The organism is Vibrio sp. 2-2(8) (genome assembly GCF_963888495.1).
In the GTDB taxonomy this organism is placed as follows: domain Bacteria; phylum Pseudomonadota; class Gammaproteobacteria; order Enterobacterales; family Vibrionaceae; genus Vibrio; species Vibrio anguillarum.
This window is the reverse complement of sequence record NZ_CAWPJM010000053.1, coordinates 55,623-249,087: the sequence shown is the minus strand read 5'-3', so window position 1 is coordinate 249,087 and position 193,465 is coordinate 55,623. Positions and strand designations below refer to the sequence as shown.

137 protein-coding genes, 1 tRNA gene and 4 pseudogenes (1 of these 142 running past the window's edge) are annotated in these 193,465 nt (G+C 45.1%); 81 read left to right on the top strand and 61 right to left on the bottom strand.

Annotated features, from left to right (window positions below; all coding sequences use genetic code 11):
* Positions 1-127 precede the first annotated feature (127 nt).
* The 6 genes and pseudogenes from AACV12_RS16480 to AACV12_RS16455 form a co-directional block, all read left to right on the top strand.
* A pseudogene (locus tag AACV12_RS16480) lies at positions 128-1,408 on the top strand (prolyl oligopeptidase family serine peptidase); the annotation flags it as partial.
* Entirely contained in the window at positions 1,409-3,550 is a 2,142-nt protein-coding gene (locus AACV12_RS16475; RefSeq protein WP_170900974.1) for a TonB-dependent hemoglobin/transferrin/lactoferrin family receptor, read from the top strand. It abuts the pseudogene before it with no gap.
* Between the two features lie 9 nt (positions 3,551-3,559).
* On the top strand, positions 3,560-5,836 hold the full coding sequence (locus tag AACV12_RS16470; protein WP_170900970.1) for a proprotein convertase P-domain-containing protein: 2,277 nt from the start codon (positions 3,560-3,562) through the stop codon (positions 5,834-5,836).
* Between the two features lie 2 nt (positions 5,837-5,838).
* Positions 5,839-6,222 carry a hypothetical protein gene (locus AACV12_RS16465; RefSeq protein WP_249371378.1) on the top strand — a complete coding sequence of 128 codons (384 nt, stop codon included), beginning with the start codon at positions 5,839-5,841 and terminating at the stop codon, positions 6,220-6,222.
* Positions 6,219-7,298, top strand: a complete 1,080-nt coding sequence (locus AACV12_RS16460; protein ID WP_339377088.1) for an Lcl domain-containing protein — start codon at positions 6,219-6,221, stop codon at positions 7,296-7,298. The genes AACV12_RS16465 and AACV12_RS16460 overlap by 4 nt, the downstream gene beginning before the upstream one ends.
* A complete protein-coding gene (locus tag AACV12_RS16455) occupies positions 7,295-7,852 on the top strand; it encodes an Lcl C-terminal domain-containing protein (protein ID WP_170900968.1) in 558 nt (185 codons plus the stop codon). The genes AACV12_RS16460 and AACV12_RS16455 overlap by 4 nt, the downstream gene beginning before the upstream one ends.
* A gap of 190 nt (positions 7,853-8,042) precedes the next feature.
* On the opposite strand, the gene AACV12_RS16450 is transcribed toward AACV12_RS16455, so the two are convergent.
* From AACV12_RS16450 to AACV12_RS16440, 3 genes are all read right to left on the bottom strand, one after another.
* Positions 8,043-10,379 (bottom strand): VolA/Pla-1 family phospholipase, encoded by a 2,337-nt coding sequence (locus AACV12_RS16450; RefSeq protein WP_170900965.1) that lies wholly within the window; start codon positions 10,377-10,379, stop codon positions 8,043-8,045.
* Between the two features lie 15 nt (positions 10,380-10,394).
* Positions 10,395-11,630 (bottom strand): outer membrane protein transport protein, encoded by a 1,236-nt coding sequence (locus AACV12_RS16445; RefSeq protein WP_170900962.1) that lies wholly within the window; start codon positions 11,628-11,630, stop codon positions 10,395-10,397.
* A 345-nt stretch (positions 11,631-11,975) separates the two neighbouring features.
* Entirely contained in the window at positions 11,976-14,024 is a 2,049-nt protein-coding gene (locus AACV12_RS16440; protein ID WP_170900960.1) for an alpha-amylase, read from the bottom strand.
* A gap of 321 nt (positions 14,025-14,345) precedes the next feature.
* On the opposite strand from AACV12_RS16440, the gene AACV12_RS16435 reads away from it, so the two are divergent.
* The 8 genes from AACV12_RS16435 (at position 14,346) to AACV12_RS16400 (ending at position 22,132) form a co-directional block, all read left to right on the top strand.
* The gene (locus AACV12_RS16435; RefSeq protein WP_170889022.1) at positions 14,346-15,254 is read left to right on the top strand and encodes an aldo/keto reductase; all 909 of its coding nucleotides are present in this window, start codon (positions 14,346-14,348) and stop codon (positions 15,252-15,254) included.
* 220 nt (positions 15,255-15,474) lie between these two features.
* A complete protein-coding gene (locus AACV12_RS16430; RefSeq protein ID WP_017048163.1) occupies positions 15,475-16,293 on the top strand; it encodes a hypothetical protein in 819 nt (272 codons plus the stop codon).
* Between the two features lie 14 nt (positions 16,294-16,307).
* The gene (locus tag AACV12_RS16425; RefSeq protein ID WP_020477135.1) at positions 16,308-16,991 is read left to right on the top strand and encodes an ABC transporter ATP-binding protein; all 684 of its coding nucleotides are present in this window, start codon (positions 16,308-16,310) and stop codon (positions 16,989-16,991) included.
* Complete coding sequence (locus AACV12_RS16420) at positions 16,979-18,238, top strand: ABC transporter permease (protein WP_170900958.1); 1,260 nt, start codon at positions 16,979-16,981, stop codon at positions 18,236-18,238. The genes AACV12_RS16425 and AACV12_RS16420 overlap by 13 nt, the downstream gene beginning before the upstream one ends.
* Positions 18,231-18,992: an outer membrane lipoprotein-sorting protein gene (locus AACV12_RS16415; protein ID WP_019282639.1), complete on the top strand. Its 762-nt coding sequence runs from the start codon at positions 18,231-18,233 to the stop codon at positions 18,990-18,992. The genes AACV12_RS16420 and AACV12_RS16415 overlap by 8 nt, the downstream gene beginning before the upstream one ends.
* 1 nt (position 18,993) lies before the next feature.
* A complete protein-coding gene (locus AACV12_RS16410; RefSeq protein WP_170900957.1) occupies positions 18,994-20,295 on the top strand; it encodes a hypothetical protein in 1,302 nt (433 codons plus the stop codon).
* Positions 20,295-21,347 carry a sensor histidine kinase gene (locus tag AACV12_RS16405; RefSeq protein WP_170900955.1) on the top strand — a complete coding sequence of 351 codons (1,053 nt, stop codon included), beginning with the start codon at positions 20,295-20,297 and terminating at the stop codon, positions 21,345-21,347. The genes AACV12_RS16410 and AACV12_RS16405 overlap by 1 nt, the downstream gene beginning before the upstream one ends.
* A complete protein-coding gene (locus AACV12_RS16400; protein ID WP_017048167.1) occupies positions 21,344-22,132 on the top strand; it encodes a LytR/AlgR family response regulator transcription factor in 789 nt (262 codons plus the stop codon). The genes AACV12_RS16405 and AACV12_RS16400 overlap by 4 nt, the downstream gene beginning before the upstream one ends.
* A gap of 34 nt (positions 22,133-22,166) precedes the next feature.
* Here the strand turns inward: AACV12_RS16400 and AACV12_RS16395 are convergent, their stop codons facing one another.
* Positions 22,167-23,750: an EAL domain-containing protein gene (locus AACV12_RS16395; RefSeq protein ID WP_170900952.1), complete on the bottom strand. Its 1,584-nt coding sequence runs from the start codon at positions 23,748-23,750 to the stop codon at positions 22,167-22,169.
* A 378-nt stretch (positions 23,751-24,128) separates the two neighbouring features.
* Between AACV12_RS16395 and AACV12_RS16390 the strand changes: the two genes are divergently transcribed.
* Positions 24,129-33,563 (top strand): retention module-containing protein, encoded by a 9,435-nt coding sequence (locus tag AACV12_RS16390; RefSeq protein ID WP_170900948.1) that lies wholly within the window; start codon positions 24,129-24,131, stop codon positions 33,561-33,563.
* 126 nt (positions 33,564-33,689) lie between these two features.
* On the opposite strand, the gene AACV12_RS16385 is transcribed toward AACV12_RS16390, so the two are convergent.
* From AACV12_RS16385 to AACV12_RS16375, 3 genes are all read right to left on the bottom strand, one after another.
* Positions 33,690-35,018, bottom strand: coding sequence for an anaerobic C4-dicarboxylate transporter (locus tag AACV12_RS16385; protein ID WP_013868401.1), 1,329 nt, complete (start codon positions 35,016-35,018; stop codon positions 33,690-33,692).
* 280 nt (positions 35,019-35,298) lie between these two features.
* Positions 35,299-35,748: a GNAT family N-acetyltransferase gene (locus tag AACV12_RS16380; protein WP_013868402.1), complete on the bottom strand. Its 450-nt coding sequence runs from the start codon at positions 35,746-35,748 to the stop codon at positions 35,299-35,301.
* 42 nt (positions 35,749-35,790) lie between these two features.
* Entirely contained in the window at positions 35,791-36,885 is a 1,095-nt protein-coding gene (locus AACV12_RS16375; RefSeq protein ID WP_013868403.1) for a response regulator, read from the bottom strand.
* A 123-nt stretch (positions 36,886-37,008) separates the two neighbouring features.
* On the opposite strand from AACV12_RS16375, the gene AACV12_RS16370 reads away from it, so the two are divergent.
* On the top strand, positions 37,009-40,971 hold the full coding sequence (locus tag AACV12_RS16370) for a response regulator (protein ID WP_170900946.1): 3,963 nt from the start codon (positions 37,009-37,011) through the stop codon (positions 40,969-40,971).
* A gap of 144 nt (positions 40,972-41,115) precedes the next feature.
* Complete coding sequence (locus tag AACV12_RS16365; protein ID WP_170900944.1) at positions 41,116-42,852, top strand: methyl-accepting chemotaxis protein; 1,737 nt, start codon at positions 41,116-41,118, stop codon at positions 42,850-42,852.
* 129 nt (positions 42,853-42,981) lie between these two features.
* Here AACV12_RS16365 and yjeH read toward each other — a convergent pair whose 3' ends face one another.
* Positions 42,982-44,259 (bottom strand): L-methionine/branched-chain amino acid transporter, encoded by a 1,278-nt coding sequence (gene yjeH, locus AACV12_RS16360; RefSeq protein ID WP_019282631.1) that lies wholly within the window; start codon positions 44,257-44,259, stop codon positions 42,982-42,984.
* A 191-nt stretch (positions 44,260-44,450) separates the two neighbouring features.
* On the opposite strand from yjeH, the gene AACV12_RS16355 reads away from it, so the two are divergent.
* Complete coding sequence (locus tag AACV12_RS16355; RefSeq protein WP_013868407.1) at positions 44,451-45,065, top strand: LysE family translocator; 615 nt, start codon at positions 44,451-44,453, stop codon at positions 45,063-45,065.
* An 82-nt stretch (positions 45,066-45,147) separates the two neighbouring features.
* Here AACV12_RS16355 and AACV12_RS16350 read toward each other — a convergent pair whose 3' ends face one another.
* Positions 45,148-45,357, bottom strand: a complete 210-nt coding sequence (locus AACV12_RS16350) for a hypothetical protein (protein WP_017045072.1) — start codon at positions 45,355-45,357, stop codon at positions 45,148-45,150.
* A gap of 170 nt (positions 45,358-45,527) precedes the next feature.
* On the opposite strand from AACV12_RS16350, the pseudogene AACV12_RS16345 reads away from it, so the two are divergent.
* Positions 45,528-45,662: pseudogene (locus AACV12_RS16345) on the top strand (hydroxylamine reductase); the annotation flags it as partial.
* A gap of 225 nt (positions 45,663-45,887) precedes the next feature.
* On the opposite strand, the gene AACV12_RS16340 reads toward AACV12_RS16345, so the two are convergent.
* Positions 45,888-47,330: a glyceraldehyde-3-phosphate dehydrogenase gene (locus AACV12_RS16340; RefSeq protein ID WP_170900942.1), complete on the bottom strand. Its 1,443-nt coding sequence runs from the start codon at positions 47,328-47,330 to the stop codon at positions 45,888-45,890.
* A 515-nt stretch (positions 47,331-47,845) separates the two neighbouring features.
* Here AACV12_RS16340 and AACV12_RS16335 point away from each other — a divergent pair.
* From AACV12_RS16335 to copI, 6 genes are all read left to right on the top strand, one after another.
* Positions 47,846-50,512, top strand: a complete 2,667-nt coding sequence (locus AACV12_RS16335) for an ATP-binding protein (protein ID WP_170900940.1) — start codon at positions 47,846-47,848, stop codon at positions 50,510-50,512.
* A gap of 112 nt (positions 50,513-50,624) precedes the next feature.
* Positions 50,625-51,041, top strand: a complete 417-nt coding sequence (locus AACV12_RS16330) for a hypothetical protein (protein WP_040122740.1) — start codon at positions 50,625-50,627, stop codon at positions 51,039-51,041.
* An 82-nt stretch (positions 51,042-51,123) separates the two neighbouring features.
* The gene (locus AACV12_RS16325; protein ID WP_170900938.1) at positions 51,124-52,554 is read left to right on the top strand and encodes a TolC family protein; all 1,431 of its coding nucleotides are present in this window, start codon (positions 51,124-51,126) and stop codon (positions 52,552-52,554) included.
* A gap of 9 nt (positions 52,555-52,563) precedes the next feature.
* Complete coding sequence (locus tag AACV12_RS16320) at positions 52,564-54,066, top strand: efflux RND transporter periplasmic adaptor subunit (RefSeq protein ID WP_170900936.1); 1,503 nt, start codon at positions 52,564-52,566, stop codon at positions 54,064-54,066.
* The gene (locus AACV12_RS16315; RefSeq protein WP_170900934.1) at positions 54,063-57,191 is read left to right on the top strand and encodes an efflux RND transporter permease subunit; all 3,129 of its coding nucleotides are present in this window, start codon (positions 54,063-54,065) and stop codon (positions 57,189-57,191) included. Before AACV12_RS16320 ends, AACV12_RS16315 begins: the two co-directional genes overlap by 4 nt.
* A gap of 76 nt (positions 57,192-57,267) precedes the next feature.
* Positions 57,268-57,780, top strand: coding sequence for a copper-resistant cuproprotein CopI (gene copI, locus AACV12_RS16310; protein WP_339377085.1), 513 nt, complete (start codon positions 57,268-57,270; stop codon positions 57,778-57,780).
* Positions 57,781-57,857: 77 nt separating this feature from the next.
* Here copI and AACV12_RS16305 read toward each other — a convergent pair whose 3' ends face one another.
* Positions 57,858-58,301, bottom strand: a complete 444-nt coding sequence (locus tag AACV12_RS16305; RefSeq protein ID WP_010319355.1) for a dCMP deaminase family protein — start codon at positions 58,299-58,301, stop codon at positions 57,858-57,860.
* 849 nt (positions 58,302-59,150) lie between these two features.
* Between AACV12_RS16305 and AACV12_RS16300 the strand changes: the two genes are divergently transcribed.
* From AACV12_RS16300 to yddG, 4 genes are all read left to right on the top strand, one after another.
* Complete coding sequence (locus AACV12_RS16300) at positions 59,151-60,137, top strand: Gfo/Idh/MocA family protein (RefSeq protein WP_170900929.1); 987 nt, start codon at positions 59,151-59,153, stop codon at positions 60,135-60,137.
* 30 nt (positions 60,138-60,167) lie between these two features.
* Positions 60,168-60,566, top strand: a complete 399-nt coding sequence (locus AACV12_RS16295; RefSeq protein ID WP_170900927.1) for an OsmC family protein — start codon at positions 60,168-60,170, stop codon at positions 60,564-60,566.
* A gap of 171 nt (positions 60,567-60,737) precedes the next feature.
* Positions 60,738-61,337, top strand: coding sequence for a sugar O-acetyltransferase (locus AACV12_RS16290; RefSeq protein WP_026028176.1), 600 nt, complete (start codon positions 60,738-60,740; stop codon positions 61,335-61,337).
* Positions 61,334-62,248 (top strand): aromatic amino acid DMT transporter YddG, encoded by a 915-nt coding sequence (gene yddG / locus AACV12_RS16285; protein WP_170900925.1) that lies wholly within the window; start codon positions 61,334-61,336, stop codon positions 62,246-62,248. The genes AACV12_RS16290 and yddG overlap by 4 nt, the downstream gene beginning before the upstream one ends.
* Before the next feature lie 75 nt (positions 62,249-62,323).
* Here the strand turns inward: yddG and AACV12_RS16280 are convergent, their stop codons facing one another.
* Together AACV12_RS16280 and AACV12_RS16275 are read right to left on the bottom strand one after the other, a co-directional pair.
* Positions 62,324-63,220, bottom strand: a complete 897-nt coding sequence (locus AACV12_RS16280) for a cation diffusion facilitator family transporter (protein ID WP_017043151.1) — start codon at positions 63,218-63,220, stop codon at positions 62,324-62,326.
* A gap of 219 nt (positions 63,221-63,439) precedes the next feature.
* Positions 63,440-64,318: a LysR family transcriptional regulator gene (locus tag AACV12_RS16275; protein WP_010319645.1), complete on the bottom strand. Its 879-nt coding sequence runs from the start codon at positions 64,316-64,318 to the stop codon at positions 63,440-63,442.
* A gap of 213 nt (positions 64,319-64,531) precedes the next feature.
* Here AACV12_RS16275 and AACV12_RS16270 point away from each other — a divergent pair, with 213 nt between their 5' ends.
* The gene (locus AACV12_RS16270; RefSeq protein WP_049785471.1) at positions 64,532-65,113 is read left to right on the top strand and encodes a class I SAM-dependent DNA methyltransferase; all 582 of its coding nucleotides are present in this window, start codon (positions 64,532-64,534) and stop codon (positions 65,111-65,113) included.
* Between the two features lie 296 nt (positions 65,114-65,409).
* Here AACV12_RS16270 and AACV12_RS16265 read toward each other — a convergent pair whose 3' ends face one another.
* Both AACV12_RS16265 and AACV12_RS16260 read right to left on the bottom strand, forming a co-directional pair.
* Entirely contained in the window at positions 65,410-66,345 is a 936-nt protein-coding gene (locus tag AACV12_RS16265; protein ID WP_170900921.1) for a LysR family transcriptional regulator, read from the bottom strand.
* Positions 66,346-66,478: 133 nt separating this feature from the next.
* Positions 66,479-68,452 (bottom strand): acetoacetate--CoA ligase, encoded by a 1,974-nt coding sequence (locus AACV12_RS16260; protein WP_170900985.1) that lies wholly within the window; start codon positions 68,450-68,452, stop codon positions 66,479-66,481.
* A gap of 271 nt (positions 68,453-68,723) precedes the next feature.
* Here AACV12_RS16260 and phhA point away from each other — a divergent pair, with 271 nt between their 5' ends.
* From phhA to AACV12_RS16245, 3 genes are all read left to right on the top strand, one after another.
* Positions 68,724-69,515 (top strand): phenylalanine 4-monooxygenase, encoded by a 792-nt coding sequence (gene phhA, locus AACV12_RS16255; RefSeq protein WP_017045087.1) that lies wholly within the window; start codon positions 68,724-68,726, stop codon positions 69,513-69,515.
* Positions 69,508-69,840 carry a 4a-hydroxytetrahydrobiopterin dehydratase gene (locus AACV12_RS16250; RefSeq protein ID WP_013868428.1) on the top strand — a complete coding sequence of 111 codons (333 nt, stop codon included), beginning with the start codon at positions 69,508-69,510 and terminating at the stop codon, positions 69,838-69,840. The genes phhA and AACV12_RS16250 overlap by 8 nt, the downstream gene beginning before the upstream one ends.
* 316 nt (positions 69,841-70,156) lie before the next feature.
* Complete coding sequence (locus AACV12_RS16245) at positions 70,157-72,481, top strand: methyl-accepting chemotaxis protein (RefSeq protein ID WP_170900918.1); 2,325 nt, start codon at positions 70,157-70,159, stop codon at positions 72,479-72,481.
* 76 nt (positions 72,482-72,557) lie between these two features.
* On the opposite strand, the gene AACV12_RS16240 is transcribed toward AACV12_RS16245, so the two are convergent.
* Entirely contained in the window at positions 72,558-73,952 is a 1,395-nt protein-coding gene (locus AACV12_RS16240; protein WP_170900916.1) for an MATE family efflux transporter, read from the bottom strand.
* Between the two features lie 94 nt (positions 73,953-74,046).
* Here AACV12_RS16240 and AACV12_RS16235 point away from each other — a divergent pair, with 94 nt between their 5' ends.
* Complete coding sequence (locus tag AACV12_RS16235; protein WP_029189683.1) at positions 74,047-74,889, top strand: AraC family transcriptional regulator; 843 nt, start codon at positions 74,047-74,049, stop codon at positions 74,887-74,889.
* 237 nt (positions 74,890-75,126) lie between these two features.
* Entirely contained in the window at positions 75,127-76,674 is a 1,548-nt protein-coding gene (locus AACV12_RS16230) for a DUF3369 domain-containing protein (RefSeq protein ID WP_170900913.1), read from the top strand.
* Between the two features lie 49 nt (positions 76,675-76,723).
* Here AACV12_RS16230 and AACV12_RS16225 read toward each other — a convergent pair whose 3' ends face one another.
* Positions 76,724-78,685, bottom strand: a complete 1,962-nt coding sequence (locus AACV12_RS16225) for a PAS domain-containing sensor histidine kinase (RefSeq protein WP_212754908.1) — start codon at positions 78,683-78,685, stop codon at positions 76,724-76,726.
* A 112-nt stretch (positions 78,686-78,797) separates the two neighbouring features.
* On the opposite strand from AACV12_RS16225, the gene AACV12_RS16220 reads away from it, so the two are divergent.
* Positions 78,798-79,766 (top strand): ABC transporter substrate-binding protein, encoded by a 969-nt coding sequence (locus AACV12_RS16220; RefSeq protein WP_170900907.1) that lies wholly within the window; start codon positions 78,798-78,800, stop codon positions 79,764-79,766.
* 99 nt (positions 79,767-79,865) lie between these two features.
* On the opposite strand, the gene emrD is transcribed toward AACV12_RS16220, so the two are convergent.
* Positions 79,866-81,071: a multidrug efflux MFS transporter EmrD gene (emrD, locus tag AACV12_RS16215; protein ID WP_013868437.1), complete on the bottom strand. Its 1,206-nt coding sequence runs from the start codon at positions 81,069-81,071 to the stop codon at positions 79,866-79,868.
* Between the two features lie 345 nt (positions 81,072-81,416).
* Here emrD and AACV12_RS16210 point away from each other — a divergent pair, with 345 nt between their 5' ends.
* Entirely contained in the window at positions 81,417-81,674 is a 258-nt protein-coding gene (locus AACV12_RS16210) for a hypothetical protein (protein WP_017045096.1), read from the top strand.
* A gap of 107 nt (positions 81,675-81,781) precedes the next feature.
* On the top strand, positions 81,782-83,134 hold the full coding sequence (gene yegD / locus AACV12_RS16205) for a molecular chaperone (protein ID WP_017045097.1): 1,353 nt from the start codon (positions 81,782-81,784) through the stop codon (positions 83,132-83,134).
* Here the strand turns inward: yegD and AACV12_RS16200 are convergent.
* Entirely contained in the window at positions 83,125-84,078 is a 954-nt protein-coding gene (locus tag AACV12_RS16200; RefSeq protein ID WP_170900905.1) for a DMT family transporter, read from the bottom strand. The genes yegD and AACV12_RS16200 overlap by 10 nt on opposite strands.
* Positions 84,079-84,227: 149 nt before the next feature.
* Between AACV12_RS16200 and AACV12_RS16195 the strand changes: the two genes are divergently transcribed.
* Complete coding sequence (locus tag AACV12_RS16195) at positions 84,228-84,683, top strand: Lrp/AsnC family transcriptional regulator (RefSeq protein WP_026027548.1); 456 nt, start codon at positions 84,228-84,230, stop codon at positions 84,681-84,683.
* Positions 84,684-84,721: 38 nt separating this feature from the next.
* Here the strand turns inward: AACV12_RS16195 and AACV12_RS16190 are convergent, their stop codons facing one another.
* Positions 84,722-85,972, bottom strand: a complete 1,251-nt coding sequence (locus AACV12_RS16190; RefSeq protein WP_170900904.1) for an SGNH/GDSL hydrolase family protein — start codon at positions 85,970-85,972, stop codon at positions 84,722-84,724.
* A gap of 504 nt (positions 85,973-86,476) precedes the next feature.
* Here AACV12_RS16190 and AACV12_RS16185 point away from each other — a divergent pair.
* From AACV12_RS16185 to AACV12_RS16175, 3 genes are all read left to right on the top strand, one after another.
* Positions 86,477-88,699, top strand: a complete 2,223-nt coding sequence (locus AACV12_RS16185; RefSeq protein ID WP_094126764.1) for a leukocidin family pore-forming toxin — start codon at positions 86,477-86,479, stop codon at positions 88,697-88,699.
* 265 nt (positions 88,700-88,964) lie between these two features.
* Positions 88,965-89,906 carry an esterase/lipase family protein gene (locus AACV12_RS16180; protein WP_170900903.1) on the top strand — a complete coding sequence of 314 codons (942 nt, stop codon included), beginning with the start codon at positions 88,965-88,967 and terminating at the stop codon, positions 89,904-89,906.
* Between the two features lie 69 nt (positions 89,907-89,975).
* Positions 89,976-90,836 carry a lipase secretion chaperone gene (locus AACV12_RS16175; protein WP_170900902.1) on the top strand — a complete coding sequence of 287 codons (861 nt, stop codon included), beginning with the start codon at positions 89,976-89,978 and terminating at the stop codon, positions 90,834-90,836.
* A 73-nt stretch (positions 90,837-90,909) separates the two neighbouring features.
* Here AACV12_RS16175 and AACV12_RS16170 read toward each other — a convergent pair whose 3' ends face one another.
* Together AACV12_RS16170 and AACV12_RS16165 are read right to left on the bottom strand one after the other, a co-directional pair.
* Complete coding sequence (locus AACV12_RS16170) at positions 90,910-93,666, bottom strand: immune inhibitor A domain-containing protein (protein WP_170900901.1); 2,757 nt, start codon at positions 93,664-93,666, stop codon at positions 90,910-90,912.
* Between the two features lie 195 nt (positions 93,667-93,861).
* Positions 93,862-94,107 carry a hypothetical protein gene (locus AACV12_RS16165; protein WP_017043657.1) on the bottom strand — a complete coding sequence of 82 codons (246 nt, stop codon included), beginning with the start codon at positions 94,105-94,107 and terminating at the stop codon, positions 93,862-93,864.
* Positions 94,108-94,613: 506 nt separating this feature from the next.
* On the opposite strand from AACV12_RS16165, the gene AACV12_RS16160 reads away from it, so the two are divergent.
* From AACV12_RS16160 to AACV12_RS16115, 10 genes are all read left to right on the top strand, one after another.
* A complete protein-coding gene (locus tag AACV12_RS16160; protein WP_170900900.1) occupies positions 94,614-95,375 on the top strand; it encodes a class II glutamine amidotransferase in 762 nt (253 codons plus the stop codon).
* A 187-nt stretch (positions 95,376-95,562) separates the two neighbouring features.
* On the top strand, positions 95,563-98,007 hold the full coding sequence (locus AACV12_RS16155) for a M9 family metallopeptidase (protein WP_170900899.1): 2,445 nt from the start codon (positions 95,563-95,565) through the stop codon (positions 98,005-98,007).
* A 239-nt stretch (positions 98,008-98,246) separates the two neighbouring features.
* Complete coding sequence (locus AACV12_RS16150; protein WP_170900897.1) at positions 98,247-99,428, top strand: DUF3103 domain-containing protein; 1,182 nt, start codon at positions 98,247-98,249, stop codon at positions 99,426-99,428.
* A gap of 195 nt (positions 99,429-99,623) precedes the next feature.
* The gene (locus tag AACV12_RS16145) at positions 99,624-100,535 is read left to right on the top strand and encodes a siderophore ABC transporter substrate-binding protein (protein WP_029189681.1); all 912 of its coding nucleotides are present in this window, start codon (positions 99,624-99,626) and stop codon (positions 100,533-100,535) included.
* A 27-nt stretch (positions 100,536-100,562) separates the two neighbouring features.
* On the top strand, positions 100,563-101,498 hold the full coding sequence (vctD, locus tag AACV12_RS16140) for an iron chelate uptake ABC transporter permease subunit VctD (RefSeq protein WP_170900895.1): 936 nt from the start codon (positions 100,563-100,565) through the stop codon (positions 101,496-101,498).
* 22 nt (positions 101,499-101,520) lie between these two features.
* Positions 101,521-102,471 carry an iron chelate uptake ABC transporter permease subunit VctG gene (gene vctG / locus AACV12_RS16135; protein WP_088729810.1) on the top strand — a complete coding sequence of 317 codons (951 nt, stop codon included), beginning with the start codon at positions 101,521-101,523 and terminating at the stop codon, positions 102,469-102,471.
* Between the two features lie 6 nt (positions 102,472-102,477).
* Positions 102,478-103,239, top strand: a complete 762-nt coding sequence (vctC, locus tag AACV12_RS16130) for an iron chelate ABC transporter ATP-binding protein VctC (RefSeq protein WP_013868453.1) — start codon at positions 102,478-102,480, stop codon at positions 103,237-103,239.
* A 329-nt stretch (positions 103,240-103,568) separates the two neighbouring features.
* Entirely contained in the window at positions 103,569-104,762 is a 1,194-nt protein-coding gene (locus tag AACV12_RS16125; RefSeq protein WP_029388316.1) for an acetate/propionate family kinase, read from the top strand.
* A 398-nt stretch (positions 104,763-105,160) separates the two neighbouring features.
* Positions 105,161-105,982, top strand: a complete 822-nt coding sequence (locus tag AACV12_RS16120; protein WP_017047841.1) for a GNAT family N-acetyltransferase — start codon at positions 105,161-105,163, stop codon at positions 105,980-105,982.
* A gap of 92 nt (positions 105,983-106,074) precedes the next feature.
* Complete coding sequence (locus AACV12_RS16115; RefSeq protein WP_170900892.1) at positions 106,075-106,926, top strand: helix-turn-helix domain-containing protein; 852 nt, start codon at positions 106,075-106,077, stop codon at positions 106,924-106,926.
* Between the two features lie 498 nt (positions 106,927-107,424).
* On the opposite strand, the gene rsgA is transcribed toward AACV12_RS16115, so the two are convergent.
* From rsgA to AACV12_RS16100, 3 genes are read right to left on the bottom strand one after another with little or no spacing between them, the layout of a single operon-like run.
* Complete coding sequence (gene rsgA / locus AACV12_RS16110; protein WP_170900890.1) at positions 107,425-108,462, bottom strand: ribosome small subunit-dependent GTPase A; 1,038 nt, start codon at positions 108,460-108,462, stop codon at positions 107,425-107,427.
* A 9-nt stretch (positions 108,463-108,471) separates the two neighbouring features.
* Positions 108,472-108,723, bottom strand: coding sequence for an acetyltransferase (locus tag AACV12_RS16105; RefSeq protein ID WP_170900888.1), 252 nt, complete (start codon positions 108,721-108,723; stop codon positions 108,472-108,474).
* 10 nt (positions 108,724-108,733) lie between these two features.
* Positions 108,734-109,912, bottom strand: a complete 1,179-nt coding sequence (locus AACV12_RS16100; protein WP_170900887.1) for a MerR family transcriptional regulator — start codon at positions 109,910-109,912, stop codon at positions 108,734-108,736.
* A 549-nt stretch (positions 109,913-110,461) separates the two neighbouring features.
* Between AACV12_RS16100 and AACV12_RS16095 the strand changes: the two genes are divergently transcribed.
* Complete coding sequence (locus AACV12_RS16095) at positions 110,462-112,162, top strand: methyl-accepting chemotaxis protein (RefSeq protein ID WP_170900885.1); 1,701 nt, start codon at positions 110,462-110,464, stop codon at positions 112,160-112,162.
* Positions 112,163-112,229: 67 nt separating this feature from the next.
* On the opposite strand, the gene AACV12_RS16090 is transcribed toward AACV12_RS16095, so the two are convergent.
* The 5 genes from AACV12_RS16090 to AACV12_RS16070 form a co-directional block, all read right to left on the bottom strand.
* Positions 112,230-113,060 carry a TerC family protein gene (locus tag AACV12_RS16090; RefSeq protein ID WP_170900883.1) on the bottom strand — a complete coding sequence of 277 codons (831 nt, stop codon included), beginning with the start codon at positions 113,058-113,060 and terminating at the stop codon, positions 112,230-112,232.
* Positions 113,061-113,326: 266 nt separating this feature from the next.
* Positions 113,327-114,049, bottom strand: coding sequence for a ParB-like protein (locus tag AACV12_RS16085; RefSeq protein ID WP_170900881.1), 723 nt, complete (start codon positions 114,047-114,049; stop codon positions 113,327-113,329).
* 422 nt (positions 114,050-114,471) lie between these two features.
* Complete coding sequence (locus AACV12_RS16080) at positions 114,472-115,464, bottom strand: DUF2955 domain-containing protein (protein ID WP_170900879.1); 993 nt, start codon at positions 115,462-115,464, stop codon at positions 114,472-114,474.
* Positions 115,454-116,560 (bottom strand): HlyD family secretion protein, encoded by a 1,107-nt coding sequence (locus AACV12_RS16075; protein WP_170900876.1) that lies wholly within the window; start codon positions 116,558-116,560, stop codon positions 115,454-115,456. The genes AACV12_RS16080 and AACV12_RS16075 overlap by 11 nt, the downstream gene beginning before the upstream one ends.
* Positions 116,561-116,579: 19 nt before the next feature.
* Complete coding sequence (locus AACV12_RS16070; RefSeq protein WP_017041459.1) at positions 116,580-117,074, bottom strand: hypothetical protein; 495 nt, start codon at positions 117,072-117,074, stop codon at positions 116,580-116,582.
* Between the two features lie 146 nt (positions 117,075-117,220).
* Between AACV12_RS16070 and AACV12_RS16065 the strand changes: the two are divergent.
* Positions 117,221-117,902 (top strand): annotated as a pseudogene (locus AACV12_RS16065) (potassium channel family protein).
* Between the two features lie 350 nt (positions 117,903-118,252).
* On the opposite strand, the gene gcvP reads toward AACV12_RS16065, so the two are convergent.
* From gcvP to AACV12_RS16050, 3 genes are all read right to left on the bottom strand, one after another.
* Positions 118,253-121,132: an aminomethyl-transferring glycine dehydrogenase gene (gcvP, locus tag AACV12_RS16060; protein ID WP_170900874.1), complete on the bottom strand. Its 2,880-nt coding sequence runs from the start codon at positions 121,130-121,132 to the stop codon at positions 118,253-118,255.
* An 81-nt stretch (positions 121,133-121,213) separates the two neighbouring features.
* Complete coding sequence (gene gcvH, locus AACV12_RS16055; RefSeq protein ID WP_013868476.1) at positions 121,214-121,594, bottom strand: glycine cleavage system protein GcvH; 381 nt, start codon at positions 121,592-121,594, stop codon at positions 121,214-121,216.
* A gap of 57 nt (positions 121,595-121,651) precedes the next feature.
* Complete coding sequence (locus AACV12_RS16050; RefSeq protein ID WP_170900872.1) at positions 121,652-122,959, bottom strand: serine hydroxymethyltransferase; 1,308 nt, start codon at positions 122,957-122,959, stop codon at positions 121,652-121,654.
* A 392-nt stretch (positions 122,960-123,351) separates the two neighbouring features.
* On the opposite strand from AACV12_RS16050, the gene AACV12_RS16045 reads away from it, so the two are divergent.
* The 4 genes from AACV12_RS16045 to AACV12_RS16030 all read left to right on the top strand — a co-directional run bounded on the left by AACV12_RS16045 (position 123,352) and on the right by AACV12_RS16030 (position 127,683).
* Positions 123,352-123,975: a helix-turn-helix domain-containing protein gene (locus AACV12_RS16045; RefSeq protein WP_010320321.1), complete on the top strand. Its 624-nt coding sequence runs from the start codon at positions 123,352-123,354 to the stop codon at positions 123,973-123,975.
* Between the two features lie 290 nt (positions 123,976-124,265).
* Positions 124,266-125,399: a glycine cleavage system aminomethyltransferase GcvT gene (gcvT, locus tag AACV12_RS16040; RefSeq protein ID WP_170900870.1), complete on the top strand. Its 1,134-nt coding sequence runs from the start codon at positions 124,266-124,268 to the stop codon at positions 125,397-125,399.
* A 77-nt stretch (positions 125,400-125,476) separates the two neighbouring features.
* Positions 125,477-126,457 carry a trypsin-like serine protease gene (locus tag AACV12_RS16035; RefSeq protein ID WP_170900868.1) on the top strand — a complete coding sequence of 327 codons (981 nt, stop codon included), beginning with the start codon at positions 125,477-125,479 and terminating at the stop codon, positions 126,455-126,457.
* 128 nt (positions 126,458-126,585) lie between these two features.
* On the top strand, positions 126,586-127,683 hold the full coding sequence (locus AACV12_RS16030) for a S1 family peptidase (protein WP_249371371.1): 1,098 nt from the start codon (positions 126,586-126,588) through the stop codon (positions 127,681-127,683).
* A gap of 75 nt (positions 127,684-127,758) precedes the next feature.
* Here AACV12_RS16030 and AACV12_RS16025 read toward each other — a convergent pair.
* Positions 127,759-130,176 (bottom strand): annotated as a pseudogene (locus tag AACV12_RS16025) (M16 family metallopeptidase); the annotation flags it as partial.
* Positions 130,177-130,624: 448 nt separating this feature from the next.
* Between AACV12_RS16025 and AACV12_RS16020 the strand changes: the two are divergent.
* Positions 130,625-132,487, top strand: coding sequence for a potassium transporter Kup (locus AACV12_RS16020; protein ID WP_094164440.1), 1,863 nt, complete (start codon positions 130,625-130,627; stop codon positions 132,485-132,487).
* A gap of 131 nt (positions 132,488-132,618) precedes the next feature.
* Here the strand turns inward: AACV12_RS16020 and nifJ are convergent, their stop codons facing one another.
* A complete protein-coding gene (nifJ, locus tag AACV12_RS16015) occupies positions 132,619-135,903 on the bottom strand; it encodes a pyruvate:ferredoxin (flavodoxin) oxidoreductase (RefSeq protein ID WP_170900864.1) in 3,285 nt (1,094 codons plus the stop codon).
* A 115-nt stretch (positions 135,904-136,018) separates the two neighbouring features.
* Between nifJ and AACV12_RS16010 the strand changes: the two genes are divergently transcribed.
* Positions 136,019-137,449, top strand: a complete 1,431-nt coding sequence (locus AACV12_RS16010; protein ID WP_094126850.1) for a sensor histidine kinase — start codon at positions 136,019-136,021, stop codon at positions 137,447-137,449.
* Positions 137,439-138,152, top strand: coding sequence for a response regulator (locus AACV12_RS16005; protein WP_094148021.1), 714 nt, complete (start codon positions 137,439-137,441; stop codon positions 138,150-138,152). The genes AACV12_RS16010 and AACV12_RS16005 overlap by 11 nt, the downstream gene beginning before the upstream one ends.
* Positions 138,153-138,479: 327 nt before the next feature.
* Here the strand turns inward: AACV12_RS16005 and AACV12_RS16000 are convergent, their stop codons facing one another.
* From AACV12_RS16000 to fruB, 5 genes are all read right to left on the bottom strand, one after another.
* Positions 138,480-139,166: a DedA family protein gene (locus AACV12_RS16000; protein ID WP_026027215.1), complete on the bottom strand. Its 687-nt coding sequence runs from the start codon at positions 139,164-139,166 to the stop codon at positions 138,480-138,482.
* A gap of 53 nt (positions 139,167-139,219) precedes the next feature.
* On the bottom strand, positions 139,220-139,597 hold the full coding sequence (locus AACV12_RS15995) for a hypothetical protein (RefSeq protein WP_231140440.1): 378 nt from the start codon (positions 139,595-139,597) through the stop codon (positions 139,220-139,222).
* Between the two features lie 141 nt (positions 139,598-139,738).
* The gene (fruA, locus tag AACV12_RS15990; RefSeq protein WP_017050018.1) at positions 139,739-141,481 is read right to left on the bottom strand and encodes a PTS fructose transporter subunit IIBC; all 1,743 of its coding nucleotides are present in this window, start codon (positions 141,479-141,481) and stop codon (positions 139,739-139,741) included.
* A gap of 18 nt (positions 141,482-141,499) precedes the next feature.
* On the bottom strand, positions 141,500-142,453 hold the full coding sequence (pfkB, locus tag AACV12_RS15985) for a 1-phosphofructokinase (RefSeq protein ID WP_017050019.1): 954 nt from the start codon (positions 142,451-142,453) through the stop codon (positions 141,500-141,502).
* A 10-nt stretch (positions 142,454-142,463) separates the two neighbouring features.
* Positions 142,464-143,606 (bottom strand): fused PTS fructose transporter subunit IIA/HPr protein, encoded by a 1,143-nt coding sequence (gene fruB, locus AACV12_RS15980; RefSeq protein WP_170900862.1) that lies wholly within the window; start codon positions 143,604-143,606, stop codon positions 142,464-142,466.
* A 220-nt stretch (positions 143,607-143,826) separates the two neighbouring features.
* Between fruB and cra the strand changes: the two genes are divergently transcribed.
* From cra to AACV12_RS15960, 4 genes are all read left to right on the top strand, one after another.
* A complete protein-coding gene (gene cra / locus AACV12_RS15975) occupies positions 143,827-144,957 on the top strand; it encodes a catabolite repressor/activator (RefSeq protein ID WP_170900860.1) in 1,131 nt (376 codons plus the stop codon).
* A 142-nt stretch (positions 144,958-145,099) separates the two neighbouring features.
* On the top strand, positions 145,100-146,242 hold the full coding sequence (locus tag AACV12_RS15970) for an exonuclease SbcCD subunit D (RefSeq protein WP_170900858.1): 1,143 nt from the start codon (positions 145,100-145,102) through the stop codon (positions 146,240-146,242).
* Positions 146,242-149,283 (top strand): AAA family ATPase, encoded by a 3,042-nt coding sequence (locus tag AACV12_RS15965; protein ID WP_170900856.1) that lies wholly within the window; start codon positions 146,242-146,244, stop codon positions 149,281-149,283. The genes AACV12_RS15970 and AACV12_RS15965 overlap by 1 nt, the downstream gene beginning before the upstream one ends.
* Before the next feature lie 154 nt (positions 149,284-149,437).
* Positions 149,438-151,489 (top strand): ATP-binding response regulator, encoded by a 2,052-nt coding sequence (locus AACV12_RS15960; protein ID WP_017045355.1) that lies wholly within the window; start codon positions 149,438-149,440, stop codon positions 151,487-151,489.
* 86 nt (positions 151,490-151,575) lie between these two features.
* Here the strand turns inward: AACV12_RS15960 and cqsA are convergent, their stop codons facing one another.
* The 3 genes from cqsA to clcA form a co-directional block, all read right to left on the bottom strand.
* Positions 151,576-152,757 carry an alpha-hydroxyketone-type quorum-sensing autoinducer synthase gene (cqsA, locus tag AACV12_RS15955; RefSeq protein ID WP_170900854.1) on the bottom strand — a complete coding sequence of 394 codons (1,182 nt, stop codon included), beginning with the start codon at positions 152,755-152,757 and terminating at the stop codon, positions 151,576-151,578.
* A 199-nt stretch (positions 152,758-152,956) separates the two neighbouring features.
* Positions 152,957-153,931, bottom strand: a complete 975-nt coding sequence (locus tag AACV12_RS15950) for a TDT family transporter (protein WP_017045356.1) — start codon at positions 153,929-153,931, stop codon at positions 152,957-152,959.
* A gap of 148 nt (positions 153,932-154,079) precedes the next feature.
* Positions 154,080-155,477 (bottom strand): H(+)/Cl(-) exchange transporter ClcA, encoded by a 1,398-nt coding sequence (gene clcA, locus AACV12_RS15945; protein ID WP_013868492.1) that lies wholly within the window; start codon positions 155,475-155,477, stop codon positions 154,080-154,082.
* A 493-nt stretch (positions 155,478-155,970) separates the two neighbouring features.
* On the opposite strand from clcA, the gene AACV12_RS15940 reads away from it, so the two are divergent.
* Positions 155,971-156,957 (top strand): CobW family GTP-binding protein, encoded by a 987-nt coding sequence (locus AACV12_RS15940; RefSeq protein ID WP_170900852.1) that lies wholly within the window; start codon positions 155,971-155,973, stop codon positions 156,955-156,957.
* Between the two features lie 115 nt (positions 156,958-157,072).
* Here AACV12_RS15940 and AACV12_RS15935 read toward each other — a convergent pair whose 3' ends face one another.
* The 6 genes from AACV12_RS15935 to ylqF form a co-directional block, all read right to left on the bottom strand.
* Positions 157,073-157,792 carry an ABC transporter ATP-binding protein gene (locus AACV12_RS15935; protein ID WP_017045357.1) on the bottom strand — a complete coding sequence of 240 codons (720 nt, stop codon included), beginning with the start codon at positions 157,790-157,792 and terminating at the stop codon, positions 157,073-157,075.
* Positions 157,785-159,068, bottom strand: coding sequence for an ABC transporter permease (locus AACV12_RS15930; protein WP_170899493.1), 1,284 nt, complete (start codon positions 159,066-159,068; stop codon positions 157,785-157,787). Before AACV12_RS15930 ends, AACV12_RS15935 begins: the two co-directional genes overlap by 8 nt.
* A 2-nt stretch (positions 159,069-159,070) precedes the next feature.
* Positions 159,071-160,288 (bottom strand): ABC transporter permease, encoded by a 1,218-nt coding sequence (locus AACV12_RS15925; RefSeq protein WP_170900850.1) that lies wholly within the window; start codon positions 160,286-160,288, stop codon positions 159,071-159,073.
* Positions 160,285-161,571 carry a TolC family protein gene (locus AACV12_RS15920; protein WP_170900848.1) on the bottom strand — a complete coding sequence of 429 codons (1,287 nt, stop codon included), beginning with the start codon at positions 161,569-161,571 and terminating at the stop codon, positions 160,285-160,287. Before AACV12_RS15920 ends, AACV12_RS15925 begins: the two co-directional genes overlap by 4 nt.
* Positions 161,561-162,706 carry an efflux RND transporter periplasmic adaptor subunit gene (locus tag AACV12_RS15915; RefSeq protein WP_170900846.1) on the bottom strand — a complete coding sequence of 382 codons (1,146 nt, stop codon included), beginning with the start codon at positions 162,704-162,706 and terminating at the stop codon, positions 161,561-161,563. The genes AACV12_RS15920 and AACV12_RS15915 overlap by 11 nt, the downstream gene beginning before the upstream one ends.
* 224 nt (positions 162,707-162,930) lie before the next feature.
* On the bottom strand, positions 162,931-163,875 hold the full coding sequence (ylqF, locus tag AACV12_RS15910; protein WP_013868498.1) for a ribosome biogenesis GTPase YlqF: 945 nt from the start codon (positions 163,873-163,875) through the stop codon (positions 162,931-162,933).
* A gap of 508 nt (positions 163,876-164,383) precedes the next feature.
* On the opposite strand from ylqF, the gene AACV12_RS15905 reads away from it, so the two are divergent.
* From AACV12_RS15905 to AACV12_RS15890, 4 genes are read left to right on the top strand one after another with little or no spacing between them, the layout of a single operon-like run.
* Positions 164,384-165,226: a DUF4123 domain-containing protein gene (locus tag AACV12_RS15905; protein ID WP_170900843.1), complete on the top strand. Its 843-nt coding sequence runs from the start codon at positions 164,384-164,386 to the stop codon at positions 165,224-165,226.
* Between the two features lie 2 nt (positions 165,227-165,228).
* Entirely contained in the window at positions 165,229-167,220 is a 1,992-nt protein-coding gene (locus AACV12_RS15900; RefSeq protein ID WP_170900841.1) for a lipase family protein, read from the top strand.
* Positions 167,217-167,927, top strand: a complete 711-nt coding sequence (locus AACV12_RS15895; RefSeq protein WP_170900839.1) for a hypothetical protein — start codon at positions 167,217-167,219, stop codon at positions 167,925-167,927. Before AACV12_RS15900 ends, AACV12_RS15895 begins: the two co-directional genes overlap by 4 nt.
* A complete protein-coding gene (locus AACV12_RS15890) occupies positions 167,927-168,655 on the top strand; it encodes a hypothetical protein (RefSeq protein WP_170900836.1) in 729 nt (242 codons plus the stop codon). Before AACV12_RS15895 ends, AACV12_RS15890 begins: the two co-directional genes overlap by 1 nt.
* Before the next feature lie 183 nt (positions 168,656-168,838).
* On the opposite strand, the gene AACV12_RS15885 is transcribed toward AACV12_RS15890, so the two are convergent.
* Positions 168,839-170,002 (bottom strand): hypothetical protein, encoded by a 1,164-nt coding sequence (locus AACV12_RS15885; protein WP_212754906.1) that lies wholly within the window; start codon positions 170,000-170,002, stop codon positions 168,839-168,841.
* Positions 170,003-170,833: 831 nt separating this feature from the next.
* Here AACV12_RS15885 and AACV12_RS15880 point away from each other — a divergent pair.
* The 4 genes from AACV12_RS15880 (at position 170,834) to secF (ending at position 174,948) form a co-directional block, all read left to right on the top strand.
* On the top strand, positions 170,834-171,511 hold the full coding sequence (locus AACV12_RS15880) for an SH3 domain-containing protein (RefSeq protein WP_249371369.1): 678 nt from the start codon (positions 170,834-170,836) through the stop codon (positions 171,509-171,511).
* 92 nt (positions 171,512-171,603) lie between these two features.
* Entirely contained in the window at positions 171,604-172,107 is a 504-nt protein-coding gene (locus AACV12_RS15875; RefSeq protein ID WP_170900833.1) for a hypothetical protein, read from the top strand.
* Between the two features lie 97 nt (positions 172,108-172,204).
* Positions 172,205-174,043: a protein translocase subunit SecD gene (gene secD, locus AACV12_RS15870; RefSeq protein ID WP_170900831.1), complete on the top strand. Its 1,839-nt coding sequence runs from the start codon at positions 172,205-172,207 to the stop codon at positions 174,041-174,043.
* A gap of 2 nt (positions 174,044-174,045) precedes the next feature.
* Entirely contained in the window at positions 174,046-174,948 is a 903-nt protein-coding gene (gene secF / locus AACV12_RS15865) for a protein translocase subunit SecF (protein ID WP_017045371.1), read from the top strand.
* A 100-nt stretch (positions 174,949-175,048) separates the two neighbouring features.
* Here secF and AACV12_RS15860 read toward each other — a convergent pair whose 3' ends face one another.
* The 6 genes from AACV12_RS15860 to napF all read right to left on the bottom strand — a co-directional run bounded on the left by AACV12_RS15860 (position 175,049) and on the right by napF (position 179,624).
* Positions 175,049-175,183 carry a TIGR02808 family protein gene (locus AACV12_RS15860; RefSeq protein ID WP_013868527.1) on the bottom strand — a complete coding sequence of 45 codons (135 nt, stop codon included), beginning with the start codon at positions 175,181-175,183 and terminating at the stop codon, positions 175,049-175,051.
* 12 nt (positions 175,184-175,195) lie between these two features.
* Positions 175,196-175,774 (bottom strand): NapC/NirT family cytochrome c, encoded by a 579-nt coding sequence (locus AACV12_RS15855; RefSeq protein ID WP_013868528.1) that lies wholly within the window; start codon positions 175,772-175,774, stop codon positions 175,196-175,198.
* A 32-nt stretch (positions 175,775-175,806) separates the two neighbouring features.
* Positions 175,807-176,262, bottom strand: coding sequence for a nitrate reductase cytochrome c-type subunit (locus AACV12_RS15850; RefSeq protein ID WP_013868529.1), 456 nt, complete (start codon positions 176,260-176,262; stop codon positions 175,807-175,809).
* Between the two features lie 73 nt (positions 176,263-176,335).
* Positions 176,336-178,825: a periplasmic nitrate reductase subunit alpha gene (napA, locus tag AACV12_RS15845; RefSeq protein ID WP_094125867.1), complete on the bottom strand. Its 2,490-nt coding sequence runs from the start codon at positions 178,823-178,825 to the stop codon at positions 176,336-176,338.
* Positions 178,822-179,127: a chaperone NapD gene (locus AACV12_RS15840; RefSeq protein WP_170900828.1), complete on the bottom strand. Its 306-nt coding sequence runs from the start codon at positions 179,125-179,127 to the stop codon at positions 178,822-178,824. Before AACV12_RS15840 ends, napA begins: the two co-directional genes overlap by 4 nt.
* Positions 179,128-179,129: 2 nt before the next feature.
* On the bottom strand, positions 179,130-179,624 hold the full coding sequence (gene napF / locus AACV12_RS15835) for a ferredoxin-type protein NapF (RefSeq protein WP_017045373.1): 495 nt from the start codon (positions 179,622-179,624) through the stop codon (positions 179,130-179,132).
* A gap of 215 nt (positions 179,625-179,839) precedes the next feature.
* Here napF and narQ point away from each other — a divergent pair, with 215 nt between their 5' ends.
* Together narQ and AACV12_RS15825 are read left to right on the top strand one after the other, a co-directional pair.
* On the top strand, positions 179,840-181,564 hold the full coding sequence (gene narQ, locus AACV12_RS15830) for a nitrate/nitrite two-component system sensor histidine kinase NarQ (protein WP_170900826.1): 1,725 nt from the start codon (positions 179,840-179,842) through the stop codon (positions 181,562-181,564).
* Complete coding sequence (locus AACV12_RS15825) at positions 181,551-182,183, top strand: response regulator (RefSeq protein WP_013868534.1); 633 nt, start codon at positions 181,551-181,553, stop codon at positions 182,181-182,183. Before narQ ends, AACV12_RS15825 begins: the two co-directional genes overlap by 14 nt.
* 69 nt (positions 182,184-182,252) lie before the next feature.
* Here the strand turns inward: AACV12_RS15825 and dcuC are convergent, their stop codons facing one another.
* Positions 182,253-183,620: an anaerobic C4-dicarboxylate transporter DcuC gene (dcuC, locus tag AACV12_RS15820; protein WP_170900824.1), complete on the bottom strand. Its 1,368-nt coding sequence runs from the start codon at positions 183,618-183,620 to the stop codon at positions 182,253-182,255.
* A gap of 297 nt (positions 183,621-183,917) precedes the next feature.
* Positions 183,918-185,045 carry an acyl-CoA desaturase gene (locus tag AACV12_RS15815; RefSeq protein ID WP_170900822.1) on the bottom strand — a complete coding sequence of 376 codons (1,128 nt, stop codon included), beginning with the start codon at positions 185,043-185,045 and terminating at the stop codon, positions 183,918-183,920.
* A gap of 174 nt (positions 185,046-185,219) precedes the next feature.
* Between AACV12_RS15815 and AACV12_RS15810 the strand changes: the two genes are divergently transcribed.
* On the top strand, positions 185,220-185,762 hold the full coding sequence (locus AACV12_RS15810; protein WP_013868537.1) for a GNAT family N-acetyltransferase: 543 nt from the start codon (positions 185,220-185,222) through the stop codon (positions 185,760-185,762).
* Positions 185,763-185,950: 188 nt separating this feature from the next.
* On the opposite strand, the gene AACV12_RS15805 is transcribed toward AACV12_RS15810, so the two are convergent.
* Positions 185,951-186,041: transfer RNA gene (locus AACV12_RS15805), tRNA-Ser, on the bottom strand.
* Between the two features lie 314 nt (positions 186,042-186,355).
* On the opposite strand from AACV12_RS15805, the gene AACV12_RS15800 reads away from it, so the two are divergent.
* Complete coding sequence (locus AACV12_RS15800) at positions 186,356-187,033, top strand: MaoC family dehydratase (RefSeq protein ID WP_013868538.1); 678 nt, start codon at positions 186,356-186,358, stop codon at positions 187,031-187,033.
* A gap of 53 nt (positions 187,034-187,086) precedes the next feature.
* Here AACV12_RS15800 and AACV12_RS15795 read toward each other — a convergent pair whose 3' ends face one another.
* Complete coding sequence (locus AACV12_RS15795) at positions 187,087-187,908, bottom strand: phosphate ABC transporter substrate-binding protein (protein ID WP_026027798.1); 822 nt, start codon at positions 187,906-187,908, stop codon at positions 187,087-187,089.
* 174 nt (positions 187,909-188,082) lie between these two features.
* Between AACV12_RS15795 and AACV12_RS15790 the strand changes: the two genes are divergently transcribed.
* Positions 188,083-188,433, top strand: coding sequence for a DUF3024 domain-containing protein (locus AACV12_RS15790; RefSeq protein WP_026027345.1), 351 nt, complete (start codon positions 188,083-188,085; stop codon positions 188,431-188,433).
* A 61-nt stretch (positions 188,434-188,494) separates the two neighbouring features.
* Here the strand turns inward: AACV12_RS15790 and rnb are convergent, their stop codons facing one another.
* Positions 188,495-190,504, bottom strand: a complete 2,010-nt coding sequence (gene rnb / locus AACV12_RS15785; RefSeq protein ID WP_170899502.1) for an exoribonuclease II — start codon at positions 190,502-190,504, stop codon at positions 188,495-188,497.
* Positions 190,505-190,866: 362 nt separating this feature from the next.
* Between rnb and AACV12_RS15780 the strand changes: the two genes are divergently transcribed.
* Both AACV12_RS15780 and AACV12_RS15775 read left to right on the top strand, forming a co-directional pair.
* Entirely contained in the window at positions 190,867-192,885 is a 2,019-nt protein-coding gene (locus AACV12_RS15780; protein ID WP_013868542.1) for a DEAD/DEAH box helicase, read from the top strand.
* A gap of 391 nt (positions 192,886-193,276) precedes the next feature.
* On the top strand, positions 193,277-193,465 hold the 5' portion of the coding sequence (locus tag AACV12_RS15775; RefSeq protein ID WP_170900820.1) for a tyrosine-type recombinase/integrase. The gene runs 1,008 nt beyond the window's last position; the window shows 189 of its 1,197 coding nt (coding positions 1-189); its start codon is at positions 193,277-193,279; the stop codon falls past the right edge of the window.

Below are 193,465 nucleotides of genomic sequence, written 5' to 3'. Positions count from 1 at the left end.
TACCTTTCGTTCTCAGTGAGGTGCGTGTATTTCATGTTTTTTACTTCTTGGCGGGAGCAAAGTTCATGATTATCGCATCTCACTGTTTTTATGTTCAGAGGCGTCGCACTTCGTACTTGAATCCAAGGAGACTAACAGCTCTCACTTAAGCCTTCCGCTTCGTGCCGCACAGCCGGGTATTGAATACTACGCAGACGTTGCTAATGGTTGGCTCTACATCAATAGTAACCTCAACGGCAAGTTTGCACTCTACCGTCGATTACTGAGCATGAATGAAAACCCTTGGCAGCTTTTTTATGCGCCAGATGATCATTCCACGCTGGATAATTTCTATTTATATCAAGCTGGCGTTGTGGTTAAAACCAACCAAGCACAGCATTCTCAACTGGCCATTATGGATCAGCATGGAAAGTTGAGAGCATCACAGCCTTTGGCAACAGAAAGTGAGGTCGCTTGGGTCTCTCGTAACGGTGATTGGCAAAGCAATAAACTGCGGGTGCGTTCAATGTCGATGGTTTCTGCAGGAGTTTGGCGTGAGTTTGATGTGGCAAGCTTACAATGGAAGCTACTGGGTCAAGACCACTATCCTGCTTATTTACCGGAACAGTATGAGTCACAACAGATTGTGGTGGATGTTGATGGCGTGGCTATTCCTGTCACTTTGGCGTACCGAAAAGACACCTTGAGCGCACAGTCCAGCGTCTTTCTTTATGGCTACGGCGCGTATGGCGTCGCGATGCGTCCGTACTTTATGCCACAAGTGATCAGTTTATTGGATCAAGGCGTAATTTATGCGATTGCTCATGTGCGCGGTGGTGGTTATCACGGTGAATCATGGCACCGCGCTGGGTCTGGCATTCTGAAAAAAATAGGCATCTCAGATTTCCTGAACGTCGCCTCTTCATTGCAGCATTTTAATAACGGCCAACGCGCTATTTATGCGATTGGCGGCAGCGCTGGTGGAACTTTAGTTGCGGCCGCGGTTAATCAAAACCCAGCACTTTTTGCTGGAGTGGTGCTGCAAGTGCCTTTTGTGGATGTGCTTAGAAGCATGTCCACAGAAGACTCCTCTTCACTCTCGGTGCTGCAGCGAGAAGAGTGGGGAGATCCTAGCCAGCCATTGCAACGCTCAGCAATTGAAGCTTATGACCCACTACTCAATATTCAAGCCAAACCTTATCCGCCAACCCTCGTCCGTGTCGGGTGGTTTGATAACCGTGTCCCTTATTGGGAAGGCGCGAAATACATAGAAAAAATGTCGCTGATGAGCACGGGTAGCGGGCCTTACTTGTTATGGACGGACTTCAATAGCGGGCACAGTAGCGATTCACGTAAGGCACTACAGCAACAGGCCGTGGAATACGCCTTTCTTCTTACCATAGATAAAAACAAAAAAGCGGAGCAGTAAATGAAGCTTTCTCCAATCACCGCAGCGGTGCTTAGCGTGCTTGCGGTAGGGTCAGTGCATGCCGAATTCAGCCTAACCAAGCTTGAAGAAGTGGTGGTGAGTGCCAATAAAGTAGAACAGCCGCTGTCAAAAGTCGCCGGCTCAATATCAGCGATTGACGGTGAAACCATTGAAAAACAAGGCGCGACAGAACTGTATGATGTATTGAGTCATGAACCCGGAATCAGTGTTACGGGTGGCGCTGGTCGGCCACAAAACATCACGATTCGAGGGATGACGGGCAACCGCATTGCGATCATTCAAGATGGCGTCGCCGCATCGGACGGCTATGGTGCCAATGACATTAACGATAAGGTAGGCCGCAATACTTTCGCCTTAGACAACATAAAAAGCATTGAGGTTGTGAAAGGGGCAGGGTCTACCATTCATGGTTCGGGCGCGATCGGCGGCGTTGTGGTTGTCACCACAAAATCGCCGGCGGATTATTTGCAAGGACGTGATTTCTATATTGATGCCTCTGGCTCTTACACAGGCATCAGCAATCAATATAAGAGCAGTAGCACGCTAGCGGTGCGCAATGGAAATGGTGAAAGCTTGGTGACCATTTCATATTGGCAAGGCGAAGAGACTCGCAACTTTAACCAAGATCTCTATAACCGAGATATTGAAGGATTCAGTGCATCGTTAGCTCACGATCACATGGTCAATGATTCGCTGTTACTCAGTGCAAAATTTAACGCCTATAAAGATGAAAACATCCGCAAAGAAGGCATTGCTTCCATTCAACGCGATGACAAATGGGAAAGCAAAGAATTTTTTGAACAGGAACAGCACCAAACCTTATCGGCATCATTGGGGGTGCAATTAGATACCCTTTCTTTCTGGGCAGACCATGTGGACGCCAAGCTTTACTGGCGTGATAGTCAAAGTGATACTCAAACCAATCGCTTATTGACCAAAGAACATGCCTTTTTCGACACCCTTGAATTTCGTCGTGAGAGACGCGATGAAAGTTTTTCTGATCAGTTGATAGGGCTATCGGTTGATTTAGAAAAAGCAGCACGAGTCCACAACATCGAACACCAATTTATTTACGGTGCAGTGCTTAATACCAATCGTTATGAACGCCCTCGTCACGTGGATACCAAGGATTCCAATGGGGAAACCTACGAAAATATTATTCCGTTTGCACCGGCGAAGGCCTATGGTTTGGGCGTCTATTTGCAAGATAGATTCAGCCTTAACCAGTGGACATTTAGCGCTGGTTTACGTTTTGATTTGAATAACCTTACTCCTCAGTCAGAGCAACCTATTGCTGGTTTTGCTGTTAGTGAAATTCAAACCAGTGAATGGTCACCGAGCGCATCCGTAGCTTACCAGTGGACGCCATCATTCAACAGTTACCTCAGTTACAACCACGGCTACCGCGCTCCGACCTATGACAAAGCCTACGGTGCGGCAGACCACAGCTTTGTTCCACTGACGCCGTTTTTTATCGCGCCGAACATGAATTTACAGGCTGAAACCAGTGATAGTTTTGAGTTGGGTTCAAAATACGATAATGGCCAATCTCAAGCTTATGTCGCGGTTTTTTACTCTCTCTTTGACAATTTCATGGACACCAAAGACGTGGGATTTGATAGCGATAGAGGCGCTTGGATCAAGCAGTACCAAAATATTAATGGCGTTGAAACGTATGGCGTGGAGTTCATCTTCGCCCATCAACTGAATCAACAATGGTCAACCACGTTCAAAGCGGGTTATGTGGATGGCAAAGATGATCAAGATGAATACGTTCGTACCATCACGCCGTGGGAAGGAAATGGACAACTAAATTACCAGCAGCAAGATTGGGATGCCTACGCACGTTGGAACTGGGCGAGTTCGATGGACCGAGCACCAGCATGCTCTGATGATATAGGCCGTAAAGCGCAATGCGCGCAAACGTCGGCATGGTCTACGGTCGATCTTGGCGTGAGTTATCAAGTGATGCGTGACCTTGATGTGAGTCTCAACATCATGAACCTATTCGACCGTGAATACGTTCGTTATCAAGACGTCGCGGGTGTAAGTCAAAGTCAAACTCTCTATTCCACTGAGCCCGGGCGTTACTTTACCGCTACGGCTAAATACGTGTTTTAGGAGCTAGAGATGAAAAAAATTATCGTTCTGAGCACCTTGCTATGCTTGAGCCATTCCGCCTTTGCGGGGGAGTGGGACTATCCACTGGCGAAAACGACCATTGCAACGAAAGAGTCGGCTGAGCTGTATTTGAGCTCGCTTTATCCTGATGTTGGGACACTGAAGTTTCGTTATCAAACCGAGAGTTTACTGGGAAATCATTACAACTTTGATGTATGGCAGAACGGCCAATACCAACCGCAAAAAGCGTTAGTGCTCTCGACCGATCAGTCCGGCGTAGTGACGCGCGTGTTCAAAAGTTTGCACAATACAGTCGAGCGAGATGGCGTTGCATTAGTAGCGGCAGAGCTCGAATCGCCCCGCCGATTGGTGGTGAATGAACCGCCTTTGCTCTCATCGGGAGATGTGCAGAGCATCAATGTGCGACTTTTTGACCCCGATTTAAGAACCATGGATCAATTGCCTGCGCCAGATTCGGCGTGGAATGACCTTGCTGATTACCCAAACCAGCCGCACTACCAAAGTGCGAATGTCGAGATGTTGCAAAGTGCAGGTAAATATTACTTAGCCAATGAACGAGTACGACAAGTTGATGCCACCGCCATACAGCAACAAGATGATGCCAAGCAGTGGGTTGATAGCGGTGTTGGCTTACTTAGCGCTGAAGACGTGGCGCAATGGAACTCAGATGCTGAAATTCTCTCCATGGAGATGCTTGATGATCGCTTTGTACAGCTGATGGCTTTTTACCATCTTGATCAATCGATTGATTATACCAAACAGCTCGGTTTTTCCCTGTTTAGTGAGCCCGTGAGGTTTGATGCGAGAGGTTTATCTAGCAACAACTCTTCTTATTATGTTGGCCCGAAAGCGGTGTTGTTTGGTGTTGGGGGCTCGCCCGATGCATTAGATGCCGACGTGGTTACCCATGAACTTGGGCATGGAATTCATTATCAAATCGTTCCCGATTGGGCTTATGGACATTCGGGCGCGATTGGTGAAGGCTTTGGTGACTATTGGGCGGGTTCGCACAGTTTTCGCCGCCAGTATACACAAGGAAAAGCGTTCGAAATTGACACCGTGTTTAATTGGGATGGCTATTTTGGTTCTCGTATTTCGACACGCAGTTTGTGGAATCAGCGGGCAAAATATTTTGCATCCGCAGAGTATCGAGCGCATGAAAGTGTAGCAGGTGAGTTGGGTGATGAATTGTGGTCTACCCCTTTATTTCAAGCGCTGAAACAGGCCGTGAATGAGTACGGTCAAGAAGCGTTTGCTGAATTTGACCGTATTGTTCTTGAATCAATGTACGGCTTAGGTCGTGGTCTAAAAATGCATGATTTGAGTGAAAGCATGCTGTATACCGCCAAACAGCTGTACCCGCATCGCGCTTATGATGCGATGCTATTACAGCAATTTAAGCAACATAACTTAGTCCAAGAACCCTTCAAATTCCTGTTGGAACGTCGATTTGTGGTGCCAACGGATCCGCTGAACGTGCACATTCAGGCCACGGATCGCCAAGCAAGTTTACAAACGGTAGCCACTTTGCAAGGTGAAACCGTTACTTTCGCTAGCGAAAAATTCCAGCAGCAGCAATGGAGCATCGCGCTGCCAACCACCTACACCTGCGGCGTCAAACAGACTCTACTATTTGAATCGAGTTATCAATATCAACCGTACCTTGCGATGCAATCTGACAAGCAAACTTTATCGTTTATCGTGGGTAAGCCACAGCTTGCAACGCCGCCAGTAGCGATAAATTCAGTATTGAAAGACGCCAGTATTGACAGTACAGACACGGTTACGTCCGGATTTAAGAGCTATGGATTGACGCTCGATGCTGGCAATGTATTGATTGATGAAGATTTTGTGGTTCGCCTGCAGTTATCCCACCCAGAACTACAAGAGCTGCGCGTTACCTTAATTTCACCCGCAGGGACACGCGTCGAATTACTCAACCAAGCACCATCGGCCATCAATGGTTTTGATGACTATTGGGTGCTGGCACATGATGCCATATTGGGCTCTTTACAAGGCGAAGCCCTAAGCGGCTACTGGCGTTTGGAAGTAGTTGACTACAACCCGGGAAATTCCGGCACCTTGATTGAATGGGGGGTAGGTCGCCTAGCGGGCTATCAATGCCCTCAACCTGTGACCAACGCACTTTCACCTGAAACAGGTGGCGGTTCGACTTCACTGCTCTTATTACTTCCTCTCGCGGCATTCGCTATAAGACGACGTAATTTGTTGGCTATTTTTTCACTTAAACTGAAGAACACATAACTATGCACTTAAGACTTTCAACACTTTCGCTGGCACTTTTACTGGCTGGTTGTGGTGGCGGTGGAAGTGGAGATGTAGCTAATACATCTTTACCCAGCCATAAAATTAGCGGGCAAATTCAAGCGCAAAACGTCGCACTTGATGCCACTGTCTGCATTGATTCTAACCAAAACTTTGCCTGTGATGTGGGCGAAATCAGCACGCAAGCCGATAGCCAAGGGCGCTACACCCTCACGAGTGACAGCACTCAAATCTACCGTTTTCCTATTGTGGCTGACGTTTCTACTGGCATTAGTGTCATGACGAGAAGTCGCCAAACCAGCCAATCATCGATCCTGATTGCGCCGGCGCTGGGCAAAAGCAGTGGCAACATCCTCACGGTGTGAGTTCTATTTTTGCCGGCATTATGCTGGATGGAAATACGGAGAAAGAAGCGAATCGCTTGCTTGCCGAGCAGCTTTTGCAATTAGGTGTTGAAGTGAATGGTGATATTTCACAAAACTTTAGCCACACAGCATTGGCAATATTGGATGCTAATGCTGTCGTGTTGCTCCAAAAAGCGAAAGCAAGTGAACGAATTGATTTGCTGGCAACGCTTGGGCAAACCATGGCAAAAAACACACCACTGATTGCCTCTGAGATCGTTTCTGGCGAAAAGATGACCGAATATGCTAATACATTGATGGCGCAAGTATCGGAAGAGCGACCTCTGCAAGACACGGGCATTATTCAGTTCTATTCCGATCAAGGCGCACAAGCGCAGGCTGATGCTGATTATCCCGGTCAAGATGCTGAATATGGCCTAGATATTACCGCCAAAAATGACGTGACGGGTAAGAGCTTTGCGTTCATCAAATTAGATGCGGCTGGCAATGAACTTGAGGCAGAAGCGAGCGATTGGTCATGCGTTAAAGATGTTTACAGTGGACTTATTTGGGAAGTGAAGTCAGAAGATGCGGCGTCTTTGAACTATAAAGAACGGTTGTTTGCATTAGAAATTGCCGACAAGTTTATCCCTTTTGCAAAAGATGTGACGGCTGCTTCCTGTCAGGCGGCAGGTGATGCTATTTGCACTACGCAAGATTACATCAATCGTATCAATCAAGATAAATTGTGTGGGTTACAAACGTGGCGTTTACCGACCAACAGCGAGCAATACATGATGCTCGATTTAGGCGAAGTGGGTGACGATGCGGTTGGTTTCAACCAGCACTATTTCCCGCATCAGCCGCAGAACACCGAATTTTTTGATGGGCATACGTGGACTTCTGGCATTGCTTATCTCAATACCTCTCAATTTCAAAGCGATGGTTCGATGCAATATTTTTACACGGCGCTGTCTGGCGCAACCAAAGGGGAACGTAGCCCGATTGAACTCTACTCCAGCAGCACGGCGGCGGACAATGACCCGTCTTATGTCCTTCCGATTCGAGTTGTTGCAACCAAGGAGAACAACCAATGAAATCTCATTTAATCGCGGCTTCTTGCTTGATCTTTTCTGCTGTCGGCGTCGCCCAAGAGTGTTCTCCTGATATGACGAAAAGCGCACCCAACACGCGCTATGTCTACAGCGAGCAGGGGACGATCAAAGATAAGCTCACTGGCTTAACGTGGATGCGTTGCCAAGTTGGTAAAACATGGAGCGCCGCTACGGAGCAGTGTGATGGCGAAGCGACCGGGTTTCGTTGGCAAAGTGCTTTGCAAGAAGTGGCGGCTATCAACCATCCTCAAAGCCGACATGCATTGCACCAATTTGCCAGCCAAGCCGAATGGCGATTGCCGAATATTAAAGAGTTAGTGTCATTGACTGAAATGGCGTGTTTTGGCCCAGCAATGAATAGCAGAGCATTTGCCCAAGGCTTTAAGTATGAGACAGGCAATATCTTGTCGTATTTATGGAGCCAATCACCCCATTTAGCGAGTGGCCAGGTGTGGTCTTTTGATTCCGTCAATGGCGAAATTTACCACTACGCACCGAATTTTGAATTTGGTGTTTTGCTGGTGGCTGAAGAATAAGTGTTATGAAATGACGCTACTTACGCTGTCAGGGAAACGATCAGTCATGTCATGTCGGCATGACGATCTCGGTTTCACTTCAGTAGCACCTAAGATTTGATCCATAGTTGTTGAGCTAGGGCAGATAGAGAATTCAAACAGCTTCCAAATAAGGAAGCTGTTTGAATAAGTAAACAGCCTGTTTACTCGGTTAGTTCAAGAAAATAGCCAGTTGTGATAGCGCTCCAGCGCGAAGCACACCATCGGCCGTATCTTGTGGTGCGAGAAAGGTTGTGTGTGTACCACTGTCCATTTTCACGAAGACCTTAGAGGTGTCAGTGATTACATCAGAGGGTACTGCGTTGGCTAATCCCAATAGTGTTGCTAGGGGTTCGGTGCCCGCACGTGTATTTGTGACATTGTTAGGCACACTCTCGTCTCCCGCCACTTGCAGTAAATAAGTAGGGATTGTCGCGGTTCCACCACTGATTAGGTAACTTGCGTTTGTGTATGGATCCATAGTATCGAGCAAGGTTTGAGTCGCGTAGGTAAATTGATCCAACTGACTTTGCAGTGCCGCTTTGTCTGAGGCAGAGGCTGTGTTTTCAAACGTGGTGTAGCAAACTTTCTCTGTTAACCCTGGACAGTATTGGTCGGCGAATGCTTTGTATTTGGGGCTCGCACTTAAGGCGAGATTATGTTTAATGAGTGGGCCATAGTTTGCTGAACCCATTAACAAGTTACCGATTTGACCACCTGAGTTTGCAATGGCCATTCCAGAGAATTTATACAGCGTATCACCACTAGCATCACCGATAGTGCGGTTCGCGTTCGCGACAGCGCTTAAGCCGACGATTCCTCCCAATGAGTGGCCAAGGAATTTTGGTGGTGTCGTCTTGGTATCGTCTGCGTTTGCTAATTGAGAACCAACAAACAACCCTGCATTTTGTGAGTAAGTAATGGCCGCACGCAGCCCCATGATATCTAAGATACTCTGACGCGTGTTGTCACGAGCGACGGCCAAGTTGTTCAAATTGAGGTACGCTAGAATATCGGCATTAGCTGAGCGCTGTGCATCTAAACTGCGAGCACCATGCAGTGGCTGATCAATGGCAATCACGGCGATACCGGCATTGGCTAAATGTGCTGCTGTGAAGTACGCATCTTCTTTAACAGAAGTTATACCGTGTTGGTAAATCACGATCGGCCAGTTTGTTCCCGCGTTAGGAGTAAACAGTAAGAAATCAACGTCTTCTAACGATTTCACCTTAGGTACAGGGCTATAGCGTGTAATGATGCGCTGAGGATCGAGTGGGCTGCCATCAGACTTTGTGAGGGTCAATCCCACTAGCTTAAGCTGTTCACTTGGGCTGGTTGCTAGTTGAGTCACGTCGATATTGTTAGCAATGAGCTGATTGGCGATGGTGGCTTTTTCATTGTCATCTGCCAAAGCATTTTTAATCAAGGCCAAGCTTGGCATTGCTGATTCAAACGGCTGTGAGTTCCAGTTGCTTCCTTTCTCTAAATAATAAGGGAGCTTAACCGTTCCAGTCGTGACATTAACGTGATAACTGCTGGTTGTGTATTCATTTTCAATAAACGCTTTAGCGGTTGTTTTTTCTGCGCCAATGTAAGTTTGAAAATTTGCATCGTTATTAAGTGCGGTTACAAAATCGGTTGTAGCACCAAAGCTCATGGTGTAAGCGGCGCTCAAATTAAGGTTGTTTGGGTTCGCACCTTGCTTCCAAATGTTGCCAATATCTGTCGTTGCAAGGCCTGCGGCGGTGGCGCCTTTCACACTGTAAAGTGTCTGACCAACAGATTGAGTACTAAACCAAGTTGAATAAATAATCTTGGTTTGATCCACCCCTGCCAAAGCGAAAATGCTTTCCACGCCTTGGGTCACTTTTTGTAATGCTCCTAGCTTATCATCGGTATAGATTTTCACTTTGGACTTCAACGCGGCGTAGCTGCTGGATGTGCCTGCAATATTGCCATTTACATCGGTAATCTCATCTGTCACGGCTAAAATATATTCACTGGCAGGGTTGAGCGCTTTGTTTGGCACGATCGCAATTTTATCGCTGCTGGCACTGGCGATGGCAGCAAAGTCGGTGTTCAATGTCAGCACCTTTTTAACCGTTGGGCTGCCAATCATACTGTCGGTCAGTTCAATTAAATAAATACCGTTAGAGATAAGACCGTCAGCCAATCCTGCGCCTTCAAAGTCTAAAAACAGTGGCATTGATGTTGACCAACCATCCATGGTACCCATAGCGGCGACTGGATTGGTTAAGGCGTCATCACCCTTGGTTGGAATTTCTAACGTGCCGTCTTTGGCATTCATGAGTGCAAAAGAGGGCAGTGGTACGTTTGCGTTTGCGCCACTGAGCGTGAACTTTATGCTGGTGTCGCGTGTTAACGCGTCTTGAATGTAGGATTCGTAAGTGGGTGTTGTGCTTGCTCCCGAACTGCTCGTTTCATCACCACAACCGACTAACCATAACGCAGAGCAGAGCAGCGATATTTTGAATGTTGTTTTAAGCATGACTTATCCCTGAGTTTAGTTGAATGTGTAGTTAAGTTGAATAGCGCTAAGGTAAGCAGTCCCTTGCGATTCAAACGTCAATGTTTCATTGAGTTTGTTGGTTTCGGTAAACGTGCCGCTTTTACTTTTCACCAGTGCAAAACCCGCATCAATGGATATCGAGTCGCTGATCACGTAGCTCACGCCTGCTGAATACCAATAACGGTCGCTATCTGGAATACTCAATGTGGCTTCGCCCGCTTGTTCATCAAAAGCAAAACCGGCGCGTAGTGTCCAAGTCGAGTTTAATTGATAAGTTGAACCCAATGACCAACGGCCACTGTCTTCATACTTTTCAGATTTATAAAAACACTCTCCGTTGGTACATTGTGATGACGTTGCTTTTAACTCTTTGAATGAACTCCAGTCGGTACGTTGGTACCCGTAATGCAACGCCACGCTATCAGTGAGTTGGTGAAATGCGGAAACTTCCCACATCGCAGGTAGCGTGATTTTTAAACGTCCTTCAACAACAGCGTTTGTTGCAACACCTGAGCTATAGCTTGAAAACTCACCATCATCAAAATCCAGATCAACAGCAGAGCGGTAAGCAAAACCGACACGGTGGTTTTGGTTGAACTCATATAAGCTACCTATGTTCCAGCCCAAAGCTATGGTTTCGCCAGTCATTCCGACTAGGTTGTCAGAGGCAGAGCCGCCAGTAAATACGGCTAAAGCACCTTTATGTCGTGTCAGTTTTGCTTCGGCATAGACGAGGTTAATACCCGCAGCGAGACTAAGCTGTTCGTTAACACGGTAGGCAATATTCGGGTTTAAATTGACAGAAAGAAGAGAAGTATCGCCTGCAAGATCGCCTGCATAAATATCATTAGGGTAGTCTGTAGCTACGCCGTAAGTAGTGAATATTCCCATCCCCCAAGCCCATTTTTCATTGATTGGACTGACGTAGTAAGCCGCGGGAACGACTTGCAGTGGCGCAACATCGTTCATTTTCTGTTGGTTTTTCACATCATATACATCAACCTCTGGGTCAACGATGGACAGTGCACCAGAAAACTGCGTCGTATCAAACCGTGTCATGGCTGCGGGGTTGTGAGCAATCACACTCGCGTTATCGGCCACCGCTCCTTCACCAGAGAAAGCACGTCCTAGCCCTGAGGCTGAATGCTCTGCCACTTGGAAGCCTGCAGAGTGAACATTAAACGCTGTCAATATTGATAGCGCGAGTAGCGTGCGGGGTTTGATGATCATTCTCGACCTCCTAAGGCCTTGTTATGGTAGTGGCATTGCAATGCGAGATGTTAATTTTGTGTTGCTGATATGTCAAAGGAAATGATGTCTTTATTTCAATTAGCGGCGAATGATAGTGTGTAAGTATTTGTAAATCAAATGAAAAGTTGACAGTTTTGGTATGACCAGTAGGGTTGTGCTTATTTGGCGGGGTAATTGGTTTAGCTTGTGCTAAAGTTAATTTTTATGCTTCAACACGTTCATAATATTGATGTTTTGGTGGGTGAGTTTAAATTATTTGACCAAAAAAATGGTGAAGAAACAGAGGCAGTCACTATGGTGTTTGCAACTACCTCTGTGGTGGGTTTAACGGCCAACAAAAGCAATAACGACACGGTCATTATTTAACGTTCTAGAGAACAGATAGGCATTTTGCTGTTCAATCTCATGATGAATGCCTGCGCCAATGGCAGGGTGTGATTGACGAAATTGGCCTAGCGTTTGCCAATGCTTCAGCAGCGCTTGTCGCTCTTCATCCAGTGACCACACCATGTCAGAACGCGTGCCTTGGTGAAAATCATCGGCGTAAGGGCCAACTTGACGTGCGACTTCATCACCGTAGTAAATTTGCACCGCACCCGGTGCGAGAAGCAATGCATTGGCGGCATTACGCTGCATTTCAAAGGAGTTAAAACGGCTAAAAAACAGCTCGGTATCGTGAGAAGAGAGGTAGCTCACGGGGGTAAAGTCTGGGTATTTCGCTAGCGTTTGCGCGTAGTCGCGGTACACCATCGCCATTTGGCTTAAGCAGGCTGCGCCTTTATCGACTCTTTTTTGCATATCAAAGTTGATCAGTGCATCAAAGCCATCATCAAAATAGGGGCTGCGGTAAGCTGAATGGCCCCATACTTCGCCCATCATCCAAAAGGGTTGCCCTTGCTGCCCGTTTTGCTCGCGCCAAGCTTCTAAACTGCGTGATGCCTCGCTTTTTAAGCGTCGCCATACCTCGCCTTCCACATGTTTTACTGTGTCGACGCGGTAACCATCAATACCAAAGCGTTTAACCCAATCGGTTTGCCACTCAATTAAGTAATCGGCAACGCTATACTGTTCGCGCGCTACCACGCGAGTGCCGGGGTTATTAAGTAGCCACTGCGGCGGCGTCACCGCTTGTGTTGATTCAGTGCGAAAATCCGGTAAGCCGGCCAGCGTCATCGTGATATCGCTAGATCCGGGTTTCTGGTAGCCGGGCAACCCAGCGCGAACCCAATCCTTGCCCCACCACAGCGACCAGTTGGCGCTTTGATAATCAATGGATTGATTGTAGCTGTGCCAGTTTTCTTCAGCTTTCGGCATCCAATCAACCCATTTTTGCGGTAAATTTTGGGGATTAACCACCTCAATCTGATCAAATTGCAGGTCAGCCAAGGTGGCGTAGCCGGAATGGTTGAGCACCGCATCGAGCAAGATTTTTATGCCTCGTTTATGCGCTTCAGTGACCAGCGTTTTGAGATCCTCCTCATCACCAAAATTTTGATCGATCTTGGTAAAATCACGCGTCCAGTAACCGTGATAGGCATAAAAAGGGAACGAGCCACTGTCACCACCGCCGACAAAACCGTGCACCTGTTCCACAATCGGCGAAAGCCAAATCGCGTCGGTGCCTAAGCTTTTGATGTAATCGAGTTTGGCAATCACACCTTTTAGGTCGCCACCGTGGAAAGTGCCCACTTCTTCTTTGCCATCTTTTTTACGGCCATAGCTATTGTCGTTACTGGGGTCACCATTGTTGAATCTGTCCACCATCACAAAGTAAATCGTGGCATTGCGGTAGGTAAAGGGTTCGCTGGCGGCATCCGTTGCGGGGGCAAGCAGCACCAATCCACCACTGGTTGGTGACGGCATTAAGGTGACTTGGCTATTTTTCACGCTGAGGATTTGGCCGGTAAATGTCTCTTTTAGTAGTGTGCCATCGGGGAACGTATTGCCCAGTTGTAAGGTCACTTCGCCGCCTTGGTACTGCTCGCACGAAACACTCGGTATCGGCCGTTTAAATTTGCTAGTAGTGGATTTTTTGGCTTGGCGGACAAAGGTTAAGGTCTGCTGCTCGTCATCATAAGCGAAGGCGTAATCGCCAGTGAAACGTATCGTCAGCGGCAGTTCGGTTTCTTGCCCACAATTGAGAGCAATGGGCGCGTTGAATTTGATGCTCTGCTGAGCTGGCGCGCTGCACTGGCCCTCAATCCCTGACACTTTTATTGTGTAGCTTTCTTTGGTCAAGGGAATGACTAAAGGCGTTTTCGCATCCAGCGGAAAGTCGCGGCTAGTCGTGGTGGTCGAAATGGTCAGATTGGGCGCGGCAAACACAACAGGCGCGGCAGCGCAAAGTGCGAGTGTTAACGTGGAGAATTTCATGCTCTATCCTTGGCCTTCATGGGGTAGGGTGATTCGTTTTTGCATTATCGTCAGTCGCTGTAGGGCGAGGTGCTTCATCGCTAACAATAAAAGCAGAGAGAGAAGTTGACATCATTCTTGTGCCTAAGCCTTAAGAATTTGGCGTTGATCACAAAGCATGGCTTGGGGGCGTAGAAGCGATGAATTTTCCAGCGATATAAATTGTCAACGTGTAGTGAATCTCACAACTTCGGCGCGTAATCTTAACTTATTCGGTAGATTCATTGAGCCGTCATCGAAACCTGCTTAGGATGACGGCAATTAAGTCAAAGGAGACAACCAATGGTTGCTAAAGTAACAATCGCGCCGCAAGGGCCAGATTTTTCAGAGCTAGTACAAGGTTACTGGCGTTTGGCAGATTGGGGCATGACGCCACAACAGCGTTTAACGTTTTTAAAACAGCACATTGAATTGGGTATTAGCACGGTTGACCATGCGGATATTTACGGTAACTACCAGTGCGAGAAACTGTTTGGTGAAGCCTTAGCGCTGGAGCCCGCGCTGCGCGAGCAGATCCAAATCGTCACTAAGTGCGACATCAATTTGTGTGGCGCAAAAACGCCGCAGCGTAAGATAAACCACTACGATACCAGTTCTGCGCATATCTATCAGTCGGTCAATAATTCACTGGAACGACTCGGTGTGAGCGAAATCGATCTGCTGTTGATCCACCGCCCAGATGCCTTGATGGATGCCGATGAAGTCGCCGAAGCGTTTTCTGAACTGCGCAAAGTGGGCAAAGTGAAGCACTTTGGTGTGTCGAACTTCAGCCCGCGCCAGTTTGAACTGCTGCAATCTCGCCTAGGTAAACCGTTAGTGACCAACCAAGTGGAGATGAACCCGCTCAATTTCGATGTGGTGCACGATGGCACTTTGGATCATTTGCAAACGCAGCGCATTCGCCCAATGGCTTGGTCTTGTTTAGCTGGTGGCGAGATTTTTAACGGCCAGACTGAACAAGCTCAACGTGTGCGCAGTGAGCTAGAAGCGATCGCCCAAGAGATCGGCGCAGACAGTATTGATCAGGTTATTTACGCTTGGGTACTGCGTCTGCCTTCTAAGCCGCTGCCGATTATTGGCTCTGGTAAGATTGACCGCGTCAAAGCGGCAATTTCTGCGCTTGATTTAGAACTGACCCGTGAGCAGTGGTATCGGGTTTGGGTCGCCGCCAAAGGGCATGGCGTGCCATAGAGCGGATGTTTTTTGGAACAGGTGCTTTTTGGAACAGATGCTTTTGAAAACAGATGTTTTTGCCCCGCGATACGCTTTTCGTATTGCTATTATTTCAGTATTACGATTAGGTATTAATCTCACTCTCCCAACCAGCCCTCAGTGGCTGGTTTTTTTGTCTACTTCCCATTCACGTCATCCAGCCTGCCATTAACGCTGCATAATCCCCCTTTATCGCAAAGTGGCGCATCTGGCCTATTTGCTGCGTAATCTGTCGTCATCAAGCAAATTTCATCACCAACGAATGAAAGGGACCATCATGATGACGACATTTTCTTATTCACGCTCACTTCGCAACCTGCTACTCAGTGTCGGGTTGCTGCTAAGCATCACGGCTGTTCAAGCTAATCCAAGCGACGCTTTAATTATGCAGTACAACCAAGCGGCCGAAGGCGACAGTGACAAAGTGGATCTTGTGCTTCACCAACTAGAGCAGTTGATTAAACAGCAAGGGGCCAAACCGCTCAGCTTAGCTTATCTGGGCAGTGCACAAACCCTGCAAGGGCGTGATGCATTCATGCCTTGGAATAAGATGAGATACGTCGAAGAAGGCTTGGCCACCATAGACAAAGGCCTGACTTTACTCAGCAATCACCCGCAGCCGCTTGCTGAACAAGAGCGCGTCATGGGGCTGCCGGATAGCTATTTAACGCGCGCGGTTTCGGCCGCGACTTACACCTCACTGCCCGATATGTTCAACCATTTTGAGCGTGGTTATGATTTGTATCTCGACCTTCTTGTTGAACCCGAATTGACTGCACAACCTTTTGCCGCCACTGCTTGGGTTTATCGATACGCCATTCAAGCCGCCCTTCGTGCCAACGACATTCCTCAAGCAGAGCAATGGCTTGCCCAGATGCAAACTCATCAGAAGCAAGGTAAGCAAGTTGACAACCAGCCAGCGGAGCATCCGCAAATCATCCAAGCCAAGGCTTTGATTACAAATGCGTTGATTGAAAACGGATTGACTGAAAAAACGCATGAATTGAAAAGCGAATGAGGGAGGGCAACAAAATGCTACGATTTGAACAGATCAGTAAAACCTATCAATTAGGTATGCAGCCGCTGCTGGCGTTGAGCGCGGTGAATGGCGAAGTCAAACAAGGTGAAATGCTAGCGCTGTGCGGCCCGTCAGGTTCGGGAAAAAGCACTTTGCTCAATATCTTGGGGCTGCTTGATCAAGATTACCAAGGTGACATTGAACTGGCGGGTTACCCTTACCCAACCGATCCAAGAGAGGCGGCGGCGCTGCGGCGCAAAAAATTAGGCTTCGTTTTCCAAAAATTCAACTTAGTTCCGGTGATGACAGCGGCGGAAAATATTGCTTACCCGTTGATGCTAAATGGCTACAGCCTGCGCGATCAGCGTACTTTAACGCGCACTATGCTAGCCAAAGTGGGGTTAGAAACGCTGGCTCACCACCGGCCGGATCACCTTTCAGGCGGTCAGCAACAGCGCGTAGCCATTGCGCGCGCGCTGATCCATAACCCAGAAATGGTGATTGCCGACGAACCTACCGCCAGTTTAGACAGCCATACCGCCAATGTGGTGATCGACATCATGAAAAGCCTTGGACACGAAATGGGCACCACTTTTATTGTGGCTACGCACGACGCGCGCATGGCCAACCGCTGCGACCGAACCTTGCAGCTTGTGGATGGCAAAGTGATTCAGGAGGCGATGAAATGGGCAAGCTGATTTCTATGGAATGGCGTATGGCGGCGCTGAACTTACTGCGTAATCGCCGCCGCAGCCTGCTTTCGGTATTGATCATTGCCATTGCGGTTTTCGCATTGACTAGCGCCGGAGGATTTGGCCTTTACACTTACCAAGCACTGCGCGAATCCACTGCGCGCGACACCGGGCATTTAACGCTCAGCCAACCGGGCTTTTTTGAGCAAGATGAAGAGTCACCACTGGCTAATGGGATTGCCGAGAGTGCGTTGATTGTTGAGCGATTAATCGACGATAAGCGGATACGAGGCATTCAGCCACGCATTGAGTTTAGCGGGTTGGTCTCTAACGGTAGCAAATCGACCATTTTTGTCGGTTCCGGCGTTAATCATAAAGAGTTTGATATGAAAGGGCCATTTTTGGACGTTCGCCAAGGCAAAACCTTGTCCAATATTGACTCCCCTCGATTTGATGCGAGTGAGCCAGAAGTGATGCTGGCGGTGGATCTCGCCAAAAACTTAAACGTGTCGATTGGCGACTGGGTTACTTTACTGACCAGTACCGCTGATGGCGCGCTCAACGCGGTTGATTTCAAAGTGCACGGCATCTATTCCACGGGTGTGCCTGAATTGGATAAACGCCAATTGTATCTGCACATTCAATCGGCCTCTGAGCTGTTAGCTTCGAATAAAGTGAGCACCTTATCGCTGTTTTTGTTTAGCACCGAACAGACAGAAACCATGCGGCATTGGGTTGAAAACAAACTGTCATTAATAAGCCTTCGCCAAGCGATTCAAGTGACGCCTTGGCAGCAGCGCGCGTTTTTTTATCAAAAAGTAAAAGATCTTTACGATCGCATCTTCGGCATCATGGGCTTGGTGATGGGGTTGGTGGTTTTCGTCGCGCTATTTAACACCTTAACCATGTCGGTCACGGAGAGAACACGTGAAATCGGAACGCTGTCGGCGCTTGGCACTTACCCAAATGAAATCGTCGCCAGCTTCATACGCGAAGCCGTACTGCTAGCCATTTTAGGCACGCTGGTGGGTGCGGCGCTCAATGCACTAACAAGCGTGTTATTGATGGTAGTCGATGTGCAAATGCCACCGCCACCGGGACGCACGGAAGGGTATCCTTTGCATATTTATTTTTCATGGGAATTGGTTCTGCTGAGTGCGTTTGGCGTACTGAGCATTTGTATTGCAGCGGCTTGGTTGTCGGCACGCAAAGGAGTCAACAAGCCAATCACGGAGGCACTGGCTTATGTATAAATGGATGATGTTATTACTGATCACGCTTAGCGGTGGCTACTCGGCCGCTGGCTGGGCGGCGCTGGATGCTGGGCAAATGACCAAAAACGCCGACCAATATCGCCTTGGTTACAGCGCGGCCAAAGTCGTCTCTTTGGTGTCGCTTTATGAACGTGGTGAGCTCGATAAAACGCGTCAATATCACGTGTATACCAAAGCCAATCGCGACTCGTTAGTGGTGTTCAAATCCTCCGTTGAAGCGGGGCAAAAAATGCTGATGCTCGATGAAAACTACTGGTTGTTGATGCCAAAAAGCCGCCGCCCTATTCGTATTACGCCAATGCAAAAACTGCTTGGTGAGGCTTCGGTGGGCGATATTTCAACACTGACGTGGAGCGAGGATTACCAAAGTCAATTGATGGGTGAAGAGCAGATAGAAACACCCAGTGGTCAACCTTACCTGACGCATAAGTTGTCATTACTGGCTGTCACAGAAGGGGCGAACTACCAGCAAATTATCTTATGGTTGGATAAAGAGAACGATTTCCCAATCAAAGCTTCTTTGTATTTACGCTCTGGAAAACTGGCCAAGCAGGCTTGGTTTCGCGCTGGTGAAAAAGAGGGACGAATGCGCGTAACCAGTATGACGCTGCTTGATCAAATTCAACCGACCAAAAAAACGGTGGTTGAGTATCAACACATCGAGCCCATGGAGCTAGATGAAAAATATTACAACCCCGCCTATCTGACTCGTAACAGTCTATCGGAGTTATGAGATGAAGCGTGTTGCGTTCGCTTTTTTAACCAGTGTATTGAGCTTAGCTGCGCGGGCAGAAGCCCCCAGTTTTGATTGGGATTGGGTAATGAGCGCATCCACCATGGCGCATCGCGACAGCCTTTTTTTTCCTAGTAATCAAGCGCGCGATACGCAGCAGATTGAGGCGTTATTGGATGTAGAAATGAGGTGGCATGGCTGGTTGGGTCTAGTGGCTATCAAACAAAACGCCTTGTGGAGTAGCGATGCACAGCAGCACGCCGACAGCGAGTTCATTCTACAAGAACTGTTTTGGCAAGGCAGCCTAGTGCTGGCTGATGTGCCGTTTGAGCTGACACTGGGAAAAATGCGCTTGGATTGGGGAGTGGGCTACGGTTATCGTCCGCTTGATCTCTTTCAGCCTTATCGCCGCAATCCGGTCGGTATTCAGGTAGAAGAGGGGGCCGGAACGCTCTCTGCTTCTTATTATGATCAGCAAGGTGAATGGACGCTTTTTTATACAGATTCCTCTTGGACAGAGCAGCAAGGCAGCGAGTTACAACAAATGACCGAACAACAAGGGGCGGGCGTAAGGCGTTATCAGTTGATGGGCAATGCCGAATGGCAGGCGATTGCTTATTATGATGACGTTCGACGCGGCGTGCTGGGTAGCTCGTTTGTTACTGTGCTCACTGACGCCTGGGAAGTGCATGCATCAGCGCTCTATCAGCGTCACTATTTGGCGTACCAACGGCCCAGCGTGTTGGCTCAAGCAGTTTACTCTCAACAACATGAGATTGAATCGCGCATGGCTCTTGAATCGCGAACTCAAGGCTATCAGGCACTGGTAGGGTTCAACTGGTCGGGAAGTGATGGGCAAAGCGTCATTGCAGAATATTGGTTCGACAGTCGCAGTTGGGGAAAAGAGCAGTGGCAACAAGCGCAGACCAACGCGGATTCGGTTCGTTATCAGCATAATCAAGCGTTAGGTTGGTCTTACGCACAAGGCTATAACCACGTGAATCTCGTGCAGCATAATGTGATGTTGCATGCTTCGTTAGATAGCCAAGCTTGGCGTCATTGGGCGTGGAGCCAGAGTATTGAATGGTTGCAAGGCTTAGTGCCGACACTTGATGTGCTGATTGCACCGCAAGATGGCGGCGTGATCGCTACCCAATGGCTCAATTACTCAGTGTACGATTCTGGTACAGCCTCTATCGAAATCGAACTGGCCGCACGTTTTATGACTGGGCCTGCTGACTCTACATATGCAAACTTACCAGATAAGCATATGATTCTATTAAATATGAAAGGGAAATTCTAATGTGCGAGAAAGTTGAAATTCGAAATCTTGCCAAAAGCTTGTTATTTACTTCGCTGTTTTGTGTGGTGATCGCCTTTACCACTCAGGCCATTTGGCCCAGTGACATCACGTTGCACTTAGCAATAAGCTTTGGCTACGGTTACAGCGCTGTGGCTATTGCTCACTTACTGAGTCGCTTCGCACCGCAGTTGTCCGCACGCTTAGTGAACGTTTTTTCGCTCACGGGGTCGATGATTTTCGGTACGTTACACGCTTATTTATGGCTTAGTAAATACGCGCACTTTAGTCATTTTTCAGCAATGAAACCGGTGATTTTTCTCGGTTTCGTTTTTACTGGCGTTTGCTTTTTCTACTTCTACGCGCATGAACAAAAGCTGATTGCTGAAAAAGCGCTGGAAGCCTCCAAACGGCGTCAATCTGAACAAGAGAAAGCCTTGATTTTGAGCCAGTTGCAGCAGTTACAAAGTCAAATTGAACCCCATTTCTTATTTAATACGCTTGCCAATATCAGCGTGTTGATTGGCTCTGAGCCTTATAAAGCGCAAATGATGCTCGAAAAACTAACCGACTTATTGCGTGGGTCGCTGCGTAGTAACCGCAATCGCACCACAACGCTACGTGAAGAGTTACATTTAGTCGATGCGTATTTGGGTATTCAAAAAATTCGTTTAGGTGATCGGCTGGATTATGAGATTGCAATGCCTGGCGCAGCGGATGACATTCCTTTGCCGCCGATGCTGTTACAACCTTTGGTTGAGAATGCTGTTAGCCATGGTATTGAGCCGAAAGCCGCGGGGGGGAAAGTGACCATCAAAAGTGAAATTTATGACGAGTGGTTTGAAGTCAGTGTCTGTGACAGTGGCATTGGATTACAGCCGAGTGCTCTTTCAGCAGGACATGGTATTGCGTTGGATAATATTCGCCAACGCTTAAACGGCCTATTCGCTGATGATGCGTGTCTCATTATCGCCCAAAATCATGATTCTGGCGTGACTGCAACGATTAGAATAAAGCGGCTATTATTGGACCAACTACAAGGAAGTGCCACATGAGTACTGTCTCTGCGACCGCTATTATTGCTGATGATGAACCGCTATTGCGGCATCATTTAAACCGCGCATTAGGAGAAGTGTGGCCAGAGCTCGATATTGTCGCGCAAGCCGAAAATGGACGCGTGGCATTGTCCATGATTGAGCAGCATCAGCCTGAGGTGGCCTTTATTGATATTCGAATGCCAGAAATGGATGGTATGTCGCTCGCTAGGCAATTGGCTGGTTTGGCAAAGCCACCACTGATTGTATTTATCACCGCCTATGATGAGTATGCCATTCAAGCTTTTGAAGCCAATGCGGCGGATTATTTATTGAAACCGCTTTCTGAAGCGCGTTTAGTGCAGTGCTGTACTAAGTTGCAGCTAAGATTAGCCGAGCATTCTTCTGAGCGACAATTACCTGATTTGCAAACCCTTTTACAGCAGATACAGCATATAAGCCAACAGGCATCGCCGTCGTTTTTAAGCTGGTTAAAAGTTCAAAAAGGTGAAGATATTCACCTGATTTCGGTGGCGGATATGTTGTACGCTAAAGCCGAAGACAAATATTTATCCATATACGTAAAGAGTGATTCTGGAGTGCAGGAGTTCTTACTGCGCAGTTCATTGAAAGAGTTGCTGCAACAGCTTGACCCGAATCAGTTTTGGCAAATCCACCGTTCAACGGCAGTGAATGTTGCCAAGATAGATAAAGTGAAAAAAGAGTTCACGGGTAAAATGTACGTCTTGATTGGTCATGATAAGTTACCCGTCAGCCGTGCGCTGCAAGCTCAATTTAAGTCGTAACTGAATTTAAACCGCCGTTCGATTGATCGCGTGATTAGCGGTGTGCGATCTGCTTGGCGGACAGGGTGAATCGGAAGAAAGCATCCACAGACATAGGTTCAGAATAATAAAAACCTTGGATGTAACGTACACCCAACAGCTCTAATTCTCTCACCTGATCTTGGTTCTCAACGCCCTCAGCAATCAGCCGCATGTTCAATTGCTTTGCTAGTTTAATCATCGACACTAACACCGAAGTAATGGCTGAATTTTGATGCAAGCTTTTAATAAACACTTGATCAATTTTGAGAGTATGGAAGTCGTGTTGGTGGATAAAATTTAAACCCGAGTAGCCAGTGCCAAAATCGTCAATGGCGATTTTAAAGCCTAGCTGTTTCAGTCGTTGTAAGTTTTCCATGGCTAACTTCAACTCGTCCACGTTGAAATGGTTGTCCTCGGTGATCTCCAACAGAAGTCGTGGAACAATCGCTGGGTGTTTTGTCGCGTAGCGTTTCATGTAATCCATAAAGTAATTATCAATGATCAATAACCGGCTGATGTTGATGCTGATGTATTGATCGTGCAACGCATGTTTGTGCTGCTCCACACATTCTGTCACCAATTTCAACACACGGTAGGTGATTTGGTGAATCACGCCAATACGCTCTGACAACGGGATAAAAATGGTGGGTGAAATATAGCCTTGAGAGGGTTCATTCCAGCGCAGTAGCGCTTCGCTACCAACAATTCTATTTTCGGTAATATCGACGATCGGTTGTAAATAGAGTTCCAACTGATGGTTTGATATTGCCTCTCTCAAAGAGACTTCTAAGGTGTTTCGGCTGAGGTAATAGTTGTGATAAGCAAGATAAATCAAAGAGATAATGCTTGCTGTAAGCAAGACAAGCCATAAGTTATCGAGAAAATGGTAAGCATAAGATCCGTTATTTAAGTAGATCCGAATTGAGAGTGGGTAATGCTCGGATTTAAAGAGAAAGCTAGTATGAGCAGAATCGATCTCTTCCTGATCACTGCGAATACTTTGGCTTAACACGTTGACCTGATAGCCGTAGTGCCATTTGGCAAGTTTAGGAGCGACTAGGTTCATAAACTGTTCTGGAGGCATCAGTGCATTGAGGCCGCTCATATCTGGCTGTGAAGCATAGACAAAAAATGTTTGCTCTTTACTGCGAGATTTTGTTAATGAAATGGTCGTATTCGTTGGAGATTGTTTAAGCCTGTCAAGAATATGTTTGTACAAATGAATGGTGGTATGGCCTTCATTGCTGGTGCAAAAAATAGTCCCGTGAGCGTTGTACATGCCCACTTCTTTGACCATTTTCGAGCGAAATACATAGCTCCTCAGAGCAATGATGTCTTCTCTTTGGCAGTGCTTTGAAATGTTTTTACTTAACTGGTTCAGTTCATCCGACGTTTGATTGATGTGATGTTCCAGTTGTGTAATGGCTTGTTCACCGAAGCGGGTTGCCTGCCGGTTAGTGTCATAAAAGTTTTTAACTATCGCGAAAGTAAACACAAATAAGAAAATACCCAGAATAGGAATAAATGCGTTTATCTTTGCCGAAAGTATCTCTTTTGCAACGCTAAATTTGCTCGGTGAACTGTCATTGTTTTGCATTACAGACAGTGCTCATAGGTTATTACCAGTAAAAATCAGTATTGCTTTTATGTTGATTACTATAAGTAATTAATTTCTAAACGTAACCTAGAGTCTTGTCTCAAAAGTGAGATGAAAGAGCAGTTATCTGTTTTTCAAAGGCTTTGTTGCTCATTTCCAATTTCATAATTTTCTTAATATACAAGTCGATAGTGTTTTTTTATGGGGTTAGTGCCTAGCGCGACTCCATTTTGACGCTGGTGAGCCTTTAACGCACAATTAGATTAAAATGTAATCTACAGAAATATAAAATTGCATAATCAATTGCGACTAAACTAACAATTAGTTTACTGATCGTTTTTTCATCTATCTCATCGTCGAGAAGTATTTGGGGGCCTTATGGATTTACAAGTGGTTGTTCAGCCTGCGTCAGTAAGCGAAGTGGTGGGGGATGTTATTGCTGTCGATGCCAAAGGTAACGCGCGTCAAGTGACGGTGGGTGACTCCTTGATGAAAGGTGAAATCTTAATCACGGTTAATCATTCATCGGTCACTTTGTTTATCAATGGGCAAGTGGCGGTGGTCGAACAAAACTGCGTCGCGTGCTTTGGTGACACTGTGTTAGAACACGATACATCAATGGATCTGATCCAGTTTCCTGTCGCGGGCGACATTAACGCTGATCTCACCCAACTTAATGAGGCCAATTTTGATGCGGATAATATAGCCGCTATTCAACAAGCCATTTTAGATGGCCAAGACCCGACCCAAATACTTGAAGCAACCGCCGCCGGAGCCGGTGGTGAAGGCTCTGCAAATGCTGGCTTCATCACCATTGATTACAATTTTGCAGAAGTATTGGCGAGTACGTTTTTCGAAACTGCAGGGCGTGATGCTCAGCAATCATTGACTGAAACGAATTTGAGTCCGTTGCGTTTTACCGCTGGGGGTGAATCATTATCAGCGGCATTAGTTGAAGGTTCGCTCTCACTAAATTCGTATCCACAATCAGTGACGGCAAATGTTTTAATTGCGGCGGGAGATCTGCCACTGGATGCCGCCTCTTTTGTCCCTGAATCCCTTTCATTAGCTGCGCTATTGTCAGAGCTGAATAGCGATATTACTTCGGCTGGGCGATCAGTAAGCTTTCGTTATGATGCTACGGCTAACCATATTGTCGGTGAACTTGACGGCAGTGAAGTGCTACGGATTGATTTAGTGGCGACGTCTGTCGGTAAAGACATCAACTTAGAGATAGTGACGACCATTAGTCAACCGATTGACCATGTTCCCTCCGTGGGAGGTGGCTTAGTTTCTTTTGCTAATGATCAAATTGCGATTCAATTCGATGTGACCGGTTCTGATGCGGGTGGAAATCCTATTCGCTCGCCGATTTCTATCGCAATCAGTATTGGTGATGGTAATAACCCTGTTATGTCCGATGAACCGTCGACGTCCGTTTATGAGGATAATTTGGCGAATATCGGTTCGGATGCCAGTGCTTCACAGACGATTACCGTTTCAGGACAGTTTGATACCCAATTGGGTTCTGATCAAATTGAAAGCTATCAGTTGGATTTAAGTGCTAACCCGTTGGCTGGGTTAACCTCGGCTGGTGTCGCGGTGCAATTGGCCTCTTCCTCGTCATTGAACGGGGTTTATACCTATCAGGCGAGCGCCAATGGCCAGCCTATTTTTGAGTTGATATTAAACCCAGACGGTCGTTACCAGTTTACGTTACAAGGCGCGCTGGATCATCCAGTCAATAGTGATGAGTTATTACTCAACCTTTCGGTATTAGCAACCGATTATGATGGTGATAGCTCTGAAAGTGTGCGTTTACCAATCAACATTATTGACGATAAACCTGAAATCATTGGTGTGGATGCGCTCAGCGTTGACGAAGACGATTTAGCGTCAGGCTCAGACAGCAGCAAAGAGCCGTTGTTCGCCGAAGGCTATTTCACCACTACCCAAGGGGCCGATACGGTAGCGAGTTATCAGCTTGATACCAGCATCAACCCCATAGCTGGGTTAACCTCGCAAGGTGAAAGTGTGGTATTGGGCGCGGCGACAGTTGATGCCAACGGTAACTACCTCTATCAAGCAAGTACTACCCTAAGCGGTCAGACGGTATTTAGCTTAGTGCTTAACGCAGATGGCAGTTATCGTTTTACCTTACAAGGGCCAATTGACCATGCGCAGGGGAGCGATGAGCTACTGGTGAATTTCAAGGTGGTTGCAACTGACTATGATGGCGACAGCGCCAACATTCTGCTGCCTGTCACCATTCATGATGATCAGCCAATCATCGCGAGCGTGCAAGCGCTCAGCGTTGACGAAGACGATTTAGCGTCAGGCTCAGACAGCAGCAAAGAGCCGTTGTTTGCAGAGGGAGTTTTTACTACTCAAAGCGCGGATAAGGTGGTGAGCTATCAGTTGGATACCAGCAGTAACCCGCTTGCAGGCCTAACTTCGCAAGGTGAAGCGGTGAGTTTGGGCGCGGCGACAATCGATGCCGACGGCAACTACCACTATCAAGCTAGCGCTGCACCGAGCGGCAATGCAGTGTTTAGTTTGGTGCTCAATGCGGATGGTAGCTATCGTTTTACCCTGCAAGGTCCGATTGACCATGCGCAGGGGAGCGATGAGCTGCTGGTAAATTTCAAGGTAGTGACAACCGATTATGATGGCGACAGCGCCAACATTTTGTTGCCCGTCACCATCCATGATGATCAGCCAATCATCACTGGAGTGCAAGCGCTCAGTGTTGGCGAAGACGATTTAACGTCAGGCTCAGACAGCAGCAAAGAGTCGCTGTTCGCTGAGGGAATGTTTACCACTCAAAGCGCCGATAAGGTGGTGAGCTATCAGTTGGATACCAGCAGTAACCCGCTTGCGGGCTTAACCTCGCAAGGCGAAGCGGTGATCTTGGGCGCGGCGACAATCGATGCCAATGGTAACTACCACTACCAAGCCAGCACCACACCTAGTGGCAATGCGGTGTTTAGCTTAGTGCTCAATGCGGACGGCAGTTACCGTTTTACTTTGCAAGGTCCGATTGATCACGCCGCAGGCAGCGATGAGCGACTGGTGAATTTCAAAGTGGTGGCGACGGACCATGATGGCGACGCCTCTGACATTCTACTGCCTGTCACTATTGTGGATGACAAGCCAACGATTGTCGGCATTCGCGCCGGTAGCGAACAGAGCGTGGATGAAGATGACTTAGCCACGATCGGTTCTGATCGTTCAGACAGCACCGTTATTGCTGGGCACTTTGATGTGATTGACGGGGCCGATGGTATTGTCAGTTATCAAGTGTCTGATCTCACCACGCCTGTCGAGAATTTAACGTCTGGTGGTCAAGAGATAGAGATCATCCAAATTTCAAGCAATAATGGTGTCACTGTTTATGAAGCGGTGATTAAGAATACGACGGACGTGGTTTTTCGTCTCACGCTAAATGGCTCGGCCGATAGTTACCAATTTGAACTGCTTAAAGCCATCGACCACCCGACGGGTAATGGTGAAAATAGTTATATTTTAGATCTTCCGATTACCGCAACTGATAGAGATGGCGATGTTTCAGCCTCAGTGAGTTTGCCAATATCGATTGTTGATGATATTCCAACTTTGCATGATAAAAGCATCACTAGTGTTGAAAATACGGCGATAAAAACAGTCAATTTATTTAGCCAAGACAACAATACCTCACCGGATACTCAAGGGGCTGATCATGCCGTTATCACTAAATTTGTGGCCGTTGATGAAGCGGGTCGTGATATTCAATTTAGGCATGGCAATGGTGCAAGCTTAGCTAATGAAATTGAACTTAACGGCGTCACAAAAACGGTCACGGTTGTCGAAATAAAAAATGGTGTTGAGCGCGATTTAGGTACACTGACGATAACGCCTAACGGTAACGCGACATTTAAACCAGTTGCTAGCCTTGAACATGGTGATGATCCGACCATTTCATTTACTGTCGATGTCACTGCGCAAGACTTTGATGGCGATGCCTCAACCGAACAGTTGAACATCAATATTCTTGATAGAAATGCCACTATCACAGTTGCTAATGTTATTGGCGCTGAAGACGCTGGACGCGATGGTGTCACTATTTTGTTTAACGACCCCAATCAAATCACTAATAGCCAAGATAACCAATCCGGCTTAAATACTTCACCGCTTAAAGTGGATTTGCAGATCAATCTTTATGATTTGGATCGCAATGAATCGATTGGTGATGTAAAAATTACGGCCAGCAACGCGCATGGCGATTTTTACTATCTCAATAGTTCGGATGTTTATGTCAAATTAGAGCTAGTCAGTGGACGATTTGTTTTGCCCGCAGATGCGGTGGAGCAAAGCTTAACAGGCAGTGTTGCTAAGATTGAAAACTTGTATTTTGTGCCTGACCGTCACTATGCCAGCGCTAACGGTGGCTTCCAACTCAATATTACTGTGCAGGTTTTGAATAATGGCCTGCATGATCATAATGTGAACGGGAAATTGCGCATTGAGGTGGAAAGTGTTGCCGATATTGCGACTTGGAACTCAAGCAGCCAATTTCATTATGATGCAGTAGAAGATAGTGACAATATTACTCTCGATGTTTTAGCGCAGACACAAGATAACAGCACCCCCGAAACAATCCTGTATGAGATCCGCTTTACTCAAGGTGAAGGTGAGGCGCAGCTAGTTTATGCCGATGGTACGCCGGTTGTAATGAGCTCGGATGCTTCAGGTCACTATTATCTTGTTAGTGCGAGTAACATTAACCAAGTACAAGTTGACCCCAATGATAACTTCAGTGGTCAGATCAAACTTGATATTACAGCGATCACGACCGAGCAAAATAACGCTCACGTTGGTAAAGAGAGCGCCCGATCAGAAACGAAAGAAATCGTGATAGATGTTAGCCCTGTTGCCGATATGGGTAGCTTCTCTGTCAATCGAATCAATGTTTTTGAAGATAATGCCGCTACGCAAAATACCGTTGACCCCACCACAGATCACGATCCCTTGTTATTAAGTGAAGTCATTACGATGGCCGGATCCGTTGATTCTGATGGTTCAGAAACACTCTATGTGCGTCTCTCTGATTTTTCAGAAACAGGTGTGACACTGATTTGGTTGGGAGCAGGAGCCAGCGAAATATCACAAATAACCGATGCCAATGGTCATACTTATTATGAAGTTCCTGAACAATATCTTGACCAAGTTGAAGTGCTACCCCCATTGCATAGCAACGCTGATTTTACCATCTCTGTTGAAGGGATTATTAAAGATATGGTCAATCTTTCTACGGGTGCGGTGACAGATGAAATCTCGTTAGGTGCTAAGACGGTTAATGTTTCAGTTAAGGGCGTAGCAGATATTCCAACCATTGATTTTCACTCAAACAGTACTAACACTTGGAATGAATTTAGTGAAAATGGTCTGCAAGTGATTGAAACGACGATTGATGAAAATCAATCCGTTGGCTTTGGCTTTAGTGTGTTATCCGGTGAGCTTGCGGATAATCCAGCGGACAGCTCTGAGTCGATCACCGTTTTGCTGTCGAACATTCCAGATGGTGTCAAACTGTATGACAGTGTTGGTAGCGTGATTAACTTGGTATTTGTTGGTTACGATACTGCGCAGCAACCTATTTATCAGGCGAATCTAACTTCAGCGCAGGTTGATTCAGGTATTCGAGTTGAGCCATCTCATTCATCGACCGAAAACATCAACATCAAAATGACCACCATCGTTACTGAAAATGATGGACATACGCGTCAAATTGAGTCGGAAATTCGCATTAAAGTGGCACCGGTGATTGATGTTGTTGACAACTATCAATCACACTCGCTTGGTAACGAGGACAGCCGCATTAATATTCATTGGCAGCCAGAAGAGGAACAACATCTTGATGCTGATGAATATTTTGCCTCTGTTACACTTTCTGGCTTCCCAGCTGGTAGTACTATCTACGTCGATGGTGTTGTCACGACCTTAGATAGTGATGGCAAGCTCATTTTGACCCCCGCACTGGGACAGAGCGATCAAGATTTCTCAGCGCAAGTGCTGACAACTGGTTACGTTCAAGTTCGGCCACCAGAGCACTCCAGTACTGATTTTACCTTGAGCACTGAGATTGTGGTTAAAGAGCAAGACAACGAATACGTCGATGCAATCAATTCTGGCGAAGGTATTGCTTCGAAAGTCATTCATGGCTCTGTTGATATCACGGTAAGGCCGATAGTTGAAGCTGATGGACAACTGCGTGTTGAAGACAACGGCGTAGTCACAAACAAAGCTGTCGCAGATGCCTCTGGTGCTATCTACTTTACTATTAATGATGCGGCCGGCGGCGAGCCTAATGCGAACGTTATACGCTTTGATAATGCAGACACGCAATCGACAGAAGGTTACCAATCATTAGAAGTGGTCGACCAACTGGTGGTGCGTTTTAGCAATATTACGCCACAGGTACTTGATCAACTACTGATTACTGGTGCAATTAATAATGGGGATGGCTCATGGACCATTGTTGATGAGCAGAATTTCAGTGTAAAAGCACCGAATGGCCTGACATTGAGTAGTGGTAACGATCCTGATGGTGATGGTTATAACGACATCACTGTGACCATTTTTGCCCAAGTGTATGACCAAGGGGAAGATAGCTCTGAAGCCAAAGTAGTTCGACAAGTGCAATCAGAGCTCACCTTACAATTTCCGCTCACTGCTACGGGCAACAACACGGTAGCAGCTGACATTACTTTAGTTGGCAATGCGGATGATATTGTATTAGGCATCGAAGATAACGCTATTAATTTAGGTCAGCAAATCCAAGATAAATTGATGGTGAGCGCTTCAGGTTTTGATGGTGTAGAAGATGAGCTCAGTATTGTCATCGCGCAAAGTGTGCTACCAGCGGGCGCAAGTTTATCTGGTGGTCATTTTGATTTCGTTGATGGCTTGTATGTATACAAAGGTACCGTGAATACCGATGGCTCGATTTCAGGGTTAGAAAATCTGCAACTGCATCTGCCTGAAGATTACGCGGGCGACTTTAATTTGCCGATCACTTTTGTAACGACAGACACTGCTTCTGGTGATGAAAAAACCTTCAGTACGCAAATCCCAGTGGCAGTTTCTCCGGTGGCCGATGTTCCCGGAACGCATCAACCGCAAGATGATGACATTACCCCTAAAGCGACATTGACTGTAGAAGGTTCGCTTGGGTTAGATGCAAATCATCAGCCGACTTCAAGCTCGTCCGACGTTCCGACCAATGACGGCATAGGTTATGAAGATGGTATTATTCATCTTTCGCTCGATATTGATCTTGCTGATATTCGCAATAGCGCTACGGAAGGACGAGAGGTGCTGAGCGAAGTCACCTTAACCCTACAAGGAACCAATATCGGAACCTTTGTTGATGCGCAAGGCAATGATCTCGGTACCAGTATCACTTTTAGTCAGCCTCAGCTACCTGCGGCATTAGACAATGTTTATTTCAAACCCGCACCCAATTATCCGACTGGCGATGATGATAACACCGTCAACATTACCGTGGCGGGGAAAGTGACTGATATCACGCAATTTGATGATACCAATGCCAATGCGTTGGGTGTGGCTAATACTGATGCTGATAAGCCATTTACCACACAAGTAAGTTTTGATGTGACGCCAGTGGTAGACGACGTCATTATTTCCAGTGGTGGTAGCAGCAATATTGAAGTGAGCGGTCTGGAAGATGAGTGGATTGTCCTTTCTAAACCGGGTTCTGAATTTACCGTTGATCTGACCGATACAGATGGCTCTGAGGTATTTGTGTCGATCAAGCTTACTGGGGTGCCGACGGATTTTGTCGTGAGTTCTCTCTCTTCTGACTATACCGTGAAAAATAATGGTGGTGGTGAGTGGAGCATTCAGATTAACAACCCAGCACAAACCTCGATCAATTTATCCGATATTGCGATGAAACCTGCGAAGAACTTTAGTGGCGAAGTGGAAATCGGCATCAAGGTCTTTACCCAAGAATCCTTGCTTGGTGTGCCTGTAGAGCATAACGGCAGCTTTAGATTGGATATTGCGCCCGTTGGGGATGTGGTGGATGTTGAACCAGTGACTAACGGCGCTGGCGATGAAGGCGTTGACATTGAAATTGATATCAACGCGCAAATTATCGATAAAGCCGATTCCATTGCAGCCGGTGCGAACCATAGTGAAAACTCGCCAGAAACGTTGCGAATTGAAGTTTCCGGGGTGCCAGATGGAGCAAGTATTGCATTGCTTGATGGCACGCTGGGGACTTACATCGGTGGTGGCGTATGGCTGTTGAATGCCGATGCGCAAAGCTTAGATAAACTGATTTTTAATTCTGGTGATTGGCATAAGGACACTTGGGCGGGAGATCTGACGATTAAAGTACAGTCGGTCGATACAGGGCTGGACGGTACGGAACATTTGGGGCCTGCGCGTGAGTTTACTGTTTTAGTTGATGTTCAGGCGGTCAATGATGCGCCCACCATTGATAGTGCTACGGTCACCACAACGATTGATGAAGAGGCGGGGCAAAAGGTCACCGGTTTGAGTGTGAGTGATATCGATTATACAGGCTCACATGCCAACGACCCCATGACGGTGATTTTGAGCGTGAGCGAAGGTTTGCTCAGTGCCGTGATCCCCGCGTTAAGTTCTGTCACGCAGAGCACCAATTTGGCTGGAGAACTTGTCCTACAAGGCACGTTATCGGATATCAACGCACTACTTAATAGCAGCGATCCCGCCAGCGGCATTTTTGTTGATGCCACCGCGATTGGTAGTGACCATATTGATCTAACAATTAAGGCCAATGATGGTGGTGTTTATGCCGACAATGTTTCTGGTATGGCGCTAGAAGAGACAGAAACCGTCAGTATTGCGGTGACGCCCAAAGCCAATACGCCGATATTAACCCTTGATCCGAGCTTTAATTATATGAAGCAGACGTATGTTAGCCAAAGTATCAGCGCTCAAGGTATTGCATTGCTGGGGTTAATCGCGGCATTAACGGATAGCCATGAAGTGTTGTCATTGGAGATCGACAGTCTGCCAAGTGGCGCTACGCTTTCTAGTAGCTCGGGCAGTGTGACTGAGCAAAACGGAGTGTGGAGTGTTTCCGCTGATGCTATCGACGGATTACAGGTTAGTGGGCTCGATTTAGGGCAACACACTCTGTCGGTAGCGGCTATCTCAACAGAAACGGATGGTAGCCGTGCAGCCTCTGCATCAATTGATATTGCGATTGAAGTATTGCCTGACGGCAGCACGATTGATCAATCAACGAACGGGGATGATGCGCAATTGCTCGCCGGTAATGTTGGAGCGCAGTTGCTAGGAGGCAGTGGTCATGATCACCTTGAAGGTGGCGATGGTGATGACTCCTTAGTGGGTGGTGGCGGAAATGATACCTTGATTGGCGGGCTTGGTGCCGACATCTTAACCGGGGGAAGTGGCGCTGACATATTTAAATGGACGCTCGATACTGTTGATGAGCAAACCGACACTATCACTGATTTCAACGCTGGTGAAGGTGATGTGATCGATCTCACTGATGTTGTGGCCGATTTACATTTGCCCATGGATCAACTGCTCGTTTCGCTACACACTTCTCATCAGATAGAAGCGAAAGTGATGACCAACACGACGGATGTGGAATTGGAAATTCTGACGGACAATAACGTACATCAAACCATTGTGGTGCAAGATCTTGCCAGCCAATTCAATTTTGATGGCATGGCGTCGATTGACATTGTTGGCTTCTTATTGGACAACAACATTATCAAGCATGACGTTTAAATAAAGAAAAGGGCAGTTAAATAAAGAAAAAGTGCACCCAACGGCTTCAGGCTCAGTTGGGTGCACTTTTTTATTTAGCAGTAAACACACTCCAGCGCTGTATCAGTCTGGGGCATTTACAGTGGGTTAACCAATGATGATTTGGCTCAGCACATAACCTAAACAGCACGCACTCACGACGCCAATTAAACCGACGGACATGAACGAGTGGTTGAAGTAGTACTTACCGATTTTGGTGGTTCCTGTGGTATCAAAGTTGACCGTTGCAATATCTGACGGATAGTTTGGAATGAAGAAGTATCCGTACAGTGCGGGCATTAAGCCTACTAGTAGCGCAGGTTCTAAACCTAGCCCGAGGCCTACAGGTAACATCATCACCGCTACTGCGGCTTGTGAGTTCACCACAACAGAAACAATGAATAGTGCAAGCGCGAAGGTCCAGTGATGGTCGGTAACCATCTCAACAATGCCTGATTTAAACTGCGGCATCGCGTATTGGAAATAGGTATCCGACATCCAAGCGATACCGAAGATGGCAATTGCCGCTACCATACCTGATTTGAATACCACACCGTTTGGTACATCTCGTGGGTCGGTTTTGGTTGCCAGTAAAATGATACCGCCAAAGCAGAGCATCATCATCTGGATAACCACCGCCATACTGATCGGTTTACTGCCTTCAACAATAGTGCGTGTTTCTGGCACCATCGCTAGCACGACTATGGTTAATATCGCACCAATGAAAATCAACACAGAATTACGCGCTGCCGCGGGTAACGTTTCATTCAGCGTTGTCGCGGTTGTGTTTAGGATTTTCTCTTTCCACACTGGATCTTGCAGACGTTCTTGATACTCAGGATCATCATCTAGTTCTTTCCCACGGCGTAAGCTGTACAAAGACATCAACAGCGTACCGAATAAGGTCGCAGGTACAGTGACCAGCAAAATAGAGAGCAAGGTGATCTCGTGTTGAATATTCGACAATTGAGCAAGGTAGTAGACAACGGCCGCTGAGATTGGGGAAGCGGTAATCGCGATTTGCGAAGCAACAGAAGACGCAGCCATTGGACGTTCAGGACGGATCCCATTTTTCAATGCCACATCACCAATGATCGGCATGATGGAATACACCGCATGGCCAGTACCCAGCATAAACGTCATTGCGTAAGTGACGAACGGTGCAATCAAAGTGACATTTTTCGGGTTCTTACGCAGTAAACGTTCTGCCACTTGCAGCATGTATTTCAATCCGCCAGCCGCTTCGAGTATTGAAGCACAGGTGACAACGGCAAGAATGATCAACATGACGGTGATCGGTGGTGATGTGGGTGGCATTTTGAAGACAAAAACTTCAATGACCAAGCCAATACCAGAAACCACACCAAGGCCAATACCACCGTAGCGTGAGCCTATATAGAGCATTAATAGCAGGAATAAAAATTCCAAATACAACATATCTGTTTCCTATCCAAAGGTGTTAATGAAAATATTGTCTAACGTAACGTTAAAAAAAGATGAAACCTTGTTCACACAACCATTTACCCTATAAATGAAACGACATTAATCAGAGATTGCTCACGCATTTTATTCAATAAGTAATGAATATGAATAAACAAATGTAACCATTTTGTTGTGCTACAGGTGGGTTGGCGTTAATGATGAAGCTTATTTTCTCGCCGCGTAGGCTGTTTGCCGATCGCTAACCTTAATTTAAGATAGCACAAAGGGTACTGAGCTATTGGCCTTTGGGCGTTGGAATGAAATGCATATGAGAAAACTCATCGTCCATTTGGTAGTGCGTAAACCCAAATCGCTGATACAAAGCACCGACGGGGCTACCTTGCAAATAACAGAGCTTACAAGGGTATTGAGTCAGATTGGCTTGGTTGACGACCAGTTGTAATACTTGGCTACCCACTCCTCTATTTTGAAAATCAGGCAGAATAAAAAAGCGCGAGAAGTAAAGCGTTTCATGCTTGCTCTGCAGTAAATAAGTGCCAATCGGTTGGCCATCAGCGCAGATGATCGTTGGTAGACCAGAATGCCATTCTTGGCGATGCAGCACTTGCTGCAACTCTTCATCCCAGCCAAATATCGCCGTAATACCATCCATTTCTGCGACTTTTTTTAGATCAAAAGCAAATTGATAATCGCTGTCACTTGCGGGGCGAAAGGTTACCTTCATACGTTTATCTTTTTGTTTAATAATACGTTGCTTACCAAGATATCAATCGTCGGCGTATTCATGGGCAATCGAAATAAAGCGCTCTTCTATTGCCAAGAAGGCATCAATGACTTCTGGGTCAAAATGGCTTCCTCTTCCGTCCAAAATAATCCCTTTCGCATCGGCGTGAGGCATCGGCTCCTTATAGATGCGTCGGCAAATCAGAGCGTCATAAACATCAGCGACAGCCATTAACCGTGCGCTGAGTGGTATAGCATCACCTTGTAAACCGTTAGGATAGCCAGAGCCATCCCATTTTTCATGGTGCCCATGGGCGATCTCTTTCGCCATATCGATAAGGTCATTTTTCGCGCCTGACATCTTTTCCGCTTTTTCTAGCGCACGGAGCCCTAAGCTGGCATGGCCTTTCATGATCTCAAACTCATCACTGTCCAGTTTTCCTGGTTTTAATAGTATGTTGTCGGCGATGCCCACTTTACCAATATCGTGTAAAGGGGCGGCTTTAAAGTAGGTATTAATAACATTCGGCGTTAGCTTTTGTTGATATTTTGGCAGCTTAGCCAGTTGCTCGGCTAACGCTTTGACGTAATGTTGTGTTCGCAGGATATGGTTACCAGTATCTGGGTCTCTGGTTTCAGCGAGGCTGGCGAGAGCATACACGACCGCGTCTTGCATTTTATCCAATTCATTTGAACGTTTGATCACCTCTTTTTCCAAGTAGCCATTTTGGTTCTTCAGTATGTCTTTTGAAATTTTGTTTTGCAGGTGAGTATCTACTCTGGCTCTTAGCAACGGTACGCTTACGGGTTTGTATACATAGTCAACCGCACCTAACTCAAAGCCTAGTTTTTGATCTTCAGGGTTATCTTTTGCGGTCAGAAAAATCACAGGGATGTCTTGGGTGTTAGGGTTTGCCATGATCTTTTGTATGACTTCAAAACCTGACATTTCCGGCATAACAATATCGAGCAACACTAGGTCAATAGAAAACTTGTCTAAGATACTGAGCGCCATCGGGCCTGATTTAGCGGCCTTGACATGATATCGGTTAGCCAACCCCTGTGACATAAATGCAAGGTTATCTGGCGAATCATCGACTATTAACACGGTACAATTGTCCAAGTTTTCGATGGGCATGAGTCTTTCCTAATAAAAAATAGCAATTGAGCGGCGAAGGTTGGGTTTAAGTCTAAACTTATCAATAACTATAGCTAATCTCAGCGTTAGTAGAGTGAGAAAATTATTAAGAAGGCGCTTCACATGCGATCCATCCGAACTTTATTCACCGTCTTATTTATTGCTATGGGATTATGTTCCATTGCGATGTTTAGTATCACCGACAAAGTGGCCGCTCTGAGAACTGAGAGCCGACAACTGAACGACGAACTTTACCGTTTCTATCGTCTGTCACAAGAGTTGAAGCAGAGCTCAGATCACTTAACCAAATTTGCTCGAGCCTACGCTTCGACTGGCGATGAAAAGTGGCTCAACCTTTTTAATTATGTGCTGAGCGTCAGAAATGGTTCTGTGCCGTTACCGAAAGGGAATGAGTACGAATTTTGGGATGTCGTTGCACAAAACAAACTACTTGCCCGCTCACTGGGTGGCGCACCAGACAACCCTTCGTTACTCGATAGAATGCGTCTTTCGGGCATTGAATCGGTGGAGTTTTTAGAGCTCAAAAATGCGCTTACTTTGTCTGATTCACTGGTGTCACTCGAAAGAGAAGCCTTCATGGCCATCAAAGGATGGAAAAAGAATAGCCAAGGCGAATTTGTCGACACAGGTGAGCCGGATCTGGAATTGGCTCGGGCTATTCTCTATGGTGACCAATACTTCGCGGAAAAGGCGAAAATTATGCAGGCGATTGGTTCTGCGCATCAATCGATCATGCAACGCATGGAGCAAAACATTCAACGTGCCGATAGCGAAGCGCTGCGTTATGAATGGATAAACTTGGCGTTAGTATTAACCTTACTCAGCGTGATCATCGCCTCCTTTGTTCTGCTGTGGCGTCTTTACATCAATCCGTTAAGTCAGCTACTCAAAACGGTTGTGACTCAAGTCAAACGGGAAGATTACGCTTTTACGATCACTCAAACCGCCTATGCAGAGCTGCAACATTTTATCGACAGTTTGAATGTGGTGTTTCATCATATCGCTGAGCAGCTTAGCCAAAATACTTTACTTAAAGATTTCAATATCATCCTGCGCAAAAACGATTCTACGGACCGTTTGTGTAATGAAGTTACGCAATTCTTACTGCATCAATTTCCTTTGGAAATGGTTGGCATGTACATCTATCAAGAGGGCGTATTAAAACGAGTGGCTGGGGTGGGTTATGGTGAGCATTCGGCCAGAGAATACACCGATCCATCATCGACGCAGCTCAGTGTGTTGCTCAGCGGTCAGCCCTATGCGATGAAAGCACTCGATGGCAACTGTCACATTGAATTTAACGGTGGCAAGTTAGTCATTAACGAAGTGTATTATTTGCCGCTGCACGTCAATCAGCATCCTGTCGCTTTACTCGAGCTGGGTACTATCGGGTCGTTGTCGAGTTTGCAATTCCAGTGGTTATCGCAAATGTTGGATGACTTATCGGTCAGTATTCAATTGAGCCAAAACATTGAAATTCAGCGACGAGCCGAGCAGAAAGTACTCGAACAATCTCAACTGAATCAAGAGATCCTCGATGCGACGCCGAACCCCATGTATTGCTTGTCGGCCTCGGGTACGTATCTCACCATTAACGCTAAGTTTATGGATTTAGTTGGCCTGTCGGCCGAGCAAATTATCGGTAAATCGCCGCAAGATATCTTTCAAAATGAAACGGCGACCATTTTTGCCCAAGTACATAAAAGGCTTGGAGAGGAGCAGTCTTCGCAAGATTACGAATTGTCTCTCTATGACGCTTCACACCACAAAAGAGAGATGTTGGTATACGAAGCTTCTTTCCAAAATAATCGCGGTGAAGTCTCTGGAATTGTTGGAATTTTGCTTGATTTAACCGATCGCAAGCAGATGGAAGAGCAGTTAAGAGAAGCTAAAGAGACCGCGGATGCCATGAGCCAAGCCAAAGGCGATTTCCTTGCGAACATGAGCCACGAGATCCGTACACCAATGAATGCCATTTTGGGCATGGCCCATCTAGCACTCAATACCGAGCTCAATCCTACGCAACAAAAATACATTTCACGGATTAATGAATCGGCGAAAAACTTGCTTGGCATCATTAACGACATTTTGGATTTTTCCAAAATAGAGGCGGGCAAGCTGAATGTTGAGCACATTGATTTTAGCCTTGATGAGGTATTGGATAACCTCACCACCTTGATTTCGCTAAAAGCCCAAGAGAAAAACATCGAGTTTTTATTAGATATCGATCCACATATTCCAGTGGGCTTGGTGGGCGACCCGCTGCGTTTGGGGCAAGTTCTCGTTAACTTATGTGGCAATGCGGTGAAATTTACCGAACAAGGGGAGATCATCGTTTCGGCACGAGTCGTGGGGCAAAACGACGCCAACGTGACCTTGAAGTTTACCGTTTCTGATACAGGTATTGGCATTGCTGAATCTAACGTAGCCACTCTATTCTCTGCATTTTCTCAAGCTGATAATAGCATTACTCGCCAATATGGAGGCACGGGCTTGGGGCTTAGCATCAGTAAACAGCTAGTCGGATTGATGGGTGGCGACATTCAAGTTCGCAGTGAAGAAGGGTCAGGATCCACCTTTGAATTCACGGTTGAGTGTGGCCTGCAAGAAGCCAAAATGCGCGATATCGCTAAGCCACTCAGCGCTCTAGCAGGCAAACGTGCGTTGGTAGTCGATGATAATGACTCGGCACGCAATATTTTAATGACGTTGCTCAATGCGATGCATTTTGAAGCGAAGTCAGTCAGTAACGGTTTTGAGGCGCTAGATGAAATTCGCAATACGCATTTTGATATGCTGTTTATTGATTGGAATATGCCGGGTATGAATGGCATAGAGTTGCTGCAGAGAATGAAACCATTGGGTGTTTTTGATAACACTAAACGATTCCTCGTTACGGCTTACGGCCGAGAAATTTCCTTGGTGGGAGAAAACAGTAAATTAGTCGATGCCTTGATTGTGAAACCTGTGAACCCATCAAATCTCCTTGATGCCATTATGGACAGCTACGGCATCGAGCAATTAAGGCAGAGCCATGAGTATCTTGATCATGATACAAGGCCAACATTTATTGGGCAAAAAGTGCTTTTGGTAGAAGATAACGAAGTGAACCAAGAGGTGGCTTTCGGCCTGTTAGAAAGTACTCAATTGAGCATTGTTCTTGCTAATAATGGACAAGAAGCTTTGACGAAATTGCAGCAAGAAGCTTTTGATTTAGTGCTGATGGATATGCAGATGCCCATTATGGATGGTATCAGTGCGACGAAAGAGATCCGCCAACATGAGGAGTGGAAAACGCTACCGATTGTTGCAATGACCGCCAATGCGATGTCTTCAGATGTCGAGCACTGTTTAAATGCAGGTATGAATGATCATGTGGCGAAACCAATTGATGTACAGCGCTTGTACCACGTACTACGCAAATATTTAAAGGCGGATGAAACCACGCCAGTACCCTCTACGGTATTACCGAATCAAGTGAAACCGAGCACTGGCTACCCAGAATTGACGGGTATTGATGTGGAGCAAGCGATTTTCCGAATTGGTGGCAATGCGCAGCGATACTTTGAAATATTGGATCACTTCCTTGCCAGCCAGCAGCAAGAAATAGCGCAATTCCCTAAATTGATTGATAAGGGGCAGTGGGAAGAGGCAGAGCGAGTGATGCACACCCTAAAAGGTTCAGCGGCTAATCTAGGGATTGAGCCTATTGCGCAGCTAGCCAACGAGATGGAAGGGGTAGTACAGCGACATACGAAACCCGCCATTCAAGATCTCAACACGGTATCAAAGTTGATGTCTACTTTGTTGGATGAGCTAAGAGATTGGGAGCAGACACAATTACATCCGCAGCAAGAGCACCGTGATATTGCGTTGCTCTACCAACAATTAGTGCAATGTGTTGAAAACTACGATGCTGATGCGATTCATATGATCCACCAAATTAAACAATGCAATTTATGGTCTGACGAGCAAAAGAAAAGTTTGATGCATGCGATTGAAGATTTTGATTTTGAAGCGGCTAAAGAGGTATTGGCTCAGTTGCCAGTACCGACTGAAAAATAAGTTGAAGCATGATAGTACTTAAAGTTGACGTAATAATTGTGGCGTAAAATTCGACATTTTGGCCATTCTCATCCTATGCTAAAAGCAATAATAATAATGAATAAACAGAAATAATTTCGTTGATAAATGAAGAAGGATACTTTTATGAATATCAACAACACCATGAAGCTCGTGTTTGCTGTCATCGGTATTGGTATTGTCATTAGTGTTGTGACGGTATTGCAGCTCAATGGGCTGATGCAACAAGTTGATAATATGGCTCAAGTTCGTTATCAATCTTACCAAGCGGCCGATGAGCTTCGTCAAAGCTCTGATGATTTAACTCGGTTGGGCCGAACTTATGTGGTCAGTGGCGATGAAAAGTATGAAAAAATGTACATGGATATTCTTGATATTCGTAATGGTAAGAAACCTCGCCCGCAGAACTATCACACGATATATTGGGACCTTATGTTGCAATATGGACAAAAACCTAAAGCAGACGGTAAAAATATATCTCTCAACCAAATGATGACGGATCTTGGTTTTACTCCGCAAGAGTTTAGTTTGCTCAAAGAAGCTCAAGCTAATTCAGATGGCTTAGTGAACATGGAAGTCAAAGCGATGAATGCTGTTAAGGGGCTTTACCCTGATAGCAATGGCAACTACACCGTTAGAAAAGAGCCAGACCGTAATATGGCGATTTCTCTCTTACACAGTAATGAATACCATCAAGAGAAAGCCAAAATCATGGCTCCGATCGATAAGTTCTTTATTGAATTAGAAAATCGAACCAATAAACAATTCATGGATGCGGCGCAGAAAGTAAAAAGTACGGTATTGATTGGTAATATCTCCTTAATTAGCGTTTTTGTTATTGCCATTATTGGGTATGCCATTGTTAACCGAAAAGTAGTGAAGCCGATTGATACCATGGCTAAATTGCTACAACAAGTAGACAAAAATTCTGATTTGACTTTGCGAGTTGACGATAACAGCCACAACGAACTGGGTATAATCGGCGGCACCATTAATAAGGTGCTTGGTAGTTATGCCACCACCATTAGTAAAATAAACCAAGTAAACCATACCATTTCGGCCATCTCTGAAACGATAAGCGATGTCACCAAACAAAACGTCAAAGTGGCGAATCAGCAAAATCAAGAACTTGAAATGGCGGCGACGGCGATGGAAGAGATGACATCGGCGCTCTCTAGCGTGGCGGAAAGCACCACCATGGCAGAAGAGTATGCGGGCAGCGCGGAAAAAGAAGCCAGTACCAGTAAACAGGTCTTTGATAAAACGACCCATGAATTCGGTGAATTAGAGGGTGAATTTACCAAAACATCCGAGATCATCCAGCAACTTGCGAATGAGTCTAATAACGTTGGTAATGTGCTTGATGTGATTAAAGCGATTGCTGAACAAACCAACCTACTGGCGTTGAACGCGGCGATAGAGGCTGCTCGTGCGGGTGAGCAAGGTCGCGGTTTTGCGGTGGTAGCGGATGAAGTACGCTCACTTGCCCAACGAACTCAACAATCGACGGGTGAGATCGAAAGCATGATTTCGATGCTGCAAGAGAAAGCAGAACAATCGACCAAAACGATCCGGGTGAGTGCTGATAAAATGCAGTCAACGCGCTCTAATATGTCGGTGGCGAACGAAGCGCTTGGTACCATCCAAGGATCGGCGATTGAGATCCATAAATTGAATACGTCGATATCGGCTGCGACAGAAGAGCAATTGGCTGTGAGCGACGAAATTTCCAGCAATCTCAGTAACATTAAAGCCCTTTCGGGTGATATGAACGTTGCCATCAATCAACTCGGGCCTGTCGTTGTTGATTTGCAACGTAATGTCGATGAGTTAAATAGCGCGATTAAGCACATCCGCACTTAAATTTAATATCCTCTCCTTGCTATTTTTTAGGCTCTCTATACTGAGAGCCTTTTATTTCGGCAAAATTTTTTATTTGCAGAATGATGCCCACTTAAGTGGGCACGGCAATACCGCAAGGTAAGCGATAAGTTAAAGCTCTTGCTTCGGCTGACTTTTTCTTGCCAAACGTTGCCAAGGTAAAGAGAGCAAAATGAAGATAGTCAGAGCATACAGCATTGACCAGCCTAAGCAGATAAATACCGCAGTGCAGAGGATCAACGAAATCGCCGCCAACAGTTTGTTGATGCCACTGAGCAATTTATAAGCGGCGAACATCGCTAACAGATAAACTAAGACAAAGATTCCATTCGCAAGTTTTAGGAAAAATTCCAGATTAAGACCAGACCATTCACCAAGCAGGCAAGAAGCCATTAATACAACTCCAACAGCAATGGTTGCATTGGCTGGGACGCCGCGGATTGAAATTCTGGCGATTGCGCTTTCTGGTCGATATTGCCTTGCTTGTGCCCACACCATGCGAGATAAGCTTTGCGTGTATAAATTGATGCTCGCAAAGCATGCAAAAAAGCCGATAAGGCTTATCACCGTTGCCAAACTGCTACCAAAAATTTGTTCGCTCAGCCAAGGAATGGAGGTGCTATCAAATTCTGCGCTGCCATACGCACCAAATTTAAGGATGACCACCGAGCATGCCCAATAGGTGATTCCAGCCACAAAGCAGCCGACAATGATCGCGATCGGAAAATCGCGCTGTGGGTTTTTAAACTCTTCTCCCATATGAGCGAACGCTTCAATCCCGACGAAACACCAGAACATCACTCCGAGTGCGGCGCCAATCGGCCAAATACTGTCCGTGCTGAGTGCGGGCATGGTTAAATCTGCAGCACCAACATCGCCTATCCAGAAAAAAGCACCAACTAATACGAAAATGCTCAGCGCAATAACGGTTTGTAACTGCCCGGAAGATTTGGTGCCCGCCAAATTGACCGCAATCAGCAACAGTACGGTTAATACTTGCGCCATCATCGCCGAGTTCAGTGGCGCAGGGAGGAGTTGTTGAGCAAAGCCTGCCGCCAATGCGACAGCGGCCGGAACGCCGACAGGGATCACGCTGACAAAAAGCCAAGCAACCGAGCGTTCCAACTTAGCGTTAAAAGCTTGGCGGACAAAGTAGGCGGTTCCGCCGGCGTTAGGGTAACGCTTACCCAGAGCGGCAAACGTCAGTGCAATCGGGCAAATCGCCACAAACAGCAGTAGCCATGCCCACAGTGAGAGCTCACCTGCAATACCAGCGGCAATCGCTGGGATCATAAATAGCCCTGTTCCCATTAAAGTGGTGGAAAGTTGTCCAATACCAGACAGCAAGGTGATCTCTTGTTTTAACTTATTCACGGCTTCCGTTCCCAAATATCGTTCTGGCGGTTAGCATACGCTGAAGCGAAATAATATGCATCTATCTCAGTTTGCCTATGCCCATTGGGTGCAACGGCTCACCTGCAACATCAGGCCGTTTGGGCAGCGCCACATTCAGGTAGCGTTATGCGAGTCATTTCGTTATCGTCATTACCTTAAATCACCGAAACAACAGCGAGAAATCCATGACATTCACCGTTTGGTTATCACTATTTACCATTTGTATTTTAGGCGCGATGTCGCCAGGGCCAAGCCTAGCGATGGTGGCCAAACATAGCCTCGCTGGTGGGCGTAAAAATGGGTTTGCAACGGCGTGGGCGCACGCATTTGGTATTGGTGTCTATGCCTTCATTACCTTAATTGGCTTAGCGGTTGTACTGCATCAATCCCCCTTACTGTTTAAGACAGTAGGCTATGCAGGCGCGTTGTATTTGGCCTATTTGGGTATCAATGCATTACGTTCAAAAGGGGGCGTGGCGGCTAAATTAGAATCGGGTGAGACGGTCAGTGTGTGGCAGTCGGCTAAAGAGGGATTATTGATTTCTCTGCTTAGTCCTAAAATCGCGCTATTTTTCATCGCGTTATTCAGTCAATTTGTCGCCATCGGCAACGAACTGAGCAGCAAAGCTATTATTGTGTTAACACCATTTTTAGTGGACGGGCTTTGGTATACGTTCATCACCTTAATTCTTTCTAGCCCAATATTACTCGATAAACTGCGCGCGCGTGCCGTATTGATTGACCGTTTGTCGGGCGTAGTACTGATTGCGCTTGCCATCCGTGTCGTCATGACTCTTTAGCTAATACCCAAAAAACGGGAGGAAATGCCTCCCGCTTCTAATGAGTTTCGCCGTGCCAATGAAAGAGTGCTAATAGGGTTGTTCATCGATAGTGTGCTTGAGTTTTTTCTTCATATTCACCTTCAATAACGTAGCCGCTTTTTGACGTAAAGGTGTGGCGCTTGAGCTGCTTTTCTATACGTTTGCCAGTGATGATCGCCGCAATAGCGAGAGGAATGGCGAGCAGCAAACTCAGCATCAACGCGAAAAACCCTACAACCAGCGCAAATGTAGTCACAATAAATCTATTCATAACCTGTACCTCTTTCTGAATTGAAGCTAGGTTAACGCAGCCAAGATGAATCCAACATGAATGTTGTGTCTCTAATTTTTGGAGTTGTATGGACGACGTTCATTCCCCCAATAATATTGGGACTCTGACAGGTAGTTCAAATTTTGAGTCATTTTGGTGTCTTTGTTCGTGGTATGAATGAACTCCCACTGACATTAGTTCTTTCTTGGTTTGAACAAAAGGCGATCGTTATCGATCTGACGCTACTCGCATTGGGTGTGAAAGAAATTTATATCGGACCAACTGCACCAGCATTACTCATCGAAACTTGATAAATATTTTGCAACCTTAGGCTTTGAATGACTAGAAGGCGCTGCGTGAACAAGGCTATGCCTTAGCGTGTTCGAGCAGATTAGTTTCGGACGTTGAAGTCTCATTGAACTGATCACTTCATAAAAAAGCCGCCTTATATCAAAAGGCGGCAAGCAGGGGGAGGTGAGATAAACACTCACTATTATTATGTTGTGGAGATAAAAACAATATTAATCCGTTTACTGGGCGGTAGTTGGGAAAGTTCGGTAACGAACGCCCATCATCTGCTCCATACAATGTACAACTTGGCCGCTGTAGCCAAATTCATTGTCATACCAAATGTAGAGCACGCAGCGGTTGTCTTGAGCGATCGTCGCTGCACCATCAACCACGCCAGCATGGCGAGAGCCAACCAAATCACTTGAGACAATTTCTGTTGAGTCGGTGTAATCAATCTGCGCTGAAAGTGGCGAGCTAAGCGCCATGTCACGTAGATATGCGTTGAGATCTTGCTTATTCACTGCATTGGCTAAGTTGAGGTTAGCCACGGCCATCGACACATTTGGCGTGGGGACACGAATTGCATTACCGGTTAACTTACCCGCGAGTTCAGGTAACGCTTTTGCAACCGCTTTGGCGGCACCCGTTGAGGTTAACACCATGTTGAGCGATGCGCTGCGGCCACGTCGTTCACCTGAATGGAAATTGTCGATAAGGTTTTGGTCATTGGTAAAAGAGTGCACCGTTTCGATATGGCCAGAAAGTACGCCATATTGATCATGAATCGCTTTCAATACAGGTGTGATAGCGTTGGTGGTGCAACTGGCGGCTGAGATAATGGTGTCTTCGGGCTGAATATCGGCGTGGTTTACGCCGAACACGATATTTTTAATCTCACCTTTGCCGGGTGCTGTCAGCAGCACTTTACTTGCCCCTTGACAGTTCAAGTGTTGGCTAAGCCCTTCGCTATCACGCCAGACACCAGTATTGTCGACCACTAACGCGTTATGAATACCATAGTGTGAATAATCAACCTCTTGTGGCTTATTGGCGTAGATGATTTGGATATAATTGCCGTTGGCAATAATGGCCTTGCGAGCCTCATCGATGATGATGCTGCCGTTAAACTGGCCATGAACTGAGTCACGGCGTAGCAAGCTTGCCCGTTTTTCTAAATCTCCTGCTTTACCCCCACGAACGACAATCGCTCGCAAGCGCAGTGGATAGCCCGGGCCACTTTTTTCTATCAAAAGACGAGTCAGCAAGCGACCAATACGACCAAAACCGTACAGCACCACATCCTTAGGTTCACTGAGTGTTTCACCATTCAACGCACCATTAAGCGCCGTTAGCAGGTAATCCTCAAAGCCATGTTCATCATCATGTTGTTGCCAAAATTGATGAGCAAGTTGGCCAATGTCGATACGACATGGCGACAGAGCAAGCGTGGTCAACTTTTGTAAAATCGGCATCGTTTGCTGGGTTGAAAGCGCCTCGCCCGTGTAGCGACGGACAACACGATGTGCTTTGATGATATCAATGGTGGTGGCGTTGATGAGTGTTTTTCCAAATAAAACCACTTCAACACCTTGTTGGCGATAAAGCTGACCGATGAGGGGAGACATAGATTCAGCAATCGTTTGGCTGGCTTGCCAGTCTGAGAGATGTTTCTCTGGGCTCATATTGACTTGGGACCTTTCACGTTATGTTAAGCAGTAATGTTCACAGTGTAGGGCTGGTGAACGCGTATCTTGCACGGTCATCTGTGCTGAGATACAAGTCGATGTTTATTGTTGTTTTTATGTGGCCGGATTGTAAATGTGGAATGGTTATTCTGCTAGCAAAAATAATGACGACATTTTTTACTGAAAACTAGGTAAAAATCAGCGTATTGAGTGGTTTTTGGCGGTGGTTAGAGATATTGACAAATTCTAAAGTCGCGACTTATTTTGTGATGATAATGGTCTGCTTCAAATATTTGATGTGGAATGGTTTTTCTTTTTCATAAAAATGAGATTAGATTCAAATTGTTATCTTAAAATGTGGTGAGTTTTCGACTAATTCACCATCACGCTTATTGGATGAATCGTGACGCGCAATGCTTTCGTTACTGCGCTGGTTTTATCTTAATAAGAGCGCAGACGCATAAAATAACGTCTACTATTTAACCATTGGTTAGGATGTATTACTTCCAAGGATGATAACAATGGTAATACTTACCCACTTCTCAATTAAGGCACGCTTGTTCTTACTCTGCCTCATACCAACACTGGTTATTCTGGTTGTGGCATGGCGTCTATTCCCCCCATTTGAAAGCCGTTTAGACACATACCATGTGTTGAACCAAAAGATTGGAGCAATCAATCAGGTCACCACCAGTTCAGCCCTTTTTTATACCTTGCTCAGTGCGCAGCTGCGCAGCGAAAATAGCGAGGACTCTTGGCCGCAGCTCAAGCAGGAGCTAGCTGAATCGCTGGATAAAATTGTGCTGGATACAGGTTCTACAAATAGTCATTTTGGGAGTAAAAGCAACCGTACATTGATAGAAAACCGTGTGCTTGACCTTCACCATTTGTTGGATGAGTTGCCGTCGGCCTCACAAAGCGAGACCCTAGAATTAGGCCGCCAAGTATTTAATCTTTTGTATGAAGTGATGGCCGATCTGCAAAAAACCAACAGTTTTCTTGCGCCTGTTGATATCCATACCTTGGATCTGGTGTATAGCGACCTGCATTGGTTTGCATTTTGGGTGCAAAAAGAGGCGTGGTTAATCAAAGAATTAACCATGGATCAAGAGGTGTTTCAATCTCGACAAACAGAATACTTTCAAGCTGTTGAGCGCCAGCAACAATACTTCGAACGTATCATTGATAACGGCGCTCAACTCGAACAACTGGTGCAGTTGTTTACGCAACCTGAATTTCGCCAAGCCGCCTTGATTCGCGAAAAAATCGTTAGTAATGAAGCTGATCCTCAAGCATTAGCTTCTTATGTCAAAAATGTGGAAGAGCGTTACTTGGCGATAGATAAACTGGTGCAAAGTGTCAACCAACACTTATCGACTCAACTGAATGTGCGTCTCCAGCAAGAAAAAATGAGTATGTTAAGTATATCGGCATCGCTGTTGGCCGTGTTGGCGCTGCTGTTTGTGCTAGGAGCAAGTACCTCATCTCGCATCTCGTCAAAGCTTAAGCGGATCATCAATACCATGAGTCGATTGCGTGAAAAGCAGAACGGCATTGAACAGATCCCGATTGATGGCAAAGATGAGTTTTCCCGCTTTACAATCAATCTCAACCATATTATTGAGAAACAGCAACAGTACGAGAGTGCTTTGGTGGAAACAAAGGAAGCGGCAATTGCCGCTAATCGAGCCAAAAGCGCGTTCTTAGCCAATATGTCGCATGAGATCCGAACGCCTCTTAATGGAATCATCGGTATGACTGAAATATTGTCACGCAGCGAGTTTACGGGGAATGAGCGTGAAATCCTGGCCGATATTGATACCTCTTCGCAAGCGTTGCTGATCTTGATTAACGATATTCTCGATTTATCTAAAATTGAATCAGGCAACTTGGAGCTTGCTCCGCATCGCTTTGAACTCGCTGAATTGGTATACGACACGGTGAACTTGGTGAACGCGAAAGCATTGAGCCAGCATATCGAGCTTAATATTTATCTCGACCCCGCATTACCTCGTTTTATCATCGCGGATGAATATCGTCTGAAGCAGGTCTTGATGAATTTGTTGTCCAATGCGGTGAAATTTACCAAAGATGGTTATGTCAACACGGGTTTAACCTTAGAAACGGGCGATATAACCTCGATACGTTTTGCTGTATCCGATACGGGAAGTGGCATCGATAAAGAGATGTTGAACACGATTTTTGATCCATTTATTCAAGAAGATAGCAGTATTACCCGTCGTTTTGGTGGGACTGGGTTAGGGTTGGCTATCTGCCGTCAATTAGTTGATCTGATGCAGGGTGACATTCATGTACAGTCCACTAAAGGCTTAGGTAGCTGCTTTGAATTTGTCGTTCCCATTGAGGTTGCCGAAGATCAGCCGCAAGTTGAGCCTCTTGCCACGCAGGCGTTGTTAATTACCAATATGTCTAACTACTCATCCGCTATTCGGCGTGAATGCGTTCAATGGGGGATTCAACTCAATGAAGCACGTGATGTTGAACAAGCAGTCAAGAGTGGGCTTAGTGCCGTCTGTATTTTATATTGCCAAAGCTTAAGCCACAGCGTGCAATCGGATCTCATTGCGCTGCGTGAGCATTTTTTAAGTGCAAAAATAGTGGTTCTGCAGCATCACTTGTTCGTCAACAAAGACGCAATTCATCTTGCGCAGGCAAGTATCACGTTGCCTTTTTTAGGGACGCGTTTTGAACGTGCCCTCAAAGCGTTAGTGGCCGATACAGAAACTGTTTTAACGCCTGTCGGGGAGAGCCAGTTAGATTATTTAGAGTGTAATCATAAGCGTATTTTGATCGTTGAAGACAATTTGATGAACCAAAAAATCGCCAGCTTCTTCCTTGAAAAAGCAGGTATTGGTTATGTGGTGGCCAACAACGGGCAAGAAGCGGTAGATGCCATCACCCAAGGTGGTCATTTTGCTGCGGTGTTAATGGACTGCATGATGCCAGTGATGGATGGCTTAACCGCGACTAAGAAAATCCGCGAATGGGAAAAAGAGCAAGGCGTTGAAAAATTACCCATTATCGCCTTAACCGCCAGCGTTTTGGAGGAGGATATTAAAAGCTGCTTTGACGCGGGCATGGATGCGTATTTGCCCAAACCTTATAAATCCAAGCAACTTTTTGATATTTTTAGCGATCTGCAAGTGGCGAACTCTTGAGAAGATAGCCTAATCGCTATTTTTATCGATTTTCGAAATTTAAATTAATTGACCTTACCCCTAGGGCAAGCTTTAGTCTGTTGGAGTTTTCAGTCAGATAGTGATATTGGATATGCAACTTTCGCTGCATACAATTTGGGTTTCCATGTTGGTGATGATGACGCTGCTTGCTTCAAGCTTAGTGTCTAGCGCACCTTTAATGGCGATCACAATGTCACCGATTTCGGCTGTATCACATTCAGTGACTGACGATGCAAACCCGCCGCAACACTGCTCAAATATGAGCGCCGCTCACCATGATTCCGATGCAAGTGACATGACGTCATCAGCGATGAGTAACGATTGTATCGATCACAGCGACCAAGGTGTTGATTCCTGTTGCAGCGTCATGTGCATGACCACGTTAGCTTTCTTTATCACTGAACACCAACCCTTCACACCTCACGCGGTTTTATTGTTGATCAATACAGAAGCAACGCGTGGCATTGTGATGGTAGCTCGCTCACTTTACCGTCCCCCTATCGTTTAATTTCTCTTTCATTACGCCTATGGCGTGTTTGTGCGGCCTTTAACTAGGTTCGTGACTCTCTGTTGCATCTCAACCTTTTGCGATGCATGAAAGATGGAATTTTATTGTGAATCTTAAACTCTCTGTGATCGCTTGGTCGATCAGTATAGTGGGCGTTTTGTCATTCCCCTTGATGGTGAATGCAGCCCCACAAGCCGCGATGGCTCAGCCAGATTCGCATGCAAAACAATTAACTCAGCTGATTGACGCTGCATTATCGAATGATGCCGTCCGCAAGCAATATTTTGCTCAATCTCAAGCAATACAAGAAACTGGAATGGCCAGTTCAACCCTGATGGATCCTAAGATCAAAGTTGGCTTTGGTGGTTTGCCCATTGATAGTTTTAAGTTTGATGAAGATCCTATGACTAACATTTCTGTGGGCTTAATGCAGCAGTTTGAACGGGGTTCAAGCTTGGCATTACAAGCGAAAAAAGCAAAGCAACAAGCCAGTGGCGTTGCGCTTCAGGTTGATTTACGTGAGTTGGAAGTGGCAAACAGCATGACTCAATTATGGTTAGAGTTAGGCTACCAACAACGCGCTGAACGTATTGTGCGGGCAAACCAAACCTTAATGCGTGAGCTGGCTGGTTTTATTGAAACGAACTATTCATTAGGTCAAAGCGAAGCGCAAGATCTGCTGCAAGCGCAGTTACAAGTTTCCAAGTTGGACGAAAAATTACAAGCCAATCAACAAATGCAGCAACGCATTGTGTCGCAATTATCCGAATGGTTAGGTAGCGCTTGGTTGGTTGAACAGCCTATGTTAACCGCTGAAGAGTCAGTGAACTGGTCCCGTTTAGATGCGCAATTGGCGGCCATTAATGACAGCACCACTCACTATGCTTTATTGGTCACTCACCCGATGGTCGGCATGGCAGAAGCGGCAATTCACACCAACCAAACGCAAGTCGAAATAGCACAAACGGCCTATCAACCTCAGTTTGGTTTGGAAGTGATGTACGCCTATCGTCAGGCAAGCAGCATGCAAGGCGGACCCGCAGCCGATATGGTCAGTGCTTATCTCACCATGGATATCCCGCTGTTTACGGGGAGCCGCCAAGATAGAAACCACGCTGCGGCGCAATATCAAGTGGGCGCGGCTAAATCACAGCGCGATGTTCTATTGGCGCAGATGAATGCCAAAGTGAATGCCTTATTGGTTGATAAAATGAACCTCGAACAGCGTTTATCGCGCTATCAAACCACCTTATTAACGCAAGCGAAAGCCCGCACTCAAGCGGTTGAGAGAGGCTACGAAAACAATACCTCCCAGTTTAATGATGTCGTCAGTGCCGCCAGCGATGAACTAGCGCTGCAATTAGAACAAATGCGCCTAATGACCGATTTAAATCTAACCAAAAGTAACCTTGCTTATCTGTTAAATGGGTTCGATTTTCAAGTTAGCGCCCCTTCACTTACGTCTTTAGAAACACTTACGTCTTTAGAAACACTTACGCCTGTAGAAAAGTAGGAGAATTCAATGAAATCATTAAACATAGCCGTACTTTCCTTAGCGATAGGTGGATTACTGGGGTTTAGCATCAATCAATACCTGTCTGGTCATGGTATGGAGGCAATGAACTCAACCAATGCGATGTCTGAACCGCTGTATTGGGTTGCGCCGATGGACCCAAACTATAAACGTGATAAACCGGGCAAGTCACCGATGGGGATGGATCTCATCCCTGTGTACACCGAATCGCCGACGCAAGCACAAGAGAAGAGTGGCACGGTGACCATCAGTGCTGCGGTCGAAAATAACTTGGGTGTGAAAACGGAACCCGTGGTGTTTGCGCAGTTATCTCCACGCATTGAGACAGTGGGTTACATTGCGTTTGATGACAGTTTATTGTGGCAAACGAACGTTCGCGTTGCTGGTTGGGTTGAAAAACTGAACATTAATGCGGTTGGAGAGCAGGTTCGTAAAGGCGATGTCTTATTTACGCTCTACTCACCGGAGCTGGTTAAAGCGCAGGAGGAGCTGCTAAATGCCCATCGAGCCAGCCGTGAAAGTTTATTGAAAGGTGCAACCGAGCGTTTGGTTTCACTGGGTGTTGATCGTACACAGATCAAACAGATTATCGCTCGAGGCAAAGCCACTCAATCGATAGAGGTCAAAGCCATTGCTGATGGGGTGATTGCGAGTTTGAATATTCGCGAAGGGGGATACTTATCGCCAGCGCAAGCGGTGATAAGCGCAGGCCCTTTAAACGAAGTGTGGGTTGACGCTGAGGTATTCGAGCGCCAAGCACATTGGATTACGTCGGGTAGTTTAGCGTCAATGACACTGGATGCTATTCCCGGCAAGGAGTGGCAAGGGAAGATAGATTACGTCTATCCCATTTTGGATCCGAAAACCCGAACGCTGCGTATGCGTTTGAAATTTCTCAATCCGAAGGGGGAGTTGAAGCCTAACATGTTCGCCAATATCGCTTTGCAGCCCGTATCGCAACAAGCGGTGCTCACTATTCCTAAATCAGCAGTTATTCATTCGGGCGGCATGACGCGCGTCGTACTTGCTGAAGGAAATGGCAAATACCGTTCAGCAAGGGTTGAAGTTGGCCGCGAAGCAGGCGAGCGCCTTGAAGTTTTACAAGGGTTAACGGAGCAAGACACGGTCGTCACGTCGGCACATTTTCTGTTGGATTCAGAGTCGAGTCAAAGTGCTGATTTATCACGTATTAATGGGGTGGAAGCTGCCAATGAAGCTTGGTTAACGGGAGACATCAGTACGCTTATGGCTGATTTTGGGATGCTCACACTTAACTATAAACCGGTAAGCAAATGGGGCTGGCAAGCGGGGCAGATGAACTTTACGGTTGAGGAGGAGTCTGATCTCAGCTTATTTGCTGAAGGGCAAAGGGTTCGATTTCTAGTGGCAAAGCAGGGTGACGAATATGTACTAAAAGCACTGGAAGCGAGTGAGCAGGCAAGTAGTGAGACGAACATTACCGCCGCAGAAACGTTAGGAGGTCAACAATGATTGGTGCGATTATTCGTTGGTCGATCAATAACCGTTTTTTGGTGTTGGTGGCGGCTCTGTTTCTCACTTTGGGCGGACTTTACAGTGTAAAGAACACGCCTGTTGATGCTTTACCGGATCTCTCAGATGTGCAAGTGATCATCAAAACCAGCTATCCCGGCCAAGCGCCGCAGGTAGTGGAAGATCAGGTCACTTACCCGCTCACAACGGCGATGCTTGCCGTTCCGGGGGCAGAAACGGTCCGTGGCTATTCATTCTTCGGTGATTCCTACGTCTACATCATCTTTGATGATAAAACCGATATGTATTGGGCTCGCTCGCGGGTATTGGAATATCTAAGCCAAGTGACGCCAAAACTGCCACCCAATGCTAAACCAACCTTGGGGCCGGATGCGACGGGGGTTGGCTGGATCTACAGTTATGTACTGCAAGATAAAACCGGCCAACACGATCTTGCGCAGTTACGCAGTTTGCAAGATTGGTTTTTGAAGTACGAGCTGCAAACGGTGAATGGTGTCTCCGAAGTGGCTACCGTTGGCGGCATGGTTAAGCAGTATCAAGTGCAAATTGATCCGGCAAAGCTACGCGCTTATAACCTGACTTTGCAACAAATCAATGCGGCGATCCAAAATGGTAACCAGGAGTCGGGAGCGTCAGTGATTGAGGTTGCGGAAGCCGAACACATGGTACGCACCAGTGGCTATCTGACCAGTATTGATGACATTAAAGCGCTACCACTGAAAGTGACCGACAAAGGAACGCCATTATTGTTAGGTGATGTGGCGGATATTAACCTTGGCCCACAAATGCGTCGTGGTATTTCTGAGTTTAACGGTGAAGGAGAAGCGGTTGGAGGTGTGATCGTGATGCGTTTTGGTGAAAATGCTAGCCAAGTGATTGATGACGTCAAAGCGAAATTGACTGATCTCCAACGCAGTTTACCGACAGGCGTAGAAATTATCGCTACTTATGATCGTTCAACCTTGATCAATCAAGCCGTTGAAAACCTTTGGCATAAGCTAGCAGAAGAGTTCATTGTCGTTGCGGTCGTGTGTGCGCTGTTTTTATTCCATATCCGCTCATCATTAGTGATTGCTTTGAGTTTGCCCGTGGGCATTCTATCGGCTTTTATTGTGATGCACTGGCAAGGTATCAATGCCAACATCATGTCACTTGGGGGGATCGCCATTGCTATCGGTGCTATGGTCGACGGGGCGATTGTGATGATCGAAAATGTGCATAAACATATTGAACGCACCCCACTGACCGACAAAAATCGCTGGCAGGTGATTGGCAAAGCCGCTGAAGAAGTCGGTGCGCCACTATTTTTCTCACTACTTATCATTACGTTAAGTTTTGTGCCCGTCTTCGCACTCGAAGGCCAAGAAGGCAAGATGTTCTCGCCATTGGCGTTTACTAAAACCTATGCCATGGCCGCCGCCGCAGGTTTAGCGATCACGCTCGTCCCTGTTCTTATGGGCTATTTTGTGCGTGGCAATATTATTTCCGAGCACAAAAATCCTATCAATAAAGGGCTTGTGGCACTTTATCGTCCACTACTCAACCTGAGTTTGCGTTATCCCAAAAGCATGATTGTATTGGCTTTGGCATTAATGGCTTCCGCTTATTACCCAATGAGCAAATTAGGCAGTGAGTTTATTCCGCCATTAGATGAAGGCGATCTCATGTACATGCCGACAACCTATCCGGGGATCTCGATTGGTAAGGCGCGTGAGCTATTGCAGCAAACCAATAAACTCATCAAAACCATACCAGAGGTCAAAACCGTGTGGGGCAAAATGGGGCGTGCAGAAACCGCAACCGATCCCGCGCCCTTAACCATGATTGAAACGGTGATCCAACTTAAACCTCGCGATCAATGGCGTGAAGGCGTAACCACAGAATCGCTACGTAAGGAATTTGACAGCTTAGTGCAATTTCCGGGGTTAACCAACGCGTGGGTGATGCCAATCAAAACACGCATCGATATGTTAGCTACAGGGATCAAAACGCCGATTGGTATCAAGATAGCGGGTCCCGATCTCAAACAGATTGAAACCATCGGTGCACAACTTGAACCTATCCTTAACCGCGTTCAAGGCACGGCATCGGTTTATGCTGAACGTGTGGCTGGTGGACGTTATGTAGCGATAGACATCAATCGGTTACAAGCGGCGCGCTATGGGTTAAGCATTAAAGATGTGCAACAAGTGGTTTCAACCGCAGTGGGGGGCATGAATGTAGGGGAAACCATTGAGGGGTTAGAGCGTTACCCGATCAATGTACGTTACCCGCAAGATTACCGTGATTCGGTAGTGAAGCTGCAAAACTTACCTTTGGTGACTCAAAACGGTGCACGTTTGGCCTTGGCCGATGTGGCTGATATTCGCTACGAAGACGGCCCGCCAATGATCAAAACCGAAAACGCACGGCCAAACGGCTGGGTCTTTGTCGATATTGATGGACGCGATCTCGGTTCATATGTGGCAGAGGTGCAACAAGCGGTAGCGGAGCAATTACAGCTGCCAGCGGGATATTCTCTCGTATGGTCTGGTCAATATGAATACATGGAGCGAGCCAAAGCGCGCTTAAGTGTTGTCGCACCGATCACGATCGCAATCATCATGTTGCTACTCTATTTCAGTTTCCGGCGAATCGGAGAAGTGTTGATCATTATGGCGACATTACCGCTGGCGATGGTGGGTGGCGTGTGGTTGATGCACTACCTTGGCTACAACTTTTCAATCGCCGTGGGGGTGGGCTTTATTGCACTTTCAGGCGTTGCGGTAGAAATTGGTGTGATCATGCTGGTTTATTTAAACCAAGCTTGGCACTACAAAAAAATTGATGCGCAAGAAAATGGTGCGGTCATTGACAGCCAAGATCTCATCAATGCTATTGGCGAAGGAGCAGGACAGCGCGTACGCCCAGTCATGATGACGGTACTGACAGTTATTATTGGCCTGATCCCGATTATGTATGGCACGGGAACTGGTTCGGAGGTAATGCAGCGCATTGCCGCCCCCATGATTGGAGGCATGGCTTCAGCACTATTGCTCACATTATTGGTTCTACCTGCGGTATTCAAGTTATGGAAAAACCGTGAAATCGCAACACTCAAATAGCGTGCAGCTGGCAAAGTAAAAGCTAAGCACTAATCGGAAAATAAATAGTCACTGGATGAATTTAAGGAAAATCAAAATGAAAAAAACACTAATCACACTTTCACTAGCGTTATTCACCTCTTCTGTCATGGCTGAAATGGACCATAGCAAAATGGATCATGGCAGCATGGTGATGAAGCAAACAGACACGATGAACATGGCGATGGATGACATGTCAGAAGTCGGCATGCCTGCTAAAGGAGCAAAACCCGATAAAGTGGTGCATGTTTTACTCTCGGATGAAATGAAAATCACCTTCAAAAAAGAGGTCAACATCGAACCGAATGACGTGGTGCAATTTGTTGTCATGAACACAGGTAAAATTGAGCACGAATTTTCGATTGGTTCAGCCGACGAGCAGCTAAAACACCGAGAAATGATGCGCCAAATGGGCAATCATAAACATGATGGTGGCAGTACCGTCACCGTGGCACCGGGTAAAGCGAAACAACTGTTATGGCACTTCCATGGGGATAACAATGTTGAGTTCGCCTGCAATATACCCGGCCATGCTGAAGCTGGGATGATTAAGAAAATTCAGCTTCAGTAAAAGTTGTCACGCTAACTCGTTAAAAGAAAAAACCGCCCTTCCAATTTGGCAGGGCGGTTTTTTTGACCATTGATTAATTATTTCAAATCACTAAGCGGTAGCCAGTTTACTTTAACACCCGCTTGTAAAAACATATCTTGGCTGACTTTGATCTTATCACCCCAACGGGATAAAAAGTCTTCTGTTTGCTCTGGGCAGTGCACTGCGGAAATCCCAGTTTGAATGATTTTTGCTGCACAGTTTGGGCAAGGAAAATGTGTCACATAAATTTCGCAACCATCCAAATCACGCTTGGCGAATAGGATGGCATTTTCCTCAGCATGCAGTGTTTTGAGGTATTTCATATCACGATCATCGGTGCCTGCACTGTCTGAAATACCATGTGGGTAACCGTTAAATCCAACCGAAACGATGCGATTTTGCTTAGTGATCACTGCGCCGACTTGCGTGGAGGGATCTTTACTCCAAGAGCCAACAAGTTCTGCCATTTGGTAAAAGCGCTGTGCCCATTTCGAAATCATGTGTTGTTCCTCTGACGATTTTCTTGCATTTCCTCAGTAGCGAGGGAGATATGTGATTAAGATCGACATTAATATCCTAGTTTTCTCACACTTAGTCTAGAGCAATTCTCATTTCTAAACAGAATTCAGCCGTGCCAATCAGTATTAGAGTGAGAGCTCTATCTCATTTCGTGCGAGCATCTTAGCCGAGGTGATAGGCCATTATAGGATTAAGTTTGTGAGAGATCTCTTACACGTATCGTGAGACTTTAACGTTTTGCTATGCAATAAAAAGAGATTGAATTTTTGTAATTGTTTGAATTTAAATGATAATTGTCATTTTGTGTCTTTCTGGTAGAGAAAAAACAACAGGTGGGGGATTGCTGAAAAAAGTGAAATCCGTAATCTGAAGTTGTCAGCAGGAAGCGGACACGGAACAGGAAAGACCCAAGGATAGGTCATCTTCAGGACGAAGATTCGATAATTCAGGAAGAATGATCGGCAAGGATAGCGAAGGACATTAGCTGGATGCTGAATAACTAGGATGGTTATCAAGGAAAGTTAATGGACGGTGCAAAGGAAAAGTGCACAAATCTGTCGGGACGACGGAGTTAAGGACACCGCTAGGAAGGCGATGAAAGGGAATGCGCTGAGGGAATCAGCAGACTATCAAGGAATTGATGCAGGGAGCACTTATCAGTAGCTGGATTGCTGCGAGTAAGAACTGGAACCCCACTAAGCGAGAGCTTAGTGGGGTTTTCTTTATTTTTGTTACCTGAAAATAATGGCCACCTGAAAATAATAAGTGGTGAGGTTAACATTGCTTCCTGCGGAGTAACTCCAGATAATAGGTGAAAATAATGAAAGGATATGATGATGATTCGCTTAGCCGTTATTGGAACCAACTGGATTACTGACCAATTTATCGAAGGGGCATTAAAAACGGGGGAATTTCAGCTAGTAGCGGTTTATTCCCGTTCGCTGGACAAGGCGAAACAATTTGCCGAAAAATACGATGCTCCTGCTTTGTTTACTGACCTTAAGAGCCTAGGTGAGAGTGACAATGTGGATGCCGTGTACATCGCCAGCCCGAATGTACTGCATGGTCCACAGTCGATTCAAATGATGCAAGCGGGCAAACATGTTATCTGTGAGAAGCCGCTGGCTTCTGATTTCTCATTAGCACAGCAGATGTATCAAGTTGCCAAACAGCATGGCGTAGTATTATTCGAGGCCTTTATAACACCACATTTGCCCAATTTTTCCGTTCTCAAACAAGAGCTATCGCAGATTGGCGCTATCCGTAAAGCGGTGCTCAGCTACTGCCAGTATTCCTCTCGTTACCCTAAATATCTCAAGGGTGAGATGCCCAATACCTTTTTGCCCGAGTTCTCTAATGGTTCGATCATGGATATTGGTTATTACTGTTTGGGCTCAGCCATTGAACTGTTTGGTGAGCCTAAATCGGTACAAGCCCAAGCGCATTTACTGGAGACGGGGGTTGATGGTAACGGCAGTGTGATCTTAGGATATGACGGTTTTGATGTGCTATTAATGCATTCAAAAACCAGTGACTCCTATTTGCCGAGCGAAATTCAAGGTGAAGAGGCCGCACTGCACGTTGAGATGATCTCTACCTGCAACCGCATCACGAGAATTAACCGTAGTGGTCAAACCCAAGATCTGAGTATTGAGCAACACGCCAACCGCATGTTTTACGAAGCACAAAAATTTGCAGATCAGATACAGAATAAGACAATAGATGAGCAATGCAAATTACGCTCACTCACCGTTTCCAAATTATTGACAGAAATACGCCGCCAAACGGGCGTGATTTTTCCAACCGATAACCTGTAGTTTCATCGCACAGAGAAGAGAGCAAAAATAATGCAAGCTGAAGTAAAGTGGGTCGAAAATTTCAAGTTCTTGGGCCAATCCCAATCTGGTCATTCGGTGGTGATGGATGGCAGTGGTGGTGCAACCGCGCCTAGTCCGATGGAGATGGTTCTTATGGCCGCGGGAGGTTGTAGCTCTGTGGATGTGGTTGATGGCTTAAAATCGGCCAATCAACAGGTCACTGCATGTAACGCCAAATTGACGGCTGAGCGCCGTGAAACCGCACCGCGGATTTTTACGCTAGTCAATATCCATTTCGACGTATCAGGCGTTGATCTTGACCCCAATGTCGTTGAAAAAGTGACGACCGATTCATTAGAAAAGTACTGTTCTGTCTGCTTAATGTTAGGCAAAGGTGTCACAATGACTCACAGTTGGTCGATTGTTTAAGCCATTCAATCAATAAAACTAGGAAAAAGCAATATGCTCTGATCTTGCCTTTTCCTGTGCGTTACAGGTTGGTTGAAATTAAAGAGGAAAGTGAAACAGTGAGCTTTTCTCTTTTTTCTTTTGTTTATCCAAGTAGTCTAAATAAACTAGATGCATAAGGAGGAACGGCTCATGACCGAAATGGAAAAAATGATGAATGGTATGGTGTTTGACGGTGCAGACCCAGAAATGGAAGCCATTCGTAGCAAAGCAGGACATTTACTGTTGCAGATCAACCAATGCGCCGATGCTACAGCCCGCCATCAATTGCAAACTCAGCTATATCGTCAAATTGGCCAACAAAGTGTGGTGCAGCCTCCTTTCTATTGTGAATTCGGTGAAACAATTTCCATTGGTGATGAAACCTTTATCAACATGAATGTCACTATGCTTGATGGCGCTAAAATCACGATTGGTAATCATGTTTTGATTGGCCCTAACACCCAGTTTTATACACCAGCGCATGCTTTGGATTATCGCAGCCGCCGCTTGTGGGAAACATTTTGTAAGCCGATTACGGTTGAAGATGACGTATGGATTGGTGGCAACGTTGTTATTAATCAAGGAGTCACGATTGGTGCCCGTTCGGTTGTCGCGGCAAATTCAGTGGTCAATCAGGATGTGCCAGCTGATAGCCTAGTCGGAGGCACACCAGCGAGAGTGCTCCGTTCATTAAAAGAAATGAATGGAACATCTGACCTGCATAGTTCAGTTAAGGAAGGGCATCATTGAAGCAGCATAAACATACACTATTTGGTGTTGCGGCTATCTTGCTGTGGAGCTGTCTCATGGGGCTAATCAGAACGGTCACCGAGCAATTTAGCCCAATTGGTGGGGCGGCGCTGATTTACACTGTGAGCTCAGTATTTCTGATGCTTGTCATGGGTGTGCCTAAATTCAAACACTTTTCTCTGCGTTATGTTCTGATCGGTGGTGCGCTTTTTGTGAGCTACGAAATCTGCTTAGCATTAGCGTTAGGTATGGCCAATGATCGCCATCAAGCGCTCGAGATGGCGGTGATTAACTATTTGTGGCTAGCCTTGACGGTGTTGTTTGCGGTATTTCTCAGCCGTAAACCCGTCCATATTCTTGTGTATCCAAGCGTTGCACTCGCATTTGTCGGGGTTGCTTGGACCATTACTGGTGATAGTGGGTTTTCGGTGATGCAAATATCAGCCAATATTGCGACTAATCCCTTAACCTATAGCATGGCGTTTGGCGGGGCGATTATTTGGGCTGTTTATTGCAATATCACCAAACAATTAGCCAATGGACAAAATGCCATTATCCTGTTCTTTATGGCTACGGCTATCGCCCTCTGGATTAAGTATTTTCTTAGCAGCGAAAGCACTTTAGTGTTTACCGTTCCAGCAACCTTGAATTTAGCGTTAACGGGTGTGGTGATGGGCAGCGGTTATGCACTTTGGAATGTGGCAATCTTGCGTGGCAACATGGTTCTATTGGCGACTCTTTCTTATTTTACGCCAGTGATTTCAACCTTGCTTTCATCGCTAATCTTAGGTGTAGCGCTTGGGGTAAGCTTTTGGCAAGGTGTGATTATGGTGACGATGGGTTCTTTAATTTGTTGGTGGGCGACCAGAGAACGTCAATCGACGGTGCAAGAGAAAATGCCAATAGCCTGACATCGCAACAGCTTTGCTATGTATAAAAAAGCCCTCTCGGGAACGAGAGGGCTTTTTCCGTTTAATTGAGACTGATTAACGAGCTACGTTCATGGTTAATTGCAGTACGAATGGCAGCTTTGATAAACGCTTATGTAGCGAGCGACGAGTACTTTCGATATCTTCGAGTGCAATCATTTCATTCTCATCAGGGCGAATATCGACATTGACCCACAGCTCATGACCGACTTTAGTCACCGCAGTCAACTCGATATCTTGCTCTGATTCTTCACCTACGGCAATGACACCTTGATCCACGGTTTTACAAATCTCTTTGCTTGGTGACATCATCAACAATTCACGTGTTGCCGATTTAAGCATGTCATAAGGCACTTTGATAAAGTAAAACGACATTAATAGCATCATGATTGGGTCTGCATAGACGGCATATTTTGCCCAAGGAGACAAGGTCATCAACCAAGCGGCAATGAAACCGACCGTTACCGCGACGCTTAATAGCGTGTCCATTTGCCACTGTTTTACTTCAGCGTCAATCAAACCAGAAGAGTAACGTTTACTCTTGTTGACCATGAACCACCACGCAATCGCACAACCAATCACGTTCACTGTGCCAAAAACAGTTGCGATAGAAGCATCCACTTCTCGACCACCGCTAAACAATGCCATGACAGCCGAGTACAACGAATAACTCACGACTAACAAAATAACGCTGGCTTTGATAGCAATAACCGCAGGTTCTAGCACCGCGCGTCCAAAGGGAAAAGTCGAGTCAGAAGGTTTACGAATGTAGCGTGACGCCACCAGCGACAATAATGTTAACAGCAAACTAACCAGTGAATACACACCGTCAAACACGATAACCAGTGAACCGACAAGCATACCAACCACAAGTCCGCCACCAGCAAAGCCAGAAGCTAAAAGGGCCGAAATCGTCAAAATGCGATTTTCATTATTTCTTGTTCGAGCACACATAAAAGACTACCTGTTGAAAACATGCTGTTATTTTGGCTTAAAGCACGGTTTTGACAATCTCTAAGTGCATTGGTCGTTGGCTTGAATATTGGGAAGTAAGTTTATTTTTAATTAAAACAATTGGTTATGAGTTTATTTGCCTGTCAGGATAATTGACGCTGACTGTCTTCGCTTTAGATTGTTTGAAATGTGGGCATCTTGAAAGCTAAACAACGAAAATTAAAAATCAAACAAATAGTCACGCAACTTATCGGCTAACCAGTTCATGCCAGGGTGTTCGGCCATGCCCGTGGCCGTAAACATGCAGTAATCTTCTTGAGTGAGACCGTAGGTGTGCTTAATCACCGTTAGTTTTTGTTCACGTAGGAAGTGGCGAATTAAAGGTTCTGGCAATACGCCCCATGCATTCTCAGTCAAGATGGTATTGAGCATGTAATCGAAACTGGAGAAGCCAATGTAGCGACGAGAGAAAGGTTGTAATTCGGGGTTATCTTTTTCGTTTAAATAGACCATCACGGCTTGCATTGCTCTGCGCAGTTCTTCGTCGGTGACTCGCGAAATTTTAGTTAGCGGGTGGTCACTTTTGCACACCGACATCATCCGGATTTTACCCAAAGGTTGATAAGTGATCCGCGGGTCATTGATCCTTTCGTAATCGACGCCAAAAGCAAAATCGACTTGATGGGTGGCAATCAAGTTGGCTAAGTCGCCGCTTGAAGCCAATACAAGGTTAAACGAGGTCGCGGGAAAACGATTATTCAGCTGGTGTGCAAAATCTTGCCACAAGGCATCAGGAAGAGAATCATCACGGGCAATCCACATCTCGGCGTTGAAGCCCCGTGATATTTGCGTACAGGTGTGTTTTATACGTGCAATGGTCACCAAAACACTTTCACAATCTTTATAAATTGCTTTCCCCGCTTCAGATAAGGTCAGGTTGTTGCCGGTGCGCACAAAAAGAGCGGTATCGAGCTCTTTCTCCAACGCTTTAATCGCCATACTGAGTTTGGTTCGGTTACATTCTAATTGTCGCGCCGCTTCGGAGACTGAGCCAGTGTCCGCGACAGAGAAAAATGCTTCAATTTGAGAAAGGTTCATAACGTTCTCTAAGGCACAATAATGGATTGATCATAAACAATTTTAGTACCACTGCCTATCTGATGTTCTTCTACCAACTGACGGTTTTCTCGCCAATCAAAGCCAGTTCATCATTTCTTAGTCAAGATTGAGCTGTAACTCTATGAACGTAACACAGTTTTGGTTTATTCTTGGGAAAATTTCCCCAATACAAGAAGTAACACGGAGGCCATGATGGCGAACGAATGGGATGAGTGTGCGGCTCAGTGGGAGCAGGACGAATCCACAACGCTTTTTGCTCAAAATGTGTTTCAGCAATTGCAGAAACGGGTCACTCTCGAAGGTAAACATGTTCTTGATTTCGGGTGTGGTACGGGCTTGCTGAGCCAAATGATGTCTCGCCATGCCAGAGATATTGTCGCGCTCGATGGCTCTGAGGCCATGATTGAAGAGTTGGATAAAAAAGAGTTGGTCAACGTTGAACCCGTGGTGGATTTTCTGACCCGTGGTCTAGTCGCGCAACATCCGGCCTTTCGCAAACAATTCGATCTTGTTGTGGCGTCATCTGTGTGCGCGTTTGTGCCGAATCTTAATGAAGTATTTACCATCATTCATTCTCTATTAGATGAGCATGGCGTTTTTATTCATTGGGACTGGTTGGTTGAAGAAGATGATCCTGACTATGGTCTTAGCCAAAACCAAATTGAGACACAACTGAAAAGCGCAGGTTTTAGCCAGGTGGAAACCGCAGTTGCGTTTGAGATTAAAAATTCAAAAGGTCTAGCGCCAGTAGTGATGGGCATTGGTAGGAAATAACATCATAAAGTCGATGGTTTTCCAGATTGAGAATGGCTTATTTACATTATTTCACTGTTCCATAATGACCAACTTGCGTAAGCTCTAGCTTGTTGATAAGTGTCATGATAGTCACTCCCTAGAAGACTATAAGGCATTGATCACGAATAATTCTGTTTGTTGACTGATAACTCATGGCTAGGGTTAAGCAAAAATAAAAGCACATCAGAAGATAAATAAAGAAGGCCAGCGCAAAATAGTGCTGGCCTTCTTTATTTTAAGCATTGAGCTAAATTTTCAATGTTGATTCACAAACATCAGTGTGGTTTTTTGAGCTGATCACACAACCATTTCAAAGCTTGGTCGTTCATACTGGGCTTGTTCCACACTAGGCTGTAAGCCACTTTCCCATAATTGAAAGGTAACGGTTTGACGAGCAACTCCCTAGCTTGCATCGCTTGTTCCGCCCAGCGTTTGGAGCAAGTAAAGAGTGAGTCAGTATGCTTGCATAAGATGGCGGCCGCACCAAAGTCAGCAACAACAACCGGAACATGACGAGCTCGATGAGATTGAGCTAAATTCTGTTCAAAAAAAGGTTCAGCCAGCTCTTTGTCCATGATGCCGATATGCGATTGAGCAAGGTAGTGATCGATAGTGAGTACTTCATTGGCTAAAGCATGATCACTACGCATTAAGCAGACCATTTCATCGTGAGCAATCACTTCCCACACGAGTTCTTTATCTCGCGTTGGGGGCTGGCTGATATCGTGTGGCAAAATGACGAAATCAATCAGCCCGCTTTGCAGGGCGTCGAAGCCATAGTGATCTTTCGAGTAGATAGTAAAGGAAGCTTGCGGTGCATGATTTTTTATTACGTTTGTCAAAATAGGAGCAAACAACTCAAAGGCACTTTCTCGCATCGCAAGGCGGTATTTCCCCTGATAGTGTTGAGGTTCGAAATTTGAGTGATGCAGCAATCCATTCATGCTAGAGAGGATTGAATGGACAGTGGGGCCCATTTGTAGCGCGAAAGGGGTAGGTATCAAATGTGTACCGTCACGATAAAATAGTTCATCTTCCAAGAGAATGCGCAATTGCGACAAGTTTTTACTGATGCTTGAAGGGCTAATGCAGAGCTGGGCTGCTGTCTGCGTGACGCTGCGGGTACTGAGCATGACGTGTAGCGCTGTTAAGTGTTTTAAACTGATTCTTGAAAGGTGAATATAATCCATAAATAAAGGCGGTTCCTCCAAACTTTTTCAAAAGCATATCACTGACATACTGACAAATTACACGAAAAGATGCGGGTTATTTGACAAGCTGCCGAAATATTTACCGCTATGTACCTACATCAACTTCCATCGCCTTTTATTTCGAGAATCGTGTTTATGTAAACAGCGCGTGGATTTCTTCTAATACATGAGGATTGGCAATGGCACCTAAGTTTTTGACTGTCTCGCCATGAAGTAGTTGCTTCACCGCGAGTTCTACCAGTTTTCCGGATTTGGTGCGCGGGACATCACTGATGGAATGGATCTGCGCAGGTACATGACGAGGGGAGCAGTTTTCTCTTAGGCGCTGTTTGATGGTGTTCACCAGTAGGGTGTTGAGTTCGCACTGTGGAGCCAGTTGTACAAAAAGGATGATCTGCTCATCATTATCGATTTTCTGACCCACTGCGACCGAATCTTGTATTTCAGGCAAGCTATTTACTTGCTGATAAATTTCCGACGTGCCGATACGCACGCCTCCAGGGTTTAAGGTGGTGTCACTGCGCCCATAAAAACGTATTCCACCATTGTCGGTCCACTCAACTTCATCACCGTGGTGCCATACACCAGAGAACTTGCTCCAATACGCATTGTGATAACGTTGGCCATCGTCATGCCAAAACCCGATGGGTTGATTAGGGAAACTGTTGCAGCAGACTAACTCTCCCCGTTGTTGTATCACGGGTTGACCAAGGTCGTTAAATACGGCGACATCAAGTCCTAAGCCTGCGCCTTGGCATTCTCCTCGATACACCGGCGATATGGGGTTGCCAAGCACGAAGCAGCCACAAATATCGGTTCCACCCGAGATAGAGGCGAGGTGTAAGTCCGCTTTTATGTTGGCGTATACATAATCAAACTGTTTTGGGTACAAAACCGAACCTGTTGAACATAATGTTTTCAGTGAGGAGAGAGGGTAGTAATCGCTCGGTGAATACGCGGTTTTTTGCAGTGCCTCTAAATATTTGGCCGATGTACCGAACAAAGTGATGTTGGCTTCTTCTGCCAAATCCCACAATACTCCCGGTTGCGGATACATTGGGCTACCATCATAAATAACCAACGTAGCACCGCTAGCGAGCGCCGAAACATGCCAGTTCCACATCATCCACCCACAAGTGGTGTAATAAAACACACGATCGCCCGGTTGAATATCACAGTGTAATTGATGCTCTTTGAGATGATTTAAAATCGTACCGCCAACCGAATGGGCGATGCATTTGGGTTTACCTGTCGTACCTGATGAGTACAAGATAAACAGTGGGTCATTGAAGCCAACGCGTTCATAGCGTAGCCCACGTGGAAGGTAACTTGCGAGAATCGCATTCCAATCAGAAAAAGCGTCGTTAAAATCAGCCGTGAGTGAGCGTTGCTGTAAATATTCGATCTGACAAATGTTGTGTAGGCTCGAAATAGCATCGGCAATCTGACCGTTTTTTTCTTCCATGAGATGGGTTTTGCCATTAAACGTATACCCATTGCAGCAGAATAAAATTTTGGGTTGCACTTGGCCGAAACGCTCTACTACGCTGTCGACACCGAAATCAGGAGAGGTTGATGTCCAAACAGCTCCTAAGCTAGTAGTCGCTAACATAGCCACTAAAGTTTCGGTCATATAGGGTAAGTAACCGGCGACAACATCACCTTTTTCAACTCCATTTTGTTTTAACCACTGCTGGATAATAGAAACCTGATCACTGAGTTGCTGCCATGTTAGCTTCTTGTTTTGCCCATTTTCATTTTTAAACCAAACGGCAATGCCTTCCGGTTGTTGAAACGCATAAGAGAGCAGATTTTCCGCGTAGTTCAATTGTGCTTGGGGAAACCAAATTGTGTCTCTGGCGGCGGTGAAGTCGTCCCATCTCGCAATCCCCTCACCGTAAATGCAGTTACCACGAAAGCCGATCACATCGCAAAATTGCCACACTTCTAACCAAAATTGTTTTCTCTCGGCAACGGACCAGAGATGCAGTTGTGAGTAGCTTTCTATCGCCTCACCTTGCATATTAATGTGCTCAATAAACTGGTTTAAATTGGACGCTTTGATGCGGTCTTGGCTAGGGACCCAAAGCGGTGTGTGCGGCGTCAAATTTTCTTCAAACATAATCGCGTTCCCTACAACCCTAACAAGTGGGTATATATCCGTTTATTTTCTGATCTGTTGGCACTGTTTAGTGTTGTCGGCGAACGCCGTAAAGTCAAACGGGTTGGCCATAATCATATCCATGATATCTAAGTAAAAAAACCATAAATGTAAAATATTTGTTACGCGTGAGCGTCGTCAGATGTCGAGCCTAAGATTGGCAGACTTTTCACGAGGCGATAGGCTTAATGTAATCGGTTTGTTAAAAGGTTGTGGTATGACGCAGTATCATTCTAAGCCATTAAATAGCAAAGGTTTCATTGACTGGAGTAACGAAGAGGATCGGATTTGGTATGATCTGATCGCACGTCAAGAGACCGTCGTTGAGCAGCGAGCATGCCAAGCCTATTTGGATGGGTTAGCGATGCTGCAACTCTCTAAAGATCAGGTTCCTCAGTTGCCCGATATCAACCGTATTTTGCAACGTGAAACCGGATGGCAAGTCGAGCCGGTGCCCGCTTTAATTAATTTCGATCGATTTTTCGCCTTATTGGCAGAGAAAAAATTTCCAGTTGCCACGTTTTTGCGTAGCCGTGAAGAGTTTGACTATTTGCAAGAACCGGATTTTTTTCATGAGATTTTTGGTCATTGCGCGATGCTTACTCATCCTGATTTTGCATCATTTACTCAGGTTTACGGCAAGCTTGGGGCTAACGCGAGCCCAAAACAGAGAGCTTATTTGGCGCGGCTCTATTGGTTTACGGTCGAATTTGGTTTAGTGCAAGAAAGTGACGGTGTAAAAATCTATGGCGGAGGTATTTTATCCTCCCCCGCTGAAACCGTGTATAGCCTTGATAATCAAACGGCCATACGTGAAAAATTTGACATCCAACAAGTGCTGAGAACGCCATATCGTATTGATATCATGCAACCCATTTACTATGTATTGGATGATCTACGAGATCTGTACCATTTGAGCCAAGAAAATCTTGTACAGCAGGTAGAAAGTGCCATGCAGGCAGGCTTGTTGGCCCCCTTATTTCAACCCAAGGAAGAGACCCATGCTTGAAGAATTACGTTGTGAAGCTTGTAGCCTTGATGCGCTAGCATTATCGATCCCCGAGCAGCAGCAACTACTCACTGAGCTTGAGGGGTGGTCTATTGTTGTACGTGATGACATCCCCCAGTTGGAAAAAGTGTATGTGTTCAAAAACTTCAAGTTGGCGTGGGCATTTTCTAACCAAGTTGCTCAATTAGCTGAAGCGGAATTTCACCACCCCAGTTTGTTATTAGAGTGGGGAAAAGTGACCGTGACTTGGTGGAGCCATTCCATCAAAGGATTGCACAAAAACGATTTTATCTGCGCCGCAAAATGTGATGGATTAATCGATTAAAACCAATACTATCAATGTGTTAGTTTTAGATCTCGACCTGGTGGTTATTTTCCCTTCGTTGTGCACTTGAAGCTGCAGCAGTGCTGGCTACGTTTGCTCAACCCAGCATAGAGTTTACTTGTGCTCATGGGGATGAGCTCACTTACCGCCTACCCGCAACTTCAACAAGTTGTTTGGATGTATCCGGTCGTTTTTCTACGCAAAAGCCAAACCGTGACCTACACTTTGAAAAGCTCATAATACAAATTTCATATAAACCCAGTGGCTGGGGGCGACGATGGCTTTACAAAAAGTTGTTCATTTCTATGCGTAGGGTTTGACTATGAAAATATCAACGAAAATCATTGCGGCATGTACTATCTTGTGTTCAGTTGGCGTGGTAATCAGCGGTGGTTTTGTTGGGTGGCGAGCATCAGAGCTCTCAAGCCAAGCACTTTATGACCGAGCCGCAAATCAACTTACCTCCGTACGCGAAATCAAAAAGAGTGAAATAACTAACTATTTCAAACAGATCCGTCTGCAAATTGAGACCTTGTCTTCCGAGGTATCGACTCAAGAAGCAATGGATTCTTTTACTCGTTCGTTCTCTCGTTATCCTGCCCACCGTATAACGCCCCAAGATACGGATGCGCTAGAACGGTATTATCGTGATCAGTTTGGTCGTACTTACCGTCAGGAAAACAATGGCAGTCAGCCAAATGAACTTGGTGCATTTGCACAGCTTTCAGAGCAGGGAAAAGCACTGCAGGCTCGCTACATCGGCGTAAACCCTAACGAGCTTGGATCCAAACATCACTTGGATTTTGATTCATTGGGCAGCAGCTATGATGAAGCTCACCGGCGTTATCACGCCTCATTTAGGCGATTTTTAGAAGCGTTTGGCTATTACGATATTTTCCTTGTCGATTTGTCAGGCAACGTGGTTTATACCGTGTTTAAAGAACTGGATTTTGCGACCAATTTATCAACTGGCGCATATCAAAATTCGGGGCTAGGCCATGCATTTGCTAAGGCAAAAAACTTGCAAGAGGGGCAATCCTACCTCGAAGATTTTGCACCTTATTATCCTTCCTATGAGGCAGCGGCTTCGTTTATTTCGGCCCCAATTTTCAAAGAACAGCAGCGGGTAGGCACGCTGATCTTTCAGATGCCGATCGATGTGATCAACAACATCATGACATTTGGCGGTAGCTGGGCTGATGCGGGGCTCGGTAAAAGTGGAGAAACTTACCTTGTGGGGCAAGATGGTTTATTGCGCAGTCAATCACGGTTTTTATTAGAAGATCCTGAGCAATACTTTCAAACCTTAACTGATATTGGTGTTGAGCCTGCCACCATTGAGCAAATCAAAACCAAGGGTTCGGCCATTGGACGTCAACGCATCAAGACCGACGCGGTACGACAGGCATTGGCGGGTGGACAAGGCCTAGAAACCATCAAAGACTATCGTAATGTTGAAGTACTTTCGGCTTACGCACCTCTGGATGTTTTAGGACAAAAATGGGCTATATTAACTGAAATCGATCAATCTGAGGCGTTGCAAGATGTCTCGACTTTAGAGCGTTCAGTATTGCAGACGGTGTTTATTAGTATTGCTGTTCTTGTGGTGCTTTCACTCTTTATTTCTTACATCGTGGGAAGTGGTATATCCAAACCTATCCGCAGTGCGTCGTTAGAGCTGCATCGGATTAATCAGGAGAATGATTTAACCGCGCGTTTAAGTGAAAAGGGTAAAGATGAAATGGCGGAAGTTGCGGTTGCCTTTAACCAGCTATTTAGCAGCTTACAGAAAACCATTGAGCAGTTTGCGCGGGCGACGGAGTCACTCAACGGCAGCACTCATCGTATGTCTTCCAATATGGAGAGCACGCGAGGCGCTGTTGCCGAGCAGAGTATGAGAACAGAATCGGTCGCGGCGGCGGTAAATCAAATGAGTGCTTCAATTGGCGAGGTAGCGCAGTTTGCTAGCCGAGCTGCCGATTATGTGAAATCAGCTAATGATACAGGGTCACAAAGTGTCGACGTCGGGGAAGCGTTGGGAAATGAAATCAGTTTGTTGAGCGATGAGATGAAGATGGCGGTGGAAGCTATTGAGCGGCTCCATAGTGAAAGTAATTCTATTGCTGAAGTGCTTGATGTTATCCAAGGTATCGCCGAGCAGACCAACTTACTGGCCCTTAATGCGGCGATTGAAGCAGCACGTGCTGGCGAGCAGGGTCGTGGTTTTGCGGTCGTTGCCGATGAAGTGCGATCATTAGCAGGGCGCACGCAGACTTCTACTGAAGAGATCCGTAAAAAAATCGATTCGCTACAACATGAAATAAACAGTGTGTCGCAGGGAATTGAAAAGGCCAATAAAACCGTGGTGAAAGGGGTTGAAACCTGCCATTTGAATACGGATATGCTTGCTCAAATCATGTCAATGTTAACCGAACTGAATGACATGAATGTGCAAATTGCTGCCGCGACAGAAGAGCAAAAATCAGTAACGGATGAAATCAGCAGTAGCATTACTTCGATTGCCGATGCTTCACTGTCGGTTTCTGGACAAGTGAATGATGTTGATGGAGTGCTTACCGACCTTTCTGGGCAAGCAGAGACACTAAATAGTGAGATTGCTCAGTTCAAATATAAGGCGTAACACTAAGACATTTCCTACTTAATCAGCAACTGTGTTGGTTACATTCGCTCCAAGCATAGAGTTATACTCGGTTTAACTATGCTTGGAGCGTTGAAGGCTCTGTCTCGTTGACCAAGTTATTGATCCAACGTTTGGAATAGATCCGTTGTGTTGTAAGGATAATTTTGACGGCCTCTTCAAGCATAATAACCATCATAACCCAATGCAAAGGCCAGCCAAGAACCAACCCTGTGTAATAAGCCAACGGAATGCCAATCGCCCATTGGCCAAATAAGTCAATGAAAATACTGTAGTTAATATCGCCGCCACTTTTTAACACGCCACCGATACCGACCATATTAAATACCCGTAGTACCATCCCAAACGCCATTACTAAGCAAACATTCACGGCCATTTGTGTATCATGCAGTGGACTTTTTTCGATCAAAGCGTAAATCCAAGGTTCAGTCAAAAAGCAGAACAATGCCAGCAGCAACGCCAGCCCGCAGCTAGTAAGTACATACCACCAAGAAGTCTGCGCGGCACGTTCGTAACGCTGTGCACCAATTTCATGTCCAAGCAAGATAGAGGCGGCCACGGCAAATCCAAGAAAGGCGGAAATGAGTACACTTTCAATGGGGGAAAGCAGTGAGATAATCGCAAGTTCAGAAACGCCCAACTGGCCGACAATAACGTTGTAAATCAAAATGCCAGCCGCCCATGCTGAATCGTGAATAATCATTGGCCTTGCGACTTTAAAATAGCGCTGTCTATGGTGTTTCATTTTTGCTTGCTGCCAGTTTTCGCGATTGGGCAATAGATGAGCGTAATGTCGCTTTACTTGCCAAAAAAGCAGCATGGTTTGGCAGCCGCGTGAGATGCTTGTGCCAATCGCTGCACCCACAACCCCTAATTCTGGAAAGCCGAACAGGCCAAAAATGAGTAAAGCGTTTAAGACAGCGTTAATAATGATGGCCAGAATGCTTACTTGAGTTGGCAACTTTGCCACGCCGACAGAACGTAGTGCGCTCTCTAGTGGCACTACTAATGCGGTACAAAATAAGCTAAGTGCTGTGATCCATAAATAATCCGTGGCTAGTGTGACGTATTGAGCATCATTGGCCACTAAAGAAACAACAGACTGAGGTATCCACAAATAGAGCAGCATAAAGGGGAGTGTAAACAGCAGAGCCACTATCCAAGACTGAGCCAATGTCCGTTTTATGCCCTCGATGTTACCTGCACCAAAATATTGCGAAGCTAACACGCTTACTGCACCGCTAGCGCCAACAATAACGATGAGATTAAAGAAAAATATTCGGTTGCCAACACCAACGGCCGCCGTAGCGGATTCACCTAATTGGCTGACCATAAAAATATCCACTACACCTAACAGTGAAAACAGCATTGACTGGAGGGATACCGGTACACCAATATCGATCAATTTGCGCCAAAATTGACGGTCTAGCTGATGAAAGGGAGTCATTAACATGGTGCATTACCTCATTTTGATATGCGGCAAGTGTAAATCGAATCGTAATTTTTGTATTCTCTCAATACCTCTATAACTTTTGCCAAACTCTCATATGTCAGACAAGCAAGAACGATATTCCATCTCAGATAAAACACATCAAGAATTTATTGACCAAAGTCGCGTCTTAGCATTGGAGCAAAGCGGCATTGTGCAATGCGGAATTGCAACCTGCCGCGAAATGTTTTCTGTTTATCGGAAAAATCAGAGCGTGCATATGCTGTTGTACACAGTGAAGGGCAAAGGTTGGCTAACGAGTGGAACTGACAGTTACTTACTGGAACCGAGCTCATTAATTGTGGTACCAGCGGGTGTCGAAAATGGTTTTGGAATTGAAGAAGAAGAGTGGCAAGTGGTGTGGATCTTTCTTGCACCACAGCGTCATTGGAAAAACACCGTAAAAGAAGAAATACATTACACATTAACGCCTATCGCTGCGGTCATGTATGCGAGTATTCAAGCGCTGCTGCGAACCTTAACATTGCCTGCTGAGCTTGGTGAGCAGGTCGGGCAACGCATTGTTGAACAGATAGAAATCATGCTCCGAGCACCGATTGAACTGCCGCTCTCGCGTACTTTGTTGCGTTTAAATCGCGTCTTTCAGCGTGTCCAGAGCCAGCTGCATAAAGATTGGACAATAGAAAATCTCGCCGCATTATTTCCTTGCTCGCAAGCTCATTTACATCGTTTATGTCAACAGCACTTTGGCCACAGTCCTAAAGCCCACTTAACGCGAATGCGTATGGAGTACGCCGCTCGTTTGCTTGTTTCTACCGACTGGCCAATCCAACATGTCGGTGACATTGTCGGCTATCCTAACCCAGCAAACTTTAGTACTCGTTTTAAGGTATGGAGCCATTGCACACCACGAGAATTTCGTAAAAAACGAAATGATTAATTCCACGGCATTGGTAAATGGCACTCTTCATTCATAAACTTTCTTATCTACTAAACACGATGAAATTATTGCACCTCGAGCACAGCTTATGAAGGTGATTGAAATATCAATATCATTGAGGATATGGTTTGTAAAAATCAATTTATTCATCACATTAATTAGATTCTAACCACCAACAAAACGGTTATGTGCTAAACCTATAAGAGTAGGAATATTGTCAATATAGAGAGATAAGCGATGGATCTGTTTGCGGATTTTCGACAAGAGACTCAACCAAAGAGTGAAGAGAGTCATGAACTTAGTGTTGAAAATAAGCCATGGCGAGTACTGCTGGTGGATGATGATGAGCAGATGCACCAGATCACTCGTTTAGCGCTAAGAGGGTTTTCATTTCAAGGACGGCCACTAGAGCTACTGTCTGCTATGTCTGGCATTGAAGCCAAAGAGCTCATCAGAACAAAGCAAGATATTGCGTTGGCATTAGTCGATGTTGTCATGGAGACCGAAAATGCAGGCTTGGAATTGGTAAAATATATTCGTGAAGAGTGTAGGAATAAAATTATTCGTTTAGTGCTGCGCACGGGTCAAGCAGGACAAGCCCCTGAAGATACGGTCATCCAAGAGTATGAAATCGATGACTATAAAGAGAAAACAGAGCTTACCACACAAAAACTCAGAACCCTGCTCTATTCGATGTTGCGATCTTATCGGGATCTCTGTTTGATAGAAGAGCAGAAAGAGGGGCTTAAACGCGTAATTGAAGCCTCAGCGAAGGTACAAAATACTACCACCTTGCAAGCTTATGCTGAATCTGTACTGAGCCAGCTCACTTCTTTACTTAAACTCCATGCATCGGCATTTTATTGTATCGTTCAGCCTAAATCTGAAGGCGAAGGTTCGTGTGCTTTAACGCTCGCGGCTATTGGAGGATTTGTCGATTTTTATTCTGACTGTGATTTCTCGCGCTTACCTTCGGAAGTGGCTAAGCGTTGTCTTCTTGCTTTGCAGACCAAAATGTCTCATAGCTATGATGATGCTTCTGTACTGTATATGACAGACAGCCGTGGCGTAGAGAATCTACTCTATATCAATTTACTTGAGCGCTTGTCTGAAAACGATGAACGTCTACTTGAAATCTATATGCATAATATTGGGCTGACTTTTGAGAACTTGAACTTACAGCTTGATTTACGCGAAACATCGAGGGAGCTTGTTTATAACTTAGCCAATGCCGTCGAAGCCAGAAGCAAAGAAACAGGGGCTCACGTACAGCGTGTTTCTCTGATCTGTGAAAAATTAGCCACATTAATGACCTTACCTGAGCAGGATATTTATATGATTAAAAATGCGTCACCCCTGCACGATGTAGGCAAAGTGGCGATCCCTGATAGTATTCTTCATAAACCAGGGAAATTGGACGCTCAAGAATGGGCGATCATGCAAAAACACGTTGAATACGGTGTTGATATCTTAAGTCGTTCAAAACGCAGTTTAATTATCAAAGCGAAAGAGATTGCCGGTTCTCACCATGAAAAATGGGATGGAAGCGGTTACCCAAACCAATTAGCTGGTGAAGGCATTCCTATCAGTGGCAGAATCACCGCATTAGCCGATGTGTTTGATGCTCTTGGTTCCAAACGCAGTTATAAAGATGCTTGGCCGGAAGAGGCGATCAAGCAAGAAATTGTTGTGCAAAAAGGAAAGCATTTTGACCCCATGTTGGTTGATTTGATGCTGGCGCATTGGGATGATTTTATTGCCATTCGAGATCAACACCCAGATTAATAAATTTTTCCACCTTGCTTGTCGACAATGCAACGATTGATTGGCATCTTTAATGCCTTTTCTTTTGATCGGAACTCAGTGTGACCTCGCTGAGTTCAAGTGCTTTGGGTAGAGTAAAGACGTAATGTACACCTTGACCCACATTGGAATTAAATTGAAGTTTCCCCTTCAATTTCTGAGTGGCAAGGTTGAACACAAGATTTAAGCCAAGACCGGATCCTCCTCTACCTCTTTTGCTGGTAAAGAATGGCTCAAAGATTTTATGGTGCAGTTTTGGTTCGACGCCACAGCCATTATCTTTATATTCTAAGAGGATATTTTCTCCTTCCTGTTTGAACGCAATGGTTATTATGGGGTTTTTCTCATCACTAAAAGCGTGGTTGACGCTATTCATGACTAAGTTCGAGACAATTTGAGTGAGGACGCCTGGTAAGCTATTCATTGTAAGTCCGACATCTCCCTCTAGTTGTGGGATGACTGGAATTTTCCTAGTTTCAGGATGTAGGCTAGCGATCAACGCGCTTAATACTTGGTGGATCGAGAATTGACTACGACTCTCAGATACCTGATCGACCGCTGTTTGTTTAAAGTCTCGGATCAGTTTGGCAGCACGATTTAAGTTGCTTTCAAGCATCGTATTGGTTTCATTCATTCTCTGCATCAATTCAGAAAACTGCTGGCTTGTAAGCGTTTGGTTGGCGAAGGCGGTATTTAGCTCTTGTGTGACCTCAATGATTACCGAACTTGCGGTCACCGCGATACCTAATGGCGTGTTGACTTCATGTGCCACCCCTGCAACTAAACCACCTAAAGCTGCTAATTTCTCAGATTCAATCAACTGTGTTTGCGTGGCTTTTAGTTGCTCAATACTGTTTTCCAGATCGCAGGTTCGTTTGGCGACTTGACGCTCTAAGTTTTGGTTGAGTTTTTGTAGTTCAAGCTGAGCCAGTTTTAGCTCGGTAATATTAATGGCAGTGCCCCGTAACCCGAGAAACATATCTTCCTCATAGCGTGCTACCGCTTGAAACATCAGATAGTGCTTACAATCATTGATGATAATCGTCTCTTCACACATTGAAAACGAGCAGTGTTTAGTAATGGATTGGAGTAATTTTTTCATATCTCTCAGTGAGTCAACCTCTGAAAGTAGTGGCTTGCTATTTTCACTGATCTCTAAAGCTTGACGCATGGGTTCGGAAGTGTAAATCAACCTGTCAGTACTATCCGTCTCCCATAACCAGTCGGATGAGACGTCCGTAAAATCGGCTAATCGTTCTTGTTCAAGTTTTATATTACTGTACAACGTAGTTACATTTCCGGTAATTTTATTGGTCTCATCGGCCAGCCAAGTGAGTTCATCGTTATGCCCCATAATCCATTTCTTATGAGGAAGTTTTAGTGGTTTTGGGGGATGGCGAGGGTTGTATTTGCGTAAGTATTGAGCAATGGCGAAGACTCGTCGATTTACGCTCTCATGGAAAATCATCAAAATAGCGTAACAAATAAAGGCAGTCTTAATCGCGTTCACGACCAATATCAGTAGAAACTGCTTGATTAAGTAGTTGTAGATTTCTTGAGCATTAGACTCAACGTAGATCTCACCAATCTGCTCTTTGGCTTCCGTTTTTGGGTTGATATAAAGCATGGGATAACGGTGTGCGACTAATTGCTCCATCACTTTTTCTCCGGCACTGAATTGATAACCGCCAGACGTGATTTCCAAATAATCAATTTTAGGCAAGTTCACTAAGCCATCTAAGCGCTGTTGAAGCGTCACGAGATCATAATTCCATAAAGAAGCGGCAAGCAGTTCGGCATGAACGAATTCTATTTCGTGATGACGCTGAGCCACATCATCGAACTCTCTGTCATAGTCGAAATATGTTTGTGCTAACGTTGTCATCAGGGTGACAGCACCACTTAAAATGACAAGGAAAAAAATGATCCTGCGACCAATACGACTCGATAGTGGGTTATCAATGCTTTCATTAAATGTTCGGCTTTTGTTCATCCTGCTTCTCATTTTTTTGAGTGATAATTTGAGTATAGATGTCACATGGGAAGTGTGAATAACATCTTATTGACTACACTATAAAAAATAGCCGAATCATTGGAGGCAGTTCATGCGTTGGATATGGATATTGTGTGTGATAAGTGCGCCCGTGATGGCGGGAAAAGTACTCTTAATAGAGAGCTACGAGCAAGGTTATGAATGGGACGCTAGCTATGTATCCGCCCTTAAGCAGTCGTTAACGCCTGCGCATGAACTGCATACCTTTGAGATGGACACCAAACGTGTACCAGCGAGCCGTTATTCACAAATCGCCGAACAAGCCTTTAGTCGATACCAGCACCTAAAACCACAGGTGGTGGTTTTAGGTGACGACAATGCGTTGGTTTATATGCTGCCGAAACTCTACAACGAGCCAATCTCAATCGTGTTTCTGGGGATTAATTCAAACCCACGAAAATTCATGGCTCAATACCAAGGGCAAGCCAAAGTGACCGGTATTTTAGAGCGCCCCCTCTATGTGAAAACCATGGGAGAAATTGGCCGGATGCTCGATAAAGATAAGCGTAAAGTATTGGTGTTATTTGATTCGGGTAGTACGGCGAGTATTGCGTTGGAATTTATGCAAACCCAAGCGAGTATGATTGAAAAGAATTTAGGCATTGCGACAGAGATAGCTTCGGTGGCGATAGAGAAAGAATGGCAGACAAGAATAAGCACAGCTAAAGAGCAAGGATTTGGCGCCATAGTCGTGGGGCTTTACCAAACCTTGGTCGATGAGAGCGAAAATAATGTGCCAGCGGATACTGTATTAACGTGGACAAACCAACATACAGAGGTTCCTTTATTTGGTTTTTGGGATTTTTCGATCGGTGCGGGCAAAGCGGCTGGGGGTGTTGTGTTAGCGGGTCGTGATCAAGGCGAAATGGCGGGCAAAACGGTGTTACGCATTTTAAATAATAATGAAGATGCAAGCCGCATTCCTATCCAAATCGGCCAGCAAGGGCGTGCTATTTACCATCAGGGCGAAATGTCCCGTTGGGGGTTAAGCGTGCCGGAAGGATGGATGAAGATTGACTGACTTTGATGGGACTGTATTGAATTGTCGAATTCAGCATTACGTCTAAAATAAAAAAGCAGAGAGGCGGTGACCTGTCTGCTTTTTCTTCATTACAGTTTATTAAACAGCCAATGGCATTTCATTTGATGGATCATGTTTACTGTAAACACGAATCAAACCAACCACAGCAAACACAGACATCAACAGCATCAATGCGCCAAGTGGCATCTGGTCATGAGCTGGAATAGCCGACGCTAAAAGGGTAGCTAAACCAGCCCCAAGGTTTTGCATACCGCCTAACACAGCACCTCCTGTTCCTGCATGGTAAGGCAGTGGTGTTAACGCTCCAGTGGTCGCTGCGGGAAAGAGAATGCCTGCACCGAGAAAATAGACAGTGGCACCACCAATTAGGGTCAATGCGCTGGTTTGCCCCAACACTCCAGGAACAAACACCACCAATGAACCTAATGCTATCGCTACCAAGCCCACATACAAGGCGCTTTTTTCGTTGAAGTTCAACGCAATAACACTCGATAGCGCCGCACCAACTAAATAACCAGGGATCGGTAAGACAAACAATAAGCTGACGGTGGTGGCAGGCAGTTGCAAAACGCCACCAAGTAATACACCTGCAGCGGCTTCAAACACCGCGACGCCAGAGAAAGTCGCCACGAGACAAATTAAATACCCTTGGAAACGTTTGTCACTCAGCACATAGCGATAGCTGTTTGCAACCGATTCGTGTCTGCGAGCCGCTTTAGGCAATGTTTCTACCATACTCGTCATCATAGTGATCACCACGGCAATCGCGAATAGGGATAAAAATAAGTAACTAGAGCGCCAGCCAAAACTTTCTGTTAAGTACCCACCAAGAACAGGAGCAATGAGTGGCGAAAAAATAACGCACATGCTGATAAGGCTATTAGCCTTATGTAATTCTGCTCCTGAAAAACAGTCTCGAGTAAGGGTTCGAGACATTGCGCCACCACACCCAATGCCAAGCCCTTGAATAAAACTACCGACCAAAAACCAATCGTATTGGTGAGCAAATAATGCGAGTAGCGATCCTGCAATATAAATCAGCAACCCAGCGATAATAATCGGTTTGCGTCCTAGGCGGTCTGACAATGGACCATAGACAAATTGTGATAGTCCATAAGGGATTAAATAACATGCCATGACCGCCTGCAGTGATGCAGGAGAAACTAAAAATTCTCCCGCCATATGGCCAATGGACGGGACGTACATCGTTTGTGTCATTTGACCGACAGCGGTCAAAATCGCAATTAAAAATGTGAGTTTCACTAACGGAAACGATGCGGACATGGTCTATCTCCTGCACAATAGTGCAACTACGAAATATAATTAATATGAATAATGAAACTAATGGCCAGCGTTAAAAGTATCGCTCTTTCGGCGCGAGATATTAGTGAGGCTAGGCGCTTTTATCAATCTAAAAGTGTGAAGTTGAGCAAGATAAAAATCTATGATTTGAATTAGAAAAACTAATCATTATTCGGGTGGTTAAAGAGAAATGAAAGACGGTTCCAATGCCTGTGTTGAGTATGGCTCTTGGTGTCTGATAATGTACCTAGTTTTTCTATTGCTTTTGCGCTGAACAGTGACTAATATTTAATGCAAATGAGAATTAATATCATAAAGGTGTGATTAATGATGTTACCTTTACTTGCTGCATTATTATTTATAGTGGGACTTGGCAAAAAGTTGTCGGTTCCAAATTCGTGGCTCTTCTACTATGCACTTTCTGTTGTATTGTTAAGCTGGCTATTCAGTATGAACCCCATTTTTGTCCTGATCCCGTTGTTTATCTTGTCACCTTGTCTTATCCACTATCGACATATCAAGGTGATTAAAATGGCTTATGTGGGCTGCCTACTGCTGTCTTTTTTCGTCTCTTGGCTTGTGTAAACCAATCCATGTTTTTTCTCGCCAGACATTCCAAGTAGTTTGGGGATAGTATTTGTGAAAATCATAAGGTAGGATCGCCGGCCTTTTTCTGATGCTAGGAGGTAGCGATGTTTATTGGTTTTGACTATGGAACGGCGAACTGTTCTGTCGCGATGATGCAAGATGGGCAGCCAACATTGTTACCCATAGAAGGTAAAAGCCACTACATTCCTTCGACAATATGCGCCCCGACGCGAGAGTCCATTTCTGAGCATCTGTTCCGTCATCACAATATTACGCCAAGCGATAAAATTGGTGAGCAAGTACTTCGTCGCGCGATCAATGTGAATAGAGAAGAGAGTATTGAACTTGCCGCGCAAGACATTGCCTTTGGCCAAGCGGCGCTCGATCTTTATCTGCAGGATCCGCGCGATATTTATTACGTTAAATCCCCTAAATCATTTCTAGGCGCGGCAGGTTTACGTGATGTGCAGGTCAGTTTTTTCGAAGACTTGGTGTGCGCCATGATGGTCAATATTAAGCACAATGCAGAGCAGCACCTTCAGCGCACCATCCAAGATACTGTGATTGGTCGTCCTATTAACTTTCATGGCCGAGGTGGTGAAGAGGCCAATCGACAAGCGGAATCTATTTTACAACGTGCGGCGAAACGCGCCGGTTTTCAGCACATCAGTTTTCAGTTTGAACCCGTTGCGGCGGGTTTAGAATATGAAGCGACTCTGGTGCAAGATCAAACCGTACTGGTGGTTGATATCGGTGGTGGAACCACCGACTGTTCATTGCTAAAAATGGGGCCGAGTTGGCGAGGGCGTGACGACCGCACCGCGAGTTTGCTTGCGCATAGTGGCCAACGGGTCGGAGGCAATGATCTTGATATCTATATTGCTTTCAAACAGTTGATGTCTTCTTTTGGATTAGGAAGTAAAGCCATTTCTGGCATTGATATGCCGATCACGCAGTTTTGGAACCCGATTGCAATTAATAACGTGGAAGCGCAACGTGACTTCTATGCTCAGCAAAACTTGGCAGCATTGAAATTGCTACACAAAGAGGCGCAGCAACCAGAAAAGTTGGCGCGTTTGCTGAAAGTCTATTTTGAAACGCTCGGCTATCAAATTGTACGCCGTGCAGAAGAGGCAAAAATTGCTCTATCTGATCTTACACAATGTCAGGTGGTGCTTGATCTTCTTTCTGAGCAGATCGAAGTGCAAATTGAGCGTGAGCAAATGATCGACGCCATTGAATCCCCTAAAGCGAAAATGGTGGAATTGGTCAAAGAAGCGGTTGAACAAGGTGGCGTAAAGCCGGATGTTATCTTTATGACGGGCGGATCTGCTCGTTCTCCAATATTACGCCAAGCGGTAGAGCAGCAACTGCCCCACGTACCCGTTGTCAGCGGTAACTACTTTGGTTCAGTGACTGCTGGTTTGGCTCGTTGGGCTGAGATTTGCTATCGCTGATATGAGCGCTTAGCGCTTCGTTTTTGATGCGTTGGGGGCCGGTAATGTTGCGAATGATCGTGTTTCATTAAAACATTACTGGCAACCAAGCTACCTAAGCTTATCAACCCTAATCCGATCCAAGTCAAAGGCGTTGGCATCTCACCAAAAACGGGAATCGCCAACAAGGTTGCCACGACTGGTGTTGCAGAGCCAAAGGCAGCGGAGCGTTCTGCGCCGAGTGTTGAAACTGCATATAAATAGGTAAATGCTGCAATGAGCCCCGCCCCGACACCTTGCAGCAGTGTGTGTCCTGCCAGTTCTTTCCACGGCCAGTGTGCAAAAGAGTGTGTGGCTAAGTAGCTATCGACGATGCCTAAAGCGATTAGAACGGCCAATAAAATAGTAGAAAGTAAAGCAACCCATCCCGCGCTGACGAGCGCATGCAAATTCGCTACCCGCGCACAAATTGTAAACATCGCCCACATCAGGCTGCCGGTTAAAAACATCAAATGCCCGGTCAAACGGTTTGACTCAAAATCAGTGGCACTTGAATAGAGGAAAATACCAACCCCTGCCACCACTAAAGTCAGCCCAGCGACTCGATGGCGACTTAACGGCTGTTTAAACAGCAACACCGCTATACCCGAGACAAACAGCGGCAGCACGCCCGGAACAAGCGCGCTACCATCAGAAACCGGAACGTAGTGCATCGCATGGCTTGTCACTAGTAAATAGGGCAATCCACAGCCAATAAATAGACCAATTAAGTAACGCATAGGTACATTTTGCAATTGATGTCGAGTTCTCCAAACCAATGGAGAGAGCAACAAAGCGGGCAGTAAAAAGCGCGTTAATGCAATATCCGCAGGGGTTAATAGGCCGCTGGCTCCTGCCTTTAAAGAGAGGAAAAAGCCGGACCATAATAACAGTGTGGTGCCTATCGCGAGGTAGCCATAAATCATAATTTCATTCACATCAATGGATGGTTTCTCACCATTATCTATGGTTCGGCTTACTTTTATCCGGCAAGTTCACTCTTATTGCTAGATGGTTTAGCACTTATCCGCTATAAATTAGCAAAATGTTAGTGGATTTAATCAAGGATCGAGTAATGGATAGAATAGACCGCCGCATGTTGACCTTATTACAAACAGAGGGACGCTTAAGCACCGCAGAGCTTGCGGAAAAGGTTGGATTATCACCTTCTCCCTGCGCAAGACGCTTGAAACGATTAGAGGAGAGCGGGATCATTGATGGCTATCAAGCTCGCTTAAGCCGGCAAGCTGTCGGAGTTGGTATGACGGTTTTTGTTGAAGTTAGCCTGAATAATCATCAAGCCGCTTCCATTGATAGTTTTGAAGAGGCAATCAAAGAGATGGAGGAGGTGATCAGCTGCCATGTGGTTTCAGGTGCGTATGATTACTTGCTGGAAGTCGTTAGTGCCAATTTATCAGGGTACGAAGCATTTACGCGTCAGTTACAGCGGCTCAACAATGTAAAAGATATGCATACCCACCTCGCCATGCGTCAAGTGAAGGCCGCTACCGCGATGCCTATTTGGGTTTAGAGACAGCACTTGCGTGCTGTCTTCAAGGTCAGGCGTGCTTATTCAAATTGAAATGACGCGAGAGAGTTTTTACCGATTTCGTTGGCAATCAATTGATGGATGGCCGTGGTAGGGTGCGTGACGCCCCAAAATACGTATTTGTCAGAGCTATGGTAAGCGCAATCATTGGTTAAGCTATGACGGTATAAGTAATCTAAAGCTGAATTGCGATTGATGTTGAGGCATGCATCGGTCGCATTTTCAAAGCCGTATTGCTGTGGATTGGCTGTAAGGTTTTCAAACAAGTTATGGGCATCAAATAGGATGATATTTACCCCTTGCATCTGATAATACAGTGCTTGTTGCTGAATAAACGCATTGAAAGTGGTGATCTTAGCGCTGACTTTCGCTATCTCTTCTGCTGTTGAATATTTAAATTGCGGGGCTTTTGTTGCATCGGGGAGGGTGAGTAGAATAATATTTTTGGCCCCTGAATCCACAAGACGAATCATCGCGCTGCTAAAATCTGCTTTGACTTCATATACTTCACGGTTGTAATTCATAAAGTCATTTAAGCCAAATTCAAGGGTAAAGAGCGTATTTTCTGGCTGGTAGTTTTTGGCCATTGTCATGTAATTTAGATAAGAGCGGACTTGATCGTTCACACCCGTCAGCGCGATATATTGATTACGCCCTGCGGCACCGCCAATTGCCCAGTTATATACAGGTAAATCGTGCATTTTTGCTAAATACTCTGTCCACACCAAACCATTGGAAAAGTGTCCTAAAAACCAAGAGTTAGGATTGGGAAATTTCCATTGTGACGCATTGAATATATTTCCTGTATCCGAAAGGCTGTCACCTATGGTCACCATTTTATTAATGACGGGTTTGGCATTTTGTTTATCGTTAGTCCAGATCGAATGATTGTATGAGAACCTATTGTCTGCTGCGAAATAAGTAATATCTGCAGAATCGTGACTGACGCCGAGTGTCTCTTCACAACGCTGTTTTATTTCATATTGTGAGGTGTCGGTATAAAACATATTTTTAAAGCGCACAGACGACCACCAGTAACCACTAATGGTGTAGTCATTTCCTTGTTCATCCAATGCCCATTCCCAATCCGTTGCTGGGTCATCATGATTGCCAGCGGGCCGATACCAACAGCGTACATAAGTGTAGGTTTGCTTATTTTGCGTATTTATTACGCCATAAGCGGTAACTGGTTCTGAGGAGGTATCCGTATTTTCTGCAATCGCCATGGAGAGTGGCAACATTGCAGTCATCAATAATGTTATTAGTTTCATATTTTTTTCTTATTGGTTTAGGCGCATATTCACTCAAGAATAAGTGCGAAAGTGAAATTAAACAACTGGTCAGACCTATTTTGAATTTATAGTGTTAAGCGTCAATCAATAAACGACTATGTTGGACATTATTTGGTATTAAGATCAAATAATGAATTATCAGTGAAACGAACGCTGAGGTTTTTTAGAAATTCTAATTTAGATAAATAACAATAAGGCTTTGCTTTATTATTTCATTCTAATGTTAACTTTTATCTACTTAATACAAGTATCAATAAATTTATAGTCAGTCAATGAGTATAAAAATTAAACGGTTTTATTGTGATTCTAAGCCACATTAAAGATATTTTCTCTTTGTGTTCTTTATTTTTAGAACTATTAATAATTCACCACAAAAGTGCCAAAAAACTAATGTCCTTTTCTTTTGTGGCCTGAAAAAATAAAAAATGGGTATTTATTTTCTTTTAAATACCGTGATAACAATAAAAATGCTTAGAGGTTTATATGCTAATAAACAGAAGAAAAGCACTCAGCGCTATTGCCATTATGTCAGGCTTGGTATGGAACACCGCTCAAGCTGATGTGTATCAGCCGCAAGGTTTGGCCATTGAAATGTTCAGTGAGCTTCAGGATGACAGCCAAATCAACTACCTCAATGCAAGCTACTGGCTACAAGAAGAGGTTGAGCCACCAGCACTAGCTCAGATCCGTGACGATGTATTGAATCAGCATCTGCGCTATTTTGTCGATTTCAGTATGATTGAAGATGAATCGCAAAAGGCTGAAGCGAAAACACGCTTCAGGAAAAAACTAGGGTTAGCGTTTGCCAGTGACTTTTTGATCATCAGTGAACACAAGGGAGAATTACTGTTCACACCACTAGATGACGAGAATGATCCCAACATTCGTTTGTTGGAAGCCGCTAAAATGACTCATTCTCGCCAGCGTCGCAGTACGGCCAACGCGCTGTCAAGTAGTGTTTCGGAGACAAATTCTCTGCCACACGTTGCGTTTTATTTGAATGTCAATCGGCCTATTACTGATAATGAATGTACGTTTAATAACTCACATCTTTGGGATCGAGGCACGCGAGTATTTTGCGATAACCCTAATATCTCGTTGATTTATAGAGTTAACCTAGAGCGTTCATTGCAATATGGCACCATTGGCTCTGCGACACCGGACGCGAAAATTGTTCGCATCAGCTTAGATGATGATACAACGGGGGCGGGGATCCATCTCAATGACCGTCTTGATTATCGTCAATCGGGTGCTGATTACCTGACATTAGATGCTTATTTCCGAGACTGGTCGACTGACGCCATCGCTCAAGACTATCAATTTGTATTTAACTCTTCGAACAACAAAGCGCAGATCTTAAAAACGTTCCCGAGAGAAAATCTCAATGCCGAATATGAGGTAAAAGAGGTATCCGGCTTCCAGCTAGGGGTGAGTGGTGGTGTCGAGGTTAGTGCTGATGGGCCTAAAGGAAAGTTAGAAGCTAATGCTAGCTACAACCAAAGCCGTTGGTTAACCTTTAAAACGCATGATTACCGTGTTGAACGTAGCACTAATAACGCGCAAAACGTCAGCTTCAAATGGAATCGTAGCCAATATGCGACTGCCGAATCGATGATGAATCGTTCTACGGATGCAATATGGGTCAATACTTACCCTGTGGATACCAACCGCATTAACCCGATTGGTTACGCAAGCTTTGTACCAAAAATGGATGTGATCTATAAAGCCGCTCCTAATGCGACGGGGACAACGGAGTTCACCATTGACTCTTCGGTCAATATCCGTCCTATTTATAACGGTGCTTATAAGCATTATTATGTTGTAGGTGGGCATCAGTCCTACCATGGTTTTGAAAATACGACGCGTCGCAGAGTGAGCAAAAGTGCCAGTTTTACAGTGGATTGGGAGCACCCAGTATTCACGGGCGGTCGTCCAGTGAATTTGCAATTGGGCAGCTTTAATAATCGTTGCGTTGATGTGGCCGATAATGGCGTACTCTCTGCCTCAAGCTGTGATGAAACCAAAAACTCACAATCGTTTATTTATGATCAGTTAGGTCGCTACGTGAGTGCAAACGACATTCATCAATGTTTGGATGGGCAATCACTGGGTCAATTGCAAACTTGTAGTTCGAGTTTAAGTCAGCGTTGGGAATGGGTAGAAAACAGCGATAAGCTGAGTAATGTTTTCTCTCATGAGCTGCTTGGTCATGACAAAACAAGTGGAGAATTAGGCTTGTATGCTGATGACAATGATCAAGTGAGTGTGCGCACCATTACTGCTTATAGCAATGTATTCAAGTCAGATAATGAATCGGTCGTATTTGGGTTTACGTCGGGTTCACTGGCGTTGCAAGATGTTGGCCAAGCAGGAATACTCTATATTCGTCATGGCGCTGCGATCGATGCGATTGGTACGCAAGCCAATGCGACGCAAGGTGGTGGAAGCGGTAGTTTGACTGAAATTGATCTGAAACGTGTTACGCAAATAACCGTGACTTCCGGTGAGTTCAAGTACGGTGGTAACCATTTACTCCGTATGGCTTTTAAGCTTGATGATGGTTCAACCAAAGTGGTGGGGTCAAAAGGCTCTGCAATAAGCACACACGATGAAGTGTTTGAGTTGCCAGCCGGATCGGCCATTCGGCAAGTCAAGGTTTGGTCTGAAGGTTGGTTAGCCGATGGTATTCAATTTATTATAAAATAGCGCAATCAGTTCATGATTGAGTAGTAAAGAGCGCTCATGCTTTTGGCTTAATTAGCTAAAACGTGAGTGCTCTTTTTGTTAATGTAATGTTAATTTTATCTGTTGTTTTTTTTAGTTCATTCACGAAGCTGGTAAGCCGACATGAAATAAAGTGCTTTTCTTCTACAGTTAGGGTGCTCCTCAGAGGTCTAATCTCTGGTGTGGTAACGGTAGGCTAGATGTATGCCGCGCCTAAACCAGGCACTACAATAAGAAGGAATTTACTTTGAAAAGAACGATTATTATTGCTGCTTTTTGTCTGCTGAGTACCACGGCGCTGGCGGCAACCAGCACGGTGGCGTTAAGTAAGGCAGGCTATACCCAAACCCAGTACCCTATTGTGTTAGTTCATGGCTTATTTGGTTTTGATACGCTGGCCGGAGTCGATTATTTCTACGGCATTCCGCAATCACTGACGAAAGATGGCGCAAAGGTCTACGTGGCTCAAGTCTCCGCAATCAACAGCTCTGAGCTGAGAGGTGAACAACTATTGCAACAAGTGGAGTCACTTTTAGCCGCCACTGGCGCTCAAAAAGTTAACCTGATTGGCCATAGTCATGGCGGGCCAACGGCTCGCTATGTTGCATCAGTTCGGCCCGATCTTGTGGCGTCCGTGACTAGCATTGGTGGCGTGAATAAAGGCTCAATCGTGGCAGATTTAGTGCGTGGGCACATCAAAGATGGCTCCATTTCTGAAGCGATTGCCGTCAAAATGGCGCAAGGATTGGCGGGTTTGGTTGGCCTTCTTTCTGGGGGAAGTAACCTAGATCAAGATCCTTTAGCTTCCTTAGAAGCTTTAACTACCCAAGGTTCGCTAGCGTTTAATCAACACTACCCAGAAGGCGTTCCAAGCAGTGAATGTGGTGATGGTGAATTACTGGCTGACAATGGTGTTTATTACTATTCGTGGACAGGATCTGCGACCTTTACCAACCTCCTTGACCCAACTGATGCTGCGATGATGTTGACTGGACTTGCCTTTAATGGCCCTAATGATGGTTTAGTCGGCGTATGTAGTACTCACTTGGGTAAGGTGATCCGCGATGATTACCAAATGAACCACTTAGATGAAATCAACGGCTTGCTTGGGATACACCACCTTTTTGAAACTGACCCCGTTACCTTGTATCGCCAGCACGCTAATCGATTGAAGCTTCAAGGTTTATAACTTCGAGGTCTATAGTTTCGAGGTTTATAACTTCAAGTTTTGAAACATCAAACTTTATAAGGATTGGCTATGAAAAAGCCCGCACTATTTGGTTTTATCGTGATCATCTTGGGGAGCATCGGTGCGGTGCTTTTTCTACAAAAGCCAGTATCACCACAGAGCGCGTTACAAACGTCATCTCAACAAGATACGCAGATAGACAGTGCATCGAGTCTTGATTTAATTCACTATTTTATCTCTACATTAGGAGAGAGTTCATTACCTGAGGTTGAGCTGCGCATTGCCCAGCATGCTGAGCAGGATGAGGGCGTGGTGATCGATCCAATGCTTTTTGAACAGTTTATCCAATACAAACAAGCATTAGCTGAGTTAGAGGCTAATGCTTCCATCGCCAATCTCGATCTTGCTACCTTAGCTGAGATCAATCAGCAGTTACTGAAAATACAAAGTCAATTTTTTAACGTTGATCAGCAAAGTATGCTGTTTGGTGAAGAGAATGCGTTGCGAAATTTAGCATTAGAAAAGCTGCGCATTAAAGCTCAAGCAGTCGATTCATATGATGAGCAGTTGCAGTGGCAAACGTTATTAGCGCAGCAGCCAGAATACATTCAGCGCAGTGAACGCAATGTACAACTACTGCCAGCACTCAACGCGAGTCGCCATTTGTCCACGCAAGAGCAATACTTAGCTTGGAACGAGTTGGTTGGCGAACAAGGAGCACAGCGGTTAACGCAGCTTAGTGAACAACGAGAGCAGTTTTCTCAGCATCTCGAAAACTATCTACAACAGCGTTCGGCGGTGCTTGAAAATACGCGCTTGAGCCAAGATGAAAAAAATCAGCAAATTACGCAACTGCGTACCCAAACGTTTGAGGTCAAACAACTCAAACGCGTCGAGGCGTTGGAAAGGTTAAGTGATCAATCGCTTTAATTCTGTTTATCCAATAAAGAAGAGCGCGACCGAAGCCGCGCTCAAGTTCTCTAAGAGAAAATAGAATAGGTGGTTACAAATTCACCACAATGGTGTTAGTCACTGTTGCACCTTTGTCATCCATCACTTTAATTTTCACTTCATGTTTTCCAGAGCTTGGGAAAATGGCGGTGAAGAGTTTGCCACGTTTTATTTTTCCATTCGGCAGGGTCCATTCCGTATCGACAATTCGCCCATCGCTATCGCTGCTGGTTGACCACATTGTTACCCAGCGTCCAAGGTGGATGTACTTAGCACTGGCTTGCGGTAATGCGTTAGGCACTTCAACCTGTATTGTGCGCGTAGTGGTGTTGGTTGCGCCTTTATCATCCGTTACGGTTAGGCTTACGGTATATTGCCCTGCTTTGGTGTAGCTCCAGCTTGGCGCCATTTCGCTGCTCATTTGGCCGTTACCAAAATCCCATGCGTAACTGACTAGCTCGCCATCTTCATCATGGCTGTAGTTGAGAGCACTGACAGATAAACCGTCGGTTTTAAGCTCAAAGTTGGCGACAGGAGCTTGGTTTTGTTCGCTGACTTTTGATAAGCGAATTACGCCGTACTCATTGTCTTGGCCTTGGTTGAGGATGTCGATCATCAAGCCAAATTCCGTTAACTTACGCCCAGCATCTGGTACTAATGGTGAGCTGTAATCCGCGCCATCAGAGAAATTACCATTACCGATTAAGCTTGTGTCTTCGAGCACATCACCATCGGCAGCGACTAAACGTAGAGGTGTTTGATCTTGCAATGAGAAGGTTGCATCTCGAACTTGGAAGCGCGTTTGTGCGGCCTCACCAGTTTTTGACCAAACCAATGCGTTTTGATCCGCATCGACGACACCTAACCAACCTTCACCTGGGTGGTTACCTACCCAGTTATCCGTGTAAGATTCATCCACATACCAAACTAGTAGGCCGGGTTCGAAAGTCATCAACTGGCCCATGCGTTTGATATTGGCTAAGCCTTGGTCGACGTCATTGTGGCTACGCCATTGCAGTAAATAATAATGTGGCGCTTCATGGAAGCCATTGTTGGTGGTGTAACCTTTAAAGGCGAAGGTGGATGTTCCTTCGGCATCATCAATAAGGGTTTGCTGCCCGTCGACCTCTAACTGTAGGTTATCAAGGTAAAGACCTTCCATGGCTAAGCCGCCATCAGTGACATAGTCAAAGCTGAGTGTCACTTCTTGGCCTGCCCACTGGGAGACGTCAAATATCGCATTAACCCAGCCATCCGACTGACCAGCAATAGCAGGTACAAGCCCTGTATTGTACGGGTCATCCATGGTGGTGATGTTACCAGCAATCGCTTTACCATTGATCAGTACGCGTGCAAAGTCGTAGTCTTTTTCAATCTGATACCATGCTTTAAAATTCAGCGTAGCTTGTTCACCTGTAGGGATAGAAAGCTTACGAGACATGCTATTTTTCAGATCATCGCCTCGGTTTGAATAAAAAGCGGACGAACCTTGATAAGGCTTCACTCCATCAACACGTTTCAGTGGTAAATCAATCTTCACCATATTTGGTCGAGCATTGTCAGTGGTTTGGAATAGGGTAAATACGCGAGGATTTTTCTCTAACTCTGCAATCGAAATTTGATCGTCATTGATCCAACGACCACCGACCGCTTTTTGTAAGAACTGTTTAGACCAAGAGCTGAATGCCGTCGGTTGTGTTCCGCCAATTTTTCCGGCCCAACTGCCAGAAGACATGATGGACCAATAAGAAACTGGCTCACCTTTACCTGTGTATTGGGTATCGTATTCGTCAGGCAAACCTAAATCGTGGCCATACTCGTGTGCGCAAACCCCAGCGGCCGCATCAATCGGTTGCATGGTGTAATCAAAGGCGGCATATTGGCCGTTAAAGCGATCTGGAAGCGTACTTTTTGTGCCTTGAAGGACATAAGGTTGGCCGAGATTATAACGGTGGGACCATATGGCGTCAGGTCCAAGCACACCGCCGCCGGCTTCTTCACCAACGGATGCATGGAACACCATCAAGTGATCGATTACGCCGTCCGGTTCGCGGAAGTTGCCATTACCATTGTAATCGTAACGATCTTCAATATCGTAATCGGCCAGATTAATACTAGGGTCTTGCGCCAGTTGGTTCAGTGCTTCGCGCACCAACTCTTGCGCATTCATATCTTTGTCTGTTGTTGCAGAGTTGCCCCCGTAAAACGCGGCGTTTTTAGACGCGCGATACCAACCTGCGGCTTGCCCGGCCACACTGTAGCTTTGCCCAGACTCGCTTTCATAATACTGACGCATCGAGATGAAATTTTCTCCATTAGGGCCTGCATAGCCCGCATCGGAAAAAAGCAGATCTTGATAGTGAGGTGGATTGTAGCTGGCATAGAGCATTTCAGTATGCTCTTTGGTCAGGCGGTTATCGTTCCAAGGTAAATCGGGAAAATCAATTAAAAGCGCTAATACCTTATCGGTGCGTTTGGTGCTGATATCGAGAGCAAAAACGCTGGCTTTTTGGTGGCCTTTTTGTTTTTCAATGGTCTTTAATACCCGTGCGCGTTGCTCAAGAGCTTGCTTACCAAATTGCGCATCACCGTGGAAGCCCGATTTGATTTTTTGCTCTAAATAACGATCCAAGGCATCGCGCTTGATTGCATCGGTAGCATTGCCATCCACAACACCGTTACGCACTAACATTTCAATGAGTTTATCTTCATTGACTACCCCTAAATCAATCGGGGTGTGCGCATAAGCACTGACGTTAAATAGTGTTACCATTGCTGACGCAAGCAAGGTTTTCCTTATGTGTTTCATCTGCTTTCCTTATTTTTCTTTCTGTATTTATGGTATTAACAATTTCACTGAACTGATTTCCATACGACTGAGCGCTATAGAGAATAAATGGCTTTCATCGCCATAAAATAGAATTCATGGACGCAATGAGTGGCTGGTATATTCTTATCTAGGCAAGTTTTCTGAGTGTTATTCAGTGAAGATTGAACGGGTGATTTAGTCGCTCTTCGGCGGAGAAATACACGCTTCTTCTTGATGAGTTGTCGAATTGAGAGACTTTTCTTTGTGGTGTTTTCTTTGTAGATAAAGGGCAAGTGCTTGTTGTTGCTGTTCTGATGTCAGCCCTTCACATATCACACCTCGTTCGATTAATGAGGCGAGCAACCGTTCATCATCAACTGAAGATTGAGCAAGGCTAATTGATGAGTAACTAATTAATAAAAAATAAATTAAATGTTTCACAGTATATCCATATAATGTGTGAATTATTCGTAACAATCTATATATCAGTCATACGCATAGCAAGTGTAAATAATTGTTGTTTTGAAATAACATCATATTTTAAACATAACTAGTTAACATTTGGTTTGTTTTTAATTGATAAATATGTCGGTTCTTTATTCTTAAATTTAGAATTAATAATTGATGGATTTGTATTTTATTCTTAGTGATGAAGATGAAATTCTTTAGATAAATAAAGTGATAGGTTAGAATTCAATCGAAAGTAAATGTTGGGTCAAAACCAACAATGACTAATAATAGGTTTAGTATTTTTAATAATATGAACTTTGCTAAAAGATGATCTTAGTTCAATAAATAATTCATCATTTAAGCCTGCATTTAAGAGTCATTAACTTGTGGCGTTGATGAGCCAAGTGGCAAAGGTATCGTTGCCTGGACACCTTGCAGCCATTGAGCAAACGTGCTTTATTGAAATCAGTGACTGATTATTTTGGAATGTTTGCATTATGTGCCGCTGGCTCGCCTACCAAGGAACTCCTATCTACCTCGATCAACTGGTTTATCAACCGGAACACTCTCTCGTGCACCAAAGTTTAGAAGCGCGTAAAGCGGTCACCCGTGTCAACGCTGATGGGTTTGGGCTGGGTTGGTATACCGAACGCACTACACCCGGGCAGTTTCATGAAGTCTTACCCGCTTGGGGAGATGAAAACCTGCGATCCTTAACGCATCACATTCGTTCTCACCGTTTTATGGCACATGTGCGTTCGTCCACCGGAACGCAGGTTTCCCGTTCTAACTGTCATCCGTTTATTTTGGATCACTGGATGTTTTTACATAACGGGCAAATTGGTGAGTTTGAAAAAGTGAAATTCGCCTTGGAACGGCAGCTACCGGAATTGCTATACGTCAAGCGTGTTGGGACAACGGATAGTGAATTGATTTTTTTATTGATGATGAGTAATGGGTTACGCAGTCAGCCAGTACAAGCCATTACGACCACGATTGGTCAAATTGCGCAGGCTTTGGCGGAGAAACAGATAGTCACACCTTTTAAAGCTTCGATTTGTATCTCTGATGGGCAAGATTTTTGGTTAGTGCGTTATAGCTCTGATGGTAATCCGCCGACCGTGTTTAGTAAAAGCGAAGGCGATAATATGGTGGTTGCGTCAGAACCCCTTGATAGTGAAAGTGGTTGGCAAATGATTGAGCCGCAAACCATTACTCATGTGATTGGCACTCAATGTACTGTGTATCCGATCACTTAGTTAGTGGTGGAAAAATTAGTAATGTATTGATATATAAGATCTATTGGTTAATCGATTGCTCTCTCATGAGAGCAATTCTTTTTTGAAGTAAGATCCTGGTTTCTGTGCATCAAGTTTCATTTTGTTGATGTGATTCTGATATAAATCGCGACTCATTCATTTCTATGATCTATAGAGAGTCGTTACTATGCGTATTGCTCCGGTTCCATCTATTCATTCCCCTCGTCCCAAACCTAATGCTTTGCTATTGGCATTATCGTTAGCAGGATTACCGTCTTTTTCTTATGCATTAGATGCCTGCCAGTTTAATGATATCACCCAAGCACAAGAGCCAATTTTAGCGATTAAAAATGCACAACCAGCCTGTTATAACTCGTGGTTTTATACCGATAGTAAAGCCATCTTGGGTCTATACAGTGAAAATAGTATAGACAGCATTAACCGAGCGCTGGCGTTAGAGGTTTCGCAATATCAAGGAACAGAAGCGCAAGCCAAATCTATTGCTAATCTGGGGGAGTTTATCCGTGCCGCGTATTATGTGCGCTATGGTGTAAAACAAGATTTTGGTGATTATTCGGACCAATTGAGTAATGCGATTGCGGATACGATTAACCAGTTTATGTTATCGCCTTATAGTTTGAGCTTAGGTCGTGAACAAGTGGCGGCCATGTCGAGCTTAACGTTAATGGTCGATAACGTGAAACGCCTACCTTCAACGATGACGAATTTCATCGTGCTATTGGACGCCTTTAACCCACAAACGGCGCAAGATGTGCAGTTTGTTGATGGTTTAAATAACTTATTTCGATCCATGAGCGGCCATGCTTCGCGTGATGATTTTTATCAAGACATTGAAGCCCATCCAGAATATTTGGAGACACTGTATCGTTTTGCCACTGAGCATGATTGGGCGTTAGGAACCGATGCTGATTTCATTTTGTACAATGCGGTGCGTGAAACGGGGCGCTTACTGGTTAGCCCTTACCCAAACACCAAAACTCGAGTCATTGCGATTTTAGAAAAAGTATTGGAACGTTACCCGCTGGGTGGACGTAGCGATAAACTCTGGATTGCTGCGGTTGAAATGCTTTCTTACTACGCGCCAGAGACATTGGAAGCGCTTAATTTAACGCAAGCTAAGCAGCAACTTGAACAGCGTATCATGCCAAATCGCCATCAATGTGATGGGCCTGCTATTATCCGCTCGCAAGGCTTAACACCTCAGCAAGCAGAGCAAGCGTGTGGCATTTTGAATGAGAAAGAAGCGGATTTCCATACCGTTGCCAACACAGGTTTCACGCCCGTGGCCGATGATCTTAATCAACAAGTGGAAGTGGTGGTATTTGATAGCAACGAAAGTTATGTCAGTTATTCCAACTTCTTGTTTGGCAATACTACCAACAATGGCGGGCAATACCTTGAAGGTAACCCGGCTGATGCCAACAACACCGCGCGCTTTGTCGCTTATCGATATGCGCAGGATGAGGCGTTGTCTATTCTCAATTTAGAGCATGAATATGTGCATTATTTGGACGGACGCTACAACCAATACGGTTCGTTTTCTCTCAATTTAAGTGAAGGCCATATCGTGTGGTGGTTGGAAGGCTTCGCTGAATACATGCACTATAAAAAAGGCTACCAAGCGGCGGTAGACTTAATTGCTGAGAAAAAACTGAGCCTCACGCAAGTACTGGCCACTACTTATCAAAATGACACCAATCAAATTTATCGCTGGGGCTATTTAGCGGTTCGTTTTATGCTGGAAAACCATCCCAATGAAGTGGATCAACTGCTAGCGCTATCACGTAGTGGCGATTTCAAAGCATGGGCTGAGCAAGTGAAACGGATCGGCAAAAGCCTAGACAGCGAATTTTCAACTTGGTTAGACACTTTGACAACGGACAGTGGTAATCCAGAAGATCCGATTGTGCCGCCAATTCAACCAGAAGACTCGATGAATCATTTAGCGTTAGGACAGAGTGTTACCTTGTCGGGTGAGCAGTACAGTGAACAACTCTATTATATTGATGTTCCAGATAATATCAGTGAATTGTCGATTAATATTAGCGGTGATGGTGACGCCGATCTTTATTTAAGTTATGAAAAAATTGCGCATTATTATGATTATCAAATAACAAATTTTGAACTGCATAGTAATGAAACAATTTCACTAGAAAAACAAGCCAATGGTACCGTTTTACCGGGTCGCTATTATTTTAGTATTACGGGTAGAGAAGCTTACCAGCGTGTTGAATTAAATACGAAAGTAAGTTACGCCATTACCGATAATACGCAAAAGCCTAGTGATGATTTAGCACCTGTTGTTCTCGAAAATCGTCAGCCAATGACGTTGGGTATTCATCAAACTCGCTATGCAGCGATTTATGTACCAGAGGGAATGAGCAGTGTCAAAGTTTGGCTCCAGCCTATTGATGAGATGGCAGCCCACAATGTTGATCTTTATGCAGAAAGCGAGCACTGGCCTACATTGACTCATTTTGACCAAGCGTCTAAACGTGCTGATAGCTATGAGTATATTGAACTGCCAGTAACGCAAGCGGGCTATGTCCATTTCATGCTTAATGCACAGCAAGCCAATAGCCAAGTTGAGCTCTATGCAACTTATGAATAATTAATGAATAAAAAGAAGTGTAAAAGCACTTCTTTTTATTAAAATCATATGATTAGCCAGAAAAGTAATAGCTATATTAACATTATGTAATTTAATCTTTACTTAATAATAATTTGATCTTGTGGGAAGAATATAAATTAACACTCTATTTATTTCTTGAAAGAATAGCATTCGGTGATATTGTGTTTTTATGTAGAGTTATTACTCTATGTTGTAATTAAAAATATTAAGGGTTCATTATGAGATATATAACACCCGTTTCATTACTGCTTGTGGCCACTATTATGGGGTGCAACTCAGAAGAAGCGACAACCAGTAGCACCAGCCAATCTAATGCTGATGCGATTGCACAGCAAAAAAGAGCGTTAGCACTGCAACTGAGTGAAAGTTACGCCGAGCTTGAAACTACACTTAAAACTGAAATCAGCGCGCAAAACCTATCCATTTCTGTTTCCACTTTGTTTGAAGAGCAGCCTGATTCCGATTTTAGTCAACAGATGGTTGTAGCGGACGCGCAAATTCGTTCAATGAAAGGCATTGAGGATTTTACTGAGCAATTGCTGCAACTGCGTATTGCCGATGCGTCGATGATTAAAGAGTGGCAAGAAGGGCAAAGCCCGTTGTTTGCTTTTGAGCCCAAAGGTAATGATGCGTCTTGGCAATATATTGAAGCGTTTGATGTGTACGGACAGGTGCATCAACTGGATGTATATCAAATGCCAGATGTACCCGTTTTCGTGGTTGATAGTAATAGCGAAGTGGAATTGCGCGCAGGCTTACAAGCAATGCGTGCACAGATGAACGCATTGGGTCAATCGACCACATTGACCACAGTAGAAAGTGGTAGCGTCGCCGCGCAAGCGATGGTCCGCAGCAGCGATAATAGCGCTGAGCCTATTTCCACCACAGTACTGAAAAAAATTCGTTTAGCGGATGACAAAGAACCGTGGATCTCTGGAGCGGCTGAAATTTATGCGATTGTTACAGGCATCAATCCAAGCCGAGATGAGCCGACCATTGACTTAGTTGAAATGCCTTATTTGGATTACGACAAGCAAGATTACTTCCCAAATCAAGTGATGATCCAATGGTCTCGTTACCGTTGGGGCGCAGCCGATCTTATCTTGATGGAGCAAGATGATGGTACCGATTATAAAGAGCTGGCTAAACTACTCGTCAAAGTAGCGGAAGAAGTGCTGAAGCTTATCCCTGATCCAGAAGTGCAGGCGTATGCGATTATTCCGCAAATCACGGGCAAGATCATTGATGCGATTCCCGATGGTTTACTGGTCAACGACGACGATTATGTCGATGTCTTTTACACCTTGATGCAAGACACCAGCTATGTTGATCATCCTGGAGCGAGTGGTAACGCAGTGGCCACTTTTGAGCCTTTGACGATTAACCCGACACGTCCATAACATTTCTCTCCCCCTACAAAGCGAGCGCGAATCTCTTATTAGCGCTCGCTTTTTCATCATTCTTGCTGCTTCTGATCATCATGGCCGATTTTGATGTGAATAGGGTTGCTTGAACGACGGTCAACGATTATATTACCCGAACTTAATGCGAATGCTTATCAAAATCTGTCGCAGTTATTTTGAATGGGAACCTATATGAAATCGTTGTTTAGTTTGGCAGCACTTGGCTTGCTTACCTCTTTTACTCTCAGTGCTAAAACCGTTTCTGTGAATCATCAACTCGGTACCACGACGATCGAGCAAAATCCGCAACGTGTGGTTGTCATTGGTTTGGGTGCGTTAGATACGTTAGATCGCTTTGGTATTGAACCTGTCGCGGTATCGAAAGTAACTGAACTGCCGAATTATTTAGCGAAGTACAACAGCGATACATACGCACCTGCCGGTTCTTTATTTGAGCCTGATTTCGAAACCATTTATATGCAAAAACCGGATGTGATTGTGATTGGGCCGCGCGCCGCAACCAGTTATGACGAGCTATCTAAAATTGCACCAACTATCGTTTTTGCAGCCGATGCAAGCCAAGGCTACTGGCAGAGTACACAACAGCAGTGGCGTAATCTAGGCAAAGTATTTGCTATTGAAGACCAAGTGGAAGCCAAAATTGAAGATTTAGATAAGCAGTTTCAAGCACTTCGTAGCTTTAATCAGAACAACCAAATCGATGCGCTCACAGTGATGAGCTCTGGCGGTAACATTACCGCTTTTGGGCCTGAATCACGTTTCTCGGCGGTGTATAAAGATTTTGGATTCAAAACGACCGTCGATAGCATCAAAGCGACACGCCATGGCGATCTAATCTCTTATGAATTTATTCGCGAACATGATCCTAAAACCTTATTGATCATTGATCGTGATACGTTGGTCAACAAAGGGCAAAGTCACACTCGCCAAGAGTTTGAAAATGACTTGATCAAAGCGACGGCGGCCTACAAAAATAAAAGTATGGCCTTTTTAGACCTTAATGCTTGGTACCTATCCATTTCTGGTGTGACTGCTACAGAGCAGATGATCAGCGACGTTAGAAATGCTGTACACATTCACTAATTTGCCACAAACAAGCTGAGGTTAGCTTTGAAAAAGTTATTGCTTGCTTTGTTGGTAGTCAGTCTATCTTCACTGTTTGTGGGGGTAGGCAATCTATCACTAATGGCATTACTGCAAGGGGATGCCCATGCTTGGCAACTGCTCTTTACCAGTCGTTTGCCACGTTTGTTGGCGATTATTTTAGCCGGGGCAGGGCTCAGTATCGCGGGTCTTATTATGCAGCAAATCAGCCAAAACCGATTTGCCGCGCCTTCTACCTCCGGTACCATTGAATGCGCCATGCTGGGCTATGTGTTGAGCTTAGTCTTTTTTGGTCACGGTGAAAGCTTGTGGCTTATTTTCTCGGTTTCGATTGCGGGCACCTTGCTGTTTGTGCAACTGATTCAGCGTGTGCAGTTTAAAAATGCCATTTTTGTCCCTTTGATCGGCATTATTTTTGGTAATGTGGTGGAATCCGCCGCCTCCTTCATCGCTTACAAATACGATGCGATACAAAACCTTTCTAGCTGGACGGTAGCCAATTTTGCCAATTTGCTGAAAGGGGATTTCGAACTGCTCTATATTGCGATCCCGGTTGCCCTCTTTAGCTATTTGTATGCGGCGCGAATTTCGGCGGTCGGCATGGGTAAAGATTTTGCTGTGAACTTAGGGCTTAACTATCAGCAAGTGCTGGTGATTGGCGTTTGTTTGGTGTCGGTGATGTCTGCGACGGTTGTGATGATTGTCGGTCAACTGCCTTTTTTAGGGTTGATTGTGCCTAATTTAGTCAGCCACTATTACGGCGACAACTTACGCAAAAATATCCCTCGTACGGCCATTTTCGGTGCGTTATTGGTACTGCTATGCGATTTGGGCGGCCGTTTGATTATTTTCCCCTATGAAGTGCCGATTTCGATGATCATCAGTATTCTCGGTGGCAGTGTATTTATTGTGTTGCTGTTGCGAGGACAACGCCATGGGTAAGTCTGTATGTGCGAGCATCACTTTGCGTGATCATAGCAAACTGTGGTTACTGGTTTTGGCTTCTCTGCTTTTTGCTGGGTTATTTATTGGTGTTGGATTGAACGCCGACAACTATCACTATTTTCTTTCTCGTCGTGTACCCAAAGTATTGGCGATGGTGTTAGCGGGCATTGCCATTGCGCAGTCCTCTCTAGCATTTCAAACCATTACCCACAACCGAATTTTAACGCCCAGCATCATGGGGTTTGATTCACTCTACCTGTTTGTGCAGGTGTTAGTGGTGACTCTTTTTGGTGGCCTAAGTAGCTACGCGCTTAATGCTTACCTCAATTTTTCGTTGTCCGTTGCTGCCATGCTGCTGTTTTCTAGTTTGTTGTTCGCTTTTTATTTTCGTAAGCAGCAGAGCAACTTAATGGTGTTGTTGCTATTAGGAGTCATTCTGGGGCAACTGTTTTCCAGCATTTCCTCCTTTTTGATCATGCTGATGGATCCGAATGATTTTTCATCGGTACAGTCCAATATGTTTGCGAGCTTCAACAACGTGAAAGTGGAACTTGTGTATTGGGTAACACCGTTACTGCTGTTGGTTTGCTTTGGCCTGTTTCGCCTGCATCGCGTGTTGGATGTTTTATGGTTGGATAACGATAACGCGGTCAGTTTAGGGGTGGATGTACGCCGAGTGACGCACCATGTATTGATGCTTAGTGCAGTACTAATTGCTATTTCTACAGCTTTAGTTGGGCCCGTGATGTTCTTTGGCTTATTGGTCACCAACTTAACGCGCGAGTGGTTTCGTTCATACCAACACCGAACCTTATTGATTGGTTGTTCCGCGATGGCGGTGTGTGCATTGCTTTCAGGTCAATGGGTGGTTGAAAAAGTATTCCAGTTTGAAACAACGCTGAGTGTGGTGATCAATTTCATCGGAGGTCTCTATTTTCTCTCCCTCCTTTTACGTAATAAAATGGTTTAATTTCATATGATTCAGCTAGATAAACTGACTAAAGTGTTTGGCCAACAAGCCGTTGTGGATAAGGCCTGTGCGCAGTTTGAAAAAGGCAAGGTCACTTCAATTATTGGCCCTAATGGTGCAGGAAAAAGTACCTTATTGTCGATGGCTAGCCGTTTGGTTAGCCGTGATAGCGGTAAAGTTTGGATTGAAAGCAAAGAGCTGGTTGAGTGGGATACTAAAGCGTTGGCTAAAAAGCTGTCGGTTCTGCGTCAAGCCAATACTCTGACCATGCGTTTTACCGTGAAAGAGCTGGTGGCTTTTGGCCGTTTTCCTTATTCGCAAGGTAAATTAACGGCCAATGATCATGCGATGATTGAGCAATCGATCGAATATCTTGATCTTAAAGCGATAGAAGATAAATACCTAGACGAACTGAGTGGCGGCCAACGCCAGCTGGCCTTTATTGCCATGGTGATCGCCCAAGATACCGATTACATCTTTCTCGATGAGCCATTGAACAACCTCGATATCAAACACTCATTGCAGATCATGGCCACTATTCAGCGTTTAGCACATGAGTTGAATAAAGCGGTGGTCGTGGTGATTCACGACATCAATTTTGCATCCTGTTACTCCGATTCCATCATTGCGCTGAAACGAGGCCAAGTAGTAGCAACTGGCACAGTACAAGAGGTGATTCAATCGTCGGTTTTGAGCGATATCTATGAAACACCGTTCAACGTATTAGAAATAGAAAGCAAGCGTATTTGTATGTATTACACCCATTGATGCGGTTTAACTGCCGGTGTGCGTAACGTTACGAGTACTGAACAGAACGCTTTCGATTCACCGTAAGCCCCCTTTTTACTGCCTAATGTTGTCAACGCAAAATGGTGGAAGCACAGACGTTTACTGCGCGCTACAGGATGGACTTAAATATTGATATATTTCTCACTTCAAAAGAAATAATAACTTGCCTCAGATCAAGAAAAAATCGTTTGGCATGATGCTGAAACTAAAACAAAGTTGAAAGATTAAAAAATTATTGAATAATGAGGGTCACGTAAACCAAGAAGTTGTATACTTCAACACTTAGTCTAAAACAGGAAACTTACCCCATGTCGAACTCGTTTGTTTTGGTTATTAACTCTGGCAGCTCATCACTGAAGTTTGCGGTGATTGATTCAAATACGGGGGATGCCGTACTGAGTGGTCTAGGTGAATGCTTTGGGCTTGATGATGCCCGTATGAGCTGGAAGTTTAACGGAGAAAAAGCCAATTGTGCGATTCAAGGTGAAGCGAATCACCACCTGTTGGCGGTTGCAAAACTGGTTGAGCTTGTGAAAAGCTACGGCTTGATTGATGACGTCGTTGCGGTTGGGCACCGCGTAGTACATGGTGGCGAGAAGTTTACTAAGACCGTTAAGTTAGACGAAAAAATCGTCAACGAAGTTGAAGCGCTTAGTGATTTAGCACCGTTACATAATAAAGCACACGCGATTGGTATGCGCGCGGCAATGCTAGCGTTTCCTGAGTTACCGCAGTTTGCTGTTTTTGATACCGCTTTCCACCAAACCATGCCAGCAAAAGCTTACACAGGTGCGATTGCAAAAGAGCTATACACTGAGTTTGGTATTCGCCGCTATGGTTTCCACGGAACCAGCCATTATTTTGTGAGCCGTGAAGCGGCAAAAATGATCAACAAGCCAGTTGAAGAAAGCAGCTTTATTTCTGTTCACCTTGGTAATGGTGCGTCAGTGTGCGCAATTAAAGATGGCCAGAGTGTCGATACCAGTATGGGTTTTACACCGCTTTCTGGTTTGATGATGGGCACTCGCTGTGGTGACCTTGACCCCGGCATCATTGAATTTCTATTGAAGAAGGGCTGGACACAAGAACAAGTGTTTAATTCATTGAACAAAGCCTCTGGTTTCTTGGGTGTTTCTGGTTTAACCAGCGATGCACGTGGCATTCTAGAAGCCATGGAGCAAGGTCATGAAGGCGCTACATTGGCCTTCCAAGTCTTCACCTACCGTGTGGCGAAATACATCGCGTCATACCTTGCAGCGCTTGATTCGCTCGACGGTATTATTTTTACCGGTGGTATTGGCGAAAACGCATTGCCTATTCGTCGTGAAATTCTACGCAACCTGAAAATTCTTGGTTTTGTGGAAGATGAGCAAGGTAACGAGCAAGCTCGATTCGGTAATGCTGGCATTATCGCAAAATCAGACATGCTAAATGCAGTAGCGCTTGTGGTACCAACTAACGAAGAATTCGTGATCGCTCAACAGTCGGTTGAGTTGCTATAATTACATTTAAAATCAAATAGATAAAAGCGAGCTTAGTGCTCGCTTTTTTTGTACTCATATGTTGGATAGACCATCGCTAAGGATGTGCATGGCGGCACTCCCATGGCTTACTAAATTGCCTTCTACAATTCATTTTGTGCCCTACAGCGTGTTTCATTAGCAGCAGTAATCGATTACTAATCCTTATTTGAAAACACCTTCAATAAGATGCTAATTGCTTATGAGGATCACTTAGTTCGAACTTAGCCCAACATCTAAAAAACCGATTTAAACATTGTCGTTTTTGTTCAATCTTAGCGAGCGGACATTGCTTATTATGTGTGACATCCGAAAGCGAGGCACTTCTTAGATAAAGGTGTAAAGCTTTCCAGTAAATCAAAAAAATTAGGTAAAAAACGATGTTAGAAATTAAACCAATAGAAAATCTAGAAGAAATCAGCACACTAAAGCAAGCATATTTTGCACAATCAACAGCACCGCTTGATGGTATGTGGCACTTTGGATTTGTACCCATGTCTACACACTTTGGGTTTTATGAGCAAGAAATCCTAGTTGGATACTGCTGCATCAATGGCGAAGGTTATATGTTGCAGTTCTACTTGAGTAATGATGCTAAAATGGATGCAAAAGAACTTTTCACGCTTATCGCAGAACAAAATAGCTCAATCATTGGGGCTGTAAATGGTGCATTTGTCAGTACAGCAGAGCCGCAATATCTGTCACTTAGCCTTGATAACGCATCAGCAGTGAAGGTTAATTCTCTGATGTACAAGCAAAAAGAGGCGAGTAAGCAAAGCATTATCCCAGAGTTTGAACTAAAGCTAGCAGAGTCAGAGCAACTGGAGCAGTTTGTTGAGTTTGCAGCCACTACTATTGGCGCACCAGAGCAGTGGCTTACAGGCTACTTTGGTAACCTGATTGATCGTAAAGAGTTATTCGGTTACTGGAGCGAGAATGAACTTATTGCAACGGGCGAGTGCCGTCTGTCTGATGAGTACCAAACGGAATATGCAGACCTTGGCATGATTGTCGCTCAATCACAACGTGGAAAAGGCATTGCTACTCAACTGCTTAAATGGTTAGTCAACTCAGCTAATCAGCGTGGTTTAACGCCTATCTGTTCTACTGAGAGCATTAATGTAGGTGCACAAAAAGCCATTAAACGTGCGGGTTTATCATCTTCAAACCGCATTGTTCAGGTTGAATTTAACAACAAATAACTTGTTATCCCTCTTGCTGTGGTAAGGGGGATTTTTGTTTACGACGATCTGACTTATGGTACCCTTAAACAATAAACCTAACGGAACTGGTTATGATCCATTGGCTAAAGTTGCCAAACTCATCATGTGTTTCCCAATATGTAGAATGCTATTGGTTGATTGATAAGCGCCCTGATTCAGAGGCTTATCAATTCCCAAAGCTCAACCCTGACCCATCGGCACATTTGATTCTTTCACCTCACAATCAAGTCTACTCTTATGACCTGAACCCGAGCATAGCGAAGGGAGAAGGCAGCCATTGGCTTTATCCACATCGGCAAACCTTTGAATTAGATCACTCTAAGCCATTTGTTCATCTTGGTATCAAGTTTCGTGTCGGCGCTCTTTACTGTTTACCCGATTTTTCTGCCAATCCTTTGGCACTAGATGAAGTGGAGTCAGTGGAAGACTCAATATTGTTCAAGCAATTAGGTATGGATGAAAGCAGACTGATTGAACTGGCTCGAACTAATCCACAGCAGTGTGTAGAGCAGTTAGATACGATGCTGTCACCTTGGTTAGAACAGTGCACCGAAGATCAGCACAGTAAAATCACTCGCAATGTACTTAAACATCTAGACCAGAGTACGATATCTGAGCTGGGTGAAAAACTGTATTGTTCACAAAGAACCCTGGAAAGAAGCTTTCAACGCACCACAGGGTTTACCCTTAAACAGTGCCAGTCGATGAATAGATTAGAAGCAATGCTAGAGTATCTCTATCAACGTGAATCAACTGAACTAGATTGGGTTGAAGTTGTCTTCAAATTTGGTTTTAGTGATCAACCTCACTTGATCCGCCACCTTAAAAAACAGCTTGGCTTTACACCTAAAACTTATGAGAAAGAGCGAGGGTTGACGATTGATGTCTATGGTGGTGTTAGTTCAAAATCAAAGTTAGGCTGATGGAACTATTCAATGGGCACTAACGCATTACAGAACCTAATTTAAAGTGAAAGTATTGACGTAATTATTCTAGCTCGCTCTGTCCAAATCCCTGTTAGCGGATACGATACTAATGGAAACCCAACGAACGAAGAATTTGTGATTGCCAAGCAGTCGGTTGAATTGCTGTAATTGCATTTAAAATCAAAAAGATAAAAGCGAGCTTTGTGCTCGCTTTTTTGTGATCATATGTTGGATAGACCATCGCAAAGCACGCGAATGGCGACACAACCATTACTCACTACATGGACTTCTGCAATACATTTTTTGCTGCTCCTCAGTTAGTGAGGTTAGTGTTGGCTTGTTTTTGTCCCGTTACTGGTTAGGGTAAATACTCATTCACACTTTGTTAATACGATTTTGCCTGACTAAAAGTAATATTTTTCTGTATAGAGAAGTACTTTGATTAGATGATCAACAGAGCCAATGGTTTGTGATTAATGATGATTTTTTAAATGGTTATCGAAACTTTTTAGCCGAGCGCGCTTTCTCCTGAACGGAGTTAACCATCTTGGTAAACGCGCGATCTTTCGCTCTTCTCTCCGCCAATGTCGCACTGTTGTGGGCTTCTTCGTGCAGTAGTTTTTTGTAGTTGTCTAAGCGCCTAGAGGATAGCTCTCCGCTTTCTACTGCCTCTCTAACCGCACAACTTGGTTCATTCTCATGCAGGCAGTCACTAAAACGACATTGCGATGCGAGGGATTCAATATCGGCAAAGGTGAGTTGAATCCCTTCTTTGACATCGCTCAGTTGTAACTCTCGCATTCCTGGCGTGTCCATCAACAGACCACCTCTGGGTAACCATTTAATCGCACGATGGGTAGTGGTATGGCGACCTTTGCTGTCTTGTTCGCGAATATGCCCAGTTTCCATTTCATGGCGGCCAAGTAAGCTATTGACCAGTGTTGATTTCCCTACACCTGAGGAGCCGAGAAACGCAATTGTCTTGCCTTTCTGACAGTAATTTTCCAATACAGAAACACCCCGGCTATCCAGTGCGTTAACATAGTGAACGCTCAATAGCGGATCAAGCTTTTGTACTTGCTCACGAATATCATCAGGATCAGGGTATAAATCGGCTTTTGTCAGCACAATCACCGCTTGAGCACCTGCTTCATTGGCCAAAGCCAAATAACGCTCAATGCGATTTAAGCTGAAATCTTCATTGAATGAACTGACGATAAATACACAATCAATGTTGGCTGCGATTAGCTGTCGCTTGAGAGTGCTGCCAGCCGCTTTGCGCTGGAACAAGGATTGTCTTTCGAGCACACGAAGTATTCGTTCGTGATCGAAAACAACCCAATCGCCCACGCATACCGCTTCGAGTTTCGGCGGCAGATTCAATCGTAACGTCCCGTTGTCACTCATCAAAACAACCTCAGATTTATGATGTTCGATGATTCGACCGAGCGAGCCGTTCTCTAACTCTTCTAAAGACAGTTGCTGCTGGAAAAAAGGTCGCATACCTAACTCTAGTAATGAAGGAGCGTTCATGTTCACCACCTACCAATAATAGGGATTGTCGAGGGCGGGTAAACATGTTGGCTTACCCGCAACGTGAGGGATCACTTCACCGACTAAAGATTGTGCAATAAACACATAAAGATCCTCATCTTTGGTTGGTAGCGTGAGAAAGTCTTCCACGAGTTTCGCAATTAATGCACCTTCTTCTTTACCTTCTGAATCCGAAAATGTGTCATTGAACAGTGTAATGATTTCTTGAGCTTGTTCTTGTTTGTACAAAGCGTATTTCATATATCTATCTCTAGTTTGCAAGTTTTAAAATAAAGTACTGATAGGTAAAGTCTTTTGCAGCACTGTGCTCGTAAACTGAAATCTCTTTCTTAATGTCCAGTAACGCTTGGGACGCAGGCATAACAGCTTGTAATTCCTCAACTCGGCTTTGCAGCGGTTGCCAGTAGTTTTGCCATGCATCGACGCCTAATGAGAAGTGTCCGATCACGTCGTAGCCATGCTTTTTGAACAGAGCGAGCCGTTTAGGTATCGATTGAATGTCTGGGTAGTCTGCCAGCCAAAACTGTTTTGTCTCTTCGTCAGGAGAGTCAGTGAGCCAAACCAAATCACTCACCATCAATACGCCATTGTCTTTCAACAGAGGCTTCCATTGTTTTAGTGCGTTCTCCATTCCCATAATGTAGACGCAGCCTTCCGCCCAAATGGCATCAAAACATTTTGCTAGAAATGGCAGTTCCGTCATGGAGGCACAAACAGGAGAAATGCGCTCATGCAACTGTGCGTTTTGGATTTTTTTATCGAGTTGTTCGATGGCAATAGGCTCATTATCCACGGAGGTAATGTGCGCGGTACTGTTGTCAGCTAGTAGTAACGTTGAGATGCCAGTGCCACAACCAATGTCTAAAATATCGGTCATTGTCTGAGGTGACATTAATGAAATCGCTTTTAAAGAGTCCTTGTGACTTCCTGGCCCCCATCTTTCTAATGTTGCAAAGACTGTCATAAAGTCTTTCATGTAACTCTCGTGTTCGTTCATATCTTTTGATAACCACTTTAATCTGAGCGCTTCTTTTTCACTGTAACCCTGCGTACTTAACCAGTTTAAGTAAGCGCTAGGCGCACTTTGACTCAGGGAATGGTGTAACTCTCTTTGAGGGCGTTCCCCAAGTAATGCCAGTAGCAACTCACGAGCGTGGATTTTTTTATCAATTTCATGGTTGAGTTGCGTCAGCCGATTTTCCAATAAGCTTCGGCTTAATTTGGCGTCCAAGCATTGTTCGCACTCTTTCAATGAGAGTCCTGCGCTTTGAAGTTGTAGAATTAAAAACAGTCGCTGCAAATCGTTTTCGCTGTAATAGCGATATCCATTGTCAAGGCGCTGGCCGTTAATCAGCCCTAACTTCTCGTAATAGAGTAAGGTGGTGCGAGAGATCCCCGCCTTTGCTGCCAGTTCCGAAATCAAATACATGTGAGATTTGACCTAGATGTTGTTTGTATGTCGAGAGTATGAACTATGGAGTAGTAGACAGGTCAAGTGGCCGTGTTCGAATTTTTCGCTAACAGTGGCAGAAGTGAGGGGATGGTGGTGAGGACTGCGGATGATTTTGAGATATTAGTCGGTAGCTAGTAGCCAGTTTTCAATACCAGAGCTTATTTATGAATAGATAAATTAGCAAAATCACTGGCAACCTATTGTCCAAATTCCTGTTAGCAGATGCGATACGAATATAAACCTAACCAATGAAGAGCTGGTAATTGCTCGTGAATGTGTAGAGCGCATCTAACGCCGTAGACCTTGTTCCCTATCTTAAAGCCTGAACCCAAGCGTTCGGGCTTTTGTCTTTAACACACTGACTGATAAGTAAAAGCAGAGTTTTCTACTCGCTTGAACAGATATGACCTCTAGTTACTTAGTATTAGGAATAGTGTGTTTTAGGTTTTACTAAACTATCTTTAACAGCATAACAATATTCATATAAACGAATGGCTTTAATGATTGTGTTTGGAGAGTGCATTTATGCAGTGGATTAAAGACTTATCGATTACCCAAAAAATGATTTCGCTAATTACGCTAATGCTGTGCCTAATTGTTGGTGTTGCAAGCTTTAGCGCTGTAAAAATGAATCGTATTGCGCTCGAAATTGAAGAAATCGCGGATGAAAGTATTCCTTTAATCCGGTTGACGTCGGATATCACCATCAAACAGTTGGAAAGCTCGATCGTGTTAGAAAAGGCTTTTCGACTGGCTAAAATCCCTGTCGAAGGCAACTCACAAGCGCTGAAAGACCTTACTCAAAAGACAGAAAACATCGCAAAAGTGTTGGAGTCTGAATTGACACAAGCGAAGCAAATACTTAGTGATGCAAAGAAGCATCGTCAAGCGAAGGGTGTTGATCAAGAGAGCCAAAACCGATACCAAACATTTGAAGCGTTAGAACGTTCTTATCACCAGTATGAGGTGGCTTTATTTCAATTACTCAAGCGCTTAAATAGTAATGAGCCAGTAGAACAACTTGCGCCGCAAGCACTCGCACTAGAAAATATGCAAAAGTCATTTAATACCGAAATTGAACATTTTCTACGCGATTTAGAGCAAAAAACAGCAACCTCTATTCTCATTACTGAGGATGAAGAACACAGAGCATTGCAGGGCACAATAACATTAGCTGTCGTTTCGATAATTCTTGGCCTTGTGATGGGGACGTTACTCAGCCGTCAAATTGTTCGCTCTGTGCTAAAAGTGAGAAATATAGCGGCTAAAATGGCAAATGGTCATTTTGATCAGCACATTGTGCCAGAGTCAAAAGATGAGATCGGCCAGTTGACGCAAAGTATGAACACCATGGCGGACTCGTTGAGTAAAACCGTTGGTGAGGTGATTCAAAGAGCAAACAGCATTGCAGGGCTGGTGACGGAATTAAATGTGTTGGCAGAGAATAACCGTAAAGCGATGCTTGTACAGCAAGAGAGCACTCAGCAAGTTGCGGCTGCAATGGAGCAAATGGCATCAACGATTACAGAAGTGGCGAGTAATGCTGAAGGTGCAGCGGAGTCGACTACTCGTGCAGATAACAGCGTTAAAGCGGCTTGTGAAACGACAGATGTGACACAAAAAATCTCCCATCAATTGGTGATTAACGCGGCTAACTCACAGAAAATGATCTTAGAGTTACAAGACAGCACACATAAAATTCAGAATTTCGTTTCAGTGGTTGATTCGATTTCAGAGCAAACCAATTTGTTGGCACTCAACGCTGCAATTGAAGCGGCAAGGGCGGGTGAACAAGGAAGAGGATTTGCGGTTGTGGCTGATGAAGTGCGCGCTTTGGCTTCTCGCAGCCAAGAAGCGACTCATGAAATCAGCAGTTTGATCCAAGTGTTGGTGAATAAAGCTCAAATTGCTGCAAAATTGATAGAAGATAATGACCAGCAGATCAGCGAATCATCAACACTCGTCGATAGTGCAAAAGCTCAGCTCTATTCGATAGCGGGAGCGTTAGACGAACTGATGCAATCTAACTTGCAAGTCGCCTCCGCCAGCGAGCAACAAGCCGTGAGTGCTGAAGAAGTCAGCCAAAATTTGTTGGGTATTCGTGATTCAGGCGACAAAGTATTAGTGAGCACGGAAGAAACTGCTAACGCTAGTAATGATTTATCACAGCAAGCCAATGATTTAAAAGCGTTAATGAGCCAATTTAGTGTGCGTAAATTAGCTTAACGTCAATAGTATTCGGATAGAAGAAAGGGCGACGTTGCTGTTCGCCCTCCTGATATCAATTATCTCTTCAATGTGCTGAGGACTTTGACCTTAGCAAAGGCATGGGCCTTTTTAACGAATATGGTTTTGACGTATGTAGCTTTGATGTAGACGTATATAGCTTTAACGGACGTAGCTGCTTAATCTGGATTGCTTGTTTCTTCGCCCATTGAATATGACAAATCTCCATTGCCAAACCAAACGCCATCGCAAAATAGACGTAGCCTTTATTGATGTGCAGCTCAACACCTTCCGCGATTAACAAACCGCCCAGCATCATTAAAAACAGTAATGCCAGCGTTTTAAAACCCGGATAACGGGTGACTAAGGCGTTAATGCGCGCTGCGGTTAATATCATGATCACCGCAGACGCTAAAATGGCCGCGACCATGATAGGAATGTCGTTAGTTAGACCCACCGCAGTGATTACCGAATCCATGGAAAATACCGCGTCAACCGCGACAATTTGCAGTAATACGACCGCAAGGCCAGCACTTACTGTCGTCGTATGTGAATGCTCATCAGGCATTAGCCAGTTCCACAACTCTTTTGCTGCTTTGAATAACAGAAAAGCACCGCCGAAGATGAGGATAAAATCTCGTCCAGATAATTCGTTGCTAAACCAAACGACTATCGGTGCAGTTAACGACATCAGCCAACTGATAGAAAAAACCAAACCAATCCGAGCGGTAACTGCTAACCAAATGCCTAAGTTACGCGCAAGCGGCCGCTGCTGAACGGGGAGCCGTTCACATAAGACGGAAATGAACACTACATTATCAACGCCAAGAACCACTTCTAAAGCAAGCAGTGTGGCAAATATCGCCCAAGTTTCGGGTAGTAGGAAGAGTTCTAACATGTGGCCTCCTTAAATAAGGGGGCACGGTGAAGGGGGGGATCAGTAAATATTGGTCGCCTGAAGGGGTCGTCCATTGTCAATAAAAGCCTCTGTTGCTAAGGAAGCGATAGTAAATCATTGACTGAACCACAAGACAAGAGGGCGATTTGTAACAAAATACATATTCATCTTATCGAACAGCGTCCTGCGAGCTATTTGTTCGCTCGCAGGCTAATTGTATCTTCAAAATGATGAGTCTTATTTAAATCACGCTTTGCGATAGAACCTTAGTTTGTCGTGTTGATGAGGTGGTGCATAGTTGAACACTGCTCTCCGGGGTAACCAGGCAGAGCCTTAGCGGCTGAGCTACATGCCAGTTGTGCCGCTTGTTCGAGTCGTTCTGGGAGCGTACTCGCATTGACTGGCACCCAATTCATTTGCTCCCCAAGCCAGCTAGCCCAAGCAAACTCAACAAAATAAACCTGTTCATGCTTGCTGTAATAACCGGCATCTTGTAGTTCACCAGCCAAAGAGCGGTAGGGGTAGTCGGGTAGCTTACTTATGTGTGCAGGTAATTGATCGGGAGTTAGCGGGGCTCCTTTTTCATCGCGCAGCCATGTCCAGTGGTTGCCTTGCATGTCTTGCCAAAAGCTCTCCTTGTTGTCGAGGTGAGCAAGGATGTGGACGGTCACCTCTTTCACACCTTGCTGCCAAAGCGCCTTGGTTAGATGATGTCGGTCAACCAACCAATATTGGCCATCAGCATCTACGATTACCGGGATCTTTTTCTTTTTCATGTACTTCTTAAGTTGTGCAGGGCTTTTTGTCGCCAGTTTGGCTTGTGTTTTATCAACTTGTTGTTGGCCAACCCCGGCCTGAGTGGGGTGTAGCTGATTAATATCCAGGCTGCACCAGTCCCCGATGCCACTGTCTGTCCCGCAAGGAGCGAGTGCCCATGCTCCCTGACTGATGATTGCGGCGGCAAGCAATATCCATCCTTTGCTCAACATACTATTCCTTTTGAATGATGACGGTACCAATGCAATCAAATGCATTGTTGAGTATTCAATATGTAAAAGTGAAAGTTTAGCCTTCACCGACCCTCTGCCTTGCATTGTAGGAGTTTGAAGCCTAACGGTACAGAAAACATCGATAAGGTGTTGGAGAATTTATCTGTCGGTATATAATTTGATAAAAATCATAGTGTTACGGTAATGGTGTGAAGTTATAACTTTGAATGAATGCATTAACGTTTACCATTTGGAGTGTGTTTCAGAGTAGAGTGATTAGCGAGCCGTCAACACAGTTTTGCCCCATTCCTTGTTAGTACGCTCACTCATTTACATCATATTGATGCTACTTGCACGCAGTACAACTTATCCCAAAATAAGACAACCAAGCCGAGTTAAACGTAGGCTTGGTTGTTGTGACATTAAGTTCTAGTTCTAGGGTATAAGATAATCAAACTCATGATACCGATTAATACCGCGGCAAAAACCGAAGTAAAACGCACGAGGTCATCTGAAATCGCACTGATACTTGTTGAAGTAATCCCATAGAATACTAAAACCACATAACTGGAATACATCAGTTGAATTGAGTTATAGCTAGCTTTCTTTGTAACGGCATGAATCCCCATAAATAAAGCACTGACTACAGCAACACCCACAGTTCCTACCAAATTGACTTGCAGCAAACTCATGATTAGGGGAGGAATGGCATACAGCACGCTCGCGTATGTTGTAAGCAGCCTTCTTAAACCATAATCTTTACCAATACTAGGATCAGGATCTTTAATCATTAACGCGACGATGATGGTAATAATCGTACTTTGCTCTAAGTCCAATTGTATCGTACACACCATCATGGTCATGACAATGATCGCTTTGAGCAAGGTTTGCCAATCAAGCAAATATTTCGTTGTCGAATTGGCAGGTGGCATGCTTATCGCGAGTGGCTCACCTCGTGGAAATAGTAGGTAGGCCAAATAGGCGGTGAAGCCAGCGATAAAAATATTTTTTAGCAGAGCCATGGGGATTTGCTCAACGCTAATCCCTTTTTGCTGCGTAAAAACAGCAATCATTGCGGTTGAGACAATCAGCAATATAGCAAATACATCTTGCGAATTTTTCTTGGTACGCTCCATGCACCAGTAAAAAATTCCAAACAAGAACAGATAGTAAACATGTACGTAATCAATCAATAGTTCACTCATTAGTGCCTGAAACCAAGCAGTAATGAATAAAATGCCCCCCATAACAAACACCATAATTACAGGCGGTGGTTCATGAGTTGTAGTGAGAAAAACCGCACACATCGCTGGAGCGAGTAAAGGCAAATCCGTCCCATATACATATTGCCAAAACAGCAAAAGGACAGGGAATACCGCAACTCTTATAATTGGGTTAGCGGCACTATGATACATAACTGATATAACTCCATGCCCAGATCCACAAATCTTGTAGTCTCTCACCTAGGTAGCTTTCATCAGGGTAGAAACCCACCACAGCTCGACCACCGTATCTCAGATTTAGATCGGCAGGCAACGCTGTGAACTCGATATTGACGGGGAAACGCTGTGCTTTTGAACTGCTTGTTGGTGAGGTCACAAGGCCATTACTGGCATCTTGGGCAAGGCTACCATTACCGCTACTTCCCCAACCGATTGAAGAAATTTTTCCTTCATAGACCTCTCCAGGGTTTGCATCAAAAACAATTTTGACTTTATCGCCAGGCTTTAGATGAGCCAGTGAATTCTCTCTCACCATGGCCGTCAGCCATAAGTTGTTGTTATTGATAAAGGTAAGAAGTGGCTGCCCAGCAGCAGCATAATCGCCAACAGCAACATCCATATTAGTGATCACACCATTAGCAGGTGCCGTCAGTTTGGTGTGATTGAGGTTTAGTAGAGCCTGCTCTTGTCGGTTTAATACCGATTGGATTTCAGGGTTATCAATTCCTCTCGGGCCAAACTCTTGTTTCGCTTTTTCTAGTGCTGATGACGCTTGAGCCAACCCCGCTTGTGCCGTCTCTAGTTCGGCGATTATGTTATCCATTACCGCTTGACTTATCGTTCCTTTATTGGCGAGTACGCGATTACGCTCCACATTCTTCTTAGCATTATTGACCTTAACACGAGCTGCGACTTCATTTGCTTGAGCGACACTGATTGCTGCTGAATCCGCTTCATAAGACTGAGCTGCTTGTTGCAAATCAAATTTGGCGGCCTTAACGGCTAATTCAAAAGGACGCGGATCGATCGTGACGAGTTCATCTCCTGCATTGACAATACTATTGTTAGTGATAAGTACTTGTGAAATAGGGCCAGAGACTTCTGGGCTAATGCGGATCAATTGGCCATTTACTCTAGCTTGATCTGTCATTGGCGTCATTCTGTCCGCCCATAAGGTATAAAGCCAAAGAGCAGCAACTAAGGCAAAAATGTAGTAAGTGAAAGAGCGAGCTTGGCTAATTTTTTTATCGCTTTGTTCAGCACTGGTTTGGACATTGTTATCTGACATTTTCTATTCCTACTGTCGTTTACTGAGGTTGTTCCAGTAAATTTATCTTTTTATAAATGATACTTTTCTTAGTTCGTACTTCGACGGCAATGGTAATGATGAATGCAAATAGGCCAACCAGTGCAACAGCGCTTGAAGAAGAGACCATCACTTCGCCAGCGTATTTTGTCCAGATCACAGCTATAGCCACAAACCAGCCAAATAACGCTGCTGCATGGGTGACTGCAATAGGAACAAGGTGAGACCAAAAACCACTCTGAAGTTGACTAATGTGTTGTGGGTGGGATTTGTTGAGCTGATGAATAAATAGCTTGGATGTGATCAACGACAAAATGATCCCTAAACCAAAAGTTAGAGATACCGCTTGTCCCCACACAGTCACTTCAGAATTCGTGATCACGTTAAGCGACATCGGTACGCTATCCATTCCTTTGAAATGGTGGCTCGCAATATAACCATTGATAACGCCGTTAATCACGCCACCAATCAATGAATCTTTCACTTTGATATCCACGTCTAGCACCTTCACTGTTGTACAATAAACTCTTACTGATTATAACGAGAATGTTCGAATAAATGCATATCAAACATGACCATTTTTGATACTGTTGTGGCTAGAGCATACTTGTGCGCCATGATAACTGTGGAAAGGAGTCAATCATGAATCTCGATAAAGCGTTGTCAAATATTAGCGAGAAGAATAACTTCATCTACTTAACGTTAGCTTTAATCATGCTGTTAATTGCCGCCGCCCTCGTTCAACTACTACAAGACAATGTGATCGAATACGTCATACAGGGGATTATGGTAGTGATTTTTATTGTTTGCTTTGTAAGTTTGCGCTTTGATCGAAAGTGGACGCATTTTTTAAGAGGTTTAGCCGTGGTTTGGATAGCTGCTATTGCCGCGAAACACCTCTTTCATATCAAAGAGATGAGCATATTGATGCTTTCTCTGACTTTTGTCTTTTTCTATGGCACTTTCCAAATCTTTAGTAAGAAAAATCTTGTTTTCAGGCCAAATAGACACCAACAAACTTATTGGTTCTGTAGCCCTATTCTTATTGCTTGGTTTAATGTGGGCGGTGGCTTACCTTTTGTTACTTGAGCTAGACCCTTTCGCATTTCGCGGGTTAGAAGCAATTCCTTGGGAAGATAATTTTTCTAATAGCGCTTATTTTAGCTTCGTGACCTTAACCACTCTCGGTTATGGAGATATCAGTCCAGTGACTCCAATTGCGAAAACGTTAGTCTATTTAGAGTCGGTTGTTGGTGTTTTTTATATGGCAGTAGTGGTGTCTAGTTTAGTCAGTTCGAATTTAGGTAGAAACACGGCTAGATAAAAGATATCCCTTAAGTGGTCAAGTTATCGCTAATGACAATTGCTATATTCGTATTGCTTCATAATATGATAAGGGACTGTTCCGAACCTTACTTTCTAATCAGTATTGCCGTTTGAGTTTTGGATTAGTAAACGTTATGTCAAAAAGAAATAGGGTTTTTTAGCTCTAAATGACTTCTGTCCAGAAAACTGCTGACTGCGGCTCTGGCACAGTTTTGTCCAAAATCGTTTTACAGCCTAACAAAAAGGCGAACTTCTCAGTTCGCCTTTATTATTGAGTATTGATAACAAAGTCAGTCACAATCTAAAAGATGATCATAAACTGTGACGACGAGCCATCAACATCAGCACCTACTCTTGGTAGTTATCGATACTTGGGCATGAGCAGACAAGGTTACGGTCACCGTATACGTTATCGACGCGGCTCACGGTTGGCCAGTATTTTGATGCCTTAGTATGAGCGGATGGGAAGCAAGCCGTTTCACGAGAATATGGGTGAGCCCATGCTTCACTCGCGAGATCCGATTGTGTATGCGGCGCATTCACTAACGGGTTGTCGGCTAATGGCCATTCGCCTGATTGAACTTTCTCCATTTCGGCGCGAATCGCAATCATCGCCTCGCAGAAGCGATCCAATTCGGCTAAGTCTTCCGATTCGGTTGGTTCAATCATCAAGGTGCCAGCAACAGGGAATGACATCGTCGGTGCGTGGAAGCCATAATCCATCAAACGTTTAGCAATGTCTTCTTCGCTGATACCTGTCGCTTCTTTAAGCGGACGAATGTCAATAATGCATTCGTGCGCTACGCGGCCGTTACTACCACGGTAAAGAATAGGGTAGTGTGGGCGCAGTCTTTCCATCACGTAGTTGGCATTTAAAATAGCGACTTGAGTAGCCGTGGTTAAGCCTTCTGCACCCATCATGGCAATATAAGCCCATGAGATAGGTAAAATAGAAGCGCTGCCTAAATCGGCTGCAGATACGGCGTGATCGCTGCCTTCAACTCCCCCTTCAATATGTCCCGGTAGGAAAGGCGCTAGGTGAGATTTTACACCAATCGGCCCCATACCTGGGCCGCCACCGCCATGAGGAATACAGAATGTTTTGTGCAGGTTGAGGTGAGAAACATCAGAGCCAATAAAGCCCGGATTGGTTAAACCAACTTGCGCGTTCATGTTGGCGCCATCAAGGTAAACTTGGCCGCCCGCGGCGTGAACCATGTTACAGACTTCTTTAACTTGTTCTTCGTAAACGCCGTGCGTTGAAGGATAAGTGATCATGATGCTAGAGAGGTTCTCTTTATGCTTCTCAATTTTGTCTGCGAGGTCTGCGATATCAACGTTGCCGTTATTATCACATTTCACGACCACTACTTTCATCGAAACCATTGAAGCGGTTGCAGGGTTGGTGCCGTGTGCTGAGCTCGGAATTAAGCAGACGTTACGATGCCCTTCACCACGGCTTTTGTGGTAGCGCTGAATCGCCACCAGCCCTGCATATTCGCCAGAAGCACCGGAATTTGGTTGTAGCGAGAAAGCATCATAGCCTGTGATTTCACAGAGCTTTTCTTTTAAATCCTTAGCGAGAGCGGCGTAACCTGCGGCTTGCTCTTTCGGTGCAAATGGATGGATCGAACCAAATTCTGGCCAAGTGACAGGGATCATCTCCGCTGCGGCGTTCAGTTTCATGGTGCAACTGCCAAGCGGGATCATGCCGTGAGTTAATGAAAAATCTTTATTCTCAAGTTTTTTCAAATAACGCATCATTTGCGTTTCGCTGTGATAGGTGTTGAACACAGGATGCGTTAGGAAGCGAGATTGACGACGGCAGTGTTCTGGAATCGCTGCAAATTCGTTGGCGGCAATTTCTGCCGACAGCGCGCTTACCGATTGCTTAATATCGAAAACCGCAAACAGGGTTTCAAGATCAGCGGTGGTGGTGGTTTCATCTAAACTGATGCCTAGTTGGTCATCAAATCGGCGTAAGTTGATGTCGGCTTGTTGCGCTTTTGCGTACAGAGCTTGAGTTTGAGCGGCGCTCTTTAAGGTAATCGTGTCAAAGAAGCTGTTATGCACCAATTCGTAACCCGCTTGAGTTAAGCCTGCCGCTAGAATTGCTGTCATATGATGAGTACGGCGCGCAATGGTGCGCAACCCTTCTGCGCCATGATAGACCGCATAAAACGAGGCCATATTAGCCAGCAGGGCTTGCGCGGTACAGATGTTCGAGGTCGCTTTTTCGCGGCGAATGTGCTGCTCGCGAGTTTGCATTGCCATGCGCAGTGCTGGATTACCTTTGGCGTCAATCGACACTCCGATCACGCGGCCGGGCATAGTGCGTTTGTGCGCTTCACGCGTGGCCATAAAGGCGGCGTGTGGGCCGCCGTAACCCATAGGGACACCGAAACGTTGAGCTGAGCCAATCACGACATCCGCGCCCATTTCACCTGCTGGTTTCAGCAAGGTGCTGGCCAGTAAATCCGTGGCAACAGTAACCAAGATTTTATTGGCTTGCGCTTTAGCAATCAGGTCGCTTAAATCACGCACTTCACCTGTGGTGCTTGGGTATTGCAGCAGCGCGCCAAACACATCTTGTTCAGGCAATGAGTCGAGTGCGCCGATTTGTACCTCAAAACCGATAAATTCAGCGCGAGTTTTTACCACTTCAATGGTTTGTGGATGAACATCGTCCGCCACAAAAAAGACGTTACTTTTGCTTTTTCCTGCGCGTTTACACAGTGTCATTGCTTCGCCAGCGGCCGTTGCTTCATCGAGCAGCGACGCGTTGGCAATATCCATTGCTGTTAAATCCATCACCATTTGTTGGTAGTTAAGCAGCGACTCCAAACGACCTTGAGAGATTTCTGGCTGGTAGGGCGTGTAAGCCGTATACCAGCCCGGATTTTCCAGTACGTTACGCAAAATGACGTTCGGCGTGAAGGTGTTGTAGTAACCTTGACCAATGAACGTGCGTTTAATCTGGTTTTGATTGGCAAATACTTTTATCGCGCTGAGCATATCGGCTTCGCTTTTAGGCGCAGCAAGAGACATTGGGCTTTCTAAACGAATTTGCGCAGGAACGGTTTGTTCGATTAACGCGGCTAAACTTTCGGCGTTAATCGCGTTGAGCATTTTTTGTTGATCGGCTGAGTTGGGTCCGTTGTGGCGTGCAACAAACTCATTTTCGGTACTTAACTGGCTAAGCAGTGGGCTGTGAAGTAATTCAGTCATTTCCTTTACCTTTTCAAAGATCGTGTGCGACCTTAAAAAAAAGCCGCCCATGCTGGGCAGCTTTGATCCGTGATGGGCTAATTAATCTTCTTCGATAGAGTTTTGGTACTCTTCTGCATTTTTTAGATTGTCGAGTTCAGAAGCATCAGACATCTTCACTTTCACAATCCAGCCACCTTCATACGGTTCTTCGTTGATGAGTTCTGGGCTATCTTCTAACTCTTCGTTGATTTCAACGATGACACCTGTAATCGGTGCGTAAATATCTGAAGCGGCTTTGACAGATTCAACCAGAGAAAAACTGTCTCCAGCATCAATTTCTGTATCTACTTCAGGTAGGTCAACAAACACGACGTCACCGAGCATCTCTTGCGCATGCTCAGAAATACCGATGGTCACTGTGCCGTCACCGTTGTCGCGCACCCACTCGTGGCTATCTGCAAACTTCAGTGTATTGTCCATTGCTTTATCTCCAAAAAAGTATCGTATTGATTTGAACTTGTGTTTAATTTAAAAAGGCTATTGGTAGAGTGGGAAGCGTTGGCACAGCGCTTTAACTTGTTTGCGCACACGTTGCTCAACATCACTGTTTCCTTCTGGGCTCACAACAAGGCCATCGAGAACATCGCCAATCCACTCACCGATGAGTTTGAATTCTTCACGACCAAAACCACGGCTGGTTCCAGCTGGCGTACCTAAACGAATACCCGAAGTAATCATAGGCTTCTCGGTATCAAATGGGATGCCATTTTTGTTACATGTGATTCCTGCACGTTCTAATGCTTGTTCGGCGATATTCCCCTTCAGCCCTTTAGGGCGAAGATCAACAAGCATGAGATGAGTGTCAGTCCCGCCAGTCACAATGTCACAACCGCGAGTTTGCAATACTTCGGCGAGAACTTTTGCGTTATCGATCACCGAATCAATATAACGATAAAACTCAGGGCCTAACGCTTCGCCTAGTGCTACCGCTTTGGCCGCAATTACGTGCATTAACGGGCCACCTTGCAGGCCGGGGAAAACCGCCGAGTTAATTTTTTTGCTGATCTCTTCGCTGTTGGTCAAAACCATACCGCCTCGTGGGCCGCGCAAGGTTTTATGTGTGGTGGTCGTGACAACGTGGGCATGCGGCAATGGGCTTGGGTGAGCACCAGTGGCGACTAATCCGGCAATATGCGCCATATCGACCATTAAGAGCGCGCCCACTTCATCAGCAATGGCTCGGAATTTGGCAAAATCAATCACGCGAGGAATGGCAGAGCCGCCCGCAATGATCATTTTTGGTTGATGCTCTAACGCGAGGCTGCGTACATCATCATAATTGATTTCTAAGGTCGTGCTATCGACACCATATTGAATAGCATTAAACCACTTACCAGAGAGAGCAGGCCGAGCGCCATGAGTGAGGTGGCCTCCGGCATCCAGAGACATACCTAAAATCGTGTCACCCGGTTGCAGTAAAGCCAGCATCACCGCGCCATTAGCTTGTGCGCCTGAATGCGGCTGCACGTTGGCGTATTGACAATGGAATAGGGATTTTGCACGTTCAATCGCAATGGTTTCGACGGTATCAACGTGTTCGCAACCACCGTAATAGCGACGGCCGGGGTAGCCTTCTGCATATTTATTGGTGAGACAAGTACCTTGCGCTTGCATCACGGCTTTTGAAACGATGTTTTCTGAGGCGATCAGCTCAATTTGTTCATTTTGGCGCACGTATTCGGCTTGAATACCCGCAAAGACAGCATCATCAGTGGCAGCAAGGTTGGTAGAGAAAAAGCTCTCAAGGCAGTGGTTGGGGTAACTTTTGTTCACGTTGGCATTCATGGTAGATGACCTTCCAATAATCCGACGGATTGGCTAAACATTCCGTCATTCCTTTTTAGTGGCTGCCTTATCGTTAAGCCGTTGGGCGACAACAAAGCAGAGTGTCAGTTATCCTTAAACTGGATTGCAACCCCAACAATACGGGGTGAAAAGCCACTTAAACCTTGTTAAATCCCTAACCGCAATAAGTGGTAAACTGCATCTCTTTATCTAACAAGTCAGTAACATACTCTTTGACTTATAAACAATCAATCAAAAATTTCCTATAGGAAACATGGTTTCTTTTTTTGTAAGCAAGAGCACGCTTTATTTACGTTCAGCCTCTTTAACCTTGCGTTGGCTTTATGCCACAATGATGGCCGAAATCAGGAAGATAACAATCGAGGGAAAGCATGTCTGAAGACATTTATGATGAGTACCCATCGTTGACCTTGGCCAAGGAAACTGGTGAACAAACGATCGAACCGCTTAAGCTTGGGCAACGTATTAAAGAGATCCGCTCTAAGCTTGGGATTACGCTAGAAGAGGCGAGCCAGCGGACAGGATTAGCTCGATCTACATTGAGTAAAATCGAAAACGAACAGATTTCTCCAACCTACCAAGCGATGCAAAAACTCGCTCATGGATTGCAGATAGATATGCCTCAACTATTTGAGCCACCAAAGAAAATTGTGGCAACAGGTCGTAGGGATATTTCTCGTATTGGTCAGGGAAAGCCGCATCCCACCCCAACTTACGAGCATGAATTGCTCGCCACGCAGCTCTCTAATAAGAAAATGATGCCGTTTAAAAGCCGAGTGCGAGCTCGTGCATTTGAAGAGTACAGTGACTGGGTTCGTCACGATGGTGAGGAGTTTTTGTTGATCCTCACGGGTGAAGTTTTGTTCTATAGCGAATTTTATGAACCGGTTCGATTGGCGGAAGGTGATAGCGTTTATTACGACGCTAACATGGGGCACATGCTGGTCTCTGTCAGCGAAGAGGATGCATTGATTTTGTGGGTTACTGCAAAATGAGTGTGAAAACGCGAAGTTTCTTATAGTGACAGCAATCGTTTGCTATTTGGTGGTTTTACCTTCTATATGTGCTTTTAATCACTTTTAGCTCAGGCGATGCTAAGCATCTCGCGACTTTTAATTGTGATTGGGTTGTTAATTTTGACAATTCATCTTGTTTTGAACTTGTTAATCCGTCCGAACGGGCGCATTCTTGTTCACTATTGGAAACATGGTTTCCTCTTCTTTGGACATAATAGCCAAAATTTGGTGGTGAATTCCCTGCTGGGTCGGCTGAAATGGAGATAAAAATGACTCAAGAACATGCAAATCAAACATTACTCACTACTCCTTTACATGCGCTGCACATCGAAGTTGGAGCGAAAATGGTGCCATTTGCTGGCTATGACATGCCCGTTCAGTACCCATTAGGGGTAAAGAAAGAGCATTTGCATACTCGCGAGGCGGCTGGTTTGTTTGATGTTTCGCATATGGGCCAACTTCGTTTGCATGGAGCCAATGCCGCGCAAGCATTGGAGTCATTGGTTCCGGTCGACATTATTGACTTACCAGCAGGCAAGCAGCGTTACGCCTTTTTCACCAATGCACAAGGTGGCATCATGGATGACTTGATGATTGCTAACCTTGATGATCATCTGTTTGTTGTGGTTAATGCGGCTTGTAAAGCACAAGATATCACGCATCTACAAGCACATTTGCCACAAGGTGTTGAGCTCGAAGTCATTGACGATCGCGCGCTGTTAGCGCTGCAAGGGCCAAAAGCCGCTGAAGTGTTAGCTCGCCTGCAACCACAAGTGATGACGATGCACTTTATGGATATTCAGCTAATGGACATCGATGGAGCCCAGTGCATTGTCAGCAGAAGTGGTTATACCGGTGAAGATGGTTATGAAATTTCTGTACCAGCAGAACAGGCCGAAGCATTGGCGCGTAAACTGACCGCTTATGAAGAAGTGGAATGGATTGGTCTGGGCGCGCGCGATTCACTGCGTTTAGAGTGTGGTTTGTGCCTTTACGGGCATGATCTCGATACCACCACAACGCCAGTTGAAGCGAGCTTGTTATGGGCGATAAGCAAAGTGCGTCGTGCTAAAGGTGAGCGTGCGGGTGGTTTCCCGGGTGCAGACATCATTCTTGGGCAGATCGAAAGCAAAGATGTTGCACGTAAACGTGTAGGTTTAGTGGGGTTAACTAAAGCGCCAGTACGTGAAGGCACTGAGCTATTTGATGCCGATGGCCAGCATATAGGCGTAGTGACCAGTGGTACAGCGGGACCGACGGCCGGCAAGCCCGTGTCTATGGCCTATATCCGAGCTGATTTATCAGCGATAGGCACAGAAATTTTTGCTGATGTGCGCGGAAAAATGCTGCCAATGGTGGTTGAGAAAATGCCGTTTGTGGCTCAGCGTTATTATCGCGGCTAAAGCATCATAAAATGTAATAAAAGTGCATTTAAAGATGTTTCATATCGATAACGGATTAAGTACTATCTGGGTTCAAAGTGATAAGGAATGACATGATGAACAAATGGGTAGTACTTTTTTCTTCGCTCGCCTTCTCTGGCAATGTGTTCGCCGTTGATGCTCAGCCCTACATAGTAAACGGTACGGATGCAAGCGTGACGGAGTTTCCTTCTATAGCGAGCTTGTTTTTTGATCAAATTGCTTATAACGGTTCATATGAAAAAGGAAGTTATTGTGGTGCTTCGTTGCTCAATAACCAATATGTATTGACGGCTGCGCACTGCGTTTATGGTAATAGTGCAAATCAGCTTTTTACCTCTGTTGTACCTAAGCTGCAAATTGAAACAAACTTTCCATTCAACATATTAGAAAAAGCGCGAGTGGCAGAAATCTATTATCCATCAACTTATAACAACACCACCTTATTGGATGATATTGCGATCCTTAAGCTTGAAACGCCTTTGACAATGGTGTCGTCTACTGACTACTTAACGCGACCAACCACCAATTTGGATAGCACTTATCGTTCATCAAGTGAAACCTTTATTGCCGTTGGGCATGGTAATACCTCTTCTAATAATGATAATACTCCGTATCTACAACAAACTGATTTGGCCTATGTGCCTAATGTATATTGCAATTACACTTTCACCACGGACACTAATTTATGTATGGAAGGGGCGATAGGTTCTACGGGGCTGCAAAATGCAACCTGTCAGGGCGATTCTGGGGGCCCGTTATTTTGGCATAATGGCGGTAACTATATCCAAGTTGGTATAACCAGCTTCGGGCCAAATACCAAGTGTGGAGACCCACTGGTTACTGCTCCATCGGTATTTACGGAAATCCTTGACTATTCTACTTGGATAGAGGGTGTTCTGCTTGGTTCTGAACCACCAAAATTTGTCGCAACAGAAGCGAAACGCCAAGCTTATTTAAACCCACCTTCTGACAGTGGTGGATCATTCGGCTGGTGGTCTTTACTGCTGATGTTTATCCCCTTCATTCGTAGACGTTGAACCCTTATTGATCTCGAGCGACCTGTTTAGGTCGCTTTTTTATTGCCTTTTCTGAGCAGGTTCCACTTAGGGCGCTAAACTTGAAAGTGATACACGCGTATCTTTCTAGATGAGTGACGAGGTGATGGATGTACAAATGGATACTGTTTAGTGCGATGCTATCAGCAAATGCTTATGCGGTTGATTTCCAGCCTTACATTGTGAATGGTTCGGATACCAGCAGTGCCACTTACCCTTCTTTTGCTAGCCTTTTATATCAAAGCAGCACTCAACCTAGTAGCAACAGTTTTTGTGGGGCGAGTATCATCAATTCACAGTTTATTTTGACGGCAGCTCATTGTATCTACGGTAAAAAAGATACCATGCTTTATACGGTGGTCGTGCCTCAGTTGGATAATGTGGCCGATTTCCCCTATGGGAATATCCAGATATCGCGCGCGGCGGCTTTTTATTACCCCAGTACTTACATCAATTCGTCCAGCGCACTCTGGCGTGATGACATTGCGATTATCAAGCTCGAAACACCGCTCAATGTGGCGGACTATTCTGCGCTACTCAATACTCAGTTAAATAATGATTACCCTGCTGGCAATAATTACAAAGCGATTGGTCATGGCTACGTGGCGGGTAATGTCGCGAGTTCAAATACTCAGTTACAAGAAACGACCCTCACTTTTGTTAGTAATGCCGTCTGTAGCGCTTTCTATGGCTCGGCACTGACCTCAAAGCAGATCTGTTTTGATGGTGCGGTAAGCGGTGCTTATAAAAACTCCACCTGTTCTGGCGATTCCGGTGGGCCTGTCTATTGGTTTAATGGCTCGCAATACATTCAAATTGGTTTAACCAGCTTTGGGCCTTCACTATGTGGCGATACTAACCAACCGATCACCTCGGTATTTACGGAGCTTTATGATTATCAGAGCTGGATTCAGCGCGTTCTTACAGGGGCAGAGGTGCCTAAATATTATGTTGCCACTCAAAATGGGGTACGTGTTCTGATTGATACTCAAACTGTTGCCGCCCCTCAGGAGGAGAGCGGTGGCAGTTTGAGTATCCTAGGGTTGACTCTACTGCTGTTATTTCGCTTTCGGGCGCATAATAATTTTGGTTCGTCTGTTGTGGTGATTAAAAATTTGCTTGGCTCTCAACGTCATCTCTTGTGCGGTGATTCGGTTTGCCGTTTGCTCTATGTTAAACAACGCATCGATGCCGTACCCGTGCAGTGAATAACGTTGAATAAACCAATTCATCTGCTTGGGGTCGTCTTTGAGTGGTTTGAGATCGGCAATCAATTGTTTTGCTGCGGTGAGCGTTTCCTCTTCCGTTATTTCGACGGATAAACCGTCAATCAGCTTATCAATGGCTTGCTCTGCGGTATCGACATCATTGGATGAAATATCCACGCTAAATAGCCAATCGTTATGTGGTTCACTATCGGCTGAAACCGAAAAAGCATTGGGAGCGTAATCCAACCCTAGCTGTTCACGCACCTGACTCACCATGCGGCGGTTTGCCACACGCCACAACATATCATCCATGAAGATAGTAGTAGCCGATTTGTGTTCCGGGTCGTTACTGATCACTCTGGCAAGATAGGCACTGCTTTTTTCATCGTTGATCGCCATGTCGATTCGAGGCTGAAAGTCTGCGCGATAATCAATGCGATAATCGACCTCAGGTGCAGAGCTGAAGGTTAATGACGCTGCATAGGTACGCAATAGCGGTTTCAGTTCGGCAGGTTTAATGTCTGCGGTAATAAAGAGTTTAAAGCCTCTATTTTTCTTAAAGAGATCATCATGGGTTTGCATCAGTTGCTCAACACTCACCGTATTGATGTCCGATCCTTCGTATAACCAATGAGTGGTGTCCGGCAGATAGCTATTGCGATTAATGGCGAGCGCCATCTGGCCAATGGGTGAGCGAAGAAAAGTATCACGATTTTGCTTAAACTCTTGTTTTGTTAACTGCAGATGGCTGTCGTCGATGTTGATGGCTGTCATCGCCGTATAAAGGGCCGCAAACGCTTCGGCTAACTCATCTTTAGATGATTCAAGGCTGATACCATGCGACGTAAAGTCGATGTAGGGATTCAATATGATGCCGTGTCTTCTCAGGTGATTATCCAACTGAGAGCCGCTAAAGTTACCAATTCCACCGCGTATGGCACTCGGAATAAGCACTTCAGAAGCTTTACGCAAATCGGGCTCTAAGCTTGCTTTACCACCAAGGCTTGCCAAAGAGGCATACACTTTTTCCCCTGCGTTAGTGTCTCTGCGATACCACACTTCAACACCGTTACTTAGCGTCCAAGTGGTGATATCCATCGACTCTTGAAGTTGAGATTCTGACAAAATGGCACCTATTTGCGTAGGTGTCACAAAAGCTTGATTGACCTCTTGCAATAGCGGTGGCTGCCCTTTTTGGGCAAACAGGGTTTTGAGTGTTGGCAGTGTCGCGACGACGGATTCTTTGTCTTCACTTTTATCCAACCCAATATTGATCTGGTAGTCGCTAGACAATAATTTGCGAAGGTGTTCATCGATTATGGCATTGTTGGTGGTCGAGATAAATTCGGTTAACGTCGAACGTCGGTCTAAATGCGACTGGATCGGTTGATCCAACGTGCGCACCAGCGTTTTTTCTTCGACTAAATCTATCGCGGTGGCTTTTTGCCAATTGTTATCGAAGTTCGCTAGCATCTCTTGATACTGACGGAAAATCGCCTGAAACTCTTGCTCACTCACACCATGATCACGCAGTGCAGCAAGTGTGGAGAAGAAGAGATTTTGCGATGCTTCTCTTGAGTCCACAGGAAACCCGACCTCTGCAAACGAATAGCGCTGGGTTTCAAACGGGATAGTTTGGGAATAAATCCAAAGTGCCGGAAGGTTGGCGTCACTAAAATTGCTGGATAACCGCTGTTGTATCAGTTGCTGGGCGATATCATCGAGCCACCACTGGGCTTGTTGTTCACGGCTGGCTATTTTTTGCTCGCCACGGTCGATGAATAGGCTAATGTTCGGTGAGTCATTGGCACCAATGTAACCCACAAAATCTGTATTATTGGCCGTAATGCTGTGATTTCTAGTCGGCATTGGCGTGCTGCCTTTTTCCCAGCTCGCGAAGTGTTTTTCTATCAATGCCGTGGCTTGCTCTAATGTGATATTGCCGGCGATAACGATTTCGGTGAGCTGTGGCTGATACCAAGTGCGGTAAAAATCGGCAATCCCTTCGGCTGTCGCTTGGTTCACGCTTTCTTTGGTGCCCAAGGGATCATGTTGTGCATATAAAGTATTAGCAATCATGTGCTCATAAACGTTTTGAGCGTAGCTCTTCTCCTCTTTACGTGAAAAACGAAACTCACCCATGATCACGCGTTTTTCATTTTCAACCGATGTGGGAGTAAGCTCTATACCATCGGCAATATCTCTAAACCAGACCAGAGCTGGCTCTACCGCTTGGTTATCGGGTAAATCCAGTTTGTAAACCGTTTCTTGATAAGCAGTATAAGCATTGATGTCAGGGCCAAAACTGACACCTGATTGCTCAAAGGTTTTGATCGCATCATTTCCGGCATAATGAGCGCTGCCATTAAAAGCCATATGCTCAAGAAAATGAGCGTAGCCCTGTTGCTGATTGTTTTCTTGAAATGCGGCTGCGTGAACAATCAAGCGGATGGAAACGGGTTCTTTTTGATTGGGATAAATGTGGTATTTCATGCCATTGGCCAGCTCGGCGCTCGCCCAATAGGGATCTTCTTTGATCGGAGTGAACGCTTGATTTGAAGCACATCCCAACAGAAATAAGCAACTAACGAATAGTAGACGATATATTTTCATAACAACCTCGACATGTATTTGGTGGCAATATACGTCATGAGGTTTGAATTATTTTGGGGAATGTGACTATCAACTCAGGTTTTGAGAAAGAAGTTTCAATTTTTTCGTAACAATGAATGTTATTAATTACATTGTGTAATTTAAGTGTTAACAGAGTGATGTGGATTGAAACGAGTTTGACCACTATTACTACATTTTGCTCAATCTGGGATTGAATCTTTATACTTTTTATATGCCTATCCTTGGTTTTATACATTTTCTTTAAATCTATCTGATTACTATGAGGTGAGCATAGTTAGATAGGATGCCCATTTAGGGTAATATTGAAATGAAACAACCACAAAAAAGTACCGCTTCGCTTGCACTATTAGCCGTAGGTATCGTTTATGGCGATATTGGCACTAGCCCGTTATATGCACTAAAAGAGGTGTTTTTTAGTCACCACCCATTACCGATCAATTCATTGAATGTACTTGGCATCCTCTCTTTGGTGTTTTGGGCATTTGTGTTGATCGTCTCGGTGAAATATTTAATGCTCATCACTCGTGCGCATAAACATGGTGAAGGTGGTATTTTAACTTTATCAGCAATTGCTAGAGAGCATTGCCCAGATTCACTAAAGCCTTTGGTGTTATTACTTGGGTTATTAGCCACCGGGTTCTTTTTTGGTGAAGCGGTAATAACGCCGGCTATGTCAGTACTGTCTGCTGTGGAAGGTATCGCGGTGGTGGAGCAAGATTTCGCACCATTCGTGCTACCGATTGCAGTAGGAATTATCGTGATTCTGTTTGCAATTCAAGCATTAGGCACCGAACGTATTGGGCGATTTTTTGCGCCGGTAATGGTTATATGGTTTCTCTCGCTGGGCGTTTTAGGGTTTAACGCTATCATTGAGCAACCACAGGTATTAGTCGCAATCAATCCTTATTACGCGTTTCATTTTATCGCCGAACAGGGGGTAAATACGTTGATCATTCTTGGCGTCGTAGTGCTGTCAGTGACTGGCGTTGAAGCCTTGTATGCCGATATGGGACACATTGGTATTAAGCCAATCCGTCTTGCTTGGTTTATGATTGTGTTACCCAGTTTATTGCTTAACTATTTTGGGCAAGGGGCTTATCTGTTGGTTTCTCAAGGGGTTACAGGTCAAACCTTTTTTGGTTTAGTGCCTAGCCTGTGGCTATGGCCTGTGATTATTTTGGCTACCTTAGCGGCCGTGATTGCTTCACAAGCGGTGATTTCGGGGATCTTTTCATTAACTCGTCAAGCAATGAACTATGGTTATCTCCCGCCATTGAAAATTACCCATACGTCAGAGCACTCTCAAGGGCAAATTTATGTTCCAGCAGCCAATGTGTTGCTGTTTGTCGCTGTGCTGTTTGTGATGATGCGTTTCCAATCATCGGCTAACTTAGCCGCCGCTTATGGCATCGCCGTAACGGCGATCATGGCAATTTCGTCGTTACTGATAGTGATTGTGGCACGTTATTACTGGCAATGGCCGCGAGCACATGTTTGGTTGCTGGGGACGGTTTTTGTTAGCCTAGATGCCTTTCTCTTTACTTCAACTTCGACCAAATTGAGTGATGGTGGTTGGTTGCCGATTTCGCTAGGTGGTCTTATCTTTGCTGTGATGTCTATTTGGCAGCAGCAGAAGCAGCGTTTACTTGACGTGTCGGGCAGTGATTTGTCGCTTTCTGCCATGATTGCTTCTCTTGAAGGGGAAACATTTCGTCGTACTCAAGGTAATGCCGTCTACCTTTCGCGTGTCAGCCATCATGTCCCTCGCTCTTTGGTGCATAATTTGAAATACAATAAAACGCTTCATGAGCGTAATATATTGATGACGTTTCAGTATGAATCACAGCCTAAAGTGCATCCTTGTCGCCGAGCAGAGATCGAGCAGTTGTCAGAAACGTTTTGGCAAGTGATCATCCATACGGGCTATCAGGAAGTACCAGATATTGAACAAGTGATGCACTCCTGTTCGCTTAAAGGGCTGCATCTACATCCTAATGAGACTATTTTCTTGCTCTCTGCTGAGCGTATTCAGGCACAAAAAGTGGGCCTATGGCATGATTTCAAAGCGCGGTTATTTATCTTAATGAGCAAACATGCGCTGCGTACGGCAGAGCGGCTTAACATTCCTTCTGATCGTTTGATTGAGATGGGCGTCTATCGAGAAATTTAATGTCTTGATTGCATTGTGTTGCGGTTCAGCGCACCGACTCATTGAGCTTAAAGCAAGAACCATCAACTCACGTAGAAATAAGCCGTTTCTTTATCAAGGAACGGCTTGTTTCTTAGCAGGGTTAAGGTGTGTTATTCAACGTTTTTGCCAAGCGCTGCATACAGTGGCCAGTCACCTTGCTTAACCAGTGCCTTGGTGTATTCGGCGCTCTGCGCAAGATCATAATGGTGCTCAATGCATGGAGAATAAGCGACAACCAATGATGGCCCCTTATGTTCCCCAGCCGCTTGTAGCGTTTTGATCGTGTGGTTCATATTGGCCGCTAAAGCGATTCTTGCCACATAGATACCGGGCAGGTTTTGGTAAAGAGCAACCAAATCTTTGGTGGGATTTGGGTTGGGTAAACTACACAGTTTGGCTGTTTTTCCTTGTGGGGTTGATTTGGATTTTTGCCCACCAGTGTTGGCATAGCATTGAGTATCGAGTACTAAGATATTGATGTTTTCACCGCTGCGTAACACATGGTCAAGGCCGCCAAAACCGATGTCATAAGCCCAGCCATCGCCACCTATCAGCCATACCTGCTTTTCAATCAAATAATCAAGTAATAGCTTTAATTCGGCATGCGGAGTGTCTGACGTTAAGCTTGATTTTATCTTGCTCAGTTGTTGTCGACGCTCATCAACGTCAGTGAGTAACTCATTGCTGCCGTGAAGGGAGTGTTGAGCAAAGGCCGTTTGTGCTCGCGCCCCTAAGGCTTTGACGGCTAATCGCATTCCCAGCCCAAATTCCGCGTTATCTTCAAATAGGCTATTAGCCCATGCAGGTCCTCTTCCTTGGGCATCCTGGCTGTAGGGTGTTGTGGGCAAATTGCCACCAAAAATGGAAGAGCATCCAGTTGCATTGGCAATATAAAGTCGGTCACCAAATAATTGGGTCAAAATCCGAATATAAGGTGTTTCACCACACCCAGCGCAAGCATTAGGGTATTCGAAATAAGGCTCAACATGCTGGATGGTTTTGACATCAATACGACTCTGTTGGTGGATGTTTTGCATTGGCAGCGCATTAAACTGGGCAAACTGCTGCTGTTCTTGTTCATAACAAAGCGGCTTACTGATCATAGTCAACGCTTTCTGCTCAGGGTCGTGCTTATCTTTGGCTGGGCAAACTTGCGCGCAGAGTTGGCAGCCAGTGCAGTCATCGGGCGATACTTGCAATGCGTATTGCGCATCTTGTTGATGACGAGAGCGATAAGGCATGGTTTTAAGCGCGGTCGATGTTTGATGTGCTTCGTTGGGTTCGAACACCCGAGCACGAATTGCTGAGTGCGGACATATCGAGACACAGTAACCGCACTGAGTGCAGAGATCCGGATCCCAAACTGGTAATTGTTCGGAGATATCTCGTTTCTCTAAAGAAGAAGTATTGGTTGGCCAAATCCCGTCAGGAGGGTAGGCAGAGACAGGTAAATCTCCCCCTTTCCCAGCGAGTAACCATTCCACCAAAGAAGCGGGTTGGCTGCGCTCTTTGACCGCAAATGATGTTTGCGAGGTTTGTGCGTTGATGGTGAAAGGTGAGTCGTTTATCTCGTGCGCTGCTGCCTCAATGCACGCGAGGTTACGCTCGATAAGTGCGTCAGGTTTTCCTTGTAATTGCGTTTTGCACATTGCTTGCAGAACCAGCAAAGTTGCACGCTGTTGAGAAGGTTCTTGGCTTGGGCTGAGCAGTAAAGTCGCCGCTACTTGCATAGCGACGCTGGCTTTGTTTTTGAGTTGATGCTGAGCACTTAACTTATCGGCATCGATCGTCACCACTTTGATCTGTTTAGCTTGAATCGTCGATTGCAATGCAAATGGCAGAGAATCCCACAGTGCTTGCCCTGTAAGCGATGTGTTGATCAATAGTAGCGCGCGCTGACAAAATCGCTGCGTGATATCGATGTCTTTCAGTAGGCCTAATTGACTGAGCGAAATTAATCTGGCTTGTCGGATCGGGTACGGAGTTTGGATCGGTTGTTCGGAGAGTCGCAAGTGCGTCGTCGTAAGATTGCGTGATTTTTTCGAGTCGTACTCGAACTGAGCATTCACATACCAGTGGTTTTGCTTGCCAAGAGCTTTGAGCACGTTTTTTCCTGCCGAGATGCTACCATCACCACCGTAGCCGTACATCAACACCGTTTGCAGCGCTTCTTCTCGTTCAGGCTGTGAGGTAACGGGTAGGCTAAGATGAGTGACGTCATCATCGATTCCTACCACGAATTCTCTTTTCCGGCCGTGCTCATTTCGCATCATAGCGAAAATGTGCTGCGCATCTTCTGGAAAGAAAGCTTTTCCCGATAAACCATAACGGCCTCGGAATAACTCAATGGGTCGACCACTTTGGTAAATGGCATCAAGCACATCCAGATACAGCGGTTCACCGCTACTTCCGGGTTCTTTAGTGCGGTCCAACACACTGATCTGCTGTACCGATTCAGGCAAGGCGTTGAGTAATGCTTGAGTAGGAAAAGGGCGATAGAGATGAACGGTGACAACACCGACGCTCTCATCTGGCTTGCTTTGAACGTATTGGTTGAGTGTTTCACTGACCGAGCCAAGAGCGATGATTAGTCGTGTAGCTTGTGGATGGCCACAGTACTCTACTAAGTGATAGGCACGTCCAGTGAGCTGCGCAAACTCATCCATACAGGTTTGGACAACATCGGGTGCATGCTGTTGATAGCGGTTTTGCGCTTCGCGGCATTGAAAATAAGTATCTGGACCTGCCGTTGCTCCGCGTAAGGTTGGGCGATCGGGCGTTAAGGCGCGTTGACGAAATTCAAGTAATGCGCGATGGGGAAAAAGTTGCGCTACCTGCTCGGTGGTGAGCATGTCTATATTAGTTAAGGTATGAGAGGTGATAAATCCATCAAAAAAATGGACAAACGGTAACCGACTGCGCAGTGAAGCCATGGTCGATATCAACGCCATGTCTTGTGCTTGCTGACCGCTGCTTGCGCATAACATGGCAACGCCCGTTTGCCGAATCGACATCACATCTGAGTGGTCGCAAAAAATCGATAGGGCATGGGTTGCGACACTGCGCGCGGCGACATGGATCACGCACGGAGTCAGCTCTCCCACCAATTTATATAAAGTGGGGATCATCAATAATAATCCTTGCGAAGAAGTAAACGTCGTGGCTAATGCACCGCTCATGGCGCTGCCATGCACAACCGCAATGGTTCCCGCTTCAGATTGCATCTCAATTACCTCGGGTGTTTCCCCTAAGATATTGAGCTGATGTTTTGCCGACCATGCTTCACAGCACTCGGCCATGGTGGTACTTGGCGTTATCGGGTATACGGCAATCACTTCACTTAATTGATAGGCTATATTTGCTACCGCAGTATTAGCATCAGTAATCCAATTCATTACTCTGGAAACCTCTTGTGTTTATCGCAATCGTTGCGACTTACGTCTGAAGATGTATGATTCCGTCACTAAGGTGACAAAATCACGAGAAACAAAGATGGTTAAGACGCTAAACATGGCGCGAGTAAACGAGACACAACGGGTCATCTTATTGATATGCCTGTATGTGTTGGTTACTACGGTGGGCGTGATTTACCGAAAAAATATCTTAGAAACAGACATGGCAATGCTGTTTTTATTGCTCAACATTGTTAGTGCTTCACTACTTCGTCCACGCAATGCATACCTCATGACCATTATGGGCGTCATAGTGTATTACTACTTCTTATTGCCGGATTACAGTTCGTTCCGTTTCAAGAATGCACAGCATGTGATTACTTTTTCGGTGATGGTGTTCAGTGGGATGTTCGCGATCAATATAACACAGTCACAGAGAAAGCAAATACAGAAAAATAAGCACCTCCAGATGCGCCATAAGACCTATTATCAGCTTGCTTGCCACTTGTCGGCACTGCGAACCAGTGAGCAAATTGCGCAGGCGACCGTGCAGTTTCTTAATAAAGAGCTGAGCTTGCCGAGCGCGATTTTATCTGCTCACCCTCACTGGCATCTGCTTGCAAAAAACGATTCGTTTCCGTATGCCCAGCTAGAAGAATTTGATGGCCGTCATGTACCTGCGACCACCACCATCCACTGGCTTAAAGATCGAGAGACAGTATTGGGCGTATTAGCGGTTGAAAAAGATCAACAGGCCAAAGTTACCCCGTGGGTCATTTCATTACTCAGTTTGTCACTGGCACGTTCGCAAGCTAACCAAGCGCTTGCGGAAGTGGAAACGGCTAATCAATTAGAAACCATGCGTAGCACGTTATTAGCATCAGTATCTCATGATTTGAAAACACCATTAGGGACGATCATTGGCGTGGCAACGACGTTGACCGATGCGGGGTTGACGCTGGATCAAGAGGTGCAAGATGAGCTATTGAAATCGATCGCTGAGCAAGGTGAGCGGCTCAATCGTAGTTTAACAAAACTGCTTGATATCACGCGTTACACTAGCGCGGCCCTCGTACCTAAGTTGGATTGGGTCGAACCTGAAGAAGTGCTTGGCAGTGCACTGAGCCGTTTATCTCGACGATTGCGTCACCATCATGTGAATTTAAAAAGTGAACCAATGTTGGTTGAACTCGATAGTTTATTGATTGAACAGGTTATCTCTAACCTGATTGAAAATTCAGCCAAATATACACCTAAAGGAAGTGAGATAGAGATCCAGATAGAATACCGCGATGAGGCGTTTATTTTAACAGTAGCGGACAATGGCCCCGGTATTCCTGAGCAAGAATTAACCCGAATTTTTGAGCGTTTTTATCGCCTCAACCATACCCAAGTCGATGGCACAGGGCTTGGCTTAGCGATATGCCAAGTGATCGTCACCGCACATCACGGTACGATAGTTGCTCGCAACCGTGAAAGCCAAGGTGTTAGTTTTACCGTGGCGATACCATGCCGACTTTACGATTTAAAGGGACTGTATGAACAGTGAAATTAAAATCTTGATCATTGAAGATGAAGCACCGATTCAACGTTTTCTCAACGTGTTGATCAGCGGTTATCAGTATCAAGTCAAAACGGCTGGAACAGCAGAGCAAGGGGTAGCCTTAGTCGCAAACTGGAATCCGCATCTGATTTTATTGGATTTAGGCTTACCAGATATGGAAGGTATTGCACTCACCAAAGAGCTTCGGGGTTGGACGCAGACGCCAATCATTGTCATCTCGGCCCGTGATAAGGAATCAGATAAGGTTCAAGCACTTGATGCGGGAGCCAACGATTACTTGATTAAACCATTTGGTAGTGAAGAACTGCTAGCGCGAATACGTGTCGCGTTACGCCAACTGAGCCAACCTCAGCCTCAAGAGTCGGTTTGCTACCAATTCGGCCAGATAGTTGTCGACTTGGCATTTAAGCAAGTGACTAAAAGTGGTGAACCGTTAAAACTGACCAAAACCGAGTACAATATTTTAAAACTTTTGGTGAGAAATATGGGCAAGGTTTTGACTCATAAGCAAATTTTAAAAGAAGTGTGGGGCAGTAACTACATTGAACATCATCATTATGTTCGTATTCATGTTGCCCAGTTGCGTCATAAAGTGGAAGAAAATCCAGCCCAACCTAAACATATTATTACAGAAACAGGGGTAGGATATCGGTTGGTAGAAGGCGAATCAGACCAGTTTGCGGTTTAGGCTACTTTATAAAATCTTTATATCGAGCCTTGCTATCCATACAGCATCTATACGAAGCGCTTGTTAGACTCAATATCGGTTAAGTACTCAGGCAGAGCCAGCGTGAAATGTTAGTGGGATGTTTTGCGAGATATTGGATTAGTGAGCACGTAACAAATACACACATCTTTAGCCGTTTTGTAAGGAGCGCAAGCTTTTTACATTTATAATTAATTATTCTGTTTTAGGGCTCTTTTGAGCCCTTTTTTTATCTATTGTCAGCGTGGCTCGCTGCTATGCTCATTCGATTACAAACGCCACGGCCATTTGAACCGTGGCGTAAGGCCGCTATAATTGGCTTTCTTCACTGATACGAGGGGCTTTTTGCAGTGAACGTTTACGCATTAACCAACCCACTAGTACCGTTGAGATAGCGATCAACAGTGTCATCAGTGGTGCTAATATCAACGCATGATTGGCTATTTTGGCAAGCTTGTCGGGCAAAAGAGAAATACCTAAGCCTGAGCCGACCAAAAACAGAATCCACGCCAGCGCGCTCAGTGGTGAGACGAGCAGGAAGCGTGTTGGTGTTACTGCATTACGCAGCCCCATTACCATAGGCAGCAAAGAACGAACTACCGGCAGAAAGCGCCCCATGAACATGGCCAGTAGCCCATACCTTTGGATCAAGTTATCGGTAGTGCGCCACTGTTTTTCTGAGACTTTGTTGAGCCAAGTTGAGACTAATCGCCACTCTTTAAGTTGGTGGCCTTGATAAAAGGCGATCGCACTGCCCAGCCAACCAGCAAAAACCAGCACGCCAATAATGGCATACAGGTTGAGTACCCCAACGGCCGCAAGGCTACCACACAGTACAATCACACTATCGCAAGGCAGCGGCGCTGCTGGAATAAATGCACTTTCAACGAAGATAAGTAACCCAATGCAGAGGTAAAGTAACGACAGATCGACCTGTTGTAGCGCAAACAGATCTTGATGCCATAAGGCAGAGAAAATAGACAAAAAAGTATTCATAACAAGCTTCCTCAATCAGTAAATAGTAATAATTGGTCCGATTGAAAAAGGTGTTAAGCGTGGGCGAAGCGTGAATACAGGTTGGAAAATTGCAGTGCTTTACGCACAAAAACGTGAGTTGATTGACCTATATACAGAGAACAAATGACGACAAACGCAGTGGTACTGAGAATGTAAGAAAGTAGGGTAGTTTCTGCGCTCGTCTTTTCGTCGTCATCTGAGATTAACCGAAGCCCACTGACTCGTGGCGTTTCATGCCTTGTGGTTAATATCGCTGCATCACGATCAACAAAAAATAGATGACTGGAAAAACGAACATGCTGGATTGTCGTAGACTCACTCGCCGAAAAGCTTTGTGTAGCATTGAGGTTGAGCGAGGAGAACAGGCTCAATAAGCTAAACAAGAAGGCAAACATCAATGACTGGATCATAACTATCGCGAGGCTACTTAAACTGAGGGTGAGTATGCGGCGTGTCAGCGGTGCGTGTAAAGGAATTTTAGCCCTGGAAAAGCGTGAAAAAGTGAGCAGCGCTGCTGCTCACTCATGATGGTTAGATATTAATGATGCAAATTATATTGCTGCCGCGGTTGAGCTCTCGCTCGCTTTTGCGCGGTTTTTAAGGAAGGCGTAACCAAAGCCAGTCACCGCCGTACCAGCCGCAATCGCGATTAGGTACATCAGTACAGGTGTAATCGCATTTGGTATCAGTAGGACAAATAAGCCGCCGTGCGGAGCCATTAATTTCGCGCCAAACAACATAGACAGTGCACCCGTTAACGCGCCGCCTGCCATACAAGCTGGAATAACGCGCATTGGATCTTTCGCTGCAAATGGAATTGCCCCTTCAGAGATAAAGCATAAACCTAGTACAAATGAGGCTTTACCCGCTTCACGTTCACCGGCTTCGAATTTGTCTCTGGCAAGGAAAGTCGCAAGGCCCATACCTAACGCTGGCACCATACCCGCAGCCATAATAGCGGCCATTGGTGCGTAAGTTTGCGAAGCAAGTAGACCAACACCAAAGGTATACGCTGCTTTATTAATCGGCCCACCTAAGTCAAAGCACATCATCGCGCCTAGGATTACACCCAGAAGTACGGCGTTGGCTGAGCCCATGTTGTTTAAGAACTCAGTCATTGCAGCCATGATGCTCGATACAGGGCCACCGACGATATAAATCATCACCAAGCCAGTAAAGAGACTCGCCACAAATGGAATGATGAGGATTGGTTTTAGCGCTTCCATCGATTGAGGTAAGGAGACTTTATCTGCAATGAATTTAGCAGCGTAACCTGCAATGAAACCGGCCACAATACCGCCAAGAAAACCGGCTCCGGTAGAGCTTGCCAGCATCCCGCCAATCAAACCAGGAGCAAGCCCCGGACGGTCAGCAATCGAGAACGCAATAAAACCCGCCATGACAGGGATCATTAATGCAAAGGCTGAACCGCCACCAATGGTCATCAGCGCTGCCGCCAATGTGCCTTGCTCTTTAAACGCTTCAATACCAAACACAAAAGAGAGTGCGATGATCAAACCACCCGCGACTACGACAGGAAGCATGTGAGATACCCCAGTCATCAGGTGCTTGTACACCCCTTTTTTCTCTTCGGTTTGATTATTATTAGACGCTGACGATTGCGTATAAATAGACGCTTGGTTAAACGCGTTGGTGATCTCTTGCTCGGTTTTTTTCAGTGCAAGGCCAGTACTGGTTTTGTACAGTTTTTTGCCGTTGAAACGATCGAGTGGCACTTCGATATCGGCCGCAATGATCACCAAATCCGCATCAGCAATCTCTTGTGCCGTGAGTTGGTTTTTCGCGCCCACAGAACCCCGTGTTTCTACTTTGATCTGGTGGCCAAGGCGTTTTGCATGGTTTTCTAGCGCTTCTGCCGCCATAAAGGTGTGTGCAACACCCGTTGGACAAGCGGTGATAGCCACGATTTTTTTAGCAGCTTGCGTTACGACTGGCGCAGACACCGTTTTTGCCTCTTGCTCAGTTAGGATAGTCGCTGCACTTATCGCGCTGTTTAAAAAAGTAACGGGATCAGACGTGCAGGCTGAAATGTCACTTTGGTACACTTTTTTGCCGATAAAGCGGGTGGTATCTATTGGTGTATTACGAGCAATAACCACCACATCTGCGTTGTCGATTTCACTGCTAGAGAGCGTATGGCCTTGAATGATGCTGGAATGACATTCAACCACAGCGGTCCAATTGAGCGATTTTGCCGCTTGTTCAAGCAGCCCGGCAGCAATGATGCTGTTTGCAACGCCACTGGGGCATGCGGTAATAATAGCAATCTTCATAGTTACGACCTTCTGTCCTTATGAGTTAGCGCTTAAGCTAACGGGTTGTAATTGGATTTGTTGTTGTAGGGTTTCGAGTTGTTTTCGGTTTGACATACCCACGCCGACTTGCGTAACAGCTAACGCAGAGAGGGCAGTGGCAAAAGTAAGCAGTTCTGTTTTTTCCATCTGCTGCATGTGTCCCCAGCAAAGGCCCGCGACTAAAGTATCGCCTGCGCCAACAGTGCTAACGACCTGCATACGTGGTGGTTTTGCATGAAGCCATTGATGTTGGTTCAACCACATCACGCCATTTGCTCCCATCGACACCACGATATTTTCAATGCCTTTTTCGGCCAGTTGCGCGGCGGCAGCTTGGCATTGCTCAGGAGTGTGTAGTTCACGCCCCACAAATTGAGAAAGCTCTTCATCGTTTGGTTTAATCAACCAAGGCTTTGCGTCAAGACCCGCTTTGAGGGCATCACGACTACTATCAAACAGCACTTTTTTACCCATGAAGTGCAGTTTTTCGATCCACGAAGCACATAATGCTGGGGAGATGCCCTGTGGCAAGCTACCAGCGAGCACAAAATAGTCGTGATCAGCGGCTAATCTCTCGAGAGTGCGTTCGAACTGCTCAATGGCAAGCGGCGTCACTTCAACTCCGGGGAAATTGATGTCGCTCACTTCGCCCGATTTCTCCACCAATTTCACGTTAATACGGGTTGCACCATCAACACGAACAAACTCATCAATTGCGGCCATTTGATCAAATAGCTGACAGAACAACTCTTGGTTATCACGGCCAAGAAATCCGGTCACAGTCACCTTTGCACCGAGATCGCTCAGTACTTTCGCAACATTAACCCCTTTACCTGCGGCGTGAAGTGAACCTTGTTTGACTAGGCTCACTGAGCCAACATTCAGCACATCCAAGCTACCTGTTAAATCAAGCGCTGGGTTGAGCGTGATAGTGACGACTTTATTTGTCATGACTTAATCCTCACCCTTCACCTAGACCAGAAGCAATCGCTTTACCGATCGATTCTAATGCTTGCTCGGCGTCTGGCCCCTCAGCTGAAAACTGAAGCTGGTGGCCATGTTTTACGCCCAGCGCAATGACTTTCATCAGGCTTTTCGCGTTGGCTGTTTTTCCGTCGCCATCTAAGTTAGACACTTTGATATTGGCTTCAAATTTCTTCGCTTCGGCCACCAACATCGCTCCTGGACGAGCGTGCAGACCATGTGCGTTTTTGATTTTGAATACCGCAACCTTGCTTGCTGCGCTCTCATCTTTTGCCGGAGCTTGTTCATTGTCATTGCTGAAGAAAGCCAATAATTGGGCAGCATTCGCATTGAGTAAGGTTTCTTGCTGCTGCTGAAGCACAAGCTGCGTGAGCTTATCCAGAATGTTTTGGTGGGCATTATTACAAGCGGCAATCGCGATCAAGGCTTTGACGTTGAGTTGATTGTATTCACACGCATTGGCGGTTGACACAAACGAAATGCCCGTGCGTTTGACCGCTTTGTCACTGCTGATTAACCACAATCCCTTGCCTAGGTGGGTTGGCTCTTTCGTGACCAGTTCGGCAACAAATTCATTGTCAGCACAGCCGGTATTGCGTAGCAAACCGCCAGCGACGGCGCTCATCTGTACCATATCACTGGCAGGGAAAAGCAGTTGGATCAACGAAGCATCAAAATCAGGCTCAAATTGCACTTCGCCATTGAGGAGTGCAATGACATCATTGGCACTGGACGCTTGTTTCAGTTTCTCTTCAACGCCATCGGCGGACAACACTTGCGTCAGTTGCTTCAGAATGCCCAAATGTTCATCGGATTTCGCTGCAATACCAATCGCGACATAAACGGTTGCGTCGTTACCCCAGTCAACGCCGTTGGGGAAGTGGTGAACAGCAATACCCGTTTGCTTAACCAGTTGACGTGTATCGGTTGTACCGTGTGGGATCGCGATACCATTACCAAGAAAGGTCGAATTCTGAGCTTCACGGTTAAGCATGCCATCGACATAACCTGCTTCGATGAACCCTTTGTTGGTTAGATCAGCTGCGATAGCTCGAATCGCCTCTTGCTTGTTCGTGGGTGATTGGCCCAAAGTAATATTGTTGGAATTGAGTTGCAGCATTTTGGCCTCTTTGCCTTACGGCTTAATTCGTTATCACTTTGAAGTATAGATTTCACCTAAGTGATAGTTTATTAATATGACTTATTCAAGCTGAATCGTTTCAGCTTTTTTCCCAAAAAAATTCAGCAAACCTATTTTTGACGAAAAATGGCGCTGTTCAACTTATTACTCGCACTGCTCATTTTTATAACACTCACATTTGGTGATCTTTGATGAAGTGATGGTCAAATGTAGCCTTAGTTATCATTTTGTAATTTTGCTGAATCCTTTCAGCTTTTATACTGAATCGATTCAGCGTATAATTCAACTTCATCAAGGATCAAAAAATGAGTTCTATGATCCGACGCACAGAACAAGAGTGGTTGATATGACACTAGATGAGATAGCGAAGTTAGCGGGAGTCTCTAAAACCACCGCCAGTTATGTAATCAATGGCAAAGCGCAGAAGTACCGCATTAGTGAAAAAACCCAGCAGAAAGTGATGGCCGTGGTGGATGCTCATAATTACCGTCCCGATCACGCCGCTTCTGCTTTGCGAGCAGGAAATAGCCGCTCTTTTGGGCTCATCATCCCTGATCTTGAGAACACCAGTTACGCGCGTCTTGCTAAATTGTTAGAACAGAACTCTCGCCAAGCGGGTTACCAAATTCTCATCGCCTGTTCGGACGATGACCCGCATACCGAGATGTCGGTGGTGGATGCCTTGGTCTCACGCCGCATCGATGCGCTATTTGTCGCCAGCGCGATTCCTCACGCCAGTGAGTTTTATCTCAAGTTGCAACATTCAGGCACTCCGGTTATTGCGATTGACCGTCCGTTAGATGATGAATTTTTCGCCTGTGTGATCAGTGAAGATTTCAACGCCGCGTTTGAATTGACTCACTCTCTATTAACGCCGGAGATTAAAACCGTTGGTTTGGTCGGTGCATTACCAGAGCTTAATATTTCGCAAGAGCGCCAGTTGGGTTTTGAAGCCGCGTTAAGAGCGAAAACTGTGCACAGTGTTATCGGTTATGGCGCGCACTTTAATCGAGAAGAGGGCAAACGAGTGGTGAATGAATGGATCGCCAATAACAGTATGCCAGATGCGATCGTCGCGACTTCTTACACTCTGCTTGAAGGGATTTTAGATGTATTGTTTGAAAACCCAAGCTTGATGAATCGTGTGAAGTTATCGACATTTGGTGATAATCGTTTACTTGATTTCTTGCCGATTAAAATCAACTCGTTGCCGCAGCAGTTTGAATTGATTGCCGACAGCGCACTCGCGTTGGCACTCAACGCTTCGGCAAAACGTTATCAAGCTGGGATCGAATTGGTGCCTCGTAAACTGAAAGTTCGTATCTATTGATGGTCACTTTTTAGCTTAATTTTTATAAAGTCATCAAGAAGATTCACGTAACCTAAGCTCTGTTTTTCTCGATCTTACGTCGCTTTTCTTGGTTAATCGCGTATTATGAAGCACTTTGATTTTCGGTATTTTTAGGGTTGGAATGAAGTTTCTTCACACCTCTGACTGGCATCTCGGTCGACAATTTCACAACGTTTCTTTATTGGATGATCAGCGCGCAGTACTCAATCAGTTGATTGAGTATCTGCAGTGTAATCGGGTGGATGCTTTAATCGTCGCCGGAGATATCTACGATCGTTCAGTTCCACCGACGGCAGCCATTGAATTGATGGATGATATAGTCAACCGCGTGTGCAACGAGCTTTCCATCCCCTTAATTATGATCCCCGGTAACCACGACGGCGCGAAGCGTTTAGGCTTTGCGGCCAAGCAGATGCAACACTCGGGCTTGCACATTATTAGCAATTTTGAACAGATGATGCAGCCTGTGGTACTAAAATCAGCCATTGCTGGTGAAGTGGCATTTTATGGTATGCCTTATAACGACCCTGAAGTCGTTCGCCACCACTTTGGAGAGGCCGTAACCAGTCATGATGAAGCCCATCAATACCTCATTAAGCAGATTACATCGCAGTGGGATTCGTCACAACGTCACGTTATGATTAGCCACTGCTTTGTTGATGGCGCTATCGAATCTGACTCTGAACGTCCTTTGTCCATTGGCGGCTCTGATCGTGTCAGTCATCAGCACTTTGTGCCCTTTGACTATGTTGCGCTCGGCCATCTGCACCAACCGCAGAAAAAAGGGGAAGAGTATATCCGTTACTCTGGCTCTCTAATGAAATACAGCTTTTCAGAGCAGCACCACAAGAAAGGAGCGACCTTGGTTGAATTTGATGAACAAGGTTTTGTCAGCGCCACGCATGTGCCACTGACTGCTCCTCATAGTATGCGTATTATTGAAGGTGAGTTGCTGGAGATCATCGAGCAAGGCAAAACAGACCCACACAACCACGATTATCTGTTAGTTCGTCTTACCGACAAACACGCGATACTGGACCCGATGGAAAAACTGCGTCAATCCTACCCCAACGTACTGCATTTAGAAAAACCGGGCATGTTGGTGGGAGTTGATCAAACAATGGGGCGTGCACGTTTGGCACGCGGTGAGGTGGATATGTTCCGCGATTTTTTCTTAGAAGCTAAGCAAGAAGCGTTAACCGCAGCGCAAGAGCAAGCGGTGATCGACGTCATTCAAGCCCTAAAGCCGGGGGCCCAAGCCTAATGCGTCCAATAAAATTGACTCTGCAAGCATTTGGCCCCTTTGCTCATAAAGAAGTGGTGGATTTTACCGCCTTGGGAGCCTCACCGCTATTTTTGATTAATGGTCCAACCGGAGCGGGCAAAAGTTCACTGCTCGATGCCATTTGCTACGCTTTGTATGGTGAAACGACAGGCAGTGAGCGTACTGGTGATCAAATGCGCTGCGACTACGCGGACCCGCACACGCTCACCGAAATCAGCTACCAGTTTGAGCTTGGCGGGCGAATCTACCAAGTTGATCGCTCGCCCGACCAAGAAGTGCCGAAAAAACGCGGTGAAGGCTCAACAAAAAAATCTCATGCCGCGAGCTTGTTTAAATGGGTCGATGGCGAAATGAAATTGCTTGCTAACAAACCCAATCCCGTCGGTAAAGCAATGGTGGAATTGATCGGTTTAGATGTAAAACAGTTTCGCCAAGTGATGGTCATCCCCCAAGGGAAATTTCGTGAATTACTGACTGCCAACTCCAAAGAGCGGGAGCAAATCTTTGGTCAGTTGTTTCAAACTCACATTTATAGCCAAATTGAACGAGCGCTGTTTGAGAAAGCGGCGGGGATCCGCAAAGCGAAAGAAGAATTTGATCACCAAATTAAAGGCGCATTGGACGTCGTGAACGCAACTAGCGAGTCACACCTTGAAGCGTGCATTGCTGAGCTGTCACCCCAATTAACGGCCGCTCACGCAGCGTACCTAGATGTCCAGCAAAGGTTTGATGCAGCGAGCAGCGAGCAAAAAGCGGCGCAAACCCTTGCTAAACAATTTCAAGAGCAGCGTCAACTCGTGCAACTTAAAGCCGATCATGATGCACAATCGTCAGTCATCGATGCGGTAAAAGCTCAAAGGCATCAAGCCTTGCAAGCTACGCGCTTAGATTCACCCTATTACGAATTACAATCGTCACAACGTCAGTTAGAAGCGGCCAACCAAGTAAAAGTCGAAAAAGAACAAGCGCTTACACAGTCACAACAGCAGTGGCAACAAGCTAAAGCGGCTCAAGAAGACGCGGCAGAAAAAGTCAAAATAGTGCCGAATCTGATGCAACAAATTTATGACTTAAACCTAATCAAAACTAAGCTTGTTGAGCGAGAACATCATCAAAAAGCGCTGCAACAAGCCTTACGTGAAGTGGAGCTCGCGACGCAAAATCGCCACAACTTGCGCACCGCTGTTGAGCAGTTTGAGCAGCAAATTATGCTTAAGCGTCAAGAGTGCGAAAGAGTTAGCCAGCAGTTGGCTGAGTTAAAAGGCCAGCGCTTAGAGCTTGAAACCATCAAACAGCAGATTGATCGCTTATTAAAGCTGCAGCAGCTTGAACAGCGTTTAGCCACAGAGCAAGCTGCACTGAGCCATAGTCAGCAGCAGTTTGATTTGGCACAGCGCGCAACATTGGACGCGAAACAGCAAGCCGATAAATTAGAGCTGATTTGGCACACCAACCAAGCCGCCGAGCTGGCTCGAACCTTGGAGCAAGGCGACGAGTGCCCGGTGTGTGGCAGTTGCGATCATCCTAAATTAGCGCGTTATGCCGGAGAAACGGTGACTAAGGCGCAAGTGCAGCAGGCAAGAGCGATACAGCAAAACAAACTGGCCACAGAGCAAGAAACGCTAAAACAGCAACAGCAACGAGCGACCCAATACGCACGGCTTGAACAAGAGATGGCAAGTTTGAGTGAGTCACTATCTGGAAATACGCAAAGTTTAGTGCAACTGCAGCAAGCTCAAAGCGATCTTGAACATTCCATTGCTCATCTTGAATCGCTCAATCCAGAGCAATTAGTTCAACAATTGGCAAAATTAGAACTGCAGTTAGCACAAGCTAAGCAAAATGCTGAAACGCAGCAGCATAAAGTCGAACAGGCCACCCTGACGGTTGCCAAAGAGCAGACCGAAGTTTCTGCCTTAAGCCAAGGGATCCCGGAGTCGTATCAAGACAGTTTGCATTTGAACGAATCTTTAACCCAGTTAGAGCTGCAATTGGCTAATCTCAACCGTTTAGATGCGGAAACCAAAGCGCGCTTCAATCAAGCGAACGCCGATTTTTCTGGTGCGAAAGCGGCGTTGGCGGCGGCGGTCGAACACCAGATACATTGGCAAAATGCGTTTACGCAGTCACAGCAGCAGTGGCACAGTGCGCTGATTGAGAGCCAGTTCGACGATACTGAGCACTATTTACAGGCGCGTTTATCTTCGCAGCAGATCGAGCAGCTTGAAAAGCAGATCAAACAATTTGACGAAAGAAGTACGACGTTAAACGCCCAGCTTCAAACATTAGCCAGTGAGCTGAGTGAAAAAAGTGAGCCCAATCTTGCTGAGTATGCAAGCGCGGTCGAGGCTGTAGCCATGTTACAGCAAAGCGCATTGGATCAATGGAGCACGTTACGGTCTAAAATGGATGCCTTAACCAGTGTGAAAGAAAAAATCGCTATTTTACATATAAAAAATGAAGCCTTAGAGCAAGAGTACCAAGTATTTGGGACTTTGAGCGATATCGCCAACGGCAAAACAGGCGCTAAAGTGAGTTTACACCGCTTTGTTCTTGGCGTGCTGTTAGATGATGTGCTGATCCAAGCCTCAATGAGGCTGCAGATCATGAGTAAGGGGCGTTACCTGCTCAAGCGTAAAGAAGATCGCGCCAAAGGTAATGTGGGTTCAGGGCTTGATCTGATGGTCGAAGATGGCTACACCGGAAAATGGCGAGATGTGGCGACCTTGTCTGGTGGTGAATCTTTTATGGCGGCGTTGTCATTGGCGCTGGGTTTATCGGATGTGGTGCAATCATATAGCGGCGGTATTAAACTGGATACACTGTTCATCGATGAAGGTTTTGGCAGTTTAGATCCTGAGTCATTGGACTTGGCGATTCAAACCCTTGTCGACTTACAACAAGGAGGCCGAACGATCGGCATCATTTCTCACGTGAGAGAGCTGAAAGAGCAAATAGCCTTACGCATTGATGTCGATGTGGCGAGAAATAACGGCAGCTCAATAAGACTTGTTGCATAATGAATGGGAATGTGGTCTATCTTGTGCTAGTTATTAATAGGTATGGCGTGATGAGTGTAACTGACTTCGACGCTTTCAAAAAAACAGGTTATGCACAATCAGGTTATGCACAATTATGATTATAAAAATGAATGTATCAGTTTGGTAAGGTTACATGGACGTAGTAAAAAAAATATACCAGTACGCTGAGCCGAACCTCACCCTTGTGGGATGGATGGGGTTCATTGGTTTTCCCCTTTATTATTACGTGTGGACTTATCTCTTTCCACAACCTTATGAAAGTATGGAGTTACGGGCGATTTGCGCCATTTTATTTGCGGGGATTATTTTTCGCAATTCAACGCCGAAACATTTACAGCACTACTTACCTTACTATTACTTGTTTTCAATAGGATTTTGTTTGCCATTCTTTTTTGGCTACATGATGCTGATGAACGATTGGTCAACGATCTGGGCGATGTCGTTCATGGCGTCTATTTTCCTCCATATCCTCTTAGTCCACGAAACAAAAGTCATGCTGATTCAAGCCGCCATTGCATTAGCATGTGCTTACTTTGTGACTTATGGCGTAATGGACGCGGAACTGCGAGTGATGGTGGAATGGCCGTACGTACCGATTTTTCTATTTACTTACATTTTTGGCAACCTGTTTTATTTTCGTAACCAAATTGAACATGAAGCGAAGGTGTCGATTGCCAAGTCTTTTGGCGCAGGGATTGCGCATGAAATGAGAAATCCATTAAGTGCGTTAAAAGCGTCAATTGAAGTAATGGGTTCAGTATTGCCCAATCCTACGGCATACAAATCAGAATCTTATACGCTACCGTCTAAAGATTTAGAGCTGATTGCTGGGCTATTAAGAGATGCTGATGAAGTCATTCGCTCCGGTAATGAGACCATTGATTTGCTGTTAACCTCGATTGATCAAAATAGGGTCTCAACATCGACCTTTAAAAAGCATGCTGTAAAGCCTGTTATAGAAGAGGCACTGCGCAGTTTTTCTTATAAAAGACCAGAAGACAGGCAGGCAGTGACTCTTAAGGTGGTGGATGACTTTGATTTTTTAGGCAGCAGTACACTGTTAAAATACGTGCTCTACAATCTACTCAAGAATGCGTTCTACTATCAAAATAACGATATGTTTAATATCCATATCACCTTGAAATCAAGTGAGAATTGCCACCAAATTACAGTGAAAGACAATGGTGTTGGTATTGAACCTCATTTGCTGGACGATATTTTTAAAGACTTTTATACCTTTGGTAAAAATGGCAGCTATGGTCTGGGGTTACCCTTTTGCCGTAAAGTAATGCATGCTTTTGGAGGGGATATTATCTGCCGTTCTGAACTTGGAGAGTGGACGGAGTTTACCTTAACGTTTCCCGAGTATGATTCGCAAGCCGTTGCTAATATTAAACTCGATCTAATGAAGGCGAAATCTCTGCTTTATATTGGCAAAACGAGCATAGTGAATCGTTATCTCAGTGAGAAATCGTTCTATCTTGGTTTCCAGCTTAATGTCTTAGAGCCTGAGAGTGCTTTGCGTCGAGAAGAGTTTGAATTTGAGTTTGATCTGATCTTTGTGGATCTGCAAACGTTGGATGAAACGCCGGATTACTTAACCAAACTGGAACCTAAACTGCATTTTACACAAGCAAAAGTTTGCTATTTATATGACCAAAATCAGCGTTACGCGCTGACGATGGAGCGTCATTTAACCATTTACCCAATTGAAAAGCACAAATTGTTATTGGATGGATCGGCGATTATTGATGAACTACTCTTTGAAACGGAAGAGCTTATTGCCGATAAAAATGTTATCCCGTTAAAACAATATGATTATGAAAAACGAATTTTGTTGGTCGATGATAACCACTCCTTACGTAGTTTCACCGCTCTGTTGCTAGAAAAGCAAGGGTATGAAGTACTGCAAGCGAGCGATGGGGAATTAGCATTACAAATGTTGGCCAATAATTCAATTGACTTGGTGTTAATGGATATTGAAATGCCGATTATGGATGGTATTTCGGCCACTTTATCTATCCGTTCATCCACCGCTTCTTACAGTAAAGTGCCTATTATTGGGCACACGGGTGACAATAGCCCTTCAACGATAGAAAAAATCCGTACATCAGGAATGAATGATTACGTTTTAAAACCAGCGGATAAAACGCTATTGTTAAAAAAATTAAGTCACTGGATTTAATAACCCTAGGTAAACCCTAGGGTTATTCCTTACCTTATCCTTCTTATTTGAGATTGCACCATTGGTTTAGTATGTCGATGCGTGACTTACTTGAAATAGAGACTGCTATCATTTTGGGCCTTTTCACACACAGTTAATATGGTATCAATTTGTGAGTCAGTGACATTACTATTTAACGAAAGCCGAATAATGTTTTTATTCTTTGAAGTGGCAGGCCTGCAAAAAACAGCACCAAATATTTGATTCTCTTCTAAATAATCGCGAACTTTTTCTGTATTTCGTTCATCTCCGGTTTCTAGCGCTATGATTTGGGACTCACTTCGTACGCTTAGCCCTATACTATTTAGTCCACGACGCAGTGTGTGTGCATTACGGTGCAACTGAATTCTTTTAGAATCGGCTGATTTGATAATGTCCAATGTCGCTTCTAACGCTTCGACTTCATAAGGCAAAATAGTTGAACTAAAAATAGCGGGATAACCCACAAAAGGGATACAGTGATTCACATTATTATTCGCCCAAATAGCGCCAGCGCGATACGCGAACGTTTTCGCAAGGCTAGCTGTAATAAAGTCAACCTCTGCTGTTAACCCTAATTCACTGACAAGTCCTGCACCTTTTTCGCCATGTGTGCCAAGTGAATGCGACTCATCAACTAAAATGGCGCATCCATACTCTTTGGCGATAGTGACCAAATCGGTGAGTGGTGCAATCGTACCTATAGTGCTGTAAATCGAATCAACCACAATGAGCCCTGGGCCGTGTCGAGCGATCAGTTTTTGTAAATGCTCACAATTATTGTGCATGAATGGGTGAATATTGGCATTAGCATAACGAGCACCTTCCCACATTGACATGTGAGCAAAAAAGTCAATGTAGACGTTACTTTGTGGCCCGCACACAGCTTGCAACAAGGCTGTATTAGCATTCCATCCTGATTGAGAAAGAAGGCAACTATCAAAGCCTACAAATTCTGCAAATTTCGTTTCTAATGAAGGTTTAGACTCTTCATCTTGTAGAAAAATAGCGGACATAAAAACACTATCATGTGTTTTATCGATGGCGTTTTTCAGCCGTGCTTTAATTAATGGATGATCAGCCAAGCTTAAATAATCATTACTTTGTAACACTATGTCGTTTTTTGTTGGCCTTTTCCCCAGGACTAGGTGTTTTCCGTTAGCATTTGCATTAATCAAATCATTGATAAAATAGTCAATTCTAGATTGTATAGAAGCCGGTAGTTCGTGTTTCCACTTACGTGAATTCATGGTTATATCCTTTATATGTTTTTAATTAAATGCCAGCTGACAAAGGATATATTGAATATTAATTTAAAATTGTCACGAGTGAGTTTTTATTATTTTGGCTGCTATTGCAAATTAAGGTATAGTGTCTTTTATATTGTTCGTCATTGCCTAGGCTTATCCAGCCCTAATTAATTTTTAATTAAAGATAAATATTAGGTTTTTATTTATTAGCAAATAATTCAGGCCAATACATTTTTATATAACCAATAGAAACCCAAACGACTAAGAAAGTAGCAATAGTCAATTCAAATAACCCAAATTGATGTAACCAGTGCCATTGCGGGTACTGTCCTTCAAAGAAGGTGGTTAAACGATGCATGGCGATAGCACTGATGACAGAAGGGAAGGTCACAGCAGCAATAGACGGTTGAAACTTGAGCCTGAGCAGACGGATATAGCAAAGGTAAATAAGCAGTGTCATGGTGATGGCAATGCCAGCCAGTGCGCCTGTTAATATTGGATCAGGATGAGGGAAGTTGACCAAATACGTCGCGAGGGTGAGGTTAATAGGTGCAGCCATAATGGCGAGTGTTGGGCGTGCGCGTTTAGGTAACATTCCAGCAAACACCAAACGATATAACACTAACGGCAGCATAAAAAAATAGATAGCGATACAGACAGAGACGAGTGTTTCTGAAAAGACAGTGTGGCCAAATTGCGTGCCAGCGAGCGAGCTACTGATTAACCCAACCGGATAAAGAAACCAGCTTGGTACAATATGGCTGATTTTAAAGTTCATGGCCTGAAAACTGAAGAAAAGCAGCATCATGGTGAAGTGCAGCAAGAGCGCGGTAAACCAAATAGGATAAGCAATCATCGGTGAAATTAAAGCGAGATAATCACTTAGGATCAGTAAAGTCATGCTCATTGGAGCCATCAAGCTACCTGAAAGAGGGTGGCGAATGTCCTCCATGAATGTCTTGAAGCTGGTGAGGTATTTTAGCAAGACAGGCAGCAGTAATAATGCACCGAGCAGTGCTAAATAGGGGCGAATAATGAGACCGACCGAGGGAATATAAAGCGCCCACGCATGCCCGAGGCTGATCACACCTAATGCTAGCGCCGCTTGAGAGGGCGGTGTGCTTTGTACTTGAATTAACCTTTTCCAGTTCAACGATAAACTCCATGTCATCATTTGCTCTAGAAAATGAATAATGTATTTCTAGCAGCCAGCAAACGAGCGCATTATCAAGTTTATCGAGTTGTGGTGCAACATCTCACCTTCTAATTTGTTACTTAGACATAACAATTCGCAGCGGAGTCAATATTCATGAGTCTCACGATTACTCTTTTGGTGGAAGATCTTGTTGTTGCAGCTTGGCGTTTTTCAAGGTGCGATGGAGCAACTGACTATAAATGGGTTGGCCGCCAAGTAATTGAGCGAAAATAACCGCGCCAAGGCTAGTAATAATCAGCGGTAAAATTAAATAATAATTATTGGTCATTTCAATAACTAATAAAATACCTGTAATGGGTGCGCGAACCGTTGCGGCAAACAGTGCACCCATGCCTGCAATGGCGAACATTCCTGGGTCAATCGCTAATTGTGGTAACAGTTCTTGCGCAATCAGGCCAAAGGCGTAGCCAAACAGCGTGCCTAATGCCAGCATTGGCGCAAAAATCCCGCCCGGAGCACCAGAACCAAAGCAGATCAAGGTGGTAAAAATACGACCAATGAACAAAAGCAGCAAGATAGCGGCACCGTAGTCACCATTGGTGATATTAGGGATCAGTGAGATGCCACCCCCAGTCAATTCAGGAATATACAATAAAGTTAAGCCAAAACAGCCTCCCAATAATGAACCCGTGAGTAAATATCGCTTACGATCATTGCGATGAATTCTGGCAAAAATATCTTGTGATAGTGTGATTAAACGGTTGAATAGCACACCGAAAATACCAAACAGTCCCCCAAGCAGCAGAAACAGCCACAGTGAAGCCAGCTCTGGTGCTTGATATTGCGGCATCTGGATCACAGCATGTTGGCCATTAATCACACGAAAGACGATATTTGCCGCTACCGCAGAGACAATAACAGCACGTACTGAAATGAGGGTATAGCGAAACTGCGGGCGCATCTCCTCTATCACAAACATGATGCCCGCCAGCGGCGCATTAAATGCGGCAGCTAGGCCTCCAGCTGCGCCAGATGCTAAGAGTGAGTGGCGGGTATCGTCATTTTTGATGCGGAAAATATCCGACACCATTCGGCCAATGGCTCCCCCCATTTGAACCGTGGGCCCTTCACGTCCCAAAACCATACCAGAACCTAAGGCACCCATACCGCCAAAAAACTTCACTGGCAGTACTCGCCACCAACGAACGGGGCGCATACCATCCATCGCGCCTTCAATTTCAGGAATGCCAGAACCGGCGGCTTCGGGCGCAAACCGGTGCACAAGGAAATAACCGATAAACGCCAACGCTGCACTGATAAGAAAAGCGGCCAACCACAAGGGTAAGATATTACCAATCTCACTTTTTAACCACTCGGTGCGTGTTTCCGAAACCAAGTGCACAGCGGCTTCAAAGTAAGTACCAACAATCCCAGCAAGAATACCGACAATGAGCGAAAGAAAAAGGATTGAGAGTGGTGTTTTGTCCTTAGAGAGAAATTGGTTAATCGTATCTTTTGGAACTTTTGCAAGCAGTGACTGTTTCAATCTCTCTCTTTTGGTCATGTAAAAAAGGGCCTCGATTGGTAAAATGTGAACATATTTTGTTACAGAATTATACGCGCCAAAGTGATTAACTATAGCGTCAAAGCTGCAATGTTGATTTTCATATCTGGAAGATGGAGAGATTCTCTACTAAAAACGAGATCTGAGTTTAAAATGAGTTAAAAAAACAGAGATTGAACCTTGCTAAGCCAGCCAAATGAACCATAGTTAAAACGTAAGGCAGATTCAGATATCGTACAGGGAGGAATTCAAGCCTTACCTACAATTTGGATGGAATCAGCAATATTTCAATTCTATGTCCTCGTTTATGATCGGGTTGCATCTATAGTCCTCCCGATTCGCGAACTCACGATTGAGTTACGAGGGGAAAGGCGCGCTCACCGTAGTGCGCCTTTTTTCGTTTATGTACCTCGGCTCATTGTTGCCTGTCTAACTGGCAAACCATGCACTGGCTTCTTATTTCGGTATATACTGCCGCAAAAGGAGTGCTGACATGACAAAAAAAGTACCAACTAACATTATTACCGGTTTTCTTGGTGTAGGAAAAACGACGGCCATTTTGAATTTATTGAAGAATAAACCTGCTGATGAAAAGTGGGCGGTATTGGTCAATGAGTTTGGAGAAATTGGTATTGATGGGGCGATGATGTCTGACCAAGGCGCGCTGATCAAAGAAGTACCGGGCGGCTGTATGTGCTGTACCGCGGGTGTTCCTATGTCTGTTGGAATTAACGCCTTACTTAGGCAAAAGCCCGATCGTCTATTAATTGAGCCAACAGGGCTTGGGCACCCTAAGCAAGTGGTGGCAACTTTAACTTCTGATCAATATGCACCGTATGTCGATTTAAAAGCCACGATCACTTTAGTGGATCCGCGCAACTTGCGTAATGAAAAATACACATCCAACCAAAATTTTAATGACCAATTGGCCAGTAGTGATGTGGTGATTGGCAATAAAGTGGATCAATGCACTAGTGCTGATGTGGATGCGTTTAATGACTGGGTGACTGATCAATCACCCGCGAAGATTTTTAGCAAGTTAGTCAAACAAGGTGAGTTGCCTTTAGAATTATTAGATATTGAACGTCTTCACGGCGCAGCTTCTACTCATATTGAAGCGCATCACCATCATCATGCTTCGTTAGAACCACAGTTTGCGTTACAGCCGGGTAAAGCGTTTGTGCGCAAAGAAAATCGGGGCCAAGGTTATTTCAGTTGTGGTTGGTTAATCGGCGCTGAATACCATTTTGATTTTGATGAGCTTTTTTCTATGCTGAGTGCCCTGACCGCTGAGCGTGTTAAGGCGGTCGTCAATACCGATAAAGGATGTTACGCCTTCAATATCAACCAAGGAGTCGTTTCAGTGAATGAGATGAGCTTAGAAGGGTTTGAATCACGCTTAGAAGTGATTGACTCACAGCTCATGCCATGGGATCAACTCGAAGCGGTATTGCTGAAATTGGCGGGTATCTCTCAATAGGATCCAAAGAAAAACCAACAAAGAAAGAACAAAAAAAAATGAACTAAGAAAGGCGAACTGGAACGGCTTCGTCTTTCTCGTTCACTTTATAACTTCTTACAATGCGTTGAGCTATCTATGGCTGCCTTGTTGCGTGATCAACGCGTTCATCAGATAAAATCTGCCCATCTTTGATATTCACTATTCTGTGAGTTCGCTTCGCTAACGCTAGGTCGTGAGTGACGACAATAAGCGTTCGTCCTTCTTGATGAAGCTCATTGAACAGGGCTTCAATTTCAGCGCCTGATTTTGAATCTAACGCACCTGTCGGTTCGTCGGCTAAGATAATTTGCGGATCATTGACCAACGCGCGCGCAATCGCCACCCGCTGTTTTTGCCCCCCCGAGAGCTGGTTGGGTTTATGCTGCATGCGATCGCCAAGCCCCACTTTTTCTAATAGTGTTGCTGCACGTGCTCGGCGCTCTTTTAATTTTACTCCGCGATAGACCAAGGGTAGGGCAACGTTATCGAGAGCATTAGCGTATTCGAGCAGGTTGAAACTTTGAAAAACAAAGCCAATTTTTTGATTACGAATATGAGCCAATTGATGGCTGCTGAGCGAGGCGACCGCCTTATCGTCCAACTGATATTCACCCGATGTAGGAACATCTAGGCAACCGAGGATATTCATTAAGGTTGATTTACCCGAGCCTGATGGCCCTAGAATAGAGAGAAATTCGCCTTTTTGAATCGATAGCGAAACGCCGTCTAATGCTTTGACCAACTCTTCACCACTGCGATAGTGCTTGCTGATATTGGTCAATTGAACAAGGTTTGGTAAGTTTTGTTTATTCACTTTGTAATGCCTCTAATGGCGTAATGCTAGCCGCGCGATTGGCGGGAAACCACGCGGCAATCACACCGACAATCGCCAGCGCCGCGATCACAAGAAAGACAATCGAAAACGACAGTTCGGGTAAGGGTTTCCCTAATTGCTCAAACAGCATATTGCCTTCTAAGGGAGCGTATCTTAATAAGGTGATCAGCCCGTAAGTGGATCCTAAGCCAGCTAAACCGCCAAGTGACATCGTGAGCAAGGCTTGCACTAAATAATGGAGTTTGATAGTGGTTGGCGTAGCTCCGACGGCCATTCGTACACCGATGTCTCGCGTGGATCGTTTTACCGTGGCGTACATGACATTGGCAATACCAATGCCTGCTACGCCGAGGGTAATAAGCCCAATAATGCCCAAAAAGCCTTGTAGACCGAATAAGAAACGGCGCATGCTTTTTTGCCTCAATAGCATGTCTTCGACTTGCAAGAGCTGCGTGTCTGAAGCACTGGCACCGTACTTTCTGGCGATCACTTGCTTAATCACTTGCGCGGCTTTTTCGCGATCAACCGCGGCATTGAGCTGCACATTGATCGCTGCAATCGCTGCGTTGGGGTTAAAACGTTGCCAAGTGCGAAAAGGCACAAATACCGCGTAGTCAATAGGGGTTCCTTGTTCTACCTCTGCACTTGTCTGCGCTATCACGCCGATAACGGTAAAGTTTTCATCACCTATTTTTATCAATTGACCTACAGGGTTTATGCTCAGCGTCTGGGGTTCCAGCCAACTCCAACCATCCTCAGAATTGAACAATTGCACTGCGGCGTTATAACCGAGTACAACCACTTTACGCTGCTGTTGATTATCGAGCGGGTTGATCCATCGTCCTCCTTTGGCTATCTCAATACCAGTTAAGGACTGATATTCTGGGTTAACCGCTAGTGGGCGCTGCCAGGTGCCATTGTCTTGATTGCTGACGCGTTTATCCCATTGTGCGCTGACTTCAGCGCGTTGGATAAAGGGCAGTGCGCGAACAAGCTCAACATCATCCGCTTGCAAAGAGAGGGCTTTCCCTTCAAAAAAGCGTCCGGCGGTCTGGCTGGCATAACCCCCGGTCACATAGAGTAAATTGCCATTGCCACTTTGTGATGAGCGTGTCAGCCCTTGGCGTAATCCTTCGCCTGTTGCGAGCATGGTGGCGATGCAAAGTGTACCCCAAGCCACCGCTAAAATAGTGAGCAGTAAGCGCAGTTTTTCGGCCGCCATCTCTTGATAAATTTGCCTGATAGGTAACATCATTATTAAGCCCTCGCACTTAAGGCGATGACGGGGGTGAGATTGGCGGCACGCTTTGCTGGGAAATAAGCAGCCAGCAGTGCAAACAACGTGGTGACGAGCAGTGACCAGCCTAGAGCTGGCACAGTGATGACTGGTTCGCCGAGCCAATCAGGTAAGCCGATGTAATTCAGTAATAGCACCACCAGATAGGAGAGGAGCATTCCGAACACTGCACCTAATGCCACTAGCAGCCCACCTTCTAAAATAAACTGGCGCAAAATGATCTTCGGTGTTGCGCCAATGGCTAAACGCACACCAATTTCCCGCGTTCTTTCCGTGACAGAAAGAAACATGATATTGGCGACGCCCAAAGCGCCGACCGCAAGCGTCATCGCTCCACTTGCCCCTAAAAATAGTTGTATACCTCGAAACAAGGCATTGAAAAATTGAGCGCCGCTGCTGAAGTCAGGTAGGTTTATGGCCTCAGTATCGCTCGGATCAAAATGTTTCTGTTTGGCGAAGAAAGAGAGGATGTTCATGCGCAATACCGATGCTGGTATCCCTGCGGCGGGCTGCACAAGGAAAAATTCAGGCTCACTTTGCCAAAGATCAGTAAAAGCACTGCTTGGGATCATCACTTGGCTGTTTTCATTGTTTATAGAAATGCCCCCTTCTTGCTGCTGAGTAATACCGACAACCGAGAAGGGAATGGTATTGACTTTGATCGTATCACCAATAGATAGCTGACCAACTTGTGCCAACTGCCAACCAACCACCGCAATTCGGGAATGGTTTTTCTGATCGCTGGCGTGAATGCCGCGTGACCCCGCGGTCAGTTGCAAGTTGCGCAATGCTAAAAATTGAGAGTCGATCCCGCTGACGTAACCGGGAAGCATTCGGCCTTTTACATTAGTCACTTTAGCATCCCATTTTCCGTAGATAACTGATAATGCGCTGATGTTTGGGTGCTGTGCCAAAGCGCGCATTTCCGGCTCTGAAAGGGTAATCGCTCGTCTTGCCGCAAGGCCTTGCCAAGGTTTGGTGGTTTGACTGGGGAAAGCCATTTGTGTATCGCTCATTAACAGCGCGAAAGATTGTGTATTGACGCGATAAAATCCTTCACCTAAGGCAACGAGCACTAAAACCGACACAATACCCCAAACGATAGCAATGACCGCGAGGGCGCTGCGTAGCCGATGGGCAAGCAGCGTTTGCACGACTTGTTGTAGGCTTGAGATCATGAGTGCAGAGCCTGAGAGAGCGAAGCGATCACGTCATCATCTAACTGCCCAGCAGCTTGCAGCAGGCCAATCCGCTGCTTCCAATATTGGTACAATCGCCGTTGTAGACTGTTTTTACTGTTAAACAGAGCGTTATGGGCGTCAATCAAATCAGAAGCTTCAGTCATTCCTGACTCATAAACGGTTTGTTTACTTTTTAAAGCTTGCTCTCTTGAGCGGACTTGTAACTGAGCCATCTCCACTTGTCGCCAATCCAGATGGATTTGGCTAAAGCCACTTTGAATTTTGCGTTTAATCTCGATATCTACCTTGCGCATTACTTGCTTGGCGCTTAAGACTTGCAGCGCAGCCTGATCGACCGTGGCGCGCGTGGAACCATTCAAATCCAACGGAATTTTTAAGCTTAAACCTGCACTGAGATCCCCATCTCGACCCTGATCATTGTCTTGGTAAGAAACACTGCCAGATAAGGTGGGATAATATTTGGCTTTGGCTGCATCTCGGCCAAATTCAGAAGCGGCGACTTCCTGCTGGGCAGCCAATAAGTCAGGGCTGTTATTCTGCGCAAGCTTTAACCATTCAGTTTCGCTGCTGACTTGCATTGGCGGTTCAATGAGGTCGGTCGTTTTAATTTGGTCAATGTGCTGTGGGTCTTGATTGATGAGCGCGATAAGGGCTGACTTTTTCTCTTCTAGAGCGGCTTGCGCACTGAGTATATCGGCTTGCTCATCGACGTGGTTAGCACGCATGTCTTCCAATGCCGTTGATCGAATTTTTCCTGCTTTGTAGCGCTGCTCGGTAATCTTCAGCAGTTTTGCACCTTCTACGAACTTTTGCTCAGCAAGTTGTAGATCGCCTTGTGCGCTGGCGAGATCGAGATAGGCATACAGTAATGTTGCAGCCAGCTCATTATGTGCAGTCTTCACTTTTAATTGTGATGCCACATAACTTGCTTGAGATTGGTCGAGCTGTGCCCAATTAGCGCTATCCCAAATGGTTTGGCTTAATGTGGCACCATAGCCTTTAGTGTTGTTGCCATCATCATCCCATGAAGTATCAGCGTTGACTTCAAAAGAAGGTAAAAGTGCACTTTTGGTACTTCGGACCTCTGTTTCACTGATTTGAGATTGGATCTGTGCTTGTGAATAAGTAGGGTCAAAAGCTTTGGCGGCTTGCCAAGCTTGTTCAATAGTGATGGCGTGAGCTGAAAAAGTCACCGCGCCACAGAACGTCATTAGTGCGGCTGCTAGCGCATTACGTTGAAAAGGGCGCTTAGTGGTCATCTTTGCCTCCGAATAAACTGTTGTCGATGATCACATCGTCCGCTGATAAACCCGCAATCACTTCCACATTAATGCCATCGGACAAACCTAAGGTTACGGCACGCACTTGGTAACCTTGTTCTGACTGATCTGGGATCAAGACTTCAGGTTTTTCACCGCTAAATCGTAATGCGCGTTCTGGAATGGTGATGACGTTTTCCACGCTCTTTAATGTGATCTGTGCGGTAGCAGAAAAGCCCGAGCGAATCACCATATTGTCAGGAAAGCGAATCTGGTTAATCTCCACTTCAAATCCATTATCAAAGCTAGTCGTTTTAGTATCACTAGGGTTATTCAACTTATCAGATTGAACCGCAACTTTGCTTAATACGCCGCTGATTTCTGCTTCTGGATACGGTGCTAACGTTAAGTTGACGGCCATCCCTGCGGCGAGTTGTGCCGCATCATGTTCACTGACACTGCCTTTGAAAATCATGTCATTCATATCGGCAATCGACATCATTTCAGTCGCCGCTTGGCTTGAGGCAGTGGAAATGATCGGCTCTCCTACTTCCACTTTTAGGTTTAAAATGGTGCCATCAATGGGGGCGACGAGTGTGGAGGTGAGTTTCGAATCGCCAACCGATGCTTCACCGCTGCGGATCAGCTCAAGGTTCTGCCTTTTTTGTTGCACTTCTGCTTGTTTTGATTTTAGCTCTGATTTTGCTTGGATTAGCTCACCGTAGTTTTCCGGCACAATCTTTTGTTCAACTAACTGCAGCAAGTTTGCCAGTGTCTGTTTGGCGGAATCTAAGCTCGCCTCACTTTGCATTAAAGCGGTGGTTGCGTCGGTTAACGCTTGCGGTGTTGGATTTGGACGTACTTTGATCAAAGGCGTGCCCAAGGTAACTTGTTCACCGACCCGATGATAAATTTCACCGACAATCCCCTCAATTTGCGATTTTATAGATACCGAGTGAGCTGGCACGATTTGGCCAACAGCGATTGCCTGTTTGGCAATATTTCCCTGTTCGACCGTCAGAGTGGGGAAAGCCGAGAGAGATTCATTGCTATTGGTAGTTAGGTAATAGCCCCCGCTGATTAAGGCGGCGCTAATTACCGCGATGGCCCAACGCTTTTTCATGAACAATTCCATATCAAGGAGAAAATAAACAATGGTGGTATGACTTGAGTGTCATCAGAAGGTTCCTTCATGCTATAGAAGTAGCGCATAAAAACCTGTATTGATTTGTCATGATAATGTCAGCTAGAAATAGCAAACAGCATGCAGTTGTCTGTTCTGATGAAAAGGGCGATCATTGACCGCCCTGATGGTAATAGTAGAAATGAGGTGTAGCGTAGAAGGGATCCGAGAGGAATTTAGCGCTTATTACGCAAATAACGTTTACGACGCTCTACTTTTTTGGCTGCTTTTTCCTCGGCTTCTCTGGCCGCTCGTTCTTCCACTTCCACTAACTCTTTGGTGATCATTTCAGGGCGTTCAAGAGTAATTTGGCCGAGAATACCTTGGCGTAATTCATGCAGCAGGATCTCCGACGCTTTGTGCAGATCAATACGGCCACCGGGGCGCAGAGCACCACGTTTGCGGCCAATTTCTTCCATCCATTCCACATCAGATTGAGGTAGCTCATCGATTTGATAACGCTCTTGCAAACGCTCAGGATAAGCTTGCGCTAAATACTCAACAGTATAAAAGGCTACATCCTCATATTCCATTGCAGTATCTTTTACTGCCCCCGTTGCGGCTAGGCGAAAACCACTGTGTGGGTTTTCCACTTTAGGCCATAAAATTCCCGGAGTATCGGACAGCACAATGCCATTTTGCAAATTGATACGTTGTTGGCGGCGCGTAACGGCGGGTTGGTTACCTGTTTGAGCCACAGCGCGACCAGCTAACGTATTGATGATGGTTGATTTGCCTACGTTCGGGATGCCCATGATCATGGTGCGAATATTTTTCCCCACTTCTTCACGATGTGGTGCCAACTTACGGCAAAGTTCCATGATTTTATGCACTTCTTGAGGGTTAGACGTGGTTACCGCCATTGCTTTCACCCCTTGTTCTTTCTCAAAATGGTCGATCCACAATTGCGTCATTTCAGGGTCTGCTAGGTCACGTTTATTGAGTACCTTCACACACGGTTTATTACCACGCAAATGGGAGATAAGTGGATTCTCGCTGCTAAACGGGATACGAGCGTCCAACACTTCGATAATCACATCAACTTGCGGAATGACCTCTTCGATCTCCTTACGTGCTTTATGCATGTGTCCCGGAAACCATTGAATTGTGTTGTTAACCATTTGAAAACTGCCTTTTAATGTAAAAATTCTGCTGGTGGAGGAAGAGAGTTTTTATTGATGTTTATGAGAATCATCAACAAGGTTTACTGATAACCACCGCAGTTTTAGATGTGATGATGTTAACATTTAATTGGCGAGGCTGGAATCTAAGCTGTGCGGTGAACTTTACGTGTTCTGTCAATGATGAGATGGCTTAGGATTGACGACGCTCGTGCAGTTACATCTCTTGTCGGTGAGAGAGCACTGAACCGAGCAAAAATTCGGTCAGATCGTGCTTGGTTAAGCAAGTTTTTGCCCAGCGGAGCAATTTATTGCTCAAGTAGTCAAACGATAAAGTTAACCTATTGAAATATAATAATTTAACACTGGCATTGCTTTTGCTTAGTGAGGCATTACATTATGCGATGCGATTCACGAAAAAGGACCAAACCATGCCAGCCGCTCTTCGAACCATTTCTTACCAAGCGTTATTAAACGCAGAGCAAGCCCATATGCCAGCCGTAAGATTATGCTCTACGCAGGGGAAACCGTCATGATCCTCTCTTGGTTTCAACAGCAGCAAAATCATCGCTATTGGTTAGTTGATCGCAAGCTTCATAAGCAGGCCTTACAGCAAAATGGGGGCTTTGGATTTGAAGAAGCCGTGCCTCTGTTTTATGGTGCAATGTTTACTGAGGTGATGGCACTCTCTCCATGGTTAATCCCTGTTTCTGAATCGGTATTATCGCTCCCTGAAGCGTTACTTGAACAGGGTATTGGGCTGTCAAGTCATGCCGTGGGTGATGAAGTTTTGCAGCATCTTCGCAGTTTATTAATTGCCGGATTAGAGGGCGAGGAAGTGATGTTTCGCTTTTACGATAGGTCGGTCATTATTGCTATGTTAGCGCGAATGGACCAATCAGAAGTGAACCAGTTTTTGGGCAATATCAATCAATTGGCTGCATTAGATAATGGTGGACAAGGCCACTTAGTCACGTTTGACAACACCTCGCACGCGCCATTTAATGCTCAGCAAGGCTCTTGGTGGGTAATAAAAGCGCATCATCTTGATAAACAAGAGAACTTACCTTTGTTAAAAGCTAACCTTGAATCTTGGTTATGGCAGCATTTCCCCAAGGCAATGGACCAGCACTTAACCCAAGGGCGTGATATCGCTTCCATGCTCACACCGTTTCTCTCTGCTGCTGAGCAAACCTTAACGTATCGTGTGATGAGCGCGGCCATCGCGGCGATTATGGGCAACGAATACTTGGCTCTGCCTAGTATGATAGAACTGATCAAAGACAATCAAAATGAAGAGATTAAATACGCTCTGCATGCCTTAAGTCGCCAATTACAACATGAGGGATAATCATGGATTCATTTAACCATTGCGTGCAGTGCAACCCCGAGAAAAACTGGTTGGAACTGGAGTTCATGAGTGAAAACGATGAACCTATTGATGGCCTTGCCGTCACCATTACGAACAAAATTACCTCCAACACACACACGCAAACCACCAGCGCCGGTAAAGTATTATTTGCAAATATTGCCGCAGGTGAATGGCGCGCTTCCGTCAGCCAAGCCTCTTTGTTAAGTGAAGTTGAAAAGTACGCCAGCCGTAAAGAAGGGCAAGAGTCGCCGGTGAAAACCCGTGCATCGGCAGAGCGTGATGCTGCTGAGAAAAACCCGAAACGGTATCACAGCACCACTATAGGTGATTTTTGGGATGAAGCCCCGCAAGATGAGTTTTTGCAAGAGCATCATAAAGGGATAGATACCAATGCCTCTGCGGAAAAAGCAGGGTTCAGCCTTAGCCACAACCAAAGTTACGTTTTTGAAATCAAAGCACTGCGCAGTTATATGCCAGTGATTATTGATACCGATGAATTTAGTTTGGTGAATAGTTATACCTTTGCGTTGTTGTCCAAATTGGCTTATGCGACAGATAAGGCCAATTTAGATGATAAAGTTACGTCGGCTAATGACGGATCAATTAAAGCGGTCATTCGGACATTGAAACAGAAAATTAAGCCAACACATGCCGCTGATATGTCCGTTAACTGGTTAGTTGAAGAGGTTCCCTATAGCCAAGCCCTCGATTTTACATACTACGCACAAAAGGAGGTTGGTGCTGAGGGATATATTTTATTTAACCACAACACTGTCATTGTTGGAGTTAGGGGGACAGAGCCTTATATTTCTAATGGTGAACCTTCAAATTCTGGTAGTACATGGGAAATTGTGAAAAATATTGATGGCTTTGGGGCGGTTGTCAATGCTATTCCTGCTGTGCAGAAGATTACAGACTCCTCTTTAATCAAAGATATGGTTGGAACTAATATCGATGCCGCACAAGTTTCTATAAACGAGTTTGGGGGAGCCTATGTTCACCAAGGATTTTATCGATATGCGATGACATTATGGGAGGGAGACCCAATAGCATCATTAAAAGAAGACATATATAAATATCATCATAATAAAAAATTTTATATATGTGGTCATAGCTTAGGTGGTGCGGGTGCGCTGATGATTGCAGCAATTCTAAAAGAGAAGCTTTCTCCATCAATATTGCGATTATTTACTTATGGAGCACCTAGAAGTGGTACTAGAAGTTTTTCTGAACGTTATAAAAGTATTACGCACTATCGACATGTGAATAATCATGATTTGGTTCCCCAAGTTCCTTGGAAGTGGGTCAATACTGCGGATACAGAAGACAACCTTTATGTTGCTATATTAAAAATGTTTCATGTACGAGGCGCAAAAACGGTTGAAAAAATCTTTGAGACGACAGATAGCGATGATGATAATTACCACCACCACGGCGAACTTACGCAGCTATTAACTTATGAAAAACCTTCTGAACAATTACTACTAAGCCCACGTCAAACACATATGCCCATATTAGATGCTATTAGTGCGGCAGATAATGATTCCTTTCCACTACTAGACAAAATTAATAATAATGTGTCTCTGTCAGAGCAGGTGAATGAGCATGGTATGGTTGAGTACATTCCAAATTTAGCTAAACTTTTACATTTATTACTTCATGTGCCATTAAAAGAACATTACTTACAAGCGATCAGCTTTCTGGATGAACAGCAAAAAACTTTATCAAATGAACTGATGGATGTAAAAAACAAGCAAGCAGAAATGTCCGGAACATGGCAGTATTCTGATATAAATAAAGCTAAGAATCTTTATTTAAAAAGGAAGAAAACTCTAACGGAAAATATGCTTGCAACATATCGTCAGATTAAATTTGAACTATTGACAATAATGAACGATCCTCAATTAATGCCTACCGAGAAGTTACTGGTAGCAAATAAATCTTTACCTGATTTTATCAAGGAACAAATATGAAAAATAGAAAGTTAATATTAATAATGATTGTGATGATGGTAATTGTTTTATCCTTTATCCTTTATCCTTCATTTAAAACTTTCTTCGTGAATAATGATAAAATCTGGGGAAATGAACCAGATGAACCCTATATTACGATCACAGGTAAAAAACCAACCGATGCTCACATAGTTGCATGGGCTGCATTTTGGGTAACGGGTGATGAATGTAAAACCTATTCCTATGATATGTTTGGCCGTAAAGCTCATCAGGGAGGGAAAATTGACAAAAAATATACCTATAATTTTTCAGACGATCCAAACCGTTATGAATTACGTTTACCTTTTAAATCTGTAGTAGATAATAATGATTGCAATATTGAATTGAGAGATTTTCAGGTAAATGTCTTAAATAACTTTGATGGAATCGCAGGATTTAGAGCTTATCCTCAGGGCGAGCTGCCTTATGAAAAGGCTATTTCTACATCGATGATAATAGAAGCACGAGATTGTAATGCTGAATTCCACCGAGGGAAAAACGATATGTGGGATGGATGGTTTAACTGTGAGTATTTTGTTGGTAATAAATCCAGACTAAAAGATGTTAGACCTTATGAGTTCTATTACGATTTTTCTCAGTTTTCTGATGATACGATAATAAAATTTAATGTTTTAGCCGGCGAGAATTACCGCTCTGAACCGTTAGATAAAGAGCAAGGGCCGAAATAGTGAAATTTATCGCTAATACCAATAGGAAAAAGCGAATATCAATTGTTATATTATTTATCGCATTGTTTTTTCTTGGGTCTGATTATTACCAGATTTCTCAGCCGAATATTTGGGGCGATGAACCTGATGAGTCATATATTACTATATCAGGTAAAAAGCCTATCGATACTAAAATAGATGCTTGGGTTGGATGGGAAGCAAGTGGAAGCAACTGTAAGGCGCGTACGTTCAGTTTTTCTAATGTGAAATGGTCAAAAGGGGCAAATGTAGATTTACATATCACCTATGATTTTTCTGCGGATCCCAACCGATATGAATTGAGAATGCCCTACCAGAAATATTATGACGCATTAAACTGTGATGTTACTCTTGGGGATATTATAGTTCAGGCATATAACGCTTTCGATACTGTTGGTTTCGCTCAATTAAGAATTTATAGTCCAAATTCAGCTGACGACAAATTTTTACCATTTAGTTCTTTGATTGAAGCAAAGGATTGCAATGGCGATATATTTAAAAGTATAAGAAAAGAGTGGGCAGGGGCCATTGGTTGTCATTTTTATGTCGATGGAAAGAAAAAGACTAAAGATGAGGAATTCAACGCCTACACTGTCTACTACGATTTCTCGAAATTCAATAATGGCACTGTGATTCATTACGATATTTTAGCCGGTGAAAATTACCGCTCTGAGCCGTTAGTGCAAGAACAAGCCGCTGTAGCGCAATAATTAGGCATAATGAATGTAGACTGTGAACTTGCTGATAAATTAAAATTCTTTAATAATTTGATTAACTAATTTAAGCGCTGATAAAAGCAGGCCATATTCATGTGGCCTGCTTTTATCATTATTGTTTAATTTACCCAAGTAAGATTAGGATCGTAAATTAACATTTTATACTCAGTTAGAGTTTTAATCGATAGTCATAGGGCTTAATCCTGCGATTTCTAGTAATCCTAGAGTAGTATAGGACTTAAATTTTTCTGTTAATTGGGTATTCAAAAAAACAATTATATCATTTTTCATACTTTCTTTACTTTTTATGTTTGCCATAAAGTCACGACGAAGTCGATCCATATTTATTTTTCCATTTTGTTTCTCGAAGCGTAGTTCGCCTTCATCACCTTGTATAAATGGCATTGATTCAAAAACATTTAAAGCAGCTTGTTTATAGTGGTCACCAATGTAATCAAGTTTTTTATTTGGCTTGGTTTCTAAAATATCATTTAATGTATTATTCGCTAAACGATTGGCTTTTGAGCGCATAGCATCTTTATTACTCAACGTTACTTGGTTCTTATGATCGGTTACGCGGAACGTACGAGTTGACGGTGCGGAGTTGAACCGGCTAAACGCTCTTTTAACGACAGATGGGATATTTTTTGTCGACGTAGTTTGATCTGAGCGTGTGTGTGGCTCGTTAATTAAATCTGGTACACAGCTGAATATTGACCAATAATCTTGAATTTCTTTGCTCATTTGTGGCAAAGCATGTGCAAGTTTTTCTTTAGTTTCATAATGACCTAGTTTTTCCGTCACAATTTTTTCCCAATCGACACTCATTCCGTCATAGATAATTATTGCCATTTGTTCTGCGATTTTTTTGCATTGTTCCTTATTTATGAAGCTATTCAGAAGATCGTCTTGGTAGACCATATCTTGCGTTTCTTGCGTTGTATTATAAATAGGCTGTCTATCTACAGTGCGAACTACAGTGCGAAGTTGTATTCCATTTTTAATGCTTTTAAACAACGCGTCCCTATCCATCGGTGTTGCCATTTTAGGTTTGGTATCCATAATCGTCGGTGGAGCAGGTGGAGCAGGTGGAGCAGGTGGAGCAGGTGGAGCATATTTTGGTTCTTCATGCACATCGGTATTCTTGGGTTTGAATTTAGCCTTAGAAGTTACTCTTTCTCCAAATACAGCGATTAATTTATGTATTTTTTTCGTTGGCTCATCAGGCAATGTTGGATGTTGTTTAACTTTAGATATTTTTACACAGGATTGTTTTTCCTGTTCACTATGATGCGGTACGTTGTCGTTAGCTATATGTGTGGCTTGTTGTATATTACCCATGAATATATCCTATTAGATGATGTTGGTGTGTCGATTTTTTACTTTAAATAATAATCAACCATCAGTCGATGAACTGCACGTGAATTTAATTGAATTATTGTTAGTTCTGTTAGTAGTTTTGGTGGGTAAGTAATTGATACTTTAAATGAATTGAAGTCGAGTGGAAATTTTCAATTTTATTCACCATCTGTATAGGATGATTGTGATTTAATTTCCCAAGTTTGTTATCAGCGTCGAACTTTACTTAACTTGATCGCCGATTGAGAAAATTGTCTTTTTCTATCTATTCAGGCATGGTTGGGAACATTAATATACTTTTAATCTTAATGGTAACAATGAAAGTTGTTTCCTAATAACCTTGAGTTAGAAGATCATCGGTATGAAGTGAAATTGGTTTTGTAATTGAAAGTAGCGTTCTTTAAAAAATTAAATAGAATTTATCGCAGTGAGATGAAATAATTTTATTAAATGTATTTCAACTTATTACCAGTATAGGGTAAGTCGGAAAATGTAAACCTAGTTAACTTTGAATAGGATACTTAACAAGATGTCCGGACTTATAGATGTAGAACTGTGAAATGAATATAGGATTTGATCGAGTGGCTAGGTTGCTGTTGAAGATAAATTTGAGTCCTTTATTCCATTTATAGGCTGATTTTGCAGAAGATTGACGCATAGCATCAAGTTCAGGATTAGGCTGTCGTTAGTATCGCTATGGGTTCGAATAGTGAGTAAAAATGACATTCGGAGATTTCAACTATAATTAACGAACAATTAAAGCGTGCCGCGCCGAACAAGGTTGCGCACAACAAGAAAGGAATGAGCAGCAAGATGAAAAAAATGCTGATGTTTCTATTATTGCTGCTTGGGCTGGCGGGCTCGGGGGCTGGCTATTACTTTCTTTATTATCTTCCTGAGCAAGAAGCACTGCAGGCCGATTCGTCGAGTTCGAACGATGAAGAACAAGTGCCAACCACTGAGACGGCTCCTAAAACGGCCTTGCCACCAAAACTGCTCGTTAATGATTTATATGTCGATTTAGCAAGGCTCGGGGTGAGAGAAAAGCCCGATGCACAAGCGTTTGTTGAGCGAGTTCTATACCGTGGTGATAAGGTTAAAATCTTGGAGCGCAAAGCAGGTTTTGGCCGCATTACCGATTATTTTGTCTATGAGGAAAACGGGCCGGAAGTCGCGGAGTGGATACCTTTGGATGGTTTAGTGGAGCAAGCCCCGCTGATCACGGCAGAGGAGCGCCGTAAAACGGTCACGCAGTACATTACGAATTCGGATGATTTTAAACTCTATGAAACGGCTTTTGTGCAGAAAACCGATGAGTTGCTGAAAAATGAAACCTGCGTACCAGAAGATTTTGAAGAGCTTGGTGGCTGGGTAAAGTCGCTCAAATATCAAGAACGTGAGGTTTATTTTGTGTATTGTGGTGGCCGTAAGTTAGCCAACAAAATTTACTTTGATATACAAAGCAAAGAAATATTTTACGCTTCTCATTAGCTAAAGTGATAAGAGCATTTAGATCTTTTTACTTGAGGCTTATGGTTGTCAGGAATATGATGCCTGCTTGAGTTGAGAGGAATGATTTTTTCATGCATTGGCACTTTATTAAATATGTCTGGTTTACGCTTTTTGCGGTTGTTCTGCCTTCGCAAGCGTTCGGCTATTTAATTGAGAGTGAAACGCACAGCCACGCTGAACGTAAAGTTATCCTACAACATGGTGAAAAAACCTCGCTCACGGCGATTGTTCATCAGCAAATATTGCCTCAAGCTATTGCTATTCAACAACCTATCTCTGCTCAACAAGATAAACAAACGGCTCCACCCGTATCAAAATCGCTTCACTCAGACACTTCTGCTGCAATCGTCACCGCGTCTCGTTGGGGGGTAACTTCCCGAGTCGTTGAATACGATGGCCCCACTTTTGTCGATAACACACCCAATTACGACGTCACCGTCGCTCCCTTTAGGCTTTATCTTTTTCCTGTCGCTGAGTTGGCGGCATGGCAAGCTCGCCCCTATAGTTCTAACCACAGAATTTCTGGTTGGAAAGAAACGAATGCCATGTATGTGGCGTTAAATAGCCAGTACTGATCCCTCTTACTTTATATCAAGTGACAAAGTCACTCGCTTGTTCATTTAACTTGTTTATTTAAAGTAATAACAACTCAGCTTTGCTGAGAGGATTGGTATGAAAAAAACACAAAATAAAAAGGCGTCAGCACGTCTTATTAATCACTATTCTGCGTGGAAGTATATCGTATTGGCCGCCACTTTGGTTGTGCTTGCCTTGAGCGCTATACCCACCTGGTACGGCGAACAGCCGTCGATTCAACTGCAAGTCTCCGCTAAAAATGAGACGCTTAATTCAGTCGTGGAATTAACTCATCTACTCGAAAAAAACGATATTGCGGTACAAAACATACAGCAGCAAGGTGGGAAAACGACCTTAGTCTTTGCTGATGAAGTCCAGCAAACACACGCCAGAGAATTACTCGATGGCATGATTGAAAAAGAAGACAGTATTACGTTCTCTTACGTTTCGGTTGCACCAACATGGTTGACAAATTTAGGTTTTAACCCGATTAAACTAGGGTTGGATCTGCGTGGTGGTGTGCAATTTTTGCTGAACGTTGACGTGGATAAAGCGTTCCAAGAGCAGCGTGACAGCATGATCGATACCGTGAAAGATAAGCTTCGTGACGAGCGTCTTCGCAGCGTGAAAGTTAGCTCTGAAGGCATTGATGGCTTCAAAGTAATAAGCAATTCAGCGGAAGATCTCAATAAAATCAATGCATTTCTTAAAGAGACTTACTCAGGGTGGGATATTCAACGCTCTTCTGATCAACTGCTGATCAAGCCTTCAAAACAGAATCGAGTCGATTTCCAATCAACGACGCTGCAACAGAACCTCAAGATTATGCGTGATCGCATTGAAGAGCTAGGCATCACTGAAGCTATGGTTCAGCGCCAAGGTGAACACAGCATTCGTATCGAATTACCGGGCGTGCAAGACCCATCACAAGCGAAAAACGTGATTGGTGCGACGGCGAGCCTTGCTTTTTATGAGGCGAAATCACCCAGCGAAGCGTTTACGTCGCAAGACATTGTGCTAAAAGATGAAAATGGCCGCAATGTTGTACTTACTAAACGCCCTGTATTAACCGGCGATCACATTGTTAATGCGCGCGCAGGTATTGACCAAGTGGGAATGTCTGAGGTCAACATCTCGCTTGACCACGCGGGTGGCAAAATCATGAGTGATTTTTCATCCAAGCATATCGGTAAGCCGATGGCGACCGTGTACCGTGAATACACCACCAATGCTCGTGGCGAAACAGAGCGTAGCGAAAAAGTGATCAGTGTTGCGACCATTCAATCGCAGCTGGGTAGCCAATTTAGAATCACTGGTGCAGGTTCGATGGAAGAAGCACAGCAGCTGGCTTTATTGCTGCGTGCAGGTTCATTAACCGCGCCTGTGACTATCGTAGAGGAGCGTACCATCGGCGCTTCATTGGGCGCAGAAAATATTCAAAATGGTTTTGCCGCATTAGCCTTAGGTATGGCATTAACGCTGACTTTTATGGCGCTTTGGTATCGCCGTTTAGGTTGGGTGGCGAATGCGGCGTTGCTGTTTAACATGGTGTGTCTCATTGGTCTGATTGCCTTATTGCCGGGTGCTGTGCTGACCTTGCCGGGGATTGCTGGTCTAGTTTTGACGGTTGGCATGGCCGTCGATACCAACGTGCTAATTTTTGAACGCATCAAAGACAAAATTGCAGAAGGACGTAATTTCGCCCAAGCGATTGATTCTGGGTTTAGCAGCGCCTTTAGCACCATTCTTGACGCCAACGTCACCACTATGATCACCGCCGTGATTCTGTATTCGATCGGTAATGGTCCAATCCAAGGCTTTGCCCTGACCTTAGGGCTCGGCATTATGACCAGTATGTTCAGCGGTGTGTTTGCTTCGCGTGCGGTTATCAATCTCATTTGGGGACGAGATGCTCGTCGTGATGTAAGGGTATAAACATGATTGATTATTTGAAAAACCATATTCGTCCAATTCGTTACATCACGAGCGTACTTTCTGTGACATTGATGCTGATCTCGTTAGTGGCGTTTGGTGTGAAAGGCCTTAACATGGGTTTGGATTTTACCGGTGGGATGGTCACCGAAGTCACGGTCGATAAAACCCTCACCAACAAAGAGTTACTGCAAGCGTTGAAACCTACATTAGGAGATTCAACGATGCTCACCAAAGCAGGTGAAGAAGGACGTTGGGTTATCCGCTACGCGCTTCCTGAAAGCGATCAAGAGACGCCTAACATTCCCACTTTGCTCAGCGACGTCTCTGAACATGTGACGGTGGTGAGCAACAGTATGGTCGGCTCGCAAGTGGGGCAAGATCTGGTGGAGCAAGGTAGTTTAGCGTTGATGATCTGCTTACTGTGTATCTTAGGTTACTTGTGTTTCCGCTTTGAATGGCGTTTAGCTAGCGGCTCGTTGTTGGCCTTGCTACATGACGTTATTTTAGTGCTCGGTTTCTTTGCTCTGACACAGATGGAGTTCAACCTAACCGTGTTTGCGGCGGTACTGGCGGTATTAGGTTATTCATTGAACGACTCCATTATCATTGCCGACCGTATTCGTGAATTGCTCGTGGCCAAGCAAAGTACGCCAACCAAAGAGATTACCGACCAAGCCGTGATTGCGACGTTCTCACGCACTATGGTGACTTCGGGTACGACATTACTCACCGTTTCCGCATTGTGGTTAATGGGCGGGGAGCCGCTTGAAGGGTTTGCTATTGCAATGTTCATCGGTATTATTTCTGGAACTTGGTCTTCAATCTCAATCGGGACTGTGTTACCAGAGTGGTTGAAACTTGAACCTAAACATTACTTGCCTGTAGTGGTGGATTCCGCGCCTTAGTATTTCTGCGCATGTCATTTAAAGTGAAGTAAAAAATCCGCCTTATGCACAGGCGGATTTTTATTGGGAGTTGACTATAAATTACGGTAGGAAGTGTGATTTATAGTTCTTTATCTTTACTCAGTGACAGCAACCAAAGTGAAACGGCGGCAACCACCGCAAAGCCGCCGAAGATAATAACAGGCATCGCGCTGTAACCAAGAATATGCCAAATCACCGATTCTAATGTACTCATGGGTTAATTCTCCTATTGCCAGCCTTCAACGCCTTGCATGTCTGGCAGTTTATGTGCAATACCTTTATGGCAATCGACACAGGTTTTTTCACCACTAGCAAGGGCGGTTGAATGCTGTTTGGCACTGCGTGGACCTTGCTCTGAAAAATCCATGTATTCGAACTCATGGCAGTTGCGGCACTCTAATGAGTCATTATTTTTCAATCGAGACCACTCACGCTCCGCGAGATGTGCTCGACGTGCTTGAAACTTTTCGGGTGTGCTAATGGTGCCTAATACCACATGAGCAAACAACTCTTTGGAGGCTTGCACTTTGCGGATAATCTTGTCTGTCCACTCATGGGGAACATGGCAGTCAGAGCAGATAGCACGTACGCCGGAACGGTTAGAATAGTGAATCGTCTCTTGGATCTCAGCCACAATCGGTGCATGACAGCCTGAGCAGAATTCTTCTGAGTTTGTTGCTTCCATACCGGTGTTAAATGCGCCCCAAAATAGCAGACCACCTGCAAACCCCATGAACAATACGATGCCAACGGCCGCTTTACTTGGGCTTGTGAGCCTTTTCCAAAACGCTTTTAATAATTTCATAAATAGCCTCTTAAGTTATTATCTGGCTACGATTAGCGAAGTGAATCAACGGATTTGAACTCATTTTCCACCAAAGGCTTCGCAATGGCTTGCGGTACATGGCACTGTAAACAGAAGTAACGGCGCGGTGAGACGTCAGCTAGCACCGCATCTTCACGGTTAACATAGTGGGTCACACTGATTTTGGTTGCGCCCATCTCTTTGGCATTTTTCCAACTGTGGCAAGCAAGGCACTTATTGGCGTTTAGCGACACTTCGTAGCCACGAATGTTATGCGGGATCAAAGGTGGCTGATAGACGTATTCGCTTTCAAGCGCTTGATCTCTTGGGTACTTCTTAAAGTCGTCTGCAGGACGAGTCTCTTCAAGTTGCGTTGCGCCACGCAGCGATTCCAGCCCACCGTTGCCGCCGGGGTTATTCAGTTCCGCCTGTACCGTTTGGCCAAATAAAGCCCCAAAAGATAAAAGGGCGATCAGTAGTTTTTTCATCTTAAATTCTCCGCCTAATGGCTCATTCTGAGATCGGCTCCCCATAGGGCAGCCGATGCATTCATTAACTGGCTTACGCTACTTTAGTGATTTTTACCGGACATTTTTTGAAGTCTGTCTGTTTCGACAGTGGGTCCGTGGCATCTAAAATCAGCTTGTTAATCAAAATGCGAGCATCAAAGAATGGGATAAAGACCAAACCATGCGGTGGACGATTTCGGCCGCGCGTTTCCACACGAACACGAACTTCGCCGCGTTTGTTGGAAATCAATACTTCATCACCACGTCGTAACCCACGCGCTTTGGCGTCGTCTGGGTGGATGTAACAGAGCGCATCGGGTACGGCTTTATAAAGTTCAGGCACGCGCCGCGTCATAGTGCCGGTGTGCCAGTGTTCTAACACGCGGCCCGTACACAGCCACATATCAAATTCGGCATCAGGTGATTCCGGCGGCGCTTCATAAGGAGCGGAGATGATCCACGCTTTACCATCCGGTTTGCCGTAGAAATCCCAATCAGATCCTTTTTTCGCATAAGGGTCAGAGCCTTCTTTAAAGCGCCATAACGTTTCTTTGCCATCCACAACCGGCCAACGTAAGCCGCGAACATTATGGTAGGTATCATAAGGAGCTAAGTCGTGGCCGTGACCGCGTCCGAAGCTGGCGTACTCTTCAAATAACCCTTTTTGTACATAGAAACCGAAGTGATGTGCGTCATCGTTCAGTTCACGCGCTTCTTCAAGCGGGAATTGGTCAACCTGTCCGTTTCTGAACAGCACATCAAACAGGGTTTTACCGCGATATTGTGGCGCTTTGGCGAGCAATTCTTCTGGCCACACTTCTTCCATTTTGAAGCGTTTAGAGAACTCCATCACTTGCCATGAGTCTGATTTTGCTTCGCCCACAGTACCAACTTGTTGATACCAAGCTTGAGTGCGGCGTTCAGCATTGCCGTAAGCGCCTTCTTTTTCCACCCACATTGCGGTAGGGAGCACTAAGTCGGCCGCTTGCGCTGTGGCTGTTGGATACGGGTCAGACACGACGATAAAGTTTTCTGGGTTGCGGTAACCCGGTAAACGTTCTTCGTTAATATTCGGGCCAGCTTGCATGTTGTTATTACACTGCACCCAGTAAGCGTTGAGTTTGCCGTCTTTGAGCATTCGGTCTTGCTGTACGGCGTGAAAGCCCGGTTTTTCAGGAATGGTGCCTTGCGGAAGCTTCCATGTTTTTTCAGCAATCGCGCGATGTTTGGGGTTTGCCACCACCATGTCAGCAGGCAAGCGATGAGAAAAGGTTCCGACTTCACGTGCCGTGCCACAAGCGGATGGTTGACCTGTTAATGAAAATGGACTGTTGCCAGGTGTGGCAATTTTGCCTGTCAGTAAGTGCAGGTTGTAGACCAAGCTTTGCATCCAAACACCGCGAGTGTGTTGGTTCATGCCCATAGTCCACAGTGACATCACTTTGGTGTTAGGGTCAGCGTACTGTTTTGCAAGCGCGATCAGTTTATCTTCGGCAACGCCTGACATTTGCGCGGCTTTTTCAACCGTATAAGGTGCAACCGAGGCTTTATAAGCTTCAAAATCAATCGCAGTAACATCACCGGAGTTGGCATTTTTCGCTTTAACTTGCAGTGGGTGCTCGTCACGCAGGCCATAACCAATATCCGTAGTCGCTTGTTTGAAGTGGGTATGTTTATTGACGAAATCCCAGTTCACCGCATTGTTTTGAATGATGTAGTTGGCGATGAAGTTGGCGATGGCAAGGTCACTTTGTGGGTGGAAAATGTAACCGTGGTCGGCCAGCTCAAACGAACGATGATAATAAGTCGAAAGGACATTTACTTTAACATGTGGGTGACTTAAACGGCGATCGGTAATACGAGTCCAAAGAACTGGGTGCATTTCAGCCATGTTTGAACCCCAAAGCACAAAGGCATCAGCGTGTTCAAAATCATCATAGCAGCCCATCGGTTCATCAATACCAAAGGTGCGCATAAATCCAACAACGGCTGAAGCCATGCAGTGACGAGCATTCGGATCAATGTTATTAGAGCGAAAGCCCGCTTTCATTAGTTTAACGGCGGCGTAACCTTCCATCACGGTCCATTGGCCCGAACCGAACATGCCAACACTGGTTGGCCCTTTCGCTTTTAGAGCTTGTTTCCACTTTTCAGCCATCACATCGAAAGCCTGATCCCACGACACTGGCGTGAATTCTCCATCTTTATGATATTGGCCATCTTTCATGCGCAGCAGTGGCTGTGTTAAGCGATCTTTGCCATACATGATTTTTGAAAGGAAGTAGCCTTTAATACAGTTCAGCCCTTTGTTAACGGGCGCTTCAGGGTCACCTTGTGTGGCAACCACTTTGCCGTTTTGGGTACCGATTAATACTGAACAGCCCGTACCGCAGAAACGACAAGGTGCTTTATCCCAAGTGATTTTTGTTTGGTCTGAGCTGGCAATCAAGTTTGTTGCGCTGGCGGGTAGAGTAATACCGGCGACAGCGGCTGCGGATGCGGCTGCGTTTGCTTTCACAAACGCGCGTCTTGTCATTTTCATACGTCATCCTCAATGTGGGAATGTTGTGTTCCAGTGTTGGTATCCGTGTCATCCAGCCCACTTTCTATTTGGTGATAAACCAAAGCGGTGCTGAGAACATGTGGTAAATTATTAATCGCATCGATGGTGTCAGTAACGAAGCCTTGATTTTCCGTTTCCAAAACGACGATCATTTTCCCTTCGTTGCTTTGGCCATACACTTCGGCGTTCTCAAACGATTCGATTGTCGCTTTGAGCGCTGCTAAATGTGCAGGTACGACGTGAACGATCAAACTTGAAATATGTACTTCATTGAGTGACATGTTTATCTCTCATTATTATTAATATTGCTCACACGGATGGCTGAGGTTGGACAGATGGAAACGCACGCGCCACATCCGTTACAGGCATCAATATCGACATTCGGTTGCGCCACTTTTCCGATCACTAAATTGAACGTTATAGCGCTGACTTCACATGACTCAGCGCAGCTACGACACTCCACATTGCGTTTAGCCAAGCAGCTTTCTTCGAGCTTTGCTTTAGCCAGCCACGGTTGTGTTGAGCGCGGTGCGAAAATTGGCTCTGGGCAGCTTTGCGCGCACTGATAACAAAAGGTGCACTCATCAATATGAAAATCTATGGTTGGGAAGCCGCCATCACCTAAGGTGATGATCTTTGTTTCGCACGCGTCTAGGCAGCGGCCGCAGCGAGTGCACTCATCTGAAAAGGAGAGGGGGTGAGCAATCCAAGGCAAGCGGACAATGGTGTCATCGACCTGATTACGAGAAAAAAAACGCCTTTTCGAGAGATCAACCAAAGTGCATTCCTGTATTTGTTAACAAATCTTCATTTATCCATACACAAATTGTAGTTTTTGTCCTATTTCTATAAATACCCCCAAGGAGGTAATTGGCTAGTCATGTTGTTTTAGATCAATAAATTCAAGCGCGAGTGATCACATATTGAATGGCTTTAACGACAGCGGCGCCCAATCAGATACAATAGGCAAGGAGAGGTTCACGGAGAGATGTTTTGAGAAAACGATCCAAACAGTCGGTCACCAGCACCATTGCCAAAGCCATGGTGTCGATTTTACTGTTATCGGTTGCCATCACGGGGTACGCCATTTTTACACTCGCCTCATCACTCAATGATGCGGAAGCGGTGAACGTGGCTGGCTCAATGCGTATGCAAAGCTACCGATTGGCACATGATATTCAAAGTGATTCGGTGGATTATCCATCTCACATTTATCTTTTTGAACGTTCGCTTTATTCACCCTCAATGAAAGCATTGCAGCGTTGGCCTGTGCCAAACGACATCACTAAAGATTATTATCAGTTGATCATTCGTTGGCACGAGCTGAAAAGTTTGCTAAATAGCGAGAACAAAGACCGCTATCTTGATGAGGTGGCAAAATTTGTCAGCCAAATCGACCGTTTTGTCTTTAAGTTGCAGCACTTCTCAGAACAAAAGCTGATCCAACTGGCTTGGTTTGGCGGCATGGGGTTGGGTGGTGTGTTGTGTATCTCATTGTTTGTGGTGCATTTTATTCGTAAGGAAGTGGTGGGGCCATTGCGTTCGCTAGTGACCGCCAGTGAGCAGATCCAAAACCGTTCATTTGATGTATCGCTCAATGTCACCAGCCATAATGAAATGGGGATCTTAACCCGCACGTTTAATAAAATGGCCACCGATCTTGGTAAGTTGTACCTTGGTTTAGAGCAAGCGGTGAATGAGAAAACCCATAAGTTGCAAAATGCCAACCAAGCACTGCAAGTGTTGTATGACTGCTCGCAAGAGTTAACCGCGTCGCGCATTAGCCAAGATAATTTCCAAGCGATTTTGCAACACTTGGTCACCATTGAAGGGGTCACATTTGCCCAGTTAGAAATTGGTGATGACGCGGGTAAAAGTACGCGCTTATCCGAAGGTGAGAGCAATGGGTTCTCCCTTTCTCCGCTTTTGCTGAGCTTAGATGGGATGCAACTGGGTTACTTGTATCTGCAATACAGCTTGCCTTGTCCAAATAGCGCCTTGATTGATAACTTCGTACAAATATTGTCGCGTGCCATTTATTATAATCAAGCACAGAAACAAGCCGAACAGTTGATCTTGATGGAAGAACGCGCCACCATCGCACGGGAACTGCATGATTCGTTGGCTCAATCGCTTTCGTATCTGAAGATACAAGTATCACTATTAAAACGCGTGATTGGCCGAGCAGAGACCCCGCACGCTGCAGAGAAAAAAGAGCAAATCATTTTAGATATTGATCAAGGTTTGTCGGGCGCTTACACCCAGTTAAGAGAGTTATTAACCACCTTTAGGCTAACGATTAAAGAAGGCAATTTTGGTCAAGCGCTTAAGGGCATGCTAGAGGAACTTGGCGAGCAAACTACGGCGGAGATAGTGCTTAATAATAATTTGTCATCGATTGATTTAGATGCGCATCAACAAGTGCATTTACTGCAATTGATCCGAGAAGCGACTATCAATGCTATCAAACACGCTCAAGCTAATGCCATTCAAGTCAACTGTGATGAATTAGACGATCAGGTGATGGTGACGGTCAAAGACGATGGGGTTGGCTTTGATCAACAGCGTGCTAGGCTCAATCACTATGGATTAAGCATTATGCAAGAAAGAGCGGCGCGGCTGCATGGCGCAGTGTCAGTAACCTCCGCACCCAATGCTGGGTGTGAAGTTATATTGAAATATAAACGTTCAAAGGATACAAATTTTGACGAGATGTAGAGTAATGCTGGTAGATGACCATCCTTTGATGAGACGTGGTATCAACCAGCTATTGAGTTTTGAAGATGACTTTGAAGTGGTTGCTGAAGCTTGTAACGGCAGTGAAGCCATTGCTTTGGCGCATGACATCGAGCCGGATCTCATTCTGCTTGATTTGAATATGAAAGGCATGTCAGGGCTCGATACGTTAACAGCGCTTCGTGCGGATGAATCAACCGCCACCATCGTTATTTTAACCGTATCAGACAGTGCGCTCGATATTGAAGCTATGGTGAAAGCGGGGGCTGATGGCTACCTTCTTAAAGATACAGAACCAGATGAGCTGGTGGAACTGCTTAGACAGGCCGCGACGGGTGTAAAAGCGTACAGCGAGTTTGTTACTCAGTACCTTGCCGAACGTCATACGCATGAAGATCTTTTTGAGGCATTAACCGACCGTGAAACTCAGATTCTAAAAGAGGTCGCGAAAGGGTATCGGAATAAACAAATTGCGGATCGTCTGTTCATTTCTGAGTCGACAGTAAAGGTGCACATGAAGAGTTTACTGAAGAAGTTACGCGTCCCATCGCGCACAGCAGCAACGATTTTATACTTGGAACGCTATAGCGAGAGTAAATAACACCTATTATTTGGAAATAGCGGTTTGAAAAAAGGGCGTCCTGTTGAACGCCCTGATTGTTTGTCAACGTTATGCTGTCATCGGTACAAGGATTACTGTACCAATAATGACAGTGATTAAACCGAGGATGACAGGAACGGAAGTGCGTTTTACCACTTCAAATGGACTGATATGGCCCATACCAGCTGTTGCTACAACGACGCCTGATACTGGTGAAATGGTGCGCCCAAGGTTTGAAGCTTGCAGCATCGGGATAATGAGAAAGGCTGGATTCACGCCCAATTTAGCCGCCAACGATGGCGCTAACTCAACAAAGGCGTAGAACGGAGCGTTGCCTGAACCCGTCGCAATAGCGGCTGCTACGGTAAGGCCTGTCAAAATCAGCATCAAGACTATGCCGCCTGCGCCTGCGGTTTCTGCAAGATGAAGCAGGTTATCAATTGCCCCAATCGACATCAAACCTTGTGCGAACACGCCCGCAGCAACCAATAACATCACCACGCCTTTGAATGCTTCGGCCATGCCTGCGTAGCATGATTCTAGATCTTCTAACGTCTCTTTACCTTTAAAACGCTTCGTCACGAAGTCAACCAATGCACCGATGAAGATGGATCCGACCACAATGGTGTAAATATCAAGGCTCAAACCTTGAATGGTTTCTCCGTTGAATAAGAACACACCCACAATAGGTAAGAATGGAAGAGCCGCATAGTAAGCCGGTGCTTTTACTTCGATGGCGGAAACATCGATTTTTTCCATCGGTGTATTGTCTTTCTTATCGAGATACTTGTTCCAGAAGAAGGCCGCGATCGCCATGACGATAATGGCGCAGATCGAAACAGGAAGAACCGTTTCCACGGCAAAAACGTGTAAAGGTAGGCCTGATTTTTCCGCCGCAATAACCACATCACCGGATGTCGGGGAAAGGATGATCGCAGCAGGAGATGCACATACCGCAACTGCGGCCGGACGAGAGATCCCCATCGCTACCATCATCGGAAATAAAGTGGCCATTAACAGCACGCCAAGACCCGTTGCTGAGCTCACCGCTAAAGACATCAAACACGCCACAATGTAAGCAGCAACCAGCAAGATATAAGGGGATGTAATAACCGAAAGAGGTTTAGAAAACTGTTTTACAACCACATTGTTGGCGCCGATGTGTGTCATGTACGAAGCAAAACCACACAGCAACATAATTTGCATGCCTAAACCGCCACCACTGTAACGCAACATGTATTTCACGAATTCGAGTGCATCCGTTACTGTGTTACCGGTTGAGGGTACTTTGGCTGGCAGCACTGAATAGCCAAGTGCGCCAGTTAATAGCAGTAAAACGATACCTGCGGTGAGTAACACACCGGCTGGCTTGTAACCTTTAACAATGAAATAACCCACCGCTACTGTTACCGCCAAGCCAATTAAAAGCTCTAGCATTTAAGTCTCCTGAAATTATGAACAATATTGCAAAAACGTGTATCAATTTATGACAAGGAATTTACCGAAAAGAATGCTGTAGCACGAGAGCAAGTTGAGCTTTAGATGATCTAAAACAATAAAATTATCAATTGATAACCTAGTTGAAAATTCTTTAACTTTGAATATGTTTTAGTCGTTCTAACTATTCATTTAGCAAATATGCGGCTAGAAGTTCTGTTAGAGGGGGGGATAATTTAAGCTAAGAAAAATGAAGCCACTTAAGGCATGGCTTCATCAAATCTGTAAAGTATGAATTTAGGAGTACTGACGCACAATGAGCTGCCAATTGGATTTTTGTAGTGCTAATTGTTGCTTCACTTGTCGATAGCGCAGCATCAATAGGGAGTGTTCATATCTACGAACCATATTGTTTTTTTTACTTTCGAGCAGCTGTTTCTTTAATTCATAATACTCTTGCAACTGCATGACTAAAGCGTCAAATTCACGTTGTATGCTGGCCATAACGAGTTGCTGATTGGGCAACGCGGCGATCTGTTTTTGCGCATGGCTTAATGCCATTAACGCTTTCGCTTTTTCTACCTTAAGGGGAGGAGAAGTGCGCAGTTTACCAGCCAACCCAAGCCACGAACACAGCTTGATCAGCCATTTTGTTGGGTCGTATTGCCACCAATAAATCCCATTACGATAATCGTTTTCAAAAATATGGTGATAATTGTGGTAGCCCTCGCCAAAAGTGAAGAAAGCCAAAATACCGTTATCGCGGGCTGTATTTTTATCAGTATAAGGTTGGCTACCCCATATATGAGCCAGCGAATTGATGAAAAATGTCGTGTGATGATTGAGCACTAAACGCAGTGCACCCACGATCAGTAACATGCCCAGTATATCGTGATAAATAAAACCAAGGATCAGAGGAACGCCCAAGTTCATTGCGAGTGCTAAAGGCACATAATATTTATGCTGCCACATGACGATCTTATCTTTTTGCAGATCACGGCAGTTTGAGTAGTCATCGTACGTGGTTTTATTGTAGTGACGCAGCATCCAACCTATGTGTGAAAACCAGAATCCACGTTTGGCTGAATAAGGATCTTTGTCATTATTGTCTACATGCTTGTGATGAACTCGGTGATCAGAAGACCAATGTAGCGCACTGTTTTGCAGTGCAAACGCCCCACCTAATGCAAACAATAATCTCAGTGCCCAATGTGCTTCATAGGCTTTATGTGACCATAAACGGTGATAGCCCGCGGTAATGGAAAGGTTGCAAAAGGAAAAACAAATCATCAGCCAAAGCCAATGCTCCATGCCGTAGCCAAATTGCCATCCATACAAAGGGGCTGCAATCGTCGCTAAGCCCAAGCTGAAGCTAAAAATGACGATGTTTATCCAGATAAGTGGTGGTTTTGATGCCGATTCCATGATTAAAATCCTTGAGCTTACAGTTGTTCGCTAGAATATCAGCGAACAACTGTAAGTCAAAGAGGTTTAATGATTCTTTTAAGGGATTGTGACTAGTATATTTTGCTTTTCTATTTGAACCGAATAGTATGAAAGACGATGTTAATCCTTACAGGAAGTAATAAGGACTAGAATATGGAAATAAAAGCAGCTGAATATTGCGATTTTGAAAGAATTGCTCAGCTACACGCTCAAAGTTGGCGAACTCACTACCAAGGCATATTAGGAAAAGAGTACCTTGATAACGACGTTCTAGAAGACCGTTTACTGATTTGGCAAACTCGCTTAATCAATCCACCATTTAATCAACATGTCCTACTGATTGAAGAGGGAGGGCTGCTGTGTGGGTTTATCTGCGCCTTTGGTAACCACGATTTTGACAAAGGCAGCATTATCGAGTCTCTGCACATTGATGAAAATTATCGAGGAAGGGGGATTGGTCGCCAGTTGATTCAAGAGATGGCGGCATGGTTTGAGCAGTATTTCCCTAATAGCGGTGTGTATTTGGAAGTGATGGCAGACAATAAGCAAGCCATCGAATTTTACGACTACTTAGCTGGTCGACCTAAAGGAGAGCGTTTATGGCGGTCTCCCTGTGGGCAAGATATTAAAGAGTGGGTTTATACTTGGACTAGCCCAACAGATTTGCTGGCTTCGGTCTCTTCTACGGTTGATTGAAACGCATAGTGCGCGGGCTATGTCTTCTTACCTATCGGTATTCGTGTGATTCGTTCTTGATGTATTGAGGAAGAGGCGATGACCAAATATGATTGCATCTTCCAGACACATGAGTTTTTAGTGATCTAAAGTTTTCAAATGCTATAAATAGAAAAAGCCTCTGATAATCAAAGGCTTTTCTTGACATTTGGCGGAGAGATAGGGATTTGAACCCTAGGATAGCTATTAACCATCGCCGGTTTTCAAGACCGGTGCTTTAAACCACTCAGCCATCTCTCCGTGTGGTGCGCATAATAGATAGCCACCATAATATTGTAAAGCAATAAGTTGAGTCATCGACTCGGTTTGGCTAACCGCAATAACGTTTTCAGTTACAGTAAAGCGCTGTTTTACCGCTTCCCTTGATTTTATGAGCTATATACTCTACAACCTAGTTATCTAATAAAATGGTGTTTTATTTTTATTTGATTGATTTATATGTAATTTGTGTGTTTCAGGGAACGGTTGTACGCTCGAAAGTGTTTGCAGCTAAGTGTGAAGTACTTCAAAATTACCTCAATCCAAGGGCATTCTAACTAATCACCGAGGTTTAGATGAAAGTCGAGAATCTTTTTAAGCATCGTGGCGATTCAATGAACAAGTACTCCTCTGAGCTTATGCAGTGGGTATCACCTTCAGTACGTGAGTACTGGGGCGAGCTTCTACATAAAACAAACAGTCGCCAGTTGTTTTCTTGGGTTAGAGATTTTCACCAACCAGCAGTGAATGAAGATGCTCCTATTGCCGAACCCTTGATACTCAAACCTGAAGCGCAACGTCTGTATAAACAGCTCCAGACTCAGATTGGTGAAGTCATTCATACAGGTAAATGGCTGGTGGTTGATCAAGAGCGCATTAACCAGTTTGGTCAAGTAACTGAGGATATGCAGTGGATTCATACCGACCCTCAAAAAGCGGAAGTTGATTCTCCATTTAGGACCACAATTGCGCACGGCTTTTTGACCTTGGCCTTGTTACCTAAATTGACGGATAGCGTTGATCCTGACAAACCAATATTTCCGACCGCAAAAATGGTGGTGAATATCGGTTTAAATGAAGTTCGTTTCCCGTATCCAGTGAAATCAGGAAACCGAGTAAGAGCCATTAGTACTCTATTGAAAGTTACGCCAATCAAAAAAGGTTTGGAGATCGAGAGAGAAATTAAAGTTGAGATTGAAGGTATTCGTCGCCCAGGCTGTGTCGTGGTTTCAGTAATCCAACTCCATTTTTAACTTTAGAAAAATGGCATAGAAACAGGAGAGTCGATCACTCTCCTTTTTTGTATTTATTTGTTTTTCAAAGGAATATAACCATATTCTTCTATGCGAGCCTTTGCTTCCGCTGATTTTAAAGATGCAATGAAAGCTTGAGTCTCTTTAGTGATTTTTTCAGGGTAATAGACCACTAAAAATGGCATGGAAAGTTTATATTCATGAGTGACAATATTTTTTGCAGTGGCTTCTACCCCCTCAAATTTTATCGCTTTAATCGATTTATCTACCGATCCCGTAGAGATGAAACCGATCGCTTGAGGGTTATGGTTAATCAGTGTCTTAACCATACTATTGCTATTGACCACTAAGTTATTGGAACTGATGTCTGACACTAAGCGATCATTAATCACACGAGTCAGGCCTAATAAGCTTTCAAAGCTATAGCGGGAACCTGATGATGCTTCTCTGGTCACAACTGCGATTTTTTGATCAGCACCACCGACTTGTTTCCAGTTGGTTATTTTCCCTTTATAAATATCAAATAACTGCTCACGAGTCAGATTTTCAATACTGTTTAAGCGATTGATTACAACAGCCAACCCATCATAGGCAATCGGCAAGGTGCTCATCGTCTCATCTTGCTCACTTTCTGTGAGGTAGCGCGAGCTCATGGCGATATCTGCGACACCTTTTTTCAGTAATGTGATGCCAGCACTCGAACCCACGGCTTGAACCGCGATATAAGTTTCAGGGTGTGCGGTATTGTAGTCCTCGGCGAATACTTCCATGATCCTAGCGACCGAGGTCGAGCCAGAAATATTAACTTCACTTGCGAAGGCAAACTGGGTATGTAGCAAAGTTGAAAGCAGTGTAGCAAGCGCGACTCGAAACATAGTGGCTCCAATATGGTTATTTAGAAAAATTGAGCCACCATAATATGTCGTATAGATGACACTTTTGTGAACCACAAAGGTAAGTGGTTTGTAGCCTTACGGTTTTTCATATCAGAGATAAGCGAAGTCAGCTATAGTCGAGATGTCAGGAAGCCGTGTTTGAGCGAGGGTAAAATGGCGGTAGTGAATTTGTTGCAACGTCAACTAGAACGAAGAGCAGAGCTTGTTTGCCATAATCGTAACCAAAGTGTGTCTGTTGAATTAGGCAAATCCTGTTTTGAGCCGATCGTTAACGGTGTGCACTTCATCAAACACCATTACAAATTAGATTCAACGCATTGCGACTATTCAAGTATCGTGGCGAAAGTGATTTGGGAAGAAGCTAAATGGGCGCTGTATATTCCCAATACGGATCCCGATAAAGAAATTGAAGATTGGTTGCCGTATCCTTTTCTCCCTAAAACAACGGATTTGACGGCGTTGATCCGCGAAATTGAAAAAGATCCTAAATCTTACTTTTGGTGATCAATAAGCAATAAAAAGGCACTCCGAAGAATGCCTGATAGAAATGTCTATGCTGCTAAAATCACTCCCCTTGGATAGTGGTATTAGCTTCTGAAGGTATAGGTAACGGTTCGAAAACCTGAGTCGGTTTTGCAATCAGACTGCGGTTTTCCATATTCACTTCTGCGAGCACGACTTCGAGCGTATCACCGAGCTTAAAGACGACTTCTTTATCGACAAGCAGCGTTCCACTTTCCGCATTACATTCAATACGTTCTTTGTTGTCTAAGATTAAAGAACCAGGAATGAATGCGGCTGCGCCATTTTCCAAAAGACGTACGCGCATGCCAGCTCGATTGATATCAAAAATTTCAGCCGTAAAACGGGTGCCTTTGCTCGGTTCGTTTACTAGCGTTCTAGCATAGAGCCAGTCGCCTACGTTACGTTCGGCCATTTTGTGGTGTTTGCGGTGTAGTGCCAACTCTTCACCAACGGTTCCATCCGGTGTTTGTACGGGCTCTTTGTTTAAAATATGTGCTTTCAACATACGATGGTTGATCATATCGCCATATTTACGGATAGGAGAAGTCCAAGTGGCATAGATATCCAAACCCATTGCGTAATGCGGAAGAGGTTGGTTTCCTATTTCACTGTAAGCTTGATACTTGCGGATACGATTATCCAGATAGCGGGTCTCTTGCTTACATAACCAGCGACGTAAAGAGGCAAAGCCTTCTAGAGTCGCTAAGTTATCGGCAGTGTATTCAAGCTCACCCGTTGGGTTGACTAATTCGACAACATCGGCAATTTTTTCGGGTTTGAACCCCGCGTGCGTATTGAACACGCCTTGGCCAAAATGCGCTTTGAGCGTTTTTCCCGCACAGATATTCGCGGTTATCATCGCTTCCTCAACAAGACGGTTAGCACTACGGCGAAGATCCGCATGAATTGCCACTACGTCGTTGTCTTCACTCAGTTCAAATCGATAATCAGGGTGATCAGGAAACACGACCGCGTATGTTTCGCGCCATTGTGCGCGCGCTAATGAAAAATCATACAAATCACGCACAACGGAAGCGATTTGGTCACTTGGTTGCCAATCGGCAGAAGTGCCCGTCTCTAACCAATCTGATACATGATCATAAACCAATCGAGCATGCGATTTAATGTTGGCCGCAAAAAAGGTAATGTCATCGCCAATCACACCTTCTTTAGTCACTGTTACGGTACAGCAAAGGGCAGGGCGAACTTCATTTTCCATCAACGAACACAAATCATCGGCTAAATCACGTGGCAACATTGGGATATTGCGGCCAGGGAGATAAATAGTGAAACCCCGCTCACGCGCGACACTGTCCATCTCGTCATCTGGCGTGATGTATGCGGTTGGGTCTGCAATAGCAATGGTTAATGTGAAGTCACCGTTCTCGGTTCTTTGGGCGAACAGTGCATCATCCATATCTTTAGTTGATGCCCCATCGATGGTCACGAAAGGAAGGTGGGTCATATCGATGCGTTGTAGGTCGGCATCATCTTTTAGCTGCCAATGTTCAATACCAGCCGGCTCACTGTTAGGCAGGTCATTTTCAGCTAAAGTCACCCACCAAGGTGCAATCTTATCGTTGGCATCCGTAATTTTATGGGTGATTTCAACCATAAAGCCGCTATCGTCTTTCAGTGGATGGTTAATAAGCTGTGCAACAACCCAATCACCTTCAGAGAAATGTTCAGGGTTTAATCCTTTTTGCACCTTGGCTTTCAGCGATTGCCTTTTTAGTTGCGGGTTATCGGGCGTGACATTCAGCTTACCTTTGTACAGCTTTACACGGCCAATGAAGCGAGTTAATGAAGGCTCAAGCAGCTCTTGAGGCTCAGCCACTTCTTTCTCATTCTCGGTGCGAATGATGGCCACCACTTTATCTCCGTGTAGGCATTTCTTCATGTACGGAGGCGGAATAAAGAAGCTGTTCTTACTGTCAACTTCTAAAAAGCCGAAGCCTTTTTCAGTGGCTTTTATCGTGCCTTCTTTCTTAGGCAAGTTCTCTTGGATTTGTTGCTTGAGTTGAGCAAGGAGCGGATTATCTTGAAACATGTTTCTTTTTCTAACAAATGCGATTGGGCACACTATAATCATTGAGCGGGATGATTACTACCGAAAGCGTTATTTTTGCTAGTCTGCTTTAACAGTGCGCTGTAAATGCAGCTTCTGTGTTCGTTTTGGGTGAATTAATGAGCTTAATGGTCATTTATGACGAATTTTTGTGATGTAATTCAATTTTTACTAGCTTTTTTTATGCTTTTAGGGAATAATCCGCGTCCCTTATATGTCCCTAGCGGCTTGATGCGTTTTAAGACTTATCCGCATCTGAACGGAACTCAGCTCTTTTTAATGGATCGGTATTGGAATTGGTAGAGCACGTGGGACCTTTTGTTAATTAATCTAGTGGGATCTCCATGCAAGACTCTGTAATTCAATTTAGTGAATTAGCCCTAAACGACTCAATCCTTTCTGCTCTAAATGAAATGGGTTTCGTTTCTCCAACTCCTATCCAAGCTGCTGCTATTCCATTTCTTCTTGAAGGAAGAGATGCGCTAGGTAAAGCACAAACAGGTACAGGTAAAACGGCTGCGTTTTCTCTACCTCTACTGAACAAATTAAACCTTTCTCAACACAAGCCACAAGCAATTGTGATGGCACCAACTCGTGAACTTGCTATCCAAGTTGCGGCAGAAATCAAAAACCTTGGCCAAAAGATTCAAGGCCTTAAAGTACTTGAGATCTATGGCGGTGCTTCTATTGTTGACCAAATGCGCGCTCTGAAAAATGGTGCTCATATTGTGGTTGGCACACCTGGTCGTGTAAAAGATTTGATCACTCGTGATCGCCTTCATTTAGACGAATGTCATACCTTCGTCCTTGATGAAGCTGACGAAATGCTCAAAATGGGCTTCGTTGATGACGTAACTTGGATCATGGAACAAGCACCTGGCACCGCTCAACGCGTGCTGTTCTCTGCGACTATGCCTCCTATGGTGAAGACGATTGTTGACCGTTACCTACGTGATCCAGCTCGTGTTGACGTAGCAGGTTCAAACCAAACTGTTGCGAAAGTAGAGCAGCAATATTGGGTTGTTAAAGGTGTTGAAAAAGATGAAGCGATGGCTCGTCTTCTTGAAACAGAAGAAACCGATGCGTCAATCGTCTTTGTACGTACTCGTCAAGACACCGAGCGTTTAGCTGATTGGTTATTATCTCGTGGCTTTAAAGCGGCAGCGCTTCATGGTGATATTCCGCAATCACTGCGTGAGCGCACGGTTGATCATATCAAACAGGGTGTAATCGACATTCTTGTTGCGACAGACGTTGTTGCTCGTGGTCTTGATGTTCCACGTATTACACACGTGTTCAACTATGATATCCCATTCGATGTAGAATCATACATCCACCGTATTGGCCGTACTGGCCGTGCTGGACGCAAAGGTAAAGCGATCCTTCTAGTTCGCACGAACCAAATTCGTATGTTGCGCACGATTGAGCGCGTAACTCGTTCTCAAATGGAAGAGATTCAACTTCCAATGCGTGACAAAGTTGCTGAAGCTCGTCTCATCAAACTGGGTGCAGAGCTAGAAGCTGACAAAGGTCATACTGCTTTAGACAAATTTGTTGAGCTCATTGAAAAACTTCAACAAAGCCTAGAGATTGATGCCACAACACTGGCGGCCATTTTACTGAAGCGCCAACAAGGCAATCGTCCACTGTTCTATGTCGGCCCAGATCCAATGGTCGACGCGATCGAGCGTGAAAAATCACGTCGCCGTGATCGTAAAGAGGGTAGTGAGCGTGGTGAACGCCGTGAAGGCGGTCGCGATAGCCGTGATGGACGCGAAGGTCGCCGCGAATATGGTACTGCGAGCAATGACTGGGATACTTATCAGTTACAAGTCGGCCGTGAGCAAGGCGTGCAAGTGAAAGACATCGTTGGTGCTTTAGCTAATGAACTTGGTTTAACCAAAGGTTCAATTGGTGCAATTAAACTTGCTCAAGGCCATACATTCGTACAGCTTCCTAAATCAATGTCTTCAGATGTTGAAGGCAAATTGCGTAAACTGCGTATTCGCCAAAAAGAAGTCGGTGCCGTTGTATGTGACTTTGATGACTTCCGCGAGTCTCGTGGTCGTCGTGAAGGTGGTAACGGTGGTGGTGCCCGTCGTGAAGGCGGAAACGGTGGCTTCCGTAATCGTGAAGGCGGTGCTCCTGCGGCTGGCGCAGGTCGTGGTGGCCGTGAAGGTGGCTTCCGTGGCAACCGTGACGGTGCAGCAGCGACTGGTCGTGATGGTGAGCGTCGTTTTGACCGCAACCGTGGTGGCGACCATCGTGGTAACTTCCGTGGTGAACGTGGTCACGGCAATGCTAGTGCTAATGCTAATGCCAATGCGGGTACGTTAAGTCGTCCTCGTCGCGCTGAAGCATAATCAATTATTGAAACTCCAAAGCCCGTGATATTTATCATGGGCTTTTTCTTTTGATTTATATAATTCGATCTTTGCATTTCTAGCGTGAGCTAGTTAAAATCTTCACTTCATTGAAGTTCCGGTATTCGTGTTACCGAGTGAGCTTCGATGGGTTATTTTCAATCAAACTCAACACGTGTTGCTTGGTATGTTACAAGGCAACATAACCGAACAAATCCCCTCCTTTCGACATCCATTCATAAACATCTAATTAATCCATAATATCCAAACACTTAGCTTTCTTTATGTCATTTCTATAATTCAAGGTTAGATCACTCATACCTAACAGGTTTCACTTGCATTCACAGTCTATTTGTACCAAATTTGTACCAAATATTTTTGGTACAAACGAATGGCAATCACAGACGCTTGGCTTAGAGCCACCCAAGGGAAACCCTATAAGGGGAAACCCGAAGTCACTCACCGTGACGGTTTAGGCGTGCGCGTTAGCCCTAAGGGAAAAATCACTTGGATTTACCGGGTGATTTACCTAAGCAAACCGATCAAAATGAAGCTTGGTGAATACCCGGCAATGAAAATG

What these genes read in the sequence shown, in the direction of transcription:
- AACV12_RS16475 (WP_170900974.1), top strand. Translation starts at nt 1,409, where the DNA reads ATGAAGCTTTCTCCAATCACCGCAGCGGTGCTTAGCGTGCTTGCGGTA.
- AACV12_RS16470 (WP_170900970.1), top strand. Translation starts at nt 3,560, where the DNA reads ATGAAAAAAATTATCGTTCTGAGCACCTTGCTATGCTTGAGCCATTCC.
- AACV12_RS16465 (WP_249371378.1), top strand. Translation starts at nt 5,839, where the DNA reads ATGCACTTAAGACTTTCAACACTTTCGCTGGCACTTTTACTGGCTGGT.
- AACV12_RS16455 (WP_170900968.1), top strand. Translation starts at nt 7,295, where the DNA reads ATGAAATCTCATTTAATCGCGGCTTCTTGCTTGATCTTTTCTGCTGTC.
- AACV12_RS16450 (WP_170900965.1), bottom strand. Translation starts at nt 10,379, where the DNA reads ATGCTTAAAACAACATTCAAAATATCGCTGCTCTGCTCTGCGTTATGG.
- AACV12_RS16445 (WP_170900962.1), bottom strand. Translation starts at nt 11,630, where the DNA reads ATGATCATCAAACCCCGCACGCTACTCGCGCTATCAATATTGACAGCG.
- AACV12_RS16440 (WP_170900960.1), bottom strand. Translation starts at nt 14,024, where the DNA reads ATGAAATTCTCCACGTTAACACTCGCACTTTGCGCTGCCGCGCCTGTT.
- AACV12_RS16435 (WP_170889022.1), top strand. Translation starts at nt 14,346, where the DNA reads ATGGTTGCTAAAGTAACAATCGCGCCGCAAGGGCCAGATTTTTCAGAG.
- AACV12_RS16425 (WP_020477135.1), top strand. Translation starts at nt 16,308, where the DNA reads ATGCTACGATTTGAACAGATCAGTAAAACCTATCAATTAGGTATGCAG.
- AACV12_RS16420 (WP_170900958.1), top strand. Translation starts at nt 16,979, where the DNA reads ATGGGCAAGCTGATTTCTATGGAATGGCGTATGGCGGCGCTGAACTTA.
- AACV12_RS16415 (WP_019282639.1), top strand. Translation starts at nt 18,231, where the DNA reads ATGTATAAATGGATGATGTTATTACTGATCACGCTTAGCGGTGGCTAC.
- AACV12_RS16410 (WP_170900957.1), top strand. Translation starts at nt 18,994, where the DNA reads ATGAAGCGTGTTGCGTTCGCTTTTTTAACCAGTGTATTGAGCTTAGCT.
- AACV12_RS16405 (WP_170900955.1), top strand. Translation starts at nt 20,295, where the DNA reads ATGTGCGAGAAAGTTGAAATTCGAAATCTTGCCAAAAGCTTGTTATTT.
- AACV12_RS16400 (WP_017048167.1), top strand. Translation starts at nt 21,344, where the DNA reads ATGAGTACTGTCTCTGCGACCGCTATTATTGCTGATGATGAACCGCTA.
- AACV12_RS16395 (WP_170900952.1), bottom strand. Translation starts at nt 23,750, where the DNA reads ATGCAAAACAATGACAGTTCACCGAGCAAATTTAGCGTTGCAAAAGAG.
- AACV12_RS16390 (WP_170900948.1), top strand. Translation starts at nt 24,129, where the DNA reads ATGGATTTACAAGTGGTTGTTCAGCCTGCGTCAGTAAGCGAAGTGGTG.
- AACV12_RS16385 (WP_013868401.1), bottom strand. Translation starts at nt 35,018, where the DNA reads ATGTTGTATTTGGAATTTTTATTCCTGCTATTAATGCTCTATATAGGC.
- AACV12_RS16380 (WP_013868402.1), bottom strand. Translation starts at nt 35,748, where the DNA reads ATGAAGGTAACCTTTCGCCCCGCAAGTGACAGCGATTATCAATTTGCT.
- AACV12_RS16375 (WP_013868403.1), bottom strand. Translation starts at nt 36,885, where the DNA reads ATGCCCATCGAAAACTTGGACAATTGTACCGTGTTAATAGTCGATGAT.
- AACV12_RS16370 (WP_170900946.1), top strand. Translation starts at nt 37,009, where the DNA reads ATGCGATCCATCCGAACTTTATTCACCGTCTTATTTATTGCTATGGGA.
- AACV12_RS16365 (WP_170900944.1), top strand. Translation starts at nt 41,116, where the DNA reads ATGAATATCAACAACACCATGAAGCTCGTGTTTGCTGTCATCGGTATT.
- AACV12_RS16355 (WP_013868407.1), top strand. Translation starts at nt 44,451, where the DNA reads ATGACATTCACCGTTTGGTTATCACTATTTACCATTTGTATTTTAGGC.
- AACV12_RS16350 (WP_017045072.1), bottom strand. Translation starts at nt 45,357, where the DNA reads ATGAATAGATTTATTGTGACTACATTTGCGCTGGTTGTAGGGTTTTTC.
- AACV12_RS16340 (WP_170900942.1), bottom strand. Translation starts at nt 47,330, where the DNA reads ATGAGCCCAGAGAAACATCTCTCAGACTGGCAAGCCAGCCAAACGATT.
- AACV12_RS16335 (WP_170900940.1), top strand. Translation starts at nt 47,846, where the DNA reads ATGATAACAATGGTAATACTTACCCACTTCTCAATTAAGGCACGCTTG.
- AACV12_RS16330 (WP_040122740.1), top strand. Translation starts at nt 50,625, where the DNA reads ATGCAACTTTCGCTGCATACAATTTGGGTTTCCATGTTGGTGATGATG.
- AACV12_RS16325 (WP_170900938.1), top strand. Translation starts at nt 51,124, where the DNA reads ATGCATGAAAGATGGAATTTTATTGTGAATCTTAAACTCTCTGTGATC.
- AACV12_RS16320 (WP_170900936.1), top strand. Translation starts at nt 52,564, where the DNA reads ATGAAATCATTAAACATAGCCGTACTTTCCTTAGCGATAGGTGGATTA.
- AACV12_RS16315 (WP_170900934.1), top strand. Translation starts at nt 54,063, where the DNA reads ATGATTGGTGCGATTATTCGTTGGTCGATCAATAACCGTTTTTTGGTG.
- copI (WP_339377085.1), top strand. Translation starts at nt 57,268, where the DNA reads ATGAAAAAAACACTAATCACACTTTCACTAGCGTTATTCACCTCTTCT.
- AACV12_RS16305 (WP_010319355.1), bottom strand. Translation starts at nt 58,301, where the DNA reads ATGATTTCGAAATGGGCACAGCGCTTTTACCAAATGGCAGAACTTGTT.
- AACV12_RS16300 (WP_170900929.1), top strand. Translation starts at nt 59,151, where the DNA reads ATGATGATGATTCGCTTAGCCGTTATTGGAACCAACTGGATTACTGAC.
- AACV12_RS16295 (WP_170900927.1), top strand. Translation starts at nt 60,168, where the DNA reads ATGCAAGCTGAAGTAAAGTGGGTCGAAAATTTCAAGTTCTTGGGCCAA.
- AACV12_RS16290 (WP_026028176.1), top strand. Translation starts at nt 60,738, where the DNA reads ATGACCGAAATGGAAAAAATGATGAATGGTATGGTGTTTGACGGTGCA.
- AACV12_RS16280 (WP_017043151.1), bottom strand. Translation starts at nt 63,220, where the DNA reads ATGTGTGCTCGAACAAGAAATAATGAAAATCGCATTTTGACGATTTCG.
- AACV12_RS16275 (WP_010319645.1), bottom strand. Translation starts at nt 64,318, where the DNA reads ATGAACCTTTCTCAAATTGAAGCATTTTTCTCTGTCGCGGACACTGGC.
- AACV12_RS16270 (WP_049785471.1), top strand. Translation starts at nt 64,532, where the DNA reads ATGGCGAACGAATGGGATGAGTGTGCGGCTCAGTGGGAGCAGGACGAA.
- phhA (WP_017045087.1), top strand. Translation starts at nt 68,724, where the DNA reads ATGACGCAGTATCATTCTAAGCCATTAAATAGCAAAGGTTTCATTGAC.
- AACV12_RS16250 (WP_013868428.1), top strand. Translation starts at nt 69,508, where the DNA reads ATGCTTGAAGAATTACGTTGTGAAGCTTGTAGCCTTGATGCGCTAGCA.
- AACV12_RS16240 (WP_170900916.1), bottom strand. Translation starts at nt 73,952, where the DNA reads ATGTTAATGACTCCCTTTCATCAGCTAGACCGTCAATTTTGGCGCAAA.
- AACV12_RS16235 (WP_029189683.1), top strand. Translation starts at nt 74,047, where the DNA reads ATGTCAGACAAGCAAGAACGATATTCCATCTCAGATAAAACACATCAA.
- AACV12_RS16230 (WP_170900913.1), top strand. Translation starts at nt 75,127, where the DNA reads ATGGATCTGTTTGCGGATTTTCGACAAGAGACTCAACCAAAGAGTGAA.
- AACV12_RS16225 (WP_212754908.1), bottom strand. Translation starts at nt 78,685, where the DNA reads ATGAACAAAAGCCGAACATTTAATGAAAGCATTGATAACCCACTATCG.
- AACV12_RS16220 (WP_170900907.1), top strand. Translation starts at nt 78,798, where the DNA reads ATGCGTTGGATATGGATATTGTGTGTGATAAGTGCGCCCGTGATGGCG.
- emrD (WP_013868437.1), bottom strand. Translation starts at nt 81,071, where the DNA reads ATGTCCGCATCGTTTCCGTTAGTGAAACTCACATTTTTAATTGCGATT.
- AACV12_RS16210 (WP_017045096.1), top strand. Translation starts at nt 81,417, where the DNA reads ATGATGTTACCTTTACTTGCTGCATTATTATTTATAGTGGGACTTGGC.
- yegD (WP_017045097.1), top strand. Translation starts at nt 81,782, where the DNA reads ATGTTTATTGGTTTTGACTATGGAACGGCGAACTGTTCTGTCGCGATG.
- AACV12_RS16200 (WP_170900905.1), bottom strand. Translation starts at nt 84,078, where the DNA reads ATGATTTATGGCTACCTCGCGATAGGCACCACACTGTTATTATGGTCC.
- AACV12_RS16195 (WP_026027548.1), top strand. Translation starts at nt 84,228, where the DNA reads ATGGATAGAATAGACCGCCGCATGTTGACCTTATTACAAACAGAGGGA.
- AACV12_RS16190 (WP_170900904.1), bottom strand. Translation starts at nt 85,972, where the DNA reads ATGAAACTAATAACATTATTGATGACTGCAATGTTGCCACTCTCCATG.
- AACV12_RS16185 (WP_094126764.1), top strand. Translation starts at nt 86,477, where the DNA reads ATGCTAATAAACAGAAGAAAAGCACTCAGCGCTATTGCCATTATGTCA.
- AACV12_RS16175 (WP_170900902.1), top strand. Translation starts at nt 89,976, where the DNA reads ATGAAAAAGCCCGCACTATTTGGTTTTATCGTGATCATCTTGGGGAGC.
- AACV12_RS16170 (WP_170900901.1), bottom strand. Translation starts at nt 93,666, where the DNA reads ATGAAACACATAAGGAAAACCTTGCTTGCGTCAGCAATGGTAACACTA.
- AACV12_RS16160 (WP_170900900.1), top strand. Translation starts at nt 94,614, where the DNA reads ATGTGCCGCTGGCTCGCCTACCAAGGAACTCCTATCTACCTCGATCAA.
- AACV12_RS16155 (WP_170900899.1), top strand. Translation starts at nt 95,563, where the DNA reads ATGCGTATTGCTCCGGTTCCATCTATTCATTCCCCTCGTCCCAAACCT.
- AACV12_RS16150 (WP_170900897.1), top strand. Translation starts at nt 98,247, where the DNA reads ATGAGATATATAACACCCGTTTCATTACTGCTTGTGGCCACTATTATG.
- AACV12_RS16145 (WP_029189681.1), top strand. Translation starts at nt 99,624, where the DNA reads ATGAAATCGTTGTTTAGTTTGGCAGCACTTGGCTTGCTTACCTCTTTT.
- vctC (WP_013868453.1), top strand. Translation starts at nt 102,478, where the DNA reads ATGATTCAGCTAGATAAACTGACTAAAGTGTTTGGCCAACAAGCCGTT.
- AACV12_RS16125 (WP_029388316.1), top strand. Translation starts at nt 103,569, where the DNA reads ATGTCGAACTCGTTTGTTTTGGTTATTAACTCTGGCAGCTCATCACTG.
- AACV12_RS16120 (WP_017047841.1), top strand. Translation starts at nt 105,161, where the DNA reads ATGTTAGAAATTAAACCAATAGAAAATCTAGAAGAAATCAGCACACTA.
- AACV12_RS16115 (WP_170900892.1), top strand. Translation starts at nt 106,075, where the DNA reads ATGATCCATTGGCTAAAGTTGCCAAACTCATCATGTGTTTCCCAATAT.
- rsgA (WP_170900890.1), bottom strand. Translation starts at nt 108,462, where the DNA reads ATGAACGCTCCTTCATTACTAGAGTTAGGTATGCGACCTTTTTTCCAG.
- AACV12_RS16105 (WP_170900888.1), bottom strand. Translation starts at nt 108,723, where the DNA reads ATGAAATACGCTTTGTACAAACAAGAACAAGCTCAAGAAATCATTACA.
- AACV12_RS16100 (WP_170900887.1), bottom strand. Translation starts at nt 109,912, where the DNA reads ATGTATTTGATTTCGGAACTGGCAGCAAAGGCGGGGATCTCTCGCACC.
- AACV12_RS16095 (WP_170900885.1), top strand. Translation starts at nt 110,462, where the DNA reads ATGCAGTGGATTAAAGACTTATCGATTACCCAAAAAATGATTTCGCTA.
- AACV12_RS16090 (WP_170900883.1), bottom strand. Translation starts at nt 113,060, where the DNA reads ATGTTAGAACTCTTCCTACTACCCGAAACTTGGGCGATATTTGCCACA.
- AACV12_RS16085 (WP_170900881.1), bottom strand. Translation starts at nt 114,049, where the DNA reads ATGTTGAGCAAAGGATGGATATTGCTTGCCGCCGCAATCATCAGTCAG.
- AACV12_RS16080 (WP_170900879.1), bottom strand. Translation starts at nt 115,464, where the DNA reads ATGTATCATAGTGCCGCTAACCCAATTATAAGAGTTGCGGTATTCCCT.
- AACV12_RS16075 (WP_170900876.1), bottom strand. Translation starts at nt 116,560, where the DNA reads ATGTCAGATAACAATGTCCAAACCAGTGCTGAACAAAGCGATAAAAAA.
- gcvP (WP_170900874.1), bottom strand. Translation starts at nt 121,132, where the DNA reads ATGACTGAATTACTTCACAGCCCACTGCTTAGCCAGTTAAGTACCGAA.
- gcvH (WP_013868476.1), bottom strand. Translation starts at nt 121,594, where the DNA reads ATGGACAATACACTGAAGTTTGCAGATAGCCACGAGTGGGTGCGCGAC.
- AACV12_RS16050 (WP_170900872.1), bottom strand. Translation starts at nt 122,959, where the DNA reads ATGAATGCCAACGTGAACAAAAGTTACCCCAACCACTGCCTTGAGAGC.
- AACV12_RS16045 (WP_010320321.1), top strand. Translation starts at nt 123,352, where the DNA reads ATGTCTGAAGACATTTATGATGAGTACCCATCGTTGACCTTGGCCAAG.
- gcvT (WP_170900870.1), top strand. Translation starts at nt 124,266, where the DNA reads ATGACTCAAGAACATGCAAATCAAACATTACTCACTACTCCTTTACAT.
- AACV12_RS16030 (WP_249371371.1), top strand. Translation starts at nt 126,586, where the DNA reads ATGTACAAATGGATACTGTTTAGTGCGATGCTATCAGCAAATGCTTAT.
- AACV12_RS16020 (WP_094164440.1), top strand. Translation starts at nt 130,625, where the DNA reads ATGAAACAACCACAAAAAAGTACCGCTTCGCTTGCACTATTAGCCGTA.
- nifJ (WP_170900864.1), bottom strand. Translation starts at nt 135,903, where the DNA reads ATGAATTGGATTACTGATGCTAATACTGCGGTAGCAAATATAGCCTAT.
- AACV12_RS16010 (WP_094126850.1), top strand. Translation starts at nt 136,019, where the DNA reads ATGGCGCGAGTAAACGAGACACAACGGGTCATCTTATTGATATGCCTG.
- AACV12_RS16005 (WP_094148021.1), top strand. Translation starts at nt 137,439, where the DNA reads ATGAACAGTGAAATTAAAATCTTGATCATTGAAGATGAAGCACCGATT.
- AACV12_RS16000 (WP_026027215.1), bottom strand. Translation starts at nt 139,166, where the DNA reads ATGAATACTTTTTTGTCTATTTTCTCTGCCTTATGGCATCAAGATCTG.
- AACV12_RS15995 (WP_231140440.1), bottom strand. Translation starts at nt 139,597, where the DNA reads ATGATCCAGTCATTGATGTTTGCCTTCTTGTTTAGCTTATTGAGCCTG.
- fruA (WP_017050018.1), bottom strand. Translation starts at nt 141,481, where the DNA reads ATGAAGATTGCTATTATTACCGCATGCCCCAGTGGCGTTGCAAACAGC.
- pfkB (WP_017050019.1), bottom strand. Translation starts at nt 142,453, where the DNA reads ATGACAAATAAAGTCGTCACTATCACGCTCAACCCAGCGCTTGATTTA.
- fruB (WP_170900862.1), bottom strand. Translation starts at nt 143,606, where the DNA reads ATGCTGCAACTCAATTCCAACAATATTACTTTGGGCCAATCACCCACG.
- cra (WP_170900860.1), top strand. Translation starts at nt 143,827, where the DNA reads ATGGTCAAATGTAGCCTTAGTTATCATTTTGTAATTTTGCTGAATCCT.
- AACV12_RS15970 (WP_170900858.1), top strand. Translation starts at nt 145,100, where the DNA reads ATGAAGTTTCTTCACACCTCTGACTGGCATCTCGGTCGACAATTTCAC.
- AACV12_RS15965 (WP_170900856.1), top strand. Translation starts at nt 146,242, where the DNA reads ATGCGTCCAATAAAATTGACTCTGCAAGCATTTGGCCCCTTTGCTCAT.
- AACV12_RS15960 (WP_017045355.1), top strand. Translation starts at nt 149,438, where the DNA reads ATGGACGTAGTAAAAAAAATATACCAGTACGCTGAGCCGAACCTCACC.
- cqsA (WP_170900854.1), bottom strand. Translation starts at nt 152,757, where the DNA reads ATGAATTCACGTAAGTGGAAACACGAACTACCGGCTTCTATACAATCT.
- AACV12_RS15950 (WP_017045356.1), bottom strand. Translation starts at nt 153,931, where the DNA reads ATGATGACATGGAGTTTATCGTTGAACTGGAAAAGGTTAATTCAAGTA.
- clcA (WP_013868492.1), bottom strand. Translation starts at nt 155,477, where the DNA reads ATGACCAAAAGAGAGAGATTGAAACAGTCACTGCTTGCAAAAGTTCCA.
- AACV12_RS15940 (WP_170900852.1), top strand. Translation starts at nt 155,971, where the DNA reads ATGACAAAAAAAGTACCAACTAACATTATTACCGGTTTTCTTGGTGTA.
- AACV12_RS15930 (WP_170899493.1), bottom strand. Translation starts at nt 159,068, where the DNA reads ATGATGTTACCTATCAGGCAAATTTATCAAGAGATGGCGGCCGAAAAA.
- AACV12_RS15925 (WP_170900850.1), bottom strand. Translation starts at nt 160,288, where the DNA reads ATGATCTCAAGCCTACAACAAGTCGTGCAAACGCTGCTTGCCCATCGG.
- AACV12_RS15920 (WP_170900848.1), bottom strand. Translation starts at nt 161,571, where the DNA reads ATGACCACTAAGCGCCCTTTTCAACGTAATGCGCTAGCAGCCGCACTA.
- AACV12_RS15915 (WP_170900846.1), bottom strand. Translation starts at nt 162,706, where the DNA reads ATGGAATTGTTCATGAAAAAGCGTTGGGCCATCGCGGTAATTAGCGCC.
- ylqF (WP_013868498.1), bottom strand. Translation starts at nt 163,875, where the DNA reads ATGGTTAACAACACAATTCAATGGTTTCCGGGACACATGCATAAAGCA.
- AACV12_RS15905 (WP_170900843.1), top strand. Translation starts at nt 164,384, where the DNA reads ATGCTCTACGCAGGGGAAACCGTCATGATCCTCTCTTGGTTTCAACAG.
- AACV12_RS15900 (WP_170900841.1), top strand. Translation starts at nt 165,229, where the DNA reads ATGGATTCATTTAACCATTGCGTGCAGTGCAACCCCGAGAAAAACTGG.
- AACV12_RS15895 (WP_170900839.1), top strand. Translation starts at nt 167,217, where the DNA reads ATGAAAAATAGAAAGTTAATATTAATAATGATTGTGATGATGGTAATT.
- AACV12_RS15885 (WP_212754906.1), bottom strand. Translation starts at nt 170,002, where the DNA reads ATGGGTAATATACAACAAGCCACACATATAGCTAACGACAACGTACCG.
- AACV12_RS15880 (WP_249371369.1), top strand. Translation starts at nt 170,834, where the DNA reads ATGAAAAAAATGCTGATGTTTCTATTATTGCTGCTTGGGCTGGCGGGC.
- AACV12_RS15875 (WP_170900833.1), top strand. Translation starts at nt 171,604, where the DNA reads ATGCATTGGCACTTTATTAAATATGTCTGGTTTACGCTTTTTGCGGTT.
- secD (WP_170900831.1), top strand. Translation starts at nt 172,205, where the DNA reads ATGAAAAAAACACAAAATAAAAAGGCGTCAGCACGTCTTATTAATCAC.
- secF (WP_017045371.1), top strand. Translation starts at nt 174,046, where the DNA reads ATGATTGATTATTTGAAAAACCATATTCGTCCAATTCGTTACATCACG.
- AACV12_RS15860 (WP_013868527.1), bottom strand. Translation starts at nt 175,183, where the DNA reads ATGAGTACATTAGAATCGGTGATTTGGCATATTCTTGGTTACAGCGCG.
- AACV12_RS15855 (WP_013868528.1), bottom strand. Translation starts at nt 175,774, where the DNA reads ATGAAATTATTAAAAGCGTTTTGGAAAAGGCTCACAAGCCCAAGTAAA.
- AACV12_RS15850 (WP_013868529.1), bottom strand. Translation starts at nt 176,262, where the DNA reads ATGAAAAAACTACTGATCGCCCTTTTATCTTTTGGGGCTTTATTTGGC.
- napA (WP_094125867.1), bottom strand. Translation starts at nt 178,825, where the DNA reads ATGAAAATGACAAGACGCGCGTTTGTGAAAGCAAACGCAGCCGCATCC.
- AACV12_RS15840 (WP_170900828.1), bottom strand. Translation starts at nt 179,127, where the DNA reads ATGTCACTCAATGAAGTACATATTTCAAGTTTGATCGTTCACGTCGTA.
- dcuC (WP_170900824.1), bottom strand. Translation starts at nt 183,620, where the DNA reads ATGCTAGAGCTTTTAATTGGCTTGGCGGTAACAGTAGCGGTGGGTTAT.
- AACV12_RS15815 (WP_170900822.1), bottom strand. Translation starts at nt 185,045, where the DNA reads ATGGAATCGGCATCAAAACCACCACTTATCTGGATAAACATCGTCATT.
- AACV12_RS15810 (WP_013868537.1), top strand. Translation starts at nt 185,220, where the DNA reads ATGGAAATAAAAGCAGCTGAATATTGCGATTTTGAAAGAATTGCTCAG.
- AACV12_RS15800 (WP_013868538.1), top strand. Translation starts at nt 186,356, where the DNA reads ATGAAAGTCGAGAATCTTTTTAAGCATCGTGGCGATTCAATGAACAAG.
- AACV12_RS15795 (WP_026027798.1), bottom strand. Translation starts at nt 187,908, where the DNA reads ATGTTTCGAGTCGCGCTTGCTACACTGCTTTCAACTTTGCTACATACC.
- AACV12_RS15790 (WP_026027345.1), top strand. Translation starts at nt 188,083, where the DNA reads ATGGCGGTAGTGAATTTGTTGCAACGTCAACTAGAACGAAGAGCAGAG.
- rnb (WP_170899502.1), bottom strand. Translation starts at nt 190,504, where the DNA reads ATGTTTCAAGATAATCCGCTCCTTGCTCAACTCAAGCAACAAATCCAA.
- AACV12_RS15780 (WP_013868542.1), top strand. Translation starts at nt 190,867, where the DNA reads ATGCAAGACTCTGTAATTCAATTTAGTGAATTAGCCCTAAACGACTCA.